Annotated in this window: 204 protein-coding genes, 4 pseudogenes and 2 riboswitches (2 of these 210 only partly in view); of the genes and pseudogenes, 44 read left to right on the forward strand and 164 right to left on the reverse strand. The window is 38.1% G+C overall.

The features are described 5' to 3' along the window. From AWM74_RS01320 to AWM74_RS01335, 4 genes are all read right to left on the reverse strand, one after another. Nucleotides 1–58: the 5' portion of a PTS sugar transporter subunit IIC gene (locus AWM74_RS01320; RefSeq protein WP_026466307.1), read on the reverse strand. 1,253 nt of this gene lie to the left of the window's left edge; only the first 58 of its 1,311 coding nucleotides appear in the window; its start codon is at nt 56–58; its stop codon lies off the left edge, out of view. 292 nt (nt 59–350) lie between these two features. Continuing rightward, a complete protein-coding gene (locus AWM74_RS01325; protein WP_026466308.1) occupies nt 351–752 on the reverse strand; it encodes a MerR family transcriptional regulator in 402 nt (133 codons plus the stop codon). A 121-nt stretch (nt 753–873) separates the two neighbouring features. Next, nucleotides 874–1,857, reverse strand: coding sequence for an aldo/keto reductase (locus AWM74_RS01330; RefSeq protein WP_026466309.1), 984 nt, complete (start codon nt 1,855–1,857; stop codon nt 874–876). A gap of 106 nt (nt 1,858–1,963) precedes the next feature. Continuing rightward, entirely contained in the window at nt 1,964–2,968 is a 1,005-nt protein-coding gene (locus AWM74_RS01335; RefSeq protein ID WP_026466310.1) for a Gfo/Idh/MocA family protein, read from the reverse strand. Nucleotides 2,969–3,263: 295 nt separating this feature from the next. Between AWM74_RS01335 and AWM74_RS01340 the strand changes: the two genes are divergently transcribed. Then, nucleotides 3,264–4,679 carry an aldehyde dehydrogenase family protein gene (locus AWM74_RS01340; RefSeq protein WP_026466311.1) on the forward strand — a complete coding sequence of 472 codons (1,416 nt, stop codon included), beginning with the start codon at nt 3,264–3,266 and terminating at the stop codon, nt 4,677–4,679. A 171-nt stretch (nt 4,680–4,850) separates the two neighbouring features. Here AWM74_RS01340 and AWM74_RS01345 read toward each other — a convergent pair whose 3' ends face one another. Continuing rightward, nucleotides 4,851–6,125, reverse strand: a complete 1,275-nt coding sequence (locus AWM74_RS01345; RefSeq protein WP_026466312.1) for a ClC family H(+)/Cl(-) exchange transporter — start codon at nt 6,123–6,125, stop codon at nt 4,851–4,853. A gap of 111 nt (nt 6,126–6,236) precedes the next feature. Further along, entirely contained in the window at nt 6,237–6,593 is a 357-nt protein-coding gene (gene rplS / locus AWM74_RS01350; RefSeq protein WP_004262406.1) for a 50S ribosomal protein L19, read from the reverse strand. A gap of 343 nt (nt 6,594–6,936) precedes the next feature. Here rplS and AWM74_RS01355 point away from each other — a divergent pair, with 343 nt between their 5' ends. Continuing rightward, entirely contained in the window at nt 6,937–8,448 is a 1,512-nt protein-coding gene (locus tag AWM74_RS01355; RefSeq protein WP_034258251.1) for a pyruvate kinase, read from the forward strand. 69 nt (nt 8,449–8,517) lie between these two features. Here the strand turns inward: AWM74_RS01355 and AWM74_RS01360 are convergent, their stop codons facing one another. The 12 genes from AWM74_RS01360 to serC all read right to left on the reverse strand — a co-directional run bounded on the left by AWM74_RS01360 (nt 8,518) and on the right by serC (nt 20,588). Next, a complete protein-coding gene (locus tag AWM74_RS01360) occupies nt 8,518–8,877 on the reverse strand; it encodes a DUF2188 domain-containing protein (RefSeq protein WP_236702840.1) in 360 nt (119 codons plus the stop codon). 194 nt (nt 8,878–9,071) lie between these two features. Continuing rightward, nucleotides 9,072–9,809 carry a tRNA (guanosine(37)-N1)-methyltransferase TrmD gene (gene trmD / locus AWM74_RS01365; RefSeq protein ID WP_026466314.1) on the reverse strand — a complete coding sequence of 246 codons (738 nt, stop codon included), beginning with the start codon at nt 9,807–9,809 and terminating at the stop codon, nt 9,072–9,074. Further along, nucleotides 9,809–10,384: a ribosome maturation factor RimM gene (rimM, locus tag AWM74_RS01370; protein WP_026466315.1), complete on the reverse strand. Its 576-nt coding sequence runs from the start codon at nt 10,382–10,384 to the stop codon at nt 9,809–9,811. Before rimM ends, trmD begins: the two co-directional genes overlap by 1 nt. A gap of 441 nt (nt 10,385–10,825) precedes the next feature. Further along, on the reverse strand, nt 10,826–11,071 hold the full coding sequence (locus tag AWM74_RS01375) for a KH domain-containing protein (protein WP_026466316.1): 246 nt from the start codon (nt 11,069–11,071) through the stop codon (nt 10,826–10,828). Nucleotides 11,072–11,091: 20 nt separating this feature from the next. Further along, nucleotides 11,092–11,379 (reverse strand): 30S ribosomal protein S16, encoded by a 288-nt coding sequence (rpsP, locus tag AWM74_RS01380; protein ID WP_016896836.1) that lies wholly within the window; start codon nt 11,377–11,379, stop codon nt 11,092–11,094. Between the two features lie 139 nt (nt 11,380–11,518). Next, nucleotides 11,519–12,973, reverse strand: a complete 1,455-nt coding sequence (gene ffh / locus AWM74_RS01385) for a signal recognition particle protein (protein ID WP_026466317.1) — start codon at nt 12,971–12,973, stop codon at nt 11,519–11,521. A gap of 60 nt (nt 12,974–13,033) precedes the next feature. Next, a complete protein-coding gene (locus AWM74_RS01390) occupies nt 13,034–13,396 on the reverse strand; it encodes a putative DNA-binding protein (RefSeq protein ID WP_026466318.1) in 363 nt (120 codons plus the stop codon). Nucleotides 13,397–13,607: 211 nt separating this feature from the next. After that, on the reverse strand, nt 13,608–16,391 hold the full coding sequence (locus tag AWM74_RS01395) for a cation-translocating P-type ATPase (protein ID WP_026466319.1): 2,784 nt from the start codon (nt 16,389–16,391) through the stop codon (nt 13,608–13,610). A 202-nt stretch (nt 16,392–16,593) separates the two neighbouring features. After that, complete coding sequence (locus AWM74_RS01400; protein WP_026466320.1) at nt 16,594–17,082, reverse strand: prolyl-tRNA synthetase associated domain-containing protein; 489 nt, start codon at nt 17,080–17,082, stop codon at nt 16,594–16,596. Nucleotides 17,083–17,157: 75 nt separating this feature from the next. After that, the gene (locus tag AWM74_RS01405; RefSeq protein ID WP_026466321.1) at nt 17,158–18,042 is read right to left on the reverse strand and encodes an ROK family protein; all 885 of its coding nucleotides are present in this window, start codon (nt 18,040–18,042) and stop codon (nt 17,158–17,160) included. Nucleotides 18,043–18,179: 137 nt separating this feature from the next. Continuing rightward, nucleotides 18,180–19,400: a 3-phosphoglycerate dehydrogenase family protein gene (locus tag AWM74_RS01410; protein ID WP_026466322.1), complete on the reverse strand. Its 1,221-nt coding sequence runs from the start codon at nt 19,398–19,400 to the stop codon at nt 18,180–18,182. Nucleotides 19,401–19,505: 105 nt separating this feature from the next. Then, nucleotides 19,506–20,588: a 3-phosphoserine/phosphohydroxythreonine transaminase gene (gene serC, locus AWM74_RS01415; protein ID WP_026466323.1), complete on the reverse strand. Its 1,083-nt coding sequence runs from the start codon at nt 20,586–20,588 to the stop codon at nt 19,506–19,508. 334 nt (nt 20,589–20,922) lie between these two features. On the opposite strand from serC, the gene AWM74_RS01420 reads away from it, so the two are divergent. The 7 genes from AWM74_RS01420 (at nt 20,923) to AWM74_RS01450 (ending at nt 27,614) form a co-directional block, all read left to right on the forward strand. Next, the gene (locus tag AWM74_RS01420; protein WP_026466324.1) at nt 20,923–21,408 is read left to right on the forward strand and encodes an LURP-one-related/scramblase family protein; all 486 of its coding nucleotides are present in this window, start codon (nt 20,923–20,925) and stop codon (nt 21,406–21,408) included. Nucleotides 21,409–21,636: 228 nt separating this feature from the next. Then, a complete protein-coding gene (locus AWM74_RS01425) occupies nt 21,637–22,323 on the forward strand; it encodes a response regulator transcription factor (protein ID WP_026466325.1) in 687 nt (228 codons plus the stop codon). Between the two features lie 53 nt (nt 22,324–22,376). Continuing rightward, nucleotides 22,377–23,294: a sensor histidine kinase gene (locus tag AWM74_RS01430; RefSeq protein WP_026466326.1), complete on the forward strand. Its 918-nt coding sequence runs from the start codon at nt 22,377–22,379 to the stop codon at nt 23,292–23,294. A 139-nt stretch (nt 23,295–23,433) separates the two neighbouring features. Then, nucleotides 23,434–24,183 (forward strand): ABC transporter ATP-binding protein, encoded by a 750-nt coding sequence (locus tag AWM74_RS01435; RefSeq protein WP_026466327.1) that lies wholly within the window; start codon nt 23,434–23,436, stop codon nt 24,181–24,183. A 1-nt stretch (nt 24,184) separates the two neighbouring features. Then, nucleotides 24,185–26,200, forward strand: a complete 2,016-nt coding sequence (locus tag AWM74_RS01440) for an ABC transporter permease (RefSeq protein ID WP_026466328.1) — start codon at nt 24,185–24,187, stop codon at nt 26,198–26,200. 134 nt (nt 26,201–26,334) lie between these two features. Beyond that, nucleotides 26,335–26,892 carry a hypothetical protein gene (locus AWM74_RS01445; RefSeq protein WP_026466329.1) on the forward strand — a complete coding sequence of 186 codons (558 nt, stop codon included), beginning with the start codon at nt 26,335–26,337 and terminating at the stop codon, nt 26,890–26,892. A gap of 179 nt (nt 26,893–27,071) precedes the next feature. Beyond that, nucleotides 27,072–27,614 carry a hypothetical protein gene (locus AWM74_RS01450; RefSeq protein ID WP_026466330.1) on the forward strand — a complete coding sequence of 181 codons (543 nt, stop codon included), beginning with the start codon at nt 27,072–27,074 and terminating at the stop codon, nt 27,612–27,614. A gap of 117 nt (nt 27,615–27,731) precedes the next feature. Here AWM74_RS01450 and ftsY read toward each other — a convergent pair whose 3' ends face one another. The 8 genes from ftsY to AWM74_RS01490 all read right to left on the reverse strand — a co-directional run bounded on the left by ftsY (nt 27,732) and on the right by AWM74_RS01490 (nt 38,971). Then, nucleotides 27,732–28,757: a signal recognition particle-docking protein FtsY gene (ftsY, locus tag AWM74_RS01455; RefSeq protein ID WP_026466331.1), complete on the reverse strand. Its 1,026-nt coding sequence runs from the start codon at nt 28,755–28,757 to the stop codon at nt 27,732–27,734. Nucleotides 28,758–28,985: 228 nt separating this feature from the next. Further along, nucleotides 28,986–29,807, reverse strand: a complete 822-nt coding sequence (locus AWM74_RS01460; RefSeq protein WP_026466332.1) for a Cof-type HAD-IIB family hydrolase — start codon at nt 29,805–29,807, stop codon at nt 28,986–28,988. Between the two features lie 95 nt (nt 29,808–29,902). Then, nucleotides 29,903–33,469, reverse strand: a complete 3,567-nt coding sequence (gene smc, locus AWM74_RS01465) for a chromosome segregation protein SMC (RefSeq protein WP_026466333.1) — start codon at nt 33,467–33,469, stop codon at nt 29,903–29,905. Between the two features lie 20 nt (nt 33,470–33,489). Further along, entirely contained in the window at nt 33,490–34,185 is a 696-nt protein-coding gene (gene rnc / locus AWM74_RS01470; RefSeq protein WP_026466334.1) for a ribonuclease III, read from the reverse strand. Nucleotides 34,186–34,265: 80 nt separating this feature from the next. Further along, on the reverse strand, nt 34,266–34,508 hold the full coding sequence (locus AWM74_RS01475; protein ID WP_026466335.1) for an acyl carrier protein: 243 nt from the start codon (nt 34,506–34,508) through the stop codon (nt 34,266–34,268). A 102-nt stretch (nt 34,509–34,610) separates the two neighbouring features. After that, the gene (gene plsX / locus AWM74_RS01480; protein WP_026466336.1) at nt 34,611–35,633 is read right to left on the reverse strand and encodes a phosphate acyltransferase PlsX; all 1,023 of its coding nucleotides are present in this window, start codon (nt 35,631–35,633) and stop codon (nt 34,611–34,613) included. A 168-nt stretch (nt 35,634–35,801) separates the two neighbouring features. After that, nucleotides 35,802–37,853: an ATP-dependent DNA helicase RecG gene (recG, locus tag AWM74_RS01485; protein WP_026466337.1), complete on the reverse strand. Its 2,052-nt coding sequence runs from the start codon at nt 37,851–37,853 to the stop codon at nt 35,802–35,804. Nucleotides 37,854–37,963: 110 nt separating this feature from the next. Next, complete coding sequence (locus AWM74_RS01490; RefSeq protein ID WP_026466338.1) at nt 37,964–38,971, reverse strand: MsnO8 family LLM class oxidoreductase; 1,008 nt, start codon at nt 38,969–38,971, stop codon at nt 37,964–37,966. Nucleotides 38,972–39,187: 216 nt separating this feature from the next. Between AWM74_RS01490 and AWM74_RS01495 the strand changes: the two genes are divergently transcribed. Further along, nucleotides 39,188–40,009, forward strand: coding sequence for a MetQ/NlpA family ABC transporter substrate-binding protein (locus AWM74_RS01495; protein ID WP_026466339.1), 822 nt, complete (start codon nt 39,188–39,190; stop codon nt 40,007–40,009). A gap of 130 nt (nt 40,010–40,139) precedes the next feature. Here the strand turns inward: AWM74_RS01495 and AWM74_RS01500 are convergent, their stop codons facing one another. Continuing rightward, complete coding sequence (locus tag AWM74_RS01500; protein ID WP_026466340.1) at nt 40,140–40,718, reverse strand: N-acetylmuramoyl-L-alanine amidase; 579 nt, start codon at nt 40,716–40,718, stop codon at nt 40,140–40,142. 8 nt (nt 40,719–40,726) lie between these two features. Next, nucleotides 40,727–41,266: a hypothetical protein gene (locus AWM74_RS01505; protein ID WP_026466341.1), complete on the reverse strand. Its 540-nt coding sequence runs from the start codon at nt 41,264–41,266 to the stop codon at nt 40,727–40,729. Nucleotides 41,267–41,562: 296 nt separating this feature from the next. On the opposite strand from AWM74_RS01505, the gene AWM74_RS01510 reads away from it, so the two are divergent. After that, a complete protein-coding gene (locus AWM74_RS01510) occupies nt 41,563–42,384 on the forward strand; it encodes a hypothetical protein (protein ID WP_026466342.1) in 822 nt (273 codons plus the stop codon). Nucleotides 42,385–42,464: 80 nt separating this feature from the next. Here AWM74_RS01510 and AWM74_RS01515 read toward each other — a convergent pair whose 3' ends face one another. From AWM74_RS01515 to AWM74_RS01550, 8 genes are all read right to left on the reverse strand, one after another. Continuing rightward, a complete protein-coding gene (locus tag AWM74_RS01515; RefSeq protein WP_026466343.1) occupies nt 42,465–43,292 on the reverse strand; it encodes an exodeoxyribonuclease III in 828 nt (275 codons plus the stop codon). 80 nt (nt 43,293–43,372) lie between these two features. Further along, nucleotides 43,373–44,725 (reverse strand): gluconokinase, encoded by a 1,353-nt coding sequence (locus AWM74_RS01520; RefSeq protein ID WP_026466344.1) that lies wholly within the window; start codon nt 44,723–44,725, stop codon nt 43,373–43,375. Continuing rightward, complete coding sequence (locus AWM74_RS01525; protein WP_026466345.1) at nt 44,722–45,612, reverse strand: NADP-dependent phosphogluconate dehydrogenase; 891 nt, start codon at nt 45,610–45,612, stop codon at nt 44,722–44,724. The genes AWM74_RS01520 and AWM74_RS01525 overlap by 4 nt, the downstream gene beginning before the upstream one ends. Nucleotides 45,613–45,621: 9 nt before the next feature. Continuing rightward, entirely contained in the window at nt 45,622–46,947 is a 1,326-nt protein-coding gene (locus AWM74_RS01530) for a 6-phospho-alpha-glucosidase (RefSeq protein ID WP_026466346.1), read from the reverse strand. Between the two features lie 38 nt (nt 46,948–46,985). Then, nucleotides 46,986–48,599, reverse strand: a complete 1,614-nt coding sequence (locus AWM74_RS01535; RefSeq protein WP_034258257.1) for a PTS transporter subunit EIIC — start codon at nt 48,597–48,599, stop codon at nt 46,986–46,988. Between the two features lie 150 nt (nt 48,600–48,749). Further along, a complete protein-coding gene (locus tag AWM74_RS01540) occupies nt 48,750–49,484 on the reverse strand; it encodes a MurR/RpiR family transcriptional regulator (RefSeq protein ID WP_026466348.1) in 735 nt (244 codons plus the stop codon). A gap of 135 nt (nt 49,485–49,619) precedes the next feature. After that, nucleotides 49,620–50,987 (reverse strand): PTS sugar transporter subunit IIC, encoded by a 1,368-nt coding sequence (locus tag AWM74_RS01545; protein WP_051218266.1) that lies wholly within the window; start codon nt 50,985–50,987, stop codon nt 49,620–49,622. A gap of 15 nt (nt 50,988–51,002) precedes the next feature. Continuing rightward, on the reverse strand, nt 51,003–52,376 hold the full coding sequence (locus AWM74_RS01550; protein WP_051218268.1) for a glycoside hydrolase family 1 protein: 1,374 nt from the start codon (nt 52,374–52,376) through the stop codon (nt 51,003–51,005). A gap of 151 nt (nt 52,377–52,527) precedes the next feature. Here AWM74_RS01550 and AWM74_RS01555 point away from each other — a divergent pair, with 151 nt between their 5' ends. Further along, the gene (locus AWM74_RS01555) at nt 52,528–53,244 is read left to right on the forward strand and encodes a GntR family transcriptional regulator (protein ID WP_026466349.1); all 717 of its coding nucleotides are present in this window, start codon (nt 52,528–52,530) and stop codon (nt 53,242–53,244) included. A gap of 39 nt (nt 53,245–53,283) precedes the next feature. Here AWM74_RS01555 and AWM74_RS01560 read toward each other — a convergent pair whose 3' ends face one another. The 7 genes from AWM74_RS01560 to AWM74_RS01590 all read right to left on the reverse strand — a co-directional run bounded on the left by AWM74_RS01560 (nt 53,284) and on the right by AWM74_RS01590 (nt 62,412). Next, nucleotides 53,284–53,742 (reverse strand): YdcF family protein, encoded by a 459-nt coding sequence (locus tag AWM74_RS01560; protein WP_236702841.1) that lies wholly within the window; start codon nt 53,740–53,742, stop codon nt 53,284–53,286. A 267-nt stretch (nt 53,743–54,009) separates the two neighbouring features. Further along, nucleotides 54,010–54,381: an NAD(P)-dependent oxidoreductase gene (locus AWM74_RS01565; RefSeq protein WP_026466350.1), complete on the reverse strand. Its 372-nt coding sequence runs from the start codon at nt 54,379–54,381 to the stop codon at nt 54,010–54,012. Nucleotides 54,382–54,608: 227 nt separating this feature from the next. After that, nucleotides 54,609–55,322, reverse strand: a complete 714-nt coding sequence (locus tag AWM74_RS01570) for a polysaccharide pyruvyl transferase family protein (protein WP_026466351.1) — start codon at nt 55,320–55,322, stop codon at nt 54,609–54,611. A 514-nt stretch (nt 55,323–55,836) separates the two neighbouring features. Then, on the reverse strand, nt 55,837–58,479 hold the full coding sequence (adhE, locus tag AWM74_RS01575) for a bifunctional acetaldehyde-CoA/alcohol dehydrogenase (RefSeq protein WP_026466352.1): 2,643 nt from the start codon (nt 58,477–58,479) through the stop codon (nt 55,837–55,839). A 313-nt stretch (nt 58,480–58,792) separates the two neighbouring features. Then, nucleotides 58,793–59,563, reverse strand: coding sequence for a pyruvate formate-lyase-activating protein (pflA, locus tag AWM74_RS01580; protein WP_026466353.1), 771 nt, complete (start codon nt 59,561–59,563; stop codon nt 58,793–58,795). Nucleotides 59,564–59,604: 41 nt separating this feature from the next. Beyond that, on the reverse strand, nt 59,605–61,863 hold the full coding sequence (gene pflB / locus AWM74_RS01585) for a formate C-acetyltransferase (protein ID WP_051218270.1): 2,259 nt from the start codon (nt 61,861–61,863) through the stop codon (nt 59,605–59,607). A 189-nt stretch (nt 61,864–62,052) separates the two neighbouring features. Continuing rightward, nucleotides 62,053–62,412 (reverse strand): metal-sulfur cluster assembly factor, encoded by a 360-nt coding sequence (locus AWM74_RS01590; protein ID WP_003142512.1) that lies wholly within the window; start codon nt 62,410–62,412, stop codon nt 62,053–62,055. A 146-nt stretch (nt 62,413–62,558) separates the two neighbouring features. Between AWM74_RS01590 and AWM74_RS01595 the strand changes: the two genes are divergently transcribed. After that, entirely contained in the window at nt 62,559–62,801 is a 243-nt protein-coding gene (locus AWM74_RS01595; protein ID WP_003142510.1) for a DUF1858 domain-containing protein, read from the forward strand. Continuing rightward, complete coding sequence (locus tag AWM74_RS01600; RefSeq protein ID WP_051218272.1) at nt 62,794–64,779, forward strand: DUF438 domain-containing protein; 1,986 nt, start codon at nt 62,794–62,796, stop codon at nt 64,777–64,779. Before AWM74_RS01595 ends, AWM74_RS01600 begins: the two co-directional genes overlap by 8 nt. A 40-nt stretch (nt 64,780–64,819) precedes the next feature. Here the strand turns inward: AWM74_RS01600 and AWM74_RS09455 are convergent, their stop codons facing one another. The 8 genes from AWM74_RS09455 to AWM74_RS01635 form a co-directional block, all read right to left on the reverse strand. Continuing rightward, the gene (locus AWM74_RS09455; RefSeq protein ID WP_197558092.1) at nt 64,820–64,987 is read right to left on the reverse strand and encodes a hypothetical protein; all 168 of its coding nucleotides are present in this window, start codon (nt 64,985–64,987) and stop codon (nt 64,820–64,822) included. A 105-nt stretch (nt 64,988–65,092) separates the two neighbouring features. Then, on the reverse strand, nt 65,093–65,674 hold the full coding sequence (locus AWM74_RS01605; protein WP_026466355.1) for a YdcF family protein: 582 nt from the start codon (nt 65,672–65,674) through the stop codon (nt 65,093–65,095). Nucleotides 65,675–65,758: 84 nt separating this feature from the next. Continuing rightward, nucleotides 65,759–66,280, reverse strand: coding sequence for a Rossmann-fold NAD(P)-binding domain-containing protein (locus AWM74_RS01610; RefSeq protein WP_148639029.1), 522 nt, complete (start codon nt 66,278–66,280; stop codon nt 65,759–65,761). Between the two features lie 705 nt (nt 66,281–66,985). Next, nucleotides 66,986–67,390 (reverse strand): hypothetical protein, encoded by a 405-nt coding sequence (locus AWM74_RS01615; RefSeq protein ID WP_034258262.1) that lies wholly within the window; start codon nt 67,388–67,390, stop codon nt 66,986–66,988. Nucleotides 67,391–67,440: 50 nt separating this feature from the next. Then, a complete protein-coding gene (locus AWM74_RS01620) occupies nt 67,441–67,728 on the reverse strand; it encodes a hypothetical protein (RefSeq protein ID WP_034258403.1) in 288 nt (95 codons plus the stop codon). Nucleotides 67,729–67,820: 92 nt separating this feature from the next. Beyond that, nucleotides 67,821–68,831, reverse strand: a complete 1,011-nt coding sequence (locus tag AWM74_RS01625; RefSeq protein WP_051218274.1) for a WxLIP family cell surface protein — start codon at nt 68,829–68,831, stop codon at nt 67,821–67,823. A gap of 39 nt (nt 68,832–68,870) precedes the next feature. Continuing rightward, nucleotides 68,871–69,578: a WxL domain-containing protein gene (locus AWM74_RS01630; RefSeq protein WP_051218276.1), complete on the reverse strand. Its 708-nt coding sequence runs from the start codon at nt 69,576–69,578 to the stop codon at nt 68,871–68,873. A gap of 35 nt (nt 69,579–69,613) precedes the next feature. Then, nucleotides 69,614–70,768: a WxL domain-containing protein gene (locus AWM74_RS01635; protein WP_158320047.1), complete on the reverse strand. Its 1,155-nt coding sequence runs from the start codon at nt 70,766–70,768 to the stop codon at nt 69,614–69,616. Nucleotides 70,769–71,006: 238 nt separating this feature from the next. Between AWM74_RS01635 and AWM74_RS01640 the strand changes: the two genes are divergently transcribed. Next, the gene (locus tag AWM74_RS01640; protein ID WP_026466357.1) at nt 71,007–73,421 is read left to right on the forward strand and encodes a pectate lyase-like adhesive domain-containing protein; all 2,415 of its coding nucleotides are present in this window, start codon (nt 71,007–71,009) and stop codon (nt 73,419–73,421) included. A 158-nt stretch (nt 73,422–73,579) separates the two neighbouring features. Here AWM74_RS01640 and AWM74_RS09325 read toward each other — a convergent pair. The 3 genes and pseudogenes from AWM74_RS09325 to rbsC all read right to left on the reverse strand — a co-directional run. Beyond that, nucleotides 73,580–75,105, reverse strand: a pseudogene (locus AWM74_RS09325) (IS1182 family transposase). A 161-nt stretch (nt 75,106–75,266) separates the two neighbouring features. Further along, entirely contained in the window at nt 75,267–76,205 is a 939-nt protein-coding gene (locus AWM74_RS01655) for a substrate-binding domain-containing protein (protein WP_026466358.1), read from the reverse strand. Nucleotides 76,206–76,219: 14 nt separating this feature from the next. Beyond that, nucleotides 76,220–76,324 (reverse strand): annotated as a pseudogene (rbsC, locus tag AWM74_RS09375) (ribose ABC transporter permease); the annotation flags it as partial. Nucleotides 76,325–76,428: 104 nt separating this feature from the next. Here rbsC and AWM74_RS01660 point away from each other — a divergent pair. Then, a pseudogene (locus AWM74_RS01660) lies at nt 76,429–77,432 on the forward strand (IS30 family transposase). Between the two features lie 208 nt (nt 77,433–77,640). Here the strand turns inward: AWM74_RS01660 and AWM74_RS01665 are convergent. The 16 genes from AWM74_RS01665 to AWM74_RS01740 all read right to left on the reverse strand — a co-directional run bounded on the left by AWM74_RS01665 (nt 77,641) and on the right by AWM74_RS01740 (nt 94,296). Then, nucleotides 77,641–79,044, reverse strand: a complete 1,404-nt coding sequence (locus AWM74_RS01665; RefSeq protein ID WP_026466359.1) for a lipopolysaccharide biosynthesis protein — start codon at nt 79,042–79,044, stop codon at nt 77,641–77,643. Between the two features lie 43 nt (nt 79,045–79,087). Further along, nucleotides 79,088–80,122 carry a polysaccharide pyruvyl transferase family protein gene (locus AWM74_RS01670; RefSeq protein ID WP_026466360.1) on the reverse strand — a complete coding sequence of 345 codons (1,035 nt, stop codon included), beginning with the start codon at nt 80,120–80,122 and terminating at the stop codon, nt 79,088–79,090. Further along, complete coding sequence (locus AWM74_RS01675; protein ID WP_051218285.1) at nt 80,115–81,068, reverse strand: glycosyltransferase; 954 nt, start codon at nt 81,066–81,068, stop codon at nt 80,115–80,117. Before AWM74_RS01675 ends, AWM74_RS01670 begins: the two co-directional genes overlap by 8 nt. A gap of 33 nt (nt 81,069–81,101) precedes the next feature. Beyond that, nucleotides 81,102–81,863, reverse strand: coding sequence for a glycosyltransferase family 2 protein (locus tag AWM74_RS01680; RefSeq protein WP_026466361.1), 762 nt, complete (start codon nt 81,861–81,863; stop codon nt 81,102–81,104). A gap of 34 nt (nt 81,864–81,897) precedes the next feature. Then, nucleotides 81,898–83,148 (reverse strand): hypothetical protein, encoded by a 1,251-nt coding sequence (locus AWM74_RS01685; protein WP_026466362.1) that lies wholly within the window; start codon nt 83,146–83,148, stop codon nt 81,898–81,900. 137 nt (nt 83,149–83,285) lie between these two features. Then, nucleotides 83,286–84,494: a glycosyltransferase gene (locus AWM74_RS01690; RefSeq protein ID WP_051218287.1), complete on the reverse strand. Its 1,209-nt coding sequence runs from the start codon at nt 84,492–84,494 to the stop codon at nt 83,286–83,288. A 14-nt stretch (nt 84,495–84,508) separates the two neighbouring features. Then, nucleotides 84,509–85,372 carry a glycosyltransferase family 2 protein gene (locus AWM74_RS01695; RefSeq protein WP_051218290.1) on the reverse strand — a complete coding sequence of 288 codons (864 nt, stop codon included), beginning with the start codon at nt 85,370–85,372 and terminating at the stop codon, nt 84,509–84,511. Nucleotides 85,373–85,375: 3 nt separating this feature from the next. Then, nucleotides 85,376–86,500, reverse strand: coding sequence for a non-hydrolyzing UDP-N-acetylglucosamine 2-epimerase (gene wecB / locus AWM74_RS01700; protein WP_026466363.1), 1,125 nt, complete (start codon nt 86,498–86,500; stop codon nt 85,376–85,378). Nucleotides 86,501–86,502: 2 nt separating this feature from the next. After that, nucleotides 86,503–87,612 (reverse strand): capsular polysaccharide biosynthesis protein CapF, encoded by a 1,110-nt coding sequence (locus AWM74_RS01705; RefSeq protein ID WP_026466364.1) that lies wholly within the window; start codon nt 87,610–87,612, stop codon nt 86,503–86,505. Continuing rightward, nucleotides 87,613–88,662: a polysaccharide biosynthesis protein gene (locus AWM74_RS01710; protein ID WP_026466365.1), complete on the reverse strand. Its 1,050-nt coding sequence runs from the start codon at nt 88,660–88,662 to the stop codon at nt 87,613–87,615. Between the two features lie 95 nt (nt 88,663–88,757). Further along, entirely contained in the window at nt 88,758–89,963 is a 1,206-nt protein-coding gene (locus AWM74_RS01715) for a glycosyltransferase family 4 protein (protein WP_026466366.1), read from the reverse strand. Beyond that, nucleotides 89,964–90,836: an NAD-dependent epimerase/dehydratase family protein gene (locus tag AWM74_RS01720; protein WP_026466367.1), complete on the reverse strand. Its 873-nt coding sequence runs from the start codon at nt 90,834–90,836 to the stop codon at nt 89,964–89,966. Continuing rightward, complete coding sequence (locus tag AWM74_RS01725) at nt 90,833–91,462, reverse strand: sugar transferase (protein WP_026466368.1); 630 nt, start codon at nt 91,460–91,462, stop codon at nt 90,833–90,835. The genes AWM74_RS01720 and AWM74_RS01725 overlap by 4 nt, the downstream gene beginning before the upstream one ends. A gap of 19 nt (nt 91,463–91,481) precedes the next feature. Further along, on the reverse strand, nt 91,482–92,213 hold the full coding sequence (locus tag AWM74_RS01730) for a nucleotidyltransferase family protein (protein WP_026466369.1): 732 nt from the start codon (nt 92,211–92,213) through the stop codon (nt 91,482–91,484). Then, nucleotides 92,213–93,412 (reverse strand): galactokinase, encoded by a 1,200-nt coding sequence (locus AWM74_RS01735; RefSeq protein WP_026466370.1) that lies wholly within the window; start codon nt 93,410–93,412, stop codon nt 92,213–92,215. Before AWM74_RS01735 ends, AWM74_RS01730 begins: the two co-directional genes overlap by 1 nt. Before the next feature lie 386 nt (nt 93,413–93,798). Then, a complete protein-coding gene (locus tag AWM74_RS01740) occupies nt 93,799–94,296 on the reverse strand; it encodes a methylated-DNA--[protein]-cysteine S-methyltransferase (protein WP_034258272.1) in 498 nt (165 codons plus the stop codon). A 335-nt stretch (nt 94,297–94,631) separates the two neighbouring features. On the opposite strand from AWM74_RS01740, the gene AWM74_RS01745 reads away from it, so the two are divergent. Further along, nucleotides 94,632–96,137, forward strand: coding sequence for an AcpB/EbpR/MafR family transcriptional regulator (locus AWM74_RS01745; RefSeq protein WP_026466371.1), 1,506 nt, complete (start codon nt 94,632–94,634; stop codon nt 96,135–96,137). A gap of 62 nt (nt 96,138–96,199) precedes the next feature. On the opposite strand, the gene AWM74_RS09415 is transcribed toward AWM74_RS01745, so the two are convergent. After that, entirely contained in the window at nt 96,200–96,304 is a 105-nt protein-coding gene (locus tag AWM74_RS09415; RefSeq protein ID WP_158320048.1) for a putative metal homeostasis protein, read from the reverse strand. 131 nt (nt 96,305–96,435) lie between these two features. Between AWM74_RS09415 and rpsN the strand changes: the two genes are divergently transcribed. Next, on the forward strand, nt 96,436–96,705 hold the full coding sequence (gene rpsN / locus AWM74_RS01750; protein WP_026466372.1) for a 30S ribosomal protein S14: 270 nt from the start codon (nt 96,436–96,438) through the stop codon (nt 96,703–96,705). Between the two features lie 358 nt (nt 96,706–97,063). On the opposite strand, the gene AWM74_RS01755 is transcribed toward rpsN, so the two are convergent. The 4 genes from AWM74_RS01755 to AWM74_RS01770 all read right to left on the reverse strand — a co-directional run bounded on the left by AWM74_RS01755 (nt 97,064) and on the right by AWM74_RS01770 (nt 101,453). Next, the gene (locus AWM74_RS01755; RefSeq protein ID WP_026466373.1) at nt 97,064–97,759 is read right to left on the reverse strand and encodes an ABC transporter ATP-binding protein; all 696 of its coding nucleotides are present in this window, start codon (nt 97,757–97,759) and stop codon (nt 97,064–97,066) included. A 9-nt stretch (nt 97,760–97,768) separates the two neighbouring features. Continuing rightward, entirely contained in the window at nt 97,769–98,875 is a 1,107-nt protein-coding gene (locus tag AWM74_RS01760; RefSeq protein ID WP_026466374.1) for an ABC transporter permease, read from the reverse strand. A 152-nt stretch (nt 98,876–99,027) separates the two neighbouring features. Then, complete coding sequence (locus AWM74_RS01765) at nt 99,028–99,930, reverse strand: phytoene/squalene synthase family protein (RefSeq protein ID WP_034258275.1); 903 nt, start codon at nt 99,928–99,930, stop codon at nt 99,028–99,030. Continuing rightward, complete coding sequence (locus AWM74_RS01770; RefSeq protein WP_026466376.1) at nt 99,930–101,453, reverse strand: phytoene desaturase family protein; 1,524 nt, start codon at nt 101,451–101,453, stop codon at nt 99,930–99,932. The genes AWM74_RS01765 and AWM74_RS01770 overlap by 1 nt, the downstream gene beginning before the upstream one ends. 166 nt (nt 101,454–101,619) lie before the next feature. Between AWM74_RS01770 and AWM74_RS01775 the strand changes: the two genes are divergently transcribed. Continuing rightward, a complete protein-coding gene (locus AWM74_RS01775) occupies nt 101,620–102,183 on the forward strand; it encodes a TetR/AcrR family transcriptional regulator (protein ID WP_026466377.1) in 564 nt (187 codons plus the stop codon). Between the two features lie 211 nt (nt 102,184–102,394). On the opposite strand, the gene AWM74_RS01780 is transcribed toward AWM74_RS01775, so the two are convergent. From AWM74_RS01780 to priA, 11 genes are all read right to left on the reverse strand, one after another. Continuing rightward, entirely contained in the window at nt 102,395–104,077 is a 1,683-nt protein-coding gene (locus AWM74_RS01780) for a DAK2 domain-containing protein (RefSeq protein ID WP_034258278.1), read from the reverse strand. 26 nt (nt 104,078–104,103) lie between these two features. Continuing rightward, entirely contained in the window at nt 104,104–104,469 is a 366-nt protein-coding gene (locus tag AWM74_RS01785; RefSeq protein ID WP_003143306.1) for an Asp23/Gls24 family envelope stress response protein, read from the reverse strand. 220 nt (nt 104,470–104,689) lie between these two features. Beyond that, entirely contained in the window at nt 104,690–104,881 is a 192-nt protein-coding gene (gene rpmB, locus AWM74_RS01790; RefSeq protein ID WP_016896758.1) for a 50S ribosomal protein L28, read from the reverse strand. A 96-nt stretch (nt 104,882–104,977) separates the two neighbouring features. Further along, on the reverse strand, nt 104,978–105,649 hold the full coding sequence (locus AWM74_RS01795; protein WP_026466379.1) for a thiamine diphosphokinase: 672 nt from the start codon (nt 105,647–105,649) through the stop codon (nt 104,978–104,980). Nucleotides 105,650–105,704: 55 nt separating this feature from the next. Next, nucleotides 105,705–106,355: a ribulose-phosphate 3-epimerase gene (gene rpe, locus AWM74_RS01800; RefSeq protein WP_081665671.1), complete on the reverse strand. Its 651-nt coding sequence runs from the start codon at nt 106,353–106,355 to the stop codon at nt 105,705–105,707. Between the two features lie 15 nt (nt 106,356–106,370). Continuing rightward, the gene (gene rsgA, locus AWM74_RS01805; RefSeq protein WP_034258280.1) at nt 106,371–107,303 is read right to left on the reverse strand and encodes a ribosome small subunit-dependent GTPase A; all 933 of its coding nucleotides are present in this window, start codon (nt 107,301–107,303) and stop codon (nt 106,371–106,373) included. A gap of 207 nt (nt 107,304–107,510) precedes the next feature. Beyond that, nucleotides 107,511–109,655 carry a Stk1 family PASTA domain-containing Ser/Thr kinase gene (gene pknB, locus AWM74_RS01810; protein WP_026466382.1) on the reverse strand — a complete coding sequence of 715 codons (2,145 nt, stop codon included), beginning with the start codon at nt 109,653–109,655 and terminating at the stop codon, nt 107,511–107,513. After that, a complete protein-coding gene (locus AWM74_RS01815) occupies nt 109,655–110,458 on the reverse strand; it encodes a Stp1/IreP family PP2C-type Ser/Thr phosphatase (RefSeq protein WP_026466383.1) in 804 nt (267 codons plus the stop codon). The genes pknB and AWM74_RS01815 overlap by 1 nt, the downstream gene beginning before the upstream one ends. A 19-nt stretch (nt 110,459–110,477) precedes the next feature. Then, nucleotides 110,478–111,926, reverse strand: a complete 1,449-nt coding sequence (gene rsmB / locus AWM74_RS01820) for a 16S rRNA (cytosine(967)-C(5))-methyltransferase RsmB (RefSeq protein ID WP_034258283.1) — start codon at nt 111,924–111,926, stop codon at nt 110,478–110,480. Continuing rightward, nucleotides 111,916–112,899 carry a methionyl-tRNA formyltransferase gene (fmt, locus tag AWM74_RS01825; RefSeq protein WP_026466385.1) on the reverse strand — a complete coding sequence of 328 codons (984 nt, stop codon included), beginning with the start codon at nt 112,897–112,899 and terminating at the stop codon, nt 111,916–111,918. Before fmt ends, rsmB begins: the two co-directional genes overlap by 11 nt. A 108-nt stretch (nt 112,900–113,007) precedes the next feature. Then, nucleotides 113,008–115,425: a primosomal protein N' gene (gene priA / locus AWM74_RS01830; RefSeq protein WP_026466386.1), complete on the reverse strand. Its 2,418-nt coding sequence runs from the start codon at nt 115,423–115,425 to the stop codon at nt 113,008–113,010. 259 nt (nt 115,426–115,684) lie between these two features. Here priA and guaD point away from each other — a divergent pair, with 259 nt between their 5' ends. Continuing rightward, nucleotides 115,685–117,049: a guanine deaminase gene (guaD, locus tag AWM74_RS01835; protein WP_034258286.1), complete on the forward strand. Its 1,365-nt coding sequence runs from the start codon at nt 115,685–115,687 to the stop codon at nt 117,047–117,049. A gap of 164 nt (nt 117,050–117,213) precedes the next feature. Here guaD and rpoZ read toward each other — a convergent pair whose 3' ends face one another. Both rpoZ and gmk read right to left on the reverse strand, forming a co-directional pair. Continuing rightward, complete coding sequence (gene rpoZ, locus AWM74_RS01840) at nt 117,214–117,426, reverse strand: DNA-directed RNA polymerase subunit omega (RefSeq protein WP_026466388.1); 213 nt, start codon at nt 117,424–117,426, stop codon at nt 117,214–117,216. Between the two features lie 2 nt (nt 117,427–117,428). Next, the gene (gmk, locus tag AWM74_RS01845) at nt 117,429–118,058 is read right to left on the reverse strand and encodes a guanylate kinase (RefSeq protein ID WP_034258289.1); all 630 of its coding nucleotides are present in this window, start codon (nt 118,056–118,058) and stop codon (nt 117,429–117,431) included. A gap of 291 nt (nt 118,059–118,349) precedes the next feature. Here gmk and AWM74_RS01850 point away from each other — a divergent pair, with 291 nt between their 5' ends. Further along, nucleotides 118,350–118,742: a hypothetical protein gene (locus tag AWM74_RS01850; protein ID WP_026466390.1), complete on the forward strand. Its 393-nt coding sequence runs from the start codon at nt 118,350–118,352 to the stop codon at nt 118,740–118,742. 80 nt (nt 118,743–118,822) lie between these two features. Here AWM74_RS01850 and cls read toward each other — a convergent pair whose 3' ends face one another. The 6 genes from cls to rpsO all read right to left on the reverse strand — a co-directional run bounded on the left by cls (nt 118,823) and on the right by rpsO (nt 127,031). Beyond that, nucleotides 118,823–120,271, reverse strand: a complete 1,449-nt coding sequence (gene cls / locus AWM74_RS01855) for a cardiolipin synthase (protein ID WP_026466391.1) — start codon at nt 120,269–120,271, stop codon at nt 118,823–118,825. 111 nt (nt 120,272–120,382) lie between these two features. Further along, a complete protein-coding gene (locus AWM74_RS01860) occupies nt 120,383–120,988 on the reverse strand; it encodes an energy-coupled thiamine transporter ThiT (protein WP_026466392.1) in 606 nt (201 codons plus the stop codon). Nucleotides 120,989–120,999: 11 nt separating this feature from the next. Beyond that, nucleotides 121,000–122,703, reverse strand: coding sequence for a ribonuclease J (locus AWM74_RS01865; RefSeq protein WP_026466393.1), 1,704 nt, complete (start codon nt 122,701–122,703; stop codon nt 121,000–121,002). 189 nt (nt 122,704–122,892) lie between these two features. Further along, nucleotides 122,893–123,936: an aspartate-semialdehyde dehydrogenase gene (locus tag AWM74_RS01870; protein WP_026466394.1), complete on the reverse strand. Its 1,044-nt coding sequence runs from the start codon at nt 123,934–123,936 to the stop codon at nt 122,893–122,895. Nucleotides 123,937–124,442: 506 nt separating this feature from the next. Continuing rightward, nucleotides 124,443–126,551, reverse strand: a complete 2,109-nt coding sequence (gene pnp, locus AWM74_RS01875) for a polyribonucleotide nucleotidyltransferase (protein ID WP_026466395.1) — start codon at nt 126,549–126,551, stop codon at nt 124,443–124,445. Nucleotides 126,552–126,761: 210 nt separating this feature from the next. Then, on the reverse strand, nt 126,762–127,031 hold the full coding sequence (rpsO, locus tag AWM74_RS01880; RefSeq protein WP_003142464.1) for a 30S ribosomal protein S15: 270 nt from the start codon (nt 127,029–127,031) through the stop codon (nt 126,762–126,764). Between the two features lie 205 nt (nt 127,032–127,236). On the opposite strand from rpsO, the gene AWM74_RS01885 reads away from it, so the two are divergent. Further along, nucleotides 127,237–127,932 carry a phosphatase PAP2 family protein gene (locus AWM74_RS01885; protein WP_026466396.1) on the forward strand — a complete coding sequence of 232 codons (696 nt, stop codon included), beginning with the start codon at nt 127,237–127,239 and terminating at the stop codon, nt 127,930–127,932. A gap of 107 nt (nt 127,933–128,039) precedes the next feature. Here AWM74_RS01885 and uvrB read toward each other — a convergent pair whose 3' ends face one another. After that, entirely contained in the window at nt 128,040–130,034 is a 1,995-nt protein-coding gene (uvrB, locus tag AWM74_RS01890; protein WP_026466397.1) for an excinuclease ABC subunit UvrB, read from the reverse strand. A gap of 103 nt (nt 130,035–130,137) precedes the next feature. On the opposite strand from uvrB, the gene AWM74_RS09575 reads away from it, so the two are divergent. Further along, entirely contained in the window at nt 130,138–130,269 is a 132-nt protein-coding gene (locus AWM74_RS09575; protein ID WP_256379456.1) for a hypothetical protein, read from the forward strand. Between the two features lie 195 nt (nt 130,270–130,464). After that, the gene (gene rpsT / locus AWM74_RS01895) at nt 130,465–130,713 is read left to right on the forward strand and encodes a 30S ribosomal protein S20 (protein WP_003143716.1); all 249 of its coding nucleotides are present in this window, start codon (nt 130,465–130,467) and stop codon (nt 130,711–130,713) included. 109 nt (nt 130,714–130,822) lie between these two features. Here rpsT and holA read toward each other — a convergent pair whose 3' ends face one another. The 7 genes from holA to AWM74_RS01930 form a co-directional block, all read right to left on the reverse strand. Continuing rightward, nucleotides 130,823–131,857, reverse strand: coding sequence for a DNA polymerase III subunit delta (gene holA, locus AWM74_RS01900; RefSeq protein WP_026466398.1), 1,035 nt, complete (start codon nt 131,855–131,857; stop codon nt 130,823–130,825). 10 nt (nt 131,858–131,867) lie between these two features. Next, a complete protein-coding gene (locus AWM74_RS01905) occupies nt 131,868–134,198 on the reverse strand; it encodes a DNA internalization-related competence protein ComEC/Rec2 (protein WP_081665672.1) in 2,331 nt (776 codons plus the stop codon). A 1-nt stretch (nt 134,199) separates the two neighbouring features. Then, nucleotides 134,200–135,045 (reverse strand): helix-hairpin-helix domain-containing protein, encoded by an 846-nt coding sequence (locus AWM74_RS01910; RefSeq protein ID WP_026466400.1) that lies wholly within the window; start codon nt 135,043–135,045, stop codon nt 134,200–134,202. A 66-nt stretch (nt 135,046–135,111) separates the two neighbouring features. Next, nucleotides 135,112–135,612, reverse strand: a complete 501-nt coding sequence (coaD, locus tag AWM74_RS01915) for a pantetheine-phosphate adenylyltransferase (protein WP_016896729.1) — start codon at nt 135,610–135,612, stop codon at nt 135,112–135,114. Continuing rightward, on the reverse strand, nt 135,613–136,179 hold the full coding sequence (rsmD, locus tag AWM74_RS01920; RefSeq protein WP_026466401.1) for a 16S rRNA (guanine(966)-N(2))-methyltransferase RsmD: 567 nt from the start codon (nt 136,177–136,179) through the stop codon (nt 135,613–135,615). 187 nt (nt 136,180–136,366) lie between these two features. Further along, complete coding sequence (locus AWM74_RS01925) at nt 136,367–137,104, reverse strand: esterase family protein (RefSeq protein ID WP_026466402.1); 738 nt, start codon at nt 137,102–137,104, stop codon at nt 136,367–136,369. Nucleotides 137,105–137,146: 42 nt separating this feature from the next. After that, nucleotides 137,147–138,316: an ATP-grasp domain-containing protein gene (locus tag AWM74_RS01930; RefSeq protein ID WP_026466403.1), complete on the reverse strand. Its 1,170-nt coding sequence runs from the start codon at nt 138,314–138,316 to the stop codon at nt 137,147–137,149. Nucleotides 138,317–138,530: 214 nt separating this feature from the next. Here AWM74_RS01930 and AWM74_RS01935 point away from each other — a divergent pair, with 214 nt between their 5' ends. Continuing rightward, complete coding sequence (locus AWM74_RS01935; RefSeq protein ID WP_026466404.1) at nt 138,531–139,190, forward strand: GNAT family N-acetyltransferase; 660 nt, start codon at nt 138,531–138,533, stop codon at nt 139,188–139,190. A gap of 157 nt (nt 139,191–139,347) precedes the next feature. On the opposite strand, the gene AWM74_RS01940 is transcribed toward AWM74_RS01935, so the two are convergent. The 14 genes and pseudogenes from AWM74_RS01940 to AWM74_RS02000 all read right to left on the reverse strand — a co-directional run bounded on the left by AWM74_RS01940 (nt 139,348) and on the right by AWM74_RS02000 (nt 155,982). Continuing rightward, nucleotides 139,348–140,040, reverse strand: coding sequence for a Crp/Fnr family transcriptional regulator (locus AWM74_RS01940; protein ID WP_026466405.1), 693 nt, complete (start codon nt 140,038–140,040; stop codon nt 139,348–139,350). A 16-nt stretch (nt 140,041–140,056) separates the two neighbouring features. Then, on the reverse strand, nt 140,057–140,608 hold the full coding sequence (locus AWM74_RS01945) for a Dps family protein (RefSeq protein ID WP_026466406.1): 552 nt from the start codon (nt 140,606–140,608) through the stop codon (nt 140,057–140,059). Between the two features lies 1 nt (nt 140,609). Continuing rightward, nucleotides 140,610–140,846, reverse strand: coding sequence for a heavy-metal-associated domain-containing protein (locus tag AWM74_RS01950; RefSeq protein WP_026466407.1), 237 nt, complete (start codon nt 140,844–140,846; stop codon nt 140,610–140,612). A 63-nt stretch (nt 140,847–140,909) separates the two neighbouring features. Beyond that, nucleotides 140,910–142,760, reverse strand: a complete 1,851-nt coding sequence (locus AWM74_RS01955) for a heavy metal translocating P-type ATPase (protein ID WP_026466408.1) — start codon at nt 142,758–142,760, stop codon at nt 140,910–140,912. A gap of 391 nt (nt 142,761–143,151) precedes the next feature. Further along, nucleotides 143,152–143,988, reverse strand: a complete 837-nt coding sequence (locus AWM74_RS01960) for an alpha/beta hydrolase (protein WP_026466409.1) — start codon at nt 143,986–143,988, stop codon at nt 143,152–143,154. 93 nt (nt 143,989–144,081) lie between these two features. Further along, a complete protein-coding gene (locus AWM74_RS01965) occupies nt 144,082–144,405 on the reverse strand; it encodes a YlbG family protein (protein ID WP_026466410.1) in 324 nt (107 codons plus the stop codon). A gap of 130 nt (nt 144,406–144,535) precedes the next feature. After that, the gene (locus AWM74_RS01970; RefSeq protein WP_201784321.1) at nt 144,536–147,964 is read right to left on the reverse strand and encodes a pyruvate carboxylase; all 3,429 of its coding nucleotides are present in this window, start codon (nt 147,962–147,964) and stop codon (nt 144,536–144,538) included. 241 nt (nt 147,965–148,205) lie between these two features. After that, a complete protein-coding gene (gene nagE, locus AWM74_RS01975; RefSeq protein WP_026466412.1) occupies nt 148,206–149,696 on the reverse strand; it encodes an N-acetylglucosamine-specific PTS transporter subunit IIBC in 1,491 nt (496 codons plus the stop codon). A 30-nt stretch (nt 149,697–149,726) separates the two neighbouring features. After that, the gene (locus AWM74_RS01980) at nt 149,727–150,629 is read right to left on the reverse strand and encodes a DUF7916 family protein (protein WP_026466413.1); all 903 of its coding nucleotides are present in this window, start codon (nt 150,627–150,629) and stop codon (nt 149,727–149,729) included. Between the two features lie 147 nt (nt 150,630–150,776). Continuing rightward, nucleotides 150,777–150,896, reverse strand: a pseudogene (locus tag AWM74_RS09525) (PTS transporter subunit EIIC); the annotation flags it as partial. A 297-nt stretch (nt 150,897–151,193) separates the two neighbouring features. Then, the gene (locus tag AWM74_RS01985) at nt 151,194–152,540 is read right to left on the reverse strand and encodes an FtsW/RodA/SpoVE family cell cycle protein (protein WP_079094477.1); all 1,347 of its coding nucleotides are present in this window, start codon (nt 152,538–152,540) and stop codon (nt 151,194–151,196) included. Between the two features lie 266 nt (nt 152,541–152,806). Then, a complete protein-coding gene (gene typA / locus AWM74_RS01990) occupies nt 152,807–154,642 on the reverse strand; it encodes a translational GTPase TypA (protein WP_026466415.1) in 1,836 nt (611 codons plus the stop codon). A gap of 236 nt (nt 154,643–154,878) precedes the next feature. Continuing rightward, on the reverse strand, nt 154,879–155,658 hold the full coding sequence (locus AWM74_RS01995) for an inositol monophosphatase family protein (protein ID WP_026466416.1): 780 nt from the start codon (nt 155,656–155,658) through the stop codon (nt 154,879–154,881). A gap of 48 nt (nt 155,659–155,706) precedes the next feature. Further along, a complete protein-coding gene (locus AWM74_RS02000; protein WP_026466417.1) occupies nt 155,707–155,982 on the reverse strand; it encodes a UPF0223 family protein in 276 nt (91 codons plus the stop codon). A gap of 305 nt (nt 155,983–156,287) precedes the next feature. Between AWM74_RS02000 and AWM74_RS02005 the strand changes: the two genes are divergently transcribed. Next, nucleotides 156,288–157,193 (forward strand): MetQ/NlpA family ABC transporter substrate-binding protein, encoded by a 906-nt coding sequence (locus tag AWM74_RS02005; protein WP_051218294.1) that lies wholly within the window; start codon nt 156,288–156,290, stop codon nt 157,191–157,193. Nucleotides 157,194–157,254: 61 nt separating this feature from the next. On the opposite strand, the gene AWM74_RS02010 is transcribed toward AWM74_RS02005, so the two are convergent. The 7 genes from AWM74_RS02010 to AWM74_RS02040 all read right to left on the reverse strand — a co-directional run bounded on the left by AWM74_RS02010 (nt 157,255) and on the right by AWM74_RS02040 (nt 165,010). After that, nucleotides 157,255–158,118 (reverse strand): helix-turn-helix domain-containing protein, encoded by an 864-nt coding sequence (locus AWM74_RS02010; RefSeq protein ID WP_026466418.1) that lies wholly within the window; start codon nt 158,116–158,118, stop codon nt 157,255–157,257. Between the two features lie 92 nt (nt 158,119–158,210). Continuing rightward, on the reverse strand, nt 158,211–159,659 hold the full coding sequence (locus tag AWM74_RS02015; protein ID WP_026466419.1) for an MFS transporter: 1,449 nt from the start codon (nt 159,657–159,659) through the stop codon (nt 158,211–158,213). Between the two features lie 241 nt (nt 159,660–159,900). Continuing rightward, nucleotides 159,901–160,983 (reverse strand): Gfo/Idh/MocA family protein, encoded by a 1,083-nt coding sequence (locus AWM74_RS02020; protein WP_026466420.1) that lies wholly within the window; start codon nt 160,981–160,983, stop codon nt 159,901–159,903. Nucleotides 160,984–161,041: 58 nt separating this feature from the next. Further along, the gene (locus tag AWM74_RS02025; protein WP_026466421.1) at nt 161,042–161,896 is read right to left on the reverse strand and encodes a sugar phosphate isomerase/epimerase family protein; all 855 of its coding nucleotides are present in this window, start codon (nt 161,894–161,896) and stop codon (nt 161,042–161,044) included. Then, the gene (locus AWM74_RS02030; RefSeq protein WP_026466422.1) at nt 161,889–162,899 is read right to left on the reverse strand and encodes a Gfo/Idh/MocA family protein; all 1,011 of its coding nucleotides are present in this window, start codon (nt 162,897–162,899) and stop codon (nt 161,889–161,891) included. The genes AWM74_RS02025 and AWM74_RS02030 overlap by 8 nt, the downstream gene beginning before the upstream one ends. 20 nt (nt 162,900–162,919) lie before the next feature. Next, on the reverse strand, nt 162,920–164,092 hold the full coding sequence (locus AWM74_RS02035; RefSeq protein ID WP_034258295.1) for a Gfo/Idh/MocA family protein: 1,173 nt from the start codon (nt 164,090–164,092) through the stop codon (nt 162,920–162,922). Nucleotides 164,093–164,149: 57 nt separating this feature from the next. Next, nucleotides 164,150–165,010 (reverse strand): AraC family transcriptional regulator, encoded by an 861-nt coding sequence (locus tag AWM74_RS02040; protein ID WP_026466424.1) that lies wholly within the window; start codon nt 165,008–165,010, stop codon nt 164,150–164,152. A gap of 320 nt (nt 165,011–165,330) precedes the next feature. Between AWM74_RS02040 and AWM74_RS02045 the strand changes: the two genes are divergently transcribed. Then, on the forward strand, nt 165,331–166,590 hold the full coding sequence (locus AWM74_RS02045) for an MATE family efflux transporter (RefSeq protein WP_201784322.1): 1,260 nt from the start codon (nt 165,331–165,333) through the stop codon (nt 166,588–166,590). 162 nt (nt 166,591–166,752) lie between these two features. Here AWM74_RS02045 and lpdA read toward each other — a convergent pair whose 3' ends face one another. The 4 genes from lpdA to pdhA all read right to left on the reverse strand — a co-directional run bounded on the left by lpdA (nt 166,753) and on the right by pdhA (nt 172,013). Beyond that, entirely contained in the window at nt 166,753–168,165 is a 1,413-nt protein-coding gene (lpdA, locus tag AWM74_RS02050; RefSeq protein ID WP_026466426.1) for a dihydrolipoyl dehydrogenase, read from the reverse strand. 7 nt (nt 168,166–168,172) lie between these two features. After that, nucleotides 168,173–169,822, reverse strand: coding sequence for a 2-oxo acid dehydrogenase subunit E2 (locus AWM74_RS02055; RefSeq protein ID WP_026466427.1), 1,650 nt, complete (start codon nt 169,820–169,822; stop codon nt 168,173–168,175). A 107-nt stretch (nt 169,823–169,929) separates the two neighbouring features. After that, the gene (locus AWM74_RS02060; RefSeq protein ID WP_026466428.1) at nt 169,930–170,907 is read right to left on the reverse strand and encodes an alpha-ketoacid dehydrogenase subunit beta; all 978 of its coding nucleotides are present in this window, start codon (nt 170,905–170,907) and stop codon (nt 169,930–169,932) included. Nucleotides 170,908–170,909: 2 nt separating this feature from the next. Further along, the gene (pdhA, locus tag AWM74_RS02065; protein WP_026466429.1) at nt 170,910–172,013 is read right to left on the reverse strand and encodes a pyruvate dehydrogenase (acetyl-transferring) E1 component subunit alpha; all 1,104 of its coding nucleotides are present in this window, start codon (nt 172,011–172,013) and stop codon (nt 170,910–170,912) included. A 389-nt stretch (nt 172,014–172,402) separates the two neighbouring features. Here pdhA and def point away from each other — a divergent pair, with 389 nt between their 5' ends. After that, a complete protein-coding gene (def, locus tag AWM74_RS02070; RefSeq protein ID WP_026466430.1) occupies nt 172,403–172,975 on the forward strand; it encodes a peptide deformylase in 573 nt (190 codons plus the stop codon). Between the two features lie 58 nt (nt 172,976–173,033). Here def and coaBC read toward each other — a convergent pair whose 3' ends face one another. Together coaBC and thrC are read right to left on the reverse strand one after the other, a co-directional pair. Then, nucleotides 173,034–174,245 (reverse strand): bifunctional phosphopantothenoylcysteine decarboxylase/phosphopantothenate--cysteine ligase CoaBC, encoded by a 1,212-nt coding sequence (gene coaBC / locus AWM74_RS02075; protein ID WP_026466431.1) that lies wholly within the window; start codon nt 174,243–174,245, stop codon nt 173,034–173,036. 24 nt (nt 174,246–174,269) lie between these two features. Then, on the reverse strand, nt 174,270–175,754 hold the full coding sequence (thrC, locus tag AWM74_RS02080; RefSeq protein ID WP_026466432.1) for a threonine synthase: 1,485 nt from the start codon (nt 175,752–175,754) through the stop codon (nt 174,270–174,272). Between the two features lie 266 nt (nt 175,755–176,020). Here thrC and AWM74_RS02085 point away from each other — a divergent pair, with 266 nt between their 5' ends. Then, complete coding sequence (locus AWM74_RS02085; protein WP_026466433.1) at nt 176,021–176,656, forward strand: 50S ribosomal protein L25; 636 nt, start codon at nt 176,021–176,023, stop codon at nt 176,654–176,656. Between the two features lie 616 nt (nt 176,657–177,272). Here the strand turns inward: AWM74_RS02085 and thiT are convergent. Next, nucleotides 177,273–177,836, reverse strand: coding sequence for an energy-coupled thiamine transporter ThiT (gene thiT / locus AWM74_RS02090; protein WP_026466434.1), 564 nt, complete (start codon nt 177,834–177,836; stop codon nt 177,273–177,275). Between the two features lie 147 nt (nt 177,837–177,983). Next, nucleotides 177,984–178,080: riboswitch (TPP riboswitch) on the reverse strand. A gap of 207 nt (nt 178,081–178,287) precedes the next feature. Between thiT and AWM74_RS02095 the strand changes: the two genes are divergently transcribed. Both AWM74_RS02095 and AWM74_RS02100 read left to right on the forward strand, forming a co-directional pair. Next, on the forward strand, nt 178,288–178,611 hold the full coding sequence (locus tag AWM74_RS02095; RefSeq protein ID WP_026466435.1) for an iron-sulfur cluster biosynthesis family protein: 324 nt from the start codon (nt 178,288–178,290) through the stop codon (nt 178,609–178,611). A 67-nt stretch (nt 178,612–178,678) separates the two neighbouring features. Then, nucleotides 178,679–179,992 carry a hydroxymethylglutaryl-CoA reductase, degradative gene (locus AWM74_RS02100; protein WP_026466436.1) on the forward strand — a complete coding sequence of 438 codons (1,314 nt, stop codon included), beginning with the start codon at nt 178,679–178,681 and terminating at the stop codon, nt 179,990–179,992. 63 nt (nt 179,993–180,055) lie between these two features. Here AWM74_RS02100 and AWM74_RS02105 read toward each other — a convergent pair whose 3' ends face one another. From AWM74_RS02105 to AWM74_RS02170, 14 genes are all read right to left on the reverse strand, one after another. Next, the gene (locus AWM74_RS02105; RefSeq protein ID WP_026466437.1) at nt 180,056–181,210 is read right to left on the reverse strand and encodes a hydroxymethylglutaryl-CoA synthase; all 1,155 of its coding nucleotides are present in this window, start codon (nt 181,208–181,210) and stop codon (nt 180,056–180,058) included. A 231-nt stretch (nt 181,211–181,441) separates the two neighbouring features. After that, a complete protein-coding gene (gene uxaC, locus AWM74_RS02110) occupies nt 181,442–182,866 on the reverse strand; it encodes a glucuronate isomerase (protein ID WP_026466438.1) in 1,425 nt (474 codons plus the stop codon). Nucleotides 182,867–182,902: 36 nt separating this feature from the next. Beyond that, nucleotides 182,903–183,934, reverse strand: coding sequence for a sugar kinase (locus tag AWM74_RS02115; RefSeq protein WP_026466439.1), 1,032 nt, complete (start codon nt 183,932–183,934; stop codon nt 182,903–182,905). A gap of 1 nt (nt 183,935) precedes the next feature. After that, the gene (locus AWM74_RS02120; RefSeq protein WP_026466440.1) at nt 183,936–184,586 is read right to left on the reverse strand and encodes a bifunctional 2-keto-4-hydroxyglutarate aldolase/2-keto-3-deoxy-6-phosphogluconate aldolase; all 651 of its coding nucleotides are present in this window, start codon (nt 184,584–184,586) and stop codon (nt 183,936–183,938) included. A gap of 43 nt (nt 184,587–184,629) precedes the next feature. Continuing rightward, on the reverse strand, nt 184,630–185,481 hold the full coding sequence (locus AWM74_RS02125; RefSeq protein WP_026466441.1) for an HAD family hydrolase: 852 nt from the start codon (nt 185,479–185,481) through the stop codon (nt 184,630–184,632). A 104-nt stretch (nt 185,482–185,585) separates the two neighbouring features. After that, a complete protein-coding gene (locus AWM74_RS02130) occupies nt 185,586–186,440 on the reverse strand; it encodes an SDR family oxidoreductase (protein WP_026466442.1) in 855 nt (284 codons plus the stop codon). A 62-nt stretch (nt 186,441–186,502) separates the two neighbouring features. Then, complete coding sequence (uxuA, locus tag AWM74_RS02135) at nt 186,503–187,579, reverse strand: mannonate dehydratase (protein ID WP_026466443.1); 1,077 nt, start codon at nt 187,577–187,579, stop codon at nt 186,503–186,505. A gap of 706 nt (nt 187,580–188,285) precedes the next feature. After that, nucleotides 188,286–188,960, reverse strand: a complete 675-nt coding sequence (gene rpiA, locus AWM74_RS02140) for a ribose-5-phosphate isomerase RpiA (protein WP_026466444.1) — start codon at nt 188,958–188,960, stop codon at nt 188,286–188,288. 20 nt (nt 188,961–188,980) lie between these two features. After that, nucleotides 188,981–190,363, reverse strand: coding sequence for a Sapep family Mn(2+)-dependent dipeptidase (locus AWM74_RS02145; RefSeq protein ID WP_026466445.1), 1,383 nt, complete (start codon nt 190,361–190,363; stop codon nt 188,981–188,983). Between the two features lie 52 nt (nt 190,364–190,415). Further along, nucleotides 190,416–191,132, reverse strand: a complete 717-nt coding sequence (locus AWM74_RS02150; RefSeq protein WP_026466446.1) for a TraX family protein — start codon at nt 191,130–191,132, stop codon at nt 190,416–190,418. A 587-nt stretch (nt 191,133–191,719) separates the two neighbouring features. Further along, on the reverse strand, nt 191,720–192,412 hold the full coding sequence (locus AWM74_RS02155; RefSeq protein ID WP_026466447.1) for an amino acid ABC transporter permease: 693 nt from the start codon (nt 192,410–192,412) through the stop codon (nt 191,720–191,722). Nucleotides 192,413–192,428: 16 nt separating this feature from the next. Then, nucleotides 192,429–193,082, reverse strand: coding sequence for an amino acid ABC transporter permease (locus AWM74_RS02160; RefSeq protein ID WP_026466448.1), 654 nt, complete (start codon nt 193,080–193,082; stop codon nt 192,429–192,431). 13 nt (nt 193,083–193,095) lie between these two features. After that, nucleotides 193,096–193,911 (reverse strand): glutamate ABC transporter substrate-binding protein, encoded by an 816-nt coding sequence (locus AWM74_RS02165; protein WP_026466449.1) that lies wholly within the window; start codon nt 193,909–193,911, stop codon nt 193,096–193,098. Between the two features lie 35 nt (nt 193,912–193,946). After that, nucleotides 193,947–194,675 (reverse strand): amino acid ABC transporter ATP-binding protein, encoded by a 729-nt coding sequence (locus AWM74_RS02170; protein ID WP_026466450.1) that lies wholly within the window; start codon nt 194,673–194,675, stop codon nt 193,947–193,949. 314 nt (nt 194,676–194,989) lie between these two features. On the opposite strand from AWM74_RS02170, the gene AWM74_RS02175 reads away from it, so the two are divergent. Then, nucleotides 194,990–195,781: a hydrolase gene (locus AWM74_RS02175; RefSeq protein WP_034258303.1), complete on the forward strand. Its 792-nt coding sequence runs from the start codon at nt 194,990–194,992 to the stop codon at nt 195,779–195,781. Between the two features lie 17 nt (nt 195,782–195,798). Beyond that, on the forward strand, nt 195,799–196,911 hold the full coding sequence (locus AWM74_RS02180) for a M24 family metallopeptidase (protein WP_026466452.1): 1,113 nt from the start codon (nt 195,799–195,801) through the stop codon (nt 196,909–196,911). Nucleotides 196,912–197,202: 291 nt separating this feature from the next. Here AWM74_RS02180 and AWM74_RS02185 read toward each other — a convergent pair whose 3' ends face one another. Continuing rightward, nucleotides 197,203–197,571: a hypothetical protein gene (locus AWM74_RS02185; RefSeq protein ID WP_026466453.1), complete on the reverse strand. Its 369-nt coding sequence runs from the start codon at nt 197,569–197,571 to the stop codon at nt 197,203–197,205. Nucleotides 197,572–197,701: 130 nt separating this feature from the next. Between AWM74_RS02185 and AWM74_RS02190 the strand changes: the two genes are divergently transcribed. The 4 genes from AWM74_RS02190 (at nt 197,702) to AWM74_RS02205 (ending at nt 201,878) form a co-directional block, all read left to right on the forward strand. Continuing rightward, entirely contained in the window at nt 197,702–198,247 is a 546-nt protein-coding gene (locus AWM74_RS02190) for an FUSC family protein (RefSeq protein ID WP_026466454.1), read from the forward strand. Between the two features lie 175 nt (nt 198,248–198,422). After that, nucleotides 198,423–199,586 (forward strand): alanine racemase, encoded by a 1,164-nt coding sequence (gene alr, locus AWM74_RS02195; protein WP_026466455.1) that lies wholly within the window; start codon nt 198,423–198,425, stop codon nt 199,584–199,586. Nucleotides 199,587–199,677: 91 nt separating this feature from the next. Beyond that, nucleotides 199,678–199,826, forward strand: a riboswitch (Lysine riboswitch). Nucleotides 199,827–199,995: 169 nt separating this feature from the next. Beyond that, entirely contained in the window at nt 199,996–200,886 is an 891-nt protein-coding gene (gene dapA, locus AWM74_RS02200; RefSeq protein ID WP_026466456.1) for a 4-hydroxy-tetrahydrodipicolinate synthase, read from the forward strand. A 122-nt stretch (nt 200,887–201,008) separates the two neighbouring features. Next, the gene (locus AWM74_RS02205) at nt 201,009–201,878 is read left to right on the forward strand and encodes a helix-turn-helix transcriptional regulator (protein ID WP_026466457.1); all 870 of its coding nucleotides are present in this window, start codon (nt 201,009–201,011) and stop codon (nt 201,876–201,878) included. 287 nt (nt 201,879–202,165) lie between these two features. On the opposite strand, the gene purB is transcribed toward AWM74_RS02205, so the two are convergent. Continuing rightward, nucleotides 202,166–203,467, reverse strand: a complete 1,302-nt coding sequence (gene purB, locus AWM74_RS02210; protein ID WP_026466458.1) for an adenylosuccinate lyase — start codon at nt 203,465–203,467, stop codon at nt 202,166–202,168. A gap of 146 nt (nt 203,468–203,613) precedes the next feature. After that, entirely contained in the window at nt 203,614–204,696 is a 1,083-nt protein-coding gene (locus AWM74_RS02215; protein WP_026466459.1) for a tetratricopeptide repeat protein, read from the reverse strand. A gap of 396 nt (nt 204,697–205,092) precedes the next feature. Here AWM74_RS02215 and AWM74_RS02220 point away from each other — a divergent pair, with 396 nt between their 5' ends. Further along, nucleotides 205,093–206,025 carry a helix-turn-helix domain-containing protein gene (locus AWM74_RS02220; RefSeq protein ID WP_236702842.1) on the forward strand — a complete coding sequence of 311 codons (933 nt, stop codon included), beginning with the start codon at nt 205,093–205,095 and terminating at the stop codon, nt 206,023–206,025. A 76-nt stretch (nt 206,026–206,101) separates the two neighbouring features. On the opposite strand, the gene AWM74_RS02225 is transcribed toward AWM74_RS02220, so the two are convergent. Beyond that, nucleotides 206,102–206,776, reverse strand: coding sequence for a hypothetical protein (locus AWM74_RS02225; RefSeq protein ID WP_026466461.1), 675 nt, complete (start codon nt 206,774–206,776; stop codon nt 206,102–206,104). A 75-nt stretch (nt 206,777–206,851) separates the two neighbouring features. Continuing rightward, nucleotides 206,852–207,784, reverse strand: coding sequence for a YitT family protein (locus tag AWM74_RS02230; protein WP_034258310.1), 933 nt, complete (start codon nt 207,782–207,784; stop codon nt 206,852–206,854). Between the two features lie 212 nt (nt 207,785–207,996). On the opposite strand from AWM74_RS02230, the gene AWM74_RS02235 reads away from it, so the two are divergent. Beyond that, nucleotides 207,997–208,743, forward strand: coding sequence for an amino acid ABC transporter ATP-binding protein (locus AWM74_RS02235; protein WP_016896446.1), 747 nt, complete (start codon nt 207,997–207,999; stop codon nt 208,741–208,743). Nucleotides 208,744–208,811: 68 nt separating this feature from the next. On the opposite strand, the gene AWM74_RS02240 is transcribed toward AWM74_RS02235, so the two are convergent. Further along, nucleotides 208,812–209,351, reverse strand: coding sequence for a GNAT family N-acetyltransferase (locus tag AWM74_RS02240; RefSeq protein ID WP_016896445.1), 540 nt, complete (start codon nt 209,349–209,351; stop codon nt 208,812–208,814). A 212-nt stretch (nt 209,352–209,563) separates the two neighbouring features. Between AWM74_RS02240 and trhO the strand changes: the two genes are divergently transcribed. Next, entirely contained in the window at nt 209,564–210,532 is a 969-nt protein-coding gene (trhO, locus tag AWM74_RS02245; RefSeq protein ID WP_026466463.1) for an oxygen-dependent tRNA uridine(34) hydroxylase TrhO, read from the forward strand. 193 nt (nt 210,533–210,725) lie between these two features. Here the strand turns inward: trhO and AWM74_RS02250 are convergent, their stop codons facing one another. From AWM74_RS02250 to AWM74_RS02260, 3 genes are read right to left on the reverse strand one after another with little or no spacing between them, the layout of a single operon-like run. Continuing rightward, nucleotides 210,726–211,529 carry an ABC transporter ATP-binding protein gene (locus tag AWM74_RS02250; RefSeq protein WP_060774340.1) on the reverse strand — a complete coding sequence of 268 codons (804 nt, stop codon included), beginning with the start codon at nt 211,527–211,529 and terminating at the stop codon, nt 210,726–210,728. Between the two features lie 15 nt (nt 211,530–211,544). Further along, nucleotides 211,545–212,444: an ABC transporter permease gene (locus tag AWM74_RS02255; RefSeq protein WP_026466465.1), complete on the reverse strand. Its 900-nt coding sequence runs from the start codon at nt 212,442–212,444 to the stop codon at nt 211,545–211,547. A 22-nt stretch (nt 212,445–212,466) separates the two neighbouring features. Next, on the reverse strand, nt 212,467–213,429 hold the full coding sequence (locus tag AWM74_RS02260) for an ABC transporter substrate-binding protein (RefSeq protein WP_034258313.1): 963 nt from the start codon (nt 213,427–213,429) through the stop codon (nt 212,467–212,469). A 493-nt stretch (nt 213,430–213,922) separates the two neighbouring features. On the opposite strand from AWM74_RS02260, the gene AWM74_RS02265 reads away from it, so the two are divergent. After that, the gene (locus AWM74_RS02265; protein WP_026466467.1) at nt 213,923–215,176 is read left to right on the forward strand and encodes a diaminopimelate decarboxylase family protein; all 1,254 of its coding nucleotides are present in this window, start codon (nt 213,923–213,925) and stop codon (nt 215,174–215,176) included. Between the two features lie 88 nt (nt 215,177–215,264). Here the strand turns inward: AWM74_RS02265 and AWM74_RS02270 are convergent, their stop codons facing one another. Next, the gene (locus AWM74_RS02270; protein ID WP_026466468.1) at nt 215,265–216,299 is read right to left on the reverse strand and encodes a M15 family metallopeptidase; all 1,035 of its coding nucleotides are present in this window, start codon (nt 216,297–216,299) and stop codon (nt 215,265–215,267) included. A gap of 151 nt (nt 216,300–216,450) precedes the next feature. Between AWM74_RS02270 and proB the strand changes: the two genes are divergently transcribed. The 3 genes from proB to AWM74_RS02285 all read left to right on the forward strand — a co-directional run bounded on the left by proB (nt 216,451) and on the right by AWM74_RS02285 (nt 219,712). Then, entirely contained in the window at nt 216,451–217,254 is an 804-nt protein-coding gene (gene proB / locus AWM74_RS02275) for a glutamate 5-kinase (RefSeq protein ID WP_026466469.1), read from the forward strand. Between the two features lie 92 nt (nt 217,255–217,346). Further along, on the forward strand, nt 217,347–218,615 hold the full coding sequence (locus AWM74_RS02280; RefSeq protein ID WP_026466470.1) for a glutamate-5-semialdehyde dehydrogenase: 1,269 nt from the start codon (nt 217,347–217,349) through the stop codon (nt 218,613–218,615). A 98-nt stretch (nt 218,616–218,713) separates the two neighbouring features. Next, nucleotides 218,714–219,712, forward strand: a complete 999-nt coding sequence (locus AWM74_RS02285; RefSeq protein WP_026466471.1) for an asparaginase — start codon at nt 218,714–218,716, stop codon at nt 219,710–219,712. A 430-nt stretch (nt 219,713–220,142) separates the two neighbouring features. On the opposite strand, the gene AWM74_RS02290 is transcribed toward AWM74_RS02285, so the two are convergent. From AWM74_RS02290 to brnQ, 10 genes are all read right to left on the reverse strand, one after another. Continuing rightward, entirely contained in the window at nt 220,143–221,225 is a 1,083-nt protein-coding gene (locus AWM74_RS02290) for an LLM class flavin-dependent oxidoreductase (RefSeq protein ID WP_081665675.1), read from the reverse strand. A 153-nt stretch (nt 221,226–221,378) separates the two neighbouring features. Beyond that, complete coding sequence (locus tag AWM74_RS02295) at nt 221,379–221,807, reverse strand: PPC domain-containing DNA-binding protein (protein ID WP_026466473.1); 429 nt, start codon at nt 221,805–221,807, stop codon at nt 221,379–221,381. 191 nt (nt 221,808–221,998) lie between these two features. Next, nucleotides 221,999–222,730 carry a CpsD/CapB family tyrosine-protein kinase gene (locus tag AWM74_RS02300; RefSeq protein ID WP_026466474.1) on the reverse strand — a complete coding sequence of 244 codons (732 nt, stop codon included), beginning with the start codon at nt 222,728–222,730 and terminating at the stop codon, nt 221,999–222,001. A gap of 11 nt (nt 222,731–222,741) precedes the next feature. Beyond that, a complete protein-coding gene (locus AWM74_RS02305; RefSeq protein ID WP_026466475.1) occupies nt 222,742–223,497 on the reverse strand; it encodes a YveK family protein in 756 nt (251 codons plus the stop codon). 140 nt (nt 223,498–223,637) lie between these two features. Beyond that, the gene (locus tag AWM74_RS02310; protein ID WP_026466476.1) at nt 223,638–225,473 is read right to left on the reverse strand and encodes a polysaccharide biosynthesis protein; all 1,836 of its coding nucleotides are present in this window, start codon (nt 225,471–225,473) and stop codon (nt 223,638–223,640) included. Between the two features lie 73 nt (nt 225,474–225,546). Continuing rightward, a complete protein-coding gene (locus tag AWM74_RS02315; RefSeq protein WP_026466477.1) occupies nt 225,547–226,323 on the reverse strand; it encodes a tyrosine-protein phosphatase in 777 nt (258 codons plus the stop codon). A 201-nt stretch (nt 226,324–226,524) separates the two neighbouring features. Continuing rightward, on the reverse strand, nt 226,525–226,980 hold the full coding sequence (locus AWM74_RS02320) for an NUDIX hydrolase (RefSeq protein ID WP_016896429.1): 456 nt from the start codon (nt 226,978–226,980) through the stop codon (nt 226,525–226,527). A gap of 11 nt (nt 226,981–226,991) precedes the next feature. Next, nucleotides 226,992–227,864 carry a DegV family protein gene (locus AWM74_RS02325; protein WP_026466478.1) on the reverse strand — a complete coding sequence of 291 codons (873 nt, stop codon included), beginning with the start codon at nt 227,862–227,864 and terminating at the stop codon, nt 226,992–226,994. A gap of 92 nt (nt 227,865–227,956) precedes the next feature. Continuing rightward, nucleotides 227,957–228,826 carry a DegV family protein gene (locus tag AWM74_RS02330; RefSeq protein ID WP_026466479.1) on the reverse strand — a complete coding sequence of 290 codons (870 nt, stop codon included), beginning with the start codon at nt 228,824–228,826 and terminating at the stop codon, nt 227,957–227,959. An 879-nt stretch (nt 228,827–229,705) separates the two neighbouring features. Continuing rightward, on the reverse strand, nt 229,706–230,686 hold the 3' portion of the coding sequence (gene brnQ / locus AWM74_RS02335; protein WP_026466480.1) for a branched-chain amino acid transport system II carrier protein. 375 nt of this gene lie beyond the right edge of the window; 981 of the gene's 1,356 nt are visible here — the last part of the coding sequence; its start codon lies beyond the right edge, outside the window — the gene reads right to left on this strand; the stop codon is at nt 229,706–229,708.

Here is a 230,686-nt window from a genome sequence, read left to right on the forward strand (position 1 = left end):
TTGTATTTGCAAATCCTCCCAAAGTATTCGCAAACTTTTCTAAAAAACCGTTATTCATTTTAATCCTCCTATTGAATAATTAGAGCAGCAAAAATTAATGATGACCTCCTATTTTCTTTTGCACACCTTAGTATGAATAAAATCTAAATTGTGCATGCCTTTAACATACCCTTATGATAGAATGCGCCAAAGCTCATGTAAAGGCTTTCATAAATTGTCATTTTCCCCTTTGAAGTGGAACTTGCTAAAATCATATTCAAAATTTAACTGAATAAACTAGTAGTAGCGCATCAAAAAAAAGCCACTATTTATGGTCAATAGTGACTTGCTAATAGTTTTCTTCTAATTGATTATGACTGTATTTCAACTTGCTCACCTTCGCGTAATGATGTTTCATACGGTCTTAGGTGCGTATCATAATTGGCTAATTTGAATTCTAGACGGTCCTTTGCAGCTTGTAGGACGTCAATTCGTTCTGTTAAATCTTCAATTTGGTCACGTAAGATTTCTTTACGGGCTTCAATCGTATGGTCACCTTCTTGGAACATACTAACATAATTCGTTAAGGACTCAATTGATAGTCCTGCAGTTCTCATGGCACGTGCAAAGTGAATCCATCGTAAATCCTCTTCATCAAATACCCGCACACCGTTCTCATTGCGTTTAATAGGATGGATTAGACCGATTTTTTCATAATAACGAATAGTATCCGCTGAAACGCCAGTAATTTCGCTGACCTTTTTAATATTCATATGCGACTCCTTCTAATTGCTACCCTGTAGATCACTCCAAGCTTTTGTCTATCATATGTTAAAAATCAAGCAAACTCAAGAAAGAAGCCCAGATATGATATCCAAACTTCCTTGAAAATAGTTATAAACCAACGCGGGCTTGCATTTCTGGCGTATAGCGATTACCAACAATCTGCACCATATTGGCTGCCGTTGTTAAGCGACTCAACTCGTCTGCGGTGAATGCCACATCACTAGCTCCCATATTTTCCTTCGCACGATGGGCTTTTGTAGTTCCAGGAATTGGTACGATATAATCTCCTTGAGCTAACAACCATGCTAAAGCAATTTGCGCTGGCGTTGCATTTTTTTCTTTAGCCATATCTTCAATGATTTCAACCAACAATAAATTAGCTTCCAAAGCATCCTTTTGAAATCTTGGTAAGCCCGCTCGCCCATCCGCTTCATTTAAGTCATCCAGCGTTTTAATTTTACCCGTTAAGAAACCTTTACCTAATGGGGAAAATGGCACAAAACCAATTCCTAACTCTCTCAGTGTAGGCAGCAATTCTTCTTCAGGCTCACGTGTCCATAAAGAATATTCTGATTCAACTGCAGCTAATGGTTCAACTGCATGGGCTTTACGAATAGTATTAACACCTGCTTCTGAAAGTCCCCAGTGACGAATTTTACCAGCCTTTTTTAATTTACCCATCGTTTCGGCAATTTCTTCAATTGGAATATTTGGGTCTACCCGATGTAAGTAATATAAATCAAGCGTATCTATCTGTAATCTCTTTAAACTACCTTCGATAGATTTTTCAATACCTGCCGTATTACCGTCTACAACTTGCTTACCATCAACCATTTTAATCCCAACTTTACTGGCGATTGTTACATCCTTCTTAAAAGGTGCGAGTGCTTCACCAACTAACTCTTCATTATGATAAGGGCCATAAATTTCCGCCGTATCATAAAAGCGTTCACCCATCTCATAAACATCTCTAAGTACCTGAATCATGTCCTGTCTATCTGGTCTTACCCCATACCCCATGGACATGCCCATTGCACCAAAACCAATCTCTGAAACAACCAATCCACTATTACCTAAATTACGTGTTTTCATATTTCCACCTCCAGGTAAATCTAGTCTAACCCCTGGAGTGCACTCTAAGGCAAATCTTTTGGTTTATTAAAAAAAGCCCGAATAAAATATCCGGACTTAAATAATCTTAAAATGTCAGTTTTGGTTCCCAAAAAGGGTCTTCTTTTAGGTCTGAATCTGCGATAGCCATGTCTAAGACTTCCATAACAGTTAAACTTTGAGCTAAGTGTTCTTCTGCAAACATCGTATCACCATGATCAATCCAATTGGCAAAAATCTTAAATTCAGCGGCCATTTTATGGTGACAAGCATTTAATTCAAAATGTTCCTTATAGCCATCATTTGTGCAGATATCAAAAGAGGTAATACGATTGGTCGCACTATTCACTCTAATAGTTCCTTTCGTACCTTGAATGGTTGCGCCATTTTTCCCGGTAGAATTTTTAGAAGCCATACATACTGCTTTAGTATCCGTATAGTCCATAATTAACACACCCGATGTATCAATAGAGTTTTCAATATTTGGATAATAAGCGACCTTATCTGGTCTACCAATTAAGCCAACAACGAAATGTATATTGGATGAATTTAAATCCATCAAGGCACCACCGCCATTTTTAGCATCAAAGGCGGGTAAAACGTTACCTGCTGTGAAGGAGTCGTATTTACTAGAGTATTTTGAAAAATTACATTCAATTAACTTAATATCGCCAAGGAGTGGTAGCAATTCGCGAATTTTACCATAATTTTCGACAAACTGACCTGTTACAGCCTCAGCCAATACTAAATCATAATCAATGGATAGTCGTTCTAATTCAATTAATTCCCTTTGTGACATTGTGAATGGTTTTTCGCAAATCACATGCTTACCATGGAGCAAGGCTTCCTTAGCAAAAGGAAAATGTAAATTATTAATTACTGCAACATAAACTGTATCAATATCTGCTTCTGTTAGGAATTGACTGTAATCGCTAAAGACTTGATCAATTCCGTACTGTTCTTGAAAGGCGATTGCCTTATCAACACTTTTTGGTGTTGAATTAATTGCAGTCACTTGTATTTCTGGTAACTCGGCAATTACCGGCAAAAATTGCTCAACGACTTTCCCAGTCCCCGCTATCCCCAATTTCAAATTTACCCCTCCATTAACCTAAAAATAGCATAAAATTAGGTGTTAACATTGTTTTCTGATAGCTAATTATAAGCCTCTAAACCCACAATTTCTAGCCCTTTTTGACACAAATTTTATTTTTCATCTAAATTCATACAAAGTAATCGGTCTACCTTCTTTTTAAAATAAAAAGGCTCTTTCAGACTCCACGGTAACGATCAAGAACAAGGAGCGCCAATTCGTTTCACTAGCTAGCTATTCAAATGTCCTTTATCATATAAGATAGTTAGGCAAAAGATTTTAAGGAGGATTTCTCATGAAAAAGTATAACAATTTCATTAACGGTATGTGGACAACCCCTACCAATAATGAGTACAAAGAAGTAGAAAACCCGACAACTGAAGAAAAGTTTGCCCAAGTCGCATACTCTGCAAATGAAGATGTTGACCAAGCAGTTGAAGCAGCTAAGACAGCCTTTCCTGCTTGGAATAATCTATCTCTTGAAGAAAGAACCGGTTATGTAGAAAAATTATTAGCTGAAATCAAAGCCCATAAAGAAGAAATTCGTGACATTATTGTTGAAGAATTTGGTGCTGCCAAGACCTTCTCCGAGTCAGGACAAGTTGGTTTAGCGATTGATGAAATGTCTGCCACAGTAGATGCAATCAAAGACTACGACTTAACTGAACAAGTTGGGAACACCAAAGTAATTAAAGAAGGTTATGGTGTAGTTGCTGCAATCACCCCTTGGAACTATCCATTAAATCAAATTCAACGTAAAATCACACCTGCTTTATTAGCTGGGAATACCGTAGTTGTTAAACCAGCATCTGATACACCACTCACTGCAGTTAAACTATTTGAATTAGCTGAAAAAGTAGGCTTTCCAAAAGGTGTATTCAACCTAATCCTTGGAAGCGGTAGTGGGGCTGGTAACTATCTAGCTGAACATGAAGATGTTGCCGTTGTTTCCTTTACTGGCTCAACAGAAGTTGGTCAAGGACTGTATGAAAATGCTGCTAAAGGCATCAAGCATATCATTCTTGAACTAGGTGGTAAATCTGCGTTAGTTTATTTACCTGGTGGCGATTTATCCTTTGCAGTTAAAAAAGCAATGGGCACTATTTTAAACAACCAAGGGCAAACTTGTACTGCACTTACAAGACTGTTAGTACCTAAAGACGAATTAGCTGATGTAGAAGCTAAAGTAAAATCTTTCTATGAAGAGAACGTCGTTATCGGTGATCCTGCTGATCCAAATACGCTTGTTGGCCCAATGGTATCTGCTAATCAAAAGAAAACAGTACTCGAATATATTGAAAAAGGTAAAGCAGAAGGTGCTAAAGTTTTAGTCGGTGATAAAAAACCAGCCATTGAAACTGGTCATTTTGTAACACCTACTGTCTTCACAAACGTGACTAATGATATGACGATTGCCCAAGAAGAAATTTTTGGCCCTGTACTTGTCATCATCACGTACGATACTGAAGAAGAGGCCATTGAAATCGCAAATGACTCAATTTATGGCCTTTCAGGTGCAGTAGTTGGACCTACTGAAGATGCTTATAAAGTAGCTAAGCAATTACGAACTGGTAATATCTTTGTAAACAAATCAGAACGTAATCCGCTTGCGCCATTTGGTGGCTACAAACAATCCGGACTAGGTCGCGAAAACGGTCTATACGGTGTCGAAGACTACTTAGAAACAAAAGCGATTTTCTTAGAAGATTAAGTGATAGTATCTAAGAAAATAAATAAGCGAATTTTCGATACATAAAAAAACAGCTACTAGGTGATATCAACCACCTAGTAGCTGTTTTTGTATTTTTAATAATCTAACTTTGGTAAATATAAGGCCATCATTTCCATGTTCTGTGAATAAACCACTACACCACCAAAGAAGCTATTCTGAATCACTCACCATCAACCCTAATAAAGATTCGTATATAGGCTCAGATTGGCATATTTCTGCCACAAAATAAGCAATAAAAGTAACAATGGCAATTGGGAGTAAATACTGGATAGATCCCCCTGTCATCTCTAATATCAAGAAAATCCCTGTCAATGGTGCCCTTACAATCGCTGCAAAATGAGCTGCCATAGCAATCACCGTAAAGACCGTAATCGTGTATGCATCCACTAGACCAAAAGCATACAATCCACTCGCATAAATATTCCCTACTAAAGCCCCAAGAGATAATAATGGGAAAAAGATACCGCCTGGTATGCCTGACCCGAATGCCACACCGAGCAGAAATAGTTTTGCCAGGAATAGATAGAGCAAGGTCAACAGACCCGGATTATCTAAAAATGGTAGCAAAATGAGTTCTTCGCCTGACCCGATTAACCGCACATCCATCAAAAGTACAAGTGCCGTTAGCACAAAGGGAAAAACCATTTTCCAAAAAGTAGGTGCAGTCCATTTACTATATATAGCTTTAGACCATAAGATAACTTTATTAAAAAGTACACCTGATAAACCTAACAAGATCCCTAAAATAAGTAGATACGGGTAAGTAGTCATTTCTACATGTAAAGCTTGAGGAATAGTGATAGCAGCAGCATCTCCAATCAGTGCTATCGATACTAAAGATGCTGTAATTATCGTTAGAGTGGCAGACAAAAATCCACGACGAGTAACCTTCTTCAATAATTCCTCTAAGCAGAAAATAATACCTGAAACAGGGGCATTAAAAGCTGTCGCTAAACCGGCTCCTGCAGCCCCAACAATCAAGTATTTACCGGATTTAGCAGGCGTTTTGGTAACTTCTGCCACCCCTTGCCCGATTGAAGCACCGATTTGAACAGAAGGACCTTCACGACCAAGCGTCAAACCTGATCCGATAGCCAATAAACCACCTAATAATTTATAAAATAAGACCGATGCCCATGAAAAATTGAGCTTACCGCTTAATTTCCCAGCAATTTGTGGAATACCTGACCCACCAATCATAGGTTCCTGCTTAGCTGTCCAAGCCACAATGCAGCCGATAACCGCAAACATCAAAACAAAGCCGATGCTATGCCAAATCGAAGTCTGTCCCCAGACCAAAACACCCTCAACCACATGCATGATTGCTGGAATAGCCAGTCGAAATCCAGACAACACAATTCCCACGATAACCCCAGTTACAACCGACAATAAACCCAAACGATAATTCAATCGTCCTTCATGCATCAATATCATACCCCTCTTTGACAAGTTTGACTCTTTAAATATATCTAAATAAAAAAATCCCAACCAAGAAAAAGCTCGATTGGGATTCTCTGTATAGCTACTGTGGTAGCATTATTTTTGTTTACGGCGACGTTCTGGAATACGTGCAGCCTTACCATGTAAGTCACGTAAGTAGAACAATTTAGCACGACGAACTTTACCTTCACGTAATACTTCAATTTTAGCTACGCGTGGTGTGTGTACTGGGAAAGTACGTTCAACACCAACACCGTTTGAAATTTTACGAACTGTGTAAGTTTCGCTGATACCAGCACCACGACGTTGGATAACAACACCGTCAAATAACTGGATACGTTCACGTTCACCCTCAACAACTTTCGCGTGTACACGAACAGTGTCACCAGGACGGAAGTCAGGTACATCGTTACGTAGTTGTTCTGAAGTGATTTGATCAATTAAATTACTCATTTAGATTCTCTCCTTCCAACAACACTCATATGGCAGTTTTGCCACAGCGGAATATCATAAAGTATGTGTTGAAACAACACCTTTAATACTATATCAAATTTATCACTTATTGTAAATAGAAAGTTGAAAGTTTCTTGTTATAAATAGTGAATCTCTTATAAAAATTTTTGCTGTCAATTTGTACTTTATGCTAATTAATACCCTTAGACTAAGTAACCTTAATAACAATTTTTTCAATAAAACACCCCAATCTCAACAACTAAATATTTGTTAGTTACTCGGGTTCACGATACAATGATAGATAAATAGGAAACGGTTACAAATTAGTGATAAAGGAGACAAAATGATGACAAACGACAAACAACAAATAAACAATATCTATAAAGATTTATATTTAGAAGTATCTGACTTACGTAAAAATGTCTATAAGGATGGCCAACAAATTTATGCATCCTGGGATCCTTCTACCCTCCGTGAAGATTTTAAAGAAGCAGCCTTAAATTTTGCCTATTATGTTGCCCTTCGTCGCCGTGATATTCGCAACCTTCAATTAAAATTGGGAAATCTTGGTCTTTCTTCACTCGGTCGGCTCGAAGGACATGTATTATCTACCCTTGATCTAGTCGCTTATCATTTAGCAAAAAGTGCGGACATGCCTGCAGTTGACATTCCTGAACATATGACGAAAACCAGTCAAGGACACGGCTCTACCCTAGACAAACTCACCAAAGATTTCTTTGGCCAAGGAGCTAACAACCGTTATTCCCGCATTATGGTGACTATGCCCAATGAAGCCGCCACTGACCAAGACCTAGTTGATCGCATGGTAGAGGCAGGTTTAGACGTAGCCCGTATTAACTGTGCACATGATGATGTATCTACTTGGCGGAAAATGGTTGAAAATATTCATCAAGCTGGCAAGAAATACGAGCGTGACATTAAAATTTTTACCGACATTGCTGGTCCTAAAGTACGAATTCAAGCCATCTATACCACCCTGCAAAACCCCAAGCTCTATGAGGGAGATAGTTTTTTCCTCACAAGCGATACGACATTAAAAGACTTTTATGATTGTGAAATTGTCTTATCTTGTCCAATTCCAGAAATTATTCAAGATTTAAAGGTTGCTGAGGTGGTGTCACTTGATGATGGTAAAATTATAGGTAAAGTCCAAAAAACTTATCCTGAAGGGGTGAAAATTCGCATCACCCAAATGGCATCAAACGGTAAGAAAGTGAAAGCCACGAAAGGCATCAACTTCCCTGATCGTGAGTTAAATATCCCTGTATTAACCGATAAAGATATCGATGATTTGGCTTTTTCAAAAGAAGCTGCTGACGTTATCGGCTTCTCCTTCGTCCACGACTTGGACGACGTTCGTCATATCAATCAAGTAATGGCAGAAAAAGTAACCGAAGACCAAGATAAACTGGCGACGATCAAACTAGAAACCGTCTCTGGTTTTGAGAACCTCATCAATATTATTATCGAAGCAAACCGCTACCGACCAACAGGCATTATGATCGCTAGAGGAGACTTAGCTGTAGAAGTTGGCTATCTACGACTGTCTGTTGTCCAAGAAGAAATTCTTTGGTTCTGCGAGGCTGCACAAATCCCTGTAATTTGGGCCACCCAGGTCCTTGAATCCTTGGTAAAATCAGGTGTACCTTCACGTGCTGAAATTTCAGATGTGTCTATGGGGTCACGAGCTGAATGTGTCATGTTAAATAAAGGTGAACATATCCTCGAAGGGATCAACCTCTTACGGTCAATTTTAGAAGAAATCGATGAACACCAATTCAAAAAGACAGCCTTAATGAAACAATTAAACGTAGCCAATACCATTTTCGAATAAAAATAAACACCTACCTCTAATATCCTAAAGGTAGGTGTTTTATGATGTCTAACTATAACATTTTGACTGTTATTGCCGCTTACCATCTTTAGTATAGGTAATGACTTTTGTCCCCTTGTTATCAGCAATTTCCTTAGCCCGCTTCACGGCATCCTCTTTTAAGTCAAAAGTATCCGCAGCACGTTCCGCCTTCACGGTAATCACTTGCCATTGTTCATGCTCATGATCATACTTCACTTGAACGTCCTCATCCATCAAATTAGGATTGACCGATTGAGTATCATGCTTATCGCTCTTTTTGGGATTGGTTGCCTGTTTAACTTCCGCAATCTCTGTATCAGAAGCATTCTGATACCATTCTTTACCTTGTTGGATTGCAATTGGTATTAAATCTTCCTCTTTGTAACCCGAAGCTTCCATGGCATTCATGATATCAATGATCTTTTCCGTTCAACCTCATTAAAATTTTTTAAACTGTCAGGATAATCTTGCATATTCCATGGCATAACATCGCCCCCATTCTTAACTCATATTGTATCAGGAATAGAGAATAAATAAAAAGGATAGCCATATTAAAACTATCCTGAAACTGTGATCCACACAATAGACCGCTCTTATCCGTCCTATTCAGCTTCAGCTTTAATTTCTTCTAACCATTTGGCTTGTTGGCCCGTTAATGGATAATTTTCCAGCATATCTGGTCGACGTTCATAGGTCCGGCGTAAGGACTCTTTCCCCTTCCAATCAGCAATCTTAGCATGGTTACCAGACATTAATACATCCGGCACAGTCATTCCTTTGTATTCAGCTGGGCGAGTATATTGTGGATACTCTAACAAACCAGTCGAGAAGGAGTCACCAGTGATTGATTCCTCGTTCCCAACCGCATCTTCAAGCAAGCGGACAGTAGCGTCAATCACAATCATAGCCCCTAATTCGCCACCAGTAAGTACATAGTCTCCAACCGAAATTTCATCGGTCACATATGACCGAATCCGCTCGTCATAGCCTTCGTAGTGGCCACAAATAAAAATTAAATGGTCATCTTCAGCAAATGATTCCGCATGTTTCTGCGTAAAAGTTTCGCCAGCTGGATCCATCAAAATCACCCGTTTTTTAGTATCAGGATGTTTACCCTCAATTTCTTCTAAGGCATCATTAATCGGATCCACCCGTAGCAACATCCCAGCACCACCGCCATAAGGATAATCGTCCACATGCCCGTGTTTGTTTACTGCAAACTTACGAAAGTCCGTCACATCAATATTGGCCACCCCTTTTTCCTGGGCCTTCCCAATAATTGACGTGTTCATTGGACCTTCAAACATCTCTGGAAAAAGGCTTAATACATCAATCTGCATTAGACGTCACCTTTTTCTGCATCCACGTCTTCAATTAAGCCATCCATCGGTTCAATCACAACTCGGTTACCAGACAAATCAATCTCCAATACGATATCTTCAATATAAGGAATCAAAATATCTTTCCCTTTATTTGGACGCTGAATAGCCCACACATCATTAGACGGTAGTGACGTAATCTCACGCACCTTGCCTAGATAAATCTCATCAGTCGTATAGACTTCTAGACCAATAATGTCGTCATAATAAAACTCATTCTCATCCAATTCGTCCGCCTCGCGCTCAGTGCCCGCAACCTTCAAATCAAATCCTTTGAATTTTTCTACATCATTAATATTGTCCTTGCCCTTAAAATGCAACAAATTGAAATTCTTATGCAGGCGGTGACCATCCACTTCAACAGTCTCAACCAATTTATTGCCATTAAAAATCGCCAAAGTCGCGCCTATTTTAAAGCGTTCTTCCGGGAAATCAGTTGTCGCCATCACACGCACTTCACCGCGTAAAGCCTGTGTATTCACTATTTTCCCGACCAAATAATACTGTTCTTCAGCCATTCCCTCAATCTTCACCATATCTATTGCCTTCCCTTCTTACGTGTCAATCTTCCAATATTCAAACCGCTTATTAGAATAGGACACACCTCACATTTCTAGCAACCACTATAGCCATATAGACCATCATGGTCAAACGTCAGTCTTATTTTACATGAATACACCTTAAAAACCAAGACGGCGCAGTTAATGCCTACAATAAAAGCATACAAAAAAGACGCAGACATTTCTGTCCACGCCCTCAAAAAGCGAATTGCTTTGTTGCAAACTTTGTCTAAACCCAATTAAAAGGTGAGCTCCACTATCGCACCTTGTGAAGTTGAGCTCGCCTATCGCACCCTGTTTAGTCGGGTTCGAGTCTCCAGAAAGAACTGCGTTTCAGATTAGATTGTAACTGACTTCGTCAGCTACTGCTCTAATCTTCCAACGTTTTCTTTCTGAACGTCGACTCTTACACCCTGTTTAATCTTCTCTATCAATTACCAAGCGAATTCTCTTTGGTCCTTCTACTCGGACTGAATAGATAATGGTACGGATTGCATTTGCAACGCGGCCACCCTTGCCAATCACCCGGCCAACATCATCAGGATGTAGCAACAAATGGTATTCTAAAAATTCATCTCCATCAACAATGTGCAATTGGACTTCATCAGGATGATTCACCAATGGTTTCACAATTGTTAGCAATAAATCTTCAATATTTGGCATATCATTCATAATGTTTACGCTTATTTGTTAGCTGCTTTAGCTTCTAATTTGTTTTCGTGGTGTTTTTTCATAACGCCTTGACGAGATAAAATATCACGAACTGTATCAGTTGGTTGCGCACCATCTTTTAACCATTTTAAAGCTAACTCTTCATCTAACTCGATAGTTTCTGGTTGAGTTGTTGGGTTGTAAGTACCAATTTTTTCAATGATACGACCATCACGTGGTGCACGTGCGTCTGCTGCAACGATACGGTAGAATGGGTTACGTTTAGATCCCATACGTTTTAAACGAATTTTTACTGCCATGAGTAAGTTCCTCCTAAAAATTAAGTGTTTTATATATTTAAAGCCTTAAAAGCTCATCACAAGTAAACATGATAACAAGTTTTTGTCAGCTTGTAAAGTATTTTCTCTTTACAGGGTAAGATAATTTTTATAAATTAGCTTATTTCCCTTTTTTCTTGGCTTTTTTCAGTTTACGGGCCATTTGTTTGGCTTGTAATTCAGCGACACGGTTCTTGTTGCGGTTACCGCCACCACCAAATCCACCGAAGCCACCGCCTCCTAGGCCACCCATCATATTTTGAAGAGCGCCCATGTTGCCGTTAGACATAGCTGACATCAATTTACGTGACTCGTTAAATTGTTTAATCAACCGGTTCACTTCTTGTAATGTAGTAGCTGAACCTTTTGCAATCCGGCGACGACGAGATTGGCTAATTGAATCTGGATTTTCACGTTCAAATGGGGTCATCGATTGAATCATGGCTCTAGTTTGAGCCATTTGCTTTGGATCAACATTTAAGTCATCCAAATTCCCCATCTTATTCATACCTGGAATCATCTTCAAGATATCCTTCATTGAACCCATTTTATTCATTTGGTCCATATTTTTGATGAAGTCATTGAAGTCATAGGTATTTTCACGCATCTTAGCTGCCATCGCTTCTGCTTCATTTTCATCAAACTCAGCTTGGGCTTTCTCGATAAGGGTTAACATATCCCCCATACCCAAAATTCGGTTAGACATACGGTCTGGGTAGAAGCGCTCAATCTCGTTTAATTTCTCACCAGTACCCGTAAATTTAATCGGTTTACCAGTTACAGAAACGATAGATAAGGCCGCACCACCACGGGTGTCACCATCTAATTTTGTTAAGACAACCCCTGTGATATCCAACTCTTCGTCAAAGGCCTTAGCAACGTTGGCTGCCTCTTGACCAGTCATCGAGTCAACAGTTAATAAGATTTCATCCGGATTAACGGCTGCTTTAATATCTTTTAACTCAGTCATTAACCGTTCGTCAATTTGTAGACGACCGGCCGTATCGATGAAGACTAGGTCATGGCCATTCATTTTGGCATGTTCAATCGCTTGAGTCGCAATCTCAACCGGACTTACTTGGTCACCCAAAGTAAAGACTGGTAAGTCTAATTGTTGACCGATTGTTTGTAACTGGTTGATAGCAGCTGGACGGTAAATATCGCCGGCTACCAGCAAGGGTTTCTTGTGGTCATTTTTCTTCAAGAAAGCTGCTAACTTACCAACGGTAGTTGTTTTCCCGGCACCTTGAAGCCCCGCCATCATAATCACGGTTGGTGGTGTGGTTGCGAATTGAATATCTTCGTGTTCTCCACCCATTAAGTCAGTTAATTCGTCGTTTACAATTTTCACGACTTGTTGCGCTGGCGATAGTGATTGTAATACTTCACTGTTTAGCGCACGTTCATTGACACGTTTAACAAAGTTTTTAACTACTTTGAAGTTTACGTCAGCTTCTAATAAAGCCAAACGTACTTCACGCATCATTTCTTTTAAATCGCCCTCGGTAATTTTACCCTTCTTACCCATGTTTTGGACAGCGCCTTGTAGCCTATCCGATAAACTTTCGAAAGCCATTCTTGGTAACACTCCTTATTTATTCATTCATCTTAAGCATTCAATTCGGACCTGTATTTGTTAAAATTCTTCACTTGCTTCATCACGGTTGTCGATCGCAATTAATTGCTTCATATAGTCCGCTAGTTGCGTATCATCTGGGTATTTTTCTGCTACATAAGTAGCCATTTTTTCCCCTACCGCTTCACGGGCATAATAATCACGCGCTAAATGCAAATGGTTTTCATACTTCAACAAACTCTTTTCTGTCCGGCGAATGTTATCATAAACTGCTTGTCTTGACACATCAAAATGTTCTGCGATTTCCCCTAAAGAAAAATCCTCAGCATAGTACAGTTCAATATAAACACGTTGTTTTTCAGTTAATAAATCCCCATAGAAAATCAACAGGGTATTCATTTCATTTGTTTTTTGAATCTCCATCTAAGCCTCTTCTATCTGTCTAAAATTTGTCAAGCAGTTTTCCTTTACAAGTGTTTAGTATACACTATCAAACCCACTGAATCAACGAAATGCCCCAAGTCGATTTGAGTGTTTTGATTGATTAACTACGCCATTTATATGCGGAACACTCTGGGATTTAAAAAAATCGAGGACTAATTATAGCCCCCGACCTTTCGCATTTATTTGATGATTAAGCTTCTGGATCTTTCAGTCCAGCTAATTTTTTCACTAAATATACTAGTCCCGTAATCACTAGCACAATTGCAAGGATAATACCCCACGTCATCAGCGTCAATGGTTCTGTACCAAAGACATTGTTTAAGAACGGTACATAAACGACCATTAACTGTAACACTACAGAGAAAGCAATTGCCACAAGTAATAATTTGTTTTGGAAGAAGGTTTTATCTAACCCAAATCCATTTAAACGACGTACATTTAAGATATGGAATAGTTGTGCAACCGCCATGTAAGTAAATGTGGCTGTTTGAGCATATACTAAGCCCATTGCAAATATGTTATGGAATAAGTAGAATACCCCGAAGGCACCTAGACCAATAATCACACCTGAGATGATAATCCGACTTAAGAATGTCTTATTGACTAAACCAGATTCCGGATTTCTTGGTGGATGTTCCATAACATTTGCTTCTGCTTTTTCATAGGCTAAAGCAATCGCTGGACCAATATCTACTAGTAGGTTTAAGAATAAGATGTGTAGTGGTTGAATTGGCATTGGTAACATAAAGACAATCGTCGTTAGGATTGCCACAATCTCTACCATGTTACACGCGAATAAGAAGGAAATGTATTTTTTGATATTTTCAAAAATGATACGTCCTTCACGAACAGCATCTACAATCGTACCAAAAGCATCATCGGTTAAAATCATGTCAGAAGCTTCTTTAGCAACCTCAGTACCACGAATACCCATAGCGACACCGATATCCGCACCATTTAAGGCCGGTGCATCATTGACCCCATCACCAGTCATCGCAACAACGTCCCCTTCATCTTGGAAGGCACGAACGATTTGTAATTTATTTTCCGGTGATACCCGGGCAAATACAGCCACATCACGGATTTTATCAATAAAGTCTTTATCCTCATGAATAGCATCTAATTCTTTACCAGTCATGGTATTTTCATGGTTTTCAATCCCAATATCACGTGCAATCACTGAAGCAGTTCTTGGGTGGTCTCCCGTAATCATTTTCACCTGAATACCAGCCGCCTGTGTTTGGGCTATAGCATCTTTCACGTCTTGACGTGGTGGATCAATAATACCGAATAAACCATCAATCGTTAAACTATTGGTATGATTTTCTAACCAAGCTTCCATATCGTCAGCGACTTTATCCGCGTCCCCTTGGTCTTTAAGGGTATATGAAGCCAGCGCAATCACTCGGTTGCCATCTTCTGTTAAGACATTATTCTTCTCTTGCCAGAAATCGACTTCACCTTCTTCAGTTGCCACTAAATCTAGGACCACATCCATGGCACCTTTTACGATTAGGCGGTGGATGTTATTTGGAAATTGGTAAAGTGCTGCCATATATTTCTTCTCAGAATCAAATGGAATTTCTTGGACAAGTTTATAGTCATTGTCTTTTTCCCACTGCGGTGATAGACCGACTTTATGGCCTAATACCGTTAAGGCACCATCTGTTGGGTCACCTTTAATGGTATATGGGTCTTGATTATCTTCGTCTTCTAATTCAGCTGCTTCTTCATCATCTAGTTGATCACGTTCGATTAAACGGGCATCAGATGACAAGTAACCGTCCGTAATCAATTTCAATAAGACAGCCTTGTTGTCGCTTAAATCGTCAACATCTTCAATTGAATCAATATCGAAAGTTACTTTTTCCGCATCTTTTGTAATATCGCCTTCAGGTGTATAGCCTGAACCTGAAACTTCATATTGAACATCATTTTTAATAATTAAACTTTCAACCATCATCTGGTTTTCTGTTAAAGTACCTGTCTTGTCTGACGCAATAATTGATGTAGATCCTAAGGTTTCAACTGCAGAAAGCGTCTTAACTAACGCTTGGTGCTTTACCATCGTCTGCATACCATTTGATAAGGTAATCGTTTGAACAGCTGGCATAGCTTCAGGAATCGCTGCTACGGCAAGAATAACCGCAATATGCAAGATTTCACTTGCTGGATTACCATTAAATAAACCAATTGCTACAACTAAAGCTGCTGCTACAAAAGCCACTATAATAAGGGCTTTACCCAGTTGGTCAACTTCCTTATCTAAAGGCGTTTGTTGATCTTTGTCACCAGTCATCATTTCAGAAATACGGCCAACTTCAGTTTCCATTCCCGTACCAGTTACAACAACTTGCGCCTTACCACGCGTCACTGCAGTACCTGAAAAGACCATATTTAATCGGTCACCAATAGACTCTTCTTCATCATAAGTCGCTTCTGGATCCTTATCTACCGCTTCAGACTCACCAGTCAATGAAGCCTCCATCACAGCAAAGTTGTTGCTCGTTAATAAACGACCATCTGCAGCAATAGCGTCCCCTTCAGCAAGAACCATCACATCACCTGGGACTAATTGAGATGAATCAATTTCCACCTCTTCCCCGTTTCGGATCACATGTACACTAGTATTGACCATATCCTGCAAGGCTTCTACGGATTTTTGCGCTTTCGTTTCTACAAAATATCCAGTCAGCACCGAAATCAAAACGGCCAGCATCACGGCTATAGCTTCAATCCAATCACCCATTGCAATTGAAATTATGGCTGCGACGGCTAGTAAATAAACGATAATATTATTTAAATTATCTAATAGGATCTCCCACTTAGACTTACTATCCGATTCTTGTAACTTATTTTCCCCATAGGTTTCTAAACGTTCAGAAACTTCATGGTCACTCAATCCTTCAGTCTTCGATGTTTCTAAATCATCAATGACCTCTTGTAACTTTTTTTGATAAATGTTTTTGCTCATCGCCTCATCCTTTCTTTAATAGAACGTTCAGCTCTATTTATATATTATGTTAACATAATATTTTATCCATTAAAAATCATACAGACTGCCGTTAATATATTATTTAGGTGAAGCAAAATTTTACAAGCAGGTATTTTCCCGTCAGAAAAAGGTTGGAAGCATTACCTCCAACCTCAATATTTTTTATATTTTTTTCTATTACTTAAAAATCTGCCACCGTCACCGAATGTCCATTAGCTTCAATCAAATCTACTAAATCTTGTCCTTTTAGCCAAATCGTCGCCGTATTTTCATTAGGATGCACACCAATCAGATGATCATCCGCTACCAATTGTCGGTCCAAATAATAAGCAATCTTCAAATCATGGTCATTCAATAAACCTAAAGGCGACACCGCACCAGGCGTTAAGCCCATCAAAGCCAGCAAATCTTTATCCGACCCAAAAGATAATCGACGCGTATTAAACTGGTCCCGAAAAGCCTTTAAATCAACCCGCTTATCCCCTTGCACCGAAATTAAATAATACTGACGCTTCTTATCATCCCGAATAAATAAGTTTTTCGCATCCGCCTCAGGATAAGGTAAATCAATTTCCACCAGCTCAGCCATATCATAAACCGCCTTATGGTCAGTCACCTCGTACTCAATTTCCTGGTCATTCAAAAAATCATAAACTGCAGCTTTATCCATCAAAATGTAAAACTACCCTTTCTAAAATGGCGTAACTGGTCTAGTTATTATGTATTTATACGATAAATAACTTGTCTACTTAGCATCCGTTAAAGCTTGCTTAGCCAACAACAATGAGCCTGTAATCCCAGCATTATCACCTAGCTTAGGTAACTGGATATAATCTGTCATTGCTGGCAATTCAACATAATTAGCAAGCGCTTTTTCTACTTGTGTACGAATCTTATCCAATAATTGATCTTGATGCATCACGCCACCACCTAGTACGACGCGTTCCGGCGCTAAAGTTAAAGTATAGTTGGCAATGGCTTGACCTAAATAATTTGCCACATAGTCCCAGACTTCATGATCTGAAGGTAAGTCAGCACCTTTAATGCCTGTCCGTTTTTCGATGGCAGGTCCTGACACAAGTCCTTCAATACAATTGCCATGGAATGGACAAGCCCCTTCAAAGTGGTCATGAGGGTCTTGAGCAACTTTAATATGGCCCATTTCCGGATGACTGTGTGCATGGTAAATTTCCCCGTTCATAGAGAAACCACCACCAACACCAGTCCCAATGGTTAAATAAAGGCAAGATTTAGCACCTTTTGCAGCACCCATCGTGTTTTCAGCAAGTGACGCGCCATTTACATCCGTTGTCCAAGCAATCGGTTTATCACCAAACCACGCTTTCATTTGCCCAACAAAATCATAATTTTGCCAAGGCAATTTTGGCGTTGAGGTGATATAACCATAAGTTGGCGAGTCATGATTGATGTCGATCGGGCCAAAAGATGAAATACCAAAACTTTCCACTTCATATCGGTCAAAGAAAGTTTTTACTTCACCCATGGTTTCTTCTGGAACCGTCGTATCAATACGCACTTGGTCAATAATATTTAAGTCTTCGTCAGCTACCGCACAGATAAACTTCGTGCCTCCAGCCTCTATACCACCATATAATAAATCTCTTGTCATGATTAATTGCCTCCAATTATTGGTATCGTTTCCAACATTATACAATACTTTCTACAATTGTAAAAAAAGAGAGAGATGACACTTTGTCATAACCTCTCTCCAAATTTGTTTAAGCGTCATACGCTAGACACTACTATTTAAACTTCTTCAAAGAATTGACCTGGATGCTCAATTGCACGTACACGAACAATATCTGGAATCTCCTCTAATTTTGCGACTAAACGCTCAACTTTCTCATGATCTAATTCCTCTAAATCGACTAATGTATAAGCAAAGTCACCACGACCACGGTTCACCATATTCGCAATATTCATTCCTTGTTCCGCCACAAAGCTTGAAATCTTACCAATCATGTTTGGAATGTTACGATTAATAATGGTGATACGAACTGGTGAATTAAAGCTCATTTGTACAGATGGGAAGTTAACTGAATTTACAATATCCCCTGTCTGTAAAAAGCGTTTTAAGTTTCCAGCTGCCATACGGGCACAATTGATTTCTGCTTCCTCAGTAGAAGCACCTAAATGTGGTAACACACGGATTTTTTCATGGTGTAATAATTCTGCATCCGCAAAGTCCGTAGTATACCCACCAATACGGTTGTCATTAACAGCTTTTAAAACTGCTTCCTTATCTACAATCGGACCACGAGCAAAGTTATATAATTGTACATCTTCTTTCATCATAGCCAACTCACGTTCGCCAATCATACCACGGGTTGAATCCATTAAAGGTACGTGAACAGTAATAAAATCACAGATTTTTAATAAATCATCTAATTCCATCACACGGTTAACACGACGTGAAATACTCCAGGCAGTATCTACAGACACATATGGGTCATAACCATACACTTCAATCCCTAAACGGTAAGCATCGTTAGCGATCATAGCACCAATAGCACCTAAACCGATAATACCTAGTTTCTTACCTTCTAATTCATTTCCAGCAAATTGTTTCTTGTTCGCTTCAACAATCGCTTCAACATCATCATCTGGACCAAACTTGTAATTTTGTATCCATTCATGTCCTTGTAAAATAGGACGAACAGATAATAATAAATTAGCTAGTACTAACTCTTTAACCGCATTCGCATTCGCACCAGGGGTGTTGAATACAACAATTCCCGCCTCAGTAGCACGTTGAATTGGGATATTATTTGTACCCGCACCAGCTCGCGCAATCGCTTTTAATGAATCGTTAAATGTTATATCATGCAAATCTTTAGAACGTAAAATCAATGCATCTGGATCATCATTTTCATTAATGGCATATTTCGCTCGTTCAAAACGCTCCATACCTTCAGCAGCAATCGCATTATAAGTTGTTAATTGATAAACTTTATCTTTTAATTCCATTTGTTCAATAATTCCTCCATACTTTAAAACGGGCATAACATCCGGTTACATGTCGATTAATTACGATCATTATAATGTAAGCCGAATATTTAAGTCGTTGATAGGCTATTTATTTTCTTCTTCAAATGCCTTCATAAATGCTACTAGTGCTTTAACCCCTTCTAATGGGAAAGCATTATATAAACTAGCGCGCATACCACCCACTGAACGGTGACCTTTTAATTGTTTGAATCCAGCAGCATCCGCTTCAGCGATAAATTTCTTATCTAATTCAGGTTCATTCGTTAAGAAGGGAATATTGGTTAATGAACGGTTTTCTACTTTTACATGATTTACAAATAAATCAGATTGATCAATGTAGTCATACAATAAGTTCGCACGTTCTTTAGCATTCGCATACATTGCTTCTTGTCCGCCTTGTGCTGCTACCCATTCTAATACTAAACCAACCATATAAATCGCAAATGTTGGTGGTGTATTAATCATAGAACCTTTATCTGCTTGTGTTGCATAAGAGAAGAAGTCTGGTAGAGATTTATCTTCTTTCAGTAAATCTTCACGCACAATGACAATTGTCACCCCTGAAGGTCCCAAGTTCTTTTGTGCACCAGCATAAATTAAACCGAAATCTTCTACTTTATAGTCATTCGCTAAGATATTAGAAGACATATCCGCTACTAAAGTCACACCATCAAAAGCTGGGATATCATGGAAAGTTACCCCGCCGATTGTTTCGTTAGTTGTGATATGTAAGTAAGCAGCTTCTGAATCAACAGCTTCAGCAGCAAAATCTGGTACAGAAGTAAAACCGTCCGCTTTAGAAGAAGCAATCTCTTCAACCGTTACATCATCTAAAACTTGCGCAGCTTTAATAGCTTTTGTAGCCCATGAACCAGTATTCACATATTGAACCTTTTGTCCTTTCGCAAGGTTTGCTGGTACCATTGTGAATTGTTGTGTTGCCCCACCCTGTAAGAATAAAACTTTATAATTATCAGGAATGTGCATCAAATCGCGTAATTGTTGTTCAGCTCGTTCGATAATATCAACGAAGGAGGATGAGCGGTGACTCAATTCCATCACGGACATTTCTGTACCGTTGTAATTTAAAAGTTCCGCTTGTGCTTGTTCTAATACAGCCTTGGGCAATACTGCCGGACCAGCTGAGAAATTATAAACAGTTGTCATTTCTTTTCCTCCATCTATAGGTTTGCATATTTTGAACGACTTCACATCGTCATAACTATTATATGCTTTCATCTAATTTTAATCTACCCTTATTTCAACTTATTTTTCTCTCATTTTTAAACCGAATAATACTTTGTGCACGCTAAAACAGAATATAATCTTTAATTTTAAGAGTTTTGTACGTTAATAAACCTACATTTCACAAATCGGTTTGCTTAAAGTTCGTAAATAAAAAAATAGAAAACATACTTATTTCTAACCAATTAGTACATATATTGTCCTTTCTAAATTAAATAAGTTATAATTTTATAAAAGAGTTTGAGGGAGTGAGAATATGAAATTATATATGAAGCAAAAGTTATTTTCATTAAAGCAGGATTTTAATATTTACGACCACAATCAAACACCCCTGTTTCGTGTATCTAGCAAATTATTTTCAGTTGGTCGCCAATTACGGATTTACGATGCCCTAACAGATGAGGAACTAGCTTATGTAAAAGAATCGCCTTTTCGCTTTTTAACCCAGCTAAAGGTCTACAAAGGCAATGATTATATAGCTACTATCCAACAAAAAATGACTTTATTTAAAACCAAAATGGCCATTCAAGATATAGGATGGACAATTCAAGGAGACTTTTTAGGTTGGAATTATATCATCAAAGATGAAAAAAATCAGACAATTGCGGAGGTTAAAGCAAAAATGCTATCTTGGTCAGATACGTTTGAAATTACGATTGATGATACTGAAGTAGATCCTATTATTGTCCTCGCGATTATTCTTGCGATTGATACCATCCGCGACAAGCAACAATCTGGTTGAGAAACGTAAAAATGATGACCGATAACAAAGCTGAAATCGCTATAATAGAGGTGTACTGAAAATACACCCCAACAATTTTCAGTACATCAATTCACTTTAGCGCCACAGCTTAATTTTTTTCTTCAATACAAACAGGCCTGCTCTCATTCCAGGCCTGTTTTTTATGGATAAATTTCAGAAATTGCTTATGGTAGAATGTAGAAAAGACAGTCTAAAGTAGGTGAAATAATGAAGATAATGTTAGTAGAAGATGATTTAGTGATTGCCCAAAGTTTGGCCACCGCCTTAAATAAGTGGCAATATGAAACTATCATTACAGAAAATTTCGAAGATATCCTTGGTGAATTCAAACGCCATAACCCACAATTAATTTTAATGGATTTGAACTTGCCTAATTATAATGGCTATTTTTGGACCCAGGAAATTCGCAAGCTTTCCCAAGTACCCATTATTTTTATTTCCTCAGTTGGCGAACCGGTTGATATGGTGATGGCGATTCAAATGGGCGCTGATGATTATATTACAAAACCAATCGATATGCAGGTTACAGTAAGTAAGATTCAAGCTTTGCTTAGAAGAACCTATACCTTTTCTATGGAAGTAGATACCAATACTTATCAACTTGTGGGGGCAATACTTGATACCAATAAAGCTAAAGTTACTTTCAACCAGTCTGAAGTTAGCCTCACCTTTACCGAACTACAAATTCTTCTGGTCCTATTTCAAGCCAAGGGGGACTATGTAGCCCGTGAGAAGATTTTAGATTTCTGCTGGCAAAATGATCAATTTATTGACGACAATACTTTAGCTGTAAATATGACTCGGATTCGCAAAAAATTGCGGCAAATTGGCTTAGATAATTTTATTCAAACAAAGAAAAACTACGGTTACCGCATCAAAGTAGAACCATCTTAAAAGCCTAATATTTAATCAATAATAACAGATAAGAAAAGAGAGGTAACCTATAAATGAAACAATTGATTCAGCGGTTTATCCGCCAGGAAGGCATGACCCTACTCTTTTTGTCCATCATCTTCGCTACTATCATACTGATATTTTTTTTGTTTGACTTATCTAAGTCAGCATTAGAATTATTACTATGGTTACTCTTCATTATCAGTATCATTTATTTTACGGGTCGCATGATATATCAAAAGGAACAGAGAAATTTACTAGCTGAGAATGAAGCTTTAAAAACGCAAATAAATACGAATAAGAATAATGCACTCCAACAACAAGCTGATACGGAGGAATACTTTTTAATGTGGGTGCATCAAATGAAGACCCCTATTACCGCTAGCCAACTTGTCCTCGACCAATCAAGTGAGCAAAGCGCCAATTACTTAAAACAAAATATGGTAGAGATCGAAAACTATACCAATATGGCATTGCATTATTTACGACTAGTCAATCCCGACCGTGACCTGACATTTACAAAAGTCTCACTAGACGCAATCATCCGGCCTTTAATCAAGAAATACCGTGGACAATTTATTCACCAACAAGTGAAATTACATTATGAAACCATTAACGAATCGATTGTAACTGAAGCTAATTTGACTAGTTTAATGATCGAACAGATTTTAAATAATGCCTTAAAATATACGCATAATGGTGATATTTGGATTCAATTTGACGCCCAAAATATGCTGTTAACAATTAAAGATAATGGCAAAGGGATTCGGGAAAGTGACCTGCCAAAGATATTTGACAAGGGTTTTTCGGGCTTTAATGGTCAGTTGAATGAAAAATCATCCGGTATCGGTTTATATTTGGTTAAAACAATTGCCACACGGCTAAACCAGCGCGTCACTGTCACTTCCACTGTGAATGAAGGCACAACTTTTACCATCTATTTACACCAACGTACCCTCTCTATTTATTAAAAAATACCTTTATTGAATGAACCTTACAATTTTGTAAGGTTTCTTTCTTGCTTTGTAAGAATAGATAAATGTAGTCATGGCTTATCTTCGGCATAATATAACTATAAACAAGATCGTCACATGACAAGGAGGAAATCACATGTTACTAGATGTAGCAAACATTAAAAAAGTATATAAAACAAAGGGGAATGAAACAACTGCCCTACAAAACATCGACTTTGCCGTGAATGAAGGTGAATATGTCGCAATCATGGGGGAATCTGGTTCAGGTAAATCGACCCTATTAAACATCATTGCCACTTTTGATAAAGCCACTGAAGGTAAAGTAAACTTAGCTGGCCAAGACCTAGCAACCATTAAAAGTAAGGAAATTGCCCAGTTTCGTCGGGAAAAATTGGGTTTCGTTTTCCAAGATTTTAACGTATTAGATACTTTCTCAAATAAAGACAATATCTTACTACCATTGGTCTTATCCAATGTACCCGTAGGTGAAATGGAAAAACGCCTAGAAAAAATTGCTCAACCACTTGGTATCACTAATTTATTAGATAAATTCCCATACGAAATTTCTGGTGGACAACGGCAACGGGTGGCTATCGCCCGAGCAATCATCACCCAACCCAACTTATTATTAGCGGACGAACCAACGGGTGCTTTAGATTCTAAATCGTCAGAGCAAATTCTAAATATATTCAAACAAATCCATCAAAGTGGTAACACTATCCTAATGGTTACCCACTCAATCCCCGCTGCAGCAAGCGCCGGACGGGTACTTTTCATTAAAGATGGGGTTGTCTACCACGAATTATACCGCGGTGAAGCTACTGACCAAGAGATGCGCGAACGGATTGCAGAAAGTTTAACCATGTTAACGAATCGAGGTGTGTAACATGCGCCTAGGTATGCTAACAAAACTTGCAGTGACAAATATTAAAAAACGTGCCACTGTGTACTTTCCCTACTTTCTATCCTTTACCTTATTGATGGGTTTGGAATATATTATGGCATCCTTAATGACCAATGATTTTGTTCAAGAGCGCAATGCACAACTACCAACAATCATTGCCTTTGCCATTTTCCTATCTACGATTTTAATTACTATCTTTACCATTTATGCCAATAATTTCATTCAAAAACAAAGGCGACTGGAATACGGTTTATACACCGTCCTCGGTCTAGAGCGTAAGCATATTTCACTGATGATGTTGATTGAACAATTCATCTTATGGATCACTAGTACTGTCCTAGCCACAGGTATCGGTTTTATTTTTGGAAAAATGATCTTCATCATGATCAACAAACTGATGAAAGACACCGGTGCCACCCTAATGGATTATCCATTTTCACTGGGTGTTGCTGGTTATACAGTTGCTGTCGGTGGTTTAATTATGTTCTTCGTGTATCTGATCAATAATATTCGTCTAAGTCGGATGCAAGCAACAGAATTATTACAAGAGAAAAAAGCTGGGGAAAAAGAACCTAAAGCAAATATTCTTGTTCTACTTATTGGTTTAGTGGCAATGGGGGCTGGCTACTACTTTGCCCTAACAATCTCAAACGCTATGAGCCAATTGCCACTCCTATTTGGTACAATTCTACTGATTATCATCGGTACTTACTGCCTATTTATCAGTCTTTCAATTCTTGTTTTAAAAGCCTTACAGAAAAACAAGAAACACTACTATAAGCCAGAAAACTTTTTAATGATTTCTGGCATGTTATACCGGATGCGGGCAAATGCCGTTTCCCTAGCATCGATCGCCATCCTTTGTACCGGTATCATCGTTACTGTTGGAACAACCCTATCCTTATACATGGGAATGTCATCGATTATTGAAGGTGCAACCCCTCGTCAATTTGAGTTGACTTATATTGTGTCAGAAAATGGTGAACAGGAAAAACTTACTGAAGAAGATTTTCTGACGGATATGTCTAACTACTTAGGTGAAGACATCAACACAAGCTTCGCATCAGGATATGACCTAACCATGATTGGTGCCCGCTTTAATGACGGTGTTTTCCAACCAGAAAGTGGTGAACCAGAATGGCTCGCTTACTTATTACTCACAACAGTGGATGACTTTAACGAACTGTACGGAGAAGATTACCAACTTGAAGAAAACCAAGCGCTGTATGCTAGTCAAATCAAAAATGCAAAAGAGTTAGACCAGATCACCCTATTAGCTGATGATGACAACAAACAAGTATTAGACTTACAAGCTATCGATGAAACCTACATGCCAACCAATTATGTTGGCGACATTATGTACCTAGTTGTCCCTAATGAAGACGTCCTAAATGAAATCCGCGAAAACTTCTTAATCAGTGTCTATGGTAGTGACGAACCAGTTAAAGCTGAGCCTAGTCAAAGTCTCTATTTTGATGTAGATGATGAAGCACAAGCCAAAGAAATTGAACAAATGATTGCGGATAACCGTATTGCAGTAACAATCGGTAACCATACTTATCGTATCTCTTCAAAACAAAGTATGACTAAAGAACTATACAGCTTAAATGGTGGTTTCTTATTCCTGGGGATGATTGTGGGTATCGTACTCATTATCGGTACAATCTTAATGCTTTACTTTAAGCAAATTTCAGAAGGTTATGATGACAAAGAAAAATTCGATATCATGGGCCAAGTTGGACTACCAGATAGCTTAATCAAGCAAACTATTCAAAAACAAGTCTTTTGGATATTCGCCCTACCAAGTATCGTAGCAGTTTTAAACGCCGTCATGGCACATAAAATTGTCATGTCCCTATTACGAACACTAGGCTTAATCGCCCCTACAACCGTACTTACAGCGTATGGTATTGTGATTGTCGTATTCATCGCAATCTATGCCATCTGTTACCTCATTACCTCTAAAATGTACTACGCGATTATTAAGAAAGAAATGTAAATAACCAGGTCTTAAAAAAAAGGTGTTGGCGCCAAAAAGCGCCAGCATCTTTTTTGATTGGATGATGTATATTTAAAATTTAAAAATGTTACTATATTTCTATGGAATATATTTACCATATATGGAGGTAGCTCATGGCTAAAAAGAAATTTATAGATTATGATATGCGTGACTCGTTTGAATTTCCACTATTTTTATCTGACAAATTATCCTTTGATGAAAATACACAAATAAAGTATATAGACCGAAATGATATCTATCCAGCAATGATTAAAAAAACAAATAATGATGTAACACTTTCAATATCCACTGTATTAGAAAAGAAAAGTGGTATACCTGGATATTCTACAAGCGATGATATTGTTATTGATCAATCCGATATTGGTCCACTTTATGCCACTACTTGGGATGGTGGTATACAATTTGTATTTCTACAATTTTCATTAGATAACCTCACGCATTCAAATTATTATAATACTGCTTCCTATAACGGAGTATCGAATTTTCGAGTAACCGAATACTCGCTATCCTCACAATTTCTTTTATCAGAACTAGTCTACTTTGCAGAAATATATTTAGATTATATTCAAGATTGGTTCTCAGTATTTAGCATACTACCTAAAGGTAAACCAGAAGAATCTATAGTAACAATTAATCGTTTAACCTATAAAGATGTAAATTTTGATTTATAATTATAAGCCGCTCAATAAAAAATGCAAAAAGAAATACTATAGTCACTCAGTTCAAAACTTCTATTGATCTTTATTTTGAAAAACCTCAGACTAAGGATTTCACCTATGAATTAATATTTCAGCTTAGAAACTTTTTCCATATTATTCTAAATAAAGATATAGGTATTCAAAAAGTTATATTGAACAAAGATAAATCACATACTTCTGAAGTATTACTTCCTTTAGATGAACGAGAAAACTGGTATTTCAAGCAATCATATTTACCAAAATTTCCTAGTAAATCAATGCCACGTTTCGATACTGAATATATTAATATTCAAGAAGATTTTGAAAATATCTTAGAAAGATTTCTAAATGCTGAAAAACTTCAGGAACTAACTACTAGATACTTAACCACTCAGAAACTCAATATGCCAATCATTTCTGGATTTCTCACACTAACTTCTGGAGTTGAAAAGTATTTCAATGGAGAAAAGTATTCAAATGGAAAATTTGTCGAAGCTTTTGAAAAGAAACTCAATATGTTATTCAATTCCTCTTGGAAGTCCTATCCTAAAACTAAACCTATTATTAAAATAATCAAAGATAATAGGGACTATTATATTCATGGAAATAAAGAAGATAAAAAATTAACTGAAACTGAATTAGTTCCCTATTATTGGGAATTAGTAGAAGCTACAAAACAATATATTGAAAACCAAATTTTAAAAGCTGAAGAATAAAGAATTAAATCTTCATTCATTTGATTCTACATATGATAAAAACAGCAAAGGAAGATTTTTGTTACAACTATCTTCCCTTGCTGTTTTATTATTTATAGCATACTGTTGAATATGATCTTAAACTTCTACAACATCTTTAATCAATTGATAAATAAATTTCTCTGCATCAAATACTTGCAGGTCATCTACTTTTTCACCAAGACCGATAAATTTAACTGGAATATCCATCTCATAGCGAATCGCAAAGATCACACCACCCTTGGCAGTTCCGTCAAGTTTGGTTAAGACAATACCGTCAATGTCTACAGTCTTATCAAACTCTTTAGCTTGGACTAAGGCATTTTGTCCTGTTGTTGCGTCGAGTACCAATAATATTTCATGAGGCGAACCAGGTAATTCCCGTGTTAAGATACGCTTCATTTTATCTAATTCATTCATTAGATTAATTTTAGTTTGTAAACGTCCAGCTGTATCTACTAATAAGTAGTCGTAGCCACCTTCACGCGCAGTTTTAGCAGCGTCAAAAGCCACAGAAGCTGGGTCCCCTTGCGCTTTACCAGTCACAATTGGTACATCAATACGACGTGCCCATTCTTCTAATTGCTCAATCGCACCCGCACGGAAAGTATCTCCCGCAGCAAGCAAGACTTTTTTACCATCTTGTTTTAATTGGTAAGCCATTTTACCAATGGTAGTCGTTTTGCCGACACCATTCACTCCAACAAATAAAACAACTGTTGGACCGTCTGGATTTTCATTGATTTCAACATTCGGCTCGCCACCTTTGTCGTAAATCTCCACCATTTTTTCAATGATGACATCTTTTACTTGCTCCCCTGAACTAGCACCGCGACGTTGTATTTCCTCACGCACTGCATCAGATAAGGCAAGTGTCATGTCAAAACCAACATCAGAAGAAATGAAAGTTTCTTCTAAATCATCAAAAAACTCATCATCAACTTGGCGGAAACCAGCAAACAATTCATTCATACGGTCAGAGAAAGAACGACGTGTCTTCTCAACACCCTTATCGTACTTTTCAAAGACAATCTGGTCTTGACTAGGCGATTCAGATTGACGCTGTTGCTCAACAATCTCATCCTCACCCGTAAACGCGCGTTTAATACGGTCAAATAATCCCATCGTATCACTCCTTTACTAAAATAAAAATCTCATATGTCATCGTAAAATTATAAGTTAAGGTGTATATTAACTAACTTACTTATATCGTATCGTAAAAGTAACAATCCTGACTAAAATCAATTTTAAAAACTGGCCCCTGAAAAACTATTAAAATAGATTTCCGAATGTAAGCTGAAGCCTTATAACAACTGCTCTTAATGTCAGAACTGCCTATAGTTTATCGTAGCTTTAGTCATCTGTTTCAAAGAAAACGAAATGGTCAATTGCTTTAGCAACACCGTCATTTTCATTCGAGTCTGTGATGTAGTCAGCGAACTCTTTTACATCTGGTCGACCATTTTCCATCACCACAGATGTACCGGCCCACTTAAGCATAGCTAAGTCATTTTCCTCGTCACCAATTACCATCACTTGGTCTTTAGTTAATTCTAAAATATCAGCTAAATGACTCACACCAGCACCTTTATCAATCCCTTTAGGCATGATTTCTAATTGGAAAGGATGACTACGCATCACTTCAAAATCTTCAAACACCCAGTTCGGAATTTGATCAATCACACTTATTAAATGATCAGTTTCTGTATTCACAACTACTTTAAAAATAGCCGTTTCTGGATCTAAATTGTCCATATCAAATTGTTTAAACGGTAAGAAGTTCATCGTTTCTTGGTAGAGACCCGGATGATTTTCAGGGAATGGGAATTGGTAAACTGCATCAATTAATACCGCTTCAAGTGGCAATTCTAAAGATGCCATCACGTCATATAACCGTTTAGCATCCGCCATAGACATGGTCACTTGGCTAGCCACCTTACCAGTCTTATTTTGAACAACTAATCCACCGTTATAAGTAATTGAATAGTGGTCAGCAGTATTGGTACCCAAAGTATCCAAGAATTTTTGGATCGCTTCAAGTGGGCGCCCAGTACAAATTGCGACATCCACACCGTTATCAATCGCCTTGCGGACCATTGCGCGGTTACCCTCACTAATCGTCTTATCATTCCGTAACAAAGTGCCATCTAAATCAATTGCAATTAATTCAATCATAATATCCTCATATTTCTATTTAATATTTTTTTACTAAATTACTTACATTTTGCCACATTTCCCCATGAAAAACGACTAAATCCTCTTTAATTTGATTATTCTAGTAATTTCTCATCAAAATCTTCTAAACGAACTGCCGCTAATTTAGATACCCCAGAATCCTGCATAGTCACCCCGTACAAGATATTGGCTGATTCCATTGTCCCCTTACGGTGGGTAATCACAATAAATTGTGTCTTATCCGCAAACTCACGTAAGAACCGACCATAACGAGCGACATTGGCTTCATCAAGTGCCGCTTCCACCTCATCTAAGATAGAGAATGGCACAGTTTTCACATCTAAAATCGCAAACAATAAGGCAATTGCAGTTAAAGCTTTCTCCCCACCTGATAATAATGACAAGTGTTGAAGTCGTTTGCCAGGTGGTTGCGCTTCAATGTCAATTCCTGATTCTAACAGATTATCTGGCTTGGTCAATTTCAGACTCGCCCGGCCACCACCAAATAATTTAGGAAAAATGCCTTCAAAAGCATCCCGTATAGCGATAAAGGCTTGCTCAAATCGTTCAGCCACCTCTTCATCCATCTCAGAAATTGTTTGATAAAGTTTTTCTTTAGCAGCCAATACGTCATCTCTTTGTTTTTGCATAAAGATAAACCGTTCATTTACTTCTTCAAACTCATCAATGGCTGCTAAATTAACCGGTCCAATTTGTTCAATTTCTTTTTTCAACTGACGAACTTTTAAGGATGCTGATTCCATGGACATGGTTAATTCTGACGTCGCTCTTGCCCGTTCAAAAGTCAAGCCGTACTCTTCACGAAGATGTGTCAAGTGGTTATCAATTGACACTTCATAACGAGAAGCAGTTGCTTCCACCTTAGCTTGTTTTTCAAGCAAATCTTGAAGATGTGTATTCATCTCTTGGACTTCTTGGTCTAGGGCATCGGCCTTATTCTGCGCCTCATTGCGGACCTTTCGCATTGCTTTAAGTTCAGCTTCACAGTCTTTTTGTGCTTTCACAGCTGCTTGATAATCAGCTTCCAAGGTGCCAGAAGTTTCAGAATTGGATAAAATAGCTTCCCGCATCAATTTAAGTTCCGCTTCCACTTGGCTTACCTGATTTTCTTTTGCTGCTAATTCAGCTTCTTGACCTGCTAATTGACTTTCAACTTGAGTGTATTGCGATTTAAAGACCGCTAAATCAGTTTCAGCAGCCTGCAATTGCCCTTGTAATTGCGTCCGTTTTTCAGCCTTATCAGTAGCTGACAAGTTCATATCCTCAATCAGATTTTTCAATTGATCTACTTGATCGTCAACAACTTTTAAATCCGCTTCTAACTTCGCTTTGGCTTTTTCTTGTTTAGCCTTCGTTTTTGAAGCAGAAGCTTGCAGGCTTTCACCGTTTTTTAAAGCTTCCGTTAAATCAGCAATTTGCCCGGTTAACAGATCAATTTGATTCGTTAAAGTCCGTTCACTAAAGCGCGCTTCATCACCTTGTGCTTTGATTGTTTCAAGGTCTTTCACCATCTCTTCAGATACTTGCGACGCTTGGTGCATTGCTTCTTGCAAGTTGGTTACGGTTGCGGTCAAAGTCTTGATTTCCTGACTTAAATGATCGATATCTGTTTTCCGAGATAATAAACCAGCATTGTTATTTCGTTTCGTCGCCCCACCAGTCATTGACCCACCAGCGTTAATCACATCTGATTCTAGGGTCACAATCCGGTAGCGAGAATACAATGTTTTCGCAATTGCACGCGCATTATCAAGATTATCAGCGACAATGACATTCCCCATTAAATTGGCCATAATTTGTTGGTATTGGCTATCAAAGTCGACTAAATCAACCATCACGCCGATAAAGCCAGGCATTGACTGAATTTTATTCAAGTCATTAGGATTCACTGACCGGCCTTTAATCACATCAAGGGGTAGGAAAGTTGCCCGCCCTGCACGTTGCCGTTTCAATTCACCAATTAATTGACTGGCTACCTGGCCATCTTCTGTAACAATATTTTGCATAGCGCCAGCAAGTGCCGTTTCAACGGCTCCAGTATAAGTATCTGGCACGCGGAGCAATTGGGCAACTGCCCCGTGGACACCCTGAATTTTATCTGATAGGTCTAAAGCTGCCTTAACCCCCTGGTAGAAACCAGCATGGTCGCGGTCCAAATCTTCCAGCGACTCTTTACGGGCAGTAGCCTGCATTAGCCTTTGATTTGCTTGGTTCATTTCTTGATTAGCTCGGTAAGCTTCATCTTGCTTGGCTTTTACCTCTTGGTCTTTAGCTTGATATTGGCTAAGTAAGGCTTCAATCTCTTGACCTAGACTTGCCTTATCCGCTTCAGCCTTAGCTAGTTGCTCTTTCAAGTCAGCTAAAGTCGCCTCTTTTTCTGACCGGTCTGACTGGTCTTTTTCCACTGAAGCCGCTTCATTAGCCATATCTTTTTCCAGCTGACTCAAGTCATTTTGTAAGCTAGATTGCTTTTGTAAGGCTGTTATATATTCGGTCCGTTTAGCTTGAACTGCTGCTTCAGAATCATCCGACAGGTCTTCAAGCGCAGACAGTAAACTATCGCGGTTAGTCGTTTTTTCTGCGATATCTTTTTCCATATCCCCTAATTGGGCTTTTAATTGAATAATAGAAGCTTTAAAGTCTTTCACCGCTGCCTTCAAACTATCAAGATTTTCAGCTTGGTTGGCTTGGTTATTTTCCTTGAAAAGTACTTTTTGGTGGTGGACTTGAATTTTAGCTTGTAATTGCTCCGCATTTTTTACCAAATCAACATACTGCTCTTGCAATTGGTTAACAGACTCATCTGCTTCATTCGCTTTACCTTTATATTCAGCAAGGAAAGCTTGCGTTTCGGTTAAAGCAGCCCGGCGTTTATTGATATCCTCACCGTAAGCCAAGATATCATTTTTCGCGACTTGCCATTGTTCGTTTAAGGTTTCAATCTGAACTGCCGTTAAAGCAATCTCAATTTCAGATAATTCAGCCTTTGATTCCTTATAATGTAAAGCCGCATTTTTTTGTGCTTCTAGGGGCTCAATTCGGTCAGAAATTTCCGATAAAATATCATAAATCCGGTGCAAGTTCTCTTCAGTATGTTTCAACTTCCGTTCAGCTTCATGCTTACGCGACTTATACTTCATGACCCCAGCAGCTTCTTCAAAAATCCCCCGTCTATCCTCAGGCTTCTGGGTGAAAATCTGCTCCACTTTACCCTGAGAAATAATTGAAAATGAATCCCGGCCAATCCCAGTATCCATCATCAATTCTGTGATATCACGCAAGCGACAAGGACGGCGGTTAATCATGTATTCTGAATCTCCGGAAGCTGTATAACGCCGGCTAACCGCTACTTCATCCGTATCGAAATCTAAAGAACGGTCACTGTTGTCAAAAGTTAGGGTTACTTGGGCGTACTGCCCCTTACGGCGGTCTTCAGCTCCAGCAAAAATGACGTCAGACATCTTTGACCCACGCAATGACTTGGCAGATTGCTCCCCCAAAACCCACTTAATGGCTTCTGTAATGTTCGACTTCCCTGAGCCGTTTGGTCCTACAATAGCTGTAAACCCATTATCAAATTCGATTGTCGTCTTATCCGCAAAACTCTTAAAGCCGACCATTTCAACTGTTTTTAGGTACACAGGCTAATTCCTTTCTCCTACTATTTTTTCAACAATTCTAAAGCATTGGCTGCAGCAGCTTGCTCCGCCGCTTTCTTAGAATGGCCCACACCTCGTCCAATGATTTCATCATATAAACGAACGGCTACATGAAACTCTTTACTATGGGCTGGACCAGATTCACTTTCAAGTTCATAAGCCAATTGGATCGCACCTTCTTTTTGTAACTCTTCCTGTAAGGCCGTTTTCGCATCAGATAAACGTGTAAAATCACCATTCTTGATCTTAGGATAAATGGTTAGGGACATCAAATGCTCTATCGCATCTAACCCAAGATCAAGATAAATCGCACCTAGAACCGACTCAAATAAATCACATAATAAAGATGGGCGCTTGCGTCCGTTACTTGCTTCCTCACCATTACCCAAACGTACAAACTGGTCAAACCCACACTCAACACAACGTTTAGCCAATGACTCCTCGCGAACAATTAAAGCACGTAAAGACGACATCCGTCCCTCATCCATCTCGGGATAATTTCGGTATAAATAATTAGAAACCACTAACTCTAAAACCGCATCCCCTAAAAATTCAATCCGCTCATTATCCTCTAAAGATAGCTTTTGGTTTTCATTCACATACGAAGAATGGGTAAATGCCTCAATATAATGCGTTTCATCTTGTAATTCCAAATCAAACTGATCAGCCAATAAAGCCTTCACACCTGACAAATCCATGAAAATTCCTCCTTCTTTATTTTCAATAAAATAAGGCTGGACAACCAACTGCCAGCCTCCTCAAACATCGAATCATAAGCCTACTTATGGCTATCGATATACTTCACAATATCCGCAACAGTTTTAATTTCTTCAACATCATCATCATCAGAAATCTGGATGCCGAAATTATCTTCCAATTCCATCACCAATTCCACAACATCCAACGAGTCTGCACCTAGATCATCCGTAAACGACATCTCAGGCGTCACACTAGAAGCCTCCACACCGAAACGTTCCACAATTAAAGCCGCTACTTGTTCAAAAGTTGTACTCTCTGCCATGAAAATCCTCCTAAATAAAATCCTATATTACACATCAACTAAAACCTTTTATATTTTGAAAAGGGGGGAAACTAGGTCAAGCTAGCCCCACTTTCAGCAAATTTATTCTGCCTTCTTAGCAGCCATTTCTTTTTCAAATGTTGTGGCCAATTCCTCAATAATACCTGCATCTACAATTGTCGCTGCTTGTAAAATCGTATGGAAGACACTCGTCGCATTTGAAGAACCATGTGCTTTTAATACTGGTGCTTTAACACCAAATAAAATACCGCCGCCTGCTTGGTCTAAATCAATTTTAGTCATCATATCTTTTAATGACCCTTTGATTAGTAAACCACCAAGTTTAGAGCCAATTCCACCATCCATAATCGCATTTTTAACCAATTTCATTACAGCAGCTGCTGTTCCTTCCACTGATTTTAATGCGGCATTTCCAGTAAATCCATCGGCTACGACAATATCTGCTACCCCGTTTAAAATTTCACGAGATTCGATATTACCAGTGAAGTGAATCTGATCATTAGCTTTTAATAAACCAAAAGCTTCTTTCGTCAAATCATTCCCTTTATTGTCTTCAGTACCATTATTTAATAAACCAACTGAAGGTGCAGTTTTTTTCAAGACTGCACGGGCATAGGCTGTTGCCATGACTGCATATTGATTTAAATATGACGCTTTTGATTCCGCATTGGCACCACAGTCTATTAATAATACTGAGTCCCCAATATTGGCTAAGTTTGGTAGAGCTGCCATTAAGGCTGGACGCTCAACACCTTTCATCCGGCCGACCACTAGTAAGCCTGCTGTTAATAAGGCGCCTGTGTTACCAGCTGAAATCAAGGCATCTGCTTCACCGTTTCGTACTGCACGCGCTGCCATCACCATAGATGATTCACGTTTTGTACGTACAGCTCTTACTGGGTCATCTTCAGATAATATCTTATCTGCTGCGTGAACAATCTCCACGTTTTCAGGTGTAGACCCTTCAATTTCTGCTTTGATCGCATCTTCATCTCCATAAAATATGATGGTGACGTCTTTACGTTCAGCTGCAGCTTTTAAGCCACCCAAGACGATTTCTTTAGGCGCGTTATCGCCACCCATTGCATCTACTGCAATTCTCATTTCTATGCCTACTTTCTACATTCAATAAATTCAAAAAGCTGCTCTTATTATATCATACCCCAAAGCCACTTGTAGCCTACAAGAGAAAAAGGATTTCAGCTTGAAAACTTACAGCACCTTGGCCCTGATTGTCTTTATTTTGCCTAAATTTTTATTGCACCAATAATCCTAAGCGTTGATTGTTGTCACTTGCTGGTCAAGCCATTCGGCTAAATCAGTGAATTCATTTAAATGGCCTTCAAAGTAAGGAATAAATTGAATGGCGTCTTCACGAGCCACTTCTAAAATCACACCATCTTCAATTGGATCAGCCACCTTAAATTCTGGTAGACCAGACTGACGGGTGCCAAAGTAATCACCGGCACCACGTAATTCTAAATCTTGTTGACTAAGGTAAAAACCATCCGTCGATTCAACCATGATATTCATCCGCTGTTTCCCGTTATCTGTTCTTGGATCAGCCACTAAAACACAATATGATGCATGCTCACCACGTCCTACCCGTCCTCTTAACTGATGGAGCTGTGCTAAGCCAAACCGGTCAGCATCTAGAATCACCATATAAGTCGCATTTGGTACGTTAACGCCTACTTCGATCACCGTTGTTGATACCAGTATTTGAATATCATTATTCTTAAAGGCTTCCATGACTTGGTCTTTTTCATCCGCACTCATTTGTCCGTGCAATAAACCTACTGAGAATTGCCCACCAAATTGTGCCACATAAGTTTCATAAATATGCTCAGCATTTTGTGCTTCTAGGGCTTCTGATTCACCGATTAAAGGGCAAATAATATAAACTTGTCGTCCTTTTCTCACTTCTCGCCAGATTTGTTCATCAACTTGGGCTTGTCGGTTATGACGGACCCATGATGTTTCAATCGGAATTCGTCCTGAAGGCATTTCTTTTAATTTAGAAACGTCCATATCCCCCATCATCGTAATCTCCAATGTACGAGGGATTGGCGTTGCGGTCATATACAGGACGTTAGGTGCTTTAAATTCCCCTTTTGCCACTAATTTAGACCGTTGGTTAACCCCAAACCGGTGCTGCTCATCAATCACAACCATTCCTAAGTCAGCGAATTTCACATCATCTTGAATCAAGGCATGTGTCCCAAGTAAAAGGTCAATGTCCCCGTTTACCAAATCGGCTAAAATTTCCCGCCGTGCTTTAGTTTTCGTCGACCCCGTCAGTAAAGCCACTTTGTAATCCGTTTTTTCAAAGAATCCTGATATGGAGGCATAGTGTTGGTCAGCTAAAATTTCAGTTGGTACCATCATAGCTCCTTGAAAACCTGCATCAATCGTTGCCACTAAGCAAATCATAGCTACTACCGTTTTCCCGGATCCAACATCTCCTTGAAGAAGACGGTTCATCTGGAAGGGTTGCCGTAAATCTGCACAAATTTCATTGACTACAGCCTTTTGGCCAGCTGTCAGTTCAAAGGGAATAGTCTGGATAAAGTCACGAAGATGGTCGTTATCATAAAGTATTTGAGCACCATTGGCAATGCGGCGCTGCTGTAGCTTTCGCCATTGTAATTTCAAGGCGTACAAGAAGAGTTCTTGATATTTCAATTGCCTACGTGCTTGTCGGTTGTTTTCTTGACTATCTGGAAAATGAATTTGCTGGATGGCTAACTTATGCGGCATGAGTTGGTATTTTTCCCGCAAAGCTTCGGGCAATAATTCCACAACTAGGTCCCCGTATAAATCGATGGCTTGTTTGATTAAATCGGTCAGCGATTTAGTTGATAGACCCTGAGTTAGATGATAAATTGCTTCAAAATCATTATCACCACTCTCCTCATCTTGGTGGTTGGAGAATAGTTTGATGCCTACAATTTGTTGTTTAGCCGCTTCAAATTTCCCATAAACAACAATTTCTTGGTTGACCTGAATATTCTTTTTTAAGTAAGGCTGGTTAAAGAAGATAACCTGCAACACCTCATGGTCCATAGCTAAGCGAAAGGTCAAACGGTTACGATTGCGCCCAAAATATTGGACAACGGGGTCCGTCACTACCACACCTTTTACCGAAGCTTTGGTATTATCCACTAATTCACCGGCCGATTTTACAGACACATCTTCGTAACGGAAAGGAAAATGGTAAAGTAAATCTTCAACCGTTGAAATCCCAACCTTTTCTAATAATGCCGCTTTTTTTGCGCCAACACCTTTCAAAACTGTCACTGAATCGGATAAAGCTCGTGCCATCACAATCCCCCCTTTCCTTAAAAGTAGCTAGTTATAAGGAAAGAAACCCGGTTAAACCAGGCTTCTTCACTCAATTCATCTGATCCCTAAGGTCATTGGCGTTTGGATCATTAAATATTAACTTGGCTCAAGATTTCAATCAAAGCACGTCGATTCGCAAATCCGGATAAATGGTTGGCAATTAAGAAACCATCTGCATTGGTTTCTTCTTTCAAACGGCGCAACTGCATTTCCACTTGTTTAGGTGTACCATACACTTTTCTTGAAGCGTGTCTATCTTCTGCATCTGGGTCACTTGTTGATACAAAATCTCTTGCTTCAGAAACTTCCATCAATTCTAAATAAGCACGTTTATCATCTTCTAGTGCATCTATCCAATCATTTAATGCGTAGTTTAATACTTCCTTCATATTACGCTTTGTAGAAGTCACTGCATAAAGGGCGATTAATACTGAAGGTTTTGGCATCCCTTTAGAAGGTTTGAAGTGTTTTCTATAAATCTTGATTGTTTCAATACATTCAGCCAAATCTCCTGAGAAGAATAAACCGAATACCATTCCTAAACCTTTCTCCGCAATAAACTTCGCATTACGGCGTGAACCTAGCATAGTATAAAGCGGCGTCACGCCATCAAAATAAGCAGGCATTACACGTAGCCCATGCATTTCATCTTCGGTTGCTAGGTCATCATAAAGTAAACCTGCAATTTGTGAAATCGTCTTTTCATAATCTAGTCCGCGGTTGATCTGCATCCCTAATGTTTCTTGGCGGGTAACCTCTTTTGGCATAGAATGGCCAACACCTGCTTCAACACGCCCAGGATACATGGCTTCAAGCACCATATAATTCTCAGCAATCTGATAAGGAGTGGAATTATTAATAATTACCGCACCTGTACCCAACTTAATTTGCTTTGTTTCTGCACCATAACGCGATAATAATAACTGCGGAGTTGAAGATAAGACAGCTGGCGTTGAATGATGTTCCGTTAACCAATACCGGTCCAAGCCCTTTTCATCCGCCAATTTAGCCAATTCTATTGACTGCTCAAAGGATTCCAATACCGTTGTATTTTTATCCCGAGGTATAAAATCTAAAATGCCGATCCCTAAAGTCATTTTGTCACTCCTCTTACTGATTTCAATAACCTTATTTTACCATATGTGAAAAAAGAATAAACTGTCCATTTGCATGTGTTGAAAATGAAACGTAAACCAATCACTCTCAACAATGATCGGATTCCAGTAACCCCACACAAGCATATTGTATCTCAATTCATGACAATCTATGATAAGTTTAAGTGGATGAATAAAACACCTTTGGGAGGTAGAAAAATGAAACGATTCTTACAATATATTGGTTTAGCACTGGTTGCCTTGGTCCTTGCTGCTTGCGGAAAGCAGACGGAAGATACACAAACCATCAAAGTGGCCACATCACCTGGCCCCTATTCTATTTTATTTATGGAAGAAGTGGCGCCACGATTAGAACAACAAGGTTACACCGTTGAAGAAGTTCAGTTTTCTGAATATCGCCAAGCAATGATTGCCGTTGATGAGGGTGAAGCGGATATCAATGTAGACGGTAACCGTTTGAGCACTGAAAGTTACAATGATACTTTGGGTGCTAGCTTTCAACAAATTGTCCGTGTCCCAACTGTACCTGCTGCCATTTATCCAGGACAAAAAGACAGTCTTGATGCTGTTGAAGCAGGTGATACCATCGCTATCGGTACTGGGACGGTTTCCATGATGCGTGGTTTATTACTCATGGAAGACCTTGGGTGGATCACTTTAAACCCGGATGTTGAAGCCGCCAAAGTGACTGCTGACGATATCGAAGAAAATCATGTAGGCATTGAAATTGTCGAAATGCAAAGTGCTGCTGTCCCACCTGCAATCCAAGATGTCTCTTATGCCTTAGTTGCTGGATCAATCGCTTATGACGCGGGTATGGACTTAGACTCCCGTTTGGTCACAGAACAACCGATTGAAAGCCTACTACTTGAAGCCATTACGACTGCGGATAAAATGGACCAGCCTTGGGTTGAAGATATTAAAGCTATCTATCAATCAGAAGACTTCAACCAAGCAGTACTTGACCGTAACGAAGAAATTGGAACAGAGTTTTGGATTATCCCTGAGGAAAATCAATAGATTATAGACTTATACAAAAGACAAAAAAGCCATCGCGGTAAGGGTTCATCCCCAACCACGATGGCTTTTCTTATATATACATTGAAGTGATTTTAGGTCTTTAACATATCGCTATGATACATTCACCTAGCTAGCGCGTACACTGGCAAACTTTATCATCCGCAACCTGAACGCCGACAACAGCTTCTACTATATTTTTGGCCACTAAATCTAAATTCGCCAAATAATAATTACGATCAGTAGCATCCGCCAGGAAAAATAACTCTAATAACCGGTAGTTAATCCCCCAACGGCGGGCATTATTGCAGTTGAGCAAGTCTCCTCTTTTTGATAAGCCTAAACCGTTTCTAGTGACTAAGCCGAAATGCTTTTGAATCATCGCAATCAAGTTATCATCTATGGCATCTGTCACATAGTCCGAATGAATGATTATGTGCCCGCCTTTTTGTGGTTTAGCCGCTGCATCCATATGTACTTCAACCACCACCCAATCCGCATAGGTCTTCATATCTGTTGCATGTTGGTAAAGATTGTCCATATAGAAAGCCACTTTGATGCCAGCTGCTTTAGCCCATTTTTCAATATAGGGTTTTAACTTCCGTACCATTTCTGCCTCAGTAAATTGCCCAGATACGGCGCCTGGGTCCCCATTTCCATGTCCAAATGCAATTAAAAGGCCTTTATATTCTTTAAATGTTGTTGATTTCATCTTGTCTCCTAACCCACCAATAAATGGCGAATAGATTGTAGTTTGTCCATCAAATGACGTTTCTTATTGTAAATCGCTTGGCGGGAAATTGGATAAATTTCAAGTAATAACTTGGTCTTCCCCTGACAAGCAATCACTTGGTATAGAAAGTCTAAATCACGATGCTTTAATATTTTCGCCGCCTCAGCTAAGAAATGCTCAATATCAGCTGTTAGCTCAATTCTTGGCCCCTCACCTAAACCATCCTCAAACACCCAGTCATCCGCTGTCGAAAATTCCTGACCACCCTGACGTGTATGCTTACGCAATTCATCCAACACCCGCCAAGCTATCACCCGCTTCACATAAGCCACAAACCGGTAACGGTCAGCCTCACTTAGCGGATCCCCATCAAAATCCTCCGCTGCTTGATATAAAGCAATCTGCGCCAACTGGTAAATATCATCGTAATAAGACTTATACACATCCACATGATACCGATTTAAGACATGCACAATCACACCATGATACTGGTCCAACAACTCCGGATACCGATACTGATCAAACATAAAAGCAATTTCCTCCCCTAAACGAGCTTAAAGTATCTTTTCATCACCTGCAGGTAACTTAAAATACGTTTATAACTGAGGAAAAGGCAAGTCCGCGCCACGCTTATTGCCTGGTATTTTTGATTGCAATTATCACCTAAAAGATAAAAACATTGAATCAAAACCGCTAATTTCTGTCAAATTATCATTTATTTAATATAAAACAATCTATTTTCAAGTCCTAGCAATTATTTGGTTTCATAAAAATAAATACAATGTTATAAATAAGATAACAAAAAGTATAAAGGTGGTAGAAAATGACAGCATATAATAACAAACTTGAAACAGTCCCAGCGAAATGCAATTGGCCAGACTATCTCAACACGTTAATTGAAAAAGCAACCTTTGGTGAGCCCCGTCAATTTAATCAATTACTCCAAAATATGTCGCTATTATACAATGTATCTGAATTTAAACTCCCCTTTAAGACGATTATTCTCTTTACAGATCAAAGCTTTGGTATCAGTCAGTTGGATACCATGAGTCTTTTAAAAGATTGGCATGACCAATACGGTTTTCTCGCAACTTATCTCAACCAATCCCATGGCCACATTCTGGATTCTAACAAGCGGTTACCTATTACCTTGGGAAAATTTGCCTTCCAACGGTTTGATGACGAACAAGACGTCAACCACATCCTAGCCTTACATAATATCCAAATCTACTATGCGGATGCCCAGTGTAAGAAAGATACCTGGATTGAAGTAGACAACCACTTCAAATACAAAATCAAACTAAAAAACAAATATTTAAGAGAAAAAATGGGTATTTATGCCACCTTCCGCCAACAACACCTACGTTTCTTTAATCAAGTGGCCTTTTATAGCCAATTCAGTTTCTTTGGTCAAGGCCAACAATTTAACCCAGATACTGAAGAAAATCAAAAATATTTGGTGAGTGAGTCTGATTACCAGCCCATTAAAGCCTATGAAAACTTTGGCCAGCTAGATACCATGTACCAACTTTTCGCCAATATCTTACACTATGTCTTTGGTCCTGATAAGTTAAAGAAAATCGCAGGTAAAAACGCCCAGAATAAGATACGTAAAATTCAAAAAGGCATTAAGCAAGTTAATTAAGCTAGCATTTTATTAAAAATGTGTATAGAAAAAGGCTGAGGTATCACTACCCCAGCCTAATGGTTAATTATACAAATAAATTAGATATCGATTTCTAACAAAATCGGTGTATGGTCTTGGCGGGTACCAGAATCTAATACCTCAGATTTTTGGACCTTGTCTGCAATCCGGTCACTCACCAACCAATAATCAATTCTCCATCCAGAGTTATTGATTTTGCTTGTTTTCACTCGTTGTGCCCACCAAGTATAAACACCTTCAACGTCGCCATGAATATGACGGAAGGTATCTGTGAAACCGCGGTTTAACAGGTTAGTAAAGCCAGCACGTTCTTCATCAGTGAAACCAGCTGAAAAATGATTATTTTTGGGGTGTGCCAAGTCAATTTCCGTATGTGCGACATTAAAATCACCACAAGCAATCACTGGTTTCTTTGCATCCAAGTCCGCTAAATAGTTTGCATAGTGCACATCCCAAGCTTGGCGGTCTTCTAAACGCGCTAAAGCAGATCCCGCATTTGGTGTATAAACATTGGTCACATAAAAATCAGGGAATTCTAGTGTAATCATACGACCTTCGTGATCCATCGTCGTTGGTGCCCCAATTTGCGGGAAAGTCACTTCTGGCGTGTAATCTTTCTTATATAAGAACATGGTACCAGCATATCCTTTACGGGCAGGCTCAACACTAGACACCCACTGAATCTCATAATCTGGCACATTCGCTTCTAATATCTCAAGGTGCTTTTTCGTAGGACCCTTTGCCGATAGTTTCGTTTCTTGAATCGCAATCACATCTGGTTGATGTTCACGAATCATCTTTAGAACCTCACGTGATAATTCTGCACGCGGAGACGCACCAGTTAAGGCCACATTTAAAGAATCAATATTCCATGAAATTAACTTCATTATTAAACCCCTTTATTCATTTTATGTCTATATTTTAGCATAATCACAAACATAACCGAAATGAGATAAATGATTGCATATTAATTCAATTCATTTAAATACTGCGCAAATAAAACTTCTAATAACTTTGTAGCTTCCACATTGGGCTGTACCACTGCATATTTTCCTTTAGATAACACATTATGCACTAAATGTATTGTCCCCATAGTTTCAGCATTTTCAATTTGTGGAATATATAACTCCTTATTCAAAACATCGGCAATTAACTGTGTTAAACCAGTCATTTGTGTAACACCACCAACTAAACCAAGTTTATCAAAGGATACTAAGTCTCCTAAATTAGTTATATTCACTTTTATATTGAATAACATTCCTAATATAATGGCATATAAAATGGATTCTCGGCTAGCATTTCTAGTCAAATTCAACAAGCTACCCCTAGCTGAATCTTGCCAAATAGGCGCTCGTTCCCCGTTAATATAGGGGACAAACACTGCTTGGTCAACAGATCTATCGATACAGATCTGATTTAATTCATCAAAATTCGTCTTGAATACATCACATGCCCAAGCTAAAATATCCGCCCCATTATTACTCGCTAAACCAATAAGATAGTGATTAGCATCTATGGCATATGAAAAATTATTTAAGGTAACATTGATAGATGGTGAATCATCCACTATACGGACCGCATGGCTAGTACCTATGGAAAGTACAGCATGATGGTCTAAATCATTAAAAATATAGTTAGACGAAACACCATCAGATGTTCCAATAATGACTTTTATAGGAATTTGTAATGATTTATGAAAAGTTGTCACTACATAATTGACTGGTCGAATCTTTGGTAAATCTTCTACACTTAAGCCTAACTGTGTTAATAATTCCTGATCCCAAACTAATGTAGCCAAATTCAGTAAGCCTGAACTTGAAGCGTTACTTAAATCAATAGACCATTCGCCGGTTAAACGGTAGAATAATAAATCTTTTATGGAAGCTATTTTCATATCTGGTTTATAGATAGATAATAGCTTGATATAAGGATTCATCGAATGTATCGGTGTCCCTGTTCGTTGATAGACCTCTTCCTTTTCTGATTTGGATAATTGCGGTAACAACTCACACCCTCTTCTATCCGCCCAGGTAATTGTTTGTCCAAATAAATTAAAGTCTTGATCCAACAATTGCACGCTATGCATAGCTGTTGTTAGGATGATTTCCAACTCTTCTATTTCATATTGGTTGATTAAAAGTCTTAATCCATCTTTTACAATTTGCCAAATTTCTTCAAAATCCATTTCATGTAAATCGTTTTGATTATTTATTCTCTGATAACCAGCTTTAATAGTATCGATTAATTGGTAATTATGGGTAAATAGATTGATTTTAGTATTCGTTGTGCCAACATCAATACTCGCGATATAGGTAATCAATATTCTTTATGCCCCCCAAATCGATAACGCATAGCTGAAATGACCTGATTCGAGAAAGAAACTTCATGTAGACTCGCATTTCGATTCATCAATGATAAAGCAATTACAGGTGTAGGGACTTCTTCAGCTAGGGCTTCATTGACCATCCATTTCGCTTCACCTGAAGCAGCAACTTTATGTTGAAAATCTCCTAATAAGGCATCTTGATTCAATTCATCATAAATGTTGTCTAATAAGGCTGATTCAATAATAGATCCCCTAGACCAATTACCAACTACATCATCCAATTTAAAGGCAAAATGACTTTGCGCATTTAGTAAATGAAGACCTTCAGCAATTGCCTGCATCATCCCATATTCAATCCCATTATGAACCATTTTTAAATAGTGGCCACTACCGGGTTCAGGGTAAAAACGGTAACCACCTGGCACACAAAGGGATGCCAACATATCATTTACTTGCTTATCCAACGGTCCAAGTCCACCTACCATCATGCAAGCCCCAGATAATGCGCCTTCTACGCCCCCTGAAATTCCGCAATCATAATATAGAATACCCTGCTCTTTAAATAAAGCATAGTTATCCAAAGAATCCTTATAAAAAGAATTTGAAAAATCAATAACAATATCATTCGGGTGTAGGATATCTTTTAAATTTTGCATAGTAGATTTGGTTGGTTCACCAGAAGGCAGCAAAGAAAACACTACATTCTTATCTGCATTATCCGCTAAGACAGCTACATCAGGTAATAGCTGACATTTATCGGTATCTAATTGGTCAACAATTAACGGATTCAAGTCGAATCCGTTAATATGCTGTCCTTGTTTCATTAGTTGCTTAGCTAAAGCTAAACCCATTTTGCCTAATCCAATTACAGTTATCTTCATAAATGACTCCTATTTTAATTCTGGCCAAAATTCGCCATTTGCTTCAATTAAGTCATCTAACACTTCTCGCGCTTTAGTAGCTGTCGGAATGGTTCTAGATAATGTATAAGCTTGCCATACTTTTTGGTAGCTGCCTTCAATAAAGCCTTCCACTAACAACTTCTCAGATGTTAATTGTTGGAACATTAAGGCTTGTTCAAATTGTGGAATCTTTCCTTGGGTAATTGGTTCTGGCCCCTTACTACCAATAATACATGGTACTTCAACCATTGCATCGTCAGGGAAGTTGGCAATTGCCCCATTATTTTCAACGATCATAATCATTCTTTCGTGTGTATTAAAAGCAATTGCACGCGCTAAATCCACAATAAACGACGCATGACTATCAATATGGAAACCATTTTCTTTAGCGGTACCATTTTTAATAATATTTCTTGCAGTGTCAAAGACTTCTTTTTCACGGCCATCCATTACTTCATTAGCGCGGGTATAGTCTTTATTAGAGTGCGCTACCATATCTTCTGGGAATAAGTAGTACTGTAAGTAAGTATTTGGTAAAAAGCGTGGTTCTACCGCAAATAGGTCTTTAGCTTTTTTATGGGTTTCTTGCCAAGAAGGATCCGTATGTTGCGTATCAATCTCTACTTGATTAAGATAACCATTTTCCTTCACATAAGCTTTCACTTCTTCGGTGTAGTCAGTACCATCTTTACCGCGAATAGAAGTCCACCAACCAAAGTGGTTTAAACCAAAGTAATCGACTTCAAGGTCATCTGGTGTCATACCTAAAATTTGCGACATCCGGCGTAAAGTACCCACAGGCATATCACAAATATTCAAGACTTTAGACGTTGGACGTAATACTCTGCAAGCTTCAGCCACGATTGATGCAGGGTTTGAATAGTTCAACATCCAGCAATCTGGTGCGTATTCTTCCATCAAATCAATCAAGTCCATCATGCCACCAATCGAACGCATACCGTACGCCATACCACCTGGTCCACAAGTTTCTTGACCCACTAAATCGTGTTTTAACGGTATTTTCTCATCTAATTCACGCATAGCATATTTCCCAACCCGAATATGGGCCATACAGAAATCCATACCAGTAAAGGCAAGCTTTGGTTCGTCTGTGTAAGCAAATTCAATTTCTGGCGCTTCTTCTTTTAGCATGATATCAATCGCTTCACCGAGAATAGCTTGACGCGCTTGATCATTGTCATATAAATAAAGTCTTTCTAATGGAAATCGGTCAAGATTATCCACCAACATTCTCACGATACCTGGAGTAAATGTGCTTCCGCCACCTGCAATAACAACTGAAAATTTTTTCATTTTTATTCGCTCCTCATTTATGCCTATAATCATTCTATTTAATCTTCTGATTCGAATCCTAGTACTTGGTCGACTGCTTTTCTGACAGAACCAACTTGAACCCCGTACACAACTTGTACATTGTTCCCCTTCTTAACCACACCACTGGCTTGGGTTTCATTTTTCAAACCAGCTTCGTCAACTAAATCTGGATCTTTTAAAACGGTTCTTAATCTTGAATAACAGTTTGTCACAGATTCGATATTGTCTTTACCACCTAACAACTCAACAACAGTCAACCCTATACCGTCACGTTCGTTAGTTGGAGCAGTCGCCGTTTGTGTTTGGCCAGTAGATTTTTTCTCTATATAGTCTTGTTTAGAATAAAGTTTGGTTTCATTCCCATCATCTTCTCGACCAATCGTTTTTAGATTCATTAATTGGATTAAAACTCTAAAGACAATAAAGTAAATGACAAAGAATATTAGGCCCACTAATATATACATTGGCCAACCTGTCTTCTCAATTCCTAATGGCACATTCATTAATAAGAAGTCTATAAAACCATTTGGACCAATCGAGCGTACGTTTAATACATTTAAAACGACCATACTTAAACCACTTAAAGCTGCATGTACAACATATAGAATTGGTGCAATAAACATGAATGAAAATTCAATCGGCTCTGTAACTCCTGCGACAAATGATGTAAAAGCTGCTGGGATTAGAATTGCTTTAGCTTGCTGTTTCTTTTCTGGTGTTGCTGTGACATACATCGCCAAACAAGCACCTATTAAACCAAACATTTTAGAAATACCGCGTGCATCCCAAATCACACTTTGTGACAACTGTTGGATAGCTGGGTCGACCATTTCTGCATAGTAAATATTTCTTGATCCTTCATAGACCACATCACCAATCGTTTCAATCCCACCCAATGATGTATAAAGGAACGGCGTATACACTAAATGGTGTAAACCTGTTGGGATTAATAAACGTTCTAGAGCACCATAAACGAAAATGCCAAAATTACCTGCTTGCTGAATCCATCCGCCTAAAGAATTGATCCCTGCTTGGAAGAATGGCCAGATAAAGGTCATACCGATTGCAAAAATAACAACTATTGGAATCAAAACAATAAAGGCAAAACGCGTACCACCATAAATATTAAAGGCATTGTTAAATTCAATCTCAGCATATTTATTGAAAATAAGCGCAATAATTAACCCCAGAATAATTCCAGCAAACACACCCATATCTAAAACTTGGACACCTAACACCGTAGTTTGTCCAGTTCCCTGAAGTGCTTCAGGATCTGCTAACATGCCACGTAAATCCATAAAGCGATTCATCGCATTAATAAAAACAAGGAATGCTAGCATAGCAGTAAAACCGGCTTCACCTTTTTTCTTATTTGCTAAGCCAACTGTAATCCCCACACAAAATATCAACCCTAAGTTTTGTAAAATCGTCACAAGTGACCCCGTTAGGATACTACCAAAACTCGTTAAAACTGGATTATCTAAAAATGGCATAACAGCTAATAAATTCGGATTAACCAATATATTTCCAATCGCGATCAATAAACCCGCAATAGGTAGAATTAAAACTGGAATAAACATTGCTTTAGAGAATCGTTGCATAACGTCCATTAAATTTTGACTCTTGTTCATATTTCGAACCTCCTTTGAATAAAACCACTTTACCATTAAAACGCTTACAAATGTTTATTCTCAATATTTTTGAACATTTTCCCTTCAATATGAAACATTTTCCGCAAAAAAGCGTAACTACCCATAATTACAGTAGCTACGCTTAAATCGTTATTTAAATGACTGTTCAATGACGTATTCTAAATAAAGCAATAATAATGAATAAAAGTGAGTTGAATAGATATTATTGCGGTCTAAAAACTGGTTATCATCTACTATAAAGGCAATGTCTGACTGCTTAGCCAACGTATTATCATAGGAATGCGTGAAAGAAATCACACCTTTACCATGTTCTTTGGCAATCATCGCCTTATTATTGACCATTTCTGTTTCACCACTTTTAGAGATACAGATAATGTGTGAAATACGATGGAGATTGTTTAAAAATAATGTATTTGAATCAGCACCATTAGAATAATAAACGAGTTCACCTTTCCCAAGCACCTTTTTATAAAAGTATTCTCCCAAAATACCTGAATAACCCGTTCCAATCACATACATGGCATTTTCATTATCTTGAATAATTTGCCCAAATTGGATAAGTGCTTTTTCATTTTGCACGAAAATCTTTCTGACATCCTCAGAAATACCATTTATATAAGTATCAAGGTTACTATTTTCGACACTCACTTCTTGCTTACTCAAGTGGTAAATCATATCTGTAAAACCGTCAAAACCTAGCTTCTTACTTAAACGAAAAATAGTCGACTTTGACGTGTAAGTCTCATCAGCTAATTTTTGAATAGTTAGTTGCTTAAGGTTACTTTTATGTAACTTTAAATATTCTAAAACTGAATTTTCCATTTCTGAAAAAGATTTATCCGATGTATAAAATTCTTTTACCATATATACCCCTTTAACTACTTAGAAAATTTCTTCATATCCTCATCTCCTTTATTATACCTTGAAGTAAGCGCTTGACCCAAATTTGAAAAAAGAATCCCCAGCTTCAACTAGAGATTCTTTCAACAATTGCTTTATTTATACAGTCCAATCCATGTCGTCATCTTCAACTTGATTACCTTCATTCTTACCTTGTTCAATCTCTGCTTGTTTTATCGCCACGCGTTCAGAAATCTTAAGGAATGGGATGTAGAATAAAGTTGTCACAGCTAAAATAATGATTTGTAGTAAGACCACTTTCAGGTCACCCCCACTCGCTAGGAAGCCTGAAATTAATGGTGGCGTTGTCCAAGGAACCAGCACAATTAATGGCTCTACAAAACCAACCACAGTCGCTAGATAACCGATTAATGCTCCAATTACTGGAGATAGTACAAATGGAATCATCATCGGTATATTGAAAATGATTGGTAAACCAAAAATCATCGGTTCATTAATTTCAAATAAACCAGGCGCAATGGAAAGTTTCGATACTTCCCGATAAGGTTGGTACTTACTTACTAAAAATACCGCAATAATTAAAGCTAGGGTGCCGCCCGTACCACCCATTTGTGCGTAAACCGCTTGGAATGAAGAGTTAATAATATTCATTGGTTCTTGCCCATTGGCTACAGCATTCATATTTTCGTTCATATTCACAAGCAATAACGGATCTGTTAGTACACCATTAATTACCGATTGATGAATACCTAATGTAAATAAGAAATTACCGGTTGAATAAATCAACAAATAGCCGAATATAGAAGAATTGACCGCACGTAATGGTTCTTGGATAAGTGTTGAAATTAAAGTCACTAAGTCGGTATGAAAAACGACACTTAATAGAGCAGAAATAATCGCAAAGAATGATAAGGTCACAATTGTTGGAATCATTGTTGAAAAACCTTGACCAACTGCTGGTGGTACCTGTTCACCTAAGTTAATTCGTAATTTTTTATTGTTAGCTAGTTTCATGAAAACTTCTGTAGCTAATAACCCCATGATAATCCCAGCAAACATCCCTTGAGTACCTAATTCATTAAAAGATACTACTCCCGAAACCTCTACCGGATCGCTACCATCAATCGGTGTTGCCAATCTAGAGATAGACATCATAATAAATAAAGAAGCAGTTGCAACAGAAGTCGCTGAAATTGGACTTGAAAAGTTTTTATTTGTAGCCAATGAAAAAGCAATCATTGGTGCAATCAAGAGACCAGCGATATTCAAAGTACCATTTGTGATTACATTCCCAAAAGTTTGAAAATTGGCCAGTGTTTCACCACTCAAAAATATCGGGAAAATCACATTATTCACCAAGACGGCAAGCCCAGCAAGAATAAACATCGGCATAATATTAGCAAAAGCATCTCGCAAACTCCGCAGATGGACTTGGTTTCCAATCTTAACAGAGAAATTCGTAAATTTTTCAATAAAAACATTGTCTTGAACTTTATTTTGACTCATGCCACTTCACCCCTATTATTCTTTATTCAAATTATATTTTTCATTGTATTCCTGAATAGTTTCCTTAAACCATTGGTAAGATTTCTTCGGTACCCGTTTCATATCTCTCAAATCATGATTGGTACGGTTGACATATACTAGGCCGTAACGTTTTCGCATGTCACCTTGAGAGGATAAAATATCAATTAATCCCCAACCTAGGTAACCTATGATTTCCACTCCGTCTTCATGAATGGCATCAAACATCGCTTCCATATGTGCTTCATGATAAGCAATACGATAGTCGTCTTGAATTGGATTTTCTCCGTCCCATTCTTCCTGTACACCAATACCATTTTCAATTGGGAAGACTGGCAGCTGATATCTTTGATACATTTTATTCATTACATCACGGAAACCTAATGGGTCAATTTGCCAATTCCATTCAGTTGTATCAAGATGGGGATTATCCACTTTACCTTCAACTAAGTACCAGTTAGGTTCAGTATCTACCGGAATTTTTTCTGCCGAAATGGTTGTTGAAGCATAATAAGAAAAACTCAAATAATCATTATAGTGATTTGCAATTGCAGCAAGTTCTTCATCTGTTGCTTGCCAGTCAATTTGTTTATTTTTAATATAGGTCAACACTTCATTTGAGTATTGTCCTTTTGCATATGCATCTAATAAATTATAATTAATGAATTCATCCCATTTACGAGCAGCCAAGATATCTTCAGGTTTTGACGTAGCTGGATACACCTCACTATAAGCCAACATACCACCCATCTTCGCATCAGAATTTTCATGCAAATAGTTGGTGATTTCTGCATGACTAGCCATCACATTATGCATGATTTGATATAACTCATGGACATCTTTCTTGCCATTTTCGGCCCCAGCAATCAAATAACTAATATTCGGTTCAGAATACAGGTTTTGCTCATTAAAGATAATCCAATACTTCACCTTACTAGAAAACTCATCAACCATTTTTTGACCATAACGAACAAATGCTTCTTTCACATGTTTTGAAGTAAAGCCATTATATTGTTCAGCCAGGTGAAGTGGCATATCAAAGTGGTATAAACAAATCATCGGTTCAATATCACGGGCAATTAACGCATCCACAATACGGTGATAATAGTCGATACCTTCTTGATTAAAATCACCGTCCCCGTCCTGCACCACACGGGACCAAGAAATTTGGAACCGATACATATTCATCCCTAGATCCTGAATATAATCAAAGTCTTCCTCAAAGTGATGGTAATTATCATTTGCAAAATGCCAATCACTCGCAAACTCACTAGCTTCTCTTACATCATAGACTGATAAAGACTTACCGCCTTCATTCCAGCCACCTTCAGTTTGCATGCTCGAAACAGAATTTCCCCAATAAAATGTCATGTTATTCCTCCTCAAAATATAGTAAGCGTTTACATTTATAGGTATATATTAAAACAAATTTCCGATAGGAGAAAGACATCAAACAAACTTTGTAAACGTATCAGTTTACAAAGAGATAAGCAAATTCTATAATTTATTAGAGGTGATTCTTTTGTCAAAATATACGAGCATAGCTGACGATTTACGCGATCAAATACTCATAGGAAAATATAAAGATTCAGATAAATTGCCCAAGCAAGCAGACCTAGCTGACTTATACCATACAAGTAGAGTAACAATTTCTCGCGCTATTGGTATTTTACAGCTAGAAGGCTTACTTTCTACCGAGTTTGGTGGCGGTACTAAGATTAATCGAATCAATACCGAAAATCAGTTTTTTGACCATATGATTAATACCCCATCTGGCGCTAGTTATAACTACGGCGGCAAGGGTCAGCTAACTTCTACCATAGTCTCCTTCGAACAACGATTACCTGTAGACTTTGAGCAGCAAAAACTACATATCAAAAAAACGGATGAAGTGTATGATATCATCCGCGTGAGAAACTTAAATGGTCAGCCATTTATTATCGAATATACGATAATGCCAGTAAAAGTGATCCCTAATATTACAATGGAGATATTAAGTGATTCTATCTATACCCATATCCAACACACTTTAAATCTTGATTTAGGCAAATCTTTTCGTATCATATCAGCAGATGAAGCAGATGCATTTGATAGCCAATATTTACAAACGGAAATAGGAAAACCAATCCTAGAAATCGAACAAGTCGCTTTTCTAAAAAATGATATACCCTTTGAATATTCCCAAACTCGTCACTTATATAACAAAGGGCGTATTATTTATGTAGAATTATATCGATAGAAAAAAGCCACCCTAGCTGGATGACTTTTGACTAGCTTATCAGTCTTCATCTACCCAATGGTAAAGGAAGAACATGTAGCCCCAAAATTTCTTAATTTCACGGAAACCGCCAGCTTTTAAATAACTAGGCCCCTCATTCCATTGCACGTTTTTACCATCAATTTCACGATATGAAGCCACATAGGTTAAGTCAAAACCGTAATGACGGTTTTGTCGTTCATAAATCATTTTGGTACGTAACATATGATAATCAGATGATGTAATAATTGCTGAGTCGTAGCCTAAATCTGTCATCATTTGTAATGTATTGCGGGCATTCGTATAAGTCGAAGTTGCGTTTGCATCATTTAATAAAGATCCTGCTGGTGCGCCGGCCGCTACATAATAAGCTGAATTAGATTGCGTTAAAGGGCTCACAATAATCTTGCCCGAACTTGAATATCCTTTATTTAATAACGTGACAGCCTCACTAGCTCTTTCGTTTGAGCCTTCTGGCACAATGATAATATCAGAAACAACTGGTTCTTCATCTACAATTAAATTCTACTCATATTTTTTCCTTTTATGATTAAAAAACAATCTTTTTCTAATCATTATCTTACCATATCACGAGTAAAACCTAGTAGAAAAAACTTGATTAACTTTATTTAAAGAATAATTGTATGTTGATATGACGCAATTGTAGCAATTTCTCCACTAATAAAAGTTTCTAATTCAGCCAAATAATTAGCTTGCGAAAGTCTTTGTTGCTTCAAGTCTGCATCTTCAATATAAGTAATCAGACTGCTTTGAATAGCTGTTATTTTGATTTTGCTCAATCATATATAAGAATTTATCTAAAGGTAAATCTTCAGACATGTCGACAGTATTCAACACACAGTCTTGTATATCAATGATACGTTGTGCGTTATTAGGATTAAATAGAAGTGCTAGGAATACTATCCGAGCCTGTTCTAAAGCTTCCTCAACTACACTATCATCGTTTGGTCCCACTAATATAAATTCGACACCAGGAATTTTGTCAATATCTGCCTTCGAATAGACAAATGCAATCACTTCATATCCAAACTGACTAAAAAGTAAAACTGCATTTTTACCGATTTGCGAACCTGCGCCAAAAACTGCTACTTTATTCATAATCTTCACCAAAATCTTTTTCTACGGATAATTTTTCTTTAAGAATGTATCTTTTTCACTCACATATCAATGCTATAAAATATATTTCGGTATTTTAAATACAAAGTAATGTAAAGATACCACAATCCCGCTATTAGACTTCTTCAAATTTCCGTGAGCAAACCATTTTTTTGAAAAAAGGAATTGCCATCTATTCTGAGCAATTCCTTTCAAAAATAATTTCCATTTTAGCTTTTATCAACGTGCTTAGCCAAATAATCCATGCGTAGCTGATATAACTCTTTCATATTTTGCTGATAGAGTGTTGATTCAAATAAGGCCCTTTCTTCAGTAAGAATCTTTTCAAATTCTGCTTCAATCCATTCAAAGGCGTCAGTGAAATTTCCCTTCATAAACCTCGTTTCATCCACTCGTAGATGGTTGAACACCTGTTTAATTAGACCACCATTTTTATTATAGTAATACCGCTTATCCCCTACTTCATCTTTCATCACAGACAAAATAGGCGTTTGATTGGCAACTGCCAATACTAGTGCATGATATCTACTAGTGATAACTAACTCAGCATTTTGAATCAGGTTGACAGCATCTTGCACTGGTAAATATCCATGATCTGTAAAATCGATGAAGTCCAGTTCAGGAATTCGAGCTTTCAAAAATTCCCCCTGATTCGTACCACCATCACCAATATTTAATGGTAGGAAAACCACATCCACATCATACTCAGTGTTCATGTATTTAACAAACTGTTTATAAGCATCTATTTCCTCTTGGATAACCTCAATTGGCTGATAGGTTTCAATTAAAATGTACCGGTCTAAATCTAACTGAATCGTAGGTGATAGTTCTCGCAATTCAGGTTGAATGAATAACAAATCATCCGGAATAAAAGTCACTTCATGGTGGGTAGCCAATTGATCAAACCAAATTTTTGAATACATTTGGTCACGAGCAGCCACCTTCCTCAAGTTGTGTGACATCAATAGTTTGAAGTGCTTTGGTAGCAACTTTTCCAATATTAGGTAAAGCGTGTGACATAATACCCTCTCCTTCAGTTTTTTTCACTGTATATCACTATATTAATATATAAGCCCATACTAAAAGGAGAAAATGCCTGAATTCAAAGATAAGCGTAAATAAGCTTACCTCAACAAGTGGAAGAATTAGTTTATATTCTTCCACTTAAGCACCTCAGCTGGAACAATTGGTATTTATTCTTCCAGTTAATCACCTCAGCTGGAACAATTGGTTTTTATTCTTCCGGTTAATCGCCTCAGCTGGAATAATTGGTTTTTTTCTTCCAGTTAAGCGCCTCAACTGGAACAATTTATTTTTATTCTTCTAGCTAGGTACAACTCAAAACCAAAAAACGTATATGCCTTACTTGCGCAAGTAAGGCATATACGTGTATAAAAGGGGATCAAATTTAGGTATTACTAGATGCGTTGGATACTATTAATTGTAGTTTGCTTGTCTTTCTTTATATCCATAATATGCATCTTCAAGGATTTCTTGCATTTCATTTACTAAAGCTAAGCGTGGATTCACTGGTGTACATTGGTCCTCAAAGGCTAAGTAGGCGATATCTTCTGTTTTATCCATGAAGGCAGATTCATCAACGCCCTGGTCTTTTAGACTCATTTGAATTCCAACACGTTCTCCAAGTTCGAACACAGCTTGTGCTAAGTTTTTTACTCCTTCTTCTGGAGTTTTTGCATCAAGTCCGATTAATTTAGCGATGTCTTGGTATTTTACATCTGCTTTGTAGTAATTGTATTTTGGCCAGTTCGCCTGTTTCGCTGGTCGGGTTCCGTTATAGCGAATAACGAATGGAAGTAAAATCGCATTTGTTCGACCGTGAACTGTATGGAAAACTCCACCAATCTTATGAGCCATTGAGTGGTTAATTCCTAAGAAGGCATTACCAAATGCCATACCCGCCATAGTTGAAGCGTTATGCATTCTTTCACGTGCTTCTGGATCATTATATTTTACTGAAGCTTCTAAGTTTTCGAATACAATCTTAATTGCTTGTAAAGCCAGTCCATCGGTAAAGTCGTTAGCCATCACTGATACATACGCTTCGATCGCGTGTGTTAACACGTCCATCCCTGTATCAGCTGTAACAAAATCTGGTACAGTCTCAACTAAAGCAGGATCTACAATTGCGACTGTTGGTAGTAATGAATAGTCCGCTAATGGGTATTTCATATTATTTTTCTTATCAGAGATAACCGCAAATGGTGTCACTTCAGATCCTGTTCCTGATGTCGTTGGAATACCTACATACTTCGCTTTAGACCCAAGTTCTGGGAACTTAACCGCTCTTTTACGGATGTCTAGGAATTTTTGAACTAAATCTCTAAAGTCTACTTCTGGTTGTTCGTAGAATAACCACATGACTTTAGCTGCATCCATAACAGATCCCCCACCTAGTGCGATAATTGTATCGGGTTGGAATTGAGCCATCGCTTCAGCTCCACTTCTAACAGTTGTAATATCTGGATCTGGCTCAACGTTATGGAAGATTTGGTAATTTACTTTGTTTTGGCGTGCCTCAAGTTGGTCGATAATTCTTTGCGTAAAGCCGAGTTTCATCATTGATTCATCCGTAATAATCATGACACGTTCAACATCAGCCATTGTTTTTAAATATTGGATTGAGTCACGTTCGAAATAAATTTTTGAAGGTACTTTAAACCATTGCATGTTATTGCGTCGTCTCCCTACTGTTTTAATGTTAAGTAGATTCAATGCTCCGACGTTTCCACCAACTGAGTTGCGTCCGTATGATCCACAACCTAGAGTTAATGAAGGGATGAAGGCATTGTATACATCTCCGATTCCCCCGAATGTTGAAGGAGAGTTCCAAATAACTCGAATGGCTTTAACTTGACGGCCGAATTCATTTGCTAATTCTTGATTTTGTGTATGAATCGCAGCTGAGTGACCTAATCCAAAGAACTCAACCATTTGTGCAGCTTTTTGAATTCCATCTTCAGTTGTTTCTGATTTCAATAAGGCTAAGACTGGAGATAGTTTTTCGCGTGTTAATGGTTCGTTTGGTCCAACTTCTGACACCTCTGCTACTAGAATATTTGTTTCTTCCGGAACGGTGAAACCTGCTTGTTCTGCAATCCATGTCGCTGGTTTCCCAACAATTTCACTATTTAATTTTGCGCCAGCACAGTTTTCACTGAATGCTTTAGAACCGAAACAAAATTCCTCTAATAGTGCTTTCTCTTTTGAATTTACGATATAAGCATGATAGCTTACTAATTCATCTTTAAATTCTTTATAGATTTCTTTATCAACAATTGCGGCTTGTTCAGAAGCACATACCATTCCGTTATCGAATGATTTACTTAATACGATGTCATAAGCTGCTTGCTTAACGTTTGCTGTCTTTTCAACGTAAGCTGGCACATTTCCTGCCCCAACTCCTAACGCTGGCTTACCACATGAGTAAGCTGATTTAACCATGGCATTTCCACCAGTGGCTAAGATTGTCGCAACCCCATCGTGATTCATTAATGCATTCGTTGCATCTAACGATGGTTCTGTAATCCACTGTACACAGTTTTCTGGTGCACCTGCTTCAATCGCTGCATCTCGAACGATTTGAGCAGCGTGAGCCGATGACTCAAGTGCTGCCGGGTGAAATGAAAAAATGATTGGGTTACGAGTTTTTAATGCGATGAGCGCTTTGAAAATAGTTGTCGACGTCGGATTCGTTGTCGGAGTGATGGCGCAAATAACTCCAACAGGTTCAGCAATTTCTGTGATCCCCGTCACTTCATCATCACTGATAACACCAACTGTCTTCATATCTCGCATGTAATTTACAACGTGCTCACAAGCAAATAAGTTCTTTGTCGCCTTGTCTTCAAATACACCACGGCCAGTTTCTTCAACCGCATGTCTTGCTAAAGTACCATGTTGATCTAAAGCTGCAACTGAAGCTTTCGCTACAATGTGATCAATTTGCTCTTGATTAAAATGATCGAATTCCTCTAAAGCAACCAAACCTTTTTCTACTAAACCATTAATCATGTAATTAACATTTCCGATAACATCTTTTTCAATTAATTCCGTCATTGTTACGCTCCCCTTTTCTTTATCTTTGATTACATGTTACTCTTTTCACAAATGAAAGTAAAGAGGTTTATTGTTAAAAATGCTAATATAATAGATTTTTATTAAGTGTTATAACAGTTATTTATGCTGTTTCAATCAATGATAATTCTCGATATGTGATTAAATGAGCATCTTGACACTTCTGTTATATAACAACAATGATATTGTTTTATTGATATTAATATTTCTTTGAATATACTGGTAATATTTGCTAGAAATAAATAAAAAGCGTAACACTGTTTTAAAGTGTTACGCTTTAATTATGTCGCTTTATTTAATCATCTAAATATCCTTTATAGCGTTCTGTTCTCAATAATCTTTTAGCATTCTCGACCCGTTCTGCAGTCGGTGGTTCGACTCCTTCCAAACGGTATTTAAATCCAAGTGCCTCATATTTGTAGACACCTAGTTTATGATATGGAAGCACCTCGAACTTGCGAACATTTGATAAAGTTTCAACATAATCGCCTAATCGAATCAGATACTCATCGTAATCCGTACGCGTTGGAACAAGTACGTGACGAATCCAAACAGGTATATTCAACTCTGAAAGTAATTCAGCCATCTGCATGATATTCTCATTGCGCACACCCGTTAATTTTACATGACCTTTTGGATCAATATGCTTAATATCAAATAAGAACAGATCAGTATACTTCATCAGTTCTTCAAATTGTGAGCGGAATGGTTCCTCTAATGTAAAGGGTGCGCCACACGTATCAATGGTTGTGTGGACACCATGTGCTTTACAAATTTTGAAATATTCAATCAGAAATTCGATTTGAAGTAAAGGTTCTCCCCCACTTACAGTTACCCCGCCGCTATTACCCCAAAAAGATCGGTATTGTATGGCTTCATCGAATAATTCTTGCGGAGTATAAGGTGTTCCCCCACGCCTATTCCAAGTATCCGGATTATGACAAAACTGACAGCGTAGACGACATCCTTGCATAAAAGAGATGAATCGTATCCCTGGTCCGTCAACTGATCCGAAACTTTCAGTCGAGTGGACGTTCCCAATAATTGGTGTTTTAACTTCTGACAAGATATATCCCCCTTTCAACAAGATATCTAAAACTTAAGTGATTACATTGAACTGTGCATTGTACGGTTAATAACATCCATTTGTTGCTCTCTAGTTAATTTGATGAAGTTTACAGCATAACCAGATACACGGATAGTTAATTGTGGATATTCTTCTGGGTGATCCATCGCATCTAATAACGTTTCACGGTTAAACACGTTAACGTTTAAGTGGTGTCCACCTTCTTTAATATATCCGTCTAACATATTCACTAAGTTATCTTTTTGAATTTCTTCATCTTTACCTAATGCTTTTGGAATGATTGAGAATGTATTTGAAATTCCATCTAAAGCATATTCGTAAGGCATCTTAGCAACTGAAAGTAAACTTGCTAACGCCCCATGAGTATCACGTCCGTGCATTGGGTTCGCTCCAGGAGCAAATGGCTCTCCTTCACGACGACCGTCTGGCGTGTTACCAGTTTTCTTACCGTAAACAACGTTTGATGTAATAGTTAAGATTGATGTTGTATGGATAGCATCACGGTATGTTGGATGTTTCTTAACTTTAGTCATGAATGCTTTAAGTAAATCAACACCGATCTCATCGGCACGTTTATCGTTATTACCGTATTGTGGGAATTCACCTTCGATTTCATAATCGACTACCAAGCCATTTTCATCACGGATTGTTTTTACTTTCGCGTATTTGATTGCTGATAAAGCATCAATCGCTACTGAGAATCCAGCAATACCTGTAGCCATCGTACGTTTTACATTTGTATCATGTAAAGCCATTTCGATACTTTCATAGCTGTATTTATCGTGCATATAGTGGATAACATTTAATGAATTGATATACAATCCTGCTAACCATTCTAACATGTCATCATAACGTTCCATCACTTCTTCATATTCTAAGTATTCTGAAGTAATTGCTCGATAGCTTGGTCCAACTTGTGCTTTCGACATTTCGTCGACACCACCGTTGATTGCATATAATAATGCTTTTGCTAAGTTCGCGCGCGCACCGAAGAATTGCATTTGTTTACCAACTTCCATCGCTGACACGCAACATGCGATGGCATAGTCATCACCGTAAATTGGACGCATAATGTCATCATTTTCATATTGAATAGCTGATGTGTCGATAGACATCTTCGCAACAAATCGTTTGAAATGAGTTGGTAAGCTTGGTGACCATAACACTGTTAAGTTTGGTTCTGGTGCTGGTCCTAAGTTTGATAATGTATGTAAGAATCTAAATGAATTTTTAGTTACTAGTGGTCGTCCATCAATCCCAACTCCACCGATTGATTCAGTTACCCAAGTTGGATCTCCTGAGAATAATTGATTGTAATCAGGTGTACGTGAGAATTTAACTAGACGTAATTTCATAACGAAATGGTCAACTAATTCTTGCGCATCTTTTTCTGAAAGCACGCCTGTAGCAAGATCACGTTCAATATAGATATCTAGGAATGTAGATGTACGACCCAATGACATTGCTGCCCCATTTTGATCTTTAATTGCCGCTAAGTATCCTAAGTATAACCATTGGAATGCTTCTTGCGCTGTTTCAGCTGGACGAGTTAAATCAAAGCCGTAAATATTACCTAATTCAATTAAATCTTGTAAGGCACGGTATTGTTCACTAACTTCTTCACGTAGACGCATGACTTCTTCGTTCATTTGTCCGTTACCAATATTTGCGTAGTCTTTTTGTTTCTCTTCCATTAAACGGTTTACCCCGTATAATGCAACACGACGATAATCTCCGATAATACGTCCACGACCGTAAGCATCTGGAAGTCCTGTAATTACTCCTGAACGACGAGCAGCACGCATCTCAGGTGTGTATACATCAAATACACCTTGGTTATGAGTTTTGCGGTACTCTGTAAAGATATGTTCAATTTCTGGATCAATCTTGTAGCCATATGCTTCTGCAGATTGAACAGACATACGGATTCCACCGAATGGTTGTAAACTACGTTTGAAAGGTTTGTCAGTTTGAACACCCACAACTTTTTCAACGTCTTTGTTCAGGTAACCCGCATCATGTGACGTAATTGTTGATACAACTTTAGTATCCATATCTAGAATGCCACCAGCATCACGTTCTGCTTTTGTTAGTTCCATTACTTGATCCCATAATTGGAAAGTTTCAATCGTTGCACCTTCTAAGAATGAATCATCACCTTCGTATAAAGTATAATTCTCTTGAATAAAATCTCTAACATCAATTGACTCTTGCCATTTAGTCCCTGTAAAACCTTCCCAAGGATTAACATTCATTTTTTCGTTTTTTAATTTTTCCATGGTATCCCCTCCATATAAATTCGAAGCAAACATCTAAACTTGTGATTAATTACACATATGATAAACTATTTTTATACCTAAAGCAATAGGATATAACAATAAGCAATAGGATATAACAATTATTTATGTGAATTTTAGAACATTGTACAAAAATAGCCCCATCGTTAGACAGGACTTTTAAATATTAATTTAATTCGGAATAAAATCACTCGGAATACCTAAAGCAATACGAGCAAAGCGTGAGATGCGAGATAAATCCCAATGCGGTTTAAAGACAACTTTTATATCGATTTCAGTAATTTTATCAAAGTTAGCTAATTGATATCTCACGTCACTATCAATGAAGTCTGCTAAGGGACAACCGGCAGTTGTTAAAGTCATTATGACTTCAACCTTCCCTGCTTCATCCATATCTACTTCATATATTAGGCCTAAGTTCGCAATATCTATGCCTAACTCTGGATCGATGACTCCTGTTAATTGCTCTAGTAATTCTTCTTCGTACTTTAATGCTTCGTTTTTGAATAGAATACCAAATTCTTCATTCATAAAAGATGTTCCTTTCGTTTAAATAATATATTTATTTTATTCATATTGCTTATGAAGTTTTTGTTCGCTAGTATTCTGTAATATAGTACGTTTAGTTTATACATAAATAGATTTAATATCAATCGAATTTTATAAGGAGTAAGAAAATGGAAAATCAAGTAGACCTTAATAGACCTGTGAAACAAGTCCTTGATTCACACCCTGAACTTCTCGACATTCTTGTCGATTTAGGCTTTAAACCTTTAGCTAATCCAGCCATGAGACAATCGGTTGGAAAAGTTGTCACACTAAAACAAGGCTGCAAATTAATCAACCTTCCTTTGGAACAATTAGTGAATGAACTACAATGGAACGGCTATACTGTCATCGGAGGTGACGTGAATGAGTAATAATACAGACAATCGCATAGATATATTAGAAGGTATTCTTCTTAAACTGCATCATGGAGCAGATCCTGAATCAGTTCAGGATGAATTTAATGAGCATTTCACGGGTGTGAGTGCCATTGAAATCTCCATGATGGAGCATCAATTAATGTATGGGGATAGTGTGATTACGTTTCAAGATGTTCTTAAGCTATGTAATGTTCACGCGAATCTGTTCAAAGGTACGATTGAAGATGGTAAAGCCCCCGATGCTGATCACCCCGGACACCCCGTAACAGTATTCAAAGAAGAGAATATGGCGTTACGCTCTGCCCTGCTACGGATTAACAATATTCTGGATACCTTTGAAGAAATGCCGGTTGAAGAATTGTCTGATGGAATGATTAAAGGACTTAAACGTCAATATGATATCATCGGGCAATTTGATAACCATTACAACCGGAAAGAACATTTATTCTTCCCGGTTATGGAAAGTTACGGCCACGACGCTCCACCAAAAGTTATGTGGGCAAAAGATGATGAGATCCGTGACTTATTCAAACGCGCCTATAAAGCCATGGAAAAATTTCCCGATATTAAATTTTCAAAAGTAAGAGATACGTATGAAGCTTTCCAATTTGAATTCAATGAAATGATTTTTAAAGAAGAAGCTATATTAATTAATATCTTACTTGAAAGTTTCAATCAATTGGATTGGTACAACATCGCCCTACAAAGCGATAATTACGGCTATGCAATTATTCCTCCTCGCGAAACTTGGGAACCAGAAAACCTGGCAGACTTACTCGAAGAAGATACGAAAAAAGCTGAAGAATTAACAATTCAAGAAGTACCTACACCAACTAAGTCAGTTCAAAAAACAATGAATACAGTGGAAAGTAAAACAATCGAAACACGAAAAATTACCGTTAATGGCGGTCAATTTACCGTTCTTTGGGAACCAGATGAGACGCTTGACTCAAGCAGTAACCAAATCATGAACCCAACAGTGCCTCTTTCGATTGGTGATGGTTACTTGAGCTTAGAACAAATCAAAGTCATCTTTGATTACATCCCAGTGAAAGTTACTTTTGTTGATCAAAATGATATCGTACAATACTTCAATCACAAGAAGGAGTCATCAATATTACCACGACACGCTGAAAACATCGGTGCTAAGGTAGAAGATGTCTATCCAGAAGCAGTCTGGGATACATTAGAACCCATTGTTCAAGCTTTCAAAGATAACACATTAACTGAAGAAAGCTTTTGGTTTGAACATGAATCAGAATTTTTATATATTTCGTATAAAGCACTCTTTAATGAATCCGGGCAATATCAAGGGTTCGTTGAAATAATACAAAATATCCAACCTATCTTAGATATTCAAACGGATAAATGGCGTAATTTACTCCCTCAAAGTAAGGTTGATTTAACACTTAAGGAACCAGCTAATTTAACTCAGGTTAATCACAAACATCAGTCTCAAGCAGAATCACAAGTACTTCAATTTGGTAAAGGACAGTTGGAATTCAACTGGTCTGTAAGCAATGAGACAGTAGTCAATGATCCAAAGGATTTTTCTAATGAGCAATTGATTAGTATCGGCGAAGGATATTTAAGTTTAAAGCAAGTGAGACTCATTTTGGATTCAATGCCCTTTGAGGTTACTTACGTTGACGGCAATCATAAGTTTAAATACTTTAATAATATCGGTCCTTATGACGAGATGCTCTTCCAAAGATCACCTTTAGAAATTGGACGTGACTTAGAATATTGTCACCCAGCTAGAGTTTGGCCAAAGGTTAAACGCTTATCTGAAGACCTTCAAGCACAACGTCGTTTTATTGAACCTATGTGGTTCTCACCTGGGAATAAACTTATTTATATCTTGTATATTGGTGCGCAAGATCAAAATGATAATTATCATGGTATTGTGGAGACCGTTCAGGATGCTTCAATGTATGTTGAATTGGACGGAACAGAGAAACGATTGTATTAAAAAAATCGGTTATTACAAAAAATGTAATAACCGATTTTTTCTATTCAAACTCAGCCGACGTTTGTTTTTTTATCAACTGTTCTACTTCATCGTAATACACATTCACCACCTCTCTAATTTTGTCTCTTGAATGCCCCGTACTGGAAGAGATTGTTCGTTGAGAAATCCCTTGTAGATGCATTTCAAGAATCTTATGATAATTGATCATAAAAATAACCTCCTGTAACTTATTTGGGTTCTTTTACAAATAGTGTTGGTAAATAATTTCAAATATCAAAAAAGCCACCCTAGCCGGATGACTTTTACTGACTTACTATTCTTCATCTACCCAATGGTAAAGGAAGAACATGTAGCCCCAAAATTTCTTAATTTCCTTAAAGCCAGCTTGACGATTGGCTTGCCACCAAGTCACTTCCTCACCGGCAACATCATGATAGGTAGCGACGTATGTTAAGTCAAACCCGTAATGGCGATTTTGCCGTTCGTAAATCATTTTTGTCCGCAACATATGGTAGTCAGATGAAGTAATAATGGCTGAATCATAGCCCATTTCTTGCATCATCTTCAAGGTGTTTCGTGCGTTGGTATAGGTAGACGTAGCGTTCCCTTCGTTAATTAAAGCGTCACTTGGTGCGCCCGCCCCCACGTAAAAATCAAAGTTTGATTGGGTTAGTGGACTTACGATAATTTTCCCTGACCGTGAATAGCCAGCTTCAAGCAAATCAACTGCTTCACCGGCCCGCTCACTAGCACCTTCTGGTACAACAATAATATCCGATACTTTCGGTTCCTCATCAACAATGAGGTTACTGATGGTAATCACACATACTAACCCAACAGCGATACTCATGCCGACAAAAAAGCCCACAAGTCGAACAAGATTATTTCCTTTCATCTGCATTCCCCATTTTGATAAGCATTTTCCTTTTGTCTTATCTTACCACATGGAAAACACTAGCTGAAAAGAAAGGTCCCATTTTCAGAAATCAAAAATAATGGTATTATTATGGTTTGCTGCAAGTGAAGCAAAATCTCTTTGGATCATTTCAGCAAATTGGTCCTCAAATTTAAACATATCGATTGGCTGCTGATTTAGGTCAGCGTCCTCAATATATGCTTTTAGTCGTTTCTGTACTTGTTTCATTTCAAAATCAATTTCATCTGGATGTTCAGCACTCGCTACTGTATAGCAAAATTCATCAATTGGTAAGTCCTCACAGATGTCAATAATATTGAATAACCGTTCTTCATAATTTACAAGTTTTGGTATATCACAAATTTCTGTAATCACAGGCAATATCACAATCCGCGCTTGCTCTAAGATATCTTCAACAATCGCCGTATCCCCCCGTTGAATAAAAATATATTCCACACCGGGTAAGTTTGGTACTTCAATATCTTCATAAAGTGCAGCGATGACTTCATAGCCCGCCATAGAAAACTGTTCCGCCGCTTGTCGACCTATAACATTCGTTGCACCGATAATTGCTACTTTATTCATTTTCTTCACCAAAATTTCCTTATAAATGTAAACGCCACGCACCAACTGTTACTTATCTTCATATCAATAAAACGTGCATTCATGTTCTGTATTTCAAAAAATATTAAAAGACATCCCATAAAAATGTATACTGACTAAAAATACAAAATAACAATAACATAACCTTTGCGTTTTTTCTCTTCATAACCGTGAATGTAAATCGGTCTTTTGAAAAGGGTTTGTTCTTGCAAATATTAGTAAAATGAGTTCACATATCTTATTTAGAAATCCTCCTATGTTGAGAATATAAAGGGTACAAATTTGTTAGTAGTCCTATATTATATTGTACTTTTTAATCAATTTTTCTTGCAAAGAAAAACTTTGTATCCCCTTACATTATATACTTAGATAAGGCTAAAAAAGTAGGATTTTTCATATTCATCAAAGATTAGGTGTCAATTTGGGGTTAATATAATCTATACATAATTTATTCAATACAATTATATTTTCTTGGAAATCTTGTGATGTATAGTAATTTTGTTGTTTGGGAACTAAGTAGATAAAATTTTCTTTCACCAATTCAAAAGCATCCGAAAAATTTCTATTCATAATCGTGTTTCATCGATATCTAAACCATCAAAAACTTGTTGAATTAAACCATCATCTTTATTGTAGTAATATCCTTTATCGCCCACCTCATCCTTCATCACTGAAAGAATTGATACCTTATTTAGCAGCGGCTAAGACTAAGGCATGATAGTGAGAAGTAATCACCATTTGTGTTTGACCCAAAATAAGCACCGCATCTTGCATTAGTAAATAGCTTTTAACTGAATAATCGATTGAAATCATTTCAGGAATTCGCTCCTTCAAGAAACGACCTTGGCCAGTCCCACCTTTTACAATATTTAATGGTAGAAAGACAACTTCTAAATCATAACGATGTTGCATATCCTCTACAAAATCTTTAATCGCATCCAGTTCTGTTTCAATCATAGCCATTGGTTGATAGGCCTCCATCACAATATAGCGGTCTGATTCGACTACAAATGTTGGTGGCATGACTTGAATATCTGAATGGATGAAAAGCAAGTCATCAGGAATGAAGGTTACCTCATGAGACGTTGCCACCTTTTTGGAATCCCCATCTGGTCTGCCAAATAAATCTTTATCATTAACTTTTACTTTTCTGCTTTCTCAAATGAATGGTTAAAATCTAATGTATCATCTGGTAAAGGTAAATTAAATTTTTTTGTCAAACCATCCGAAATCCATAATGATTCTTCTCCATTTAAGTCGGAAATTTCTAGATCAATCATACTACCAATATGCCAAATTAACCCGATAATCGATTTGATTAATGGTGCTGACATGACATCGGCATCTTCCATGTTCACTTGATCTAAAGAATCTAAAAAGCGCTCCTGCGCTCTATCCAGCGTTTCAATAAATAATTGTGAGTAATCCATGTCATTCCATCCAATTTGATCACTTTCATTTATATAATCACCTTATTATAAGCAAAAAAGGCTGAGACCAAGCTCAACCTTATCTATCTTAACTATTTAGATTTTCTATTTCTGAACAATAGCACAATGATAACGATAATTAACACTGCAGTAACACCAATAAATAATTGTGGCGTTAGCCAAGAATCTTCTTCTAGTTCAACAGCATCATCAGATAACTGCCCTTCTTCTTCAGTAATCGTAAACTGCTCATCCCACTGCCATTCATTTTCATCGTCTGTAGCAGTCAATTTTAAACGATAGTCGCCTGGCTCTAAATATTGATTCTCCCAATCAATCACAAATTCCATTGTTGAGTTTGGCGCAAATTGTCTATCTTCAATAGAAGCCTTCTTGAATACTTCGTCGGGATTGTTCTCTTTAAATACTTTTGCCTCAATATTCACACCGTTCATTATGACAGGTTGATCGTTTTGTAATTCAGCAATTACTGCAGTGTGATAGTTTACCAATTCAGGACGAATCCCTTTCAAGTTCAAATTGGATTCAACAACCTGTTCATCCATTGTTGCTTGTAAGCCAATCACATAAGCATACTCATTCTGAATCTGAACGCCCTCCTGATCATTATCTTGAGAAGACTCTTTCTGGATTAAAATACCGCCTAATAAGAAGCCTTCTAACTTTTCATCAGGTATTGTCAATGTCATCTCAATAGTGGCAGTCTCATTCGCTGGAATGGTGACTGTCGGTTCTTTGATGGTGACAAATTCTGAGATTGGATATTTCAAACTGTCATCATAAGATTCTTGTTCCTCATAGACGATCAGGCCATTTTGATTAGTCCTAGAGGTTGTCGGTGTCACATTCACAGTAAGTTCTTCATTTTCATGATTAAAGATTTGAACTTCTAATCGATAACTGGAACCTTCTTCTACCAATAAGTCAAAATAAGTTGCACCATTATCCCTTTGATTTTCCGGTAAAACTGCTTGCACAGAATAACCTACTTGTTCACCTTCATTAGCCTCAACACTTGGTGATACAAAGAATACAGCAAGAGCGGTAACTACAAAAATTAAAAATTTACAAAACTTATTCAAAATATGTGCCTTTCTACTTAACAAGTTACTTTTTTGGTATTAAGGTTGAGTAGTTTGGTTAACCGGTTCAGAGTCTGTTTCTGTTGGTGTGTTATATAGCGTCCAGGTAATTGTTCCTGTATGTTGACCAACCGTCGCACTTGCAGCAGGTACATTTAAAACAACATTTTGGTTATTATCCCAAACTGTTAACCAAGTTCCACGGCCTTCAGTTAGCTCTGCTACTGTGACGTCTGATGACTCACCAGTAGTTAAAGTTATTTCTGAAGTAACTGCTGGAGCAGGTACAGAGTTCGTGTCAGAAGTCGTCACAACGTTCCCATTACTTAGACTAATTGTTGAACCTTCTAAACTAGTTTCGTCTTCTTGAGTAAATCCGTTTAAGGTAGCAACTAATCGCCACCCTGCACCAGTACCACGAACATCCGTTACCTGTGCAAATGGAGTACGATTATTAGTTGCAACATAAGATTCATTTTTGCTACTTAAGATCTGACTACCAAAGTCAAAATTTGATACATAGTCTAATGTCAATGGCCCAAATTCCCCGCTAACTTCCCCATCTGTGTTAGGGTTCTCAAGTGGCTCTCCATCTGGATTGTCTGGATTAACAATAGCAGGTGCTTCAGATGGATTTGTAAAGTCTACTGTAGCATTTGAAGTTAAAGCATCTACAGTCGGTGTATATAATCCTGCACCAATTAACCCTATTGATAACGCGGCCATAAATTTATTAATTTTTTTCATTTTTCTCCTCCATAATCAATTCACTTATCATTTTATCACTCTGAAACATTTGGTGTGTTCTGTATTGTCCAGGTGATAGTCGCTTCTTGTCTCCCAACTTGAGCTGATCCTTGTGGCACATTCAAATATACATCCCCATTTGAATTACCTTCTAGATCACTATCATACCATCGAGCTAACCAAGTACCTGATCCTGCTCCTGGTTCTGCATACATAATTGGTTTCGCATCCCCGGATGAGTGCAGTTCGATATCTTGGTACACAAATGGCTCCTCGGAAACGTCGATTGGCGAGCTGGTTATGCCATTTTCAAGTAGTAAAGTAGCACCCAACAAACTGTTACTATTTGAATCAACGTTCCTAAAATAACTCAATTGAGCCGTCACAATCCAGCCAGCATTCGAATTTGTACGATCAGAAACTTGAATAAATGGTTTCTTTCTATCCATTCTTACTTCAATATTTTCGTGTGCAACTTCTCTAGTAGGAAAACTAAATGAAGGCACATAATCTAAAGTCAAATCCCCAGTTTCCCCAGACGGTTCATCTTCCGGGTTGGTTATTTCTTCAGATGGATTTTCAGGATCTAATATGGGCGGTGAGCTATCAACAGGCGGTAAAAAAGCTACTGATACCTCAGTTTGATCACTATCAGTTGTGGATTGACCTGGTTCATCCGGATTTGACGGTTCATCATAGTCTTCCGGTAGATAACCAAAATCGAGCGTGGTCAAATTCCCACGAAAATCTAATAAATCCAAATTTACTATACCCTTATCAACCACCATTTTAAACTGGTAGGAATCGGCTGGTATACGCATATTTAATCCTTCGATATCAATAATAAATTTAAACTTATATAAACCTATTAAAGTGAGATTTAAGGATTGATCTAGATTGGCATAAACAAGATTATTTGTTGTATCAAATAGTAGCTGATCCCCTGCAATCGTGCCTCTAATTGGAATAAATCCTAGTAACGGCGCTGGTAAGGAATATTCTAAACGAATATTATTACGAATATCAGAATGATTTAAGATGCTAGATAATGATGAAGGCAGCTGCATTTGAGGTATCATTCGAGTACCCAAATCTAACTCAACACCTTTTCCTCCTTCTATCCAAACAGTTAAATCACCATCTTCGTATGAAGAATGGGTCGTTGCACCACCAATTAATCCAACATCCACAGCTTCAACTTCTTGAAGCAGCAAACTAAACCATAAAATTAAGCAAGTTAAAACAGAACAAAACAAATGAACTATATTTCGTTTCATATTTTTTTGTTTGTGCACTCGTTCACCCCCTCCCAATTGACCTTTAACGACAATTGTATTTTACATTTAATGACATATAATGTAAAATCATTTTAATAAAAATTAAATATTTTAATTTCTATGAGGCTTAAGGTTGGGGAGATAATTTAGAATGTTTAAAAAAATAAAAATATTATATATCATTTCGATATGCTTAATATTCTTTCAATTTCAAAATAATATTATGACAATTAAAGCGGATGAAAGCTTGTTAACATGGGAAAATATGTCTTCAAATTCTGATTCAAATACTACTAATGGAAAAATAAGCATAACGAATAAAAGTGAAGATTATTCATCTTCTACTATCACGCTTCCAAACGATGTGCAAGCTGATTTGACAGATTTACCGGATGGCATTACTTTTGATTCGAAACAAAATTCGTTCTTAATTGATTGGTCTAAAGTCCAATCTAAATCGTCGACAATGGAACTGACTATTCAGATTTTAGAGACAAGTAACTCCTCATATCTGGTTTCTATTCAGTCTACTCTAAACAACGGTGAGACTATTAATGACAAACTAATTATTGAATTGACAGATGATACTACTTATCCCGAAAATGAGAACACATCAATTGAATCTTCCAACAATCCAGATTCACTATCATTAATCCAGAATGTAACGCCCTCTTCAGATGGTAGTGGCCCTGAATCAACAGTTCATGAGAATGAAACAAGTCAGACTGACTCACAAATTGAAGAATCTTCTGAGTTAATTGAATCGGAATCAGAAGAAAATACTATCCAAACATTTGCAATAACCACCCGTGCATCATCAGTATCTGTGAATACCTGGTTACAATTTGAAGATGCCTTAGCAAATAGCAATATATCAACAATTAATATTAATAACGATATATCAGCTCCATCTTTAAATAGAAGTGGTTCTTTAAGTATTAATGGCGATAAAATAATAAATGCCCAGAACCATATATTAAATTTTTACGCTCGACGTTTTAATATCCAGAATTTTTCAGTTTATTTTAATGAAGCCAAAGTTCAGGTTAATCAAAATCATCTTTTGTTAAGTAATGAGAATGATAGCCTATTCTATTCTCCTGTTGGTGGTAAATTAACTATTAACAACGTCTCTTTCGATGGTACGCAGAACGGTCAGGTGGCACGCGTGCCTAATGGGGAAATTATAATTCAAGGAAAGAGTTATTTTGAATTTAAGGGTCCTTATGAAGTATTTGAAGCAAATGGTATAACCTTTGAAAGTAATTCAATATTTGAAGCCCACAACAACGAAGAACGCCTTTTAAATAGTAATTTAAGAGAACTAATAAACTTATATGGTGACGCGACTATAAATATTGAAGATGGTGCCCAAGTGATGTTTGCTTTAAAAGATAGAATGAACATTATTAATAATTTAGATAATGCTAGAACTACAATAAATATTGCTCCTAACGCAAAAGTAAGCGTTATTGCTGGGAATGTAGATACTAATGACGGACAGCCCTTAATTAATCTTCAAGGTGGTGGTTCATCGATCAATATTGCAGAAGGAGCAACATTAGATATCAGAAATAATCGAACCCAAAAACCAGGCGCATTAATTTCTATGAATGGATCAATAAACTTCAATTCATCTAGTAAAAAGATAGAATATTGGAATCAAGGTGCTTCAATTGATACTAATATTACTTCTGGACAAAACTATATTAAATTCCCTAGAGTATATGATGGTATAATGAGCCTTTCAGGTTCCATCATTAATAACATTTCTGTAAATTCATCCTCTTCTTTATCAAAATCTGATAATAGCGCATTAAATGAAATACAAATAAGTAATTTGTTACTTAAAAAGCCTACTAACGAAATAAAACGATTATTAATATCTTCTGCTGAATCTATTGAGCAACCAAACATTAATCGATTAACCGACACAGATGTGAAATTATCAGGAACAACTTACCCAGGTTTTCAAGTAAAAGCAACAGATGGGCAAGATGTTTGGACCACTATTGCCGATTCAACATCTGGAAAATTTGAATTAGATTTAGGTACATTTGCACCCTATAAAGTAGGTTCAAAAATAAATGTAATTGTTACAGATGGATATGGCGCACAAAGCGAACCTCTTGAAGTGACTGTTGCTGGAAATAGATTATCTTTTAATGCTCCAAGCACATTAGAATTTCAACAAGTTGCCGTCAAAGATGAACAAATGACTATACAAAGGACAAATCCTAATTGGCAAATTAAAGTGATAAATACAAAAGAATATAATCCGGAAGCTCCATGGAAATTGACAGCCCGAGCTTCTGAACCACTCAAAACTCAAGATGGTCATACTTTGCGAAATGCATTAGTTTTCAAAAAAGATACAAACACTTATAACATAGAAGCACAAACACAACTAATTTATCAACAAGATGAAAATGATCCACAAGAAAAAAATGTTTTCTGGACAGCTGATCAAGGTTTGCTATTAGAATTAAATCCAATAGCGCAAGATGTGGCATATTATAAACCTTATACTACGACAATAGAATGGACACTTACTGACGCACCTTAATAAAATAATACTTTAAAAAATTCCTTACCTCTTTTAAAGTATTAAGATTCTATGTCAAATAGAATTGATGAGTAGTGTCTGAGGCTGGGACAAAAAAGGCTTAGTTAACTAAATAAAGAGAGGAAAAAGATTTCACTTCGAAATCTTTTTCCTCTCTTTTAATTTATCAGTCTCTTTTGGACTTTTATGATGTTATTAGCCATTAATACTAGACCGATATCTGTTTTTACTTTATCTTTTCCTCTTAAATGAGTCCTTCGGAATCCTAAGTTTTGTTTAATCTGTCCGAAGACCGGCTCAATATCAATTTTTCTACATGCGAAAAGAGCTGAGCCATCTTCAGATAATAGCTTAGCTGATTCATTTTCTTTTAAATACTGATATTTTCTATTAAAAGAAAATGACTTTTGTGGTGCGGTTTCTCTATTGACTGGATAATACATTTCTTTTTCTAAGCGATATCCAGTTGTTGTTTTTGGATGATAAACATGATGGAAATGATACTGTGTACCATCAGGATGAATAAAGATTTGATTTTCCGCATCATAGTCCCAATTATTTAAATTCTTACTTGATTTCTGAAATTTCTTCGTCTGTTCCTTATCAAACATATTGTATTTGATGAAATAATCAATCCCTAGATTGTCCAACGTTTCTAAGTTTTCTTGGCTTCCATATCCAGCATCAGCTACGACGATTTTAGGTAAAGTAGGCATACTTTCAATAAATGGTAATAGTGTACGTGTATCCGTAGGATTTGGAAAAATATTATAGGCTATAACAAATTGATTTTCAGTTGCTATTTGAAGATTATAACCTGGTTTAAGTTGACCATTTAACATCGGATCTTCTTTCATTCGCATAAACGTTGCATCTGTATCTGTTTTTGAAAAACTATTTCTACCTTCAAATGTTCTATAATAATTTTCATACTTTATCTCACGCTGTAAAAAATCATCTTTGACTTTTCGTAAGTGTTTTTTCAATTTTCTTCGTTTCTGCTTTCTTGGATCTGCACCTTTTTTTGGCGTACTTTCAATTTCTTCATTTACCTCAGATACAGCTTCCTCAAGGAAGTCTTTTAGTATTTCAACATCATTTAAAGACATTGAATCAATTTCATCTTTGATAATCTCTTTTTCTACAGTAGGTAATATTTCGTTTCTATAATATTCCATTTCTTTAGCTTTTAATGATGCGTAAAATTTATCTGTTGCTCTTTTCCAAACAAAAAAATATTTATTTGCATCTGCTTCAATTTTTGTACCATCTATAAATACTACATTATCTGAGATTAGTTCTTGTTGAACTAAAAAGAGTTTAAATTCAACGAATAGGTTCTCAAAAATTGATGCACATAATTCACTAGAACGAAATCTATTAATCGTACGATAAGAAATTTAGGTATCGGCAACTAACCATTTCATTGGAATGTTCTCTTGCATCATTTTTTCAATAGTTCTTCCTGAAAACGTCTTTTCTATATATGCGAATAGTAATGCCTTTAAGAGGATTAATGGATGATAGGCCGGTCGGCCTTCGTGTTTATAAAATTGATCGAGGATATGTTCATCTAGCTGTTCAACAAAATTATTTACTTGGAAAACAATATGATTTGGTGCAAGATAATCGGATAACTCTAATGGTAGAAAAGCTTGATTCATGTGTTATATTGAGTATACATAAAATACCTTCTTTCTTTTTAGTTCTGTGGTTATTACTATTATAAATGAAGGTATTTTATTTTTGTATAATTTAAAGAGGAGATTGACCATTTTTCGTGGTCAATCTCCTCTTTTTTGGCTAGTTTTGTCCCAGCCTCTTTATTTTAAATTCATATATTTCTTAATCTTTAGTTACCAACTCCAATGGTGAATCAATTTTCTCAGGAATTTCTTGTCCTACATAGAAGTCATAGGCTGCTTGTAATGCTAAACGGCCCATTTCATCCGGTTGTTGCGCAATTGTAGCTGCTAAAGAACCATCTTCAACTGCTTTAATACCACCTTCAGTCCCATCAAAACTCACCACTGTAATTTGATTTGATAATCCAGCACCTTGGATCGCTTCAATTGCCCCTAATGCCATTTCATCATTTTGTGCAAATACTGCTTGAACGTCGCTATTACCTTGGAGCATATTTTCCATTACCGTTAACCCTTCAGCACGGTCAAAATTGGCAGTTTGACTATCTAATACGTTCAAACTGGTTTCCGCAACATTCATAAACCCTTCACCACGTTCATTCGTAGCTGAAGCGCCAGGGACACCTTCTAATTGAAGTGTACTTGCATTCTCGCCAACTTGATCTACAATGTATTGCGCTGCCATCTCACCACCCGCAACGTTATCAGAAGCCACTAAAGTCACAAACTCACCGGAGTCAGTAGCCCGGTCGACCATAATAACTGGAATACCTGCACTATTGGCAGCCTCAACAGCTGGCGTAATAGCCGCAGAATCTACTGGGTTGATTAACAACACATCAACACCCTGTTGGATTAAATCATCCACGTCATTGGATTGTTTAGCTGAATCATCTTGTGCATCTACAGAAATGACTTGCGTGCCATTTTCAGTTGCCAGTGTATTTACCCCTTCTTCTAGTGACACGAAAAATGGGTTGGACAATGTTGAAACTGACAGTCCCACAGTGATTTCAGCTGGCTCCATATTTTCAACCACTGCCTCATTTGTTCCACCAGGCGCTTCTAGAGAAAATGCTGGCGCACAACCCACGAGTAATAGTATTGGCAACAAGAATGTTAAGATTACTTTCTTCATTTTTGTCAATTCCTTTATTTAAGACGGTCAATTAATACAGCGATGATAATAACGATACCCTTCACAATTTGTTGGTAGAAAGTTGAAACTCCTAACAGATTTAGACCGTTGTTTAATGTCCGACGAATTTACAATTTAAGTGCAACACATAAAAATTTCAAAAAAAGATCCACAGTTTTCCTTTAAAATAGATGTACCACCAACTAAAGAAAGGAAGAAAACTATGAATCCATATTGTCATCTTACCATTAATGAACGCGAAATAATATTCCTATTGCATGAGCAAGGAAAGTCTTTAGGATGTATTTCTAAGCAACTAAATCGTGCAAAATCAATAATTTCAAGAGAACTAAAAGGGAATACTATTCAAGAAAAAGTTATTCTCCCTCAAAAGCACAAGAAAAGTATCAGCAAAGAAAGAGAAGAAAGTGTGGTTGTAAACGCATACTTCTAGATACAGAAATTCATTCTCGAGTAAAACGACTCTTTTTGGAAGAACAATGGTCTCCAGAGGAGATTAGTGCCCGAATGAGACTAGAAATAAATCAGCAAGCTCTTAGTTATAATACGATTTATCGTGCGATATATCGCGGAGATTTTGATGAACCGAATCTTTCTCACGGCAATAAAGGTGCAATTCGTAAGTTAAGACATCGAGGTAAAACACGACACTCAAAAAATTATCGAGAGCGCCGTGGAAAAATACCAATTTCGAATACGATTCATGAACGGCCATCTGCTGCCAATGAGCGCCTTGAGGTCGGTCATTGGGAAGCTGATACTGTAGCCGGTAAAACAGGTAGGGCTTGTATTGTAACTCTAGTTGATCGTAGATCTCGTTTTTCCCTACTTGGTAAGTTTGAAAAGAAAATCTCTAAAAATGTGATTGATTGTATGATTAATCTACTAAGAAATGTAGGAGAAGATAAATGTAAAACCGTTACACCCGATAGAGGAAAAGAATTCTCCCAACATAGTCGAATAACGCTAGGATTAAATGGCACTAAAGTGTATTTTCCAGATCCACATGCTCCATGGCAACGTGGTACAAACGAAAATACTAATGGTTTATTACGAGAATATTCACCCAAAGGTGAAGATATTTCAGGTATTTTTGATAGTCAAATTCAAGAATGGGCGAATAAATTAAACACGCGACAACGGAAATGTCTAAATTGGAAAACCCCTTATGAAGTATTTTTTAATGAATCGTTGCACTTAATTTGACAATTGAAGACTAAAAATAGTGCTGGCGGAAATTCCTAAGAATTTCCCACCAACACTATTTATCATAGAACCGAAATTTTCTCATAAGTCCGCTTTGACGAAAAGTCAGGATTTCATGGCCCATTTATCAAAATCTTTTATCATTTAACTTAATAACCATGGAATAAACAAATTTTAATGACTCTCACATCAGTTATGTATTTGATATCTATCTTTTAAAAATAGTTTTGGCTAAAGCCAATATAACCTGTCTATTGATAAGTAATATACATGATAAGAAGATAATGTTAATAAAAATTAGTAATAACCCATCCCATAAAAAAATAGATATCGATTGACCAACATATATCAAATTACTAATTATAAAATTACTGAGATTTAACTGTATTTTTACAAATTTTCTGGTATCAATGAATCTTATTACGAACATAAGAAGAAAACTTAATGCCATCCCAATTCCCGCTCCATTCACACCTAAAAATGGAATAAATATCATATTAAAGATGGCAGAAAGGAGTCCACCATAAATAGATGTAGAAAATACCCCTTTAGTATTTTTAGAAGCTGTATATATAGTGCCAATAAATCCAGATAAACTCTGATAAATCACAGCTAAAACCAATCCTGGAACAATTTGCCAACCTATGTAAAAGGATTCAGAAACAAGAAAGCTCATTAAAGGTTTTAAAATTAACAATATGCTCGACCCTACAGTCATTAAACCAACAAAATATAATGAATAGACCTTTGAATAAAACGAACTTGTATCTTTAGAATCTTGTCTGTATTCCTCGAATGAGGATATTTGCCACGCTTGAGAAAATATTGAGGTAAAAATAGATATTATCGAGGGAATTTTATTAGCAACAGCAAATAACCCATTACCGGCAGTTCCCACAAAGTATAGAATAAAATACCTAGTCGAACCATTTATTATCCACCAAATCACACTATTTGGGATTAACGGAATCGAATAGCTAAACATTTTAGATATATCTTTAACTCTAAAGGTAAATTTTCTAATATGTACTAATCCACCACATATCATAAATAAATATAATACTGAAATAAAATTTGCTATAATCAAACTAATGAAATAACCATCTAAACCATAATTTAAAACTACTAAGAATAGTATATTTAATGATACTGTAATTATAGTAACTAATATCCCATTAAAAGCAAAAGCTCTTATTTTCCCTATACCCCTTGCAAATTGAGCCAATATTCCACTATAAGAATTGAGTAATAGTAGAATTATAAAATACTTGTAATTATTTCCGAATAAGTTGAAGTAATTTACAATAGGTAATAATAATAGTGCAATAACTGTTATTACTATACTCACAATAATAATTAAATTAAATATATTTTGCTTTTTTTCTTTTGTATTACTCTCAATAACAAAGCGGATTACCGATTGACCAAACTCCAAAGTAATAATTGGGATTAATAAATTGATAGTTGTTGTGACCAAGTCAACATTACCATATTCTTCAAGAGAAAGTGCTTGTGTATATAGCGGTACCATTATTAAATTAATTAATTTGCTACCAAAATTCCCAATAATAAAAATTATTGAATTATTGAATAACTTCTTATATTTCTCCATAATTCACATCCAAAGCCTTTGTATTCTTACTACTTTCAAAAATTTATTCTTCTACTTTCACTAAGTCAATTAATGGAGTGAACTCATTTTTTAAATGGAAATTATCACTTTTTTTATTTATCACTTCATTTATTGTAATCTTAATATTTTCTAAATCATAATTCTCAATCAATTTAATACTTTGGCAATCTTGCAGCCAAGTATAATATGTTTGACTTATTTTGTGATTATTATTATCAAATACAATACATGGTGTGTTCGTTAGGTAAGCAAAAATCATCCCATGTAGTCTATCAGTCAGTACTAACTCATAATTAGAAATTTCTTTTAACTTAGAGAAAACTATTTCATCCCTATTATTAAGCTTAATAATCACTCCTTCACCAAGATGCGTATCACTATTATCTACCTTATCAAATGATTGATTTACTAATTCTACTACAGCAGTTTTTATTTTTGAATCTAAAGATGCTTCAAAATCTTGTCTAAATAAAGTAACAACTCCATTTCGATTACCTACGAATCCTTTTCTCTCCATCGAAAAAACTATATCCGGTACGAGATAAGTATCATTTTTTGGAAAGTATTCCTGCAATAACGTATACGTTTTCTTCTCTCTTGCAAGAATTTTAAAATTATAATTATTAGAATAGCACCTTTGACTTGAAGCTAGTTTACCATCTAATACGTATTCTGAAGAGAAATATGCAGATTGTGGAAATTGAATAATCATATTCTTTTTAAATGCCTTAATAACGCTATGCCTAACTTGGTCATGTGAGGGATAAAGATCTCCAAAATTTCCCCCTCCATGTAATGCAACTATTGAATTGGAGTCCATAGCTTGAATTACATTAGGGATCATTTTTTCCGATAACCTAGCAGGGATCTCAATATAATCAAAGTCTTTGAAGTTATTTTCAACAAATTCTTTTTGAGCTAGGGCGATACACTGGTCACCAATATTTCCATGTTCTGGAATATCAAACATTATAATCTTTTTTTTACTACTATTAAGTTGTTTTTGTATATTTCTTTCTAAAATATAATTATTTAACTTTTGAATGACTTTAATCATTACTTATTCCTTTCTTATTTAAATTACCTCTAGCTCTAATTTTTTTATTTATAGCTCTAAAAGGATTCACACCCAATTCAATCAATTTTAAATTTTCTCTAATTTTTAAATCTTTTGCTCCAAAGATAGAAGTTCCTATCCTTTTATATATTCTTTCAAAGTACTTCTTAAAGGCTAAATCTAATTTATTTTCAACTTCAAATTTATGTAATTCTTTTACTACAGTCATATATCCTAATAAATGTTTTTTTGACTGTTCCTTTGTTTGTAATGTCATAATTGAGCCTGTTCGATATCTGCGATGGAAGAATGGCGATCCTAAGTAACCAATTCTCTTAGCATAAAACATTGCAACTGGAGTAAAAAGTTCATCTTCATGAAGAATACCATAATAAAATGTTAGTTTATTATCTTTTATTAGCTCACTTTTATAAAAATATAACCAAACAGGAGAATGAATGCGGTCTAAAACAGAAACATATTCATCTCTTTTATAAACTTTTCCTGTTTGTAAATTGGGTTCGTCATAAACAGGTAATTCTTTAGAAGTATTCGAATAATCGTTATCATAAAAACTTATAGCATTAAATCTTACAATATCAGTATTATTTTTCTCAGCAAATTCAACCAGTTCCTGAATACTATTAGGAGTGATTTTATCATCGCTATCAAAAAAATAAGTATATTTACCTGTTATATTTTTAATACCTGTATTTCTAGCTCCGGATAATCCTTTATTAGACTGATTGATTATTTTATATCTTTGTAATGGATTATTTTGAATAAATCGTTCTAGAATTTCCTTTGAGTTATCTGTACTTCCATCATTTACAGCAATTAGTTCTATATTTTTATAAGTTTGCAAAAATATACTATCTAATGCTTCTTCTAAATAATTTTCTACATTATATACTGGCATAACTATTGAAACTAATGGATTATTCATTAACATATCTCCTCATATAACTTTATTTTAATACTACATCTCTTTTATAATGAGATAGGTATAATAAATATAACTTTTTATATATTTAAATATATTATAAACTGACATTAACTTCCAATTTTTTTTAAGAAATTGATATGTACCTTTACGACGTTTGTTTATATTTTTAGTAATTCTATCGTGATGATCTGTTTGGATGCTAACAGGTTTTGTACTAATGCAACTATAGGATGAAACAAGAGAAAGTCTCAAAAATAGATCAGTATCCTGTCCTGCCGCAAAATTAGAATCCCACTTACCTACCTGAACAAATTTACTCCTTTTCATAATTGTACACGAAGTATTTACTTGATGAATAGAATTCCTATACACATTGAAATTATTCTTCTCTAAAGTTGGAATAACAGTTTTGATTAATTCATTTTTTTTAAAGACAGCCATGGGTAATAGATATATATCGCTTCCATCTCCGGAGCTCAGAATATTTAATACATCTCTAACGGTAGCTTCCTCCACAATATCGTCATCATCAAAAAACCAAATATATTGACTATCGGTTAGCTCGGAACCTAGGTTACGAGCCCCTCCACCACCGGTTGATGTCATATTATAAAAATAGATTGCAATATTAGTTGTAAGGTTACGATTTAATTCGCGATTTTTATCGCAAGATCCATCATCCACCACCACAATATCCAAATCTTCACAAAAAGGTTCAAAACAAAGTAGAGCATTTTTTAAGAAGTCAGGTCTATTTTTTGTAGGAATAACGACACTTAATAAGTTGTTTTTCATACTATCTCCTATTTTCATCATTTCTATTCAATTATTAGGATTTCCCAAGATTATTAGATTTTTTCTTTATATAAAACTCAAAAATTAGGTTAATATATAGTAGAAGTGTAGTATTAATAACGGGATTAAATCCGAAAATAAAACCTTTAAAATTTAAAACAATTAATATTGTAATCAGAAATATTGAAGTTAACTTAATATCTTCTTTCCCAAGATAAGATGAGGCATTTTTACCTGAAATAAATAAGAAACTAATTATTAGGCTTATTGCAACTAAATAAATTAAGCCACCAAGCCATATATCGTTTATATATCCAATATCTGATAGAAAATTACTACTATTTCCAAACATTACTCTTATACCTTCTCCAAACAATAGGCCTGCTCCTTCTGGCAACTGATATTGATTAGCACTTGTTACATAAGCAAAATACCCGCTTTCAACATTACCATTTAAGAAACTTACAATTTCGTTGAGTCCAGTCACGATCCATTGTATTGTTGGATTATCGGATACGATAGCTATTTGGATATTATTACTAAATATAAAAATTAAAATAATTGTTAGTAATAGTGAACTCACAACTATTTTAGATAAACCTTTGGTCAATCCAAACAATACTATCATTAATAGTCCAATAACTAGTACTACAACACTAGTCCTCGCATTTATTAATGAAGAAAATATAATAAAAGGTAAAAATAAAAGATACTTGTATTCTTTATTCTTAATTTTTAACATCATTAAGAAAGCAATAATTGCTTGAAGTGCGGGTGTAGCAAATGTTAAAAAATTTGAAAATCCATACATTCTATAATCTGCTATCCTTAAATATACCTCAGTAGCTCCTTGATTAACTAATTGACGAACTAAAAACTGTTGTAAATTAGGGACCAGATAACTAGCGAATGCAATTAAGGATTGAACTATTGCAACATTCAATATCACATTTAGTATCTTCACATCACTTTGATTTCGATTAATCAATACTATCATAATTGAGACAGGTATTACCTCTAACAACATATATATATGTGGTGTTATCGAAGTTAATGGCACTCTATTTAAACGTATTACGAAAAATAAATATATTATCAAACTCATTATCATTGTTACTAACACAAAAATATCTCTAATTTGCAAAATTTCTAGAGTCTTCTTTAAATGTAAAAAAAGATATATCATAGCTACTATTGTTAAAGCATGCAATAGATTTACGCCAAAAATAATTGGTACATATATTAAAATAAAAGTTGCAATATTTACTACTACTTTCCTCATCATCTAATCCCTTCAAAAAAATATATATTATTTTAATATATAAAATAACTCTTTTTAAAAGTGTATTCTGTATACTTGCCCCTTATCTAATTTAGTGAACAAACATAATTAGATAGATTAAATAATCTTACTATTATCCTTTAAGCAATCACTTTTTTAAGCAACGCTGCTATCTTATTAGCTTGTATAGATGCATTCTTATTTTGAATAACGTATTCTCTAGCTTTCAAACCTATACTAGTTAACTCAAATTTATCTTTACCCAAAATGTCATCAATTTCCTTTGCAATATCATTGCTTTCATAACCATCAACCGAATACACATAGTTATAATATTCGGTTGGTATTCCCTCTATTTTAGTTGTTAGAGTAGGCGTGCCTGATACCATATATTCGAACATCTTGGAAGGGAATGAATATTTTGTATAAATATCTTCTGGATTTCTCAAATTTATCAGTAAAGTTGCCTTCTTTAATAAACTAAACACCTCAGGCTTTGGCAAAAATCCAAAATATTTAATTCGAGAATCTAGATTAGCCTTCTCAATTATATCCGGGGTCATATCTCCTGTACCTATCAACCATAATTGAACATTTTCAGTTTTAATATTATCAAATACTTCTATTATTTTTTCTATACCTACTTCTCTATTTAATGTTCCGGCATGTGCAATAATAAATTCTTTAGGTTTAGAAGTAATTGATAAATCAATTTGATCACTATTATACGCTCCTTCAACTATACAATTTGGTGCTCCCCTCTTATTGACTATTTTATTCATTGCTTTTGAAAATAGAATATAACCATCATATTTTTGCTGTAATAGATTCACTAACCTTAAATAAGGTTTGATTATTACTCTTTTGTAGATCTTCATTTTTAGAATCTTCTCTTGAGAATATGTAAATAATGGGAGGTCTGTGAATGTCACTACTTTTGGTATTCTTAGAAGGCCTCCTATTAACACTATAGCCATAGATACGGGTGGAAAATGATTACTTGAATATATAATTAACTCATCATCTTTTCTATGTTTAAATTTCCAAAAAAGTATTCTTATACAAGAAATTATAAAATAACTTAATTCTCTTAAAAATGGTAGATTAATATACGGAATATAGTAATAACTTAATTTTTTTGAATTCTTATTGATGATCAGCTTATCATTAGGAAAATACTCAGTTTGGAAAATAGTGTTAATATCAAGTTTTACATCATCTCGTAATTTTAATTCTTCACAAATTGCTTTTTCATACATTGTTTGTGCGATAACATACGGTTTTTGCTTTTTTTCCAACTCTACAAATACTTCATTCTCACTAATTTTCCCAAAATATAAAATATTCAACTTTTTAAACCTTTCTATTTACTACTAAATTTAAATAAGCAATATGGTAGTACATAGAATAATTTATATAATCCCTCATTATTCCTATCTACTCTGGAAAGTTTTTTAATTATTTTATAAACTATTTGGTTATTATACTCAGATAGTTTATATGCCATTATTACATTCCATGGCAAATTCTCTACTAATTTTTTATTATTTCTAATATCTCTCCATACTTCTGCTCTATTTGCCAATTGAACTTCTGATCTAAATCCTGCATTATTTCCACGAATTCTAAATTTAGACAATACTCCTTCGACATAACCTAGAGATGAATATTCTGCTAGTTGCCTAAAGAAAACCATATCTTGTCCATACCTTTTTCCCTCTGGAAATTTAATCTCATATTCTTCTAGAATATCTTTTCTAACAACTACTGTCGAAGTCTGTATCTTTAAAGAAATATAGCAGTCTCTGAGTACATTACCTTGATACTGAACAGTTTCTACAATTTTTTCGTTTCTAGAATTATCCCAAAACATCAGATAAGAATGTTGTGACCATGCCGATTTATTTGCTTCCATATAACTTATTTGCTTTTTCAGTTTTTCTGGATACCAAATATCATCTGAATCCAAAAATGCGATATATTTCCCCTTACTTTTTTGAATTCCCGTGTTTCTTGCTTTTGATGGTCCACCATTGTTTTGATTAATAAAGTGAACTTTTCTTCTATATTTAGATATTAGATTCGAGATGTCTTCCTTTGAACCGTCATTAATTACCAAAATCTCAACATTATTATATGTTTGTGTTAATACACTTTCTATCGCTGAAATTAACCAAGTTTTACCTGAATAGAATGGTATTACTACACTCACCTTTGGTTCCAACAATTACTATTTCCCCCATACAATTCTATTAATATAATCCGTATAGCTTAATATAATTCTCAAAACTTTATCTGATACATTAGGCATGCTATAATCCGCAACCAATCGTAAAGTCTCTTCAGTTTGAGAATCAAGAATTGTTAAACCTTGTAAAATTCTTTCTTTCTCTAAGCCTACCATCATAACAGCTCCCTCTTCCATTGCTTCAGGACGTTCGTGAGCTTCACGTAAGTTTAAGGCTTTAAATTTAAGAATAGATGATTCTTCACTAATAGTACCACTATCACTTAATACAGCTTTAGAATTTAATTGAAGATTATTGTAGTCTGTAAAGCCCATCGGTTTCATTAAATGAACTAATTCATTAAATTTAACACCTTTTTCCTCAATCATGTTACGTGTTCTTGGATGTGTACTTACAACAATCGGTAATTTATAGGTATCTGCAATTTCATTTAAAGTATCTACTAAATTCAGGAAGTTACGTTCTGAATTGATATTTTCATCTCTATGAGCGGATACAACAAAATATTGACCTTTTTCTAGTCCTAATTTTTTATATCCATCTGCAGCTTTGATATCTTCTAACTTACTATTCAATACTTCAAACATAGGGCTACCAGTTTTCACAATTTGATCAGCAGGTAATCCTTCAGCTAAAAGGTACTCACGAGCAATATCAGAATATGTTAAATTAATATCTGCTGTATGGTCCACAATTTTACGATTCGTTTCTTCAGGTACACGTTGATCAAAGCAACGATTTCCTGCTTCCATATGGAAAATAGGAATATGACGACGTTTCGCAGCTATTGCACATAGACAACTATTTGTGTCTCCCAATACTAAGAAAGCTTCTGGCGCTTCTTCAACTAGGATAGGATCAATATTAGCTAATATTTGACCTACAGTTTCCATAGGTGTATTCCCGGCTGCGTTTAAGAAATAATCTGGTTTTCTAAGTCCAAAATCTTCAAAGAATACTTCATTTAATTCATAGTCATAATTTTGACCCGTATGAACCAAAATATGTTCTACTGCTTCAGAATCTTCTAATTTTTGAATTACCGCTGCTAATCGAATAATTTCAGGACGCGTACCTACAACAGTCATCACTTTTAATTTTTTCAAAATTATACCTCCTCGTAATAAGTATCTGGATTTTTCGGTTCAAAAACCTCATTTGCCCACATAACTGTAACCATATCTTCTTCACCTGTATTCACAATTGAATGTGTATATCCTGTTGGAATATCCACAACTTCTAATTTTTTTCCTGACACAGTGTACTCAATTACTTCTTCTTCTCCATATTTTCGGAAGCGAATCATGCCACTACCTTGAACAACCAAGAATTTTTCATTCTTTGAATGATGCCAATGTTGCCCTTTTGTAATACCAGGGTGCGCAACATTAATGGATACTTGACCCCGTTCAGGTGATTTTAAAAACTCTGTGAAAGAGCCTCGATCGTCGGACTTCATATCTAATTCATACGAAAAATGATTCTCTGGTAAAAAACTTAAATATGTTGCATATAATTTTTTACTTAACCCGTCTTCTTGATTTGGCACATACAAGTCTTCTCTACTAACTTTAAAGCTCTTAATTAAATCAGCAACATGTCCAACTGTAGTTTGATATGTTAATGGTACATAATTAAACTGACCATCTTTATGTGCTTTATCTTCCAATGCTAATTTAAGCTCTGAAACTACATCATCAATGTAAGTCAATTCAATAGGTGCTTCAGGATTATTTACCTGAATTTCTTCATTTCTAGCAATACGGTGGCAAAACGTTGCAACAACAGTGTTGTAATTTGGGCGACTCCATTTACCGAAAAGATTTGCAAAACGGTACACATATACTTTAGCACCCGTTTCTTTCGCATATTGAAACATTAAGTCTTCTCCAGCCTTTTTACTGTTTCCATATGGATTATCTAAAGCAGCCTGAATTGATGAACTAATCATGATTGATGCTTTGTTATTATGTTTTTTCAATAATTCAAGCAATTCAGATGTAAAGCCAAAGTTACCTTCCATAAATTCATTCTCATTTTCAGGGCGGTTAACGCCTGCTAAATGGTAGATAAAATCTACTTCAGCTGTCCATCGTTCAAGATCCTCTCGCGACGAATCTCGGTCATATTCAAATACTTCACCAATTTTATTAACTTTTAAATCTGCAACTAAATTTCGTCCCACGAAACCTTTTGCACCAGTAACTAGAATTTTCATCTATTTAGCAGCCTCCCACTTAGCTAATTCTTCTTGCACTAATGGAACTGTTAATAATTTTTCAGCTACTGCTTCAACTGGTAACAGTTCCGTATTGCTCGAATTGAATTCTGTTAAGGTATTTCTTTCTTCGTTGCCATCAACATAGAATTTATCGTAATTTAAATCACGTTTATCTGAAGGTACACGATAGAAATCCCCCATATCAATCGCACGATCACACTCTTCATTTGTTAATAATGTTTCATACAATTTCTCACCGTGACGGATACCAATTACTTTATCTTTTGTTTCAGGAGCAAAAATATTTCTTACAGCATCTCTCAAATCACCAATCGTTGAAGCAGGTGCTTTTTGGACCATAATATCTCCAGACTGAGCATTTTCAAATGCATACACGACAAGTTCTACTGCTTCTTCAAGTGTCATGATGAAACGTGTCATAGTCGGATCTGTTACCGTCAGTTCTGAGCCTGATTTGATTTGATTAATAAATAATGGCACTACTGAACCACGTGAAGCCAGCACATTACCGTAGCGAGTAACTGCAATCATTGTTTGCTCTGGGTCAACAGTACGCGCCTTTGCCACAGCGACTTTTTCCATCATTGCTTTTGAGGTACCCATTGCATTGATAGGATAAGCTGCTTTATCAGTAGATAGACAAATTACTTTCTGAACTTTTGCTTCAATTGCTGCTTGTAAAACGTTTTCCGTTCCATATACATTTGTCTTAACAGCCTCCATTGGGAAGAATTCACATGAAGGTACTTGTTTTAAAGCTGCTGCATGGAAAATATAGTCTACACCATGCATTGCATTACGCACACTATTAATATCTCGAACATCTCCGATGTAGAATTTAATCTTTTCACTATTAACTGGGTCTTTTTGTTGGTATTTATGACGCATATTGTCTTGTTTCAATTCGTCGCGAGAAAAAATACGGATTTCTTTTAAGTCAGAATCTAAGTATTTATCTAAAACTGCATTTCCGAAAGAACCTGTGCCACCTGTGATTAATAATGTTTTTCCTGCAAAATTTTCCATAATTAATATTCTCCTCTTTTCTTACTATTCTCTACATTTAATGCTATTAATAAAGATAACATAATTTTAAAAACTACTGTTACATTATTTATCTTTTAAAAAAATGTCTCCAGGTCATCAATAAGTTTCTTTTTATTAAAGAAAAGTTCTGAATACTCAATTGAATTTAAAGACATTTCGTCTAGGTCTGCTGGGTTCATTTGATGAAATGTCTTAATATTTTCAACCAATGCATTAATATCTCCAGTATTGCTAAAGAGCCCTGCTTTAGAGTCAGTAATAATATTTTGAACTTCTCCATTAGCAGATACCAAAAGTGGTTTACCACATGCCATTACCGATTGAACCTTTGCTGGAATAGTCTGATCAAAAATTTCATTGCTAGACAGTGTTATTAATGCGACGTCGTACTTAGCCAGATAGTATGGTATTTTATCCGCTGGTTGTCTTTCTATAAATTCAAAATAATCACTCACATCTGAATTCTTTATCTGTAATTGCAACTCTTCTTTTGCCCGTCCATCACCAATGATGATAAACTTTACTAGTATATCAAGCTCTTTTAGTTTTTCAGCTGCTTTGGGCAATACTTCCAGTCCTTGTGCATATCCAACATTTCCTGCAAAAACAAACGAACGTACATTAGGTATTTGAACATCTACCTCAATATTATCTTTAGACTGAACTTCATATATTTCTTCAGCATATTGGGGCCAAAATATTACTTTATTTGCATCGATACCTCTTAATTCAATAGATTGTTTAAAACTTTCTGATGAAGTTAGGATAGTATTTGTGCTTTTATAGATGTAATTCACCATCTTATCTAATGCTTTAATGATAAATTTATTTGAAATCCCTGTAATAGCGACTACATTTTCAGGCCATAAGTCCATTACGTACAAGGTATGCTTAACTTTTTTATCTTTAGCAAACCAAATAGCAGGTAAAGCTTGAGTCATTGGACTAACTTCATAAGTAAATACTGCATCAACGTCTTGAGGTAATTTAGTTTGGCGTAATTTACTCGAAATCACAAATGACATGTTGTTCATTACCAATTTAAAGCTTGATTTTCCTCTTGCTACTATAGGCATTCTATAAATATCTATACCGTTCCATGTTTCAAAACGATTATTTTTCCAGTCATACCCTTCAAAGAATTCTCCCTGAGGGTAATTAGGAATTCCAGTTACTACAGAAACTTTATATCCTCGTATAATTAATTCTTTTGCTATGTCATTTATTCTAAATTGTTCAGGATAGAAGTATTGAGAATAAATTAATATATGTTTTCCCAATTAGATAGCACCCTCTCCTTCTGTTAACTTAATTGACTCTTCAAAGTTTTTAATTCGATAATTACCATGATTATACTGACTCATACTTTTATCATAAAGTTGATTTCCAAAAACTTTATTGAATAAGGAAATTTTGTTACGCAATCCAGCAACAATTGGGTTACCAATCTTTGTAAAAATAATTTTATGATTGTGCGCTTTTGCAACTTCTCGAACTAACTCACTTGTTACCACATATTCTGCATTTTGAGGATGGAATACGCCTTCACCTTGATTATCTATGAGCAATCTTAAAAACTCGTTTAGATTGTCAATATATAACATACTTCGTTGATTTTTAAAATCTGGAAATATTGGTGTTTTTCGTGCTAGTTTTGACAATAAAGGATAATTTCCCTTAGATCCTTTCCCATAAATCATTGGTGGACGAACAATAGCTACTTTATATTTTTCATCGGACAATGGTTGAATGCCTAATTCCCCCTGTAATTTACTATCACCATAGAAATTAGCTGGTTTAGGTAAGGTATCTTTTGTTATCATGCCATTTATCGTTTTACTCCCACCATACACAATCATCGAGGAAAGATGAATGAATTGTTTCACTTCATCACTCTTAGCTTTAGATGCCAAATCAATTGTTAAATCTTTATTTGCCTGGTAGTAAAGCTCCTCTAAAGATTTATCGGATGAATTGTGCGCAATTCCTGCTACATTTAATACCACATCGTAAATACCCCAATTTTGATTTTTCCAATCATCATTTCTAACGGATATCTTGGTTATTTGATATTCATCTGGCCATTGGCTAACCCATTCTTCAAATTTATTGCCAATATATGAATTCTGACCAGTAATTAAAATTTTCTTCATACTTGATCATCCTTCATATCTTGCTTAGCTTTCTCAATGACACCTGTGCCACCTTCAACAACACCATCACTTCTCAAAACACTTGAAATGGTACCGAAGAAACATTTTAAATCAAAGAAGAAAGAAATATTTTGAACATAATCACCATCAAGCTTTGCTTTAATTGGGATTTCAAGCTCATCACGACCATTGATTTGTGCCCATCCAGTTAATCCTGGTCGAACATCATTCGCACCATATTTATCACGTTCCTCGATTAAGTCATATTGATTCCATAAGGCGGGTCTAGGTCCAATTATGGCCATTTCACCTTTTACAATATTGATTAGTTGTGGCAGCTCATCCAAACTGGTTTTTCGCAAAAATTTACCAGATTTTGTAATGAATGCTTCTGGGTCATTTAATAAATGTGTGGGCATATCCGATGGCGTATCAGTTCTCATTGATCTAAACTTGTAGATTTCGAATAATTCTTTATTCTTACCTATTCTTTTTTGTCGGAAAAAGACTGGACCTTTAGAATTTATTTTTATCCATATTGCAATCAATAAGAAAAGAGGGCTCAATATTATTAAAGCTATTAAAGATATTAAAAAATCTAGTGGTCTTTTTAAATATTTATACATAAATTTCCTCTAATCTATTCTATTTAAATACTTCTTGAACTGCATTGTAACTTTCTACGGTTCCGATATCATATCGCTTACCTTCAAATACGAAAGCTTTTACCTGATTATGTTGGATTAAATATGGTATAAAGTTTCCCGGTGCATCCGGATTATTGCCTGCATTCAAATATTCTTGAATTAAAGGTAACGTGCTTTCTTTTAGGACATAAAACGTTGGTACACAGTGATTATAAGTAGGTTTATCTGGTTTCTCAATAAAATCTGTTACTGTTCTATTTTCATCAAAATTAGCAGTTCCATTACGTTTTAATTGGTCTAAGTTTGCTTCATAATACATAGCTAAAGCGTCTGAATCATATTTTTTCGCAAAATCAACAAATTCAGCTAGCGAAAATTCAAATAAATTATCTCCTGCAAGTATCAATAAATCATCTTGAATACCTAACTGATCAATTACAAACTGAATGTCCCCGATTGCGCCTAAACGCGTTTCATTTGTTAAAGTTCCATCATTTACTACGGTAAATTTCATATCATAGTTTGCTTGGTCTACCCATTCTTCAAACTGGTGGGCAAATTTATCATTTGTGACAATTATAATTTCATCTACTTCAGGAACTTGTACAATCTTCTCCACAATATGGTCTGTAATTGTTTTTCCCGCTACTTCTAATAGTGGCTTTGCCTTATTCTTAGTTAGTGGATATAAACGCGTTGCATAGCCCGCACCCAATAGAATTGCCTTCATTAAATCAGTTCCTCCACATCTACAAATCTTGCTCCATCTTCAGTTATACAGAAATTCACTTCGTATTTATCTTTAATTTCTGGGTATTTTACCGGATAGACTGCATCAATCTGCGCTCTGATACTTTCTTTATACGCTGGGTCAATCAAACCAATCACTGCCCCACGGAACCCAGCCCCACTAGGACGTGCACCGTAGACACCTTCCGCATCTTTTAAGATATCAAAAATTGTTTTCATTTCCGCGATGCCTGTTTCTTGCTGGTAGAATGATGAATAACCTGATTCAAACATCAATTGCCCGAATTCCTCAATATCACCTTTTGCCCAAGCTTCCGCACCCTTGAGTACCCGTGCTTGTTCTGTATAGAAATGGGCTGCTCGTTTACGGAATCGTTCTGGTAATTGGTCTTTATACTCTTCATAAATCTCAATTGGTACATCTCGTAATTTAACATCTTCTAATGTAGGTAATGGTAAACCAGCTAATTCAAGTAACAACCATCCTGCAACACGTGATTCATCTACTCGATTATTAAAGTCTGTCCCAATAAGCGATTTAGAAATACCAGAATAGACAACGATGACTTCAAAATCGTTAAAGCTTTCGCCTTTATTAATCATTTCGTATTCGTTAGTTAAACAGTCCATGACCATTAATTGGTTATTCATACTTAAAACATTTGCAGACTGGTCTAAGATACCATTTTTAAGCCCAATAAATTCAGTCTCAACCCAGTGGCTATACATAATAATATCCATTTTAGATACTTGTATGTCATTCACATCACACAAAGCCATTAAATAAGCAGTCGTTACCGCCGCTGACGATGATAATCCACCAATCGGCAACTTACCAGACACAACAGCATTCAATCCTACTTTTAATACATAGTCTTGTTGTAAAGCTTTTACAGCACCACGGATATAAGTCCCCCAGAAACCTGGAATATATTCTAATTCATGTCCATAAGAAAAAATTTCCTTATCAGGGAAATCCAAGCTTTGAATTTGAACATAATTATCTTCACGTGGTGCATACACCATATCCACGCTCGCATCCAATGTCATCCCTGTTACTCTTCCACCTTGGTAATCCGAATGGGCACCGATTGGACAAATTCTTAACGGTGATTTTACCGCTCTTAAGTCATTTGAAGTACCATATTCAGCAATAAATGTTTCCATCAAGTTAGGCATATATTGACGATCTCCAATCTATTTAGGTTAATTCTTCATTATTATAGCAAAGAAACATTACGATTTAGGTAAAATTTTCAATTTTCCCTTGTTATTGGTCAGTTTCTTCAAAAAAATAAACAATTTTAATTAAAAGTCGTTTAAATCAATATACTATTAATGAAATATTCTTTCATTACCGTTTAAGTTTTAATATTTATAAATGATTTTTACTCATCTTATTTTTCACAAAAATATGGTAATGATATCCTATCATAAGTTTCTAGTTGGCTATGAAAATTGTCATATATACGAATATTGAAGACTTAGTTCTATATATAACATTGATAAAGCGTCATAGAAAAAACTTCAGAACCTTAATTAAGTTAGTTCTGAAGTTTTTTGTGTTAATCTATTTCAAAATCTCTCAATTTTCGCATTTTATCGAGGTTGTCGTCTTGATTCTCTATACGATCGGTTGAAACTAGTACTCGATGATTTGGAATTATAATAGCTATTGGATTATTTTCAACTGCTCCAATTATAGCATTTACTGCTCCACCACCTTTTGTTTGACGAGCTGAAATTCTTTTTTCTAGTTCCTCTAAAGAAATAGTTTGTCCATAGGGAATTTTTTGTAATTCCAACCAAACATCCTGCTGGAAGGCCGTCCCTTGAGGCATTAATTGAAAATCGATTGTTTCAAGTGGTTGCTTGGCAAAGTATTCATCTAACCATTTAACAACTTTATCGATTATCATTGATTGTTGATCAGTCGCTCTTTCGAGATCAAATAGACCACCAAAATTGGTTTGACCCTCAAACCATGCACCTAATAATCCATGGTCGTTGGCTAATAGTGTAATTTTCCCTAATTTGGAGGGGTAAGTATATTTGTATAACATGAGATGGCTCCTTTAAAATTCATATCTATAGTATAACAAATTTTTGAATTTCAATAGCAGGGATGAGAACACGAATAACCATATTATTTAAAGTTAGATTAATTATATAAAAAACGAAATTGATTAAAATTAAGCTAGTACATATTTATACAATCAAATTCCAAAATACAATATTTGTTTTCTAACGTTACTTATTTTTGCTATTAAAATTTATTTTTATTAATATTGCAATTTTTAAAGTGAGAAACTAGCCTTTAACCACAATTCATTATATTATATAAAGGTGATATATTTGCAGAAAGGAGTTTTCTAATTCTAATTTAGAAGTTGTACATATGCGAAAACTATTGACAAATAAACAAAGACGAGAAATTGATGTGTTAGAGTTTTTGACTCATATTGGTACGCCACAGCAAGTGAAAGATATTGCAAGCTACGCTAACATTAATAACCGCATGGTAATGGAGACCATTCGTAATATTAACGATAATTATGACTTCATAGATATCTTTAAGATCGACGACTTATACGGTATTAAATACAAAAATAATACATCGATTGACAAAATCTATTATAAAATCTATGAATCAAATATATATTTTGCTATTATTCGTTATATTTTCTTTCACGATAAAGCGACTCTAAATGAACTCTCAAACTTCCTTTATGTATCTGAATCGACGACCTATCGATCTATTTTAAAAATTAATGAAGTGCTCACTAAGAATTATGGCTTTTCAATCGACTCTTACCCTTATCAATTTACTGGGGATGAACTGAACATACGCGTATTTATGCAGCGATTTTTCATAGAGTCTTCTGATATCTTACATTGGCCATTTCCAGACCATGATCGTCATTTTTATCAAAATTTACTTTTACATATGGCCTCATATACACCATACAAATTAGATATCTATAGTTTACATTCACTTTCTATTAGTGTAATTGTAAATGAAATTCGTTATCAATACGGTCATAAACATAATTTAACAATTACACGATTACAAGCCTCTTTAGCCGAAGCGGTAAATATGTACGATTTTGATTTAGACGAATTGAATAAAAAATTTGATTTAAACTTAGATGAAGAATATATTGAACAAATTTTAGGTTTGTATATAGAACAAGATTTTAAGTATGATTTTGCAGAAATAGAAGCACTTAGAGACTCTGATCCACACATACAGGAAATTTTAACTTATCTTGAAGATACTCTTGATAGTTTGATTGAACAGTTTAAGATTCCCTTACCTAATCGCGAAGCATTATTGTTGGAATTATATAATATTGTCTTAATTGAAAATCAGGTAACCGTTCATCCATTCATTTTACGAAATTTATACTGGGAACATTATCAAAAAATTCGTAATTACTATCCGGCATTCTATGATGCTGTATTTGAGGGCATGCGTGGCTATTGTAAATTGATTTTAGGAGACGACTACAATCCAAATCTCCTTTACGCGATTGTCTACTCTGTACTAAATTATTGGGAAGATTTATTTATTAACTTAGCCAATAAAGTACCTCCAGTAAATATCGTAGTATTAGGTGAAATTACCTGGGAAGGTTCTAAACAGGTTGCTGATAACATCAAAACAGTCTTTGGCTCACGGGTAAATGTTTCAACTTGGGATAACTACGATATATCTGAAGAATTACTTGCAGAAAGTCCCTACGATATTATTTGTAGCTCATTCTCTATACCGCCTATCCCTGGTAAGGAAATTTATACCATTACAAGTGAGTCCTACCAATATAATTTCCAGTCGTTAGAAACGGTTATTGACCACAGACGTTATCAAGAATTTAAGAAACAAATGAAACTAGAAGAATAAATTGTATGATAAAAGCGAGAGAGTTGATTAGATTTTCACACCAATCAACTCTCTCGCTATTTTTATTTCTTTAAAGCCTTAATCACTTTTTGTGCCCGTTGACGTGTTTTACGGTTTGGACTTTTCATTCGACGACGAGCGCTTGCTAAATCCATTTTTTCTGCCATGATACTTCCTTCCTCCTTGACTTTTTAATAGTAAGTAGTTAAAATCGTAATGATTACGATTTACATATTAGGATTTCATATTAACTATTATTACAACATTTGTCAACATATGGTACAGAAAGGATTTATTTATGGCTAAGAAATCAAAGATTGCGAAAGCACAAAAACAACTTGCAACCGTAGAAAAATATAGAGAAAAACGTGAAGCGTTAAAAGCAGTAGGTGATTATGAAGGTTTAAGCAAATTACCACGTAATGCCTCACCTACCCGTATACACAATCGAGACAGAATTGATGGTCGCCCACATGGCTTTATGCGTAAATTTGGCGTAAGTCGGATTCGCTTTAGAGAATTAGCTCACCAAGGAAAAATCCCTGGTGTAAAAAAAGCATCATTCTAATACTTTAATAGCATATTTATATGACAAAGAAATCCTTAGTTTACTGAATAGTATATGTAAACTAGGGATTTTTTCATAACACTTGAATATTATCTCTTTAATTTGTAAGGTGTCCACATAAAGCAATTTTAGTCATCAGTCCTATATATTGTAGAGCTGAAATTATTCTCATCAGTCCGATTTGACGAAGAGCCATTAAAAAAGGAGCGCAAACACAAGTTGTTTGTCTCCTCTTCTAATAGATTACTATAAGACAGCTAAAGATATGACCTAGTAAGAGAAAACATGGACTAGGAAATGTTTTTTCCACTATTTGATCTATAATCTTGCCCTTTATCTGTCTAATCAAGCTTTGATTTTAAACCATCTGTACACCCTTAGTCGTATCAGTATTTTCTCTTAAAGTTAAGACCCCATCATTCATTTCATAGACTTTGTCGCATTGGTCTATTAAACGAAGATCGTGTGTAACCATGATAGTTGTTTTATTTTGTTGTTTGGTCATTTTGGCCAAGACATCCACCACATCCATTGCACGTTTAGAATCTAGGCTGGCTGTTGGTTCGTCGGCAAATATAATTGAAGGATTATTATATAAGGCGCGCGCAATTGCTACACGCTGCTTTTCCCCCCCAGATATTTGCTCTGGAAATTTATTTTTTAATTTTTCAATACCTAGTAGTTCCAATAAATCTAATTGGCTTTTCTCTTTTTTAGATAGTTTATCGACTAATTTCAATTGATCAGATACTTTCAAGAATGGAATAAGGTTTGACGCTTGTAAGATAAATCCTACTTCATCAAAACGAATGCGCGCCCGCTCTTTTTCTTTCTTTTCACTAAAAGGTTTATCGTTAATCATTACCCTACCTTGTGTCGGTTCCTGTAAGCCGGCAGCAATACTTAAAAAGGTACTTTTCCCTGAACCGGATGGCCCGATAATAGCAATAAATTCACCTTTCTCTGCTGTAAATGACGTTTCTTCAAGGGCCACAATTTCCGAATCCCCATCTTTAAATTTTTTCTGTACATTTTCAATTGTTAATACACTCATAATGACCTCCTAGGCGATTGCTCTTGCTGGATCGACGTTCACTATTGTTTTCACTGAGAATAAGGCACCAATTAATGAACAAAGTAAAATCAAACCGCCAACTGCTATAAAGAATAGCCAATTGATTCGGGTTGGCACCTGAGCTGGTAGGGAATAAATGCTCAAAACGGTCACCGCAACGCCTAATACTAGACCTATTAATGTAAGGATAAAGGTTTGCACAACCACAGAACGACCAATTGTGCTTGTTGAAATACCTTGAGCTTTCATCACGCCGAATACATCAATTTTTTGAATGGTTAAGACGTAAATAAAGATACCAATCACCACTGCAGCAATGATAATTAAAAAGCCAATCATGAAGATAAATGTCAGCAATTGTGCACTATATCCTGGTAAATCATTGATAAAGTCGGTTGTAGATGTTGCCGCTAAACCATCCGGCAAACTTGTCACTTCACCCTGTACAATAACGGCATTGGTGGTTTGGGTAGTGTCTGCTGGTATTTCAACACCATCAGGAATTTGACTTTGTGCTGACGTATCCATTGCTGCCTGCTGTGTTTCTCTGTAGGCATCTTGTGTGATATGAACCATTGGTGCAACACTAAATTTAGTATCCGTTGTTAAACCGACAACTTCAAAGTCTTGTTCATTGATAGTAAAGGTATCGCCAATCGAAAGACCATATTCTTCAGTTAAACTATCATCAATTAAGGCCTCATTATCTGCTGTCACATTGTTACCTTCTGTTACCTCAGGTGCGATAAAGTCGTCGAAATTAATCCCGAATAATGAAATAGATAATTTTTCGTCGCTTCCGATATCCTCAGAAGTCGCATTTGTTGGCATCTGTAATATCGGCGCTACTGTATCTGCTTCGATTTCATCAAAGTTTTCTTGGTTAATGGTAGAACGGTTAATCGTCCCATCCGCTTCTTCAGTTAGGATAATTTGATCAGCATTCCACTGATCAATACCAATCCGGTTCTCCATCGCTAGGCCATATGCCAAGCTAATTAAGAAAAAAACCATATATGAAATCAGAAACATAACGCCAATGACTAAACTGTATTTTTTCTTGTCGTGTAAAATTTCTTTTATGGCTAAAAACATGGTCTTGTTACTTCCTCTCTATGTTTGCCCAATCTAAAAGTTGATTGCTGAGCATCAACTTTTGCTGGCACCTTTTATGTTATTTTTAGTGTCTGTATAGTCGCTGCGTGTAATTGCATATATATTTTTAAATTGTTTGTCTCCTCATTTGTTTAGATGTCTTTTAGTACTTTTCTCGCTTGATAAATTAGTCGCATACGCTCAATGTTATTTGTATAGTTTCTCTTAGTAAAGCAATTATGATTGGCTTTCCTAACGGCATTACCAATCCCATGGTAAATATAAGCAGAGGATAGAATGGGTAATTGCGCCACTTGGCTGAAGTCTTTTATGACCGGTTTAATACTGTCATAATATTGGTCACCGATTTGGTAGATATGCTCCCATAGGTCAATAAAGTTTTGGGGAATTTCTTCTTCATCATGATAAGATAATCGTTTGATCATTGCTTCATCTACATTGTAGGCATCAAGTAGCGTTTGAGGTAAATAGATACGTTGTCTATCCCGATAGTCTTCCCCCACATCCCTTAAAATATTGGTTAATTGCATGCCAATACCTAAATCTATAGCTGCTTGACGCAGTGTTTCACTTATAGGCGTATCTTTATCAACTAATAAGGGTAGCAGCATTTCCCCAACTGATCCTGCAACATTAGATGAATAGGCCACCAAATCTGCCATATCCACTACTTTATGGCCTAAAATATCCATTCGTTGTCCTTGAATCTGCTTTAGTAATGCAGTAGTGGATACCTTATAGGTCAATACAGTATCTTTAAAAGCCATCCACCAATCTGCTTCAACGTCTTCACTTGTGTCTAAATGAAGAATTTTGTCTTCTAACTTCTTTAACTCGACTAACGCCACTTCTTTAGAAAAGTGATCACTGTCAGCTACATCATCCACATAACGGTTGTATGCGTACAAGGCAGCGACGCCTTGAAATGCCTCTCTTGGTAACAAGTGGAAAGCTTGATAAAAACTTTTCGACTCCTTTGCCATAATGTTTTCGCAAGCTAAGTAAGATGCTTTTAGCACACTATTTGTTGACATTATCTCGTTTTCCCTCCATCAGTTTTATCATCTAGCATTAATTCACTAGCACAAATCTTCCCGCCTTCAATAACGGTAGGCACACCTGCACCTGGATGCGTTGAAGAACCTGTGAAATATAATCCCGAAACATTTTCAGCTTTAGATTGCGGTCTGAAATGATTGCTTTGCATCAAGGTTGGTTGCAAACCAAAAGTCGCACCACGGAAGGCGTTGAAGTGACTCTCGTAGTCGTTTGGCGTAAATACACGTTCTACTTCAATTTGACTTTCCAAGTTTTCTAATCCTGGTAGATTAGCCAATGTAGCCAATGCTTTTTCTTTATAGAACTGCACCGTTGACTCATCAAAGTCATATTGTGCTGTGCCTAATTCTGAAATGGGCATTAGTAAATAGAAACTAGATTTCCCTTCTGGTGCACGCGTTTCATCCACTTGAGAAGGTATATGTAGGTACATTGATGGATTGTCAATTAGACGACCATCAAAAATGCGTGCCATATTATCATCTAAATCTTCAGAGATGATAAAGGTATGGGTTTGTAAGTCTTTAAACGTACCGTCTACCCCCCAATAAAATACTAAGCAAGAACAAGAATAATCCATTTGATCTATTTTCTTGGCTGTATATTTACCGCGGTTTAAATCCCCATCAATTAAATGTTTCATAGTATAAGGGAAGTCAGCGTTTGAAATTACTTTTTTACTTGGGATAAATTGATCGCCAACTTGAAGTCCATTGACTTGTTGATTATCAATTAAAATTTTATCCACTGGTGTATTATAGTGAATAACGCCACCTAATTCTTCAAACAATTGAGCAAAACCTTTAGCTACGGTGTGCATGCCACCTTTGACATAATGAATGCCGTACAATAGCTCAATCATCGGAATCATATTATAAAGTGAAGGCCCATTTTTAGGAGAAACGCCTATATAAAGTGTTTGAAAAGCCATTAACTGCTGAATATCTTTATTTGGAATAAATTTCGCCATCATATGTTCTGCACTGTCAAATGTTTTTAATTTAAATGCGTTGACGATCATTGATGGATTATACATGTCTGATTTATACCTAAAAGGACGTCTGATAAAGTGATCCATCGCCACTTGGTATCTTTCAAACATTTCGGCAAGATATTGCAAGAAGCCTAGCGCAGTTTGTGGATCTTTTGACTCCATTAAAGCCATTAAATCAGTCAAATCATTGCTCACGCTATAGTGGCGATAAGGGTCTCCTTTAAAATATACATCATACATCGGGGTTAGTTTCTGCATAGGAATGTAGTCTTCTGGGTCCCGACCAGTTAATGTAAACAACTCTCTATATGCTTCTGGCCACATGACAATCGTTGGACCCACATCAAAGGTATAGCCATCTACTGCTATCTGGTTCATCTTACCGCCCGGCAACGATTCTTTCTCAAAGATTTCAACTTGGTATCCTGCATGCTGCAAGCGGATAGCTGCAGATAAACCACCTATCCCTGCCCCAATGATTGCGATTCTTTCTTTAGCTGTCATGTTATTGGTCCCCTTTTTATAGATTCATTTCATTATTTTATCACTTGATAAGTTTATTAATAACAGATTACCATTTAAGGTATAACTTTTCAAGTATAGGAGATTTATGCATGGCTTTTTTGTGGAATAAAGCTATAATATTAAATAGAGAGGAGTTCATCTCATCATGTCCTTAAAAGAATCTTCAAGCAGAAGTCGTATTATTGAAGTTGCACGAAATAAGTTTATGTCAAGTGGTTATAAAGCTACCTCTACTAGAATGATTGCGAAAGAAGTTGGGATTACACAACCAAACTTGTATTATCATTTTAAAAACAAGGAAAGCCTTTATCTTGGGGTTTTAGATGAAATAGGCGAGGAAGTATACACTGACCTATTGGCGATGGTTGAAAATGACCAACTTGACCTAACTGGTAAACTATTACAAATGTCTTATTATCTACAAGATAACCAAGACATGGATATCTATACTATGATGCAAGATATGCAAGCAGACATTTCCATTGAAAGTAGACGCATCCTATACCAAATCTTTCAAGAAAGTTATAAACGGCCGTTCATCTTATTATTTGATGATTACGAAAAGCAATTAAAACATCAGTTCACTGGAGAGAAAATCGCCACATATTTCTTTGTGACACTAGCCCCTTATATTTCTTCTAAACACACAATCAACAAAACGATTGCTTTGGAGGAAATGGTTGAGTTATTTCTGCACGGGATTATCTAGTAGAATAAGTTGTTTTTTAATAGAAACGTCATCATCATAAGGTACAAAAATAGAGGGTAAAGATTTTGATTTCAAATCTTTACCCTCTATTTTATTTGTATTAGAAAAGCTAAGATGAACTCTTTATCAGTCTTCATCTCTTAACCAATTGAATAATAGCTAAGTTGTGTGTCCATCTAGCATTTCATGTATGTATCTTTATATAGGCTTATTATTCTACTGATGCTAGGAAATGGTAAACTGGTTGGCCACCGTCTACAATTTCAACTTCAATATCTTCGTTAGCCGATTCGACTGCTTCAGCGATTAATTCTGCTGTTGCTTGGTCGGTTTCTTCACCAAAGATTAAAGTCACTAACTCCTTGTCTTCATCAATCATTGCATTCACCATATTGATGGTTTCTTTGACTAAGTCAGCATCTTCAGAAACAATTTTACCGTCTATAATGCCCATAAAGTGATCTTTATGGATTTCTAAGCCGTCAACTGTTGTATCTCGAACAGCCACTGTGACTTGACCACTAGTTACGTTGGCCATTTCAGCAACCATTGCTGCTTTATTGTCTTCTAATGTCCCGTCAGGGTTATATCCAAGCATGGCTGTTAAACCTTGAGAGATATATTTAGTTTCAACTACGGCAGCTGGAATTTCTGAAACTTCAACAGCTTGGTTAGCAGCCATAATGATATTCTTATTGTTTGGTAAGATAATCACGTTATCTGCATTCGCTTTGTTGATAGCATCTAAGATATCATTTGTTGATGGATTCATCGTTTGACCACCAGAGATAATTGATTTAACGCCCATATCTTTAAATAGGTTTTCAATTCCTTCACCGGCTGCAACAGCGATAATCGCTAGATTCGTCCGTTCCACTACTGGCGTTGACTCGGATTGGGTTGCCCCTTTCCCATCTAAGATATCGTCATGTTGTAGACGCATGTTATCTACTTTAATTTTCACTAATGAACCAAATTTTTGGCCATAGTTCATGACTTCACCTGGTGTTTCTGTATGTACATGAACTTTTACAATCTCATCATCAGATACAACCAATAATGAATCTCCGATACCATCTAAGTGGTTACGGAATGTATCATAATCAAATTCATCAGTAACTGTTTCACCTTCACCGATTTTGACCATAATTTCAGTACAGTAACCATAATGAATATCTTCTGATGCTACGGAATGAGCAGTGTTGAAGAAGTTTTCTTGGTGCGCTAGTTCTGTGACATTCGCTTTGTTTGGATCAGCTGATTTAACTGGAATAGATTCACCAGTTAATGATTCTAAGAAGCCATGAAAGATATATACTAATCCTTGACCACCTGAATCGACAACGCCCACTTCTTTTAACACGGGTAGTAAGTTGGGTGTGTTTTCTAGTGATGTTTGCGCTTCTTCTAGTACAGCTGTCATCACTTCAATGATGTCATCTGTTTCTTCAGCTTTTTGCATACCTGCTGCTGCTGAATCACGTGCTACTGTTAAAATAGTACCTTCTACGGGTTTCATAACAGCTTTTACCGCTGTATCAATACCGCGTTGGAAAGCATTCGCTAAATCTTGTGCTTCAATGGTTGTTTTACCTTCGATTGCTTTAGCGAACCCACGGAATAATTGGGATAAGATAACGCCTGAGTTACCGCGTGCCCCCATCAATAATCCCTTAGCTAAATCTTCTCCAACCTCACCAACGGTATCGGAATGTTGTTTAATTACTCGTTCGATACCTGATGTGTATGTTAAATTCATATTTGTTCCGGTATCACCATCTGGCACCGGGAAAACATTTAATGAATTCACGTATTCAGCATTCTCTGAAAGTCGGTTACCCCCGACTTCAAGCATAGATATGAACGCTTCAACGTCTAATACTGTTCTTTTCACCTAAAAATCCTCCTTGATTACCGCAACTAGTCTTCAATCACACGGACGCCTTGTACGTACACATTCACTACGTTTGCAGCAATACCTAATTGACGACCTAATTCGTATTTCACAGAACTTTGTACATTGCGACAAATTTCAGAAATTTTCGTACCGTAGTTGACGATAATGTATACATCCACTACTACTAAATCGTTGTTATCTACTGAAACAAGTACCCCTTTGGTATAGTTTTCTTGTTTAAGAATTTCTTGGATACCATCACGGATTTGATGTTTACTTGCCATACCAACGACACCGTAGTTTTGTGTTGTAGCCATACCTACGACTGTTGCGATAGATTCATTTGTAATATCAATTTCACCGAAGTCTGTTTGCATTTTTAATGCCATAAAAAATATCCTCCTTTTGAAGGGTTGTCTTGCTAGATTAATCTAGAACTTTATCGTTCTAAACAAATATAACTTCATTTATAACACTCATTTTACCACATACTAGGCTATTATACCTAAATATTTGACAAGTCGCAAACCCTTATAAAAGACACAAAAAAAGCCGTGGTCTTCCCTCACTGGAAAACTACGACCTTATTTGATTATAATCATAAATGGATTACGCGCGGGTAACTAAACCAGCTTTGATTGCGTGTGCAGAAACCCATACACGCTTTTTGTTACCATTTTCGTCGATGATACGAACTTTTTGTAAGTTTGCTTTAAATGTACGTTTTGTAGCATTCAATGCGTGTGAGCGGTTGTTACCTGAAGTCGCTTTACGTCCTGTGTAATAACATTCTTTAGCCATTGTCATAATCCTCCTCTACAAATTTTCATACCATAACATATTACTATACTTAACGTCATAAATCAAACTTATTTATGATAAAAATGATGATTGTACTTAATCTCGGGCTTGAATAGCGAGGATAAGACCATTACTAAAGGCAATTTTCATGGTATTTTGACCTGGTAGAAACTCATTTGAAATTAAAGCTAGTGGCGTTGGCATTTGATAGTTATCTAATGGGTAGACCACATTTTTAAGGGTTAAATCTGTGATTGGGGTCATGGCCACAAATGACAGGTATTTCATCTCTTTTAGGCGGTCAACTTGATGTTGCCCTGGTCTTAAGAATGAAACAGCATTGTTTTCTTCTACTAAGTGAACACGATCAATAATCGGCGCAAACCGTTCTTGGTAGATGAGCCATAAGTTAGACAATAAATGGTCTACCCTACCCCCTAACATACCAAATAGATGGTATCTTGCATTCGGATATAAGTCAGCGACTGATCCCAAGGCGTGCTCTGTGTCGGTTTCATCTTTCATAGGTTCTAGCTTTTCGATTGATGCTGCCTTTTTGGCTACTTGTTGATAGACCTTATCCTCGATTGAATCAAAGTCTCCTACAGCCAAATCAATTGGAAAATCCATGTCTAAGAGTTGTTTGGCGCCTAAATCGACACCCACAAAGGCTGTTTCTGAATCGTTGTGGGCGACTTTCTGCCGCTCGACATAGCCTTTAAAGAATTCGGGGTCAAAGGGTCCTGATCCGATGAGATAAACTTGCATATATCCACTTCCTCCTAGTGACTGCCAGTTAAAAAATTTTTTCAAGTACTAAAGATTACTTAATGGCCATTTTTAATGCATCAATTGGTTGTTTCACGTCGTCTTTATTGAAGATGTATGAGCCGGCTACAAAGGCATCTACCCCTTTTTCTGCACAGATTTTAGCCGTTTCATCGTTAATGCCGCCATCTACTTCGATTAGGAAATTGGCGTCATTTTCTGCTCTGAAAGTACTTAATTCAGCCATCTTATCAACAGTTGATTCAATAAATGATTGACCGCCAAATCCAGGGTTTACGGTCATCACTAAAATCATGTCGACGTCTTTTAGGATCGGTGCAATGGCTGATACGGGCGTCGCTGGATTAATGGCCACACCAGCTTTCATACCGTGTTTGTGAATGGTTTGGATTAAGCCATGTAAGTGACTAGTTGCCTCGTAATGAACAGTGAAATAATCCGCACCGGCATTGGCGAAGGTTTCCACATGGACTTCTGGGTTAGATACCATTAAATGGCAGTCTAGGGTCATCTTGGTGTTTGGGCGCAAAGCTTCAACGACGCCAGCACCAAAGGTTAAATTGGGCACAAAATGGCCGTCCATGACATCAATGTGAACCCAGTCAGCGCCGGCGTCTTCGATTCGATTTACTTCGTCAATAAATTTACCAAAATTCGCAGATAAAATAGATGGTGCAATATACATGTACATTCCTACTTTCTAATATTTGGGTTTTGCATTGTCAATTTCTTGGAAGATTTGTAGGTAAGAGTCATAGCGACTTTGTGCGATCTCACCGGCATCTAAGGCGGCTTTCACTGCACATTTAGGTTCTTGAATATGGGTACAACCACGGAACTTACATTGGTCTTGAATGGCCCGCATTTCTGGGAAGTAGTTAGATAATAAGACTTTATCTAATTGGTCGATATCGATACTAGAGAAACCTGGTGTATCTGCCACTTTCCCTTCGAAAATATCATGTAATTCCGTATGACGGGTAGTATGACGACCGCGTCCTAGTGATGTTGAGATTTCCCCTGTTTCAATCGCTAAACTTGGTAATAATCGGTTAAGCAAGGTAGATTTTCCAACCCCTGACTGGCCTACAACCACCATGGTCCGGTTGGCGACAAGTTCTTTTAATTGATCAAAATTTCCATCTAGGTCTGTTGATAAAATGACTTGGTAGCCGACTTCCTTATAGACCTTGATGAATTGGTCGATTCGGTCTTTATCCGCTTGACTAGCTTGGTCAGCTAAGTCCATTTTGGAAAAATATAAAATCGGTTCAATGTTCTCTGACTCTAAATAAACTAAAAAACGGTCTAATAATTTTGGTTGGATCTGGGGCTCAGTAACCGATGCTACCAACAAGGCCACGTCCACATTAGCTACTGCCGGTCGAATCATTTGGCTATAGCGTGGTAAGATTTTCATTACATAGCCTTCTTTGGTATTGTTGGCTTGAAATTCCACAAAATCGCCCACCAATGGTGTTGTTTGCGTATTTCTAAATTGGCCACGTGCCCGTGTGGTATAAATCACTTGGCTTTCTTTCTCTTCTACATAATAAAAACCAGACAAAGCCTTAATAATTTGGCCCGTGTATGTCGGCGCATTTGGTTGAATATAATCATCTTTTCTCTTCATGCTTTTGAAAAATACCTCCTTAATCAGTCAATTGTATATATCCTCAATAGATATAAAAATTTGTGTCTGCATACTTATGCCCTATTTTACCCCAAATTCTATATAAAAAACACTCCGACAATTTTTATTCATTGGAAGAGTCTTTAAAATGGCAAAAAAGGCGTAAACAATGATGTCTACGCCTTGTGCTGATTGGTATTTGTTTTGCTAATCTTCTACATTTGAACTTTCACGTTGGCTAGATGATGAACTAGCACTCGATGATGAACTTGACGATGAAGAACTTGAGCTGCTTGAACTACTATTAGATGATGAACTTGATGATGAGCTATCATCGTCTTCGTCGTCATCATCGTCATTGGATGATGAGCTTGAGGATGAGGATGAAGATGAAGAGCTTGAACTTGATGAACTAGATACTGGTTCCGGTCCATCAGACATCACAATATATAATTCATCTCCAGCTACAAATTCCGTACCTGGTGTAATTGATTGAGAAATCATAACACCATCCGGTACCCAACCTGAATATTGTGAATCAAATGAAGCAACTAAACCATTTGATTCAGCATATTGTTGAATTGACGCTCTATTCCATCCAGATAGATCGGCCATCGTAAAGGTTTCAACACCCGCAGAAACAACAAAGTTAATAGTTGTCTCACCAGGTATGACTGCTTCACCTTGTTCGATAGATTGACTCATGATGTCGCCTACTTCAACTGAATCAGAGTAGTCTTCTTCTTGGGTGACGGTGAAGCCTAATGCCGTTAATTCTTCTTCAATTTTCGTAAATGGTTGCCCAGTGTAATCCTTTAATTCATACGGTTCAGGACCTTGCGAAATATTGACATCGACTTCCGTATCATGTTTAACTTCTGTGTTTGCTGATGGACTTGAGTTGATCACACGACCCGCTTCAATTTCTTCATCATATACTGCTGTTACATCTCCTAGAACTAAATCTAAGCTTTCTAAAGTTAAGGATGCCTCTTGCTCTGTCATACCCGCTAAGTCAGGTACGGTAATATTGTGGCCTGCCATATAGTTATAACCTAGGAAAGCAATCAATAGGAGTCCGACAATGATTCCTGCAATAATGGCCATTGGCTTACGACTTTTCGGCTGTTTATTACTTGGTTTCCCAGGATTTTTATTGGGATTACTTGTTGGCTTGTTGCTACCGCCCTGATCGGTACCATCACCACTAGGACTTGGATTTGCTTGTAAATCGCTAACACCTGCAGCCGTTCCTGCACCCGCTAAGGCCGCTCCAGCTAAACCAGCGCCTGCAGCCAAACCAGCCTTATCTGCAATATCGTATTCATCTGAATCATCTAAAAGAGTACCTTCAGCATTTTCATCGGTTGCATCCGGTTCTGCATCGTCATCAACAGCTTTTTCACCAGCTGCCATTAACTGTTCTTCATCAGACTCTGCTAGACGCATTTGATTTTCGATATCTTCCTTGGCCATGACAATCGTTTCATTGGCCATGTTAGCTGGAATAAATACGGGCTCATTTTTCCGGTTATCAGAAAAGACCGTTTCTAAGTCGTCGATCATTTCTTGTGTAGTTTGGTAACGTGCAGATGGTTCCTTAGCTGTCGCTTTGGCTACCACATTGATTAAACTTTGTGGGGCATCATCCCGGTAAGCTTCGATTGGTGGTAGTGGTTCTTGGAAATGTTTTAAGGCAATTGAGACGGCTGATTCACCGTCAAATGGTACACGGCCTGTTAGCATTTCAAATAAAACGACCCCTAATGAGTAAATATCTGAAAGACTTGTTGCCATTGAACCACGCGCTTGTTCTGGTGATAGATAATGGACTGAACCAATAATCGAATTGGTTTGGGTGATACTTGTTTCAGAAGTCACCATAGCAATCCCGAAGTCCATAATTTTAATCGTACCATCGTAGTTGACCATAATATTTTGTGGTTTTAAATCACGGTGAACAATACCAATATCATGGGCAGCTTGAACACCTGATAAGATTTGAATCATCAAGTTTTGGATGATATCCACTGGAATTGGGTGGTTTTCACGGATATAGGCTTTTAAGTCCATTCCGTCCACATATTCCATCACGATAAACTTGCCTTCTTCGTCTTCACCCACATCAAATAAACTGACTACGTTTGGGTGGTTCAATTCAGATACAGATAGGGCTTCGCGCTCAAATCGTTTGGTGGCATCCATGGCATCTGTTTTCCCTACACGCAAGAATTTGATGGCTACATCGCGCTCTAGAATAGGGTCATAAGCAAGGTATACATCCGCCATACCACCTGAACCAATATGGTTCACAATTTTATAGCGTTCATCAATGATTTGACCAGATTTCATTAGAATTCACCCCTTTCATTTTCAATTTCATGTTCGAATGTTTCTTCCTTTTTTAAATTTGCTGGTGTTCTATGTGCGACAACCACCGAAACATTGTCTCGGCCTCCATGGTCGTTGGCAATAGCAATTAATTGGTCAGCTTTCGCTTCAATAGTGAGTCTTTCATCACTCAAAATGGCCATGGCCTCTGTTTCCTCAACCATATCGGTTAATCCATCTGAACATAATAGTAAAGTTTCATCTACTAAAAAGTCTACAACATCAATATCTACATCAACGTCAGCAGCAATACCCACTGCCCGAGTCACGATATTCTTTTGTGGGTGAACCTGAGCTTCTTCTTTAGTAATCATATCCATATCTAATAATTCTTGGACAAAAGAATGGTCTTTGGTAATCTGTTTAAGCGCATCCGCTTGATGAATATAGATACGTGAATCCCCTACATGGGCTAAAACCACTTGTGCCAAATCTTCTAATGGTACAGCTGCGACGATTGTTGTACCCATACCTGATAAATCATGATATTGGTTGGCTTTTTCAAATATATGGGCATTGGCAGCTTGGATTTGATTAGTCAACCATCCAGAAATGATATTGGCGTCCGTCATGTTTTCAGTGCTTTCCCAAGCATTTCCTACATGATAAATAGCCATTTCTGAAGCCACGTCTCCCGCGTTGTGGCCACCCATCCCGTCACAAAGCAATAAGATTGCTGCTTGGTCTTGGTTGTAAAAAACGCCTACTTGGTCTTGGTTTTGTTTTCGTTCGACACCGACATCAGTTTTGCTTGCGATTTCCATGTATGCTCACTTTCCTTCGCTAGTTTTTTTCAAAGCTGGCGATAAAGAAACCGTCAGACATATAGGTATGCGGTAGGATTTCAATTGTTCCATCTGCTCCTATTGACTGATCAAGATTGTCTCGCCAATGTTTAAATGACTTCAATGTTAGGTCAGGATGTTGGTCTAAAATGGCTTTGACCACATCTTCATTTTCTTCTCTTGTAATTGTACATGTAGAGTAGGTAATCACGCCACCCTTTTTCAATAATGGTAATGCTTGGTTCATAATTGTTACTTGAATGTCATGTAAGGCATCCAAATCTTGCAACGTTTTGTGGTATTTAGTATCTGGTTTACGGCGGAATAGGCCCACACCTGAACATGGTGCGTCGACTAAAATCTTATCAAAGCTTGTCGGTTCGCTGCCATTTTCTCCAAAACGGTCTAACAAGGTAGTCGCGTCTTGATGGAGAATTTCCACGTGGTCAGCTACCTGCATCCGGTCCACATTTTCTTGAATCAAAGGTAATTTATTTTCTGCTATATCACAGGCAATCACATGCCCAGTTCGGCCAACTGCTTCAGCGATTTGCACAGTTTTTCCACCCGGTGCGGCACAAGCGTCAAGAACCGTTTCCCCTGGTTTCGGGTTTAAAGCCTCTACAGCTAGAAGTGCTGATTCATCTTGAATGGTAATTTCCCCGTTCATAAATAAGGATGAATGGGCTGGATTCCCCTTAGTTACCCGTAAGGCAAATGGTGACAAAGGACTAGGCGCTACTGTAAAACCTTCTGCTTCTAATATCTCTTGATATTCGGTCATTTTTTCTGTGTTTAGGTTATTAAATTTATTGTTGGCACGTACCGTAATAAAAGGCGTTTGATTGAGTGAATTAGCCAATTTTTCGGCTTCGTCTAAACCAAAACGGTCCACAAAATAATCTACCCATACAGGGGGTAATGAGGCCTCTAGGGTTAACTTCTCTCTTGGATTTTCTTTGGTTTGGATAAAATCGGCCATTGTTTCATAACGTCTGGTGAAATTCCGTAAGACCCCGTTAGCGAATTTAGCCAAGGTCTGATTGCCTCGTTTGCGGACAATTCTGACTGCTTCATCAACAACCGCATAATTTGGAATATTATCTAAATAATACATTTGGTAGGCCGAAACAATGAGTAAAGACCAGACCCATGATTTCACTTTATTGGGCTTGGCTACAAAATCACGGACAAAAGCGTCCAATGTATAGTAGTTTTGAACAGACCCATAAACCAGGTTAGTATAGAGGTTACGGTCTGCTTCGGCCACAGCTTCTTCAGTTAACACCCGGTTAACTTCTTGGTTGATGAAGTGGTTGTGGCGGATAATTTGATTAACTGACTCCATCGCTTGAAAACGAGCAGATAATTTTAGAGGTGTTTGGTAGCCCCCACTATGACCGCCGTTACGGGCATTTGACCCTGGTTCTACTTGATTATTCTCCATCTACATCGTCCTCCACTTGGTCAAAGCTATCGCCGACCGCTAAGTTACCGGCCCCACCGTTAATGAAGGCTGCAACGTCCATTTTTTTCTTACCTGCTGGTTGTAATTGTTCAATATCTAGAACGGTTTTATTCCCTGTTGCTACCCATAATTGAGCCGGTTTCTTTTGAATTTTGACAATTGTGCCTGGTTTTTCGTCAGTCGATTCTTCTTTGACTGGTGCTACCTGCCAAATTTTCCACCGTTGACCATCCACTTTTGTATGGGCAACTGGCCAAGAATTAAAGGCCCGGACTTGGTTGTCAATTTGCTGTGCTTCTTTACGCCAATCAATTTGTTCTTGTTGGCTGGTAATATTTGGGGAAAATGTCGCTTCTTCCTCAATTTGAGCTGTCGGTGTAATTTCGCCCGCGAATAATTTTGGCAAAGTATCCATCAACAAGTCAGTCCCTGCAACGGATAGTTTGTCGAACATAGTGGCAACGGTATCGTCACTTTCAATTGGGACTACCACTTGGGTTAAAATGTCCCCTGCGTCCATTTTTTTCACCATTCGCATGATGGTCACGCCTGTTTCCTTATCACCATTCCATATAGCATAGTGCACTGGCGCGCCCCCGCGGTATTTCGGTAGTAATGACGCGTGGACGTTGACTGCCCCTTCTTTTGGCGCCTCTAATATACTCGTCGGTAAGAATTGACCAAAGGCTGCAGTGACGATTAAATCAATGTCCTCAGCTAATAAGTCTTTGATTTCTTGGTCCCGGCCGATTTTTTCCGGTTGGTAAACTGGAATATCGTGTTTTAAAGCCGCTTCTTTCACTGGTGATGGTGTTAATTTCCGTTTGCGCCCTACTGGACGGTCTGGTTGCGTCACAACCGCAGCCACTTCATATTCGTCACTTTTTTCGACTAGTGCTTCTAATATATTCACTGAAAATGCGGGTGTCCCCATAAATACAATTCTTTTCAAATGTGTCTCCTTTAAATAAATCCTGTGCTTTCTTCCTATTATACCATTATTTCAATCTGAGATTTACTCCGATCAGTGTCAGATTTAGCTTGAAATTACTAGCCATTTTTACATGAAGGTTTGTGGGTCTACGTCGATGGATACGTAAATTTTGTCTTTTGACCAATCTTGGGCCTTTTCTTGAATTTCTTGCAAAACTGCTTGGATGGCCTGGTTGCCTCGGTGCTGGTACAAGAGTTGGTAATAGTATTGATTATTAATTCTGGAAATGGTCGACTGAGCGGGACCAATCACCTTAGTTGCTTGAATATCGGCCCGCTGTAAAATTGCAGCCACCTTAGCAGCCGTCGCTTGCGTTGTATGGTCGTCAAAATTAGAAATGGTAAACCGAACGGTAAAATAATACGGCGAATACTGGTTGAGTTTCCGGTATTGCATTTCCGTTTGATAGAAACGGTCATAATCATGATCTTTAGCCAAGGTTAAGGCATAATGGTCAGGATTATAAGTTTGAATGAAGACTTGCCCGTCCAGATCCCCGCGGCCTGCCCGTCCTGACATCTGGGTCAAGAGCTGGAAAGTTCGTTCAGCTGCCCTAAAATCTGGCAGATAGAGTGTGGTATCTGCATTGATAATCCCTACTAAAGTGATATTTGGAAAATCCAGCCCCTTGGCAATCATCTGGGTACCTAGTAAAATATCTGCTTTTTTATCAGCAATTTGCTTTAATATCCGTTCATGACTCCCTTTACGCCGGGTGGTATCCATATCCATCCGAGCCACGGTTTTATTCGGGAACAGCTCATTAATTTCTTGTTCCACCTTTTCTGTCCCCGTACCAAATTCACGTAAGTGGGTTTGACCACAATCTGGACAACGTTGCGGCCTGGCCTCGTTATAGCCACAATAGTGACACTGCAACTGTTTGTCATGATAATGGTAAGTCAGTGATACATCACAATTTGGACATTGAAAGGTATAACCGCAGTCTCGGCATTGCATGAAATTGGCGAAACCACGACGGTTTAACATCAAAGCAACCTGTTCGCCTCGGTCCATTGTAGCCTGCATTTGGTCACGTAATTGCCGTGAGAATTGATAGTAATTTTTATGTTTAAATTCTTCACGCATATCAATAATTTCAACAGGCGGTAGTGGCTTTTGATTTGACCGTTCCGGCATTTCAAGTAGTTGATAAACCCCATTTTGGGCTCGTGCTCTAGATTCTAGACTAGGGGTTGCTGACCCTAGGATAACTGGCGAATGGTGGTAAGCTGCCCGCCATTTTGCCACTTCCCTTGCATGATAACGAGGATTATCTGACTGTTTGTAGGTAGATTCATGTTCTTCATCTAAAATAATCAAACCGATATTGTCTAATGGTGCAAATATAGATGACCGAGCTCCAACGGCGATTCTAGCTTGACCTTTTTTTAATTTGCGCCACTCATCAAAGTGTTCCCCTGTTGATAATTGACTATGCAAGACCGCTACTTGGTTCCCAAAGCGACTTTTCAACCGGTTGACCATTTGCGGGGTTAAGGAAATTTCTGGCACTAGTAAAATAGCCTCTTTATCTTTATCTAAGGCTTCTTGAATCAGTTGCAGGTAGACCTCAGTCTTCCCTGACCCTGTTACCCCTTGCAGTAAGAATACCCGGTCTTCTTGTTTATCCATGGCTTCTTTTACAGCATTAAAGGCAGCTTCTTGTTGGGCTTGTAAGGATAACTTTTCTGATTTTTCAATCGCAATATCTGCATAGGGATCACGGTTAACTTGTTGGTCGTAAAGTTTTAACCAACCTTTTTCTGCCCCTGATTTAAGCGTAGCTGTGTGGAGGTCAAACTCGTCCCTCAGGTATTTAGCAGGTACTTTCTTACCGTCCAGCTCCATTAACACTTCCACCAAGGCAAGTTGCTTCTTAGCTGTTTTTCGAATGCTGGTGACTTCTTCCTCTAGTTGGTCAAAGTCCATCAGTGGTTGTACCCATTTTTCCGTTTTATAGCGTTTACGGTCTTCTACCCGATAGTCTATGGACAGGTGACCTTTGTTTTTAAGGGCTATCAACTCGGTGAGAATTCCCCTTTTTTCGGCTTCAGACCAGGCGATTTCACTGAGGTCATCAAAGTATTGCTGATGGTCCAGATAGAAAATTTCAGGGGTTGGCAGGAAGAACTTTTCATAATTTACCTTGAGCAAGTTAGGCAGCATGGTATGGTAGGCTTCAACTAAGAAACAAAAGTTTTGCTTGGCCATATCCTTACCTAATTGCAACATCTCTTCACTTAATACTGGTTCGTCATCTAAAAGTGCGGTAAGCGGCTTCAATTCGCCTTCAAAATCAGCCTCGGTTTTAACTGGTGAAATGACATAACCCAAGAGGTTACGACTGCCAAATGGGACTTGTACCCGCATGCCTGGTTGAATAATATTCACCATTTCTTCAGGGATTTGGTATTCAAAAGGATGGTCCGTCTGCATGGTGGGGACGTCCACGATCACTTCTATAACATTTGCCTCAACCATTCCAGTCGCCTCCTTCATCGTATTCATCTACCTATTGTATAGTAATTGGTTAGAATTTAACATTAATTGCCTGTGGCATACATTTTCGCTTTTGCTTTGTATATTTGTTCGTTAATTCGTACTATTTACAAGTCAACCCTAAATATTTTGAAATATCGTAGTTCATTTGCGAACATTTAACCTTAAATCTATTTACTTGTTCGTTAATTTATCTTAAAATGAGAAAGAAGGAAATATTTTTATTTAAAGGGAGCACAATATGATTGGATTAGAAAAAGCCATTTTAGCCACTTATTTTCATACGCCAGAACATGGTCAACTGACATACCAAGAAGACGCACTGATAACCATCAACCAAGATGGGGTCATCGACCGAATTGTCCCTCAAGATGACGGTGACTACCAACCGCTAATCGCCTTATTTGAAGAACGTGGCACTTTAATTCGTCTAACAGACGGCCAATATTTATTACCTGGCTTTATCGACACCCATATCCACGCACCCCAGTGGCCTCAAGCAGGGATTGCTTTAGACGCCCCCTTGGATGTTTGGTTAAATGAACACACTTTTCCACTAGAGGCTAAATATAAAGACATTGACTTCGCGATAGAAGTTTACACAGACTTAGTGGCGACCTTACTCGCTCGTGGCACCACTACTGCCCTTTATTTCGGGACTATTCACAAAGAATCGTCATTTGAATTGGTTAAGATTGCTGCAGAAAAAGGTCAACGCGCCTTAGTTGGTAAAGTAGTTATGGATGACCCACAAGGTAACCCTGACTTTTACCGAGATGCCTCAACTGAGATTGCCCTACAAGAAACTGAAGAATTTATCCAAGAAGTGCGTGCCTATGGTAAGGACGTCATTCAAGGCGTCTACCCTGTTGTCATGCCCCGCTTTGCCCCCTCTTGTACTGACGAGGCCTTAGCTGGTTTAGGGGCACTAGCTCAAAAATACGACACCCACGTCCACACTCATTGTAGTGAAGGCCAATGGGAACATGATTTTACTTATAAACGCTTCGGTAAAACTGACACAGAAGCGCTTAGAGACTTTGGTTTATTCGGTAAAAAATCAGTTATGGCCCACTCTAACTTTATCAATGACGATGATGCTGCGATTTTTGCAGAAAACCAAACAGCGGTTGCCCACTGCCCTATTTCTAACGTTTATTTTGCTAATAGTATTATTCCCATTAAACACCTAAAAGAATTAGACGTACAAGTTGGCTTAGGAACAGATATTTCCGGTGGCTTCTCACCGTCTCTATATGACGGGATTAAACAAGCCGTGATGAGCTCACGTCAATTAGAAGACGGTGTTAATACCCATTTACCGCAAGCCAAACGCGGTGTGCCAGATTCTCGCATTTCTGTTGTAGAAGCCTTTTCTCTTGCTACACTTGGTGGTGGTGAAGCCCTTGACTTACCAATTGGTTTAATCAAAGAAGGCTATGCTGCTGATTTCCAAGTAATTGATACCACAGCCAAGGATAATCGTATCCAAGGATTTGGTGTCTTTGAAGACCTAGGACAAACGTTTGAAAAGATCCTATACCTAGCTAACCAAGCCAATATCCAACAAGTATATGTTCAAGGCAAATTAGTCTCTGAAAAATAATATTCAATTGATGATAAGAGGTATGACCGTTTTGATGGTACACCTCTTTTTTTGCGTATTTCATTAGCTAAGTCACCTCACATATCTAGATTGAATTAGCAAAAAAACCAAGCAACGGAAAGCTACTTGGCTTAATGAAGTTTATATTTTTCTAAAAATGATAATTAGCTTTGCGATAATGAGTCTGGATCAATCACTAAGTCATTAGAAGCGATTTCTTCTAAAGCTTGTCCTACATATTTAGGTGATTGGTATTCATTTAACATCGGATTCTTCTCAACCTGTAATTCAGTTGCGCGTTTTGCAGCAATGGATACTAGTGAGTATTTTGAATCGATGCGGTCTAATAATTTGTCAATTGATGGATAGATAATCATTATTATTCGTCGCCTTCCTTTAAGTAATTTTCTACAATATCGTCGATAAAGCGGTCTGTCTTTAAATGCTCAGCATTTATGATGGTTTGAATACGTTCAACTGCTGAGTCTACATTGTCATTTTCAACAACATAGTCGTATTGCGTAACCAATTGTAACTCTTCTCGTGCTTGATGCATCCGTTTCTCAATGACTTCTGGGGCGTCGGTACCACGGTTAACTATTCTAGATTCTAACTCATGCATAGTCGGTGGTGCAAGAAAAATGAATACACCATCTGGCATACGTCGCTTAACCTGCAATGCACCTTGAACCTCTATTTCAAGGAAAACATCCTTACCTTGTTCTGTCATTTCTTCAACGTATTGAAGGGGTGTTCCATAGTAGTTGCCTACATATTCAGCATACTCCAACAAACGTTCGTCTTCAATCATACCTTCGAATTTGTCGCGTGATACAAAGAAGTAGTCTTTACCATCTACTTCGCCCGGACGTGGTTGTCGGGTTGTTGCAGAAACTGAATAATAAAACTGATCATGATTTGTATCAGTCTCGAACAGCGCTTGTCGCACTGTTCCCTTCCCCACTCCAGAGGGACCGGATAATACAACTAATAGTCCTTTCGATTTCATAGAACACCTTTCACCCTTCACATTTTTATATAGCATTAATAGTACCACAAATTTAAATATTTTTCTCAAAGACCTGAAGATTTTCTTTAATGTTCGGATTAATTTTCAATTAGAATCATACCATATTTAAGCTTCTGAGTAAAAAAGTGAACAGATGTTCGCAAAAAGACTTGCATACCGAACGGACGTTCTTTATAATATAAATTGTAAAGCGAACAAACGTTTGCTAAATCAAGTTACGTTACTACGTACCCATCGTTCTGACCACTGTTCAATATAAGGAGGCTTATCATGCAAAACCCATTATCTTATCAATCAATCCGTAATCTATTCATCCCAGTTGATCCAATGTTGCTTGAAGCTGAACAATCTAGCCAGTCAAATATCCTTTCTTTCAATAGTGAAGAGCGCAAAGCGAAAAAGGAAAGCAACGTATTGACAACTATTATGCCAATCAAAGACATAATCAAACACATTAACTATTCAAACGAATTAGGTGAACCCCTATATATTACCGTTACTCGTCAAATCGGTTCTATGAACACCAAAGATATTTTATTTGGTATCTTCCGGTCAAAATATACAGATAAAGACATTATCCTATTTGAAGATGTTGATAATGATGTTATGCGCATCATCAAAGTCGATGAAATCATGGCTGTTCGTTCAGTTTACGCCGATTAAATTAATCATCGTTATCACCAACAATTCCATAACACCGCAAAAACCAGCTAATCAGATAGCTGGTTTTTTTCTTTTGCCTATTATAAAACTGGTGAGAACAATCTCGAGAACCCTTGACGGAATTTCTTCCATTTTGTTTGGTTTTCGAAATGGTCCATGTCGACTTGAGTTGATTCTTTTAAATCATTTTTGAAGATTCCTTCTAATTGGGTAACGACTTTGCGGTCATACACAAAGGCATTGATTTCAAAGTTCAAAGCGAAGCTTCGAATGTCAAAGTTAGCAGTCCCAACGCTGGCAACATGACCATCTACGCATACTGTTTTGGCATGTAAGAACCCATCTTCACGGTATTTATGTACGTGAACACCAGCTGGCAGTAAGGATTTTACATAGTATTCAGTTGCTCGATATACTAATGGGTGGTCAGGTTTTGATGGAATCATGATGTGGACTTCCACACCTGATAAGGCTGCCATCTCAACTGCTTCAAAGACGGCTTCGTCTGGAATAAAGTAAGGCGTTTGAATATAAATATACTCTTCTGCAATATTAATCATCTGCAGGTAACCCATTTTTATTTGGTCTGACTCTTCATCTGGTCCAGATGAAACAATTTGCATGGCTGTTTCACCATTTACTTCTGGGTCTGGGAAATATTCATGGTCAAAATCACTTGGTTTAGCTTTCTTAGAAGCAAACCAGTCTACCATAAAACGGCTTTGTAAGGTTTTGACGGCATCTCCTGTAATCCGAAAATGGGTATCACGCCAATAACCTAAAGGTCCTCTACCAACATATTCTTTGGCAACATTAAACCCACCAACATAACCAACTAAACCATCGATTACAACAATCTTACGGTGATTACGCCAATTTAGGCGAAAATTAAAAATAAAGAAGGGACTTTTTGAGAAGAAACTTTCAAACTGTACCCCTGCTTCTTCCATTCTTTTAACAGAATCTTTACTCAATAAACGACTTCCCACTGCGTCAGCCATCAATTTGACCTCTAATCCCGCTTCGGCCCGGTCAATTAAGGCTTCTACTACCCGCATACCCACTTCATCATCAGTAAAGATGTAGTATTGGACATGCACTGAATCTGTTGCGGCATAGATATCCGCAACTAGTCGGTTCATTTTTTCTTGGCCTGAAATAAAGATTTCGACATGATTGTTTTCAGTCAAGATTGAATAGTCACTCTTAAACAAGACACGCATCATTTTTTGAATACCACGCGGATAATGGTCAACATTTTTCTGTTTACCATCTTTATTTAAATACTTTTCTTTTAGACCATTTAAACCATAAATTTCTTGGTTACGAATCCTAAAGATATTTTGGTCGGAAATCTTTCGACCAACAAAATAATAAATAATAAAACCAATACCTGGTAATAATATTAGCACCAATAACCAAGCCCAAATAGTCGCCACAGGACGATCTTGTCTAAGGACGGTAATAACTGCGGCGATGGTATTTAACACTAAAAGAATTAAAATCCCATAAAAAATATATAAACCCATGTTTTCCCCTTTTTAAAAGTAAAAGAGCAAACAAAATGGTCGATTGAAAATGCCAAGGACTAGTTGTTTGCTCTTACTTACTATTTATTGTTACAAGATATGATGAACGAGTTAGTCATTCAATAAACGCGAACGTTCTTTGCGCGAAATATATGGCGTATTCTTTGGAATCCAATATTTCGATGAAATGTTTAAGATAATTACTAGGATGACTAAGGCTAAGGCTAAGTTAGCCAAGAATGACCATAACATACTCATCGCATATGTACCGTCAGCCACTTGACCAACATTTAGCACATATTGATTAAAGATAAATTTTAGGATGAAGAATGCGGCAAAAGTCATAACTGTCCCGGTAATTAGGTTTAGGTATACACTAGACATACGGCGGTTAAATAAAGTCCGCTGTAAGTTTCGGGCAAATTTACCTGATAACCCAACCATAGCTGTTTGGATTGCACTAGCCACTAGCACCATCCACTCTGTTTGTACATTCTCTACTTGTAAATACCCCACTACTGCTCCAAGTACTGCACCAGCGATAAAGCCTGCTGTTGATCCTCTTCTATATGAATAGAAAACCAATAGGGTTAATGAAATCGCTACGGTAATATTGTAACTTGTAATGGTTACTGGGAAGATACTTTCAATTAATAAAGCCAGGATGACAAATAATAATCCTTCAACCCAGACTACTAATTTTTGTGACGCGTTCATGCCGGACCCCCTTAGTTTTGTTTCCCTTTTTTCTTATCTTTTTTGTCAGGATGGTAGTTTGAAGCTTCCATAATGACTGGTAAAATCATCGGACGGCGTTGAGTTTCACTATATAATTTCTTACTTAGCGCATCACGGATGTCACCTTTTAATTTAGACCATTCAAAGTTCTTGTCTTTAAGATTTTCCTCAGTCACTTCAACGACAACGTCTTTTGCTTCATCTAATAAGGTTTCAGAAGCCTTCATATAGATGAAACCACGAGAAATAATTTCTGGACCAGATAAGATTTTACCTAGACGACGCGAAATAGTTAGGACAACTAAGAAAATACCATCTTCAGATAAGATACGGCGGTCGCGAAGAACAATATTGCCAATATCTCCAACACCTGATCCATCAATCAATACGTTTGAAGCTGGTACGGCACCACCGATATGGATATTGCCATCTTTATAGGTCAAGATATCCCCTTTGTCTAATAAGAAGACATTCTCTTCTGGAATACCTACCTCTGTTGCCAAGTGTTTGTGGGCAGACATTAGACGGTATTCACCTGAAATTGGGACCACATATTTAGGTTTCAATAAGCTGATCATTAATTGTAAGTCTTTTGGACTTGCATGACCACTTGACGCATACGCCTGAGCTAATTCAACCACTTCACCGCCTGCACGGTAAACATCGTTTTTCGTTTCTGCTACCACTTTTTCCATATCATAAGAAGGTGTTGTCACAATAATGACCTTATCACCATCTGTAATGGATACATTTGTGTGGCGACTTGAGGCCATTTTTTGTAAGGTTGTTAACGGTTCACCTGATTTTCCAGTTTCTAGGAAAATAATTTCATGATCTTCAAAACGGCCAAGGTCTTTCAAGTTGGCAATCAAGTCTTTTGACGGAATCGATAGTTTGCCTAAGCGAATAGCTACGTCAATAATTTCTTCCAATTCAGTATCATCTAAGAAAACACGACGCCCCAGTTTACTTGCAACATCTAAAACTTGTTGAATACGCATTAAGTTTGAAGCCACCGCCGCAACGATAACACGACCTTTAGCATTACGCACTTCCTTCAACAAACCTTGTTCAATTTCAATTTCAGTGGCGTTGGGTCTCATATTTTCTGCTGCATTGGAATCTGATAGTAAGGCGAATACACCGTCACGACCAATTTCAACAATACGAGAAAAGTCTGTTTTATATGAATCTGAAACTGTCATATCAAACTTGAAGTCACCTGTATAAACGATTGAACCTTCTGGTGTAGAGACTTCAATCCCTACTGATTCAGGTACAGAGTGGGTAGTTTTAAAGAATTTGATCACGACATTACCAAAATCAATTTCATTATCTTCTGAAATAATATGGAAGTCTTGATAATTCTTCAAGCCAATTTTCTTCGTTTGAATTTTCGCTAATTCAATCGTTAATTCTGTACCAAATACGGGTACTTGAATATCTTTTAATAAATACGGTAAAGCACCAATAGCATCCGCATGGCCGTGGGTTAAAAATACCCCTGCTACACGGTCTTGGTTTTCTTTTAAGTATGTAAAGTCTGGAATCATCATATCGATTCCTAATAATTCATCTGGTGGGTATACAAGACCACAGTCTAAGACATAGATTGCTTCGTCAACTTCGACTAGGTACATGTTTTTCCCGTTTTCACGGACACCACCCAGAGCGATGATATTAATATCACTCATATTATTGCCTCCTAATATATTGGGTTTATTTTTATAAAGTCTGGATGCACGCTAAATAGTTAGTGCAGCCTGTATCCAAGCTGACGCAAATTGTTAATCAGATCGGATATATTTTTTACTCAAAAAAAGTGCGGTGCAATGACGCTTCGCCACATTGCCCGCACATCGCTAGCTTAAGTATAACATAAACTAGATTAATTTATCAGCTACCATTTGTTCTGCAATCTGAATTGAATTCAATGCGGCACCCTTCCATAAATTGTCAGAAACAACCCACATATGGAATCCACGTGGGAAGTCTAAATCTTTACGGATACGGCCAACAAATGTTTCCGTTTTCTTCTCAGCATTTACTGCTTGAGGGTAAAGTTGTTGGTTGATATCATCTTCCAATACAACACCAGGTGCATCTCGTAAAACATTTTGGATATCTTCAAGTGTCACGTCATCATTATCTACTTCAAAGTAAACAGACTCTGAGTGACCGTAAACAACCGGTACACGCACACAAGTCGCTGATACCCCAATCGTCTCATCACCTAAGATTTTTTTGGTTTCATTGGTCATTTTCATTTCTTCATAAGTATAGTGGTTATCTTGGAATTTATCGATTTGCGGCAATACGTTGTAAGCCATTTGATAATGTTTCTCATCACCACCAACTGGCAAGATGCCAGGTGTTTGAATATCATTACCTGCTTCAATATCCCGATATTGTTGACGCATTTCTTCAATAGCTGTCGCCCCTGCACCTGATACCGCTTGGTAAGTAGACACGATCACACGGTCTAATCCAAAGGCATCACGGATTGGATTTAAAGCCACAACCATTTGGATTGTTGAACAGTTAGGGTTAGCAATCAAGCCATTATGATTTTTCAATGCTTGTGGGTTTACCTCTGGCACTACTAATGGCGTATTTTCATCCATACGGAAGGCAGATGTATTATCAATGACGACTGCACCAGCATCAATGGCTGCTTGGCTAAATTCGACTGTACGGTCTCCACCAGCTGAGAAGAAGGCAATATCCACACCTTCAAAAGCATCCTTCGTCAATTCTTCAACAACATAGTTTTTATCGCCCACCGGTAATTCTTTACCTGCTGAACGCGCTGATGCTAATAACTTAATATTTTTTACTGGGAAATTTGCTTTTGCAACTAAGTGACGTAATTGTTCCCCAACTGCACCTGTTGCCCCGACAATTGCTACATTATACTCTTTTGCCATAATTGATTCATCCTTTTATTTATATTCGATAGTATTCGTATTCGCTGTTTCATTTTATCAGAGCTTAGCCTTTTTCTCAATGAAAATGACAGTATTATGAAATAAAAATGAGAAAACACTCAATTAATATAAAAATTATCTGTTACCCTTCTTCAGTTTGCACGATTAACAATTTAATAGTCTTCACCCTTATTTAGTCCATATCATGAGAATAGAAAAAGTATCAGTATTTTGATTTATTCACTTTTCTTAGAAGTTAATCTCTTCAAATTCATTACTTCCCTATAAATATTCAACACCGTTAGCACATCAAAATTTTCTCTAAACTATGTAAATGTAGCACAACATCAACCTCATTTTGTTTGAATGGCATCCTGAATAGTCGAATTTTTGGTATTTCAATTGATGACGTTTATTGATGATACTGGACCTATTTTTCTTCATCCCTATAAAAAAAGGCACCCAGTAAAAAAACTGGATGCTCTCTTATATAAAATATCTGAATATTATTCGGCGTCTAAACCTTTCATTGTCAAGTTGATACGACCACGGTTGTCGATTTCTGTCACTTTCACGCGGACTTTTTCGTCCATTGACACTACGTCTTCCACATTATTGGTTCGTTCTTCTTGCAGTTGAGAAATATGCACTAAACCATCTTTACCTTTAGCGATCTCAACGAAGGCACCAAATTTTTCAATGCGTTTGACAGTTCCTTCATACACTTCACCTGCTTGAACTTTCAAGGTCAATTCAGCAATAATTTCTTTCGCGCGTTTGATCATTGCCGCATTATCTGAAGCGATATTCACGCCACCTTCTTGATCGATATCAATTTTAACACCTGTTTCATCGATAATTTTGTTGATGGTATCCCCACCTTTACCGATAACCACTTTAATGTCATCTGGATCAATTTGCATTTGCTCAATTTTTGGTGCATAAGGACTTAATTCAGCACGTGGTGCGTCAATTGCAGTCGCTAAATGACCTAAGATTTCAACACGCGCTTTATGCGCTTGGTCTAAAGCTTCACGTAGAATTTGTTCCGTGATCCCTTTAATCTTGATATCCATTTGTAAAGCCGTAATACCGTTTTCTGTACCGGCTACTTTAAAGTCCATGTCACCTAAGTGGTCTTCTAGACCTTGGATATCGGTTAAGACTGTATAGTTTTCTTCGTCTTCATCCATGATTAGACCCATAGCGATACCAGCAACTGGGGCTTTAATTGGCACACCTGCGTCCATAAGGGCTAAAGTACCCGCACAAATAGATGCTTGTGATGATGAACCGTTAGATTCTAATACTTCAGCAACTAAACGAATTGCATACGGGAAGTCTTCTTCACTTGGCAATACTTCGTTTAAGGCGCGGTAACCTAAAGCACCGTGACCAATTTCACGACGGCCAGGTGAACCGTAACGACCGGTTGAACCTACTGAGTATTGAGGGAAGTTGTAGTGGTGCATGAAACGTTGGGTAACATCACCTGATAAACCATCAATACGTTGTTCTTCAGATAAGGGTGCTAATGTCGCTACTGATAAGGCTTGAGTTTGTCCACGAGTGAATAAACCAGAACCGTGTGTACGTGGTAATAAGCCAACTTCTGAATCTAAAGGACGAATTTCGTCAATTTTACGACCATCAGGACGAACTTTATCGTCAGTAATTAAACGACGAACTTCTTTATATTCTAATTGGTGAGCGATTTGACGCACTTGGTCCATTAATGTCGCAACATCTTCATGTCCTGCATATAATTCGCTGTAGTGGTCGATAATCGCTGCTTTAACCGCTTCGATATTTTCTTCACGTTCCAACTTGTCAAAAGTTTGGATTGCTTCAACCATTTGTTGATTGTATTGTGCTGTTACTTCAGCAACCAACACATTGTCCGGTGTATTTAATTGGACGTCCATTTTTTCTTGACCAACTTTTTCACGGATTTCGTCTTGGAAGTAGCATAATTCACGGATTGATGTGTGACCAAACATTAAGGCTTCAAGCATTTCTGTTTCAGATAATTCTGCAGCTGAAGACTCTACCATGTTGATGGCATCTTTAGAACCAGCAACAATTAACTCTAAATCAGATTGTGCTTGTTGTTCTACAGTTGGGTTAATCACCAAATCGCCATTTACACGACCAACATTTACCCCTGCAATAGGACCATCGAAAGGAATATCTGAGATTGTTAAGGCTGCTGATGAACCAAACATTGCGGCCATTTCTGGTGAACAGTCTGGATCTACTGATAAAACAGTATTAATCACTTGCACTTCATTGGTAAACCCTTCATCAAACATCGGACGGATAGGACGGTCAATCAGACGTGCTGTTAATGTTGCATGTTCGCTTGGGCGACCTTCACGTTTAATGTAACCACCAGGAATTTTCCCTACTGAGTACATTTTTTCTTCATAGTTTACTTGTAATGGGAAGAAGTCTTGTCCTGGCTTAGCTTCTTTTGCCCCTACTACGGCAGTTAATACGACAGTATCTCCGTAACGAACCAATACCGCTGCATTGGCTTGTTTAGCTACCTGACCGTATTCGATCGATAATGGGCGGCCGGCCCAATTCATTTTAAACACTTGCTTTTCTTCCATGTTCTAACATGCTCCTTTATTTGCATACTGCCAACAAGTTTGCTACTAAACAAATTTCTAAGATCAAGCCTTGATACTCACAAATTTGCATAGTAGTGAACAACTGTTGGCGCTTTTATTCCATACTAGTTTATTTTCCTATAAAAAGGGTTAAAAATCAACAAAAGCGAGACACAAAAGTATCCCGCTTTAAGATCATATTTATAAGAATTAACGACGTAAGCCTAATGCTTTGATTAATTCACGGTAACGTTGAACATCTTTGTTACGTAAGTAAGCTAACAAGTTACGACGGTGACCAACTTTTTTCATTAAACCACGGTAAGAATGGTGGTCTTTTTTGTGCGTACGTGCATGTTCGTTAAGAGAGTTGATATCTTCAGTTAAGATAGCGATTTGTACCTCTGGGCTACCAGTATCTCCTTCGTGACGTGCAAATTGTTGGATTAATTCGTTTTTACGTTCTTTTGAAATTGCCATGTGACAACACCTCTTTCATAATATTCGCCGTAAACTGCGACAAGCGTTGGTGATTCAACTCGCGAAGTAAACGGTCATCTGACATTATACACATAATCAACTTATAATGCAAATGGATTCTCCAAAAAATCATCCGCCTTTATTCCCTTGCGAAATGTTCATACAATATATACAATAAAGATTAATATCAACATGGAGGCAAGCAATGAAAAAAGATCCAATTCAACCTTATTTAATAGCATCCGCCATCACCGCAATACCCTTTATTTTAATCTGTTTAACAGCAATGATTGACGTTGATTTTTTGACAGTAATCGACCAAAGTATTGGCCAACATCTCTATCAATGGGGTCCAGCGCCTTTTACAACGTTTGTACAATCTTTCACCCTCATTGGTAATGCCCAAGGAATCATTCCTCTCACATTGATTATTGCTGGTATTTTCTACTATATTAGTCGAAAATGGCAAATATTACTGTGGATAGTTTTCACTATTCTAGTTGGCGCTGGCCCTGTTGTTGCGCTAATCAAAAATATTATTCAAAGGGCGCGCCCTTCCTACGTGCCGCACCTTGTTGACCAAGGAGGCTACTCCTTCCCTTCTGGACACGCAACTGGTGCAGTACTAGCATGGGGAACCCTAGCTTTCTTAACTTGGTATTATTTTAAAGATAAGTATCCAAAGATGATGCCCTACTTAATTGGCTTTACCATCTTCATGGTGGTTGCCATCAGTGCATCTCGCTTATACCTTGGCGTCCACTATCTATCTGATATTATCGCCGGTTGGTCTATAGGCGCTACTTGGTTAATCCTTTGCTTGAATTACTTTAACCTTTTTATAGCAGATAGAATAGCATTGGAAGATGAAGTAAAGGATAATAACTTAAAAGAAAAATAGTCAAAGAAAAAGGCACCGCCGACAAAGCGATGCCTTTTTTGTTATTAAAAATCTTCTGAAATATCGAACGCAAGCTACTCTTACTTTATAGTTAAGATAAGTAATAGCTATTTCTTCATTTCTGCTTTTAATTCCATAATAATGTCACGCAATTCAGCCGCTTTTTCGAAGTTTAAGTCCTTAGCAGCTTGTTTCATTTCTAATTCCACATTCCGTAAAGCTTGTTCTCTGTCATCCCGTTTTAAAGCCCGTAATTGTTCTGTTAAGGAATTACTCATTTCTTCAGAATTCACGTGGGTAATCCGAATAGCATCACGAATTTCTTTCTTGATTGTTTGCGGTACAATCCCATGTTCCTTGTTATAAGCTTGTTGGATAGCACGACGACGGGCCGTTTCATCCATTGCCCGGCGCATAGAGTCGGTGATACCATCTGCATACAGAATTACATGCCCATTTTGATTACGTGCTGCCCGTCCAATAGTTTGGATCAGCGACCGTTCATTACGCAAGAATCCTTCCTTATCCGCATCTAATATCGTGACTAAGGATACTTCAGGTACATCTATTCCCTCACGCAATAAGTTAATCCCAATCAATACATCGAATACACCTAGACGTAAGTCACGAATAATTTCTGTACGTTCTAACGTCTTGATATCAGAATGCAGATATTTCACCTTAATGCCCACTTCTTCCAAGTAGTCGGTCAGGTCTTCTGCCATTCGTTTCGTTAAAGTGGTGATAAATACCCGTTCTTCACGTTCAATTCGGTCATTAATCTCACTAATAATGTCATCAATTTGACCTTCAATTGGACGAACTTCCACAGTAGGATCAAGCAGGCCGGTTGGTCGAATGATTTGTTCTACAATGTCATCTTCGCCTGCTTTTTCTACTTCATAATCCGCTGGTGTTGCGGATACGAATAGTGTCTGGTTTAATTTTCCTTCAAACTCTTCTAATTTTAATGGTCGGTTATCCAAGGCTGACGGTAAACGGAAACCATGGTCAATTAAAACTTGTTTTCTAGCCTTATCTCCGTTATACATTCCGCGCACCTGTGGCATTGTCATATGTGACTCATCCACCATTAATAAGAAATCTTCTGGGAAGAAATCAAGCAAGGTATATGGTGCTTCCCCAGGTTTACGTCCATCCATATGACGCGAGTAATTTTCGATCCCGTTACAGTAACCCATTTCAAGAAGCATTTCGATGTCATACCGGGTACGTTGTTCTAGACGTTGCGCTTCAAGCAACTTCCCTTCATCATTCAACTCTTTCAAACGATCTTCTAATTCAGCCTCAATTGATTTAACTGATTTCTCTACTTGTTCATGGTCAACCACAAAGTGAGTCGCCGGATAAATGGGATAATGTTCTACTTCAGACTGGACTTCACCTGTTAAAGCATCCACTTCTCGAATTCGGTCAATTTCGTCACCAAAAAACTCCACCCGAATCGATGAAGAATCATGAGATGATAAGAAAACATCCACAATATCCCCGCGCACACGGAAAGTCCCACGCTGGAAGTCGATATCATTTCGTTCATATTGATTTTCAACTAAGCGACGCATAAAGGCATCACGAGATAATTCCTGTCCTTGTCTAACAGAAATCACGTGGTCACGGTATTCAGCTGGGTTTACCAACCCATAAATACAAGAAACAGAAGCCACCACAATCGTATCTCGTCGCTCCAAAATAGAAGACGTCGCCGAATGACGCAACTTATCAATCTCATCATTCACTGAAGCAGATTTTTCAATATAGGAGTCGCTCGACGGCACATAAGCTTCTGGTTGGTAGTAGTCATAGTAAGACACAAAATATTCCACCGCATTATTCGGGAAGAACTCTTTTAATTCCCCATATAATTGCCCAGCAAGTGTCTTATTATGCGCTAATACTAAAGTCGGTCGGTTGGTTTGCGCAATCACATTTGCCATGGTAAAAGTCTTCCCAGTCCCCGTACCACCTAATAAAACTTGCGCCTTATCGCCAGCCTCCACTTGTTCCACAATTCTTCTGATGGCTTCCGGTTGGTCCCCACTCGGTTCATATTCCGAAACTAAATCAAATTGGTTTATCATCATGAACCTCTCTTCCTTTTAAAATACACAATTACATACCCTAATATTATACCATCTAAGTGATTAAAGCCGAAACCTTAACACTTGGAAAAAGGGGGTTCGCGACTTGGCTGACGGCCCAAGTGAAACAGGTATCAGTTTTCAAAATCACCAGCCTTTTTTCCTTCCCAATGCCAATAAATTTTTGAACAAAATCCTTTTACAAGAGACAAGTCATATTCTTGATGGTATCTATTAGCTCGCTATTTCCACCAAGTTTGATCTGTCCAAGACATTTTCCCTTGTGAATACATAAGACATTATCACTTGTTTATAACAGGTTAGATAAGACTCATTAAATTTACCTTGACTTATCTCTTATTATTTCTGTATAATATTGTCTGTTAGTGACAAGTTCACTTTTATAATTTTGACAGGAAAGTGGGTGTTTTTAATGCCAAATATTGAATCAGCAATCAAACGTGCTCGTCAAAACGAAACTGCTAACGCTCGTAACAGCGCGAAAATCGCTTCTGTACGTACAGCTGTTAAACGTTTTGAACAAGCTGCTGCAGAAAACGCAGACAACAAAGACGAGTTATTCCGTAACGCTTCTAAAATGTTAGATCAAGCTGCTAGCAAAGGATTAATCCACGCTAACAAAGCTGCTCGTGAAAAAGCTCGCTTAGCTAAAAAAGCATAATCGACCTTGGTAAATGGTGTTACCAAAACCGATCATTATAAAAAGCAGGAAAATGACGTACGCATTTTCCTGCTTTTTTTTGTTGCCTGTTTTTTCTCATATATATGTCTTAACTAGCTGCCTTACCTGAACAAAAGTCTAAAATAAACCACTCAATCCCAAGATGCTGGTCTACTTTCCCCTGTTTAATATCAAAGTCTAATTCAATCAACTTCATATAACCTACCATAAGTAAATTCGGCGAATAAGGATGAATCGATTGGCCAGCCATTTTAATCCGGTATGGATGAACGCCAATCGTTTCAGCCATTGATCCCTGGTCGTAACCCGCTTTCTTCAATTGGATAATTTGCGTATACAAGTGGAAGTTTGACTGGAGTAAACCAAGAATTGCGATGGGTTGGTTTTTCTGTGCGATTAGTTCGCGGTATAACCTTAAAGCAGCGGCTGAATCTTGACGCATAATATGGTCCGTCAGATGGAAGATATTGTCATCCAATGACGGTGTCACCAACAAGTCAACATCTCGCTGGTTGATCCTTTTCTCGTCCCCTACATATAAAATCAACTTGTCCATCTCACGAATGGACTGGGTAAGCTGGTAATTGGTCCGTTTCAAGAATAGGGCCATGGCTTCTCTGGTCATATCGACGCCTTCTGAAGCCACGTACCGCTGCATATAGTCCTTCACTTGAGGTTCGGCCATGACAGAGGTATCCACAAATGTAGCTTTCTTCTTGAGTTGTTTCACAATTTTCTTCCGGCCATCTAAAGATTCGTAATCAGCCACAATGACTAAAACCACATCATCAGCTGGATTGTCCAGGTATTCGAGTAAGGACGCGTCATCCTGCTTGATGGCATTCTTCTTCTGTGACCCCGTTAAAAAAGCTGGTTGCCGCATTAAAATCAATCTTGGTTCATTGAAAAATGAAATGGTGTTGGCTTCAACCATGACGTCCGCCAAGCTATCTTCTTCCATATCAAAGGACATGTAATTCATGGCGTTGGCGTCTTCTTGTAAGTACTGACCTTCAATGGCCGTTAAAAACCGGTTGATTAAGTAGGTTTCAGGGCCTTGTAGTACATATATGGGGTCAATTTGCCCGTTATTTAGCGCCTGTAATGCCTTTTGTAATTCCATAACCTACCTCCTAATTTAATTGCACACTGTCTATTTTAGCGGATTTGGGCCAATAAATATAGTGGACAGCACCCATTGTATCCGTCCGGTATATTTTTGTTTGATTGGCTTCTAAATCAGCCACCACCCGGTCAGCTGGATGGCCATACCGGTTGTCCTTACCCACTGAAATCCAAGCGATTTTTGGGTCAGTCCTCTCGATAAAGTCAGCTGGCGTTGAATGGTCTGATCCGTGGTGAGCCACTTTTAAAATATCAACCGGTAGACTCGGGAGCGCATTTTCAGCTGCCCCATCAATATCTCCTGTAAATAGAAAGTCATGAAGTCCTATTCTACCATATAAGACTAAAGAATCCGCATTTTCTCCTGCACCTGATTTATCCGGCGCTAAAACCTGTAAATTGGTTTTTTGGTCAAGGGCCACCTGGTCTCCAGATTTGAGCCAGATAATCTTCATTATAGGATTTTTCCCCGCCTCGATTGCTTCCTGCAAGGTAGTTAAGGATTCTGTGTCCGCGTCCATTCCGATTGGTAAATATAAGGTTTCAATTTTAAAGGCCTTGGCAATTTCACCAAATGATCCGATATGGTCGAAGTCTCCGTGAGTTAAAAACACCCCATCGATCGTCCTTGTCCCCGCTGCTTTAAGCGCTGGAATTATTTGCCTTTCAGCGACACTTTCACTGTCCCGTAATTGCCATGATTTGGATGGATCTTGGTCAGCTAAAAGTGTAGTGAAGTTGATTTTCCCCGCTAAATCGATTAAATAGACCTTTCTTTGGTAAGGCATTTCTAGGAAAAAGGTATCCCCCTGCCCAATCGCCAGCATGGCTACTTGCCCGTATCTGTGTAAATAAGGGTTCAAATACAGTAAAACTAAGCTAAGCGCTAATAGTCCGTGCAAGCTTTTACTGATTTTCGCTTTGGAAAGGTCTGCTAGATACATGAGTAAAGTGACCACAAAAAATACCAAGACAGCAATTTGTGGCCTACCCGTCACCCACTGAAACCAAGTCCATTTTTCAGCGAATAGAGCTAACATTTCTTTTCCCTCAATCAAATAGGCTAATCCAGCTTGTAGCCAGGTGAAATAAGGGCCTAAGCCGATGATTTGAATGAGTAAAATCATAAGGAGTCCGGGAAATAAAAAGGTGGCGAATAGCCAGGAGTAGCCGTAATTTAAGATAAGGGACATCCAGGAGAATTCAAAGTAGGTCATGGTTAAAAAGGGAATGGTGACTAAACTACAGATGAAACTTTGCCAGATTTCGACTTGTAGAGAGTGCCGGCATTTGGCTTGGATAAATTTTCCGGTAAATAAAATGGTATAGGACAAGGCATAGGTCAACTGAAAGGACAGGGTAAAGATAATGCGTGGGTCTATCATTAGGAGTAAAATCATGGACCAAGAAGTGCCTACGAGTGACGAAGGTTGCCCGCCCCACCGCTTCTGGAGGACGTTATAGGTATAGGCTACAAAGGACCGAATCATGCCGTAGGGCCAACCTAAAAAGACGGTATATATGAGTAGGATGGCAATGGCGAAATAATCAAAAGATTCTACTGTGATGCCTAATCGAAGAAGGATTTTCTTGAAGAAAGTTAAGAAATACTGGACGTGAAAACCGGAAATCGAAAACAAATGTATCAGCCCAATCGCTTGATAAGCGTCTAACACTTCCCCTTCAAGGGCATCCATTTCATTGAAAAAGAGAGACAAAGTATAAGCTGATACGGTCGGATTTTGAATGGTCCCCAGCCAATTGATTATGGCTTGTCTTTGGTTGGCTAACCAATATTGACCGTGATTCAAATCCCCATTAATGTTAATTGCATCCGGTGACATAATCCAATAAATATCCTGCCGTTTTAAATAAGTCCGGTAGTTAAACAGGTGAAAATTTTGGTTTTCATCGGCCATTTCCAAAGTACCCGTGATTACAGCCCGAAATGATTGGTATTTGTCTAACCAAGCTTTTGGGTCCACTTGTTCGTCCAGCATATAAAATACTTGCACCTTTTCATTTTGTCCGTTTAAACGCGTAGTCCCTTGAAAAGACAAGAGGTTACCTTCAACTTTTACATCAGTGATGGCCACGTCCATAACCAATTCTTCTTCTGACCCAGTTAAGACACTGTGTCGGCCAGCATCTTGATATAAAAAATAAGTACCGAGTAAACAATGTACAAACACTAGTTGTAGCAGAAATTTACCCTCTTTTAAAGCAAGCACCCGGACCATAAATAAGCCATAACAAAGCCAGGCCCAAGGACTATTGGTCAGGGCTACAACGGCAAGTAGGAGTATTCCTAAACTATGGAGGACTAACTTATATTGCATCTTAATTCACCGTGATTAAAGGTCGTAACTTCTCCATCGTTTTCTCCCCAATGCCTGAAACTTGGTCTAGGTCATCGACGGTTTCAAATAGACCGTTCGTCTCCCGGTAATTAATGATATCAGCTGCCCGTTTCTCCCCTATACCAGATAAAGTCTGTAGCATTGTAGTATCTGCAGTATTGATATTGACCAGGTCCCCGTCACTTGTAGCGTCCCCAGAAATCTCGGATACAGCACTTTCTGTGACCTGGGAATCAGCAACTAATGCTTCAGTTGAAGGGCTGACCTCTTCACCATCTTTAGGGACATAAATCACCATTTGATCAGTCACTAATTGAGCTAAATTCACCTGACTTTGGTCAGCCTCTCCAGTTACCCCACCCGCCATTTCAACCACATCATGAACCCGCATACCTGGGGTCACTGGGACAACTTGCGGAACTTTGATAGCCCCTTTAATGTCTACATACCAGGTTTCATTGGGTGCGCTATTACCGTTAGTTTCGGATTCTTCATTAGCTTCTTCATTAGCTTCTTCTCTAGAGATTTCGCTTGCTATACCACTCACCACACTTGATGAAACGACAGTATTTTTAGACAAACCATCTTCTGGCGCTAACGAGTCAGATGTTGCTTCGTCCGTTTCTGCCTCTACCATTAAAGCATTAGTTTGGCCTTGTCTGCCTTGAAATACCTGACTAAGTCCGTAAATGCCTAGTCCACTCACAGTCAAACAGACGACAAAAATACCCAGCAAGTAGGGTCTATACAAGGACCACACTTGTTGGATATTCATTTCTTTGATATCTAACTGAAATTGTCTTAGCCACGCCCGCAACTGATTCATTATGATCACCTCACCTATTATATACGGTAAGGTCAGTTAGAAGCGTCGGCTCATCTTTCAAAAGATTTAACCATTTAATTCAGCGTATTTGGCTTTAATGGCTTCGTTGACATTTGGCGGCACAACGCCAGACACGTCCCCGTTAAACTTCGCAACTTCCTTAATAATAGAGCTTGAAACAAAACGATATTTCTCACTTGATAACAAGAGAACGGTCTCGATATCTGGTGCTTGATGCTTGTTCATTAAGGCGATGTTGGTTTCTTGTTCGAAGTCACTGCCGTTACGCAAACCGCGGATCAAAATACCGCAGTCCAATTCTCTAGCAAAATTCACTGTTAGGCCAGATTTTAAGTAGATCACTTCCACATTATCTAGGTGTTTAGTGGCTTCCTGAGCTAAAGCAAATTTCTCCTCGCCAGTAAATAAAGAGGTTTTGGTGGTATTTGTTGCGACAGCGACATAGACGTAGTCAAACATCTTGGCTGCCCGTTCAATCATGTCCACATGGCCCATTGTTAAGGGGTCAAAAGACCCGGCGTATAAGGCTCTTCCTTTTGTTGTCATCTAGTCTTCCTCCATTTGATATACCAGGATTCTAGTGATTCCGTAAGTCACATCTTTGATCTGTTTGAGTGGTCCAAAGGCTTCCGGCAGTTTGTCTCGCTTGTCTAATTCACAAATTAAGCGGGCATCCGGTGCCAGCCAATGATCTGCTAAAAAGCCGTTGATCACATCTTCTAATTGTTGGCCTTTATAAGGTGGATCCAAAAATACCAAGTCAAATTGCAGGTCTTTATCTACTTGACGTAATTGTTGGATGGCTTTGCGGTTGTCCCCTGACTTCAAAACATACTGGTCCTCAATCCGCACGGCCGCCACGTTTTCCTTAATCGTCGCTTGTGCTTGCCGGTTCTTTTCAAAACCGTAAACGACTGCTGCCCCTCTTGAAATGGCTTCTATTCCAAGCGCCCCAGACCCCGCATAGAAGTCCAGAACTCTTGTGTCCTCATCAAAATAAGGGCCGATAATATTAAATAATGATTCTTTGATTTTATCTGTAGTTGGTCGGGTATTATCCCCTGGCACCGCCTTTAAACGATGTTTCCCAAATTTTCCAGCTATGACGCGCATAGACTTGTCACCCCACGATTTAAAATTTGTCTATATTTTACCATATCAAAGACCGCCCACCTATAAGTGACCCTTTGAAAAAAGAATCCCCAAGATTAAGCTAAGCATTTTTCTGATCCGAACCTCATAAAAAAGAACGCCCTGCTTAACCACGTGGCGTCCTTTTCCAATCAATATTTAAAAGATTCTACACCATATAACCTAGGAAATACGGCAGTTGCTGGCGCCACCAAATCCAGTCATGAGACACATCTGGCCCCCATTCTGCGAACCAGGCTGGGATATTTTTGTTCTCAAAAGCTTCACGCAACTTGTAGTAACCGGGCAGACCGTCTGCCTCCCAGTCACCTAAACCGGTACAAACGATGATATCTGCTTGGCGTAAGTGGTCGATAAACCATGGATCGTTTAAGGTCCAAATATAGTCCACTGGAGAGTTATAGTAAACGGCTAGGTCACCGCCGAAGTCACCACCGAAGTAACGGGCGTCGTAAACACCTGATAAGGCAAGGGTTTTATTAAAGACATCCGGATGCTTCAATTGAAAATTCAGGGCATGGTAAGCACCCATTGAGCAACCTGTTGTCATCATTGGGTCAAACCAACCTGTATAGTGCTTGATGAATGGGATAGCTTCATCAATAACATAACGTTCGTAGGCATTGTGGGCTTCAGCTCGGTCATGTTGGGACTTGCCCTTGTGTAACCAAGATTCTTGGTCATGGGATGATAAGGTGAAGAATTGGACTTTTCCTTCTTCGATAAAATAATGTGCGGCTTCAATCATGCCGAAGTCCGCAAACTCATCTTTAGAACCACCAGATGACGGGAATACCACTACCGGAATACCTGCGTGCCCGTAGCGATTTAAGTACATTTCTTGATTTAAGTGACCTGAATAATGGTGTAAGAATTCTGCGTTCATAATTTTTCCTCCAGTATGGGTAAAATGGACATCAGCGAATGGTTAGCTTTCTTTGTGTTGGTGGACGTAATCAAAAATCTCTTCAATTTCATTTTCCGTATCCGCTAAAATACCATAGAATTGGTTACCTTGTAAGGCCGCAAAAGCGTCTGGTAAACGTTTTGAGAAGACAAAACGGTCGCCGTAATGACTGCGTAAAGCCGCTTCATCGTGGGCATAAGTATTTTGATCACGGTGGGTAATAGCCACGCAATAACGAGCAGGTACAGTCGGTGTTTCAAAAGGTTGACCGTCCACAATGCGGGCAAATTGACGGAATAAATCCACATGGTTGGCATAGTTATACATATCAATAGCATAACCACCGGCCACTCGGTTGTTGTATTCAACCACTAGGTAGTCGTCCCCATTTTCAAAGAATTCAATATGGAAGAACCGCTCCTTCATACCGAATTGTTTGACGATAGCTTGACCGTACGCCCGTAATTTTTCAGGAATTTCCTTTTGAATAATGTAGCCGTAGTCTAATTGGTACTTTAATACCTCCAAAGTTGGGTCACGGTAATACAAGCTTGTTTCAAAGACAATTTCACCATTTTGGTCGATTAAACCGTCATAAGATAGTAATTTTGCATTTTCAATATAAGGCTCAAAGAAATAGGCCTCCTTCTCATCCCACTCTGCAATAAATTTATCCACTGCTTCTTGGTCTTTTAACTTGTATGTCCCTGAAGAACCAACACCTGAATTGGGTTTAGCCACTAAGGGTAGACCCAATTCTTTTACAATTCGATTAACCGTCCCCTTCTTATTGGCTATCTTACCAGGGACAGCTGGAACTCCTGCCTTAGCAAACAATTTCTTCATTTCAGACTTAAATTTAACCTTGCGCAAATCTTTTGGCTTGTTGCCAGGAATATTAAACTGTTCACGAATCTCAGCTTCCAAATTCAACCAATGCTCATTTTGCGACTCAATGCGGTCAATTTTCCCGTGCTTGAAAAATAAATACGCAACGGCTTTTTTGACTTCTTCAGTATTCTCTAAGTCGTTGACTTTGTAGTATTCAGTCAAATCATTTTTTAAAGATTGAGGCAATTGGTCATAGGGTTCTTGACCAATCCCAAGCACATTAACCCCTTGCTGTTTTAATCTGTTAGTAAATAATTGAAAGTTCTCTGGATAAAAAGGTGATGTCACAATAAAATTCATGTAAGTTCCTCCGCTCAGGGTCTTTTCCTTGTATTTCATATTAATTTTTGATTAGAATCTCTCATTCATTATAAGCGGTAATTGGTGCAAAAGCAATTGCATTTAAGTTATGGAAAACGCATTCATCCGCCTTTTTAAAGGCCCGCCTAACGGGCACCCTGTATCATTTGAACTGAACATGCCCATCGGTTAGAATGGAAAGTGGAGGTGTTTTATGACACAAGAAGTTACTTTAAGATCTGCACAACCAGCAGACTATCCAGCATTACACGCATTAAACCGAGGCGCTTGGTTTCAATCAGACTATGAAGAATATCCGGAGGCAACTGACGCTTACGTTGACTTAGACTTAAACAGCTCATTGAGTGATGCCTCAATGGCAACAGTGGCTGAGGTAGATGGACAAATCGCTGGCGTTATCTTAGCGTCTGCTGACTCAGAACCTAAATACGGACGGATGTTGATGCGGTCAACAGCTGATGCGGCTGCAACTATCCACGCAAAAGGTCAGGAAATTGCCGACTATTTTTATGACCGGATGAAAATAGAAAGTGAATACGATGCACAATTACTAGAAAAAGCGCAAGCAAATACCGCCTATGATGGTCGCATCGTTTTATTTATTATGGATCCAAATTTTCAAGGTCTAGGAATCGGCAGCAAATTATTCCAAGCCGCTAAAGATTATTTTGAAGCTAAAAATGTGGCAAATTACTACCTATTCACTGACTCTTCATGTAATTATCCTTTCTATGACCACAAAGGAATGCACCGTGCAGGTAACATAACTTATCATCAACCCGGTCTATTTGAACCGTTTGATGGTTCAAAAAGTACTGAACCTTTTGAATTTTTCATCTATGATAATCGATAACTATAAATAAGGAGGCATGACATTGTTGTCATAGCCTCCTTATTTCATTGAATTTACTTTTTAAAATTAATAATAAGAATTAAGTTTACATACTTAAAATAGCGTTGATAAATAGTTTAAATTATTCATCAACGCTATATATCATAATTATATATCTTTAACTCGATGCAAATAATAATTCATCTAGATCAAATATCTCAATATATTTATGTGTATGTTGTTTAATTAAACCTTTATCCTCTAACGAAGAGAACTTCCGACTTATTGTTTCAGGCGTTGTACCCAAATAAGAAGCTAGTTCTTTTTTTGACATTGGTAAAGTCACATAAGTATGATTTTCCTCATCTTCAACATATTCTGCTAGAAAATTAATAATACGAGACTCTACCTGCTCCATACCAACCTGCATCGTTTGCTTTTCTGATACCTGTAAACGTTTCGTAACATCTGAAAGTATTCGTCTCATAATTTCTGGGTAAGCGTCTAGATAGTTATCCATATCTTTTTTATGGATTCTGCATATGCTTACTTCTGATATTGCTTCAGCATAATTAGAATGGTAACTGTCAGTTTGAAAAATAGCCACTTCTCCCATAAAATCACCAGGATTTAGTATGCGTACCGTTTGTTCACGACCGGATTCATTTAAGTTATAAATACGTACACGCCCATTATTTACGATATATAATGTGTCATCTTTATCACCATTTCCAAATAACAACGCATTCTTTGCATAATGTACTTCATGCGCTGATTGTGCAATTAAACTCATTTGTTCTTCGTTTAGATGGTTAAAAATTGGTACTAACCGTATACAATCTACATGACTATGGTGATGATGGTGTGCCATACAACTTTCCTCCTAATTAATCGTTATCTATATAATCATCGTCTTGTAAAGCATCCTTATTAACAAAGGCTTGAAGTTGCCAAATATTTACATCTAAATAATCTTTATAACTAATTAGTAAATCCTCTAACGCATCATCTGCTTCTTCTTGAGCTAAACGCAATGCACGAACGGTAAATTCACGATTAGTTCTAAAATCTTCTACTAACTGCAAGACCATTTCTTCAGCAGAATAATATTTTTCAGACGGATCTTCAGAAATTATTGTAAATTCCTGAAATTCAGCAGTTGTTGATGCTGGCTTAAATCCTGAAGCTAGTAAACGTTCTGCAATTTTATCAAACCATGTCTCATTCTCATTATACAGTTTTTCAAATAACCCATGCAATGAATAGAAATTTGCCCCTTTTACATACCAGTGATATTGATGTAATTTTACATGTAAGGTATGAATATTAGCCAGTACATGATCTGTAACAGCTGCAGCATTAATCTTGGTATGGTGAATGTGTTCTTTATAGGCTTGTTCAGCAGCTAATTTTTCTTGTCTTTCGTTTACTGTTGTCATTTTATATACCTTCCTTCACTTTTGAACTAATAACGGAATATCCTAAGTTTTCAATAACATTTTCAATTGTACTCAAATTGACTTGTTCTTCATCAAAATCCACTTTTACCTTACTTGCATTGAACAGCACTTTTACAGAATCCTTTTCTACACCAGCGGTCTGTTTTAAACCACTTTCAATTTTTTGTAAACATGATGGACAAGTTAATGTTTCTAATTTTAATGTTGCTTTAGTCATATCTATCACTCCTTTAAATAAATTATATAAGGTATTTTTTTAAAAATAATTGATACAGATCAATTATTTTAATTGATATCCTCTTAATCTCATTGCATTTAAAATAACAACCAAAATACTTGCCTCGTGAACTAACATACCAATTGACATAGACATCCATTCACTGAATATTAAACTAAAGAGCAATATTATCACCACACCAACAGCAATAAGAATATTTTGTCGCATATTCGCATATGTCCCTTTAGCTAAGCCTAAAGCATGGGGGAGACGATTAAAATTGGAATTCATCAAAACAATATCTGAACTTTCAATGGCTGCATCTGTTCCATTTCCCATAGCTATCCCTACTTCTGCAGTAGCTAGAGAGGGGCTATCATTCACACCATCACCAATAAACGCAACAATTTCACCAGTAGACTGTCTTTCTTTTAGAAATGACTGCTTATCCTCAGGCAGCATATCGCCATGGGCCTCGGTTAATCCTAGCTCCTTTTTAACTAAATTAACAGTACCTTGATTATCCCCTGATAATACAATGAGATTTTTAACACCAAGTGATTTTAATTTTTGTAGGTCTCGTTTAACACCTGGTCGAACCTGGTCACGGATTCCCATTAAAATCATTAACTGATGATCAACTGCTGTTAATACAATTGAACTACCGTCTCTTTCTAATGTATCTAATTTTTTAAGCACATCAGCAGATAGTGATATCCTTTCTTGTTCCATTAAGTGTTTATTCCCTACTGCAACGACGTGTCCATCAACGTGAGCAATTATGCCCCCACCTTTTATAACCTGTGTACGCTCTACAGGTCGTAGTTTATATTGCGCTAACTTATTCGTAATAGCGTCTGCTAAGGGATGATCAGATTCCCTTTCAACCGAGAATAGTAGAGACAAATCCTCCTCTTGATTATTTCCATAGTAAACAAATTCGCCCACTTCAGGCTTTCCTTCAGTTAAGGTACCTGTTTTATCAAATAGGACTGTATCTACATTCGCAAAATGACTAATCACTTCAGAACCTTTAAACAAAATACCATTCTTTGCACCATTTCCTATACCCGCCACATTTGAAACCGGTACACCAATGACCAAGGCTCCTGGGCAACCAAGTACTAATACAGTAACTGCTAGTGCCGTATCTTTAGTTAATACCCAAACTAATAACCCAATGAAAAGTACTACAGGTGTGTACCAACGAGAGAACTGGTCAATAAATCGCTCAGCTTCCGATTTAGAATCTTGTGCCTCTTCTACTAATTCAATAATTCGACCAAATGTAGAATCCTCCCCAATTCTATCAGCGACTATTTGAATAGTCCCATTATCCATAATGGTACCGGCAAATACTTCGTCACCTTTTTCTTTCTTTAGAGGTAAAGATTCGCCAGTGATATTAGCCTCATTTACATGTCCCTTTCCAGTAGTTACCCTACCATCTACTGGAATCTTAGCCCCAGTTTTTACTAAAAGAATATCTCCTTCCTCTACTTCATCAATATCTACTTCTTCAAATTGCCCCTCGTTCAATTGCTTAAAAGCAGTCTCTGGAGCCATTTCTGTCAACTCTTTAATCGCAGATCGTGTTTGCTTAAGTGTACGCTGCTCTAAATATGAGCCAAATAAAAATAAAAAAGTAACAATAGCTGACTCTTCGTAATTTTGGATAAAGAAAGCACCAATAACCGCTATCGTTACTAAAACATCAATACTCACTACTTTTACTTTCATAGCCTGATAAGCCTGTATTGCAATGGGCATAACACCCAATATGGAAGCAATGATAAAAGCACTGTTAAAGATAACCGTATTAGTAAAAATGAAATGTGCAATAAAACCTATAATAATAAGTAAACCACTGATAACTGTAATATGATTTTTATGTTTCAAAATAATCTGTTGCATATAAACCCCTCCTATACTTTTGTACAACTACAGTGTATTCATTTTTGAAAGATATAAAATTGATGCGCATCAATTTTATAAACATAGTATAAAAAAGTTAAGATTTCTTATTTTAGTCATTTTTTCAAAATGAATTATTATCCGCAAAAAAAAGAGGGTTTACATGGTCGATTTAGTTAAATAACTAAATTGTCCATGCAAACCCTCGTATTGATATTTACAGTATTCGTTTTTTGACAATAGATATTATCCAAGACATAGTCGTTAAGATACGATTAAGCCATAAAGAGTAAACTTTCAGTTGTAAAATTGTTATTTATCTACATTTATATAAATGATAAGTTTAAATTCTTTTAGAAGACTTATCAAATATTAACCAACTCATAAGAGTTTACAATGGCCAACCTTGGCTAATAAATCGTAGACAATCTGGTAGGTGTTTAGACCAATATTTTTCTGAATGTTCGTCCCCATGGAAAATATTCAAGGACACATTTTCTGGCGCCACACCTGCCTGCATCACCTGTTGGCTATATTTAATGGCATCCGTAATATAAGCCTGTTCAGTATAAGGACCGATGATCATCTCATCTATCTCGTCCCCTTCTTCAGTCCCGCATTCGATATAAATCCGTTGATCATTTGGCAAATTCACCCGTTCAATAAACCGGTCAAAATCTTGCGCAACGGCCCAATTGGTCAAAGAAAAAATCCCTAAACGACCAATTTGATCTTTATAGGCAGCGCCAAGATACGTGGAAATGGTCGCCCCAAAGGAAGACCCAATCATCGCCGTGTGGGCAGCGTCCGGTATAGTCCGGTAGTGTTTGTCGACAAAATCTTTGACTATAGTCACCACAAATTCAGAAAATTCAGCGCCCCGTCCCCCTTGACCAGATAGGCTTGAATCATAAGCTTCTTTAACCGTCCACGGTAGGTATTCCAAGGTCCGTGTCTCCTCACCATTATCAATGCCGACAATAATCATACTTGGTAAATCCGGATTCCGCTTGACCGCGTGAATTGTTTTCCAAGAATGTTTCGAAAAAGCTTCCTTGGAATGAAACACATTCTGTCCGTCATGCATATAAACTACGGGATAATGCTTATCTGTCTTTTCTTCATAGTCCTTAGGTAAGAGGACACGAATTCGCCGCTTAGCCAAGGTATAAGGCACATCTAAAATATGTTCTTTAAGTTCCAAATAGAAAAATGGTGCAAACTCCATCCTGACTCTCCTCCAACTATTGAAAAAGAACCCTGGGCACATTCAATCCCAAGGTCCCTTCAAACTTTCATTCACTATATATTTTATTATATATTAAGCATACCGTTCATTCAAACGATCTTTATCATCCGAATCCTTCTTGGCCATCAAGTCTGCCGCATAGGCATCAAAAGCCGTCGCATAGTCCGTCGCCATCGCCTGTCTAGGAGACACATCCACCTGACGCACGAAATGTAACTTCTCAAGATTCTTTTGAATATGGTCCGCTTCCGACACATCCGTATACAAAACCGCATACTTCATCTTCCGCGAGACATAATAAACGAAACCGTACTTCTGTAACTGTTTCACCTTTTTATTAGAATACATCCACACAATCAACGCTTGCCGTGACTGTCTTTCATCATAAATACTCATATCATCGACTTCCTTTAATCACTCGCTTTAATTTCATTATAACAGGAATTCCAAAGTCCGTAACCCCTAAACCTTTATATGGCAAAATAACGGGCCTCAACTTGCTGGCCCGCTATTCTTACCTCTTATTTTATTCCAATACTAATAGCAAGTCACCAGAATTTACTTGGTCGCCGTTGGCAACAAGTAATTCTTTCACAACAGCCTTACGTGGTGCTTTCAAAGTAGTCTCCATCTTCATGGCTTCAGAAATCAACAGTAATTGACCTTCTTCAATTTCATCACCTTGTTGCACCTGAACATCAAGGATTGTACCAGGCATTGTCGCTGCAATATGGTTTGTATTGCCGTGATCAGCTTTACGACGAACAGCAGTCGTTGTTTTAGCATTGGCGTCATGTACTATAATTTCACGAGATTGTCCGTTTAATTCAAAGAAGACAATCCGTTGACCAGTTTCATCCAACTCACCAATTTGGATTAAGCGGATGTATAAGACTTTACCCTTTTGAATTTCAACATTCACAGTTTCACCAGTCTTCATACCATAGAAGAAGCTTGGTGTTGGGATGATTGAAACGTCAGAATAACGTTCAAGTTTATGACGGTAGTCTACAAAAACATCAGGATACATAATGTAAGATAAGACGTCTTGGTCGTCTACATCTTCATCACCTAATTTAGCAATCAATTCTTGACGAGTAGCTTCAAAATCAATTGGTGCTAAGTGTTCCCCTGGACGATCAGTTGAAGCCTCTTCACCTTTTAAGATGATGTCAGATACATCTTGCGGGAATCCACCTTCTGGTTGACCGATTTTACCTTTAAATAAATCGATAACAGATTGAGGGAAGTCGTATTTTTTCCCTTCTGCGAAGAATTTATCAATTGTTAGGTCATTTTGAACCATAAATAAGGCCATATCACCAACAACTTTAGATGAAGGGGTAACTTTAACGATATCACCAAACAAGAAGTTTACATCATGATACATTTGTTTTACTTCGTCCCAACGACTACCCAAACCAACAGATTTAGCTTGTTGTTGTAAGTTTGTATATTGACCACCAGGCATCTCTGTACTGTAGATTTCAGTTTCTGGACCCTCTAAACCTGAAGTGAATTCATCGTAGTAAGAACGCACACCTAACCAGTATTGGTTAATTTTCTCTGCATTTTGTACATGGATATTTGGTTTACGGTCGTTATACTCCATCGCATAATATAGTGATTGCATAGATGGTTGTGATGTTGTTGAAGCAAATGCAGAACTTGCCACATCCACAATGTCTACACCTGCACGTGATGCTTCAGTGTAAGTTAAGATACCGTTACCTGCTGTATCATGCGTGTGTAAATGAATTGGCACATCGATATGGTCTTTCAATTCTGAAATTAAAGCATAAGCAGCTTGTGGTTTTAATAAACCCGCCATATCTTTGACTGCAATAATATCTGCGCCCATAGCTTGTAACTCTTTGGCTAAATTTACATAGTAGTCTAGAGAATACTTAGTACGCTCTGGATTTAAGATATCACCTGTATAACACATTGTCGCTTCAGCGATCTTACCAGCATCTTTCACATATTGAATTGGTTTTTCAATTTGTTTAGTCCAGTTTAATGAGTCAAACACACGGAAGACGTCAATTCCTGAAGCTGCAGCCTGGTCAATGAAAGCTTTCAAAGTATTATCTGGGTATGAAGTGTAACCTACCGCATTTGAACCACGGAATAACATTTGTAGCAAGGTATTTGGCATTGCTTCACGCAACTGCTCTAGACGGCTCCAAGGGTTTTCAGTTAAGAAACGGAAGGATGCATCAAATGTCGCCCCACCCCAAACTTCCATAGAGAATAGGTTTGGCAAAGCATCTTCCATAACTTTAGCTGGTTTCACCATGTCACGCGTACGCATACGAGTCGCAATCAATGATTGGTGTGCATCGCGCATTGTCGTATCTGTTAATAATAAGTCATTTGAATTTTTAATAAATTCTTGTACACCTTTTGCGCCATCACGGTCTAAAATTTGTTTAGCAGATAAACCACTACGGTCCACCAATTCAATCTTAGGTGTTGGAATCGTTAAGAATTCTGCTTTTTCATTTTCAATACCTGGGAAACCATTTACAGAAATGTCCCCGATGTATTGTAAGACTTTGTTTCCTCGGTCACGGTTTCGTTCTTTAGGGAAGTTGAACAATTCAGGTGTATTGTCGATGAATACAGTGTTTGCAGTACCCTCTTGGAAAACAGGATGGTTTACAACGTTACGCAAGAACGGAATATTGTTCTTAACACCACGCACACGATACTCTCTTAAGGCACGGTCTGTTTTTGCTACCGTATCTTCGAAATCTGTACCGTAAGTGATTAACTTAGCGATCATTGAGTCAAAGTACGGACTAACAACCGTATTTTGGAAACCATTACCCGCATCTAAACGGACACCAAAACCGCCTGGAGAACGGTAAGTGTTGATTTTACCTGTATCTGGGAAGAAATTGTTATTTGGATCCTCTGTAGTTACACGACATTGGATTGCAAAACCATTTAATGGTAAGTCTTCTTGTGCTGGTAAACCAATTTCACTTAAGCTTTCACCTGCTGCAACACGGATTTGTGTTTGGACAATGTCCACACCAGTGATTTGCTCTGTAATTGTATGTTCTACTTGGACACGAGGGTTTACTTCGATAAAGTAGAAGTCATCGCCATCTAACAAGAACTCAACAGTTCCGGCATTAGCGTAGTCCACTGAATCTAAGAAGTCACGGGCAGAATTACAGATACGGTTACGTAGTTCCATTGACATGTTTACAGTTGGCGCAACCTCAACCACTTTTTGGTGACGACGTTGAACTGAACAGTCACGTTCCCATAAATGCATAGTGTTTCCTTGCTCATCAGCCATGATTTGAACTTCAATATGTTTAGGTCCTTCTACGTATTTCTCAACGTAGGCTTCACCTGAACCAAAAGCTTTAGTCGCTTCAGAAACCGCAAGACGGTATTGTTCTGCTACTTCATCTTCTGAACGTACCACACGCATACCACGTCCTCCACCACCTAAGGCAGCTTTGATGATAATTGGGTAACCAGCAGTTTTACCAAATTCAACCACTTCTTCAAGACTTTCAACTGGTCCATCAGAACCTGGAATCAACGGAATATTCGCTTTCTTAGCTGCTTCACGAGCTTTTACTTTATCCCCGAACATATCTAAAATTTCGTGTGAAGGACCGATAAACTTGATCCCCTCTTCCTCACAACGACGCGCAAATTCAGTATTTTCAGACAGGAAGCCGTAACCAGGGTGAATCGCGTCAGCATTCACATCTTTCGCAATTTGAATAATCGATTCGATATCTAAATAAGCTTCAACAGCCTTTTTATCCTTAGACAATAAATAAGACTCATCCGCCTTGAAACGGTGAACTGATCCTTCATCCTCTTGTGAATAAACTGCGACTGTACTAATTCCTAGTTCAAAACACGCTCGGAAAATACGGATTGCGATTTCTCCACGGTTCGCAACTAATACTTTTTTGATCATTTATAGTAACTCCCTCTCTTACGTCTCTAACTACTTGACGCTTGTTTACACTTGCCAATTGTATCATAGTTTGCCATATTTTGAATCATTTTGGTATAGAAAAATGAAAGAAATCTCATTTTCTTATCATAATTGCTAAAGCCTATTAAAGATCGCTTATTTAGATTTTATTTTTCGCTTGATCATTTTCCCCATAAAAAAGAAGCTGGATATAATTACCCAACTTCTTTTCCAAAAATAATTACTCTTCAATTTTTTTCATTTCATCTGCAACAAATTGAACGTCTGTCCCGACAATAACATGCAAGTGATTTTTGTCTAAGACATTAACACCAGGTACACCAAGACCTTTAATTCTTGCTTGATCGACTTGGTCAACATCATCTAATTCAAAACGCAATCGTGTTGCACAGTTGTAGTAGCTTCGAATGTTATCTTGCCCGCCAACAGCATCATAAATAACATGGGCCATTTGCGCATATTTACTGTTGCTAGTTGAAGATGCAGTTGTCTTTTTACCAGAAGAGGTTTCATCTTCAGAATCTGTAATTGCAGCTTCAGTTACAGCATTCTCGCCACGTCCTGGTGTGGCAAAATCGAATTTACGGATAGCAAAATCAAAGATAAGGTAGTAAACCACGAACATCACTAAACCTAGAACTAACAGCATTAATGGTTGGTTAGCAATCGGCACATTCAAGCTTAATGCAAAGTCAACTAACCCTGCTGAGAACCCAAATCCAGCGGTCCAGTGGAAGGTTGCTGCGACAAACATTGAAACCCCTGTTAGGAAGGCGTGAACCAAGTATAATCCTGGCGCTGCAAACATAAATGAGAATTCTAGTGGTTCAGTAATTCCTGTAAAGAATGAAGCGAAAGCACCAGCAATCATAGTACCAGCTGCAATTTTCTTAGCTTTAGATTCTGCATTCTTATACATAGCCAAAGCTGCGCCAGGTAAACCAAACATCATGATTGGGAAGAAGCCGGCTTGATACATACCAGTAACCCCTTTAACCCCCTCAGATGCCCAGAAGTTTCCAATATCATTAATACCGATTAAGTCAAACCAGAATACTGAGTTTAGCGCATGGTGTAAACCGGTTGGAATCAGTAATTTGTTGAAGAAACCGTAAATACCAGCACCTAGCGCGCCAAGGCCTGAGATGAAAGTACCGAATGCTACTAAAGCGTTATAAGCTACTGGCCAAACGAAGTACAGCAGTAAGGATATGATTAACATAGCGCCTGCTGTTAGGATTGGAATCAACCGTCTACCTGAGAAGAATGCGAGCGCTGTTGGCAATTTAGTACCTGAATAGCGGTTATATAAGGCTGCCGATACTGAACCAGAAATAATGGCCATAAAGACATTTTGTGTTGCGTCAAAAGCCATTGGTACTTGGTCAGCTGGCATATTTAGTAAAACACTCAATCCGTCTATAGATAATAGATTGGTTACAATCAGATAACCTACTAAACCAGATAGCCCGGCAGCCCCATTAGCATCTTTTGATAAACCTGTAGCAATACCAACTGAAAATAGAATAGGCAAATTATTAATGATGGCATTCCCTGCTTGAATTAAGAATATCGCCGCTTGGTTAGAGCCTGCTCCTGAAAGTCCTGCTGGGTCAATCCAGTAGCCAATCCCCATTAATAATGATGCCACCGGCAAAATAGATACCGGTAACATAATAGATTTTCCTAGATTTTGTAAATAATTTTTCATCTTATCCTCCCTTATGATTTAAATCATCAATTAACGATTAATAGACTGTGCCATACGGAAATAAGTATGACGCTTACCTCTAACCGCCAAACTCAAAGCGGTGATATTTTCTGGATCAGGCATCCGACCGTAGGCACCATCACCAATGTGGTGACAGTCTACGCCAACACGTTTATTAGATAAACCTATCGCCTCGATCACCGAAGCTTGGGCAGACTCTTGACTAGTCCCAATCGTCGCCATCACCAATCCACCGCGTGCATGCACACCTTTCGTGACCACCTGGTTTTCAAGTTCATTCACCCCAGGCACCGTATTCACAGCCGGAATCAAGACCCCATCAGCACCTTCATCCATAAAACCAAGTAAGGCTTCCTCATTCACAATACTTTCAGTAAGCCCAGCACCGTGCATTTTACCGGCAAGGACTAACCCTGAAAAATGTGCTTTCGTCACCTTAACAGCCTCACGGATTGCCGACATGGTTACACCAGTTGCTGGATTCCCCGTCAGTAGAATCATATCTACCCCTAATTCGTCCGCTGCTTCTAGACTTTCTTTTGAAACCAAACGTCCTGGATTCAATTTCACACGGGTTTCAAGCAAATCTTGACGCTCATCAACAGGTTCTAGATTAATGGCAATTGGTCGACCAATCAGTCGCTTCAATTCACGGATGATCTCTTTTGACCCCGCAAATACTTCCAGACCTGGAATTTCTGGGTTGAAGACATCTAACTCATTCAAGACAATGATGTCTGCACCAAACGTCGCCATCACTTCAGGGTTTGACAGCCCTTGAATCAAAGGTGGCGATGTCACTACGGTTTCAGCAACAATTGTCCGTCCTTCACTGGCAAAAATTGCTTGTTTCAATTGACTACCATCCATCTTGTTGATTTCACTGGCACTAGCCGAAATTAAACGTTTCATTTCCTCTCTCCTCCCATCGTAACCGCTAGTTCATCATCAACTAACCGATTACATTTCTATCTGAATATTATATCAATATTGATAGCTATTACCAAACCCATAACCAAAAAAAAGCTGGATATATTTACCCAACTTCTTTTTTATTTTTTATTCTTCTCGCCCCAAAATTTGATTAATCTCTTGGCTGTATAAGTCAGATTTACCGCCATATATAGCTTGAACCCCATTTTGTACTTCAAGTACAGCTGTTGCACCTAAGTCTTTTAAGGTATCTTTATCAAAAATCCCCGTTAGGAATGGTATTAAGGCCCTGAGAGATAGACACCTACATCCTCAGTATCGTTCTCTTAATGTATATCAGAATAATGAAAGAATTTCGTTTGATAAAGCTTAACAGCATCAGTCAAATGTAATAAAAGCCCTTATTGGCAATCGCTTTTAGAATCTACTTTTGCATTTACTTAATTTGCAAGTTTATTTCTGGATAAAAATGAAATGATTTTCAATTTTATCCGTAAATATAAAAAAACAGACCTTTTAAAAGATCTGCTCTTAGAGATGATGTTATTTTCCATTTTCAGCCAGACTAATTTGATGAGCTTGCTTCTTTTTCATCTGGAGACTACGTCGCCATGATCGATCAGAAGCGATGACAGATAAGGCGATACCAATCATCATACTGGTTACTAGGAGACTAGAACCCCCATAGGACATGAATGGGAAGGTAACCCCAGTTAAAGGAATTAGACCTAAAACTCCACCCAAGTTTACAAAGGCTTGGATTAAGAAGTATGACCCGACACCGACAAGTATTGACTGGTCAAATATACGGCGCATCTTGATCGCCTTGTGGAAGATGTAAATCACCAGTGCAAAGTATAAGACGAGCACAAGCATAACGCCCCAAAAACCAAATTCTTCTCCAATAATGGCCATAATAAAGTCATTATGCGCTTCTGGCAAGTAGCCCAGTTTTTGGATAGAGTTCCCTGCCCCACGGCCGAGGATACCACCATTTGATAAGGCATAGTAGCCATAAACCAATTGTAGACCTGTATCTTGTGCATCCGCAAATGGATTGATAAATGAAGTAAAGCGTGCAATCTGATAATTATCAATATGAGACAAGTCAAATAGGTTCAAGATAATGATAATCGAAATATATACAATAATTACCCCTAGGATTGTTTTTGTCAGCCATTTCACTGTTAGACCGGAATTCAATAAGAGAATGACTAATAAGGACCCTAAAATAAGTACCCCACCTACATCCGGGAAGAAAAATACGAGACCTAACCAAATACCAATAGCGACCGCTTCTTTCCAGTATTGAGCGACCAATTTAAATGGACTATTTATTTCAGCAATCTCCGCCTGTACTTCATCTTTAGCTAAAAAATTAGCTACCAGTATAACCAAGGCTGGTTTTGCAAACTCTACGGGTTGAATGGAGAAGGCGCCCACGCCAATCCAACCTTGCGCCCCATTAATGGTTTCCCCAAATATAATGGTAATTACTAAGAGGACTGTGACTCCACCATACATTAGCTTTTGAAAGTAGTGATGTCGCCACATTTCTGGCTTCGTAATATAAATGAGGATGATAGCGAACAAACCTGCAACCGCAAAGATTGCCTGTCTAACCAGATAATAATAAGTTGCTTGACCTGATGATGTAGCTAGGTAGGATGAAGCAGTTGTCACCATCAGTAACCCAATTATTAATAACAAGCCATATAGTATCAAAATCTTTCCGTTTAAATCCTCACAATGCGCAAGTATTCGCTGAAACGTGCTTGGTCCACCTTTAACTTGTTTGCCTTTTTTACGTTCTTTTTTTGCTTGTTTCTTTACTTTCGCTTCTTTTTGTTTTTGCTTATTTGATTGGGCTTTTTTTTCCTTGGATTCCATTGACACAATCGCCCTCCTTTATGGATTTTAAATGATGCCATACATTTATTGCTACTAGAAGTCAGTAATGGTATAGATAACCATGACTCAGTTATCCATTATAGCATAATCCGCTTCTACATTAACGGCATCCTATTTCATTTTAAAAAAAATAAAAGAGGTTTTAGCACCTGATCTACTACTCAATCTAAATCTCAAAAAAAGGCGTAGACAATTTGTCCACGCCTTATCATCTTATTTACTTCTATACCCTCATTGAGTATTGATTAACCTAGATTCTTTTTCTTAGCTGATTTTGCACGTTCAGATTCGTTTAAAATTGATTTACGTAAACGAATGCTTTCTGGTGTTACTTCACAGTACTCATCTTCATTCATGAATTCTAATGATTCTTCAAGTGTCAGTAGTTTCGGTGTTTTGATTGAAGCTGTTTGGTCTTTGTTTGAAGAACGAACATTAGTTAAGTTTTTAGAACGGATAATGTTTACAACAATATCTTTTTCACGTGTACTTTCACCAATAATCATACCACCGTATACTTGTGTACCTGGGTTAACAAAGATGGTACCACGGTCCTCAACTTGCATGATACCGTAAGTAGTTGCTTTACCAGTATCAGTTGATACTAAGGCACCGTTACGACGACCACCGATTGGTTCGTTAATGTATGGTGCATAGTGGTCAAATGTATGGTTCAAGATACCGTAACCATGTGTTAATGACATGAAGTAAGTTGTGAAACCAATCATACCACGAGCTGGTACATGGTAAGTTAAACGAGTTGTACCTAGACCTGTAGAGATCATGTCTACCATAGTACCACGACGTTGGTTTAAGGCGTCGATAATTGAACCTTGGTATTCTTCAGGTGTATCGATTTGAACTAACTCGAATGGTTCAGATTTCACGCCGTCGATGTTACGGATGATAACTTCTGGACGAGATACTTGTAACTCGTAACCTTCACGACGCATGTTTTCAATCAAGATAGACAAGTGAAGCTCACCACGACCTGAAACAATCCATGCATCCGGAGATTCTGTATTGTCTACTCGTAATGAAACGTCAGTATGTAATTCGTAACGTAAACGTTCTTCTAGTTTACGAGAAGTTACGTGTTTACCTTCTTGACCTGCGAATGGTGAATCGTTTGTTAAGAAAGTCATTTGTAATGTTGGTTCATCAATACGTAATGGCTCTAAAGCTTCTTTGATGCTTGCATCTACAACTGTTTCCCCAACGAAAATATCTTCCATACCAGAAACGGCAATAAGCTCTCCGGCTTTCGCTTCGTTAATTTCAACACGCTCTAAACCTAAGAAACCAAATAGTTTTGTTACACGGAAGTTTTTCTCAGTTCCGTCAAGTTTCATTAAGGTAACTTGGTCCCCTACACGGATAGTACCGCGGAATACACGACCAATACCGATACGACCAACATAGTCGTTATAGTCTAGTAATGATACTTGGAATTGTAAACCTTCTTCAGAGTTATCAACTGGTGCTGGGATTTCATCAAGAATTGTATCGAAGATTGGGTCCATTGTTTCTGATTGGTCAGCTGGATCGTCAGAAAGACTTGAAGTACCACTTAAAGCTGAAGCGTATACTACTGGGAAGTCTAACATTTCATCATCTGCACCTAATTCGATAAACAAGTCTAATACTTCGTCTACAACTTCTGATGGACGAGCTGATGGTTTATCAATTTTATTTACAACAACGATTGGTGTTAAGTTCGCTTCGAACGCTTTTTTCAATACAAAACGCGTTTGCGGCATTGTACCTTCATAAGCATCTACAACTAAAACTACACCGTCTACCATTGTCATGATACGCTCAACTTCACCACCGAAGTCCGCATGTCCTGGAGTATCCATGATGTTAATGTGGTGACCCTTGTAGTTTACAGCTGTATTCTTAGCTAGGATGGTGATACCACGTTCTTTCTCGATATCGTTAGAGTCCATTGCTCGCTCATCAATTTTTGTACGTTCATCTAAAGTATCTGATTGTTCCAACAATTGGTTAACCAAAGTAGTTTTACCGTGGTCAACGTGGGCAATGATTGCAACATTACGAATATCTTCACGTTTTGCCATTTTTAAAAATTCCTCCATTTATATAACAAATACAAAATTTGTATCAATTATTTGTCAAGTTTATGAAACCGTTTTACCGTAAAACCCATAGTTATAAACTTTAACAAAGTTTCTCGTAATAAAACCGCCATAATATCGTATCACTTATTAATTGAAATTACTAGTTTTTTCGATTATGTCGACCAAATAAATCACGAAGTTCAAGCTCCTCTTGATATGAAAAGTACAATGCTTGCTTATCTTGAACCCTTCAAATTTTCAATCATTCGTCGGTATGCTGACGGGTAGGCTGCTAATACCCGATTTTGGTTTAATAAATCAACCGGTTCGCCAGTAAATTGCGACACTTGAATGCCCACTTCGTTTGCCAAGACTTGGCCGGCAGCAATGTCCCAGGGTTGCAGCCTTGGTGATACGTAAGCGGCAATTTCCCCCTTCAACAAGGCGATGATTTCAATGCCCGCTGACCCATAAATGCGAAGACCCATAGATTCTTTGACTAGTTCTTGTACTTTATAAGCGTCAGTCATGACCATCCCCCCATTGACCGCGATCAAGGAGTCTTTTAGGATTTTGTCCTTGAATGGTGGTTGAAAGACTTGGCCGTTTCGTTTAATGCCTTGACCAGCGGTGGCTTCAAAGTAATCGTCATTCATCACGTCGTACACGACACCTAGCTTTCCAAGGCCGTCTTCGTAGTAAGCGACCATGATGGCAAAGTGATTTTGTTGTAAGACAAAATTCGCAGTCCCGTCAATTGGGTCTACAATCCACACTCCGCCAGCCAGATTGGATGGTGTGTCCCCCATTTTCTCCTCACCGATATAACGGTCTTCTGGAAAGTTTTCTGCAATCTTCTGTCTAAATAATAATTCGACTTCCTTATCTACATTGGTAACCAAATCTTTTCGGTTTGATTTACTCTGGATTTCGATGTCACCATCTAATTGGTCATGAATGTAAGCTGTTGCTTCTTCAATCCACTCTCTCACCAATGCTGCCCGCGCTTCTAACATCAATTTACATGCCTCCTACTTTACCTACAACACTTAACCATTTGTCCCTTAGGGCATTGAAATAGTTTTTGTTTCTGAATTTCTCGCTTTTTTGATCGTGCCATAAAGTTGGTAGCCAGAAATCTTTTCAAAGCTATTGCCTAATTGCTTTTCTTCCATTTTGCTTGGCACAACTTGCTTAAAGGCCTTATATCTATTCAACAATTCTTCGCGGTTGATGCTTGATTCATAAGCTTGTTCCAAGCCATTCCACATTTTTACCACAATCGCCATTTCTTCACTTGTCCAATCTAAATCGATCGGATATTGATAATTGTTAGACATCGTATTCCTCCGCTTTCGTTTTCATATTTATTATAGCGGAAAATATGTAAAAGAGATAACTTAGCCCTCAGTTTTTCAAGTTCTCATTGCACTTTCATGCAAGTACCCTATTATTTAGGCAACTTATTCCAATAGCATTCAATTTAAGAAAGCAAGAACACTATCATGAATGTCTATTCCCTTTCATATGATCACTTGCTATTGCTATCCTATATTGCAAAATCTCTAACATTTGAAATGCCATTGCTTATCTTTTTGACCTCATTTAAAATAAAATTATTATGTTATGAATGGGGAGAAGTATATTGGATATTAGAAAAAGTTTAAAATTAGTCCTAGCCTTTGCTAGTGCGTTAATATTTGCTGCTTGTGGTAATGGTAGTAGTGATAATGAATCAGCAGGCCAAGCAGATACCGACGAAACACGGTCATATTCTGTGGGAGTTGTTGGGGATGTTACAGCTGAAATTTGGGAAGACGTTGCAACTAGATTAGAGGATCAAGGTATTGACCTGAAAGTAGTGACCTTCTCTGAATACTCACAACCTAATCGCGCTTTAGAAGATGGGGAATTAGACTTAAATGCCTTCCAACATATTTCATTCTTAAGTGCTTACGCTAAGGACCTTGGTGACTCACAAATTACGCCGATTGCTTATACAATTGTGTCACCTATGTATATTTTTGCAGTTCCTGAAATTACTGACGTCGAATCTATTCCTGATGGTGTAACCGTTGCGGTATCTAACTCTGCTACTAATGCTGAACGTGCTTTCTTAGGACTACAAGATATTGGTTTAATTAAACTAGATGAGGAAGCTGGTTTTGCACCCACTAAAGCAGATGTTGTTGAAAATACTAAAAATATCAATATTATCGAAATGGATCCGGCTCAAATTGCCCGCTCACTTGGGGATGCTGATTTAATTACAATCGGTGGCGATATGTTGATGGATGCTGGCTTAGATCCAGAAGATGCTATTTATACCGATACTGATGATGCTTCAAATATTGATCCGGTGAAGAAAAATATCATTGCAACCACAAAAGATAAGCTAGACAATCCTGACATTCAAGCTATTGTAGCTGCTTATCAATCAGATGAAACGAAAGCTAAAATCGAAGAAATCTCAGGTGGTTCATCTATTCCAATTTGGACAGCTGAAGATAACCCACAAGCAGACTATGAAAAAGAATTAGCTGAAAACTAATCTTAAACATATATACGCATAAAAACGGCGCTATGATTTTTTGAGTCATAGCGCCGTTTTTCTAATACATTATGCGGTCCTGCGAGAATTTCTGGCTATATTCAATTTGTAATTTCCGATAGTCTGAAGGTGATAACCCTAAATGCTTCTTAAAGAATCTTGAAAAATGCGCATTACTTTCAAAACCTGTTAGTTCAGCAATCTGACTTATATTCAAGTCTGTCCGAACTTTTAGGGAATATTGTGCTTGGGTTAGGCGATAACCCATCAAGAAATTCATAATGGTCGTTCCAGTTATTTCTTTAAATAAATGCGACAAATAGGATTTAGATAAATTCAAATCTTCCGCAATATCATCCAAAGACAAGTCTTCTGCATAACGAACAGCAATACAACGGTAAATTTCTTCTACTATCAATATTTTCTCATTAGAATAAATATGATTTGGTAAATGGGCATGCACCTTGGCATCAATCTTCATTAAGACTTGCGCTAGTAAAAGCTTCAATTGTTCATCGATATACCGCACTTTTTTATCTGATATCAGGTCATGCATCTCTGCAATTAGTTGGTTTATCTTTTGTCTTGTTTCCGCATCTTTAATTCTAAACAAGTGGCCTTGTTTAGCTTCAAATAATTTAAAGATATGGTTAATTTTTAAAGCCTCTATTACTGGCGCAATATAATCTTCTGTAAATTCAATTACCGTCCGCTTATAGGTATGATAATTACCGTCAACAAAAGCTTTATGAATTTGCTTACCGTCAATTAGGAGAATATCGCCTGCTTGCAATTCGTAAAATAGGTTTTCAATTTGAAAGGTACATTTCCCTTCCAAAAATATATAAATTTCGTATTGCTGGTGGGTATGATAAACCAAATGGTCCCCACTAGAAGTTGCTTCGTAATTTAAGGTAAATTCCATACCTAACCTCCCTATTGAAATCTCTTGGGATTCGTTTCAAATATTTGCCTATGACAAAGTTTTAACAGTTATCTCTTGCCACTATTAAGACTTTACTGACGGTTTAAGTCTTTTTGAATTTTTTCTAACTTATCTGGGGATAGGTTATAGATATAATTTAAGGCGATGAAAATACCTAACCAGCCAACTGCTGGGAAGACACCTGATAACACTTTAATACCATTAGCGTACTCTGGTAACCAAGTAGCCGATTCAGATAAGTTCAACCCAGGAATTGCCAAAGCGATAATTAGTGGAACAGCTGCTTGACCTAGCCCTTGACCAATTTTTCGGATCATTGAATACATGGCATATACTGAACCTTCATTCCGGTCGCCTGTTTCCCACTCTTGATAATCAATAGCATCTCCTACCATGGCCCACACATATACCGTCATCCCAAATCCAAAGGTATTGGCAATAATTTGAATGGCTAAGAATAACCATGGCATATTCGTTGGCATCGGTAAGAAGGCATACACTGCAAAAATAATTGCTGCAATTAAAGCTGGTTTAGCAGATACCCCTTTAGTCCCGTATTTTTTCAATAAAATCTGACCAAACGATGAACCAAAGAACAAGGGAATCAAGGTTGAAATAATTGTCCATGAATTCATCCGACCGTCATTGTAGTAAAGCTGGTAGTTTAACTGATACAACTGAGGTGCTGTATGAATAAATAATACTTGGAAAAGTGAAGCTAATGCAATCCCTAGCATGGCTCTATTTGTCATGAAGCCTTTAATCGTTGCGACTAAATCATAGGATTCCTTAGCTGACTCACCATCCAGCTCTTGTCCTACATGGACTAACCGTTCTTCGGTATTGCGTAAAAGTAAGAAGAAGGCAACTAGCGATAAAACACCCAATCCAATCGCAATAGGGAACATTCTTTCCCCTAAGAAGATTGATACCTCACTATTATTTTGGGTAACTGTGGTGTAAATCAATAAAGGAATCAGTACTTGAATGGGAATTTGTGCAATATATTGCCCATATGAACGAGCGGTAGATAATTGTGACCGCTGTACAGAATTAGGCGTGATTGCTGAAGCTAATGATCCATAAGGTACATTCACTACGGTATACATTAAGTCCCATGCCAAATAACCAAATGAAGCCATTAATAGTTTACTGGTATATGACCAGGCTGAAGAATCTATAAACATAATACAAGCTGTAATGGCTAAAATAGGCGCAAACCACATGATCCAAGGCTTAAATTTTTCACGTTTCACCCCACGCGGATCACTACGGTCAATAAAAGCCCCTACAATTGGGTCATTGATCGCATCGATAATTTTAGCTACTAATATTAGCATTGAAAAATGTGTTAGTTTAATCCCTAAATATTGTGTGTAATAAAGAAACATATAGTTGGTTATGAGGGCGATACTCATATTACAACCAAAATCACCGCAGAAATACCCAAACAAATCTCGACCACTAAAGGCCCGTTTACTTTCATCAAAAATTATACTAGATTTTTGTGCTTGCGCCATTTTACCTACTCCTCTTCTCATCACCAATTGATTGAAATTGCTATAACTAAAATATGCGTGCTGATAGAAATGACTAGTGTCATTAACCACATTATACCTAAAAAAGCGCTTTCACCCTTAACTCTACTTGTTTTTTAAATGAAATACTTGACTAGAAATGCTTTGTACATTTTTTCTAAAAAAGACGACACATGTAAAGGGAGCTATGAAATTGCCCTCACAGCTCCCTTTAAAATGCGTCTTATTTTTTTACTTCAATAACTTCTGCTTGTTCTTGGGTTAATAAGCAAAGTTCTTGCGCTTTAAAAATGTGATCTTGTGTCATCGCCGTTTCTGTACCATTTAGTGAATCTAAGATGATTTGTCCAAAGAATGGGAAGCCTATTTGACCAGTTACTTGGTAATGCGCTTCGCCATCGTTATTGACTAAGAAAACATGGTCTTTTTCGTCTGACTCAGCAACGTCAATATATTTACGCAGTTCAATTGTTCCTTCAGTACCTGTGATAAAGGTACGACCATCACCCCATGTACCTAAACCATCTGGCGTAAACCAATCGACTTTAAAGAAGAATGTTGCGCCATTATCACCAATTAAGGTTGCATCACCGTAATCCTCTAACTCAGGTTTGTCTGGGTTATTGTAATTAGCTACTTTTGAAGCAACAACTCTGGCATCAGTATTCCCCGTATAGTATAGGAATTGTTCGATTTGGTGTGAGCCAATATCCGCTAAAATCCCACCGTATTGTTCTTTATTAAAGAACCAATCTGGACGAATATCCTTATCTAAACGGTGTGGTCCAAAACCTGTCACTTGAATAACACGACCGATTTTACCTTCTTCAATTAATTGACCAGCTAAAATGGCTGCTTCAACGTGAATACGTTCTGAGAAGTATACGAAGTAGCGACGACCAGTTTCAGCCACAACTTTTTTCGTTTCTTCTAATTGTGCTAAAGTAGTGAAACCTGTTTTATCTGTAAAGTAATCTTTACCAGCTTTCATTACTTTATTTCCTAGTGCTGAACGTAAGTTAGGTACTGCCGCAGCAGCGACCATATGAATTGATTCATCAGCTAGAATTTGGTCTAGAGACTCAGCAACTTCAACATCAGGGAATTGTTCGACATAAGCAGCTACTTTTTCTGGATTAGGATCATATACGTATTTGATAGTGGCACCGGCTTCGATTAAACCGTTTGACATACCATTGATGTGACCGTGGTCTAAAGCAGTTACCCCCACATTAAATTCACCGGGTTCGACAACTAAATTCACTTTACCTTTCGGTGCATAATTCATACCGTCTTTATTTACCAAATTGCTCACTCCTTAAAATGTTTGTTTGCTTGAAGTTTGTTAAGCTTTTTTCCAAGTATTAGAATAAGTCGTTATAGTTGTTGTCCACCAACCATTTATAGGAATCAGCTAATGAATCAAATGGGTCGCGGCCGTAAGTATCGTCTTGCTCAACTAATAAGTAACGAGCGCCGGCATCAATTGCTGTTTGAATGATCGTTGGTAAGTCTAATGACCCTTGGCCTAGTTCAGCAAATTCTACGTTGTTGTAGAAGTATTTACCGAATTCATCCATTTCACCTTTGAATAAGCCTTCGATTGCTGACTCTGGGATTGGGTTTACACGGTAGTCTTTTAAGTGGACTAAGTCTACACGGCCTTTGTATTGGTTTAGAATGTCGACTGGGTTAGCACCACCACGTTGTACCCAGTGGATATCCAGTTCAAAACCTAAATCTGGCGCTTCTTCAGCAATGATATCTAATAAGTATTTACCATCGTATTTCACGAATTCAATATGGTGGTTGTGGTAGTATAATTTGATACCGTCCGCTTTCAAACGTTTTGCATATTCATTCGCTTTTGCGCTGAATTCTTTCACTTTTTCTAGTGATGACATGTAGTTTAATGGCAACATACCAATACGTAATAAGTCAGCATCTACTGCCTTACAGTCAGCGACAATCTTATCATAGTCAGTTGTTAAACTTTCTGCACCCTCTGTTTGTGGTTCTAATGAAGCGGACATAGAAGCAATTTCCATATCAAAGTCTTGACAAGCTTTGACCAACGCTTGGATATTTTCTGGACTGGTTTCAATTTGTGAAATTTCTACTGATTTATAGCCAATTTCTGCCAGACGTTTCATTGTGTCATATGCATCTTCGTTGAATGCATCTTTAACTGTCATCCCTTGTACACCTAATTTAACCATTTAAAAAGGCCTCCTTATAAATTCGTTTATTTTCTTTGCTTGAACATTTCATAGCATCAATCATTTGCATGGTTGGCAATGCATCTGCTACTGAACAATAATCGTTTGTATTTTCGTTAATCGCTTTATAGAACTGTTCCATACAATCTTGATGGCCTGGACCATAGTAGATTTTTGAATCGGGCAACTTCGCGTCTTCTGCAAGACATTGCCATTCATCATTAAACAACTTATTGTCCTTTATGGTATAGCGCGTCTTATTGGTCACAACCTGCAACTCAACTGAGTCGTTACCGTAGTAGGCATTGGTCGCGTAGAAAAGTCCGTGTGCCCCTTTTTCAAAGGTAAAATTGGCACTGGCTGAATCTTCTACTTCAATGTCATAATCTAAAATATTATGAACTGAAGCCCGTACATCTACCCATTGGTCGTCGATGACATAATGGAGCAGATCTAGGGTATGAATTGACTGGTTGATAATTGTCCCTGATCCAGCTTGTTCAATCGTTCCTCGCCAAGGTTTCTCTTCATAGTATTCTTCGCCCCGGTACCAAGCAACCAAACCTTTAACCGCTACAACCCCAGTCGTATCCTCCTCTTGAAGGATACGTTTCAATTCGATAACTGAGGCATTTAACCGGTTTTGAAAGCAAATAGCCACCTTGGCACCATTATTTAATTCCGCCAAGTTATCTACTAAGGCCTGTGATCGTTCAAGATTCACTGTTACGGGTTTCTCACATAGGACATGGATGCCCCTTTCCGCTACTTCTAAGGTCACCGTATCGTGTAAGTAATGCGGTAAGCAGACATGCACGACATCCAGTTCTTCTTGGTCCAACATCTCTTGATAATCCGTATAAAAAGGGGTATCTCCCGTGATGGTTGACTTACTAGGATCAATATCACAAACCGCTACTAATTCAGCCATTTCTGATTGGATAATTCCGCGTAAGTGGACGATAGATACCGTCCCCAACCCTATTACAGCTACTCTTAACATGAAATACAGTCCCTTCTATCTTATGAACGGGTATCGAATTTGCCTTCTTCAGCAATTCGTTCATTTAGTAATGCTAAGTATTGGTCATCATCAAATTCTGGTAAGGATACTTTTTCACCAGTCCAGCTTGATAAATGGATAGCGTTAGCTAAACGTACCCCATTGATACCTTCTTGACCATCTGCAATTAAAGGTGTGCCATTTAAGATATGTTGTGCGAAGTTTTCAAGAACACCTGAATGTTGTTGACCCCAAACATTTTCTTCTTCAATGACTTCCACATCATATAATTCTTCAAATGGTAATTGACCAGTCATTAATTTGACTACACCATCAACATCCATATTTTTATTAATATCTGTTTCTGACTCTTTCAACCGGTAAACTGTTGCTGTAGCTGATTTATCAACCACAATCATCCCTTTATCACCAACAATTTCTAATCGGTCTGAACCGATAATTTCATTTGTAGATGTGACAAATACACCAGTGGCACCGTTTTTATATTCGAAAATTGCATGCACTTGGTCCTCAACAGCAATATCACGTTGGTAACCGTATTGCACACGAGAAGTCACATTTTCTGGCACGCCTGTTAACCATTGGATTAAGTCAAGTTGATGTGGTGCTTGGTTTACTAGGACACCACCACCTTCACCGCCCCATGTAGCACGCCATTCAGATTGGTTATAGTATGCTTGTGGACGCCACCAAGTCGTAATGATCCAGTTAACACGACGGATATCACCAATTTCTTGATTATCTAGAATTGTTTTTAATTTTTGATATAGCGGATTGTTACGTTGGTTAAACATAATCGCATAAGTTGCATCCACTGTTTTAGCATATTCATTTAATTCTTTTACATGCTTGGTGTAGACACCAGCAGGTTTTTCGTTTAATACATGGATACCTTTAGATAAGGCATAAGTTGCCATTTCAGGGTGCAAGAAGTGAGGTACAGTTGTTACAACTGCATCTACTTGTCCAGAGTCAATCATCGCTTGATAGTCATCAAACAATTGCACATTTGGATATAATTCAGCTACTTTTTCACGCTTTGCAGGGTCGATATCTGCTAAGGCGACGAACTCCATACTTGGCACCATGCCATCTGTAATGAATTTCGCATACATAGATCCCTGATTACCAAAACCGATAATACCAAAACGTACTTTATTTTCTGTTGCCATGAAAATTATCCTCCTTTGCCCCTTTCAAAAAGGTAGCGTTTACATTTATATTGAACATTATAAGTATTGATCCATTTGACTCGATACATGAGACGTCTGAAATGACTTACGATACTGAACAGGGGTCTTTCCTACATGCTTCTTGAAAAAGCGTGAAAAATGGGCATTTGATTCAAAGCCAGCATCTTTGGCAATTTCATTAATCTGTAGGTCCGTACGCAAACGTAATGAAAACATGGCTTGCGATAAACGATAGGACATCAAAAATGTCATCACCGTCATACCTGTGACTTCTTTAAAAACATGTGATAGATAGGACGGACTAAGATTGGTTTCCTTAGCGATCGTCGCAATATCAATCTTTTCTTTAAAATGTAAGGTCATATACCGAGCAACTGATTCAGCATGGGTGATTTTAATATCCCTTTGGCTTTCAACCTTAGCTGTTTCAAGATTGCTAGAGTCAATTTCCATCAGTATTTGAGTCAAAAGTAAAAGTGATTGGCTTTGCACAAAAGTTTGGTCATCTCGTTTTGAAATTCGGTCCAGGTCAGCTAAGTAGCCTTTAATCCGTTGCCTGTCTGCCACACTTTCCAATCGATACATATAGCCTTGCTCTTTGGAAAACATATCTAGGATAGCTTCTTGATTTAGGCTAGTTAAAACAGGTTCAATATCTTCTCTATCGAAATGAACAACTGTCCGCTTATATGGCCCACTTCCCTCGCCAACAAAGGCTTTGTGAAGCGTTTTCCCATCTATTAGTACAATGTCATCCGGTTGCAACTCTAAAAATTGATCACCGATTTGGAAGGTACATTCTCCTTCCAACAGCATATACAATTCAAATGTAGAATGTGTGTGGAAGGTCAGTTGGTTTCTCCCTTCCTGAATTTCATAACCGATTCCTACTGTCATTTGTGCACTCCTTCACTTCATAGCCTTATTATATAAAAGAAAGCGTTTTTATTCATTGTATGGATATGCTTGAATTGACCAATCAATTGACTGAAACTGCTTTCAAGTCTATTTAAACACAAATTTTGCAAGACTACAATGCAAGCCCTTTAAGTGATTTTCCCAACCGACAAACACGCTTTTACCTATATCGCGCTATACTATAATGGCAGTTTTATACAATCATTAGAAAGAAGGTAGTCATTATTACTTCAGATATGACCCAAGGTAATATTCACGGACACTTACTCAAATTTTCTATTCCAATGTTGTTAGGAAATATGATTCAACTCTCTTATAATGCTTTAGATTCAATCATTGTCGGACGTTTTGTTGGTAAAAACGCCCTTGCAGCAGTTGGCACTTCAGCCCCTATCATGACGATTATCGTACTATCTATTTCAGGGATTTGTATCGGTGCTTCAGTCCTGATGAGTGAGTTTTTTGGTGCCAGAGCTTATGATAAACTCAAACGCCAAATGGCTACTATCCTTATATTTGGCGCTATATTATCCGCATTTGTATTAGCTTTTGGACTGGTCTTTACACCTAGTTTTCTTCAAATATTGCAAGTACCTCAAACCATTATGGCAGATGCCAGTTTATACTTACGATTGATGTTGATTGGCTTTCCTTTTACCTTTCTCTATAACGCCTTAGCACAAGCCTTGCGAAGTGTTGGTGATTCAAAAACCCCTTTATACTTTGTCACCTTTGCTTCCTTGCTAAATGCTGTACTAGACTTTGTCTTTGTACCAATTATGGGTATGGGGATTTTTGGGGCTGCCCTTTCAACAGTGCTCGCTGAAGCTTTATCGGCCCTATTATGTCTAATTTATGTCTATTGGAAGATTCCAATTCTACAAGTACATCGTGATGAATGGCGAATTGATAAAGATTTACTGAAAGAGACCATGAATTATGGGTCAGTAACTGCTTTACAACAAGCAGCACAACCAATAGGTAAACTCTTAATCCAGGGGAAAATGAATGCCCTTGGTGTAGACGTCATGGCAGTTTTTAATGCTGTCTCAAAAATTGACGACTTCGCCTTTACACCTGAGCAAAGTATCGCTTCTGGGGTAACCGTATTTGTCGCTCAAAACCGTGGGGCTAAACAAAAAGACCGGTTGAACAAGGGGTTCAAATCCGGTCTATTATTAGCATCAATATATTGGCTTTTGTTATGCATTTTTATTTTATGTTTTAGACGACCAATCATGGCCCTCTTTGTATCCGAATCTCAACAAAACCTGATTAACATGGGCGCACAATATTTGAGTTTGATGGTCTTCTTCTATTTATGGCCTGCCTTTACTAATGGATTACAGGGGTATTTTAGAGGTGTAGGAAAAATGCGGTTAACCCTTATTTCAACCATTATGCAAATTTCTTTTAGAGTCATTTTTGTTTATCTCTTAGTTCCCCATCTTGGTGTTTCAGGCGTTGCCTTTGCTTCTACAATTGGTTGGACAATTATGCTAGTATATCAATTTTATTGCTACGGAAAAATACAGAAAGAACTTATGCAAACATTATAAGACTATCTATGTAAAAAGGTGCTAGCTGTAAGATGCTAGCACCTTTTTTAAACATAACTCATAAAATTCATTTGGTATAAAGGTAAAAAATAACCCCGCATAAGTTAAACTTACACGGGGTTTTCTCGTCTGAATATTCAAATTGTGACTCGTTAAAATAGATTACATATGAATTGGCATTCCCAATAATCCTTCAGCTGCATCCATTACAGCTTCTGATAATGTAGGGTGACCATGAATCGTTAAAGCGATGTCTTCTGCGTTCATGCCTGCTTCGATTGCTAAACCAACTTCAGCCATAACGTCTGATGCTGAGATACCAACCATTTGTGCACCAACTAACACATCATCTTCTTTAGTAGCTACTAAACGAATGAAACCTTGACCAGCATTTAATGATAATGCACGACCATTACCTGCTAATGGGAATTTCACAGATTTTACATCTAAACCTTGATCTTTAGCTTCTTTTTCAGTTAAACCGTAAGATGCTAATTCAGGTGTAGTGTAAGCTACAGATGGCATTACTTTGTAGTCAATAGCTGCTGGTTTACCAGAGATAGCTTCTGCTGCAATCTTACCTTCGTAAGATGCTTTATGTGCTAAGGCAGCACCAGGTGTGATATCACCGATTGCAAAGAAGTTTTTCACTGAAGTACGACCTTGGTTGTCAACTTTTACTAAACCACGTTCAGTTAATTCAACACCTACAGCTTCTAAACCTAATTCTGCTGTATTCGCACGACGACCAACAGATACTAATACATAGTCAGCAGTGATTTCTTTTGCTTCACCTTTAACTTCGTACTTAACTGTTACTGAATCGCCGTTGTCTACAGCTTCTTTAGCCATAGCATTAACTGTTGTTTCGATACCGATGTTCTTCATTTCTTTTTCTACAACTTTTACCATATCTTTTTCAAATGTTGGTAATAATTGAGGAGAACCTTCTAAGATTGTTACCTTAGAACCTAGGTTAGCGTATGCCATACCTAATTCAGAACCGATAACTCCACCACCGATAACAACTAAGCTTTCAGGTACTTCTTCAAAGTTTAAAGCACCAGTTGAATCTACTACGCGGCCACCAAATTTGAATCCAGGGATTTCAATTGGTGTTGAACCAGTTGCAACAATAGCATTGTTGAATGAGTATAATTGATGAGAGTCGTCTGCACCCATTACAGTAAATTCATTTTCGTTGTTGAAGTATGCTTCACCACGGATAATTTCAACTTTATTCTTTTTAAGTAACATTTCAACACCAGAAGTTAATGTATTTACTACAGTATTGTTCTTCCAGTCCTGTGTTTTTGCGAAGTCTAACTTAACGTCACCAGATGTTACACCAAAGACAGCGTCGCCGCCTTTAGCATTATGGTAAGCATGACCAGCTTGGATCAAGGCTTTAGATGGAATACATCCAACGTTTAAGCAGACACCACCGATGAACTCACGTTCAACGATAGCTACTTTTTGGCCCAATTGTGCGGCACGGATGGCAGCTACATAGCCACCAGGTCCAGAACCAACTACAACTGTATCTAATTCAATTGCGAATGCGCCTACTACCATTCTAAAATCATCCTTCCATTAATAATAATTCAGGGTCAGCCATTAAACGAGCAATTTCATTAAGCGCTTGTTGACCAGTTGCACCATCAACGATACGGTGGTCAAATGTTAATGATAACTTCAATACACGACCGGCAACAACTTCACCGTCAGCATTTACTACTGGTTCAGGTTTAATTGCACCGAAACCTAAGATTGCTGTTTCAGGGTAGTTTAAGATTGGTGTGAAGAATTCCCCACCAACAGAACCGATGTTAGAGATAGAAACTGTACCGTCAGCCATATCTGGTCCTTTAAGTTCGCCAGCATGTGCTTTAGCAGCATTTTCGTTGATGATATCAGCGATATCAAACATTGAACGAGTATCTGCATTCTTGATGTTTGGTACATATAAACCAGCATCTGTATCTGTTGCGATACCAATGTTGTAGTAATGTTTATGTACAAACTCTTGGCTTGCATCGTCAATTGACGCGTTTAATTGAGGGTATTTCTTAACTGCGGCAATTAATGCTTTAACTGCATATGGTAAGAATGTCAATTTAGTACCGCGTTCAGCTGCAACGTTCTTGAACTTCTTACGGTGATCCCATAATTTAGAAACTTCAACATCTTTGAATAATGTAACAGATGGTGCTGTATGGTTAGCAGTATCCATTGCTTTAGCGATTGCTTTACGCATTGGTGTCATCTTGATACGTTCTACGCGGTCTGAATTATCAGCAACTGCTGCTGGCGCTTTCTTAACTGGTTTGTCAGCAGCTGTTTCTGTTGCTGTAGCTTGTGCAGTCTCAGTAGCTGGTGCTGCTGCAGCTTGTGAACCATTGAAGTTCGCAACGTCTTCACGTAACACACGACCGTTTTTACCAGTACCTGCAACTGCTGTAATATCAACACCTTGCTCGCGAGCAAATTGACGTACAGATGGCATTGCCAATACACGTTTATTAGGGTCTGATGCCACTGGTACGTTACCTGCTGATGCGTTTGTAGATACAGCTGCTGCTGGATCTGCTGCTTTTGCTTCTTGTGCAGGCGATGCTGGTGTAGAAGTTGGTGTAGAAGTTGGTGCAGATGCTTCTGAGTTGTGACCTGGAGCATCAATTTCAGCTAATACGTCACCAACGTTTGCAACTGTTCCAGCTTCAACTAAGATACGTACAATCTTACCTGTTACAGGAGATGCAACTTCTTCAACCGATTTATCGTTTTGGATTTCTACTAATGAATCCTCTTCATTGACTTCGTCGCCTTCAGCAACTAACCAAGAAACGATTTCACCTTCAGCCATACCTTCACCTACGTCTGGTAATGTGAATTGGTATACACCACCACCTGTTGCAGGTGCAGCTGGAGCTTCCTCTGCAGGTGCTGCAGCTTCTGCTGCTGGCGCTGCTGATGCAGCATTGTCTTCTAATCCTTCACCTTCAAAAGTGATTAATGGTGTACCAACAATGGCAACATCACCTTCACCGTAATGTAATTCAGTAACCTTACCTGAAACTGGTGAATAAATTTCTTCTACTGATTTATCGTTTTGGATTTCAACGATTGGATCTTCTTCGTTTACTTGATCGCCTACAGCTACTAGCCATGAAACGATTTCGCCTTCCGCCATACCTTCGCCGACATCTGGTAAATTAAATACAAAGGCCATATTTGTTATTCATCCCTTCTAATTTGAGCTTAAAGTTTATGTTTTAACAAGTAATAAAGGGGCAAAGAGTAAGATAACTCTTACTCTTTACCAATTAATTTAATAAATTATTTACCTGTAATTTCGTTAGCAGCTGCAACAATATCAGTTGCATTTGGCAACCAAGCATTTTCAGCCATACCGAATGGGAAGACTGTATCTGGCGCAGCTACAACTTTAATAGGTTCTTCTAGAGATAAAATGCTACGTTGAGAAATTTCTGAAGCCACTTTATCAGCAACACCTGCTTGACGTTGTGCTTCTTGTACGATTACTACGCGACCAGTTTTTTCAACTGATTTTGTAATAGTTTCCATATCTAATGGAGAAACTGTACGTAAGTCAACGATTTCAGCAGAAACGCCATTTTTACCTAATTCTTCAGCCGCTTTGATTGCTTCACGAACCATGTAGCCATAAGCAATGATTGTTACATCAGAACCTTCTTGAACTAGGTTAGCTTTACCGATTTCTAACTCATATTGTTCTTCAGGAACTTCTTCACGGAATGAACGGTAAAGTTTCATATGTTCTAAGAATAATACTGGGTCGTTATCACGAATAGCAGCAGTTAATAAACCTTTTGCATCATGTGGGTTTGATGGAATAACAACTTTCAATCCAGGTGTCTGTGCCATTAAACCTTCTAATGAGTCCGCATGCATTTCTGGTGTATGCACACCACCACCAAATGGTGAACGGATAGTGATAGGCAAGTTACGAGTTTGGCCCATACGGAAACGTGTACGGTTCATTTGACCAGCAATCGAGTCAAATACTTCAAATACGAAACCAAAGAATTGGATTTCCATTACTGGACGGAAGCCGTGTAATGCCATTCCAATTGCCATCCCACCGATAGCTGATTCAGATAATGGGGTATCGCTTAAACGTTCTTCGCCGTATTTGTCGAATAAACCTTTAGTCGCACGGAAAACACCACCGTTTTTACCAACGTCTTCACCAAAAATATATACTTTTTCATCGCGAGCCATTTCTTGATCTAGTGCTTCAGTGATTGCTTCAATCATTGTTAAGTTAGCCATAATTATTTAGCCTCCTTCGCTGAATATGCTTCAATTTGTTCTTGAATATTTTGTCCAGGCACTTCGAACATGTTTTCTAAGAATTGAGTAACTGTTTGTTTAGGCGCCATGTCAGCTTCTTTCGCAGCTTCTTTGATTTCTTCACGAACTTGTTCTACATATTCATTTTCGATTTCTTCAGACCATAGACCTTTACCTTCTAAGAATGCACGCATACGGATTAACGGTTCACGTTTAGTCCAGCTGTCCATGTCTTCTTGCGTACGGTAGATCTTAGGATCATCACCTGAAGTAGAGTGAGCACCTAAGCGGTTAGTTACTGTTTCAATTAAAACTGGTCCATTACCAGCTAATGCCCATTCCCGTGCTTGTTTAGATACAGCGTAGACTGCTAAAGCATCGTTACCATCTACTTGAACACCTGGGATACCAACAGATACAGCTTTTTGCGCTAATGTTTCAGCAGCTGTTTGTTTGTAACGTGGTGTTGAGATCGCAAAACCGTTGTTTTGGATAAAGAATACAATTGGTGCTTTATAACGAGAAGCATAGTTCATACCTTCGTATACGTCACCTTGTGATGAACCACCGTCACCTGTATATGTAAATGTTACAGCTTTGTCACCATTTAATTTTTGTGCACGAGCAGAACCCATCGCTTGAATATATTGCGCACCGATGATGATTTGTGGTGGCATTGCATTTAGATCAGCTGGGTAGTTGTTACCTTCAACATGTCCACGAGACCATAAGAATCCTTGAGAGATTTTTAAACCGTGAGCGATTAATTGAGGGATATCACGATATCCTGGGAACAACCAGTCATCTTTTGTAAATGCATAAGAACTTGCCATTTGAGAAGCTTCTTGACCTAAAGTAGGTGCGTAGAAACCTAAACGACCTTGTTTTGCCAACGCCATTGAGCGTTCATGAAGTGTACGTGAGAATACCATACGTTTCATTAACTCAACTAATTCTTCATCTGATAAATCAGGCATGATGTCAGGGTTAACAACATTTCCGTCTTCATCTAAAATTTGAACCATTTGAAATTGAGCACTGATAGCATCTAGCTGCGCTTCATAATCCACTGGTAATTTAGCCATTTGTAACACATTCCTCTCTTTTATAAAAATTCCACATACTATCGTTAATCTGTGTTATTTTATTTACCTTACTGATTTACTTTATCAAATCATGCGAGCCTTTTCAATCTTTTTGCAATTTTTGCAACAAAATCTATTATAATACAGAAACTATAATTGGAAAACCCTTCCATTGTTAATTTTATAGTAATCTTTATCATTTACTATATTAAAGCCATTTTCAGTAGCAAAGGAAAGCGACTGTTTTAAAGGTGTTTTTAAACTGTACTAGTCGCTGTTTAGCTTCTGTTTCATCTCGTGAATTAGTATACATAGTATCGTATTTTTGCATTCAAGGTCTTTTTATGAGAAAATATATCAGTTATGATAGAAGAAAAGGAGTTGTTCAGATGATTACTATGGAAGACATTATTCGCGAAGGACATCCTACCCTACGTAAGAGAGCTGAAAAAATCACTTTCCCAGTTTCTGATGAAATTCGTCAGTTGGCTGATGATATGATGGAATTTTTACGCAATAGCCAAGATGAAGAATTAGCTGAAAAATATGGTTTACGTGGTGGCGTTGGACTCGCTGCCCCGCAATTAGATGTATCTATCCAAATGACTGCATTACTAGTGCCCGATTTGATGGATCCAGAAAATGCAGAACCATTATTAAACGGTGTATTTCTAAATCCACGCGTTGTCAGCCACTCAGTTGAAGGTATTTGTCTACGCGAAGGTGAAGGGTGTTTATCCGTTGACCGCGATGTACCTGGTTATGTCCCTCGCCATGCCCGTATCACTGTGACTTACAATGATATCGATGGTAATGCCTACAAAAAACGTTTCTCTGGCTATCCAGCCATCGTATTGCAACATGAGATTGACCACTTAAACGGCATCATGTTCTATGACCATATCAGTGAAGAAACACCATTCGCTCTTGATGAGCATACACACCTGTTAGCTGATGAATAAATTTATCTATATAAATAAAAAATGATGTCGGCACTTTACGCTGACATCATTTTTTATTTTATGAAATATTATCTTGAATATGTGCTAGCAATTCAACTGCTACACCAATTTTACTTTGCTTTTCTAAAGTACGCTCACTATCTTTGGTGATTAAAGTCACTTGGTTGTCATCTGCATTGAAACCAATTGTTTGGTCTGAAACATCATTGGCTACAATCATGTTGACTTCTTTTTTAACCAACTTATTGCGGCCATATTCAATGATATTTTGCGTTTCCGCAGCAAAGCCAACCGTATAGTGACCTTCTTTAGGCAAGCTTGCTAAAATATCAGGATTCTCCGTTAATTGAATTGTCAGGCCATCTTGGTTAGATAGTTGGCCCTTCTTCATCTTTTGATCAGCTGGGTTAGCTGACCGGTAGTCAGAAACAGCGGCAGACATAATGACAATATCCTTGTCTGCAACATGGGCATGCATCCTATCATATAGTTCTTGAGCAGACTCGACAGTTACCACTTCAATACCAGGTAAAACGGGTAGGTTCTTAGCGTGTTCAGTGCGCACTAGAGTTACTTGGGCGCCAGCAAGTGCAGCGACATTGGCAATAGCCAATCCCATTTTCCCAGAAGAACGATTGGTCAAGAATCGAACTGGATCCAATTTCTCTGTAGTTCCCCCTGCTGATACAAGTAGACGCTGTCCCGTTAAATCAAGTGTCTTGGCTTGTTTACCAATCGCAATAAAGGCTAATAGGGATTGGAATATGGCTTCAGGCGCTGGCATCCGGCCCTTGCCTTCATAGCCCTCTGCTAGGAATCCGGTATCTGGTTCTACCACAATATGGCCGTCTAAACGAAGTTGGTCAACATTGCGTTGAGTAGCTGGGTTAGCCCACATTTTCTCATTCATTGCTGGAACAAATAAAAGTGGCGAATTGAGCGCCAACATCATGGATAGTGCTTCATTATCAGCGATACCGTTGGCAAATTTCGCCATTGTATTCGCGGTTGCTGGTACAACGATGGCATAGTCAGTCCAATCGGCTAAAGCGATATGGGCAACTGTGTCTGGACTTTGAATGTCTTCTACTAATGGTGGATATTTGGTGAGCACTTCAAAGGTAAATGGCGTAACAAATTGTTTCGCAGACGGTGTCAGAGCAACGCGCACATTGGCCCCTGCTTTAATGAGGGTGCGGACAAAATCGGGTACTTTATACGCAGCAATGCCACCTGTGACAACGACTGTTAAATTTAATCCTTTAAGCATGGTCTCCTACACTTTCCAATTGACTTATTCTCTAGTTAAAATACCCACAACTGTTTCCTTCATATCCGCTACAGTCGACACACGGTTGTGGCGTACTTCAGCAGTTTGGATTTCTTTGATGGCATTTGGATAATCACGGTTTCCTGCAGATTTAATGTTGGCTACCAATTCATCGTCAGTCGCATTTTCAACATCTTGTCCAATAGCTGTCAAAACAGCTTGCGGGAACTTGTATGGGCTAGCTGTTGACACAACAACGCTCGGTCCACTTAGGGCATCTTTGGCTTTCAATTTTTGTAGACTCGCTGAAGCTACCCCAGTATGTGGGTCCATTAAGTAATCATATTCTTGATATACGCGATCAATTTCAGCTTTAGTTTGGTCCTCGTCGGCAAATTCGCCAAGGAAGGATGCAAATTTCTCGCTCACGTCAGCTGGGAATTCGTACCGCCCTTTTTCATCTAAGTCATTCATTAAGGCAGATAATTGGGCCACGTTATCCCCTAAAGCGTGGAATAACATCCGCTCGAAGTTACTTGAAACTAAGATGTCCATTGATGGCGAAATCGTTAATTTAAATTCACGGTTCTTATCATAAACACCCGTGTTAAAGAAGTCGTATAAGACAGTGTTATCATTTGAAGCGCAAACCAATTTGCCCACTGGTAAACCTAATTTTTTCGCGTAGTAGCCAGCTAGGATATCACCAAAGTTTCCTGTTGGTACCACAAAATTAACGGGACTACCCGCTTCGATTTCTTCATGTTTCACTAATTGGGAATAGGCATAGAAATAATAAACTACTTGAGGAATCAAACGACCGATATTCATTGAGTTAGCTGAAGAGAATTGAATATTTTCTGCCGCTAAATCAGCGCGTAAAGCTTCATCATTAAATAAGCGTTTCACTTCTGTTTGCGCATCATCAAAGTTCCCTTCAATCGCCACCACAAAGGTGTTGTCCCCTTTTTGGGTTACCATTTGTTTTTCTTGAATAGTAGAAACGCCACCTTGCGGGTAGAAAACAATGATTTTTGTACCTGGTACATCTGCGAATCCAGCCATTGCTGCCTTACCAGTGTCGCCTGAAGTAGCTGTCAAAATGGCAATCTCTTTGTCGTTGGCATTCATTTCAGCTGACTTCTTCATTAGATGCGGTAAGATTTGTAGCGCCAAGTCTTTAAAGGCAATCGTTGGCCCATGGAATAATTCTAAATAATAATCTTCACCCACTTTTGCTAATGGCGCAATTACATCCGTATCGAATTTTTCATCGTAAGCACCATCAATACAAGCTTTTAAATCTGCTTCTGAAAAGTCATCAAAAAAGATAGACATAACAAAATAAGCCAATTCTTGGTAGGTCATCTCTTTTAATTCAGACCAATCAAGGTCAATGCTAGGCCATTCTGTTGGGACGTAAAGCCCGCCATCAGTTGCTAATCCTTGGACAATAGCTTGTGAAGCAGTGACAATATTATCCTGGTTACGTGTACTTTTAAATTGCATCATATTCCTCCTAAGCGACTCGTCTTACCCTTTTTATCCATAACAGTCACTCTTTATATTTGCTTCATTTTACCACAGAAGGTCCATTTATGGCAGTGCGGGCTACTTTTTCTCATAATTCTCTATTAGAAAATTCATACGAATTATTGCCTGTTTATAGCTTAAAATAGATTTTATTATTCATATATGTTAACATTAAGTGTGTTTCTAAATTTTTAAATTGTAGGAAACGTAAATACAAACGTATATACTCAGGAGGTATTCGAATGAAATTTACAGCTCAAAAACGTGATGGCGCTGGTACTTCAGCAGCTAAACAATTACGTAAAGAAGACTTAGTTCCCGGCGTTGTGTACGCAAGTGACTTAGATCCAATTAACATCTCATTGTCAGTATCTGATGTAGAACAAATTCGTCGTGAATTAGGTCTTAACTCAGTATTTGATTTAGAGTTAGATGGTAAGACACATACAGTTTACGTACGTGAAATTTCACAATCAGCGTTGAAACCAACTATCTACAACATTTCTTTACAAGCAATCAAAAAAGGTCAAAAACTTGAAATGCCATTATCTATCGTTATTGTTAACGAAGATGCTTTAGCAGATCAAGAAGGTGTAGCTTCTACGACAACACTTGAAATTAACGTTGTTGCTGACCCAGCAACTGCGCCAGATTCAGTTGAAGTTGACGTTACAGGCTTAGCTATTGGTGACTCAGTAACTGCTGGTGACTTAAAACTTGCTAGCGATATTGAATTAGTAACAGATGCTGAAGAGGTTGTTGTAGCTATTTCTGCTCCAGTTGAAGAGCCAGAAGAAGTTGACCCAGATGCAGAGGTTGCTGAACCAGAATTAATCGATGAAAAAGAAGGCCAAATTGTAGAAGATACTAAAAACTAATATTTTTTTCAATTCCTTTCATTACATAAGAACCGGAGTGATTTATTTCACTCTGGTTTTTTGTTTTCTTTAAAAATTAGAAAGGCTTCAGCTTTTACTTTACCTGTCATAGCCTTAAATGCAGCGGGGCCAAGTCCTTAGCCTTGGTCTAAGGGCTTGGCTGACTATCCTACTTCACTGCGACGGCATGCCAGGTAAGTTTCAGCCTATATTGGAAATGCTATTCAAAAAAACTGTACTTAAAATTTCTTTTAACTGTAGATCATTTTGAAAAATCTAGTTTATTTTGGACAATTACGGGGTTATATGAAACGTTGCCTTATTCTGCACTCCCTAAGGATATTCTTTCAAGTCATTCTACCGTCAATATGTTAATTCGATTTAATAATTCTATCCATTCGCTCTCAAAAACAGCGTCAAACCACTCGTACGCTACTCCGTTATTCAAAACAAGATTGATAACGCTACGTAACGCATTATTTAAGAACAATAATTACCAAAGTTGTGCATTTACACTGCACATTTTTAAAGAAGTTACGTCATTAACCAAATAACTACATGCATCAAAAAACAGGGTGTGATTTCTACGTCACGGCCCTGTTTTGCTTGCGGATATTTATTTTTCAACTAGGATAATTTTCTTATTGGTTTTGATTAGTAGGTAAGAAATAGCATAGCACGCGCCCCATGTCGCAAGTCCTGACATGGCGTTCATCACACCTGAGTACACCCACGGGCTCATGCCTTCTGGTGCGTATTGGCCCCAAAAGGCTACACCGGCTAGGAAGTGGACAAAGTATTCTGCAAATATGGCGATGAAAGTTGCTAGTCCTACGTATAGGAATAAGTTTTTTTCATGGTTATTCTTTGCTGCTTCTTGGATTTGTAGGGCAAAAATACCCGCTAATCCAGCTAAGGCAAAGGCAAATATATATTCTATGATACCTTGTACTGGTGTTAAAATACTGGCAAAGCCAGAAATAAATTTAATCAGTCCTAACAAGAATCCTGACAATAAACCAGCACGAATCCCTCTTCTAAACGCTACAATATAAATAATGGCTAGTGAAATTTGGACCCCAAAGCTTGGGCCAATTTCAATCGGTATCATTGATACTATAAAAGCAATTACTGCTGTAATAGCAGCCTCGATATTTTCATTTAACTTAACTGATCTCATTTCTTCTTCTCCATTCCTTTGTAAGCACATTGAAAGCTATTTTGAAATATCATCAAAGCAAATAAAAAAATCGCATCTATCACAATTGTGACAAACACGACCTCTCAATGTATTCAACGATTTAACGCATTAAATCATTCACCAACAAATGGCTATTGAACACTTCCTTCCGCCAGTATAAACCGGATCAAGTTATGAGGGTCTGTTTTTAAACATCTCAGCAAAAGCTCCCCTAGTGCGTACAAGTATCTTATTTCTTTTAGTATATGCTAATCTTGCATCTTTAGCAAATGGTTACCCTAACATTTTATAATCGTTCAGACTTATTGTATAATAAAATTGAGCGCTGGTTCATCACAACCACACTATTGTATTTATATCATCAATATGATATATTTTTAAGAACATATTTTTGCATTCTTTTATTTTGAGGCCTATGGGGGGATGAAATTTGAAGCTATTTTTTTCGAATAAAGCGATCAATAAATTGCAATCATTATCACAATTGGAACATATTTGTTTAAATGATACACAATATTTACATATTTCTAATGAACAGGAAGTTGACCTGGTTTTGCGGACCAATGAGACGGATTTTTCCGCCTACGACGAGGTACTAGAAACCCATATTGGCCAAGTTCACGTAAGAAAGAGTGCTTTAAAATTTTTAGGCCATGATAACCGCATTGATTTCGATGACTTTAGACAAGTTTTCGTTTTAATCGTTGATGGTCATGTAATGAACGATAATATCTACCTACAAAAAGCGTCATAATATATATTATTTTTAACCAAGCGGGCTAGGTATACTGGTCCGTTTCTTTATTGAAAAAGGAGTTATCATGTCTGAAAATCCATTCAAATCCTACTATAAAAAGTCTCGTCAAGACCGTATCGATGTCTTAGTGGAACAAGAGCATATCACTAGTGACCAAGCTGAATTTTTAAAAAACGGCCAAGGTTTACCCACTGAAATTGCTGATAATATGATTGAAAATGCCCTCTCAACCTACGGACTTCCCTATGGTTTGGCCCTAAACTTTCTAATAAACGATCAAGAAATCCAAATTCCTATGGTGACTGAGGAACCTTCAGTGATTGCAGCTGCTTCAAATGGCGGTAAAATTATCCAGCAGGCAGGCGGTTTTAAAAGCCAGGTCAACCAGCGTCTGATGACTGGGCAAATTGCTTTTACCGGACTTGAAGATGACGCGCAGGCCTTACACTTTGAAGCGTATGTGACTAAATTTGTAGATGATTTACTGGCTGTTGCCAACGCTGCCTACCCTTCCATTGTTGGGCGCGGTGGTGGCGCGCGGTCCATCCGTAGTCAATACTATCCAGCAACCGCTAGTAGTGCCCCTTTCTTCATTGTGTATCTAACGATAGACACTCAGGAGGCGATGGGGGCCAATATGATGAATACCATGTTGGAGGCTTTGAAGGCGCATATTCTTGGACAGGTGGATTTTATTGCGAATATTGATGGGTTGATGGCTATCCTATCCAATTATGCGGTTGAAGCGACGGCAACGGCGACTTGTGAAATTACGGCCCATTTACTGGATAAAGGCCCTATTTCCGGGGTTGAAGTGGCCAGCAAAATCGCTTTAGCTAGCCAGTTGGCGCAGGTGGATGTTTACCGGGCGACCACACACAACAAGGGGATCATGAACGGGGTCGACGCTTTTGTATTGGCCACTGGAAATGACTGGCGGGCAATTGAAGCGGGTGTCCATGCCTACGCAGCTCGAGACGGCCAATACCGAGGCTTAGCCAAATGGACTTACGACAGTGACCGAGAAATTTTATCTGGTGAACTCACCCTACCGCTAGCCTTAGGCGCTGTTGGCGGGTCGATTGGGATCCACCCAACTGTGCAAGTAACCAAGTCAATTTTAGGTCAATCGGACGCTAAACATCTGATGGAAATTGCTGTTTCACTAGGGTTAGCGCAAAACTTTGCCGCAGTTCGGGCCCTTGTTACTGAAGGTATCCAAGCTGGCCACATGCAGTTACAAGCTAAATCATTGGCCATTCAAGCAGGTGCTGACGGCGACCAAGAAATTAATGCCGTAGTGACGGCCTTAGAAAACGCTGACCATAAGAACCTGGCCGCAGCCAAAGAAATTTTAGAAAAATTACGACAGGAATAATCGAAATAAGCAAAAAATCGTTACCCACTTGAAGTTGATACTTCTTCTAGGTAACGATTTTCTTTATTTATACAATCGTTTGTGGCCTTCTACCCCAGCTAATTGGAATTGCTCTTCATCTTCAGATAAGACTAATTGACTACCATCTGTTGGTAATTCTTCTTGGAAAATCAATTCATAGTCGGCAACCGATAGTTGGACGCGGTTATCTAACATGGCTTGATGACTTTCGTCAGCTAACATGTCCTTGAAGCCTTCCACTAAAGTAATAGAGAAGAACTCACCTACTGCGCCTGATCCGTATGAATAAAGGCCAATAGCATCACCTGCTTGTAGGTCTTGGCTTTGATCCAATAGGGAAATTAAACTTAGATACAATGACCCAGTATAGATGTTTCCAACCCGTTTATTGTAGACACGGCTGGCTTCAAATTGGTCTGTTAAGGCTGCTTGTTTAGCTTCGTCCACTTCTGGCAATAATTGACGCAAGCCCTTTAAGCCCATTTTTGAATATGGTAAATGGAAGGCTAAAGCCTTAAAGTCATCTAAAGTTTTATTGGTCCGTTTTTTATATTCAGTCCACACTGTCTCTAAGTATGATAGGTATTGTTCATTAGAGAATTTACCATCCACTTGGGCATATGTAGAATAATTTGGACGCCAGAAGTCGTAAATGTCCCCTGTGTAAGAAACGGCATCGTCGTTAATGACTGCAACGCGTGGGTCTTTACTAATTAACATAGCTACTGCACCTGCACCTTGTGTCGATTCTCCTGAAGTATTCAAGCCGTATCTAGCTATGTCAGTTGCAATCACCAACACTTTTGACTCTGGATGACGAGCGATATGGGATACAGCAGTTTGAAGACCAACAGTTGCTGCATAACATGCCTCTTTCATTTCAATAGCACGGGCAAATGGGTTAATCCCCAAAAGCTTGTGCACATGGACTGCCATTGCTTTTGATTGGTCGACACCTGATTCTGATCCCACAATAATGAAATCAATCGCTTCTTTATCCTCATCTGTTAAAATTGGCCAAGCCGCGTTGGCTGCCATTGAAACTGGATCTTGGGTTAAAGGCGCCACTGCTTGCTGGGTTTGACCTAAACCAATCGTAAACTTCGCTGGCTCAACATCTCTTGCTTCAGCCAGTTCTTCCATATCCACATAGACATGTGGTGTGAAGAAATGTAGTTTATCTATACCAATGTTCATATTCGTTACTCTCCCAACATCATTTTTTATACGTATAACGTAATTTATCACCTATCATTTTATCATAGTTTCCCCTCTCTATCCGCATTTGTATCATTCTTAGGAAATTCTGAACATATTTTTTCATGAAAAAAAAGAGACACGACGAAGTTGTCATGCCTCTCCTAGATGGAAACTGTCTGGTCAATTGGGTGAATACTTTAGTTACAGGTCATTATTTGTCAAAACGTCTTATTTTGACACGACGTCAGCAGCGTCAAAATACTCTACTGCGTTGTTGTATGAAACGTTAGTGATTAATTTTTCTAACAATGCTTCATCATTAGGAATTTCACCACGTTCAACCAAGTCACCAATGTAGTCGCAGAATAAACGACGGAAGTATTCGTGACGAGTATAAGAGATGAATGAACGAGAGTCAGTTAACATACCAACAAAGTTCATTAATAAGCCACCTTCAGCTAAGGCTTTGAATTGTTTCAACATACCATATTTAGTATCGTTGAACCACCAACCTGAACCTAATTGAACACGGCTCTTGATGCCTTTGTCATTAGATTGGAAGTTAGCTGCAGTTGTTGCTGCTAAGTCAAAATATGCTGGGTTTAATGGGTAAAGAATTACTTTAGGCAATTCGTTTGTCTTATCCATTTCGTTTAATAAACCGTTTAAAGCTTCAGCAACGTGTGTTTGGTCGTTGATTGAGTCTAAACCAGCGTCTGGACCTAATTGTTTAAATAGGCGCTCAGAGTTGTCACGGATTGCACCGAAGTGGAATTGCATAACAAAACCTTTAGCATTGTAAATTTTACCTAATTCACGTACCAATGCAGTTTGGAATTGGCCATATTCATCATCTGAAATTGCTTCACCGTTTACAGCTTTTGTAAAGATTGCTTCTGCATCTTCAGTAGTCGCTGGACGGAAAACTAATTTCGCTAAACCATGGTCAGAAATGTTTGAACCGTGATCAGCAAAGTATTGAATACGGTCTTCTAAAGATGCCACTAATTTAGCGAATGAATCAATTTTAATGCCGTTCGCTTTTTCCATTTTTGGTAAGAAGTCGATGAATTTTTGTTCGCCAACTGCGAAAGCTTCATCAGGACGGAAACCAGGAACAACAGCAACATCAAATGTATCGTCTTCCGCAATTTGTTTGTGGAATTCTAATGTGTCATATGGGTTATCTGTTGTACAGATAAATGTGACATTAGAATTTTTAATTAATTGACGCGCAGTTAAGTTTTCGTCTTTTAATTTTTTGTTTGCTGCATCATAGATTTCTTTCCAGTTATCACCAGATAACATTTCGTCAACATCAAAGTAACGTTTTAACTCTAATGCAGTCCAGTGGAATAATGGGTTACCTAATGTATTTGGAACAGTTTCAGCCCATGCTTGGAATTTCTCTTCATCTGAAGCATTCCCGGTAACTTTCTCTTCTGGCACACCCATTGCACGTAATCCACGCCATTTATAATGGTCGCCACCTAACCATAATTCGGTAATATTTTTGAATGTATAGTCTTCAGCGATTTGTTGTGGTGATAAGTGACAGTGGTAGTCAAAAATTGGTTGGTTTTCAGAATAAGTATGGTACAAATGTTTTGCAGTTTCACTTTGTAACATAAAGTCTTCATTAATAAAAGCCATCTTGTAAAGATCTCCTTTCGATTGAAAAATAGTTGACTAACGACTTACATCGAAGCCTTCATCACTATTCATTAATTGATGAACATCGTTTAAAGTCACAATGCCCATATCTCCTGGAATGGTATGTTTCAGTGCAAATGTTGCATTGGCAAATTCAACGCATTCCTGAGGCGTATAGTTTTCTGAATTAATCGCGTATATTAATCCAGCGGCGAAGGCGTCGCCTCCACCAATACGGTCAATGATATCTACGTCAAACACTCTCGAAGAATATAGTGTTTTATTCGCATACATATAGGATTGTAAAATATTACGATTCGCATTGATTACACGACGTTTTGTCAACGCAATCGCTTCTAGATCATAATAATTGCAAATATATTCAAGCGTATCATCTAGATTATCGAAATCATATGGTCGCTTGATATTATTAGCATCCTTATAGTCATTGCCGCCTTCATCCGGAACGAATAAAGGTTCAATACCAAAGCAAATATCTGCGTAAGGTAATAATTCTGCCATTTTTTCACGAGCAACTTCAAAGTCCCATAGACTTGCACGGTAATTTAAGTCTAAAGAAACTTTTAAACCGCGTTTTTTAGCTTCTTGCATAGTTGCTTTGGTTAAATCAAATAAATTATCTGATAACGCTGCAGTAATACCAGAAGTATGGAACCAGTTTGCATCTTCAAAAATCAGATCCATATCATAATCATTGATTGTAGATTCTGTGAAAGCAGAGTTCTTTCTATCATAGACAATCTTAGACGGTCTGATAGAATACCCTTTTTCAGCAAAGTAAATACCTAAACGGTCACCTTGACGTAACATGTAGCCAGTATGTACCCCGTTTTTGCGCATAAATTCAATGGCACTGTTCCCTAATTCGTTATCAGGAACGGCTGTGATAAAACTAGCCCACATACCTAAATGCGCTATAGTAGATGCTATATTTGCTTCAGACCCACCATATGTGACTTCTAATTTTTGAGCTTGAGAAAAGCGTTCGCTATCATTTGTTGTTAAGCGAATCAAGATTTCCCCAAGCGTCACAACCTTTTTGCGCATATTATTTTCCGCCTTGGATTTCTGCTAATTTATCAGCAAATTTTTGTGCTTCTTCACGACAAGAGTCAGCTCCGTCAGCTTTGTAACGTTTAGTTAAAGCTGAACCAACACCAACTGCCCATGCACCATTGTTGATCCAAGTTTCCATGTTGTCGATGTTAACGCCACCTGATGGCATCATTTCAACTTGTGGAAGTGGACCATGAACATCTTTAATGAATCCAGAACCTAATACACCACCTGGGAACACTTTAACGATTTCGCAACCAGCAGTTAATGCTTGTTGGATTTCAGTTACAGTACCACAACCTGGTAAGTATGGAATTGTGTATAAATTACAGATTTCAGCAATTTCAGGTACCCATGTTGGTGAAACGATGAAACGTGCACCATTTAAGATTGAGATACGTGCAGTAATTGCATCTAGAACAGTACCAGCACCTACAACCATATCAGTACCTTCAAATTCTTCTGATAAACGAGCCATTACGCGCTCAGCACCAGGAGTTGAGAAAGTAACTTCAATGTTTTTAACGCCACCTTCGTAAACTGCTTTAGAGATTTCGTAACCTGCTTGTTCAGATTCGCCACGTACTACTGCGAATAAGAAGTTTTTTTGCATTTGTACAACTGTTTCAGCTTTATTTGCCATTTTTATTCCTCCTAAATTGGATGTATTTTTTTAATTGATGGAATTATGCGTCGTATTTTGCTAATAAGTCTTGGAATTCACCAATCACTTTATCTTGATATTCACCAGCATATTCTTTGTTGTTGAATTTAGCTAACGCTTCATTACGTAGACGATCCCATGAGAATTCTTCATTTCCAAATAAGATTGGGTAGTAAAGAATGCCATTTGTTTGAGCTGCTTTCAAATCACCAGGTGCGTCACCAACCATTAGGATTTCGTCTTTTGCATAACCATGTTTCAATAAGTCAGCAATTGCATCTGCTTTTGAACCAGCTTCTTGACCGTAAATAACGTCAACTGAAGGCATCAAGTCATGACGAGTCCATTCTGATTGTAAAGCTTCAGAGTTAGCTGAAGAAACGATTGCTACGTCTCCTGCTTCTGCTAATTTTTCTAAACCTTCTTTAGCACCAGGGAATGGTTCATCGCGTCCAGTAAGTTCGGTATGAATACCTTCATTTACTTTGTTAGACCAGTCTAAAGCTGCCACTAATGAAGGCTCTTCATTTGCTTCGATAGCTTCTTTTAATGAAGCATTTGATAATGAAGATGCTGAGTTAGCCCAGTCACGTAAAGCATCAATATTCATGATTGATTCACCAGCTGCAGTAGCGTTATCTAAACACATTACTAAAGCTGTAAAACGGTTTACACCACGAGTAGATGAGAATAAGTTTACGCGGTTCCAGTCTTCTTGGAACGCTTCTTTGTTTTCGATACCAAAAACATCTGCAGCAATTGGTCCGAAGAACTCAAAATGTTTAACGTTCATTGTATCCATTGCACAGCCATCAGAGTCAACACAAACTAAGAATTGGTTTTGTTTTGTAAATTCATTTGGTAAAACTGCCATTAATATTCCTCCTAAATTTAAAAGAAAAAGGGCTTTGAGCATTGATATGATACCCCTGCCAAAGCCCTCCAGTTATTTTGTATGTGTATTATTTAATTTAAAAATTAAACACCAGCGTAAGCAGCGAATCCACCATCGATTGGTAATACAACACCGTTTACGAAGCTTGCTGATTTTTCGTCAGCTAAGAATAATAAACCACCTAATAACTCTTCTGGTTCACCAAAGCGACCCATTGGCGTACCGTTGATGATTTTCTCACCACGTGGTTTCAATGTTTTGTGGTCTGCTTCAAACATCATGTCAATGTTTTGGTTAGATACTAAGAAACCTGGAGCGATTGCATTAGCACGAACGCCAACATGAGCAAAGTGAACTGCTAACCATTGAGTAAAGTTAGAGATTGCTGATTTAGCACCTGAGTATGCAGGGATTTTTGTTAATGGTGTGAATGCGTTCATTGAAGAAATATTGATAATGTTCGCACCTTCACGGCCAATCATGTCTTTAGCAAAAACTTGAGTTGGTAATAAAGTACCTAAGAAGTTTAAGTTAAATACAAATTCAACACCTGATTGGTCTAAGTCGAAGAAAGTTTTTGTTTCTTCTGGTAAGTCTAATTCATGGTATTCGTTGTCAGTAGTTGCGCGAGGGTTATTACCACCAGCACCATTTATTAATACGTCAGTACCACCGAATTCAGCATCTACAGCTTCTTTAGCTGCTTTGATTGAATCGATTTCTAATACGTTACATACTACAGCGATTGCTTTACCAGGGATGTCTAAAGCGTTGATTTCGTCAGCACGTGCTTGAGCTGCGTCACCGTTTAAGTCTAATAAAGCAACGTTAGCGCCTGCTTGAGCAAAAGCTTCTGCAAATTTAGAAACTAATACACCACCAGCACCTGTTAATACGACTGTTTTACCTGTAAAGTCATGAGCAAATTGGTTTGCCATTATTCATTACCTCTTTCTTATCTACTGGAAGTCCAGTAATTCATTGTCTTTGTTACGGTTAATTATTTAGTAGTACCAAAGTTTGGTGTTTTACCAGCAGCTTTCATTGCAGCTTCATATAAACCGTTGAAGTAAGTAGCACCTAATGCGCGGTCATATAAACCGTAACCTGGTGTTACTGTTTGGTCACCCCAAATACGACGACCGTGGTCTGGACGTAATGCACCTTGCCAGTCATGGTCAACTAACATTTTGATTACTTCGTACATGTCGATGTCACCAGCTTCAGATAAGTGAGCTGTCTCTTGGAAGCCCCAGTCTCCACGTTTAACGTTACGAGTATGCATGAAGTTGATACGGTTACGTTCTAATGCTGATTTAGTCATTGCTAAAACATCATTTTTAGGATCAGAAGCGTAAGAACCAACACACATAGTAATACCGTTGTATTCTGAATCATAGATGTCTAAGAAACGAGTAACTGCTTCTTGATCAGTGATGATACGTGGTAAACCAAAGATTGAGTATGGAGGGTCATCTGGGTGAATAGCCATTTTTACGCCAGCAGCTTCTGCTGTAGGCATGATAGCTTTAATGAAGTATTCTAAGTTTTCCCAAAGTTTAGCTTCATCTACGTTATCACGGTAGTAGTCTAAAATAGCTTTCATTTCTTCTTTAGTGTAAGAAGAGTCCCAACCTGGTAATGAAAGTTCACCTTCAACTGGATCCATACGTTCAACATCTTCTTTGATGAATGCTAACGATTTAGAACCATCTGGTAAGTCATGGTTTAAGTCAGAACGAGTCCAGTCAAAAACTGGCATAAAGTTATAACATACAACAGGAATTCCTGCTTTACCTAAGTTAGTTAAAGTTGTTTTGTAGTTTTCGATTAATTGGTCACGGTTAGGTTTACCTTGTTTGATATCCTCATGAACCGGTACTGATTCGATAACTGAAATATGTAGACCTGCATCTTCAACATCTTTCTTAAGTTGTTCGATACGCTCCATTGGCCAAACTTCCCCTACAGGAATATCGTAAACCGCTGTAACGATACCTTGCATACCTGGGATTTCACGGATTTGTTGTAATGTAACAGGATCGTCCTGTCCATACCATCTGAAACTCATTTCCATAGTATAATACTCCTTTTTGTGTGATATAAATTCGCACTATATATTATGAGCAATCGCTTACGCTCATTCAACTACATTCTACATAAAGGGTAGCGCTTTTTCAAGGGCAAAATGGCAATTAATGCAATTTTTATCAAAAAATGTAAGGGGATACATATTCTGTGGCTATCACTTTAAACTTTTATCTTTTTCATGGTATAATTAAACATAGCAAAAAAGTTATTTATTGATAGGGGGGTTAGGCATATGACAACTAGTAAGGCACAAAAGAAAAGAAACCGTAAAATCCTATGGTATCTAGTCTTAATCATCTTTACGATTGTACAAGGTTTTCTGATTTCAGATGATGATCAGGCATAGTTATTTGAATCATTTATCTTTTAAAACGTCAAAAAACAGTTTTTCACTGTTTTTTGACGTTTTTTTTATAAATAACAGTTTGGAGCAACATTTGCAATGATATGATGAGTTTAAGGCAAAAATGATGCACAAGCTTAACGGTTTAAGATAGAACCGTTAGCGCAAAATTGAGCACCAAAAATATAATGATCAGTTTGTAAAAGTTCTTATTTTCTAGTTTTATGGCATCCATGAACTTCTGTTAGCCTTTTTTATCTTGCAATTATATTCATTCCTTCATTAAATAGGTAAATATAGAAAAAAGCGAGCCAAGGAAAAATAGCTTGGCTCGCTTTTCTATTAAATACTACTTATTAAATTCTACGACTCGCCCATCATTGGCCATTAAAACTTTGTCCGCTATTCCCAAGAATAAGCCATGTTCAACAACACCGACCATTTGAATCAAATCGTCAGCCAACTTGACTGCGTCTTCTATTTTTTCTAAATGAAGGTCAATAATAAAGTTACCTGAATCAGTTACAAATTTAGTGCCTTCTAGTGATAAACGGAATGTTGGCGCATAGTTTTTATCTTCAAATGCATATAATAAGTGTTGACTAGCTGCTGGAATTACCTCTACCGGTAAGGGAAAGGTCCCCAGTTGGTCTACTTGCTTGCTGTGGTCACAAATCCAAATGACGCGTTCACTATTCACTGCAATAATTTTCTCAATCAGGTGCGCACCACCGCCACCTTTAATCCCATTTAATTGTGGATCAAATTCATCGGTACCATCTATTGTTAAATCAATTTTAGCCACATCATTTAATGAAGCAATGGGAATATCTAAATCAGCAGCTAATTCGGCTGATTGAATGGAGGTTGGTACACCGGTAAAGGTTAAGCCCTCCTCTTTCATCCGTCTGCCTAGTTCTGTAATCAGGTAATAAGCTGTTGACCCTGTTCCTAATCCAACGACCATACCATCTTCAACGTATTGGGCTGCTGCAACCCCAACGAGTTCTTTTTCGTTCACCATATGACTCCTTGTCTGGCACCCTATCCTAATTGGTCTGCTTGACCAAGTTGGATAAAGGCATCTGTATATAGTTTTAATAGTTTTTCTAATGTATCCATTTCGATGTACTCATCTGCTTGGTGAGCTACATGTGCGTCATGCTGAAAGCTCATCCCAAATGACACGCAATTTGGCATTACTTTACTATATGATACCCCACCAGAGATAATAGGTTCAATAGCGTGGTCTGGAAAATGTTTGTGGAAAGTATTTAACAATAATTGGTTTGCTGGTAAATTCACGTCAGACAGAATTGGTGCTGTATCAAAGGATTTCACAAATGGAATATCCGCGAATTCTTTGGTGAAGGCGGCTGTCAATTCTGGTTCGGTAATATTGGTTGGATAACGAACATCGATGGTAAAGGCAATTTGCCCGTCTGCTGTTTTCTCAATAACTCCTTGGTTTAAAGTCAATGGGCCCATAATATCGTGGTTACGGGCCACGTCAAATCCTGACCCATCATAAGGACGAAATAGGCGTGTCCACTTGTTGGCCAAGTCATCTGAATAGGTATTGGCGATGATTTCAAAGCCACGGGTGATCGCTGAGTCCCCTGCTTCAGGCGTTGAGGCGTGGGCAGAAATTCCGTAAACAGTTAGGATGGTTTCGCCGTTTTCTTCTTTGATAGCGATTGGCCATTGTTTGTTATTAGCATAAGCTTCTAAACCAGGATTTAAGGTATCAGCGATGACAAATGTCGCTTCTGATGGCACTACATTTGACCCGGCCCCACCGACTACACTTTTAATGATGGTATCTGACTTTAAATCGCCCTTGAAGTTCCATGTTGTGGCCCCTTTTTCCCCGATTTGTAGTGGGAATTGCCCGTCTGGTGTGATGGCGAAGTCAGGTGCCCCTTCTTTGATCACGTATTGTGGGATGTCCGTCATGTCCGATTCTTCGTCAGACCCAATCACGATACGGATGGTATTTTTTAAGGGAATTTGGTAGTCCTGTAAGATTTTAACGGCATAGTATGACAAAACGGCATTCCGTTTCATATCTGATGTTCCGCGGCCATACATACGACCGTCGATAATTTCAGCGCCAAATGGTTCTTTGGTCCAATTTGACAAGGCCCCTACAGGTACGACGTCAATATGGCTAGCAACATCCACCCGGTGGTTAATCCCCGCATTTCGGGATTCCATGTGTACGGTATATGGGTAAACATCCCCAACCTTCATGTCGTCACGGACAGCTAAATCGTGCATAAAATCTAGTGCTTTGCGGACTTCAGGTCCATAAGGGGCATCTGTTGTAGCCGCCTCATCATCGCGAATAGATGGGATGCGAACCAAGCCTTGGATGTCTTCGATCATTTGTGGTATATAGTGTGCGAAATCTATTTTATCTAACATGTTATTCTCCTAGTTTTTCTAAATTTTAAATTTTGTGTGTTATATAAGTGGGCTAAATGATGAAATAACGGGCAATTAAGCCGAATATCAGCAGATGAATAGGATAAATCCAATATAGCCACCTGGCATTGTAACGACCCCTTAATCCATTGTAGAAGTAGGTCATTACAAAAGCTATCGGCCCAGTCACTTCCCATAGGACGAATACAGTCCCAGCAAAGGATTGGATGAGACGTTGGTCTCGGGTGACATAAAGGACACCAATTAACATAACGCCAAACATGCCGTAATCCGTATTGAAATACTCTGCAGCGATTGCTAATAAGACGATAGGGATAATACCTAGCCAGCGGTATTTCATTATACTGGCCAGCCAGATTGCTAATAGCCCCAACAACAAGGTAAAGAATACATTTTGATAAGCCAAATCAAAAAATTGCTGGCTAATGGCTAGGTTAAATGGAATTTCCGATATCAAGGCAAAAATTCCTAACCTTATAGCATATTTTTCTTTATTAGAGGTATAGAAGAAACCTTCAACCAATAGGAAACAAAATATCGGAAAAGCAATGCGCCCGATTAGCCGAAAGCTGGTATAAGCTGTATAAGCCAAGGAGTAATCAAAGGTTTCCAGTTGCCCACTATTTAATAAAGGCAGTAAAATAGCTGCACCCATATGGTCAATAATCATGGTGACCATAGCAATCCATTTCAAGGTAGAACCCGAAAGCCCACCCTGTTTATTTTGTGCGTTTATTGCTTGAGCCAAGCAACCACCTCCTGATTTTCACGATTTTCATGATGGTATTATTTTATCATAGTTTTTCATTTTTCTTTATTTATCACATTGTTTGGGCAAAGAAAAAGGCCGAGAAAAAAACCCGACCCTAGTTGATATTAAAACATTATCGAACACAGACCGTTTTTGAATCCCTAGCATGTGTTCAGACTCATGAAACCATTTAGGCACAATGTTAAAAAATATCCTATTTTACAATCAACCCACATATTCTTGTGGTCCTTTGAAAGCACGCCTTCTTCAAGGCTAAGGCTGGCGCTTTTCTAGCATGTCTACGCGGTGACGGAGGATGATCTGACGTATATCAGACTATGGGGCGTAGCCCCTACAGAATGGATAGCCAAACAAGGATTTAGACCATTAGGGTGAAAGAACCCACTATGGCTAATTCCGGTCCCACCACATAGACGAGCTTGCCAGGGCAGTCAGATCACCACTTCAGATTAGTTTGCATCATTCTTTGTGTGATATGGCACTAATCTTCCAGTGCTGTCTGTCTTAGCACCCTGGTTCAGAGGCCATGATAGAAAAAGCAAAAGCAAACAGCTTGAATTGTACTATGCCGGTGTTTTCAAAGCGCCATCTTTTGCTGTGGCCTTGTTAGAACGTCGGTTTGATAGGTATTTTGAAAATTTAGACAAGGTATAACATACCAACCAATATAGGAAGGTCATGACCACAAACATTGGAATCACATATGCTGTATTTTGGTTGTAGATAATCTTCGCATTATGCGTCAATTCCGGTAAGGAAATAATTGTCGCAAGCGATGTATCCTTAATCAAGGCAATCAATTGCGACACAATCGAAGGTGCCATAGACCGCACAGCTTGTGGTAATAAAATATATACCAAGGTTTGAACACGGGTTAAGCCGGTTGAAATCCCTGCTTCTGCCTGCCCTTTTGGAATAGCATTCAATCCACCACGAATAATTTCTGAAATCATGGCTGATTCAAATATGGTCAAGGCCCCTACTGCTGCCCAGAAAATATTTAAGCGAATCCCTAATTGTGGCAAAGCAAAATAAGTAAAGAAGATAATCAATAGTAAAGGTAAGTTACGAATAATATCGACAACTAGCCCTAAAGCTTTAGATAAAATTGGAATCCCCATAAAACGGACAACCCCAAAAATACCACCTAAAATTAACGAGAATATGATAGCGTAAAACGTTACTTGAAGCGTAACCCATAGACCATCAAGTAAAAACTGGATATTCATCCATTGAAATGCACCTGCAAAATCCATCTATTACCGCTCCTTTCTAACGTACGTCCTGTTGTGCTAATCGTTTTTCAATATATGAAACTAATAAAGTTAAAGGTACTGTAATGATCAAGTAAATACCTGCGATCATTGTGTAAGTCCCTAAAGTATTAAAGGTTTCACTGGCAATTAAATCACCGTAATACATTAAATCTAACCCAGCTACCATAGCTAGAATAGAAGAGTTTTTCACTAGGTTGATAAATTGGTTACCCAATGGCGGAATCACAATTTTCACAGCTTGTGGTAAAACCACGTACTGCATCGTTTGTCTGTAAGTCATCCCTTGTGAAATAGCTGCTTCTCTTTGGCCTTTAGGTACAGCGTCAATCCCTGAACGCACAACGTCCGCGATAAAGGCAGATGTATAAAGGGTTAAACCGATAATCCCTGATTGAAATCCGGTAATTTCCACCCCGTATAAAGGAATAACTACATAGAAAAACATTACAATAATCAATAAAGGAATATTACGGAAAAATTCTACATAGATATCCCCTATTTTAGCTAAAATCTTATTATCTAAGGTTTGGATAATCCCCATTAAACCACCAAGAATTAAGGAAGCAATCAGAGCGATCACTGATGCAATCAAGGTGTTGATAAATCCTTCAATAATTAAATCAGAATAATTTGTTAATAATTCAAACATGTGCTCAACCTCCCTACTCTGCAATTGATGACTCAGTATCGTCACCAAACCATTTTGCATATATTTCTTGATAAGTACCATCAGCTACCATGTCATCAATGGCTTTGTTTACTTCGTTTAAGAAGCCATCTTGACCTTTGTTGATGGCAATACCATATGGTTCTGTTGTAAAGGTTGATCCAGCAATTTTGTAACCCGGATTCTGTTCCATGATTCCTAATAAAATTGCATTATCAGTAGTCATTGCGTCTCCTTGACCCGATTTTAAGGCCGTGAAGGCTTCAGCGTAGTTTTCTAACTCTAAAATATTCGCATTTGGCGCTGCTTCTTTAATTCGTTGGGCTGATGTAGACCCTTTTACTGCCAAAACAGTATGTTCACTCGTCAAGCTCTCAACACCTTCGATATCAGAATCTTCAGGCACCAACAAGGCTTGCCCAGCGTCAAAGTACACTTGACTAAAGTCAACTTGTTTTAACCGCTCTTCTGAGATGGTCATGGTTGCAATCAAAGCGTCTACGTTCCCGTTTTTCAGTAAAGGAATACGGGTTTTGGAGGTTACCTCAACAAATTCTGCTTCGGCATTTTCCCCACCGACACGCTTAGTAATTTCTTTCGCCATATCGATATCAAAACCTTCGATACGATTTTCTTCAATATTATATTTCCCAAATAAGTTGGTATCGACTTTTACCCCCCAAGTGATGACCGGGTAGGCTTCGCTGTCGATTCGCTCAGCAATATCCTGTTGGCTGGCAGCAGAGCTTGTACAGGCCGTAGCCAAGAAAGCAAAAGCCACTAGCGCAACAATTCGCCATAGTTTTTTCATAGTATCCCCCTCTTTCCTTAAGCGTGACTTGGTGATTAGACTAAGATCTTGCTTAGGAATTGAACGGCACGTTCATCATGAGGATCTTCGAAGAACTCTTTTGATGGACGGTCTTCTAAAATTTCTCCGTCTGCCATAAAGATGGTTCTATTCGATACTTCTTTGGCAAAGCCCATCTCATGCGTTACAACCACCATAGTCATATTGTCCTCAAAAGCGATACGTTTCATTTGGTCTAATACTTCCCCAACCATTTCTGGGTCAAGGGCTGAAGTTGGTTCATCAAATAGCATCATTTTCGGACGCATAGCTAGACCACGTGCGATGGCCACACGTTGTTTTTGCCCACCAGATAATTGACTTGGGTATGCGTCACGTTTATCCCACATATTTACCCGTTGTAACAAACGCTCTGCTCTATCTTGGGCATCTTTATCGGTTTTCTTCAAGACTTTTAAAGGTGCCAATGTCACATTTTCTAACACTGTCATGTGAGGATATAATTCGAAGTGTTGGAACACCATACCGCAGTCGCGGCGAATTTGACGGATGTCAGTATTGCGGTCTGTAATATCTTTCCCGTCAACAATTAAATGACCTGAATCTACCTTTTCTAAAGCATTTATCGTCCGAATCAAAGTTGATTTACCAGAACCAGAAGGTCCAATCAAGGTCACAACTTCACCCTCATTTATCTTCAGATTAATGTCTTTCAACGCGTGGAATTTACCATAATATTTTTCAACATGATCAAATGTAATCATCATAGCACCTCTTCTTATTTAATTTTTCCTTTTGAATACAATTGCAATAAACTTGAATGTAAACAGGATTTTTGCTTAAAGATAAAATAATTCTAATCATTTCTTAAACAAGTGTCAAATTTTTTGATAGATTTCTTAACATGTATCGGTATCAATGTTATCTTATATTTCATAATTGAATTATTTGAACACCTTTTTCACTTGATATGACGCCCTGTCGAGATTTTGAATTGTCATTCTTTTTATATAAGTACTATAATAAGACTAGAACTATTTGAAACACCCATTCAATCAATTAAATGGAGGTTATAGCGTTGAATCAACCAAAAAACGGCTCTCAAAATATCTCTTCGCAATTTAGAAGCGATATGGTGATGGTGCCAGAAGTTATTAACGAAGCATCCGGTATTCGCGTATTTGGACGAACTTTAAAATCATTCGTCTTTACAACTGACGTCGCCACAATCCTATACTGTAACGCGGATGCCGTCTTAGCTGTCTACCCATTCTCCCCGCATCCTGCAATCATTTCAGCAGTAACATCAGTAGCCAGTCAACCTGTATTTGCCGGTGTTGGTGGCGGTACAACTCAGGGTAAGCGTAGCGTAGATATTGCCCTTTTTGCTGAAGCAACAGGCGTTCAAGGGGTTGTGGTGAATGCCCCGATGACTGCAGAGAATATTCTAGATATTGAACACACCGTCGACTCCCCAATTGTAGCGACAGTTGTCTCTGCCTATAACGATATCGAAGCACGAATTTCTGCCGGTGCGGATATCCTAAACGTTTCAGGTGGCAAAGAAACAGCCGCTATAGTTGAACGGATTCGCCGGGATTTCCCAGATGTGCCGATTATCGCAACCGGTGGTCAGAATGAAGACACCATTCGTAAGGTAATCGAAGCTGGCGCGAACGCCGTTTCCTGGACACCACCGACTACTGGTGAAATATTTAAAGAGAAAATGGTCAAATACCGTAAAGACCGTCGCGAGGACTTCCTTGAAACCCATGATGGTATGACCTTACGTGAATTTGAGGAATATATTGAGGAACATCCAGAAGCTGAAGAGAAATATAGTGAAGATTCTTCTGACGGTTATCTGTAAGACGAGATGGAGGACATATGGATCAAGAACATAGCAACCGACTAAAAACCATTCAACAACAAGTTAAAAACCACAACCTAGATGCCCTAATCATTAGCGACAAGGCATCCATCGACTACTACATCGGTGTCATTTTTGACCCCATGGAACGTTTTTGGTTATTGATTATCCAACCGGAAAAAGGTCCACAAATTATTGCTAACAAGCTATTTGTATTCGACGAATTAGCTGAAGTTGACGTCACTTGGGTAGATGATAACTACACAATCGCTGAAGCCTTCGCAAATCTAGCGGATTTCCCAGCAACCGACGCCCCACTACGAATCGGCGTGGATAAATTGTGGCGGGCTGACCAACTATTAGCCATCGCCAAAACATACAACCAGGCCACTTTTGAAGTAGGATCTGACTTAGTTGATGCCCAAAGAGCCATTAAAACCGCTGAAGAACAAGAAAAAATGCGTAAAGCTTCAGACATAAACGACCGTGCCATGGCTCGTTTAATCGAAGAAGTCTTACCACTTGGTTTGGACGAATTGGCTGCAGTAGATAAATTAGCCCGCATTTACGATGAAGAAGGTGCAGATGCCGGCTTTTCATTCGAACCCATTATCGCTTACGGTCCAAACGGCGCTGACCCACACCATGAATCTGACCATACCTTGCCGAAGCGCGGTGATTCGATCGTCATTGATATCGGCTGTAAACATGAAGAATACTGTTCCGACATGACCCGTACCGTTTATTACGGTGAGCCTAGTGCTGAGGCCAAAAGGGTATACGACATCGTACTGGAAGCCAATTTACGCGGCATTGACGCGGTCAAAGTTGGCGAAACTTTGGCAAATGTGGACGCTGCAGCGCGTGATTACATCACAGCCCAAGGATACGGTGACCAATTCACCCACCGACTAGGGCATTTCATTGGACGCGAAGTTCATGAAAAAGGTGATGTGTCAAAAGCTAATACAGATACCATTAAAGATGGCAATATCTTCTCAATCGAACCTGGTATTTACCTGACTGGTAATACAGCCGTTCGTATTGAAGATTTAGTGATTGCACATGATGATGGCACTGAAAACTTGAACCACTTCACCAAAGATATGATTATTATTCAACCAAAATAAAACATTACACACTAAAAAAACACGACAGTCGTCGTGTTTTTTTAGATCTATGTTTATATACCCTATGTAGTAATTTAGATATATTTCTTAATATAAAAAGCCTTTGGCTTCTATTTTTAAGGAACGACCAAATTAATACAGACCACACAGTCCACAAATGCCCTATTTTTCATTTTATGATTCCAAATATTAAAATATAAGCTTCAAAAAAGCGCCCAACACGACAAGTGAAGGGAGCTTTTGCTCTTATTCTAGTGATTTATTTCTTAACGACTCCTGTCGCACCTTTTCCTACTTAAAGATCATTTGGAAGAATTCGAATACGCGCGGTCCAAGCAAGGCTACTGCTAGGATGGCGAGGGCTAGAATAATCCATACCAGTACTTTGCGCGAGTGATTGCTTGAACCTGACCAAAAGTACTGTTTTTGTTTTTGTCTTTCAAAGAAGATTTCATTGGTGTCTAGGTCTTGGAAGGTTTCTTTTGGCACAGGTGTTTCCGCAAACGTTTCGACGTTAAATTCAGCTGTATCCTGTGTGAGTGTTGTCTCAGGGACTGAGGATTTAATGTCATCTGAAAAAGATTTTCCATACTTTTTTTGGTTATTCTTCTTCTCGCGTTCAAGCTCTTTTTTCGCTTGGCGATATGTTTGCCGCTTCACCTAGTGCACCACCTTTATTATTTAGTTCATTTCATCAAGTATTCCTAGTATAATCTATTTACAAGAAAATTCAAATTGTGGAGAAGAGGAATTTTTTAAATTTCTCTCTTAATTAAAGGAGCTTATTTCAGTGAAACAAAATTTTCACGTTGGTATGAGGACCTTGAAGACTTCTTTGAGTGTCTTTATGATTGTTCTTATTTCAGCATTTATCTCTATTGACCCGCAAATCGCTACCCTTTCAGCGGTATTTTCACAAAGGGCTGACGTCACTTCGTCGCTTTCTTTTGGTTTGCGCAGAACCTTAGCCATTGTTTGTGGGGCTTTTGCCTCATTGGTTTTTATTTTTTTACATAACTTATTGCCTGACCATTATTTGATTACTGCACTTTTAGGTGGTTTAGGTATTTTAATTACGATTCAAACCAACCTTCTAGTGAAGAATCCACAAGGGGTTATTGGTGGTAGCGCCACTTTCCTTGTCATTGTCTTCAATATTCCAGCGGACAATCAATATATATATGCGCTACTTCGGGTATTAGATACCTTCTTGGGTGCCATTGTCGCTGTTGGAATCGAGTACATTTTTCCAAGAGACCGAGTTGTTCCTTGGATCCTTACTTACAATAGCCATGTACCGAAGTTTCTACAAATCTCTACCTCTGAAGACGTTTAACTGACCACTAAGGTTACCTTAGGGTTGAACTAACTTAGCTTTTCCTTAAGTTAGAGACCCTTCTTTCGAGTTTTCACCCACAAGTGTTATAATAAATGAGAAGTGAAATGCGCGGTATTAACGCCATTTCCTATCTATTTCGATCAATCCATATGATTAAAGAGAGGTTTAAACTATGACCATTGGTTATCATCGCCCTAGTAAGGCCATCGTGTCTCTAGATGCGATTATTCATAATTATTTCGCTATTAAAAAGCATATCGGTAATAAAGCTGTCATGGCAGTTGTTAAGGCTGACGGCTATGGTTTAGGTGCCGTCAAAATAGCCGACGCCCTCCAATCTCGCGGTGCGGACGGTTTTGCGGTTGCGGTTGCGGATGAAGCTTTAGAACTAAGAGACGCTGGGATTATTGCCCCTATCATGATTTTAGGGTTGACTGATCCAGACGATGCCTGGCTTTTAGCCAATTTAGAAATTGGTGTGACAGTGTCTAGCTTGGACTATTTAAAATACGCTAAGAAACACGATAAAGACTTTTCTCGTCTTCATCGATTGAATGTCCACCTTAAAGTGGATTCTGGGATGGGGCGGATTGGCGTGCGATCTGCTGAAAAAGCGCAAAAAATCATTGATTACATTGCCAAACATCCGAAGAAATTTAAGTTGGCTTCAGTCTTTACCCACTATGCTACCGCTGATTCCTTCACTGACCATGGTAAGGACAAGGTTCAAGCCCAATCTGACTTTTTTGAAGGTTTGCTTGGTCAATTGGACTACTCAGCATTAGGGTACACCCCCCTTTTCCATCAATCAAACTCTGCCTTAAGCCTTTGGTACCCGGAAAAAACTTTGGATGCTGCGCGACTTGGCCTGGGCTTATACGGATCCATTCCAAGTATGGAAGATGTGGCGTCGCCTGTTGATTTCAAGCAAGCATTGACTTTGGAGACGGAAATTATCTACGTCAAACAAATGCATGCGGGCGATACGATTTCCTACGGGGCTGATTATGTGGCCGGTGCGGATGAATGGGTGGCTACCTTACCGATTGGCTACGCGGACGGCTGGCAAAGAAGTTATTTGGGCTTGGATGCCATTGTTGACGGCGAGCGGTGCCCGAGTGTGGGCCGGATCTGTATGGACCAGATGATTATTCGCCTACCCCATGAGATGCCTGTTGGCGCTAAGGTGACTTTAATCGGGACAAATGGCGGCCAAACTGTTGATGTAGTGGACGTTGCTAGTCATGCTGGAACGATTGCCCATGAAGTCTTGACGAATTTAGGCCAACGATTGCCCAGAGAATATACATCTAATAAGAAAAAGAAAATGAAATAACGCTTTCGAAATCTAATAGTTTTTTCATTTAACCCTTGCCTTTAGTGGATAGTCATGTTAATTTTAAACTAACGATTATACAAATAGAAAGTATAGATATAGAGGATGCGCAACCAATCAGTAGCCGATGGTGAAAGGTGGTTGTGCCGAAATGCAGATTTTCTGTGTTGGGGGTAATACCTAAAAGGGTTATCCCTGTCAAACCTTAATGCCCATTAAGGTGCGGAGCGCTTGTCTTATGCTAGGGATTAAAAACTGTTAGGGTTATTGAATGCTATCAGTATTTTTTGACACGTTTTCCTAGGTAGACATAGAGTGATGCTCTTGTCTGCCTTTTTTTATACTCAAGCTATCTGATCGTTTTTTCATAAAGACAATTACAAAGTACGAACAATATAGGAGGATTCTCATGACAATTTTTAAAGGTTCTGCGGTAGCCATCGTTACCCCTTACGATAATTCATTAGAACAAAATATCAATTACGATGTATTTGCGGAGTTGATTGAATTTCAAATTGAAAATGGTACAGATGCTATTGTCGTTGCCGGAACAACTGGTGAAGCTTCAACACAAACTGACGAAGAACAAGTTGAATTAGTAAAATTCTGCGTGGAAAAAGTCAATGGCCGTGTGCCCGTGATTGCTGGTGCTGGGTCTAATGATACTGCCCACGGGATCCAATTAACGAAAGACTGTGTAGCCGCAGGTGCAGATGCTATTCTTTCTGTAACGCCTTATTATTTAAAAACGAGCCAAGCTGGTTTATTGGCGCATTATAGTGCCATTGCAGATGCTGTAAAAACGACGCCTATTATCTTATATGATGTACCAGGACGTACAGGTATGTCTATTGCACCAAAAACATTGGCGGAACTTAAAAATATCGAAAACATTGTCGCGATTAAAGATGCAACTGGTGATTTAGCCAATGCAGTGGACGCGCGTTACCACGTTGGTCCTGATTTTGATGTGTACTCTGGAAACGACGATACGGTTATTCCATTAATGAGTTTGGGTGGCCAAGGGGTGATTTCTGTTTTGGCTAACATTGCACCAAAACAAGTACATGAAATGACTCATTATGCCTTAAATGGCGACTTTAAAAAAGCGGCTGAAATTCAAACGACTTTTAAACCGTTAATCGACATATTATTCAGTGAACCAAATCCAATTCCAATCAAAAAAGCTATGTCTATGCTTGGTTTCGATACAGGTTCAGTGCGTCTACCACTAGTCGCTGCCCAAGAGGAAACGGTGGCTGCACTAGAAGCTGAAATGAAACGATTGAATTTGCTATAGTCTTTTCAATTCTGAAGTAAATTGTGGTATATTAAAGGGTGTGTAACTTATGAGTGCACGCTCTTTCTTTTATTGCAGCTGATAAGTGATAGATTGAATATGTAAAATAGGAGTTTTGATTTATGCCAACTGGAACACTACCATTTCGAATCAAACTAAAAAAAGTTGATCAGCAAATGGTTGACATTTATAATCGTTCTTCTTTCCATCGAAACGAACTCTTGATTCCCCTTAGACCCTTCTCTATTGAGTTAGCCGACAAGAAAATTGACGTCTCTGTGCGTCAAATTGTTGTCTTACCTGAACCGATTATGAGACGGTTAATCTTACCGGAAAAAGACTGTGGTCCTCACGTTGACGACCACAAACCAACAGAAGAAAAGATATATGCCTATATTTTATCCCTAGGCGAACCTTACTTAGATGCCATTGCCAATAATTTTGTGGAAACACCTGAAGTTAAACACATTTTTGATGAACCCCATGTCTTCAGTTTCTCTTTCGTCACTTGGCAACATCTACTACAAACTTTGATTCAATTACAGTTGGAATTGAAACGACCTGAAGATAACATTCAAAAGAAAATGATCTTTAGTATTGTATCGACCATATTCCTTGAATTGTGTCGACTTTCTTCTGCTTCAAACCAAAACCGATTAGAGATGTCTGAAAGAGAAATTTTAGCCTACGAAATTAAACATTTTATTGTTGATTCCTACCGAAAAGACCTAACCCTTCAAGACATCGCAGACAAGTTCGACATTTCAACGTCAACTGTCAACCGGGTATTCCAGCCTTACTTCCATTCAACCATTTACCAATTCATCTTGGACTTGCGGTTGGGCTATGCCTATACCCTGATTGAAAATGGTTTGTCTATAACGGAGTCATGGCAAAAAGCTGGCTTTAATGATTATAGTAACTTCTATAGAGCCTTTATTAAGCATTATCATATTAGACCGCATCAGGTACCAAAAAAAGGAGACTCATAAGAATCTCCTTTTTTTTATAGATTTATAGATTTATTGATTTATTGATTTCAGTCGTCGGCTGTCTCTTTACCTATCATCGCCCTAAAACAGTGGCACCACCATCACTCCATGCTCTTTCAATGCTAAGGCATGCTAGGTGATACCAACATCGGACAAAATAGTGTTGAATCATGCTACTTGCAACAAGTTTTTTCATACATCAAACAAAAAGTTCACGGTACTTGCCCTAATCTGGGTTAAGTACCGTGAGCTTTTTTGTATACAGTCATTGCAATTTTGCTAATAATCTAATCTTCTACTAGTCCTAATTTTTCGAAAATATCCTCTACTTTTTGGATGTGGTAATGGTAGTCAAAGGCGTCATCAATAGCTGCTTGATCAAGGTGACTAGTGATTTCTTCATTGGCTTCTACAAGCCCTTTAAAGTGCTTGCCTTCGTCCCAAGCGATTGCAGTTAGAGGTTGTACTAAGTCGTAGGCTGCTTCACGTGATAAGCCTGCATCAACCAATTTTAGCAATACACGTTGTGAGTAGATTAAACCGTGAGTAGCATCCATGTTGCGTTTCATATTTTCAGGGAAGACGGTTAGTTTTTCCATGATGTTTGCGAAACGATGTAACATGTAATCTACTAAGATTGTTGTATCAGGTAGGATAATACGTTCAGCCGATGAATGAGAGATATCTCTTTCATGCCATAAGGTCACGTTTTCATAAGCAGTCATGACATGACCACGAACGACACGGGCTAATCCAGCCATGTTTTCTGAACCGATTGGGTTACGCTTATGTGGCATTGCGCTTGAACCTTTTTGCCCTTTTGCAAAGAATTCTTCCACTTCACGCGTTTCCGATTTTTGTAATGAACGGACCTCGGTCGCAATATTTTCAATCATTGTAGCAATTAAAGCGAGTGATGAAATATATTCAGCGTGTAGGTCACGTGGTAGGATTTGCGTTGAAATCTCTTGTGCGTTAATGCCTAAGTGTTCACATACATAAGTTTCAATAAATGGCGGTACATTGGCGTAAGTACCTACTGCACCAGAAATTTTACCTGCTTCAACACCGCGCGCAGCCGCTTCAAAACGTTGGATATTTCGTTTACATTCTGAATACCAACGCGCTACTTTCAAACCAAAAGTCGTTGGTTCAGCGTGAACACCGTGGGTACGGCCCATTGTAACAGTGTATTTATGTTCAAGCGCACGTGCTTTTAACACTTGCAAGAATCGGTCTAAGTCTTTACGAATTAAATCATTTGCCTGTTTTAATTGGTAACCTTGAGCTGTATCCACAACATCAGTAGACGTTAAACCATAGTGCACCCATTTACGTTCCTCGCCCAGTGATTCAGACACGTTACGGGTAAAGGCAACCACATCATGGCGCGTTTCTTTTTCAATTTCTTCCACTCGTTTTGCATCGAAAGTGGCCTTCTCACGAATGGCTTGCGCATCCTCTTTAGGGACTTCACCTAAGGCCGCCCATGCCTCTGTTGCAAGAATTTCAACTTCCAACCAAGATGCATATTTATTTTCTTGTGACCAGATTTGCCCCATTTCAGGACGGGTATATCTAGGTATCATAACATTCTCCTTTATTGCACGCGCTCAATTTTTGTACGCAACAATTATATCACAAGCCAGCTTTCTGGCAGTGATTATTTTTCGAAAAAAAAAGACGAGTCCCGCTACTGAATTGTAATTGGTCTCGTCTCTGTAATTTTTATGGCTTAATGATGGTGGTGGTCGTGATCATGGTCCAATTCTTCCATCAATAAATCAGGATGGTCAGCTTCTAGTTGGTCTAAAACTGCCGTCACTTGCGGGTCAACGTTGCCTAAAATATCTTCATAAATGGCTAAATATTCATAGGCCGCTTCATATTGGTCGTGCTCATTAAAGCGGAATGCGGCTTCTTTTAAAGCTGTTAACATATCCACTGATGGGTAGTCGTTTAAGCCCAGATCATCAAGGAAGGCTTCTTGTTCCTTACCTTCAAGGATTGCTGGCCACTCGCGGTCTAATTCTTCTAAGACCTCCAAACCTGCTCTGGCATTGTCATTTTCATTCCACATAAGGGAAATATGGTATAACGTATAAGCTTTTTCAAAGTCTTCTTTACGGTAGTAGAAGTCCCCGATTAAAGCAAAACCATAAGCTAGGTCCTCTACTCTAAGTGAGTAACTCAAGCCATTAAGAATGGTTGGGTAAGACATCCCATACTGTTCCATTTCTTGATATAGTTCCGCTAAGGCGTAGATGGTATCTACATCATATGGATTCCATAATAAGGCTTGTTGGTATGAGTCAATCGCTTCACGCCATTCATTCGCTTTAATTTGCACTTTGGCATACTCCACATACATACCCGCATAATCGCGCGTAGTTGGTGATAATTCTAAACCTGTATCATTATTATAGATAAATTGGAAAAGGTCTAGTTCATCATAAATACTTAAATTTTTAATATTTTTCTTTGGTGTGAATCGGTCGAAATCGTCTTCCATCCGGCGAATGTATAATGACATTTCAAAATTAGCACGGACTGGGTCGACTGCCGTAATGTTGCGAATGCGTTTAACGAATTCGGCATCATCTTGCATTTTAATTTCAGCAATCATTTGATTGTAATCTGCTGATTGATTCGGGAATTTTTCTGTCATCACTTCATTGAAGGCTTTAATAAAAGCTTCATCGCTGGTGTGTTTGTGGTTATCTCTTAAAATTTTAGAGATAACTTGAATGCAGTAGCTGTAATCATCAGTTGGCACAGCTTGAATTCTTTGTATAAGTTTTTCTTGGTCCTTATCCATAAGCTCGTCTCCTAAAGCAATAAATTTCAGCATAAAATAAGTTCTTCATTACACCAAAATTTATTGTACTGTTTTTTTTGTGCTATTGAAACCAAAAAGCCTTTAAAATACTCTTTCATTTTTGATTTTAAAGTTGCGCAGTGTTGAAAATTGTATTTTTCCTGACTGTTGTAAAATACTATATTGCATGAAATTAAAACTGGCATTGGTTATCAAAGGCCTCATTTTCCCTTAAATTATAACATATATTACAGGATTTTTACGGCACAATCCTTTTCTTAAAATTAAATTATAAAAACCCTTGAAACCATTTGTAGAAGTTTAGTACACTATAGACATAAGTTAAATATTGCAAAGTATAATTATATTAAGAAAGTTAAATTAGAAGGTGAACTCTTGGAAGCATTAGCGGTTAATACATTTCAGAAACATTTCTCTCTTAGCTATCATGATGAGCGACGCACCATGATGCGTAAGTCCTATAATAGTCAGGAACATTTAAACCTTAATGAAATGGATCTTGAAGAATATTCTAGCATAACATCTTCTCTGCACTATCATGACCATTATGAAATTTTAATTTACTTAGGTAACCAATGTCAGTTCATCGTGAACGATACGAGCTATACCCTATACAACGGGGATATCATGATTATCCCACCTAACGTACCTCACTTAATGTCAAGTGAAGAAGGAATCAATAACACACGTTACATCTGTATGGTACCTGAAAACCTATTGAATCAATATGCAATGGTAAATGAAAACCAAAGGGAAGATATTAATCAATTTTACAGTGAACCTGGCCACTATCGTTTAGATAAAGAAAATCTTGATAAAACTATCAATCACTTATCAAAAATCTTGACTTATAGTGACGAAGAAGTTGGCGATACAGCATTCGTGACTGCTTACCACCTATACCATTCATTGATGAATGTCTATCATGCGAAGAAAATCCCGTCTATGTCTGGTGATTATAAGGATGACAAACACTTTAGTCACATCATCTACTATATCGACCAACACTTTAAAGAATCTGACTTACAATTAGACCGGATTACACAAGTATTTGATATTTCGCCCTATTATTTATCAAAATTATTCCGTAAAGAAATGAACCAAAATTTCCATGAATACTTAATTGAAAAACGTGCAGAATACGCGGCTCAATTAATCAATAATTTGAATAATAATAAGATGTCTTTACAGGATGTATCCATTGCATCAGGTTTCGGTGATTATTCTACTTTCTACCGTTCGTTCAAGAAAGTTTATAATACTTCCCCTAAAAAATATGCACAACAAAATACACAGTCTATTCTATAGTGGCCTTATAGACGAAATAGCAGAAGCACGATACCCTAGAATTTCAATGGACATCGTGCTTCTTTTTTATCATATTTTATTCAGGTTTATCATCTTCACCATTTCTTCGAAAATCTGAAATATCGTGAATATCCCCAGAATTCAAATGGTTATCCTCTTCACTATCAATATCTTCTTCATCAGCTTTACTGTATGATGGTTCTGCCTCAGGCATATCCAGATTATAGCGGTCATGGATATTTTGTGAAAACTCTTCATAAGAAATAACTTTAACAAACGAATCTGGGGTAAAGCGTGGTCGATATGCCTCCGGGAAATCATCAAATTCTGACATTGAGAATAAGAAGCTTTCTCTTTGTTCTGGTGTTAGTGTAGTAAAATAAGCTAATGGAATCATATCGTCCGTTAAACGTTTGTTTCGTAGACGTTTAATAAAATGCACAATATTATTTAAATCATGGTAATAGGCAAAATATAGGGCTGACTGCCGTCCTTCAATTGGTGTTTGTGCATAGTTGATGAGTAAGTTTAATAAGGCTTGTTTTTCGAGTTCATTTCTTGCCTCAAAACCTTCATAAGTTGTACGAATCATGTATGGTTGGTCTAAAGCTACTTCAGCCAGTTTGGAATCATCATCGTAAATTTTTAATATACGATGCTTCGACCCATCCTTGTATTCTTTGCTAGCTACATAATAGTTTTCAATAAATCCTAAATTAATCAACTTTGAATATAGTTCATCTGTTCTCACACTAGCCCTCCGTTCGTATTGCTATCATTCTTATGATATATACCTTTATTATACATGATTATTGGAACAAAAAGGCTAATTGTTGATACTAGAATTTTTCCCTTTCAAAGCACGCGCTCTTAGTTTAGCAATTCGAGACTGTTTTCTCCTCACTTCAAAAGAGAATCCGCGCCCAGACACTTCAGATACTGGCGACACATACATAAAAGCATTCGCATCCATTTCAGTTACTTGGTTTTTCAACCGTAATAATTCTTCACGGTCAACAACTGTAGTAATCACCGCACGTGATTTCTTAGTATATCCACCCTTAGCCGTATAGATTGTTGTCGCACGGGCCAATTCTATCAAAATAAAATCGTTGATTTCCCCAGCAATTTCTGACGTAATATTCACGTTGTATCTTGCAGAACCACCAGTGATAACGCGGTCAACAACCACATTGGCCAGTAGGACCCCGATTGTGGCATACAATCCACGTTCAATCCCAAATACCAGCATATTCGCAAGCAAGATAATCATATCGGAAATCATGACCCCTGTCGCAAAGGTGATAGGGAGGTACATGTTCATTATTTTGGCAATAATATCTACCCCACCAGTTGTGGCACCGGCATTAAAAACTAAGCCGACACCAGTTGAAAGGAGGACTTGTCCCAAAATCAAGTTGACCAAGGGATCATCAGCAACTGCCCCTGTAACTGGTACAAACCGTTCGAATAAGGCATAAAAGCCTGAATAGAGGATGACAGAATACAGGGTTGTCCCACCAAACTCCTTACCAATCACCATAATCCCAATGACCAGTAAGACTATATTAATGGCAAAAAGGATCGCTGAATAAGGTAGCGGAATAAATGGTGCCAATACCTGCGCCATACCCCCAGTACCCCCACCGACAAGGGAATCAGGTACCAAGAAGAAATACAAACCAATGGTCATGCTTAAAGTCCCCAAAGTGATGATGAATAATTGCTGAATATCTATAGCTGCTAATACTTTTTTCAATTTAATACCTCTCTCTCTTGTCCAATCTAATACACAAAATATAACAAAATACCCTTGGGCAATCAATCAGCGACCCTCATTGTTTACATTACAAATTAAAGCTTGTGATAAAAGTTGACAAAGTGACAATTTCAAATTAAAATACCATTAAATTTATCAATCGAAAATATACGAATAGATGAATAAGAATTAAATCCGAGAGGGATGAGAAAATGGCTGAAACAACAGCAACTGCAAAAGTTATTGTAAATGATTTAAAGAAAAGCTTCGGTAAAAATGAGGTCCTTAAAGGGATCGACTTAACCATTAACCAAGGTGAGGTAGTTTGTATCATCGGACCATCAGGGTCTGGTAAATCAACATTCTTACGTTGTTTAAACCGTTTAGAAGACATTAACGGTGGTGAAGTTTTAGTAGATGGCACAAATATTGCCGACAAATCTATTGATATTAATAAAGCACGTCAAAATATCGGCATGGTGTTCCAACACTTTAACCTATTCCCACATTTAAGCGTTTTAGAGAATATTACCCTTGCCCCGACTGAATTAGGTAAGACACAAAAAGATGCCAGCAAAGAACAAGCTTTGTCTTTATTAGAGCAAGTAGGCTTAGCGGATAAAGCAGAAGCTTTTCCAAACTCTTTATCTGGTGGACAAAAACAACGTGTGGCTATCGCCCGCGCTTTAGCAATGAATCCTGACATCATGTTGTTTGATGAACCAACATCAGCACTTGACCCAGAGATGGTTGGTGACGTATTAAACGTAATGAAAGACCTTGCTAAAGAAGGTATGACCATGGTCGTTGTAACACATGAGATGGGCTTTGCCCGTGAAGTAGCTGATCGTGTGATCTTCATGGACGGCGGATACGTTGTCGAAGAAGGTAAACCTGAAGACATCTTCAGTAACCCACAACACAACCGTACAAAAGAATTTTTAGACAAAGTTTTATAATAAATAACGACAGAAAAAGGTATGTGATGTTTTCTATCACATACCTTTTTCTATGGTCACTTTAAATGCTATCTTACAGCACCATACAAGGCTTTGTCCGAAATACCTGAATTATTGGCTAAAGCTGCTTTTCGTAGCCCTTCATATTCGAAGTTTAAGGCTAAAGCCAGTTGTCTGTCAGCTTCATTTCGACTATCTTGATCAAAAGACAAACGGTTCATTTGCACTTCTTTAAACAAGAAATGCACAATATTTTCTAAAGCTTCCTTCGCCAAACCTTGGTCTTTATAGGCTTGACCCATACAGAAGGTTAAGTCTGCAGCCTGGGTGTCTTTATGCACTTCAGTCACTACGATTTCTCCTACCGCTTCTCCAGAAGATTTGTCTTCCACACACCATCTGTAGGTTTTACTTCTGTCCTTGCGTTTATCCCACTTCTCTAAAATGCTTTTACTATCAGAAACGGATTGGTGCTTGTCCCATGTAACAAATTCTGTATCTGCCGTATTCCCTGCCCAATTCTTGAACATGTCCTTGGCATCACTTGTTTTGAACTTACGTAACAATAGATGTTGCGTTTCTATTGTCTTGGTTCCTTTATGATTCATAACTAACCCCTACTAACGATTTACTTGAAAATTCATGTAATCGATTCATATTTCACAATCTATTATAGCATGTTTTTCTAATGTAAAAATAGGATTGTGAACTTTTTAAACATTCGAAACAAATTTAGTACTTGTTTATCCCTGGTTTATGCCTTATAATGTAATCCGTAAAAACTCGCAGTCATACCTGCAATATGATGGAGGAATAATAAATGAATAATAACGAATTCCAGGTACTACTTTACTATAAATATGTACCTATTAAAGATGCAGAACAATTCGCCAAAGACGAATTACAATTCTGTAAATCACTCGGCTTAAAAGGCCGTATTTTAATTGGTGATGAAGGGATCAATGGTACTGTATCTGGGCCAAAAGAAGCGACTGAACGCTACATGGAACATATGCATGCTATGGAAGAATTTTCTGACCTATGGTTTAAAATTAACGAAGCGGATGACTACGCACACAAAAAAATGTTCGTACGTTACCGTGAAGAAATCGTTTCTTTAAACTTAGAAGAAGATTTAAACCCTAACGAATTATCTGGTACCCACTTAGATCCAGCTGATTTCCGTGAAGCAATGTTAGATGAAGATACTGTTTTATTAGATACACGAAACGACTATGAGTATGATCTTGGTCACTTCAAAGGCGCTATCCGCCCTGATATCCGTAACTTCCGTGAATTACCTGAATGGGTACGCGAAAACAAAGAAAAATTCATGGACAAAAAAGTCCTTGTTTACTGTACTGGTGGCGTACGTTGTGAGAAATTCTCAGGTTGGATGATTCGTGAAGGTATCGAAAACGTTAGCCAATTAAACGGTGGTATTGAAAACTACGGTCAAGACGATGAAACTCGTGGCGACTTATGGGAAGGTAAAATGTACGTGTTTGACGACCGCATCTCTGTACCAATCAACCATGTTGACCCATCAATCGTTGGTAAAGACTACTTCGACGGTACACCATGTGAACGTTACGTAAACTGTGGTAACCCTGAATGTAACAAACAAATCTTAGCTTCAGAAGAAAACCAAGAAAAACATCTTGGTGGTTGTACACACGAATGTCGTGTTCACCCACGCAACCGTTACGTACAAGCTAAAGGTTGGTCTCACGATGAAATCGTTGCACGTTTAGCAGCAATCGGTGAAGAACTAACCGTAGAAGCATAATTTAGAAATCAAAAGACCGCTAGGAAAACCCTGGCGGTCTTTTTGCGTCTAAAGAAAGACGATATTATTCATGATGAGTCCTTCATCACATCTTGGTGAGCTAGTTAGCCTAACCACTAGAGACTAATTTATACTAATGATTTTGAATCACTATCATCATTTATGGAATACCATTTTATATACGGTCTCGCTCTCACCCTAGTATTAAAGCGTCATCGTTTAATGCACGTCCTGATTGTTTTTTGAACATGTCTAATAATTGTTGTACGGTTAATTGTTTCTTCTCTTCACCAGAGATATCAATCAAGATGCGGCCATTGTCCATCATCAACAAGCGATTACCCATTTGTATGGCTTGTTCCATATCATGTGTAATCATCAAGGCTGTTAATTGGTCCCGTTGGATAACTTCTTCAGTTAATTTTAAAACCATGTCCGACGTTTTAGGGTCTAAGGCTGCTGTATGCTCATCTAATAGTAAGACTTTTGGCTTTTTCAAAGTTGCCATCAATAATGTTAATGCTTGACGTTGTCCACCAGAAAGCAATCCAACTTCAGCAGTTAATCTATTTTCCAAGCTTAAGTCCAATAGTTTCAAGGCTTCTTTAAATTGTTCACGTTGCTTGTTGTTGACCCCTCGTCCAAATCCAAATGAGTGTCCGCGACGGTCTGCAATAGCCATGTTTTCTTCGATAGTTAAGCGGCTAGCAGTGCCCATCCGTGTGTCTTGGAATACGCGTGATACTAGGCCTGCACGTTTGTTGGCAGTTAGGTTAGTCACGTCTTTATCTTCAATTTTAATAGTCCCTTGGTCTACCAATAGCGAACCGGCAATGGCATTTAGGAAAGTCGATTTTCCGGCCCCGTCCCCCCCAATAATGGTGATGAAATCCCCTTTTTCTACCTTTAGGTCGATCCCTTTTAATACGTGGTTTTCGTTTGGTGTTTTAGCTTCAAATGTTTTATGTACGTTTTGTAATGTTAATACGCTAGTCATTGGTCAATCTCCTTTCTATGCTTCTTTACTTGTGATTGAATTTTTCACAACTTTTTTACCGTGTTGACGAACAGCTGGTACCCCAAGCGCTACGGCTAGGATTAAGGCTGAGAATAGACGTACATCGTTTGGATTGAAGTTTAATTCTAATACCAATAGTAATAGTAATCGGTAAATGATTGACCCTAAAACAATCGCTAATAAGCGTTTAACAAAGGTGAGGTTTTTCCCGATGGCTTCACCAATGACTACTGAGGCTAAACCGATAACCATTGCCCCAACACCCATGTTGACATCTGCATAGCCGTTGTTTTGCGCTAATAAACCACCTGATAAACCAACTAATCCGTTGGCTACCATGAAGCCGATAATCTTTGTCCAGTCAGTATTGATCCCGTTGGCTTCACTCATCATGTAGTTATCACCTGTGGCACGGATGGCTAAACCAATTTGCGTATCGAAGAACCATTTAAGTAAGGCCACGATGGCTACAACAATGATTAAACCAATAACGATAACTGCTAAAGTCTTGTCTTCAATTAATTGACGCATTTGAGTGACCAAAGTACTTTGACTTAATAATGGCAAGTTGGCTTGACCTAAAATACGTAAGTTAATAGAGTACAAACCAGTCATCGTAATAATGGATGCAATCAAAGCTGGCACTTTCAATTTCGTATGTAATAAACCAGTGATTAGTCCAGCACCTGCCCCAATGACAAATGATAGTAAGGTGGCCATCCAAGGTTCCATGGCAAATTCAAAAATTAACCGTGATACCAAGGCTGCCCCTAAAGAAAACGACCCTTCAACTGTCATATCGGCCACATTTAGGATTCGGTATGTTAAGTAAACCCCCATCGCCAATAATCCCCATAACAACCCTTCTGATATACTGCCTAAAATAACACTCATATTAAAATCCTCTTTCTTCCCTTTATTCTGCCACTTGGATGCTGTCAGGATCGACGCCCAACGCTTCCGCCATGTCTTCATTTACGTATAATTCTAATTCTTCCGCTTGCTCAATCGGCATGGTCGAAGGATCTTCACCTTCAATTACCCGTGCTGCCATTTCAGCTGTTTGACGGCCCAATTCGTAGTAGTTTAATGAATAAGTCGCTAGTCCACCATCTTCCACTTGGTCAATTGATCCAGCAACAACCGGTACTTGGTATTGTTCAGATACCGCACCAACCGTTGACGCTGCCCCTGCCATGATATTATCTGTTGGAATATATAACAGTTCCGCTTCTGACATCACAGAATTCAAGGCTTGTTGTACATCATTAGTTGAGGTGACCGTACGAATGACTGGCGTTTTACCGGCCGCTACAATGGCTGCTTCAGCTTGTTCTGCTTGAATTTGCGAGTTGACCTCACCCGTGTTGTAGATGATGCCAACTTTTTCTGCTTCAGGTTTAATCGATATTAAGAGCTCAACTTGCTTCTCAACCGGCATCTGATCGCTTGTTCCTGTCACATTTCGGCCCGAACCCTCTAGTGATTCTGCCAAACCTGCTGTTATAGGGTCAGTTACGGCTGTAAAAAGGAGTGGTTTCTCCTCTTCCGTCACGGCTAGTGCCTGAATAGTTGGCGTTCCGATACCTAAAACCAGCTCAGAATTCTTCAACAATTGTCCTGCCATTGGATACAAGTTGGCTTGCTGACCTTGGGCATTCATCCGGTGGTAAACCACATCAACACCCTCTTCATAACCCAATTCGGTCATCCCATCAATAAAACCTTGCTCCGCATCATTTAAGGAATTGTGGTCCATAATCGATAAAATACCGATATCTAAAATGCCATTATCTTCAGCATTCTCACAGCCAGCCGCAAAAATAGCTAAACTCGCTACTAATGTCACCAAGCCTTTCTTTAAGCTCAATCTTTTCATTATTTACTCCCCTTTACAATCAATCCAAAGAAAAAAGCACCTATCCAGATAAAATCTAAATAGGTGCTTATAGCGCTAAAATATCTAGCTATGCCACAATAGATTTTATCTCTACGTGGCCACTTGTTACGCAACAAAATGTTTAGCCATCATAGATACGGTTCAGTTGTTTACTGACGTTTGTATCTATGATCTAAAACAGATTTCATAAATACAAACTACCTAAAATAGCTAAAGTAAAAGCGATTATTCGTATGTAGGCTGTTCATTTTCATCAATAAAACCCCTCGAATATGGCTGTCATTCATCTAGTTGCGTCTTTCAATAGCATTATCATAGATTTAATTAAAAAAATTGTCAAGCCAATTCACATAGTTTTTTCATATTATTGCCTTTTTATAAGGTCGTTACCAGTTAAGGATTCTAAACTTGCATAAACCACCCTTTTTCTTCATAATGAGAGTAAGATTAAATTTAAAGGAGATAACAATTCATGCAAAACAAACGTCCATTTACCAGCCTGGCAAAAGTTGAAGAAATTGCTGCTGAAATCCCTACACCATTCCATTTATACGACGAAGCCGGTATCAGAGACCGCTGTCGTCGTCTGAAAAAAGCTTTCTCTTGGAACCCTAACTTCCATGAATATTTCGCTGTTAAAGCCACACCAAATCCACACGTATTGAAAATTATGCAGGAAGAAGGCATGGGCGTCGACTGTGCATCTTATACAGAACTTGTATTAGCCGACAAAGTTGGTTTCTCAGGCCACGATATCATGTTCTCATCTAACGTAACGCCAGCAGCTGACTTCAAAAAAGCAGCTGAACTTGGTGCGATCATTAACTTTGACGACATCACGCATATCGACTTCTTCAAAGAACACGTAGGCGAATTTCCAGAAACTGTTTGTATCCGTTACAATCCAGGTGGGACATTCGAAGTTGCGAACGGCATCATGGACAACCCTGGTGACGCCAAATACGGTATGACACCTGAACAAACTCGTCAAGCCTTCCAAAAATTAGCAGACTATGGCGTGAAAAACATCGGTATCCACTCATTCTTGGTTTCCGGTTCGACATCAAACGAATACTATCCAAAATTAGCACGTACATTATTTGAATTAGCGGTTGAGTTAAAAGACCAAACTGATTTAAATATCACCTTCATCAACCTATCAGGTGGTGTTGGGGTTGCTTACAAACCAGAAGAAACACCAGCAGACATCGACATCATCGGTGACGGCGTACGCCAAGCATACGAAGACATCATGCAACCAGCTGGCTTGGGTGATGTTGCCATCTTTACCGAGTTAGGTCGTTGGATGTTAGCTGAAAACGGTGGTTTAGTAGCCAAAGTCCTACATGAAAAAATCACTTACAAAGACTACCTAGGATTAGACGCATCTGCCTCTGACCTATTACGTCCAGCAATGTACGGCGCTTACCACCACATCTCTGTCTTAGGCAAAGAAGACGAAACTGCCGACCAAACATACGATGTAACAGGTGGTCTATGTGAAAATAATGATAAATTCGCTATCGACCGTCAATTACCAAAAACAAATATTGGCGACTACATCTGGATCCACGATGCCGGAGCCCACGGTGCCTCAATGGGTTACCAATACAACGCCAAATTGCGTTCAGCAGAAGTCATGTTAAAAGAAGACGGCACATTCAAACAAATCCGTCGCCCAGAAACACCAGAAGACTACTTCGCAACAATGGACTTTAATTTCTAAAAAATATATCCAGTAAAAAGCGCCCGAACATGATGTTTGGGCGCTTTTTGCTTTATTCTTTTAGTTTGTGAACAATTAAGTCAGCCCTTTAAACTAATCCTTCTTCAGTTAATGCTGTTTGATAGTTTACTAGGGCTAAGAATTCTTCTAGTGTGATTTCATATTGGGCGATATATTGTGCAGCTTCTACACCGACATATCGGTAGTGCCATGGCTCAAAGCTATACCCCGTTACCTGCTCTTTCCCTTGTGGGTATCGTAAAATAAAGCCATAATCTTGGGCATTTTCTGCGAGCCATTGAGCTGATGGTTGGTCTGCATAAGCCTCATCTAAACTGCCACCTATACCTGTCCATTCAGTTCCTAACCAGTCAAAGGCTAGTCCAGTTGAATGTTCACTGGCTTCTGCTGGGGCAAAATAAGCATTTGTTAGGTCACGCGCTTCTGATTCTGAATAGCCTTGAGCTAAGTAATCTTGAAAACCATTCTCCACATTTTGTGCTTGATATGCAATGGTCCGGTGAGCAGAAATTGTCGACAGGGTATACCCGGCACTTGCTGCTGCATCAATCAAAGCAGTATAAGCATCTGTAATCGCTGCGTTATAGGGTTTACCTGAATTTGCATAAGCAAAATCCATCACTGGTTCGGTAAGTAATGGGTTAAGTTTATTGACTAATTGATATTGTGCTGAATCTACATCAACTTCTTTAGGTAGGTCTGTCAGCAACTGGGCCATGGCTGCAGTTTCGTCCAGTTCCAGCGTAGCAGCTACATTTGTTGCGATATCCTTCACAGAATAAGTTTGGATGTCATCTGCATAGTCGGCTGAAAATTCGGCCATTTGACTGGCTTCTTCATCGGTTGTGGCGTTTGATGCGACTGGCGTGGTGATGGTTTCTGTCAACTCAGCTTTACGTGCTTCAGCTCTTTTCTCATCATCTGAAGAGGCTGCAGAGGCACTTTCTTCGGTGGTTTTTGTATCTGTAGGCTGGTTTGTGGTGGTTTCTGTTTCGGCGTTGGTCTTACTGTAGCTGATATCATAGGCAGCAAGCGCTAGAATAAAGGCCAAGACGATGGCGATGTAGGCCTTGTTAAAGTGGTTCATGTTAATTTTTGACACTTAAGTCACTCCTTGTTTTTCCCATTTGTCTATATCCCTGCCTAAAAATCGCAGGTCCTCTATGCTATAATAACAGAGTGAGATTTCAATTAGATTAAAAAAAAGTAAAACTACTTTTAATATACAAAATTTTTAGATGAGGATGAATGAGATGAATCGTGAAGGAATTTTAAGCGCGGAGAGAATTGTTGTGAAAATCGGGACACATTCTCTTTTGAATAGTCAAAATCAGATTAATTATAACCGAATTGACCGCCTAGCTTTGGCCCTTTCTACCTTAATTCAAGAGGGTAAGGAAGTAATCCTTGTAACCTCGGGTGCGATTGGTGTTGGTTCTGTCAAAATGGGCTTAACTAGCCGACCTACCGATATGGCATCACAGCAAGCGACTGCCGCTGTTGGACAAGTAGCTTTAATGAATTTATATAGTCGGTCGTTTAACTACTACAGCCAATTTATCGGGCAAATCTTGTTAACACGGGACATTATCGACTTCCCGGATTCTTACAACAACTACAAAAATGCCATGAATGCCTTATTAGGTCAAAAAATCTTACCCATTATCAATGAAAACGATGCGGTAGCGGTTGATGAAATGGACCACCAAACTCGTTTTGGTGACAACGATACCCTATCTGCCTTGGTTGCTTCGACGATGGACGCGGACTTGTTGATATTCCTAACAGATGTAGACGGCTTTTATGATGACAATCCGAAGCGAAATCCTGATGCGGTTCGCTTTGATGTCTTGCATGAGGTGACTGACGATTTAATGGATATGGCTAAGGGTGATGTTTCGGCTTTTTCAACTGGTGGAATGGAAACGAAATTAACAGCTGCTAATGAGTCTTTAAAATCCGGACAAATGACGGTGATTATGTCATCTGAAGACCCTATGCAGATTTTAGACTTAGTTAAAGGCGATTCAATTGGGACACTTTTCATGCCAAAATAAGCGAATCCAATAGCCTTTCTTAAGATAAATGGTTATAATAAATGAATACAATGAGAAAATGCTCATAATTCTAATGTAATGGAGGTACAGACATGATTGATGCACAAGGTTTAGTGAATCTTGGTAAAGCTGCAAAGGTGGCTTCACGAGAATTAGGCAAGTTGCCAAGCCAACAAAAAAATGCAGCTTTACTAGCAATGGCCAAGTCTTTACGGGATAACCAAGCGGCTATTTTAGCGGCTAACCAGGCCGATATTGAAAATACACGAGAGGCTGGTCGACGCCCCGAAAGCTTTATTGAACGCATGACCTTAACTGAAATCCGGATTGACGATATGGCCGCTGGTTTTGAAAAGGTGGCGAATTTGCCGGATATTATCGGGCAAACGGATGAAATGTGGTTTACTGAAGATGGCATTGAGATTGGGAAGAAACGTGTACCACTTGGGGTTATTGGGATTATTTTCGAATCACGCCCAAATGTAACAGCAGATGCTACTGCCCTAACCTTTAAAGCCGGTAATGCGGTCATTTTACGTGGGGGTAGCGAAACGATTCAATCCAATTTGGCTATTATTGAAGCCATTAAAGCTGGTTTATCAGAAGCTGGCGTAACAACCGATGCGGTCAACTTGATCGACAATCCTGACCGGGTTTTAGCGACTCAATTTATGCAGATGAACCAATACTTGGATGTGTTAATTCCACGTGGTGGTGCATCCTTAATTCAAAATGTCGTGAAAAATGCGACTGTGCCAACGATTGAGACCGGTATTGGAAACGACCACCTGTACGTGCACGAAGCGGCTGATTTAGAAAAGGCTTTAGCCATTTTGAAAAATGGGAAGCTGCAGCGGGTTTCAGTATGTAACGCTTTAGAAAATCTACTAGTCGACGAAAAAGTCGCGGAAGCCTTTTTGCCACAAATTGTTGAATCCTTTAAAGCAGACAAGGTCGTGGTGCACGGAGACCAAAGAACGCGGGAAATCTTGCAAGGGAAAATCGATATCTTACCTGTAAATGAGGAAGATTATGCGACGGAATTCTTGGCTTATGAAATTGCGATCAAGGTGACTTCTGGCTACAATGAAGCGGTTGAACATATCCAAACTTATTCATCTGCCCATACGGAAGTGATTGTAACCCAAGACTACTCTATAGCTCGTCAATTCGTGGATGATATTGATGCTGCTGCAGTGGTTGTTAATGCCTCATCTCGCTTTACAGATGGCGATAAATTTGGTTTCGGTGGCGAAATTGGGATTTCAACTCAGAAATTGCATGCCCGCGGACCAATGGGTATTGAAGCTTTAACGACTTATAAATATGTGATTTATGGCGACGGGCAAATCCGTCAGTAATCACCATACGATAACAGAAACGTGCGTACTGGATGATCCTATCTGGTACGCTTTTTCGTGGTATAATGGGCGTAAATATTTTTAATAAGGAGCATTTCATGACCAAGCGCGTTTTATTTATACTGACTGGTGGGACCATTTCGGCTCAAGATTCTGACCATGGACTTGTTGCTGGGACCATCAACCAAGAACTAACTGAAATTCTAGCGTCTTCTGGATTAGACTTTACTTATCATGCAGTCAACCTGTTGTCTATCGATTCAACTAATATGCAACCGAAAAATTGGCTACAGATGGCCCAAGTGATCCAGGACCAATACGAAACCTATGACGGATTTGTTATAGTTCACGGGACAGATACCATGGCTTACGGCGCTGCTGCCCTATCTTACCTGGTTCAAAATAGCGCCAAACCGATTGTCTTTACTGGGTCTCAAGTGCCCCTGTCAAAAATTGGCAACGATGGCGTGAAAAATATTCTAGACGCTGTAACCTATGCCATTTCTGACCAAGCTTACGCTATATCAATTGTATTCCATGGAGAAGTTTTGCTGGGCACCCGGTCACGCAAAGTACGGTCTCGGTCTTACCAAGCTTTTCAAACCATAGATTTCGCCAACCGGGCAGTTGTCCGGTCACAAAGGGTTTTACCTATCTTAAACCAATCTAGTGATTTAGGGCCAGTTAAATTCTACAACCAACTGAATCCGCGCGTGGGTTTGATTAAATTAACTCCCGGCCTTCCAGCTCAAGTCATTGAAGCCTATTGTAACTTGGTGGATGTCATCGTTATTGAAGGTTTTGGGATTGGTGGGATTCCGCAATTAACCGCTCTCGATTATGCAGGGCAAATTCGGGCAGCCGTTAACCAAGGAAAATATGTGATTTTAACCACGCAGGTCCCGATGGAAGGGTCTGATTATGAGGTCTATGCAGTTGGTCAGTCAATTCTAGGGGAAAAGCATATTATTGAAACAGCCAATATCACCAGCGAAGCCCTAGTCATGAAGGCTATGTGGGCACTTGGGAATTCGGAAGATTTTGACCAGTTCAAAGCTATGATTCAACGTCCCGTTGATTATGACTATCTGAAGTAGAAAAATAACAGGTGTACCTTTTTGATCTAATTGGGTGCACCTGCTTTATTTATTTGGGTATTTTTTTTGATCGATTTAGATTTATTGGTAGCTTTATCCGTATTTATTTCCTTGCCTGTCTTCATAAGTGTAAGAACGAACCATGTATAATTCTTTATCGTATCCTGGTACATAATTAGGTGATGCACAAATACCATTTTCGTCAACCTTATTTGAATATTCACTTTGCAGATGTTGTTGTAAGTCCTTATGATGAGAATTATACAGCAAAAAGATAACGGTTTTAATAGTGGTTTGTATTCTTTTACACAAAGAAAAAGAGCTGAATTTGTGATTTTCAGCTCCTTGTAATTTTATATATTCATAATGTTAGATTGCAATCGTTGATTTAAACTAGTTGTTTTTCGAATTTTTTTCAATTCAGGAATCACTAGTTTTTCTTAGTATATTTCTTCACTTCAGGAATGACCTTTTCACCTAGTAAATCAATGGTCCGTTTGATTTTATCTATCGGAACGCCACCCATATCAATTTGGCCGATATACCGGTCCATACCATAGACTTCATATTGGTAGATCAATTTATCAACAATCATTTCTGGACTTCCTGCCATCATGGTGTCTTGAACCGACCGGGCTTGTGCAAATTGTTGTTTAGGGAAAATAGACCCATTTGAATGTAAGAATGATGATTTTACATGGGGGTAGAATTCCGCCAAAGCTTCTTGACCTGTAGGGGCAATATACATAGGGCTAGCTGTAGTTAAAGGATAGGTTGTTGGGTCTATACCTAGATTGGCTAATTCTTCATGATAGGCCTCTACAGCCGGATAAAAGGCCATAGCTGGTCCAGCCAAAGTAGTTAGGACCATCGGGATACCCGCACGTCCTGCTTTCACTGCAGAAGCGGGTGATCCACCAACCCCGCGCCAAATTGGAATGAAGTTGTCTTTTGGTTTAGGGTAAATTTCCGCCTGGTTTAAACGGTGGCGGAATTGCCCTTCCCAAGAGATTTTTTCACCCTTTTCAACTTGCTGGTTGATGTAATTTAATAATTCAAATTTTTCTTCGAACAATTCTTCATAGTTGCGTAATTCATAACCTAATAGTTCAAATAAACCAATTCGAGAGGCACGACCACCTACTAATTCAACTCGACCGTCAGAAATTAAATCTAAAGTAGCGAAGTTTTCGTAAATTCGAACCGGGTCAGATGTCGACACAACAGTTGATGAAGAGGATAATTTAATCTTACTCGTCGCTTGGGCAATAGCCCCTAAAATGACTGCATGGGCTTGAGAGACAAAATGCTCTTGGTGAGATTCACCAAGGGCAAAAATATCTAAGCCTGCTTGTTCAGCGTGCTGAGCTGTTTCGATTAATTCTTGAACTCTTTTTTGTTCCCCTACCCCTTGGTTGGTATGTGGGTTGGGGGCATAATCACCTAAAGAATACAGGCCAAATTGCAAGCCTTCATTTGGTTTAAAACCAAACTTCTCTTTCATTGTTGTCATCATTATTCTCCGTTCATTTTTGAATATTTTTTTAGATAGCTCTATTATAATTTCAAATCCGAATTAACACAAGATTTTAGCTTACAATTTGTTAGTTAGGAAACTTTCTGTTAGTAAGACACCATTCATTTTCCAATCAGACGAATAAAGACCTTATTTATTGAAATCGAACAAGTTCAAGCCGGTTTCTGCTTCGTCTTTAGACCGTTCCACTTCACCAGAAATCATATGAACAAAAATTTCACCGGTACCTGAAATAATGGCTTCGTTCAAGTGACCACCAACTACTGACCCATCTGCACGACCAAATGTAGCATGTAGGTGGTTATATTGTTCGCCGTCCATCATCGACATATTGCCATTCAATGAAGTTAACTCTAACTCTTCACTTAATTCGTTAGGACTGTATGAACGCTCTGCCACATTGTATAGGCTGTATTTCACCTGGTCACAAGCGCCAATCCCTTGAACAGTTGCTAAAGATATTTTCTCACGCTTAGCTAATTCTGCCAAGGTAGTAATAATCTCTTCGCCTCTATCAAGTCGTACAACTAACACATCACCAAATCGTCTATAATCCATTCGTACATTCTCCTTTGCCGAAATTCACAAGTTATTTTACTTCTCCGACTAGGATAACACACTTAGAATCAAAAGCATTATCAAAAGCCATACCAAAAACCAATCGAAATCCCTGGCCGTCTTGACTAAACCGATTCGCAAGCGCAAAAAAAGAGATAGACCCGAAAGCCTATCCCTTAGTTTGAAATCTATTATTTGCTTGTTTCGCTTTGACCATAACCATAACCGTAGCCTAATTTATTGGCATCTTCACCGTTATATACGGCACCGATCACGTTGGCGTTCACCACGTCCAATAAATCTTTTGTTTTGCGTACTTCGTTTTTGTTAGCAATTCCTGAACGCACAACCACAATCACGCCATCTACACGCGTTGCAACAACTTGTGCATCAGTAACAGCTAGAATTGGTGGTGTATCAAAAATAACTAAGTCAAACATTTCTTCTAATTCGCCGATTAATTCAGCCATACGGTTTGAACCTAATAGTTCAGACGGGTTTGGCGGAATTGGACCAGCTGCTAAAATGTAAATATTTGCATCTGCAACATAGTTTACAGTATCCATGATGTTTGCATCACGGTCTGTTAGTAAACTTGTCAAACCAACAGTTGTGTTGATATTGAATGTTTTGGCTACTGTTGGTTTACGTAAATCAGCGTCTACTAATAAGACACGCAAGCCTTGTTGCGCCATTACAGCAGCAATATTGGCTGTAACAGTTGATTTACCTTCCCAAACACCAGATGATGTGAACATGATTGATTTAAAATCATGGTCAACCATTGAGAATTGGATATTCGTACGGATTTGACGGAACGATTCAGAAATGACGTCATTTGGTTGCGTAACAGTAATTAAACTAGCGCCTCGGCGTTGTTCTGCATTCATCTTGTCAAAATGTTTTCTTTTATTCTTAAACAAAATTGAACCTCCTAGACACGACGACGGTTTCTAGAACCATCTTTGACTGCATTACCTTTGAAGCGCGTATCTTCAACTTTACTTTTGTCCATTTGTGGAATAGTTCCTAATAAAGTCCAACCAAGCTCTTCAACGATATCACTGCTCTTAACTGAATTATCTAACATTGCATTTACTAATTGTAATACAACACCGACAATCAATCCTAATAATGCACCAATGATGATGTTTAAAATCACGTTTGGTGAAGTTGGCGATTGACCAGGTTCAGCTGGGGTTACAATCGAAACGTTCTCTATTTGTAACACTTGTTGTACAACTTCAGAGAAAGATACAGCAATTGCGTTGGCTAAGTTAGCAGCAACATACGGTGATTCATTTTCTACAGAAATGGTAAATAGTAATGAATCTGAATCCATAGAAACTGTAACGTTTTCTGCTAATTCAGTAGCCGTCATACCTTCTGCTTCAGGTACCTCTGCAATGGCGGGATCAAGCACTAATGGACGGCTTACCAATGATTGGTAAGTGTTTAAAAGTGTCAAGTTCGCTTGTAGGCCTGATTGAGTGATTGTATTTTCTGTAGTAGCGGTAGCAGCGTTATTCACAACAATATCTGTCGTAGATGTATATTTTGGTGTCATTAAGAAAAATGTCACTAAAGCTGCTAATACAATCCCAATAACAGTGGTTGAAATAATCTTCCAAATATTCGCAGTAAGAATATTCAGTATCTCAATTAAAGAGATTTCTTGGGTGTCGTTCATCTCGTCCTCCTCGAGCAAATATAATGCACATTATTTACTTCCTATTTGAATATAATATCATAACTATGTCAGTCTACCATACCAGTTTTTAAATTTTCAATAAGATATTGTGATTCCTAGTATTTTTCACTTGATTCTCATTATCCGTTTTCAGATGTTTTCGCATCACGGTGAACAAAATCAACTAACTTTTTGTTTAAGGTATCATCGTTAACCACTGTTAAGTCTAATGTTTCAACGAATTCATAAATTTCTTCAATTGGCTGACTGGTAATTTTTCCAACGAAAATTTTATCATCAACCTTTTGCCCAGTTGTTTCATCAGTTAGCAGCAATTCTTCATACAGTTTTTCACCAGGTCGAATACCACTTTCAACAATTGGAATTTCTTTTTCAGTAAAGCCTGATAGTTTGATCATTTTCTTCGCTAGGTCTAGGATTAGGACTTCTTTACCCATATCTAAGATAAATAACTCGCCACCCTCAGCTTTAGCGCCGGCTTGGATAACCAAACGACTTGCTTCAGGAATGGTCATGAAGTAACGACGCATTCTAAAGTCTGTAACAGTTACCGGGCCACCTTTTTCAATTTGCTTTTTGAATACAGGAATAACGGAACCACGTGAACCCAACACATTACCGAATCGTACTGCTGCAAATTTCGTATGGTTTGAAACTTTATCCATTCCGGTAACTAGCATTTCAGCGATTCGTTTTGAAGCCCCCATTACGTTAGGTGGGTTGTTGGCCTTATCCGTGGATACCATAACGAAGACATCAACATTGGCATTCTTCGCTGCGGTTGCCACATTCAATGTTCCGAAGACATTGTTTTTCACTGCTTCAGTTGGGTTAGCTTCCATTAGCGGCACATGTTTATGGGCTGCTGCATGGTAAACGATATCTGGTTTGTAGGTTTGCATGATTTGTTCAATATGTTCTTTATCTTGAACGTCAGCAATGATTGGAATAATCCGGGTATTTGGTAAGTCTTTTTGAGCGAACTCTTGATTGATCAAGTAGATTGAGTTTTCTCCGTGACCTAAAAGATAAATCGTTTGTGGTGCGAATTTAGCTACCTGACGACATATTTCAGAACCAATTGAACCACCAGCACCTGTAACTAAGATGTCTTTACCAGAGATTTGACGGAAGGCATCTGAATCGTCTAATTCCACTTCGTCACGGCCCAAAAGATCAGAAATTGAAATTTCTTGTGGGCCAGAAGTTGTATCCATTTGGTAACCTAATAATGTTTTTTCAACTGAAGGCATTTGACGCACATCCACGTCGTATTCAATACCCCAGTCTAAGATTTGTTCAATCTTTTCACTTGGTAGGGTTGGTGCCGTAATAATGATGTTTTGTAAATGGTATTGTTCAATAATACTTGGAATATCTTTAATGCAACCTAAGATGCTCAAGTTATCCATTTTCTTATGTAGTAACTCTTTATCATCATCTACAAAACCGACGAATCGGTATGCACCATCATTTTTAAACTGTTTAAGGAAGGTATTTCCGCCTCGACCTGCACCTACAAGTAAAGTTGGTTCAAAGACCCTTTCACCATTTGGTATGTTTTCTCTACGGTCCATTGTTAAGCGCCATGAGGCACGCGATACAAATGTTAAACCAATGGCAAATACTGTTAATAAGAAGACAAATCGAATAGAAAAACTTCTATAAATAATTGCTGCTGACGCTAGGGTTAAAATAGACGCAATACAATGGGTAATCAGTAAATCTGATGCCCCTTTAAAACTCATATAGCGAATAATCAAGTTGTAGTTTTTTGTCCATAAACTAGCTAGTATATAAGTAATGAAATAGATAATTGACAAACTCAACGTCATTGATACGGTTAAACCTACATAAATTTCAAGTAATAGATATGCGGCAAAACCAGCGACTAATATCGATACAAAATCAGCAATCGCTAGTATCGAATATTTTTGGTATTTAGAAAAATTCATTTACGCGTTACGCTCCCAACTTGTTCTTTTCTTTTTTTGATACGTATTTATAACAAACTACAAACCCAATAAACTAAAACAAACCAAAAAATTTCTTCTTACGTTTCGGTTGGTCTAAAACAAAATTGGTGATCATTGGCTCCCCATTCACTAAACTTTTCGCATTGGCTTTAAAATCAAACACGATACTAGTTCCATACTCAGCCTGCATTTTGTTGAAGGCTGCCTCCATATTAAAGCCCCTAGGTCCATGTGGACGGTGGGCATCTGAAGCGAGCATATGGACAAGATTTTCTTCAATCAGCAAACGACTCGTTTCTTCAACACCAGAACCAAACTCCCCTAAATATGAAGCTGCTGTTAACTGTGCGTAACAACCCATCTCCACAAAACGTTTTAATATTTCTGGTTTTTCAATAATCTTTTGATTACGTTCCGGATGAACGATGATTGGGCGAATATTTCGTGACAATAAATCAAAGAATACTTGTTCCGCATAATGCGGTACTTCATGACTTGGAAATTCAATTAAAATGTAATGGCCATCTAAATCTGTAAATAAAATTTCACCTTGGTCAATGTGGTCTAACAACTCACCGTGGAGTCTGATTTCTTGACCAGGGAATACCACTAAATCAATACCTCTGCGGTCAAGTTCAACTTGTAGTTGCCCAACAGCTTCTTCAACCTTGCTGCGTTCATTAACGAATTCTGAATTACGGTGGTGAGGTGTGGCTAAGATATGGGTAATCCCTTCTTGAACAGCAACATTCGCCATCTCTATTGACATTTCAATATCTTTAGCACCATCGTCCACTCCAGGTAATATATGATTATGGATATCAATCATTACATTCCCTCCTTTTCATATATTGAATAAAGTATTGTGATTACTATATACACAAAAAAAGATCCCGGATACATGAATCTTTTTGTAAGTAGGGCATTTTCATTTCTACAATATACTATATATAAACAATTTATATGTAAGAAATTGGTAAAGTCACCTTACAATTTCACAACAATCATTCATTTCTAACTACTATATACTCTACCGCTTTTCAACCAATTTTAAAACATCATTTTCATCATAAACTAATTTAATATCCATCAAAGTAGATGACCCAATCAATTCTTTGAGGAAAATACGGTCGCCTTCCCAAAGGGTTAGGTCAAAAATCTTATCCTTGTCTACCCAAGCTAGGTCCCCTTCTCTGGTTTGTCCGACCTCATTATTTTCTAATTGACCCGTATATAAGAAAATATACATAGGTTCTTGGTCAGCATAGATAAAAGTGACTATTCCTCGAAAAACGGCTGATTTCAAGTTTTGGCTAGCCTCTTCTTTGACTTCTCTTTCCAAACATTCCATAGGTGATTCACCATGTTCAAATTTGCCGCCGATACCAATCCATTTCCCGTGGTTGACGTCGTTGGCTTTTTTCGTCCGGTGGAGCATCAAGTATTGGTCTAAGTCATTTTCCAAGTAAATAAGTGTTGATAACATAAAGCCTCCGCTTAGTCTAAGTCAGCATCTACTAGTATCCCCATCCCCAATGCACCCTTACCGCCGTGAACCCCTAAAACGGGTGTTAAATAACGGATAATGATGTCTTCATTTGGATAGTTTTCTAGGAAAAAGTCTCTGAATTCAATGGCCTTATCATAGGCATCACCGTGGGCAAAGCCTAAATGCAGACGGTCACCAAATTGGTTGCGGGCTTCTTCATAGATATGCAACCAAGATTTTTTAATCTTTCCTTCAGTACGGATTTTCTCAAAAACGTCTACTGTCCCGTCATCTTCAAATCGTAGGATCGGATAGATTTTTAATACAGACCCTATAAAAGCTGAGGCTGCTTTGGCCCGGCCACCTTTGACCAAGTTGTTTAAATCTTCGATAAAGACATAAATTTCTGAATCTTGAATCATTTGGTTCATGGCTGGAATAATTTGTTCAGCTTTATAGCCTGATTCAATCAGCCGAATCAATTCTTTCACTTCGTGGGCAATGATAATGGATACAGCCTTGGTATCGATCAAGTGGACATTGATTCGATCTTGATATTCTTGCATGACCATACGGGCTGTTTGGAAGGTCCCACTCAGTTTACTAGACATAAAGACCCCATAAACCTCGTCGTAACCCTTGGCTACTAGTTGATCCATAATTCGGTAATAGTCCGCTGGTTCGGGTTGAGATGAGGTTGGCAATTCGTCTACACTCACCATTTTATGGTAGAAGTGTTTCAAACTCATTTCGTTGGTGGTATCATCCATCACTTCGCCATCTTTAAAAGTAATCTTTAAAGTTACCTCGTACACATCGGGATGGTTTTTTAATTCGTCAGGCAAACTAGATGTACTATCTACAATGATTGCTGAGCGCATAATATTCTCCTCCTTGTAACACTTGGTGCACTGTGTTTATTCAAGGTACATTATAGCAAAAAAAATGCGATAAATCGTATTTTTCTCGAATATTACAATTCGGCATCTACCAATAAAAAGATCCCAATCGAACCGTTCCCTACATGGGTCCCTACAACCGGCGTTAATGCAGAGACAGTTACTTGTGACATATCCATATCATCTGACATATTGGCAACAAGTTCTAAAGCGCGTTCTGAAGCGTTTGAGTGGGCTACAGACACATGTAAACGTTCGCCATACTTAGCGTGGGCAGTCTCGTAAATCCCTTTGAATTTTTCTTTCATTTTACGGTCAGTACGTATTTTATCAATCACTTCTAGCGCACCCGTTTGGTCAATTTTAATTAAAGGTGTAATTTTTAATAGGTTACCAAAGAAGGCACCGGCAGCTGATAAACGGCCTCCTTTTACTAGGTTGTCCAATGAACCCACCAAGATATAAGTTTCACTTTCGTTAGCTACTTGTTCTAAGGCGGGTACAACAGTTGCTGCAGTATGACCTGCTGTTAATAATCGTAAACACTCACCTACCAAATGTTGCGACACAGCTGATGTCGACTTAGCATCAATAATATGGGTGGTAACTTGATCGGTAAACTCTCTTGATACCGCTTCTAATGAAGACAGAGTGCCACTTAATTGACTAGCAATCACAATGCCATAAACTTCATCATAGCCAGCTTTGATAATTTCTTCATATAGGTCATAAATTTGTCCGTTTGTAGGCTGTGACGTTGTTGGTAATACTGTCATATTTTCTAATTCATTATAATAGTCGGAGATCACTCGAGGGTCACTAGAATCTTCGCGCACTTCTCCATCAGGAAAAATAACACTCAATTTAATCTGAAATACATTCTCTAGACTGCTTAGGTCTTCTGGTAAAGTTGCTGTTGAGTCAACAATAATTGCTGTTTTCATATTTATGGGTCTCCTTAAAAAATACATCATTGTACTAAAAATGGTGTCGACATAGTTTAACATGACCAAGAGACAAAAAAAAGAGTAAGTTTTAACACTACTCCTTTTCCTAGTTACCATAACTAGATAATGCATAAAGTTTCATTAGCCATTGCGATGCGCTTCAAGTTCAGCAACCTAATTTAATACACGTTTACGATTTGAATGAGTAAACAAGCAATACAACAATACACATAGAATGAAAGAAATACTATGTACTCGACTCCCTAATATATAAATCCATTCTTTTATGTCTGACTCTTGTTACACTAGCGCATCTGAAAGGTAACCTACCATAGCTGAAGCTTGCCCCGTAATAAATCTAGCTTATCCTGCTTTACGTGCAAATGAATAAAGAGAATATACAGCACCATCTTGACGATTATGTGTTGTCACTTCACTATCATTTACAACCTCTAGAATTGCCGTCCAGATAACTGAATTGAACACAGTAGATCCAAGATAACCCATACCTGTTATAACAGTATATATTATCAGTACCGATGAAGTACAAGGTTGAAGATATGAGACCAATAAAATTCATAATAAATGAGGCTAATTCTCTCTTACCAAAACGGCTGGCTGGATTTTTGTAACGACGCAGCTTCCTTATCCATCTTCACACGTTCAGTAGTATTTTTATTCCAGACGATAGGCATTTTAAATATACTGTTATCGTTGCACTAGAAAAAAATATACGTTTATTATATTTGTTGGCATACGTAACAGTTAATATATGCGATATAAAATAATCTCTATCAATTTTATAAACGATAGTTGTATTTTGCAAACAAAAAACACCTCACTTCAAATCAAGAAGTAGAGGTGTTATCCGTTCGTTTAACCAGCTATTTTTTCTTTTTCAGTAAGAATAATACCAATAACGAGTCCAATCAGAGCTGGGACTAGCCAGCCAAATCCGTAGGCATAGAATGGTAAGACTGCTTCGGCGAAATGACCAATAGCTTCTCCACCGATTGCATCAAAGATGCCTTCGGGTAAAGTTTTAATGAAATCGAATAAGGCTGCAAACATTGTAAAAATAGTAACCCAGCGATATACATGTTTACTGGTATAAATAGGTTCACATAAAGCGATAATAACTAGTGAAATTGCTAATGGATACAAGAACATTAATACCGGCGTGGATAAGCCAATAATCGTTGTTAATCCTACGTTTGAAACAAGGAAAGATAAGACCGCAAATAAAATAGTCCAATTGGTCAATGATAATTTATTCGGGAAAAGTTCTTCAAAAGTTTCTGCACAAGCTACAATTAATCCGATTGCTGTCTTTAAACATGCGAAGACCATAACTATAGCTAAGATGACTGAGCCAGCAGTTCCAAAGTAGTGTTGGGTGATCAATGAAAGCGCGACGCCCCCATTTTCCTGAACATCAATAAAGCCACGACTTTGTGTACCTAAAATAGCTAAGCTGAAATAAATCAAACCCATTAATATAGCAGTTAACAAACCGGATTTTACTGTTGAATTGGCCAAGTTTTTAGGTTCATTCACGCCTAATTTACGGATTGAGCGAATAATAATGATACCAAAAGCCAATGCTGCTAAGACGTCCATCGTATTATAACCTTCCAAAAACCCTTGGAAAAAGGCTTGATTTGAATAGCTAGCAATTGATTCAACTTCAGTTACGCTTATTTCCGGCATTGTAAATGCACGAATAAAAATAATTGCTAAGAAAATAAGAAACACAGGATTTAAGAACTTACCAATATAATCCATAATGTTTGATGGCCGAAGTGATAATGCCAAGGCTACCCCGAAAAATAAGGCTGAATAAATCAATAAAGCGAC

It is taken from the genome of Aerococcus urinaeequi (assembly GCF_001543205.1).
In the GTDB taxonomy this organism is placed as follows: domain Bacteria; phylum Bacillota; class Bacilli; order Lactobacillales; family Aerococcaceae; genus Aerococcus; species Aerococcus urinaeequi.

Bases quoted from the DNA above. Each gene is read 5' to 3' on its own strand.
- AWM74_RS01685 (WP_026466362.1), bottom strand. From the start codon at position 83,148: ATGATGAGGAAAGTAGTAGTAAATATTGCAACTTTTATTTTAATATAT.
- priA (WP_026466386.1), bottom strand. From the start codon at position 115,425: ATGGTTGAGGCAAATGTTATAGAAGTGATCGTGGACGTCCCCACCATG.
- thiT (WP_026466434.1), bottom strand. From the start codon at position 177,836: ATGAGATCAGTTAAGTTAAATGAAAATATCGAGGCTGCTATTACAGCA.
- AWM74_RS01630 (WP_051218276.1), bottom strand. From the start codon at position 69,578: ATGAAAAAAATTAATAAATTTATGGCCGCGTTATCAATAGGGTTAATT.
- AWM74_RS02060 (WP_026466428.1), bottom strand. From the start codon at position 170,907: ATGGCTAACTTAACAATGATTGAAGCAATCACTGAAGCACTAGATCAA.
- AWM74_RS01655 (WP_026466358.1), bottom strand. From the start codon at position 76,205: ATGAAGAAAGTAATCTTAACATTCTTGTTGCCAATACTATTACTCGTG.
- proB (WP_026466469.1), top strand. From the start codon at position 216,451: ATGAATCGTGAAGGAATTTTAAGCGCGGAGAGAATTGTTGTGAAAATC.
- AWM74_RS01505 (WP_026466341.1), bottom strand. From the start codon at position 41,266: ATGTTTGATCAGTATCGGTATCCGGAGTTGTTGGACCAGTATCATGGT.
- AWM74_RS02165 (WP_026466449.1), bottom strand. From the start codon at position 193,911: ATGAAAAAACTATGGCGAATTGTTGCGCTAGTGGCTTTTGCTTTCTTG.
- AWM74_RS02015 (WP_026466419.1), bottom strand. From the start codon at position 159,659: ATGGCGCAAGCACAAAAATCTAGTATAATTTTTGATGAAAGTAAACGG.
- AWM74_RS01360 (WP_236702840.1), bottom strand. From the start codon at position 8,877: ATGAATGCCATGGAAGCTTCGGGTTACAAAGAGGAAGATTTAATACCA.
- AWM74_RS01410 (WP_026466322.1), bottom strand. From the start codon at position 19,400: ATGGAATTAAAAGATAAAGTTTATCAATTAACAACTTATAATGCGATT.
- ftsY (WP_026466331.1), bottom strand. From the start codon at position 28,757: ATGGGATTATTTGACCGTATTAAACGCGCGTTTACGGGTGAGGATGAG.
- rpsN (WP_026466372.1), top strand. From the start codon at position 96,436: ATGGCTAAGAAATCAAAGATTGCGAAAGCACAAAAACAACTTGCAACC.
- AWM74_RS01620 (WP_034258403.1), bottom strand. From the start codon at position 67,728: ATGGATTACTCACAATTATTTATTGAAACGCTGGATAGAGCGCAGGAG.
- AWM74_RS01565 (WP_026466350.1), bottom strand. From the start codon at position 54,381: ATGAATAAAGTAGCAGTTTTTGGCGCAGGTTCGCAAATCGGTAAAAAT.
- AWM74_RS01730 (WP_026466369.1), bottom strand. From the start codon at position 92,213: ATGAAGGCAATTCTATTGGGTGCGGGCTATGCAACGCGTTTATATCCA.
- AWM74_RS02010 (WP_026466418.1), bottom strand. From the start codon at position 158,118: ATGGAATTTACCTTAAATTACGAAGCAACTTCTAGTGGGGACCATTTG.
- rsmB (WP_034258283.1), bottom strand. From the start codon at position 111,926: ATGGAGAATAATCAAGTAGAACCAGGGTCAAATGCCCGTAACGGCGGT.
- AWM74_RS02155 (WP_026466447.1), bottom strand. From the start codon at position 192,412: ATGGATTTTGCAGGTGCATTTCAATGGATGAATATCCAGTTTTTACTT.
- AWM74_RS01395 (WP_026466319.1), bottom strand. From the start codon at position 16,391: ATGAGCAAAAACATTTATCAAAAAAAGTTACAAGAGGTCATTGATGAT.
- AWM74_RS01985 (WP_079094477.1), bottom strand. From the start codon at position 152,540: ATGGAATCCAAGGAAAAAAAAGCCCAATCAAATAAGCAAAAACAAAAA.
- AWM74_RS02105 (WP_026466437.1), bottom strand. From the start codon at position 181,210: ATGAACATTGGTATAGATAAACTACATTTCTTCACACCACATGTCTAT.
- AWM74_RS01390 (WP_026466318.1), bottom strand. From the start codon at position 13,396: ATGGAGATTCAAAAAACAAATGAAATGAATACCCTGTTGATTTTCTAT.
- nagE (WP_026466412.1), bottom strand. From the start codon at position 149,696: ATGAAAAATTATTTACAAAATCTAGGAAAATCTATTATGTTACCGGTA.
- AWM74_RS01490 (WP_026466338.1), bottom strand. From the start codon at position 38,971: ATGACTTTAGGGATCGGCATTTTAGATTTTATACCTCGGGATAAAAAT.
- AWM74_RS01710 (WP_026466365.1), bottom strand. From the start codon at position 88,662: ATGGAAAATTTTGCAGGAAAAACATTATTAATCACAGGTGGCACAGGT.
- purB (WP_026466458.1), bottom strand. From the start codon at position 203,467: ATGATACCTAGATATACCCGTCCTGAAATGGGGCAAATCTGGTCACAA.
- AWM74_RS01740 (WP_034258272.1), bottom strand. From the start codon at position 94,296: ATGTTATACAAATATACTTACCCCTCCAAATTAGGGAAAATTACACTA.
- uxuA (WP_026466443.1), bottom strand. From the start codon at position 187,579: ATGGAAATGAGTTTCAGATGGTATGGACAGGACGATCCTGTTACATTA.
- lpdA (WP_026466426.1), bottom strand. From the start codon at position 168,165: ATGGTAGTAGGCGCATTCGCAATTGAATTAGATACAGTTGTAGTTGGT.
- plsX (WP_026466336.1), bottom strand. From the start codon at position 35,633: ATGAGAATTGCAGTAGATGCAATGGGTGGCGATAACGCGCCTAAAGAA.
- AWM74_RS01540 (WP_026466348.1), bottom strand. From the start codon at position 49,484: ATGGTAAAAGAATTTTATACATCGGATAAATCTTTTTCAGAAATGGAA.
- AWM74_RS01950 (WP_026466407.1), bottom strand. From the start codon at position 140,846: ATGACTAAAGCAACATTAAAATTAGAAACATTAACTTGTCCATCATGT.
- rsmD (WP_026466401.1), bottom strand. From the start codon at position 136,179: ATGCGCGTCATAGCTGGAAAATTTGGGAAACATCGTTTAAAGGCGGTG.
- AWM74_RS02325 (WP_026466478.1), bottom strand. From the start codon at position 227,864: ATGCGCTCAGCAATCATTGTAGATAGTACATCTAGTTTGCCTGACGAA.
- AWM74_RS02235 (WP_016896446.1), top strand. From the start codon at position 207,997: ATGGCTGAAACAACAGCAACTGCAAAAGTTATTGTAAATGATTTAAAG.
- alr (WP_026466455.1), top strand. From the start codon at position 198,423: ATGACCATTGGTTATCATCGCCCTAGTAAGGCCATCGTGTCTCTAGAT.
- rimM (WP_026466315.1), bottom strand. From the start codon at position 10,384: ATGGTGAAGATTGAGGGAATGGCTGAAGAACAGTATTATTTGGTCGGG.
- AWM74_RS02260 (WP_034258313.1), bottom strand. From the start codon at position 213,429: ATGAAAAGATTGAGCTTAAAGAAAGGCTTGGTGACATTAGTAGCGAGT.
- pknB (WP_026466382.1), bottom strand. From the start codon at position 109,655: ATGAAATCTGGTCAAATCATTGATGAACGCTATAAAATTGTGAACCAT.
- AWM74_RS02310 (WP_026466476.1), bottom strand. From the start codon at position 225,473: ATGAATTTTTCTAAATACCAAAAATATTCGATACTAGCGATTGCTGAT.
- thrC (WP_026466432.1), bottom strand. From the start codon at position 175,754: ATGCAATTTAAAAGTACACGTAACCAGGATAATATTGTCACTGCTTCA.
- AWM74_RS02205 (WP_026466457.1), top strand. From the start codon at position 201,009: ATGCCAACTGGAACACTACCATTTCGAATCAAACTAAAAAAAGTTGAT.
- AWM74_RS01355 (WP_034258251.1), top strand. From the start codon at position 6,937: ATGATGACAAACGACAAACAACAAATAAACAATATCTATAAAGATTTA.
- AWM74_RS01595 (WP_003142510.1), top strand. From the start codon at position 62,559: ATGGAAAATCAAGTAGACCTTAATAGACCTGTGAAACAAGTCCTTGAT.
- AWM74_RS01600 (WP_051218272.1), top strand. From the start codon at position 62,794: ATGAGTAATAATACAGACAATCGCATAGATATATTAGAAGGTATTCTT.
- AWM74_RS01945 (WP_026466406.1), bottom strand. From the start codon at position 140,608: ATGACAACAGTAAACGAAAGACAAGAAAAATTAGCTGCTGAACAAGCC.
- AWM74_RS01775 (WP_026466377.1), top strand. From the start codon at position 101,620: ATGTCCTTAAAAGAATCTTCAAGCAGAAGTCGTATTATTGAAGTTGCA.
- adhE (WP_026466352.1), bottom strand. From the start codon at position 58,479: ATGACGGAATTAATTGAAAAAGATGTTATCGGAAATGTTAATTACATG.
- AWM74_RS01325 (WP_026466308.1), bottom strand. From the start codon at position 752: ATGAATATTAAAAAGGTCAGCGAAATTACTGGCGTTTCAGCGGATACT.
- pflB (WP_051218270.1), bottom strand. From the start codon at position 61,863: ATGGAAAAATTAAAAAACGAAAAAATGAATGTTAATCCTTGGGAAGGT.
- AWM74_RS01815 (WP_026466383.1), bottom strand. From the start codon at position 110,458: ATGGAAATCGCAAGCAAAACTGATGTCGGTGTCGAACGAAAACAAAAC.
- AWM74_RS02040 (WP_026466424.1), bottom strand. From the start codon at position 165,010: ATGACAGTAGGAATCGGTTATGAAATTCAGGAAGGGAGAAACCAACTG.
- AWM74_RS01965 (WP_026466410.1), bottom strand. From the start codon at position 144,405: ATGAGTATTTATGATGAAAGACAGTCACGGCAAGCGTTGATTGTGTGG.
- AWM74_RS01980 (WP_026466413.1), bottom strand. From the start codon at position 150,629: ATGAAACGTTTAATTTCGGCTAGTGCCAGTGAAATCAACAAGATGGAT.
- AWM74_RS01665 (WP_026466359.1), bottom strand. From the start codon at position 79,044: ATGGAGAAATATAAGAAGTTATTCAATAATTCAATAATTTTTATTATT.
- AWM74_RS02290 (WP_081665675.1), bottom strand. From the start codon at position 221,225: ATGACAACAATGAAAGAGAAGTTTGGTTTTAAACCAAATGAAGGCTTG.
- rpiA (WP_026466444.1), bottom strand. From the start codon at position 188,960: ATGGTGAACGAAAAAGAACTCGTTGGGGTTGCAGCAGCCCAATACGTT.
- AWM74_RS02280 (WP_026466470.1), top strand. From the start codon at position 217,347: ATGATTGATGCACAAGGTTTAGTGAATCTTGGTAAAGCTGCAAAGGTG.
- AWM74_RS02115 (WP_026466439.1), bottom strand. From the start codon at position 183,934: ATGCGCAAAAAGGTTGTGACGCTTGGGGAAATCTTGATTCGCTTAACA.
- AWM74_RS01745 (WP_026466371.1), top strand. From the start codon at position 94,632: ATGCGAAAACTATTGACAAATAAACAAAGACGAGAAATTGATGTGTTA.
- AWM74_RS02025 (WP_026466421.1), bottom strand. From the start codon at position 161,896: ATGGTTAAATTAGGTGTACAAGGGATGACAGTTAAAGATGCATTCAAC.
- AWM74_RS02240 (WP_016896445.1), bottom strand. From the start codon at position 209,351: ATGAATCATAAAGGAACCAAGACAATAGAAACGCAACATCTATTGTTA.
- AWM74_RS02315 (WP_026466477.1), bottom strand. From the start codon at position 226,323: ATGATTGATATCCATAATCATATATTACCTGGAGTGGACGATGGTGCT.
- AWM74_RS01970 (WP_201784321.1), bottom strand. From the start codon at position 147,964: ATGATCAAAAAAGTATTAGTTGCGAACCGTGGAGAAATCGCAATCCGT.
- coaBC (WP_026466431.1), bottom strand. From the start codon at position 174,245: ATGCTTAAAGGATTAAATTTAACAGTCGTTGTCACAGGTGGCATTGCT.
- AWM74_RS01605 (WP_026466355.1), bottom strand. From the start codon at position 65,674: ATGAAAGGAAATAATCTTGTTCGACTTGTGGGCTTTTTTGTCGGCATG.
- AWM74_RS01510 (WP_026466342.1), top strand. From the start codon at position 41,563: ATGACAGCATATAATAACAAACTTGAAACAGTCCCAGCGAAATGCAAT.
- rplS (WP_004262406.1), bottom strand. From the start codon at position 6,593: ATGAGTAATTTAATTGATCAAATCACTTCAGAACAACTACGTAACGAT.
- AWM74_RS01500 (WP_026466340.1), bottom strand. From the start codon at position 40,718: ATGAAATCAACAACATTTAAAGAATATAAAGGCCTTTTAATTGCATTT.
- rpe (WP_081665671.1), bottom strand. From the start codon at position 106,355: ATGTATATTGCACCATCTATTTTATCTGCGAATTTTGGTAAATTTATT.
- holA (WP_026466398.1), bottom strand. From the start codon at position 131,857: ATGGAATTACAAAAGGCATTACAGGCGCTAAATAACGGGCAAATTGAC.
- AWM74_RS02000 (WP_026466417.1), bottom strand. From the start codon at position 155,982: ATGTCTAACAATTATCAATATCCGATCGATTTAGATTGGACAAGTGAA.
- pnp (WP_026466395.1), bottom strand. From the start codon at position 126,551: ATGGAAGAAAAGCAAGTGTTTAAAATGAATTGGGCCGGCCGCCCATTA.
- AWM74_RS01345 (WP_026466312.1), bottom strand. From the start codon at position 6,125: ATGCATGAAGGACGATTGAATTATCGTTTGGGTTTATTGTCGGTTGTA.
- AWM74_RS01670 (WP_026466360.1), bottom strand. From the start codon at position 80,122: ATGATTAAAGTCATTCAAAAGTTAAATAATTATATTTTAGAAAGAAAT.
- AWM74_RS02100 (WP_026466436.1), top strand. From the start codon at position 178,679: ATGTCTGAAAATCCATTCAAATCCTACTATAAAAAGTCTCGTCAAGAC.
- AWM74_RS01705 (WP_026466364.1), bottom strand. From the start codon at position 87,612: ATGAAAATTCTAGTTACTGGTGCAAAAGGTTTCGTGGGACGAAATTTA.
- AWM74_RS02035 (WP_034258295.1), bottom strand. From the start codon at position 164,092: ATGGCAACAGAAAATAAAGTACGTTTTGGTATTATCGGTTTTGGTAAT.
- AWM74_RS02170 (WP_026466450.1), bottom strand. From the start codon at position 194,675: ATGATTACATTTGATCATGTTGAAAAATATTATGGTAAATTCCACGCG.
- AWM74_RS02030 (WP_026466422.1), bottom strand. From the start codon at position 162,899: ATGTTAAGAGTAGCTGTAATAGGGTTGGGGACGGTATCTATCGTCCAC.
- rpmB (WP_016896758.1), bottom strand. From the start codon at position 104,881: ATGGCTAAAGAATGTTATTACACAGGACGTAAAGCGACTTCAGGTAAC.
- AWM74_RS01865 (WP_026466393.1), bottom strand. From the start codon at position 122,703: ATGAGTGATATTAATATCATCGCTCTGGGTGGTGTCCGTGAAAACGGG.
- AWM74_RS02320 (WP_016896429.1), bottom strand. From the start codon at position 226,980: ATGTTATCAACACTTATTTACTTGGAAAATGACTTAGACCAATACTTG.
- AWM74_RS01525 (WP_026466345.1), bottom strand. From the start codon at position 45,612: ATGAAGATAACTGTAATTGGATTAGGCAAAATGGGTTTAGCTTTAGCT.
- AWM74_RS09415 (WP_158320048.1), bottom strand. From the start codon at position 96,304: ATGGCAGAAAAAATGGATTTAGCAAGCGCTCGTCGTCGAATGAAAAGT.
- cls (WP_026466391.1), bottom strand. From the start codon at position 120,271: ATGGGTTTATATATTTTTTATGGGATTTTAATTCTTTTAGTGTTAAAT.
- AWM74_RS01735 (WP_026466370.1), bottom strand. From the start codon at position 93,412: ATGCCTAACTTGATGGAAACATTTATTGCTGAATATGGTACTTCAAAT.
- AWM74_RS01905 (WP_081665672.1), bottom strand. From the start codon at position 134,198: ATGCAATATAAGTTAGTCCTCCATAGTTTAGGAATACTCCTACTTGCC.
- guaD (WP_034258286.1), top strand. From the start codon at position 115,685: ATGATTGGATTAGAAAAAGCCATTTTAGCCACTTATTTTCATACGCCA.
- AWM74_RS02120 (WP_026466440.1), bottom strand. From the start codon at position 184,586: ATGGCAAATAAAGCTGAAACAGTTGTACAAATGCAAAAAAACTTCTTA.
- serC (WP_026466323.1), bottom strand. From the start codon at position 20,588: ATGACAACTGTTTATAATTTCTCAGCTGGTCCGGCAGTATTGCCCAAG.
- AWM74_RS01610 (WP_148639029.1), bottom strand. From the start codon at position 66,280: ATGAATAAAGTAGCAATTATCGGTGCAACGAATGTTATAGGTCGACAA.
- AWM74_RS02255 (WP_026466465.1), bottom strand. From the start codon at position 212,444: ATGAGTGTTATTTTAGGCAGTATATCAGAAGGGTTGTTATGGGGATTA.
- AWM74_RS01550 (WP_051218268.1), bottom strand. From the start codon at position 52,376: ATGACATTTTATTGGGGAAATTCTGTTTCGAGCATGCAAACTGAAGGT.
- AWM74_RS02215 (WP_026466459.1), bottom strand. From the start codon at position 204,696: ATGGATAAGGACCAAGAAAAACTTATACAAAGAATTCAAGCTGTGCCA.
- AWM74_RS01680 (WP_026466361.1), bottom strand. From the start codon at position 81,863: ATGAAAAACAACTTATTAAGTGTCGTTATTCCTACAAAAAATAGACCT.
- trhO (WP_026466463.1), top strand. From the start codon at position 209,564: ATGAATAATAACGAATTCCAGGTACTACTTTACTATAAATATGTACCT.
- AWM74_RS01420 (WP_026466324.1), top strand. From the start codon at position 20,923: ATGAAATTATATATGAAGCAAAAGTTATTTTCATTAAAGCAGGATTTT.
- dapA (WP_026466456.1), top strand. From the start codon at position 199,996: ATGACAATTTTTAAAGGTTCTGCGGTAGCCATCGTTACCCCTTACGAT.
- AWM74_RS01515 (WP_026466343.1), bottom strand. From the start codon at position 43,292: ATGAAGTTAATTTCATGGAATATTGATTCTTTAAATGTGGCCTTAACT.
- AWM74_RS02085 (WP_026466433.1), top strand. From the start codon at position 176,021: ATGAAATTTACAGCTCAAAAACGTGATGGCGCTGGTACTTCAGCAGCT.
- AWM74_RS01545 (WP_051218266.1), bottom strand. From the start codon at position 50,987: ATGAGTCAAAATAAAGTTCAAGACAATGTTTTTATTGAAAAATTTACG.
- AWM74_RS02160 (WP_026466448.1), bottom strand. From the start codon at position 193,082: ATGTTTGAATTATTAACAAATTATTCTGATTTAATTATTGAAGGATTT.
- trmD (WP_026466314.1), bottom strand. From the start codon at position 9,809: ATGCAGATTGATGTATTAAGCCTTTTTCCAGAGATGTTTGAAGGTCCA.
- AWM74_RS01765 (WP_034258275.1), bottom strand. From the start codon at position 99,930: ATGTCAACAAATAGTGTGCTAAAAGCATCTTACTTAGCTTGCGAAAAC.
- gmk (WP_034258289.1), bottom strand. From the start codon at position 118,058: ATGAAATCGAAAGGACTATTAGTTGTATTATCCGGTCCCTCTGGAGTG.
- AWM74_RS02305 (WP_026466475.1), bottom strand. From the start codon at position 223,497: ATGAACGACACCCAAGAAATCTCTTTAATTGAGATACTGAATATTCTT.
- AWM74_RS01850 (WP_026466390.1), top strand. From the start codon at position 118,350: ATGCAAAACCCATTATCTTATCAATCAATCCGTAATCTATTCATCCCA.
- AWM74_RS02330 (WP_026466479.1), bottom strand. From the start codon at position 228,826: ATGAAAACAGCAATTATTGTTGACTCAACAGCAACTTTACCAGAAGAC.
- AWM74_RS01755 (WP_026466373.1), bottom strand. From the start codon at position 97,759: ATGAGTGTATTAACAATTGAAAATGTACAGAAAAAATTTAAAGATGGG.
- rnc (WP_026466334.1), bottom strand. From the start codon at position 34,185: ATGGATTTGTCAGGTGTGAAGGCTTTATTGGCTGATCAGTTTGATTTG.
- AWM74_RS02295 (WP_026466473.1), bottom strand. From the start codon at position 221,807: ATGGATTATAGACGATTTGGTGATGTGTTAGTTGTACGACTTGATAGA.
- AWM74_RS01910 (WP_026466400.1), bottom strand. From the start codon at position 135,045: ATGAATCAGTTGCGGGCGTGGCTAAGACAATTTCAGTTAGATATCAAA.
- AWM74_RS01870 (WP_026466394.1), bottom strand. From the start codon at position 123,936: ATGGCAAAAGAGTATAATGTAGCAATTGTCGGGGCAACAGGTGCAGTT.
- AWM74_RS01440 (WP_026466328.1), top strand. From the start codon at position 24,185: ATGCGCCTAGGTATGCTAACAAAACTTGCAGTGACAAATATTAAAAAA.
- AWM74_RS01460 (WP_026466332.1), bottom strand. From the start codon at position 29,807: ATGATTGAATTAATTGCAATTGATTTAGATGGCACTTTGTTACGGAAT.
- AWM74_RS01475 (WP_026466335.1), bottom strand. From the start codon at position 34,508: ATGGCAGAGAGTACAACTTTTGAACAAGTAGCGGCTTTAATTGTGGAA.
- AWM74_RS02180 (WP_026466452.1), top strand. From the start codon at position 195,799: ATGGATCAAGAACATAGCAACCGACTAAAAACCATTCAACAACAAGTT.
- typA (WP_026466415.1), bottom strand. From the start codon at position 154,642: ATGGCAAAACGTGAAGATATTCGTAATGTTGCAATCATTGCCCACGTT.
- AWM74_RS01955 (WP_026466408.1), bottom strand. From the start codon at position 142,760: ATGCAACAGATTATTTTGAAACATAAAAATCATATTACAGTTATCAGT.
- AWM74_RS01590 (WP_003142512.1), bottom strand. From the start codon at position 62,412: ATGAATGAAGAATTTGGTATTCTATTCAAAAACGAAGCATTAAAGTAC.
- AWM74_RS01400 (WP_026466320.1), bottom strand. From the start codon at position 17,082: ATGGATAAAGCTGCAGTTTATGATTTTTTGAATGACCAGGAAATTGAG.
- AWM74_RS01995 (WP_026466416.1), bottom strand. From the start codon at position 155,658: ATGTTAGAAGCGCGGGCAGCATTGGTGAGAGAGTGGATTGAAGAAGCA.
- AWM74_RS01925 (WP_026466402.1), bottom strand. From the start codon at position 137,104: ATGAACGCAGAATTCTTACACCATTATTCAGGTCACTTAAATCAAGAA.
- AWM74_RS01930 (WP_026466403.1), bottom strand. From the start codon at position 138,316: ATGAATTTTATTGTGACATCACCTTTTTATCCAGAGAACTTTCAATTA.
- AWM74_RS01760 (WP_026466374.1), bottom strand. From the start codon at position 98,875: ATGTTTTTAGCCATAAAAGAAATTTTACACGACAAGAAAAAATACAGT.
- AWM74_RS01530 (WP_026466346.1), bottom strand. From the start codon at position 46,947: ATGAAAAAATTTTCAGTTGTTATTGCAGGTGGCGGAAGCACATTTACT.
- uvrB (WP_026466397.1), bottom strand. From the start codon at position 130,034: ATGATGATAAACCAATTTGATTTAGTTTCGGAATATGAACCGAGTGGG.
- AWM74_RS01940 (WP_026466405.1), bottom strand. From the start codon at position 140,040: ATGGCACACCATCATCACCATAGTCATGTAGATTGTATACGGTTAGTA.
- AWM74_RS01445 (WP_026466329.1), top strand. From the start codon at position 26,335: ATGGCTAAAAAGAAATTTATAGATTATGATATGCGTGACTCGTTTGAA.
- AWM74_RS02125 (WP_026466441.1), bottom strand. From the start codon at position 185,481: ATGGCAGTTTTACCAAATGAATTTACAAAACAAAACCAATTCTTAGTT.
- rpsP (WP_016896836.1), bottom strand. From the start codon at position 11,379: ATGGCAGTAAAAATTCGTTTAAAACGTATGGGATCTAAACGTAACCCA.
- AWM74_RS01935 (WP_026466404.1), top strand. From the start codon at position 138,531: ATGACACAAGAAGTTACTTTAAGATCTGCACAACCAGCAGACTATCCA.
- AWM74_RS01330 (WP_026466309.1), bottom strand. From the start codon at position 1,857: ATGAAAACACGTAATTTAGGTAATAGTGGATTGGTTGTTTCAGAGATT.
- def (WP_026466430.1), top strand. From the start codon at position 172,403: ATGATTACTATGGAAGACATTATTCGCGAAGGACATCCTACCCTACGT.
- AWM74_RS01675 (WP_051218285.1), bottom strand. From the start codon at position 81,068: ATGAATAATCCATTAGTTTCAATAGTTATGCCAGTATATAATGTAGAA.
- AWM74_RS02055 (WP_026466427.1), bottom strand. From the start codon at position 169,822: ATGGCCTTTGTATTTAATTTACCAGATGTCGGCGAAGGTATGGCGGAA.
- AWM74_RS01725 (WP_026466368.1), bottom strand. From the start codon at position 91,462: ATGTATAAATATTTAAAAAGACCACTAGATTTTTTAATATCTTTAATA.
- AWM74_RS01785 (WP_003143306.1), bottom strand. From the start codon at position 104,469: ATGGCATTAAAAATGCAAACAGACTTCGGTGAAATTGATATTACAAAT.
- AWM74_RS01535 (WP_034258257.1), bottom strand. From the start codon at position 48,599: ATGAACAAGAGTCAAAATTTAATGGACGTTATGCAACGATTCTCTAAA.
- AWM74_RS01495 (WP_026466339.1), top strand. From the start codon at position 39,188: ATGAAACGATTCTTACAATATATTGGTTTAGCACTGGTTGCCTTGGTC.
- rsgA (WP_034258280.1), bottom strand. From the start codon at position 107,303: ATGAAGAGAAAAGATGATTATATTCAACCAAATGCGCCGACATACACG.
- AWM74_RS01860 (WP_026466392.1), bottom strand. From the start codon at position 120,988: ATGAACGCGTCACAAAAATTAGTAGTCTGGGTTGAAGGATTATTATTT.
- AWM74_RS01425 (WP_026466325.1), top strand. From the start codon at position 21,637: ATGAAGATAATGTTAGTAGAAGATGATTTAGTGATTGCCCAAAGTTTG.
- AWM74_RS01795 (WP_026466379.1), bottom strand. From the start codon at position 105,649: ATGCAAGTTTATCTCATCGGATCAGGACCCTTTGACCCCGAATTCTTT.
- AWM74_RS01435 (WP_026466327.1), top strand. From the start codon at position 23,434: ATGTTACTAGATGTAGCAAACATTAAAAAAGTATATAAAACAAAGGGG.
- coaD (WP_016896729.1), bottom strand. From the start codon at position 135,612: ATGACAACAAAAGGAAGAGCCTTATACGCCGGGTCTTTTGACCCCTTA.
- AWM74_RS01375 (WP_026466316.1), bottom strand. From the start codon at position 11,071: ATGCCAAATATTGAAGATTTATTGCTAACAATTGTGAAACCATTGGTG.
- rpoZ (WP_026466388.1), bottom strand. From the start codon at position 117,426: ATGATTATCTATCCATCAATTGACAAATTATTAGACCGCATCGATTCA.
- AWM74_RS02285 (WP_026466471.1), top strand. From the start codon at position 218,714: ATGACCAAGCGCGTTTTATTTATACTGACTGGTGGGACCATTTCGGCT.
- AWM74_RS01770 (WP_026466376.1), bottom strand. From the start codon at position 101,453: ATGACAGCTAAAGAAAGAATCGCAATCATTGGGGCAGGGATAGGTGGT.
- AWM74_RS09455 (WP_197558092.1), bottom strand. From the start codon at position 64,987: ATGATCAATTATCATAAGATTCTTGAAATGCATCTACAAGGGATTTCT.
- uxaC (WP_026466438.1), bottom strand. From the start codon at position 182,866: ATGGCTTTTATTAATGAAGACTTTATGTTACAAAGTGAAACTGCAAAA.
- AWM74_RS02265 (WP_026466467.1), top strand. From the start codon at position 213,923: ATGCAAAACAAACGTCCATTTACCAGCCTGGCAAAAGTTGAAGAAATT.
- recG (WP_026466337.1), bottom strand. From the start codon at position 37,853: ATGGCACGAGCTTTATCCGATTCAGTGACAGTTTTGAAAGGTGTTGGC.
- AWM74_RS01960 (WP_026466409.1), bottom strand. From the start codon at position 143,988: ATGGAGTTTGCACCATTTTTCTATTTGGAACTTAAAGAACATATTTTA.
- AWM74_RS01885 (WP_026466396.1), top strand. From the start codon at position 127,237: ATGAAAAAAGATCCAATTCAACCTTATTTAATAGCATCCGCCATCACC.
- AWM74_RS02145 (WP_026466445.1), bottom strand. From the start codon at position 190,363: ATGTTAGATAAAATAGATTTCGCACACTATATACCACAAATGATCGAA.
- rpsO (WP_003142464.1), bottom strand. From the start codon at position 127,031: ATGGCAATTTCAAAAGAACGTAAAAACGAATTAATCCAACAATTTGCA.
- AWM74_RS01720 (WP_026466367.1), bottom strand. From the start codon at position 90,836: ATGAAGAAAATTTTAATTACTGGTCAGAATTCATATATTGGCAATAAA.
- AWM74_RS02250 (WP_060774340.1), bottom strand. From the start codon at position 211,529: ATGACTAGCGTATTAACATTACAAAACGTACATAAAACATTTGAAGCT.
- ffh (WP_026466317.1), bottom strand. From the start codon at position 12,973: ATGGCTTTCGAAAGTTTATCGGATAGGCTACAAGGCGCTGTCCAAAAC.
- AWM74_RS01430 (WP_026466326.1), top strand. From the start codon at position 22,377: ATGAAACAATTGATTCAGCGGTTTATCCGCCAGGAAGGCATGACCCTA.
- AWM74_RS02045 (WP_201784322.1), top strand. From the start codon at position 165,331: ATGATTCAACTCTCTTATAATGCTTTAGATTCAATCATTGTCGGACGT.
- rpsT (WP_003143716.1), top strand. From the start codon at position 130,465: ATGCCAAATATTGAATCAGCAATCAAACGTGCTCGTCAAAACGAAACT.
- AWM74_RS01340 (WP_026466311.1), top strand. From the start codon at position 3,264: ATGAAAAAGTATAACAATTTCATTAACGGTATGTGGACAACCCCTACC.
- AWM74_RS01570 (WP_026466351.1), bottom strand. From the start codon at position 55,322: ATGTATTCAAAAATTTGGTTTGATCAATTGGCTACCCACCATGAAGTG.
- pdhA (WP_026466429.1), bottom strand. From the start codon at position 172,013: ATGGCTAAATTACCAGTGGATTATGAAGCGCAGCTAGATGCTATCAGT.
- AWM74_RS02130 (WP_026466442.1), bottom strand. From the start codon at position 186,440: ATGGCAAACCAATTTGCTCATGACTTTACAGGTAAAACAGTCGTATTA.
- AWM74_RS01405 (WP_026466321.1), bottom strand. From the start codon at position 18,042: ATGACAAGAGATTTATTATATGGTGGTATAGAGGCTGGAGGCACGAAG.
- AWM74_RS01640 (WP_026466357.1), top strand. From the start codon at position 71,007: ATGTTTAAAAAAATAAAAATATTATATATCATTTCGATATGCTTAATA.